The following is a 227,385-nucleotide window of genomic DNA, read 5'->3' as shown; positions in this document are numbered from 1 at the left end:
GTCCAGCGGCGACCCGTGGAACGCCTTCGGCCACCAGGCCGACACCGCGGAGCCGATCGAGGACCAGGGCCAGGCCACCGGCGGTCCGCCGCCGGCCTGGCCGCCGTCGGACACCCGGCCGGCCGGACCGGCGGCGCGTCCCGGGCACGTCTCCCCGCCGACACCGGTCGTCGGCCCGGCCCCGGCCGCTCCCCCGGCCGCCGGGCCGGCGACCGGCCCGACCCTGACGCCGCCGGCCACCCGCCCGGCCCCGGCGCCCGCCGGGTCATCCCCGGTCATGCCGGCGCCGACCGGGCCGAACCCGGTCGGGCCGCCCGCCGGGCGGCCCGGTACCCGCTCGCCGATCCGGCAGCGGGTGCCCGGCGCGAACCTGCCGGCCACCCCGCCCGCCGGCCCGGCCGGACCGGCCACCGGCGGACCACTGATCGGCGTACCGGCGGACCCGTCGAGCGTCCGGGCCCTGGTCGAGGCGTTCCAGGACGGGGTACGGCGGGCCGAGGGCGACGTCGACCACGCGCCCCCGGCTGCGGAACGGCCCCGGCTCAGCCGCCGGGTGCCCGGCGCGAACCTGTCCGTCTCCCCGGCGCAGTCCGTGCCCCCCACCAGCTCCGACCCCGGCGACCCCGTCGAGGTACGCAACCGGATCAGCGAGTTCGAGGCGGGCGTCGCCCGTGCTCTGCGCGAAGTCAGTACCGACCGCCGCTACGAAGAGGACCCATCACGGTGACCAGCCCCTTCCTCCACGAGAACGTCGAACAGAGCACCACCGGCGACCTCAGCCCCGAGGCACGCACCTTCAACTGGCTGCTCGACTCGTTCACCTCCAGCACCGCCGGGGTGATGGAGGCGATCGCGGTCTCCTCGGACGGGCTGCTGATGGCCATGTCCGCGATCAAGGACCGGTCCAACGCGGAACGGCTCGCCGCCGTGGTCTCCGGCATGACCAGTCTCGCCGGGGGCGCGGCGAGCTGGTACGCGCTCGGCGCGCTCAACCGGGTGATCGTCGACATGGCCGAGGGATACCTGCTGATCAGCGCGATCAGCAGCGGCTCGGTGCTCGGCGTCGTCGCCGACCGCACGGCGAACCTGGGCACCGTGGCGTACGAGATGACGCTGTTCGCCGGCCGCGCCGGCGGCGCCCTGAGTCCGCGCCTGATCGCCGAGCTGAAGAACGCCGTACAGCAATGATCCCAGGGGCCGCCGGCGCGGACCCGGAGCCGGAACCCGGCGTCCGGATCCGCCCCTTCCTGCACGCGTCCGCTCCGGTGCCGGAGCCGGACGCGGGCGACGGGGAGCCGACCGGCCCACGCCCCTTCGTGCTGACCTCCGGACGGGTGGACGGCGACCCGGCGATCGGCCTGGAGACCCAGGTCACCGCTCGTCCGGGCAGCACCTCGTGGGCGGTGACCGCCCGGTTGGCCCCGGAGCTGGCGGCGATCGTCGCGATCTGCGCCGAGCCCGTCTCGGTGGCCGAGATCTCCGCCCGGACCCGGATGCACTTCGGGGTGACCCGGGTGCTGGTCGGCGACCTTCGCGCCGCCGGCCATCTCGACGTGCACGTCGCGGACGTCGACGACGCCCTCGATCCCGACATCATCCTGCGAGTGATTGATGGACTTCGTGCGATCTCCTGAATGGCCGGCGGCCGCCACGGGTGGGCCGGCCGCCAACAGCGCCCCGAGCCGCTACGGCGGCCCGGCGCCGCTGATCGGCCGGGCCACGCCACCCCCGCCCACGCCGCCGCTGCCGTACCTGCCGCCGGGTGTGCCGCCGGCCGAACCTGCCCCGATCGTCAGCCGGGTACCGGCGCCCCGGCCGCCGATCCCGGTCAAGATCCTCATAGCCGGCGGGTTCGGGGTCGGCAAGACCACCACTGTCGGCGCGATCTCCGAGATCGCGCCGCTGACCACCGAGGCGGAGATGACCACCGCCGGCATCGGCATCGACGACCCGGGCGGGGTCGCCGGCAAGACCACCACCACCGTCGCCATGGACTTCGGTTGCGTGACCATCGACCGCAGCCTGAAGCTCTACCTCTTCGGTACGCCCGGCCAGGCGCGCTTCGGGTTCATGTGGGACGACCTGGCCCGGGGCGCGCTCGGCGCGCTCGTGGTGGTGGACAGCGCCCGGCTCGACGACTGCTACCCGGCGATCGACTTCTTCGAGCGGTCCGGTCTGCCGTTCGCGGTGGGCGTCAACGCCTTCGACGGCCGGCTGGCCCTGGACCTGCCGTCGATCCGCTGGGCGCTGGCGATCGGCGAGCACGTGCCGCTGGTGCAGTTCGACGCCCGGGACCGCCTCTCGGTACGGGACGCCCTGCTCGTCGTCCTGGACCGTGCGCTGGACCGGGCCACCCGATCCCGGGCAGGCTGAACTCGCAGTCGTTTCGATCCGTTGTCTGGCGAAGGGGTGGACGCCATGAGAGGTGATCTGGACGAGACACTGGCCCGGATGGCACGGCGCGAGGAGGCGCTGCGCCGCCGGGCGCCGATGCCCGGCGAACCGGCCGGGACGCCCGAGCGGGACGTGCCCGTGGAGGCGGCGGACGAGCCGGGCGACGAGCGGGCGGGACGCGGCGCGTACCGGCTGCGCGGTGGCGAGGCGCCGGTTCGGCGTGACCCGGTCGAGGAGGTCGCCGAGGCGGTCCGCCGGGTGGTGGCGGAGCACCCCGGGCTGGCCGTGACGCTGCGCGTGGAACTGGGCGAGCAGGCGTACCCGCTGCGGGTCTCCTGGTCCGGCGCGGCGGTGACGGTGGGCCCGGCGGCGCCGCCCGCGCCGCCGCCGACGTGGCCCATGTCGGTGAAGACGGTGCCCGCGCCCGGCCACGACCCGCTGGAATCCGACCCGGCGGCCCGGCTGGCCGAGATGATCCGGCGCGACCCGTCGCTCCTGGACGACCCGGGCCCGCGCTGACCCGGCACCCGATGATCGGGGCGGCTACTGTCGGCGGGTGGCCGAACCCGACCTGACCCTGACCGCGACGCTGCGGCCGGCCGCGCTCGACGCCCGCCGCGGCGTGGTGCGCCTGCATCCCGAGGTGCTCACCGCGCTGGCGCTGCGCCCCGGCGACCCGGTACGCCTGACCGGCCGCCGGGTCACCGCCGGCATCGCGGCCGCCGCCGAGCCGAGCACCAGCGGCGCCCTGCTGCACGCCGACGACCTGCTGCTGGGCAACCTCGGCCTGCGGGCCGGCGGCCAGGTCACTGTGAGCCCGCTACCGGCGACCCCGGCACGTCGGCTCACCCTCTCCGGCCCGGCCGCTGTGGTCGCCGCGGTCCCGCCGGAGATGCTGCGGCTCGCGCTGCTGGGCAAGGTGGTCACCGCCGGGGACGACGTCTCGCTGCTGCCGCAGGACGTGCTGCCGGACGCCGCCGTGCGCGGCCTGATCGAGGCCGCGCGGCGCAGTCTGGCCAGTTCCGTCGGGTACGCCTGGACGAGCACGCTGCTCACAGTCGTGTCGGCCGAACCGGCGGTCGGCGCGCTCGTCACCATGGACACGGTGGTGGGCTGGGAGCACGGCGCCGCCACCCGCGGCTCCGGCCCGGCGTCCTCGGCCTCCCCCGCGCGGTTCTCCGCCCCCGCCACGCCGCCCGGGACGGAACCCGACGGCGACCTGCTCGGTCCGGAGGACGCGCCCGACGTGGACGAGCTGCCCGGCCTGCGCGCCCAGGCCGAGGAGCTGACCGAACTGCTGGATCTGGGCTTCCACCACCGTGAGGTGCTGGGCCGGCTCGGCACCACCGTCTCGCTCGGTGTGCTGGTGGAGGGCCCGGCGGGCTCGGGCAAGTCCGCGCTGGTGCGTGCCGTCGCCGCCAAGGTCGGCGCGGGCGTACGGCCGCTCTGGGCGCCGGAGCTGGCCGCGCTCAGCAATGACGCGGCGGCCCGCCGGCTGCGCGAGGCGGCCTCGGCGGTACGCGCCGGTGGTCCCGCCGTGCTGCTGGTCACCGACGTGGAGTCGATCGCCCCGGCCGACGAGCCGGGCCCCCTGGCCACGGTGTTCCGCCAGGTGGTGGCCGAGACGCTGCGGGCCGGTGCCGCTGTGGTGTGCACCAGCGGACGCCCCGAGGCGGTGGATCCGGCGCTGCGCGGCCCGGACCTGCTCGCGCTGCGGATCACCGTGCCGCTGCCCGACGCGGCGCTGCGCCGGGAGCAGTTGACGGTGCTGACCCGTGAGGTGCCGCTCGCAGGTGACGTCCGGCTGGACGAGGTGGCCGCCCGTACCCCCGGGTTCGTCGCGGCGGACCTGGCGGCGCTGGTACGCGAGGCAGGGGTACGCGCGGCGCTGCGCCAGAAGACGGCGGAGACGCCGACGGTGGCGATGGCCGACTTCACCGCCGCGCTGGAGGTGGTCCGGCCGACCACGATGTCCGCGTCCACGCTGGAGCTGGCGTCGGTGACGCTGGACGACGTGGGCGGGCTGCACGAGGTCAAGCAGACGCTCACCGAGTCGGTGCTGTGGCCGCTCACCTATCCGGACACGTTCGCCCGGCTGGGCGTGACGCCGCCGCGCGGGGTGCTGCTCTACGGTCCGCCCGGCTGCGGCAAGACCTACCTGGTGACCGCGCTGGCCGGGTCCGGGCGGGCGAACGTGCTGTCGGTGAAGGGCGCGGAGCTGCTCTCGAAGTGGGTGGGTGAGAGCGAGCGAGCGGTCCGGGAGCTGTTCCGCCGCGCCCGCCAGGCCGCACCCACGCTCGTCTTCCTCGACGAGGTGGACGCGCTGGCCCCGGTACGCGGGCAGGCCACCGACGGCGGTACGACCGACCGGGTGGTGGCGGCGCTGCTGACCGAACTGGACGGGGTGGAGGCACTGCGCAACGTGGTGGTGGTCGGCGCGACCAACCGCCCCGAACTGGTCGACCCGGCGCTGCTGCGTCCCGGCCGGCTGGAACGGCTGGTCTACGTGCCGCCGCCGGACGGCCCGGCGCGTACGGAGATCCTCCGCGCCTCGGCCCGGGACGTCCCGCTCGCGCCGGACGTGGACCTCGACGCGCTCGGCGCAGAGCTGGACGGCTTCTCCGCCGCCGACTGCGCCGCGCTGATCCGGGAGGCGGCGCTGGCAGCCATGCGGGAGTCGCTGAGCGCGAGCACCGTGACCGCCGCGCACGTCGAGGCGGCCCGGAACCGGGTCCGCCCCTCCCTGGACCCGGTGCAGCTCGCGCACCTGGAGTCGTACGCCACGGGCCGGTCCTGACGAACCGGCCCGCCTCCGGTCAGCGCTCGTCGCGGCGGCGGGCGGCCGGGCGGCGAGGCCTCTCCGGGACACGGCGGCGGCGCTCGGGTTCGCGCTGCCCGCGTGCCGTCCGGCTGCGGGCACGCTCCGGCTCGGTCAGGACCGGCTCGTCGGCGTACTCGTCGTCGTCGAAGTCGTTGCCCTCGTCGTAGGCGGCGTACTCGTCGTCGGCCGGCCCGGCGTCTCCCCGCTCCTCCCGGAGCGCGGTCTCGTGGTCCTTGACGACCTGGGAGTCCTCGATCTCGCCGCGCCAGCCCTCGACCGCGTCCGGGTCGAGCACGGTCCGGGTCATCACGTGCCGGACGAAGTGCTTCAGCTCCAGCCGGACCCGCCGGCCCTGCGCCCGCCACAGGTTGCCGATGTGCTCGAAGAAGCCCTGCGGGTGGTACTCCAGCACGACCAGGATCCGGGTCAGCTCCGGGGCGACCTCGTGGAAGCTGACGGTGCCGTCGACCGAGCCCTTCTCGCCCTTCGACCGCCAGTGGACGAGCCGGTCCGGGATCTGCCGGACGATCGTCGACTCCCAGCTCCGGTGCGACCAGAGCACCTGCGCCTTCCAGGTCATCTTCTCGTCGGCGTCGCAGTCGGCCTGCTCGACCTTCTTCATGAAGCTCGGGAAGTCGCCGAACGTCGTCCACTGGTTGTAGGCGACCCGGACCGGCACGCCGACCTCGACGGTCTCGACGATGTTGGTGACCTTGAGCTTCTGGCCGCCGTCCCGGCCACCCTTGCGACCGAACGCCGCCATCAGCTTCTCCTTACCGCCGGCCAGGCCGGCATGGAACATCGCCTTCACCGGGGAGGCGCCCTCGGCGAGCCGTTGCGCGCCGGTGGCGGCGGCGACCAGGCCAGGATCGCCGCCCTGCTTCGCGTACTCGCTCAGCCGCCCGGTGGCGTCGGTGACCCGTTCGGTGACCACCTGCACGGCCCGCTCACCGAGCGCGGAGGCGAGGTTGCGCAGCTCACCGCCGATCTGGTCGCGGGCCCGGTCGGCCAGGCTGCCCGTCGCCACGGCTCACCGCCCCCGATCGGCTCGGGCCGGCACCGGCGCGCCGGGCTGGTCGTCCAGTTCTTGCTCCTCGTCCGGCGCGGAACGCTCGGCGCCCGGCCCGGAACGGTCCTCGTCCGACGCGGAACGCCCGGCGTCCGGCCGGCCCGTACCCGCCTTGCGGCGCAACGCACCGGCGCCCTCACGCAGTCGTCCGCCGATGGCGTCGATGCCGTTGCCGGCGGCGGCGGTCGCGGCCGCGCGGCCCGCGGCCACCAGCGGCGGTGCCAGCCCGCCGAGGTTGCGCAGCTGCGGGTTCGCGGCCATCAGGTCCGCGCCGAGCTGCTTCAGGCCGCCCGGGCGCCGGCTGGCCCGCCCGGCGGCGACCGCCGCGGCGAGCGTCAGCGCGGTACGCATCTTCTTCCGGCGACCCAGCAGGTAGCCGAGACCGACGGCGAACGCCACCCGTGTTCCGCTCTTCATCCGCTCTCCTCCGCGCTCCCCGGGAAAGTCAGGGCCCGGAGACGCGGGCAGTACCCGTCACCCCCTCGGCAAAACACTTCCGTGCAAGCACGAAACCACCCACCGAGGCGACTCTGAGCAGGAGAAACGTGATCGGGGAAGGAAGCGGGTCAGCGGATCGGCAGGGCCGAATCCAGGGACATCCGGGCGTGCAGCACTCCGTCTTCCTCACGCAGTTCCGCGCCGCACTTACGCAGCACCGAGATCGCCCCCGCGTTGTCCGGCGTGGTGTTCGCGACCACCGTGTGCATCCCGGCCCCGGCGGCGACGTGCAGCAACTGCCGCAGCGCCGCGGCGCCCAGGCCCCGGCCACGCGCGGACCGGCCGAGCCACATGCCGGTCTCCACTGTTCCCGGCTCGTCCCGGCGGGTCATCCGCACCATGCCGACGACCTCACCGCCGGAGACGATCGCGTACATGGCGGTGCCGGTCGGGCCGTTCAGCCCGCCGAGGCTGGCGCGGTGGAACTCGCGGAACGCGTCGCGGCGGGCCAGCGACCAGCCCGCGGGGGCGTCCACCGGAGGCATGACGTCCTCCGGTTCCGCCTCGGCCGCCGCTACGGAGAGCAACGGTTCCAGGTTCCGTTCGTCCACCGGCTCCAGCCGTACAGCACCCGTCACGTCGCGCAGTCTGCCGCGCGTGGTCCGGGTCGTCCACCCCTTTGGGGAGGGATTGCCGCTATGGCCGACCGCCTCGTCCGGTCGTACCCCCGGGGTGTTCCCGCCTCACGCTGCGTTGTCATCCGACCGGTCGTTCCGACGTGAGCGTGCTCACGCCGAAGGGCCGAACTCGCAGAGCACAGCCGAGGCGTCGTCGGTGCGCTTGTGCCGCCGCAGCCGGTCCGGGTGGTCCCGCTCGGCAGCGCGGACCCGGTCGATCAGCCCTTCCGGACCCTCCACGGTCAGCACCTCCAGCAGCCCGGCCCAGTCGAACAGGCCGAACTGGTCGACAGCGCAGGAGGCGCCGTCACTGAGCAGCGCGGCCCGCCGCAGCGCCCCCGGACCGCGCAGCGGAAGCGTCCCGGTGAGCGCGTGGTACGCCGCGTCCGGGTCGCTCGCCGCCGCCCAGTAGCCGTGGGTGCGGTTCATCCGGGTCCGCTGCACGGTCGTCGCGCGCCGGAACCGGGTCACCGGGTCGGTCTCGCCGTCCGGCAGTGCGGCGACGCTGCGGCGCAGGTCCGCCACCGCGTCGGCCAGCCGGTCGTCGGTGACCACCTCGATCCCCTGGTCGGTGTCGAGCACCAGCGGGCTGTCGCAGAGCACCAGGTAGTCGACCCGGTCGCCGCTGTGCCGGAGCAGGCAGACGGTGGAGGACGGGGTACCGGGATGGTCGAGGTCACACGTTCCGCCGTGATCGGCCCGCACCGCGAGGATCGCCGCCGCGAGGCTGCTCATCAGCGTGGCGGCCGGGCGGGCCGCGATCGCCAGGCCGATCCGGGCGGCCAGGTGCCGGACGTACCAGGCGGGACCGTGCGCGCAGCCGGTGTCGAAGCCCTCGGGCACCGTCGCGCCGTCGAGGACGCCGACGAGCGGGCCGAACCGGAAGACCGCGTCCTCGTTCTCCGGTCGGCCGGGCGCCGGGTCGGAGGCGGAACGCACCCGCATCACCGGCGCCTCCGCGACCGGGCGGGCCGGCCTGCTGCCGATCGCGTACCGGCGGTCTGGTGCCCCCATCGTCGGCCTCCGTTCGTCGTCGCGGACCGCCTACCCGGACCGCGGCCGGTCATCCGCCGGCCGACCCGATCGAGGTAACCGTGCGTCATCTCCTCCGGACTTTCGGTAGCGTCGGACGTGACCGGGTCGGTCCCGGCGACAGGGGGTTCGAGATGTTGGAGCGGTTGCACGAGGGCGGCATCCGGGCGGAGCACGCCTACCTCGCCGGGTTCGTCAGCATCGGCCTCTCGGTGACCAGCTGGTTCCTCTCCAAGCACATGGAGCGCGCCGGGGTGGCGCGGGCGGACCGCTGGGGCATCTTCATCGGCGAGTGGGCCCCGACGTTCTTCGCCATCGGCAACGGGTTGCGCACGTACGAGAAGTGACGCCGGTCAGCGGCGCCGGTTACGGGCACGCGACGAGCGCAGCCGACGCAGCCGGCCGATCAGCACCGGCTCGGCGGCGAGCGCGGCCGGCTGGTCGAGCAGGGCGTTGAGCAGCTGGTAGTAGCGGGTCGCGGAGAGCCCGAACGTGTCCCGGATGGCTTGTTCCTTGGCGCCGGCGTGCTTCCACCACTGCGCCTCGAACGCAAGGATCCGCTGCTCCCGCTCGGTCAGGCCGGCCGGCGTCGTGCCTACAGCGGCCGCATCTGCCGCGCCTGGACCGGCCTGCTCGACCGGCGCGGCGGACTCGACGGGCGGCGAGGCGGGCCCGGCCGTGGCGGGCTCGGCGGGCCGGGCGGACTCCGACGGCTCCGACGGTGCGGTGGACTCGACGGGCGGAGCGGTGCGCGGTGGCGGAACGGTCCCGCCCGCGTGGCGCGTACCCGCTGCCGGGCCGGACCGGTCGACGGCGGCCCGCTGCGAGGCGTCGGCGGACATGGCGCTCCTCTCCGACGGCGGGTGACCGGCACGCGGAACGCGCCGGCCGGGGGAGCCCCAGCGTAACCAGGGCCGCCCCCGGCCGCATCGGACGCGGGGTCCGCGCCGCCGGCACCGGCCGGCGGCGCGGACCAGGTCAGGCGATGTCCCGCCGGCGCATCGTCCAGAACGCGGCCACCAACGCGCCCACCAGCGCCACGCCGAACACCACGGCCGACTGCTGCCAGGTGACCACGTACGTCGCCGGCTCGCAGGCGCCCTGGGAGAACTGGCAGGTGTCGTAGTCGAACAGTTCCGCCTGCTTCAGGAACCACGACTGGGCGTACGTGGACAGCACGTACCGGTCACCGAACTGGACCCCGAGCACGGCGACCGCGATCCGGATGCCGATCTCGCTCACCGCGAAGATGCCCACCGCCGCGCCGAGCGCCATCGCCGTGTGCCGGCCGAGCGAGGCCAGCGCGAACCCGACCGCCGCCACGAGCAGCGTCATCCCCAGCGCCCGCAGACCGTCCAGCCCGATCGACTGCCACACTCCGGCGGTCATCTTCGCGGTGCTGCCGCGCTGGCTGGCGATCAGCCAGAACGCCGCCGTCCAGAGCGCGCCGAGCACCACGGTCAGGCCGAACACGGTGGTGAGCAGGGCGGCCAGCTTCGTGCCCAGCACGGTCAGCCGTTTCGGCCGCCAGAGCAACAGGTTCATCATTCCGCCGGTGTTCCACTCAGCGCCCACGAAGGAGGCGCCGACGATGAAGCCGAACAGCGCCACGGAGGCGGCGAACACGGCGATGAACAGGGGGAACTCGGCCCGGAAGTCGAACTGGTACGGCAGGTACCACTTCGCCTCGAACATGTCGGGCTGCGGCTGGTAGTCCTTGCCGCAGTTCGGGCCGTACCGTTCCTCGGCCTTCTCGCCGCGCGCCTGGGCCGCCTCGCACTCCGCGATGGTGCGCTTCCATTCCGTCATCGCGGACTGGTAGTCGTTGTTCGCCTTGGCCTCGGCCTCGGCCACCACGACGGGCGAGAGCTTCTCGCTGGAGAAGCTGAACGCGGTCGCGACGGTGGCCAGGCCGAGCACCAGCAGCACGAGCATCAGCCGGGTCACCCGGCGCTTGCCGAGCCGGCGCAGCTCGGTGACGAACAGGCTCATGCGCCCCAACCTCCTGCGGTGCCGGTCTGGTCGACCTTGGCGGACTGATCGACCTGACGGTGCTGGCCGGGGACCGGCGCGGTGGCGGTCAGTTCGAGGAAGACGCTCTCCAGGTCGACAGCGACCGGGGTGAGCTCGCTGACGTACAGGCCCTGCTCGGCGAGCAGCCGGCTGACGGTGGCCGGCTTGTCCACGCCGGACAGCATCAGGTGGTCCGGCTCGGCGGCCACGTGGACCCCGGCCCGGGTGAGCGCGTCGGCGGCCTGGGGCAGGTCGCTGACCGCCTCCAGGCGTACCCGCACGGCACCCTGGGAGTGGGCCGCGAGCACCTGGTCGACCGGACCGAACGCGACCCGGCGGCCGAGCGAGATGATGGTGACCGAGTCGCAGATGAGCTGGATCTCGCCCAGGATGTGGCTGGAGAGCACCACTGTCATCCCGGCCTCGGACAGCTCCCGCATCAGCCCGCGCATCTCCCGGATGCCGCCCGGGTCGAGGCCGTTCGCCGGCTCGTCGAGGATCAGCAGCTTGGGGTTCTTGAGCAGCGCGGAGGCGACCGCGAGGCGCTGCTTCATGCCGAGCGAGTAGGTCTTGACCCGCTCACCGGCCCGGTCGCGCAGCCCGACCAGCTCCAGCACCTCGTCCACGCGCCGCTTGGGCAGCTCACCGGCCTGGGCGAGCAGGCCGAGCGTGTCCCGCGCGGTGAAGTGCGGGAAGAACTGCGGACTCTCCACGATGGCGCCGACCTGCCCGGCGACCGCCGGCAGCGCGTGCGGCAGCTCCTGGCCGAGGATGGCCATCCGGCCGCCGTTCGGCTTGATCAGGCCGAGCAGCGTCCGCAGCGTGGTGGTCTTGCCCGAGCCGTTCGGGCCGAGGAAGCCGTGCACCTGGCCGGCTTCCACTCGCATGTCGAAGCCGTCGAGCGCGTGGCGAACCCCGCGTTTCCGGCTTCGGTACGTCTTGCGGAGACCTTCGATCTCCAGGACAGCCGACACAGCTGACCTCCCCCGATAAGTAGGCGTCAGCGACACCATACGCGGTATGCACCGGAAGGCAATACCCGGTATGCAGTGTCGGCGCGTTAAAAAGGGGCCCCTCCTCTACCGCAGGCGTTAAGAAGGGGCCCTTCCTTGCACGTCAGGCGCAGACGACGTGGACGCCCGCCTCGCGGAACGCCGCCACCACGTCCGGCGACGCGCCGGAGTCGGTCACCAGCGTCTCGACCCGGTCCACCGGGCAGATCCGGGCGAACGCGTGCCCGCCGAGCTTCGACGAATCGGCTATCACGACGACCCGCTTGGCCCGGGCCACCATGAGGCTGTTCATGGCCGCCTCGCCCTCGTGGTGCGCGGCGGCGCCGAGCTGCGGGTCGATCGCGTCCACGCCGAGCAGCGCCACGTCCAGCGTGACCTCGCGCAGCAGCGCCCCGCCGAGCGGGCCGACCAGTTCGAACGACTTCGGCCGGACCACGCCGCCGGCCACCACCACCTTCATCCGCGAGCGCACCAGCAGCTCGTTGGCGATGTTCAACGCGTTCGTCACCACTGTGAGCTGGGCACCCTCGGCGCTGGTGTTGAGGTCGGGGCGGACGGCGAGCGCCCGCGCCACCTCGGTGCTCGTGGTGCCGCCGTTGAGACCGACGACGGTGCCCGGCGACACGAGCGCGGCGGCGGCGGTGCCGATCCGCTGCTTCTCGGCCGAGTGCTTCGCGGTCTTGTAGCGCAGCGGCAGGTCGTAGGAGACGCCGTTGGCGACCGCGCCACCCCGGGTACGGGTGATCATCTGCTGCTGGGCGAGCTGGTCGAAGTCGCGCCGGATGGTGGCCTGGGAGACGTCGAGCCGCCCGGCCGCCTCCTCGACGCTGACCCGGCCGCTGTCGGTCAGCATCTCCAGCAGCGCGTTCCAGCGCGCGTAGCGGTCCACCGCGGGGCCCTCCCCAGACTGTGCGTGAACGGTGATCGGTTGCGTGCACACTAGTGCGCGAAACTGGGTCCGCGCAAAACCCTGCGCTGCGCGAACGGGGAGACGGTTGCCACGGCCACCAGGTTTCACGCAGAATGACGCGCGAAAGGCGGCCGTATCGCGCCGTATTGCGCAAGGTCTCCCCTGGGGAGGAGTTGTCATGGCGTACGTGCACGCGGAGATCGCGAGCCAGCCCGACTGCTGGCGGGAGGCGGCGCGACTCGCCCCGACCGTCGCCGAGCACCTGCCGCGCCCCGGCGAGCGGGTCGCCGTGGTCGGTTGCGGCACGTCGTGGTTCATGGCGATGGCGTACGCCGGGCTGCGCGAGGCCGCCGGCCAGGGCGAGACCGACGCCTTCCAGGCCAGCGAGTTCCCGGCCGGCCGCCACTACGACCGCCTGATCGCGATCACCCGCTCCGGCACCACCACCGAGGTGCTCGACCTGCTCACCGCGCTGCGCGGGCGGATCCCCACCACGGTCCTGGTCGGCGACCCGGACTCGGCAGCCGTCGCGCTCGCCGACGCCACGGTCGCGCTGCCCTTCGCCGACGAGCGGTCGGTGGTGCAGACCCGCTTCGCCACCACCGCGCTGGCGCTGCTCCGCGCCCACCTCGGCGAGGACCTCGGACGGCTGGCTGCCGACGCCGAGGTGGCCGTACGCGCGCCGCTGCCGATCGACCCGGCCGGCATCGAGCAGGTCACCTTCCTCGGACGCGGCTGGACCGTCGGGCTGGCCCAGGAGGCCGCGCTGAAGTGCCGCGAGGCGGCCACGTTCTGGGCCGAGGCGTACCCGGCCATGGACTACCGGCACGGCCCGATCTCGGTCGCCGCGCCCGGCCGGCTGGTCTGGGCGCTCGGCGAGATCCCGGACGGCCTGCCCGAGGACGTGGCCGCGACCGGCGCCGCGTTCGTGCACAGCCGCACGCACGGCTGGCGCACGGTGCTGACGAGCTGGTCGGCCGGCCGCAACCCGGTCGACCCGATGGCCGACCTGATCCTGGCCCAGCGCTTCGCGGTCGCGCTCGCCACCAGCCGCGGCCTCGACCCGGACGCGCCGCGCCACCTGACCCGGTCCGTGGTCCTGGCGTGAGCGCAGGCGACGAGGTCGTCGTCGCGCTGGACGTGGGTGGCACCGGGATGAAGTGCGCCCTGGTCCGGCCGGACGGCACGACAGTGCACACCGAACGGCACGCCACCGACGCCCGGCGCGGCCCGGAGGCCGTGGTCGGCACGATCCTCGACGTGGCCGAAGGGCTGGCCGGCAAGGCCCGCGCCGACGGCCGTACGCCGGTGGCCTGCGGCATCGCCGTACCCGGTGTGGTCGACGAGGCGCGCGGCGTGGCGGTCTGGTCGGCGAACGTGGGCTTCCGGGACGTACCCCTGCGGGAGCTGGCGGGCACGCGGCTGGGACTGCCCGCGGCGCTCGGCCACGACGTGCGTGCCGGCGGCCTGGCCGAGGCGCGGCTCGGCGCCGGGCGGGACGCGGGCCACGTCCTGTTCGTCGCCATCGGCACCGGCATCGCCGCCGCCCACGTGGTCGACGGGTCGGCCGCCACCGGCGCGCACGGCGCCGCCGGGGAGATCGGCCACATCCTGGTACGCCCCGGCGGCCCGCGCTGCGGGTGCGGGCGGACCGGCTGCCTGGAGGCGGTGTCGTCGGCCTCGGCGATCGGGCGCCGGTACGCCGAGCTGTCCGGCGCGCCCACCACCGCCGCCGAGGTGGCCGACCGCGCGGCCGCAGGTGAACCGCTCGCCGTGGAGGTGTGGCAGGAGGCGGTCGAGGCGCTCGCCGACGGACTCGCCACCGGGCAGGCGCTCTACGATGTGTCGACAGTGGTGCTCGGCGGCGGGCTGGCCCAGGCCGGTGCCCGGCTGTTCGACCCGCTGCGGCGGGCGTTGCGCGAGCGGCTGACGTTCCACCGCGAGCCGCGCCTGGTCGCGGCCGACCTCGGCGACGAGGCCGGCTGCCTCGGCGCCGCCCTGCTGGCCCTGGACACCCTGGCGAAGGAGAGTCGATGACCCGGCGCGTGACCGGCAAGGTGGTGACCCCGACCGGCGTCATCCGGCAGGGTTGCGTGGAGATCGCGGACGGGCGGATCACCGCTGTCGCCGAGTACCCGTCGGTGCGCGACGGGCACTGGATCGTGCCGGGCTTCGTGGACATGCACACCCACGGCGGCGGCGGGCACACGTTCACCACCGGCGACCCGGAGTCGGCGCGGCAGGCCGCCGCGTTCCACCTCGGGCACGGCACCACCACGCTGCTCGCGAGCCTGGTCAGTTCCCCGTTCGAGCTGATGCGCGACGCCACCGCCGCCTACCGACCGCTGGTCGAGTCCGGCGTGCTCGCCGGCATCCACTTCGAGGGCCCGTACCTGTCCGCCGACCGCTGCGGCGCGCAGAACCCGGAGTTCCTGCGCGACCCGTCCACCGGCGAGCTGACCGAGCTGATCGAGCTGGGCGGCGGCGCCGTCCGCATGGTCACCATCGCTCCCGAGCGGGACGGCGCCACCAAGGCGATCGAGCTGCTGGTGTCGCACGGCGTGGTCGCGGCGGTCGGGCACACCGACGCCACCTGGGAGCAGACCCGGGCGGCGGTGGCCGCGGGCGCGAGCGTCGGCACCCACCTGTTCAACGGGATGCGCCCGGTGCACCACCGCGAGCCCGGCCCGGTGGTGGCGCTGCTGGAGGCCCCGAACGTGGTGTGCGAGCTGGTCGCCGACGGTGTGCACCTGCACGACGGCATGCTGGGCTTCGCCACCTCGGTGGCCGGTCCGGAGCGGGCCGCGCTGATCACCGACGCGATGGCCGCCGCCGGGATGCCCGACGGCGAGTACGAGCTGGGCGGCCAGGCGGTCACCGTGTCCGACGGGGTGGCCCGGCTCAGTCACAACGACGCGATCGCCGGCAGCACGCTCACCATGGACGCGGCGCTGCGGCACGCGGTCGGCGCGGGCGTGGCCCTGCCGGACGCCTGCCGGATGGTCGCCACCACCCCGGCCCGCGCGATCGGTCTGGGCGACCGGGTGGGCGCGCTCGTCGCCGGGCTGCGCGCCGACCTGGTGGTGCTGGACGACGACCTGAACGTGGTACGGGTGATGCGCGGCGGCGACTGGGTGGAGTGATCCGCCCGGGCGTCAGACGGTGGGCACCTCGACGCCGAGCACCGCCTGCTCGTCCGGCCGGTGCACGAGCACGTCGGCCAGGTACGACTGCACCGCCCGGCGCATCCCGACGTCCCGCCCGGCCTGCTCGGAGAGCAGCCACTTGTGCTCGATGATCTGGGCGAACAGCTCCTGCGGCTCCAGCTTGTTCCGCAGGTGCGCAGGCACGGCCCGGACCACCGGCTCGAAGACCTCGGTCAGCCAGCGGTGCGCCGCCTGCTGCTCGTCGGTCAGGTCGCTCTCCAGCCGGTAGGCGTCGAGGTCGTTGAGGAGCCTGCGGGCCTGGTTCTCCTCCGCGTCCAGGCCGGTCAGGCGCAGCAGCCGCCGGGTGTGGTAGCCGGCGTCGACCACCTTCGGCCGCACCAGGTAGCGCCCGTTGTCGACTGTCGACATGGCCACCTCGGCCACGTCGAAGCCCAGCTCGTTGAGGCGGCGGATGCGCCCCTCGATGTCGTGCCGGGCGGCGCGCTCGACCTGCTGCTCGTAGGTGATCTCGTGCCAGAGCCGCTCGTAGCGCTGCACGACCTCCTCGCAGACCACCTCCGGGTCGATCGACTCGTGCAGCAGGCCGGCGGCCTGGAGGTCGAGCGCCTCGCCGAAGATGTTGACCCGGGCGATCTCCAGGTCCTCGCCGCGCTGGCCGTTCGACAGCGACGGGTGCAGCGCGCCGGTCTCCGCGTCGACCAGGTACGCGGCGAACGCGCCCGCGTCCCGCCGGAACAGGGTGTTCGACAGCGAGCAGTCGCCCCAGAAGAAGCCGGTCAGGTGCATCCGCACGATCAGCGCGGCCAGCGCGTCGAGCAGCCGGTTCATGGTCTCCGGGCGCAGCGTGTTGGAGAACAGCGCCCGGTAGGGCAGCGAGAACTGGAGGTGCCGGGTGATCAGCACCGGGTCCAGCGGTTCGCCGTCGTCGGTCTGCCGGTCGGCCACGATCGCGATGGCCTCGACCGACGGGAAGTCGATCCGCTCCAGCGCCCGCAGCAGGTCGTACTCGCGCTCGGCGACCCGCTCGCCGGTCTCCTTCACCGCGTAGACGTACCCGCCGAGCCGGACGAACCGCACGATGTGCCGGGAGATGCCCTGCGGCAGCGCCACCAGGTGTTCGGCAGGCCACTGCTCCAGCGGTGTCGACCAGGGGAGGTCGAGCAGCGCCGGGTCGACGAGAGCCGAGGTGATCCGCACGGCAACCAGTGTGACCGCTGACCCCCGCGCCGCGCTTCCCTTCGTGGTTGGGCACACAGCCGCCGATGCCCGCGCCGCCCCGCCGCCGGCGGCGGCCGGTAGCGTGGTCGCGTGCGTCAGACCTCGGGGGTACGCGGTGACCTGCGGCTGCGGCCCGTCCGGCCGGCCGGGTGGTGGTTCGACCTGCTGCTGCTCGCGGCAGTGGTGGCGCTGACCGTCGCGCTCGCCTCCGGTCACCTGTTCGGCCTCGACCGGGCGGTGGCCGACTGGTCCGACGAGAACCGCCCGGCCGCCGCCCGCTGGGTGGCGATGACGCTGAACCTGCTCGGCCAGGGCACGCCGCTGACGCTGCTCGCGGCCGGGCTGGGCGTGCTGCTGGCGTGGCGGCTGCGCTCGGTGCGGCCGCTGCTGCCGCCGGTGGCCGGGTTCGTGCTCACGTTCTTCACGATCGGCCCGCTGAAGGTGTGGACGGCCCGCCCGGCGCCGAGCGCCTCGGTCAAGGAGCCGTTCCTGTCGCCCGAGCAGACGCTGCCGCTGTTCCAGCACGACCTGCCGGTGCGTTTCGCGCAGTCGTACCCGTCGGGGCACGTCGCCAACTCGATCGTCTGGTACGGCGTCCTGGCCCTGCTGCTGGCCCCGCTCGTGCGCACGCTCGGCCGCACAGTGCCGCCCCGGCTGGTCACAGTGGTCCGGGTGGTGCCACCGGCGGTGGTCTTCTGCACCACCGTCTACCTGGGCTGGCACTGGCTGACCGACTCGGTCGCCGGGCTGCTGCTCGGCCTGCTGCTGGACCGCCTGCTGCACCGGGTGCCCTGGAACAGCCTGCCGCTGCCGGCGCGGCTCCACGGCTGGGCCCGGCCGGCGGAGCATCTCGACTAGCAGTCCGCCTCTTGTCTCGGCGTATCGACACCGGTATACATTTAGCAACCTTAACAGTTAAGTTTGTTAAATGTAGGAGGTGCGCGTGCTGGCGAGACGAATCAGCCGCTGGCTGTCGGCCGGCGCCGCCGGTCTGCTGACCGCGATGACGGCGGTGGTCGTGGCCGCCCCGGACGCCCGGTCGGCCGCCGCCGACGACGAGGCGTGCCGGCCCGACGGGCTCTACCGCACGCCCGGGGTCTCGGTGCCCTACTGCACCGTCTACGACACCGCGGGCCGGGAGAAGATGGGTGCGGACCACACCCGCCGGATCATCGGCTACTTCACCAGTTGGCGGACCGGCCGCAACGGCGCCCCGGCCTACCTGGTGAACCAGATCCCCTGGCAGAAGGTCACCCACATCAACTACGCGTTCGCCCACGTCGACGGCGGCAACCGCATCTCCGTGGGCGACCCCGGCGCCCCGGACAACCCGGCGACGAACATGACCTGGCCCGGCGTGGCCGGCGCCGAGATGGACCCGGCCCTGCCGTACACCGGGCACTTCAACCTGCTCAACAAGTACAAGAAGCAGAACCCCGGAGTCCGAACGCTGATCAGCGTCGGCGGCTGGGCCGAGACCGGCGGCTTCATCGACGACAGCGGCAACCGCATCGACTCCGGCGGCTTCTACCGGATGACCACCACCGGCACCAACACGGTGAACACCGCCGGCATCAACACGTTCGCCGACTCGGTGGTGACGTTCCTGCGCACGTACGGCTTCGACGGGGTGGACATCGACTACGAGTACCCCACCTCCAACAACAAGGCCGGCAACCCGCTCGACTTCGCCCAGGCCGACGCCAAGCGGGCCGGTCTCAACGCCTCGTACCAGGTGCTGATGCGCACGCTGCGGGAGAAGCTCGACCGGGCCGCCGCCACCGACGGCAGGCACTACCTGCTCACCGTGGCCGCGCCCGCGTCCGGCTGGCTGCTGCGCGGGATGGAGTCCTACCAGGCGTTGCAGTACCTCGACTACGTCAACGCGATGTCCTACGACCTGCACGGCGCGTGGAACCACTTCGTCGGGCCGAACGCGGCGCTCTACGACAACGGCGACGACGCCGAGCTGGCCGCGGGCGGCGTGTACGGCGCCTACTCCGGCATCGGCTACCTGAACACCGACTGGGCGTACCACTACTTCCGGGGCGCGCTGCCCAGCGGCAGGGTGAACATCGGCGTGCCCTACTACACCCGGGGCTGGCAGGGTGTCACCGGCGGCACCAACGGCCTGTGGGGACGGGCGGCGCTGCCCGACCAGACCAAGTGTCCGGCCGGCACCGGCGGCTCGATCGGCTCCACCACCCCCTGCGGCAACGGCGCGGTCGGCATCGACAACCTCTGGCACGACCTCGACGCCGCCGGCAACGAGGTGCCCGGCGGCGCCAACCCGATGTGGCACGCGAAGAACCTCCAGGCCGGCATCACCGGCGACTACCTGGCCGGATACGGCCTCACCCCGGCCACCGACCCGGCCGACCGGATCAGCGGCAGCTACGCCCGTAACTACTCGGCCGCGCTGGTCGCGCCCTGGCTGTGGAACGCGGAGAAGAAGGTCTTCCTCTCCACCGAGGACGACCAGTCGCTCGCCGCCAAGGCCGACTACGTCGCGGCCAAGGGCCTCGGCGGCGTGATGATCTGGGAACTCGCCGGCGACTACGCCTACGACTCCGCCAAGGGCCGGTACGGCATGGGCGACACGCTGACCACGCTGCTCTACGACCGGCTGAAGGCCGCACCGGCGTACGGCGCCCGCAAGGCGGGCATCACCATGCCCACCCGGACGCTGGACGTGGCGGTCGGCATGGGTGGTTTCGCGCTCGGCGACAACAACTACCCGATCAACCCCGAGCTGCGGCTGACCAACAACACCGGCGCACCGATCCCGGCCGGCGCGCACCTGGAGTTCGACTATCCCACCACCACCCCGGCCACGCTCAGCCAGCAGTCCGGCTGGGCGCTCACCACTGTCACCACCGGCCACACCGGCAGCAACGTGGGCGGCCTGAAGGGCGACCACAACCGGGTACGCCTCACCGTGCCGGCCGCAATCGCGCCCGGCTCCTACGCCGAGGTGACGCTCAACTATCAGCTCCCGATCTCCGGCCCGGCCAACTTCACGCTCGCCTTCGGCGGCCAGACGTACGCGCTGGCCGGGGACTGGGCACGTGGTGGCGAGGTGGTCACGCCGTCGCCCAGCCCGAGCGGTTCCGTCCCACCCGGCGGGGGCACCTGCACCGCGCCGGCCTGGTCGGCGTCCACCGCGTACTCCGGCGGTGCAACCGTCTCGCACGCCGGACGGACCTGGAGCGCGAAGTGGTGGACCCAGGGCGAGACGCCGGGCAGCGCCGCGGTCTGGGCCGACCAGGGTGCCTGCACGGGCTCCCCGACGCCGACCACCTCCCCGACGCCCACCGGCTCGCCGTCACCCACCGGCTCGCCGTCACCCACCGGCGGTGCATGTGCCGCGCCGGCCTGGGCCGCGGGCACCGCGTACCCCGGAGGTGCCGTGGTGTCCTACGGCGGACACCGGTGGACCTCCCGGTGGTGGACCCAGGGAGACGTGCCGGGGACCAACAGCCAGGGCGTGTGGACCGACAACGGGCCCTGCTGAACCCGATCCCGGTGCCGCCGGCGGAATCCTGCCGGCGGCACCGGCCGTTCACCCGGGGGACCCGGGCCTACGGTGTGTGGAACGGCGGGCACGGCGCTCAGCCTGCCGTCCGGATCTCCACGATGCTGATCCGGGTGCGGGTGCTGTAGGTCAGCCTGCGGCGGTGGTCGTCGTCCGCCGGCCGCACCGCCACCTGGACGCGGATCTGGGTGCCCTTCGGCAGCTCGACCCGTTCGTCCGGCGTGCTCACCACGAACACCCCGCCGGTGGTCTCCGGGTCGACCGACACCCGCTCCTGCCGCAGCAACGGGGTGTCGTTCTCCGCGTCTCCGGGCCGGGTGTACTCGGCGCGTATCCGGACCAGGTCGTCACGCCGCAACCCGCGCAGGTCGACTGTCGCCTGGATGCTCACCAGCCCGGTCTCCGGCACCGTCCAGTGGTACAGGCCGGTGGCCCAGCGGATGGCGTGGAACCGGTCGGTGGTGTCGAGCGTGTCGCCGGCGTGCGCGGTGCTGTGGAAGGTGGCGATCACGTCCCGCTTGGTCGTCGTGGACGTCTTCTCCCCGATCATCTTCGCGAAGTCGTCGGCGGTGCCGCGGAACGCGTCCGCGTCGCAGGTGTGCTGGCGGCCGATGATGGCCGAATCGGTGAACTGCCAGATGCGCGGCGTCTCCGCCGGCTTGCCGTAGCGCGTCCAGCCCGGGCCGGAGTCCCCGCCGGCCCGCGCGTACGCGGCCTTGAAGTCCTCGGCCACCCGGTACGGGTAGTCGGCGTTCCAGCGCGGGAAGTCGCCCAGGTCGTCGTCGCCGTACTGGCCGCGCGACGCGTACATCACCGCCACCTTGCCGGTGCGTTCCTCCAGTTCCCGGCCCACGTCGACGCCGATGTGCGGGGGCACGTCGTCGGTCGGCCAGCGCTCCAGGTCGATCTGCCAGAAGAACCCGTCGTACGTGCGCCACCAGGGGGTGTGCTTGTCGGCGTAGTCGATGGCGGTGGCCGCCTGGTCCTCGATGGAGACGTCGGAGTGCACCACCACGTACATGCCCAGGAACGGGATGTCCGCGTCCTTTGCGGCGGTGAGCATCACCCCGTAGTACTGGCTGTGGAACGTGCCGTCGCGCGACTGTTCCGTGCCCTTGTAGGTCATGAAGTCGATGCCCGCGGCGCGGGCCTCCCGGATCCGGTCGGCCGTCAACCCCCGGTCGACGTCGTAGTCACTGGCGTCCCAGCCGAAAAGCGTCATGTGCGGTACCTCCCGCGTTCGCGGAGAAGACGTTCCCGAAATTGCCGGAGCCGATTCGAGGGCACCATTGCCCGATCGACGCAGAAAGAATCTGATCATCGCCATCGGATAATCGGCACGGAACATTTGCGAACCGCGCTGGCGGGGCGATTCGCTCCCGCTTTGACCTGCGTAAACGACTCTACCGAGGGGTTCGGCGATCGGCCACCGCTGAACGTCGATTAATTATGCAAATCATTTTCGTCAATTTCCGGGCGGCGGGCACCTGCCGTTCACCTGAGCGCCCTAGGCTGCCGGTGTGGAACAACTGGCGCGGCGACTCGGCGTACCCGATGCGGTGGTCATCGGTCTGGGCTCGATGCTCGGCGCGGGCGTCTTCGTGGTCTTCGCACCGGCCGCGGCTGCCGCGGGCGGTCCGGGCCTGCTGGTCGCGCTGGCGGTCGCGGGCTTCATCGCCTACTGCAACGCGACCAGCTCGGCCCGGCTCGCCGCCCGCTACCCCGAGTCCGGCGGCACCTACGTCTACGGCCGGGAACGGCTGCACCCGTTCGCCGGTTTCCTCGCCGGCTGGGGATTCGTGGTCGGCAAGACGGCGAGCTGCGCGGCCATGGCGCTGACCGTCGGGGCGTACCTGTGGCCGGGGCGGGCGCGGCTCGTCGCGGTCCTCGCGGTGGTGGCGGTGACGGCGGTGAACCTGCGCGGCATCGGCAAGACCGCCACCGCCACCCGGGTCCTCGTCGCCGTGGTGCTCACGGTGCTCACCGTGGTGGCGGTGACCGGCGCGCCGCAGGTGGCGGCCGACCGGCTCACCGCGCCGGCCGGAGTCGGGGCGGCCGGCGTGCTGACCGCCGCCGGCCTGCTGTTCTTCGCCTTCGCCGGGTACGCGCGGATCGCCACGCTGGGCGAGGAGGTCCGCGACCCGGAGCGCACCATCCCCCGGGCGATGCCGCTGGCGCTCGGCGCGGTGCTGGCGATCTACCTGACGCTGGCAGTGGTCGCGCTCGGCGTGCTCGGCGCCGACCGGCTGGCGTCCACCGACGCGCCGCTGGTCGAGGTGGTGACCGCCGCCGGGCACCCGGGCCTGGCCTGGCTGGTCCGGGCCGGCGCCGCAGTCGCGGTCACCGGTGTGCTGCTGTCGCTGCTGGCCGGCGTCGGCCGCACCATGCTGGCGATGGCCCGGCGGCACGATCTGCCGGGCGCGCTGGCGGCGGTCCATCCGCGCCACCGGGTGCCGCACCGCGCCGAGCTGGCGGTGGCCGCCGTGGTCGCCGCCGTGGTGACAGTGGGCGACATCCGGGGCGCGATCGGCTTCTCCAGCTGCACGGTGCTGGTCTACTACGCGATCACCAACGCGTCGGCGCTGACGCTCGGCCCGGACCCGGCCCGGCGCGTCCCGGTACGGCTGCTCGCCGCCCTCGGGCTCGTCGGCTGCCTGGTGCTGGCGGTCAACCTGCCGCTGCCGAGCGTCCTCGCCGGGTTCGGCGTGCTCGCCCTCGGCGCGCTCGGGTACGCGGTCCGCAACCGTCGTCGACCTGCCTGACGCGGCCCGGCCGCCTTGACGCGGCCGGCAGCCCTTGATGCGCCGGCTGCCCTTGAGGCGCCCGGCGGCCGTCACCGCTGGCGCGTCCGGTCACTCACTCCTGCGGGCGGCGTGCGGCGGGCGGGCCGGTGGGTGCCGGCGGCGGCGCGGGCGTGGTCTCCCGGAGCAGGGCGGTCAGCCCGGCCCGCCGGGCCACCACAGTCAGCCGGTCACCGGCCTGGATCACCATCCGGGGGTCGGCCGACCAGTCGGCCTTCTGGTTCGGCCGGGTGTGCGCGAGCAGGCGTACCTCGCCGGGCCGGGCCACCGCGCTCAGCGGACTCCCGTCCAGCGGCGAACCGGCCACCACCGGCACCTCGGTGACCAGCAGCGCGTGCCGGTCGACCGGGATGGTGGCGACCACAGCGCGATCCAGCAGGGCCGCCGCGAACGCCGGCGCGGCCAGATAGGACACGCTGCGCGAGATGCCGATGCCGAACGCCTGCTGGATCCGCTCGGCGAAGTCGCCGTCGAACAGCCGCAGCACCACGCGCAGGTCCGGGTCGAGGGACCGGGCGATCAGCGCCGCTCGCAGGTTCGTCCCGTCGTCGGTGGACACCACCACGAGCGCCTGGCAGGTGTCCACCGAGGCGGACCGGAGCGTCTCCTCCCGGCCCGCGTCGCCCACGATCAGCGGCACCCCCAGCCGGCGCGCCAGCGGGGCGCCGCGTGCGTCCGGGTTCTTGTCGATCGCCACCACCTCGACACCGAAGTCGTGCAACTGCGCCATCACCCGGGTGCCGATGTTGCCCAGCCCGACCATCACCACGTGCCCGGAGCGGTCCGGCTGGACCCGGCCCGCGTGCAACGCCAGCCGGGCGTTGACGATGCCGTCGACCACCGCGGCCGTGATCAGCGGGATCAGCGCCAGCCCGGCCAGGTTGAGCACCACCTGCATCACCTGGGCCGCGACCGGCTTGTTGACGTCCGGATCCTGGCCGGTGAGCGTGGTGACCAGCGTCAGGTAGACCGCCTCGCTCCAGCTCACGTCGGCGGCCCGCGCGTTGAGCCAGCCCAGCGCCGCGATCACCCCGAGCAGCACCAGCACCGCGATACCGATCTTGCGGGTGGCGAAGTGACGGACCGCCCGCAGCAGGACGGCGACCGGCTGCCTGCGCCGCCGCGCCCGTACCAGCCGCCGCGCGGCGACCTCGGTGCCCGCCGGCCGCCCGGTCGCCTCGGCCAGCACCACGTCGGCCGCCGCCTCGTCAGCGGGCAGCACCCGGACCAGGTCCGGATCGGTGGTGACGGCAAGGCCGCAGACCACGTCCTGCTGGCGTACGTCGTCGCGGCGGGCCACGTAGAGCGTGCGCCCCGCGTGCCGGAAGTGGGTCGGCGCCACCTCGCCCAGCGCGGCGGCCACGAAGGCGGGTGCGGCGATCGAGGCGTCCGAGAGCACCGCCGAGTCGGGGAAGAGCTGCCGCAGCCCGTCCGCCAGGTTGGTGTTGAACATCCGCACCACCAGGCGCAGCCGCGACTCGACCTCCTGCGCGCAGAGCGCGGCGTGCATGTTGCCCACGTCGTCCTGATGCAGCAGGGCGAGCCCGGCCGCGCCGGCCAGCCCGGCCCGGCGGAACGCGGCCTCGTCGAGGCGCTCCGCCGTGACCACACGTACCCCCGGCACGTCCCGGCCGTCGGGGCCCTCGGACCGGCGGCGGCCCGGCACCACGAGCGTGACCCGCACCCGGCCGTCGGCGCTGTCGGTGGCGAGCAGCGACCGGACCACCCAGTAGGCGAGCGGGTCGGAGCCGCAGACCACGTAGTGGGGGCGTTCGTCACCGTTCATCCGGAGCCGCCAGCCGGTTGCGCGGCGCGCGCGGTCGCGCAGAGGCTCGGCCATGTCCGGATCGTAGTCAGCCGCTCGCGATCCGCGCAGCCCCGGCGATCATGAACGCATGGCACGGCCGGGTACGGGTAGAGCACCGCCATGCAGACGTTCCTGCCGTATCCGGACTTCCTGGCCAGCGCGCGCACGCTGGACCAGAAGCGGCTGGGCAAGCAGCGCGTGGAGGCGATCCAGGTGCTGCGCGGGCTGACCCGGCCGGACTACGGCTGGCGCAACCACCCCGCGGTGAAGATGTGGGCCGGGTACGAGGAGGCACTGACCCGGTACGGGCTGGACATGTGCGCGGTGTGGTGCGAGCCGGGCCGGGCCGACACCTGCGCCGGGACGCTCGCCACCGACCTCGCCGCCGCCTGCGGCATCTCGGTGATACGCACCCAGGACGAGCTGGCCGCCGCCGGTGAGCTGCCGCCCTGGCTGGGCCGCGACGACCTGCACCGCAGCCACCGGTCGTCGCTCCTGCGCAAGGACCCCGCCCACTATGCACGGTTGTTCACCGACGTCTCCCCCGACCTGGAGTACGTCTGGCCGCCGTCGGACCGCCCCCGCCGCTGCCTGCCGTGAAAGGAAGGGCCCCTTATTAACGCCTGCGGTAGAGGAAGGGCCCCTTGTTAACACCTCGCCCCACACACCCACGCGGCGCACCCAGCACGGGGGCGACGCGGCGTTAAGAAGGGGCCCCGCACATCCGTATGCGTTAAAAGGGGCCCCTTCCTTTCACCTCGGGCAGACTGGGGGGACCGCCGACTGGAGGATGCCCCGTGGGTCTGTCGCAAGTGGTAGGTCGCCTGATCGGCGTACGCGAGCACGTGGTGGACCCGGGCGGCGGTGGCGCCGACCGCGTGCCGCGCCCGGTCCCGGCGCTGGTGGTCGGCGGCGGCATCGCCGGCATGTCGGCGGCGGTGGTGCTGGCCGAGCGTGGGGTGGCGGTGACGGTGCTGGAGGCGGCGCCGCACCTCGGTGGGCGGCTCGGCGCCTGGCCGGAGGATCTGTCCGACGGCGTCCAGCGCAACGAGCACGGCTTCCACGCGTTCTTCCGGCAGTACTGGAACTGGCGGTCGATCCTGCGCCGCGTCGACCCGGCGCTGGGCTTCCTCAAGCCGATCCCGGGCTACCCGATCCTGTCCGAGCAGTGGCCCACGGAGGAGTTCGGCAAGCTGCCGCCCGCGCCGCCGGCGAACCTGCTGGCGCTGCTGCTGCGCAGCCCGAGCCTGCGCCTGGCCGACCTGCGCACGATGGACCGGGACGCGGCGCTGCCGCTGCTCACCTACGACCCGGTACGCACCTACGAGGAGTTCGACGAGCGGACCGCCGACGATCTGCTCACCTCGCTGCGGCTGCCGGACCGGGCGCGGGCCATGCTGTTCGAGGTCTTCTCGCACTCGTTCTTCAACCACGAGGCGGAGATGTCGGCCGCCGAGATGATCGCGCAGTTCCACTTCTACCTGCTCGGCAACCCGGAGGGGCTGGCCTTCGACTGCCCGGATCGGGACTACGGCACGGCGATCTGGGAGCCGCTGACCCGGTACGTGGAGAAGCACGGCGGCCGGGTGCTGACCGGCGCGGCGGCGGCCCGGCTGGACCGTACCCCGGCGGGGTGGCGGGTGACCGGCGCGGACGGCGACGTCTGGGAGGCGCCGCACGTGGTGCTCGCGGTGGACCCGCCCGCGCTCGCCGCGCTCGTCGACGCCTCCCCCGGCCTGGTCGCGGCGGCACCCGAGCTGGTGGCGCGGATGCCCGCGTTCGGCAGACCCGGACCGCCGTACGCGGTGGCGCGCTACTGGATGGACGGGGACGTCCGGGCCGACCGCGCGGTGTTCAGCGGCGTCTCCCGGCAGCCCACGCTGGACTCGGTGACGCTCTACCACCGGCTGGAGGACGAGCCCCGCCGCTGGGCCGCGCGCACAGGCGGCTCGGTGGTGGAGCTGCACGCGTACGCCTGCGAGCCGGACGTGCCGGCCGACGAGCTGGCCGCCCGGATGCTGCGGGAGCTGACCGCGCTCTGGCCGGAGGTGGCCGACCTTCGGGTACGCGAGCTGCGGGCCCGCGTCGAGGCGCAGGCGCCTGCGTTCACGCCTGGCAGCCACGCCTGGCGCCCGGGGGTGGAGACCGACGCGCCGGGCCTCTACCTGGCCGGGGACGGCATTCGCACCGACTTCCCGAGTGCGCTGATGGAACGGTCGGCGGCCACCGGGATCATCGCCGCGAACCACATCCTCCGTGCCGAGGGCGCGGCGGCCGAGCCGGTCCGGTCGATCCGGCCGCGCGGCCTGCTGGCCGGCAAGGCTGGGCCGAAACGGTCATAAGCGCATAAAATCGACTCTACGCTCGACTGATCCGGCGACACGGGAGGTCGGGCGGTGAGCACCGCGACGCGGGATCGGCGCGACGAGGAGCACGGGACACCTCGGGACGAACGGACCGCGGTGGTCACCGCGCTGCGACTCGGCTGGTCCATGGCGGACGCCTACCACCACGCGCAGACCGCCGACCTGACCGGGGACGGGCACCGGCCGGCGCCCGCGCCGCCGAAACTGTCGAACCTGACCGAGCTGGCCGGACGGCACCGGCTCGGCATGTACCTCGACGGCGTGGACGTCGCGCTGGCCCAGATCGCGCCGCTGACCACTGCGGGCCGTACGGTGCCGTCCACCGCCGCCGCCCGGGGCGCCACCGAGGCGGGCCGGGAAACGCTGCTGCGCGCGCTCGACGACCTCAACATCGACGTGCTGCGCTGGACGATGGCGACGAACCACCGGGTGGGTGTGGCGTACCGGCTCGGGCGCTCGCTCGCCGACACCGTGCGGCGCGGCGACGCCGGCCAGCTCGCCGCGCGCTTCGGCGGCCGGCATCTCCAGATCAGCAGGTGGCTGGACGAGCTGGCGAGCGTGCTGCCGCCGTACTCGGCCGCCGTGGTGCGCCGCTCGCTCGCCGCCTGGGCGACGGCTGTCGGTCGTGCCACTGTGGGCGACCCGGGCGAGGCTGGGCTCGCCGAGCTGGCCCGCGAGCTGCGCAACCAGGGCGACCTGTGGCAGGACGTACTGACCGGCGGCCTGCACCCGCGCGACCTGCTGGACGAGGAGAACTGGGCGGTGATCGCCCGCAACGTCGTCATCCGGGACCGGAAGCTGGTGGCGCAGGCCGCCCGTGGGATCTTCTGGCCGGTGCTGGCGCCCCTGCTGGTGGTGCTGCTGGCGGTCGTCGGGGTCAGCGCCGCCGCGGCGGCCGGTTCCCCCACCACCCGGGCGGCGGTGGCGCTCGTCGGCCTGGGCGCCGGGCTCACCGCGATCTGGCGGTCGATCTCCACGCCCACGCTGTCGGTGGCGGCCGAGGTGAACCGCCCGCTGCTGGACAGCGAGCTGGTGGTGCAGATGACCGCCCGCATCGACCGGCCGCTCGCCGCCGCGAGGCGCGCCGGCCGGGCCGGACGGCAGCGGCGGCCCGCCGACGACGGATCGAAATACGTTGCCCACGATTCCCGGATCGATCTACCGTGAGCGCGCAAGGTCAACCACCGCTCCGGGAGCCGTCGATGTCGCTACGACCCGCCACCACGATGACGTCGTGGCTGCTCGGCGACGGCTGCCGGGAACACGGTCCCTGGCCCGGAGGGCACGACTGACGCGCCTCGCGCGTCCCCGTCGTCGCCGCCCGGTCCCCGTGGACCGGGCGGCTTTTTCGTCGCCGTACCGCCGATCGTGAAGGGAGAACCCGGTGGACGCCGTCCTCGTCGTCAACGCCGACCTCGGCCCGCTGCACCGGGTCACCGTCAAGCACGCGATCCGGATGCTCTGCCGCCGGGTCGCCGAGATCCACGAGGCCGAGCCCGACCGGGTCATCGGCGTCTTCCCGCTGCCGCGTGTGGTCCGCCTCGTCCGGTACGTGGTGACCCGCTGGCGGTTCAGCGCCGGCCCGGCCTGGTCCCGGGCCGGGGTGCTGGCGCGCGACCGGCGGAAGTGCGCGTACTGCGACGGCGCGGCGAGCACGATCGACCACATCCTGCCCCGCTCGCGCGGTGGCCGGAACACCTGGGGGAACACCACCGCCGCCTGCTACGCGTGCAACCAGCGCAAGGGCGACCGGACCCCGGCCGAGGCGGGCATGCCGCTGCGGCGGGAGCCGGTGACGCCGAGCTGGGCCGCACTGGCGCGGTGACGGACGGCCGGCGGGCACAGGGGGCGGTGCCGGGGGTGAGCCCCGGCGCCGCGCCCGCCGGTCCCACCAAGTCGCCTAGCTGTCGAGACGCCGGGCCAGCCCGTCGAGCAGGAGGTCCAGCCCACCGCCGAACTCGTCCTCCGGTGCGACCGCGCCGGCCTCGCGCGCGGTCGCGGCGAGCAGGGGGAACTCGTCGCGGGGCAGCGCCGCGATGACAGCCGTTCCGGGGCCCGACAGCGCGCCGAGGTGTTCCATCTGGATCGCGCCGACCACGTAGCCGAGCAGGGCGCGGAACGCGATCACCCGTCCGACGCCGGTGAAGCCGGCCCCTGTCAGCACCGCGAGCACCGCCTCGCCCCAGCGCAGGATCGTCGGCGAGCGGTGCCGGTACGCGGGGAGCAACGGCACCACTGCCGGATGGACGCCGACCGCGCGGCGCACCCGGTCGGCCAGGTCCCGGATGCCGTCCGGCCACGGGACGTCGCCCGGCGGACGGGTGTCCACCTGTTCGAGGACCCGCTCGACGACGAGCGCCTCCAGTTCGTCCCGGTCGGCGACGTAGCGGTAGAGGCCCATCGTGCTGGTGCCGAGCTGCGCGCCGACTGCGCGCATGGTGAGGCCGGCGAGGCCGTCCCGGTCGAGCACCGCGAGCGCCGCGTCGGCGAGCTGGGCCGGGGTCAGGGAACGGGGACGGGGCATGGCCTTGACAGCGTACAAGATACGCCTACGGTTGTAGGAGTACGTCGTACGCCTACAACGGGAGCGCGCATGGACGTCGTCACCCCCCGCCACCTGACCAGCGTGACCGGCACCGGGATCGACCTGCCGGATCCGGACCGCCTGATCCACCTCCAGTTCCGGCGCTTCGCCGGCTGCCCGGTCTGCAACCTCCACCTGCGCTCGATCGTCCGCCGGCACGCCGAGATCGAGGCCGCGGGCGTACGCGAGGTGGTGCTCTTCCACTCCCCCGCCGACGAACTGCGCGAGCACGTCGCCGACCTGCCGTTCGCCGTGGTGGCCGATCCGGACCGGCGGCTCTACCGGGAGTTCGGCGTGGAGTCGGCGCGGCGGTCGCTGCTCGACCCGCGCGCCTGGCTGCCGATCCTGCGAGCAGTGGTGACCGGCACCTGGCACGTGCTGCGCGGCCGGGAGCGACTGCCGTCCGCCTCCCCGCACGGCGGGCGGCTCGGGCTGCCGGCCGACTTCCTGATCGCACCCGACGGGCGGGTGCTCGCCGAGAAATACGGCGAACACGCCTCCGACCAGTGGTCGGTGGACGAGCTGTTGGCCCACGTCAGCGCGGACCGCGCGTCGCGGTGACGGCGGACCGTGCCGGCCGGCCGTTCGCGGCTGACGCCTGCCGGCCGGTCAGACGGCGGGCGGCGTCCAGCCGAAGCGCGGCGGGCGGCGCTCGTTGATCGCGGCCACGCCCTCGCGTGCCTCGCCGCTGTCCCGCACCTGGGCGTGCCACCAGGCGAGCCGGTCGGCGTCGGCGCGCCCATCGACGATCTCCTTCGCGGCGGTCACTGTGAGCCGGGACCGCTCGGCGACCGTGGCGGTCAGCGCCGCCACCCGCCCGGCCAGCTCACCGGCCGGCAGCACCTCGTCCACCAGGCCGATCCGCAGCGCCCGCTGGGCGTCGACCAGCTCGCTGGTGAACAGCAGGTGCTTGGCCGCCGACGGGCCGACCAGCGCGGCCAGCCGCCGCGTGGTCGGTGCCGGGTAGACCAGGCCGAGCCGGGCCGGGGGTACGCCGAACCGCGCGTCCGCCGCGGCCAGGCGCAGGTCGCAGGCGACGGCAAGCTGGCACCCGCCACCCACGCAGGCGCCCTCGATCGCGGCGACTGTGGGGCGGCCGAACGCGGCGAGCCGTTCCTCGGCGGCCACCGCGATGCTGCCGTCACCGGCGGCCAGCAGCTCGTCCAGGTCGCCCAGATCGGCGCCGGCGCAGAACGTGCCGCCCGCGCCGGTGAGGACCAGCACCCGTACGGCCGGGTCCGCCTCCAGGCCGTCTAGCAACACCGGGAGCTGCCGCCACATGGCCGGGGTCATGGCGTTGCGCCGGGCCGGGTTGTGGATGACGACAGTGGCCACCGGGCCGTCCAGGGTGACTGTCAGTTCCGCGTCGGACATGGGTCCGACCGTAACGGCCGGGGCCCGCCGACCACCCGCGTGGGGTGGCCGCCGGGCCCCGGGATCGGCGGTCAGGTCAGGAGACGTTGATCGCGGTGTCGTCGATCACGAACGAGGTCTGCAGCGAGACGTCCTCGGTGCCGGTGAACTTCAGCGTGACGGTCTGCCCGGCGTACGCCGCCAGGGAGAACGACTTCTGGCTGTAGCCGCTGGCCTTGTTCAGGTTCGAGTAGGTCGCCAGCGTGGCCAGCACCGAGCCGGACGAGTTGAGCACCTGCACGTTCAGCTTGTCGTACTGGACGCTGGTGGTGCTCTCGGCCGAGTCGATGTGCAGCCAGAACGAGAGGTTGTACGCGGAGCAGCCGCTCGGCAGGCTCACCGACTGCGACAGCGTGTCGGTGCGGGTGCTGCCGTAGCCGTTCAGCCACGCGTTCCACGTACCGGTGCGGGTCGGCTGGCCCTGCGAGCCGTACTGGCCGATCACGCCGGAGGTGGTGGCCCAGACCGTGTTGCCGGACTCGAAGCCGGGGTTGCCGAGCTTCTGGCCGGCGCCGGTGCAGCCGCCGCCCGTGCCGGTCACCGTCAGCGAGTACGTGGCGGTCTTGGTGCCCGACGCCGCGCTGCCGGTGACGGTCACCGAGTAGGTGCCGGTCGGGGTGCCGGAGCTGGTGGCGATGGTGAGCGTGGACGAGCCGCCCGAGGTCACCGAGGCGGGGCTGAACGACGCGGTGGCGCCGGTCGGCAGGCCGGACGCGGAGAACGTCACGGTCTGCGCGGTGCCGCTGGTGGTGGACGTGCCGACGGTGGCGGAGGCCGATCCACCCGCGGTCACCGACCCGGAGGTCGGCGAGAGCGAGACGGAGAAGTCGTTACCGGTCGAGCTGCACGGAGCGTCGTTGCCGGCCACGTTCACCGCGGTCCACGCCGCCTGGACGGTCTTGTACTCGGTGGAGCAGTTGCCGTACAGGTCGGTCGCGGCCCGCAGGGTGTACGCGCGGGCGGTGTTGGCCGGGTTGCTGGTGTTGACGTACGAGGTGTTCGAGGTGAAGTACACGTCGAGCGCCCGGTACCAGATCTTCTCCGCCTTGGCGCGGCCGATGCCGGTCACCGCCGGGGCCGAGCCGCAGACCGGCGAGGTGCCGTACGCGGTGGCGCCGGTGCCCTCGGCGAGGTTGAAGAAGAAGTGGTTGCCGACGCCGGAGGAGTAGTGCACGTCCTTGTTCTTCGTGCTGGTGGACCAGCAGGAGTCGGACGAGCCGTCCAGCGACGGGTTGTACATGTAGCGCAGCGGCGTACCGTTGCCGTTGATGTTGATCTTCTCACCGACCTGGTAGTCGCCCGGGTCGCTCGGCGCGGCGGCGTAGAACTCCACCATGTTGCCGAAGATGTCGCTGGTGGACTCGTTGAGGCCACCGGACTCACCGGAGTAGACCAGCCCGGCCAGCGCCTCGGTGACGCCGTGGCTCATCTCGTGACCGGCCACGTCCAGCGAGACCAGCGGGCGGGAGTTGCCCGAGCCGTCGCCGTAGGTCATCTGGGAGCCGTCCCAGAACGCGTTGACGTAGTTGTTGCCGTAGTGCACCCGGCTCGGCACGCCCTGGCCGTTGCCGAAGATGCCGTTACGGCCGTGCACGTTCTTGAAGTAGTCGAACGTCTTGGCGGCGCCGAAGTGCGCGTCCACGGCGGCCGACTGCCGGTTCGAGGTGGCGCCGTTGCCCCACGCGTTGTCCGCGTCGGTGAACGTGGTGCAGGTGGAGGTCCCGTTGTTCATGTCGCAGGTGCGGCCGTTGCCGCGCACCGGGTCGATCATCTGGTACGTGCTGCCGGAGAGCGTCGTGTCGATGGTGACCGAGCCGCTGTAGACGCCCTGGCCGGTGCCGGCCACCGTCTCGATCTCGTCGTACGAGCCGATCACCTTGCCGGTGGTGGCGTCGGTGATGACGTGCAGCTTCGACGGCGTCTGCTTGTCCGCCTTCCAGCCGGTCGCGACGGTCTCCCAGGCGAGGCGGCCCTTGCCGCTGCTGGCGTCGACGAACAGTTCCGGCGCGCCGACCGAGGTGAGCGACCCGGAGAACGTCTTGCGGGCGCTGGCCTTGGCCGCGTCCGCGCCGACCTTCGCGGTGGTGCTCAGGGTCAGCGGGGCGGACAGGCTGACCGACGCGCTGGTCAGGGTGCCGTTCGGGGCGGTGTGGATGACGAAGTCACCGCCGTACACCCGGAGACCCTGGTAGGTCCGGCTGTACCGGGTGTGCGCCGCCCCGGAGGGGTCGACCTTGGTGCGGACGGCCTGGTAGGCCTCACCGCCGGCGCCCTGGACGACGCCGGGGTTGGCGCGCAGTAGGCTCGCGGCCTTGGCTGCGGCAGAGGTCTCGGGGCTGGGGGCGGTTGGCGCTGCCGCTTGCGCCGAGGTGGTGACGCAGGCCAGCACGCTGCTGGTGAGCAGCGCTGCGCTGACGGCGGCGACGGATCTTTTCACGGGCCCTCCTGGAAGGCGAAGTTGTGACGGGGGTAGTCACTGATGTAGATATAGCGATACATCGAAGAACGTGAAAGAGGCTGGCGAGATCCCGCCTGAGACATTGACCGAACGGATGAGGAGGACCGGTGGGCCGGAACCGGGTGGTCCCGTCGCGCGTCCGATCGGGTATGAGAGCTGCCTCCGCCGCGGCGGCCGTCGCCGCCCTTCTCCTCCCGCTCGCCGGCTGCGCCCGCACCGACGCCCCACCCGTCCTCACGGACGGACCCTCGCCGCTGGCCACCGAGGTCGTACTCGTGAAGTCGGGCGGCATCGCCGGGCTGTCCGACACCGTCCGGGTCGAGCCGGACGGCCACTGGACGAGGACCGACCGCGGCGGCGCCTCCCGCGAGGGACAGCTCGCCGCGGAGAAGCTCACCCGGCTGCGGCAGCTCGCGGCCGACCCCCGGCTCGCCGCCGAGGCCGCCGTCACCGTGCTGCCGACGATGTGCGCCGACGCGTTCACCTACCGGCTCACCATCGGGCCGAACCAGGTCGGCTACGTGGACTGCCCGCCGGAGACCACGCCACCGGCCGTCACCGCGCAGGTGGTGGACCTGCTCAACGGCGCCACCGGCTGACCGGCCCGTCAAACCCGTTCCGGCTGTGACATCGGCCTATGGCCGGGGCGGGCCGGCCGCGCCAGCATGGAAGCCATGACTCGCGCACTCATCGCCCTGACCAGTCACTCCGAGCTGGGCCGCACCGGCCGCTCGACCGGCTACTACGTCGGCGAGGCCGCCGAGCCGTGGGAGGTGTTCCGGGCCGCCGGGTACGACGTCGACCTGGTCTCCGTGGCCGGCGGGGAGCCGCCCGTCGACGGGCGGGACGAGAACGACAGCACCCAGAATGACTTCCTCGCCACCGCCGGCGTCACCGACACCCCGAAGGCCGCCGACGTCGACCCGGACGGGTACGACGTGATCCTCTTCGCCGGTGGTCACGGCACCATGTGGGACTTCCCCGACGACCCCGACCTGGCCCGGATCGCCCGCTCGGTCTACGAGCGCGGCGGCGTGGTGGCCGCCGTCTGCCACGGCCCGTCGGCGCTGGTGAACCTCACCCTCACCGACGGCTCCCGGCTCGTCGCCGGCAAGCGGGTGGCCGGGTTCACCAACAGCGAGGAGGCGGCCGTCGGCCTCACCGACGAGGTGCCGTTCCTGCTCGCCGACAAGCTCGGCGAAGCGGGCGCGCAGCACGTGCCGGCACCTGATTTCACCGAGCACGTGGTGGTCGACGGGCGGCTGGTGACCGGCCAGAACCCGCAGTCCGCCCGCGCCGTGGCCGACGCCGTGGTGAAGCTGATCGCCTGAGTCAGATCCGGTAGTCGTCGGGCAGGCCGGTGGCACGCAGCTCGGGCGGCAGGTGGGCGACGTCGTTGAACGCGACGAGCGCCGGCGGGCCGCCCGAGCTGTAGCGGATCACGGTCAACCCGCAGTTCTGCTGGTTCAGCCCGATCCACCGGCGCGCCGGCGCGTCTACCGCGTGCAGTACCAGCCACGCGACCAGGAAGTTGTGGGTGACGACCAGCTCGCGCACGTCACCCTCCGCGGGAGCGGCGGCGAACCGCGCCACCGACTCCGCGGTCACGCGCGGTCCGTCTCGCCGCTCCCGCTCGGAGAAACCGGCCAGGAAGGCCGCGTACGACTCCGGCAGGCCGGCCGGGTCGGTGTCGTGCGGCATGTGGTCGCCGGCGCGGTCGTCCTCGCGTACCGGAACACCCGGCAGCGACGCCGCGACCAGCGCGGCGGTCTCCGCGGCCCGCCGGGCCGGCCCATGGTGTACGGCGGCGAAGCGCGTGCCGCGCAGCCGCTCGCCCAGCAGCGTCGCCTGTCGGCGGCCGCGCTCGGACAGTCCGGTGTCCGCCTCCTCCTCCGGCCGGTCCTGCTCGCCGTGACGGACCAGGTAGAGCAGGCGGGTGGGCATCGGCACCTCCACGGTCGGGGACCGCGAGACTAGCCCGCTGAGCGCCGCCCGGGTGGCCCGCCGGTCACGGGTGCTGGTGCATCTGCCCGATCCGGATGCGGTTGCCGAACGGGTCACGGATGCCGAAGTCGATGCCGTACGGCCGGTCGGTCGGCTCGTCGGTCACCTCCACGCCCTTCGCGACCAGGTCCGCGTACGTCTTGTGCGCGTCGTCGGTGGTGAAGAACAGGAAACCGCCGGCGGCGCCCTTGGTGAGCAGTTCCCGGACCTGCTCGGCCGTCTTCGGGTCCAGAGCCGGCGGACCCGGCTTCTCCAGCAGGATCTCCCGGCCCGGGTCACCCGGCACGTTCACGGTGAGCCAGCGCATGAAACCGAGGTCCTGGTCGGTGCTGACCTCCAGGCCGAGCTTGCCGACGTAGAAGTCGAGCGCCTCGTCCTGGTCGAGCACGTAGATCTGGGAGCGGGAAGTCGAAGTCATCGTCATGCCGACGACGCTAGAGCAGCGCCCCGACCTGCTGCTTATCCGAAACTGCGCAGTCCCGCCGTCGAGCCACCTCGCCCGAGTTGCGTCGTTTGTCCGCGCGGGGACACCGCCCGGACATCCGCTGTTAACGTCCCCGTGACATAAGCCGGGGGGTTACTCGATGCAGCTGATGGTGGCCTGGGCCGCGACCGGGGCGTTGCCACAACCGCGCCTCGATGCCGCCGTGGCCCGGTTCGACAAGGCCGTGGCCGACCTCGTACCCGAAAGCTGGCACCGCCGGCGCTTCGGCGGCACCGACTGGGGCGTGCTGGTGCTGCACCCGGCCGATCCGGGCGGATACCGGTGGCCGCCCGTCGCCACCGACGGCCCCGTCACCGCCGTCTCCGTGGGCATCCCGGTAGGGGCCGACGGCGACGACCCGGTGACGCTCGCCAACCGCCTGCTCACCGGCGAGGACGTGCACCGGGACGTCGTACCGCCGTTCGCGCTGCTCGCACTCGACCGCGACCGTCTCGCCCTGCAACAGGACTGGCTGGGCATGGCCCGGGTGTTCACCGGCGCGGCCGACGGGATCACCGCCTGGTGCACCCGGCCCGGTCTGCTCGCCGACTTCCTGCACGGCGAGGCCCGCCCCGACCCGGCCGGCTGGACGTCGTACCTGCTCACCGGCCACTTCGGCGGCGACCTCTCGCCGCTCGCCGGCATCCGGCTGCTCCAGCCGGGCGAGCGGGTCACCGGCCGCCGCCGCGCCGACGGCGGCTGGCAGCTCACCACCGAGATCCGGTACGCCGCCGACGACGTGGTCCGCAGCGGCCTCGCCGACCGGGACCGGCCGACCGACGAGCGGCTGGACCTGGCCGCTGACGCGTTGACCCGATCCGTCGCCGGCCTGCACCGGCTGCACGACGGCGAGGTCACGCTCGGTCTCTCCGGCGGCAAGGACTCCCGGCTCATCGCCGCGACGCTCGTCGCCGCCGGCCGTACGCCGGACCTGGTCACCAACGACGACACCCCCGCCGAGGGCGACGTGGCCCGCGAACTGGTTCGGCTCCTGCGGGACCGGCGCGGCCTGGAGCTGCCGCACCGCCTCACACCCGCAGCGCCGCCGGAAACCGTCCTCGGCACCGGCCTCCGGGACCGGGCGCGACGGCTCGCCGCGCTGCACGACCACCAGTTCCCCTCGACCTACCTGACGCGCCCGGCGGCGCGGACCCGGCTGCCTGACGAGGTACGCCCGCCGAGCCTCACCGGAGCGGCAGGCGAACTGGTGGTCGGCTTCTGGTATCCCCGCCCCGACGCCGACCCGGCGCCCACGCCCGAGCAGGCGGCCATGAGCAAGCTGCTGGCGGCCGTGCCGCGCGGGACCACGACGCCCGAGGCGCTGGCCGCCGAACGGGACCGCGTCACCGCGCTGACGGCCCACGCCCGAGAGCTGGGCCTACGCGACGAGCACCTGATCGACTACGTCTACCTGGTCGAGCGGATGCGCCGCTGGTGCACAGCCGCGTACACCACGGGCATGGTCACCCCGTTCCTGGCGCCCGGCTTCGTCGCGGCCAGCTTCGCGTTCACCGCGGCCGAGAAGCGGGCGCGACTTCCGCACACCGCGCTGATCGCCCGGCTCGTACCGGAGTGGGCGGACGTGCCGTTCGTCAGCTCCGCCACCGGACCGTCCCGCGCCACCCGGATCTGGGAGGGCGACGGCGTCGCCGCCGTGGCCGACCTGCTGGACACCGTCCACGGGCCGCTCACCGAGCTGATCCGGCGTCCGGCCGTGGAGCGGGAGCTGCGTACCGCCGCCCGGGGCGGCCGGCCCGATCCGCGGGTGCTGGCCCAGTTCACCGCGCTGGCGGTCGCCTCCGAACGGCTGGAACCCGACTTCACCGGGCCGTCGACCGGCGCCACCTACGAGCGGGTCACCGCGCCGCCGCGCCCGCGTACGCCACCGGAGAGCCGGCTGGCCGGACTGCGCTGGCTACGGCGGACCCGGCTCGGTGACCGGCTCTGGGTCATGGTGCGGCGGAGGGTGCGGGGCCGCTGACCGCTGCGGCTTCCCCGGCGGCGGCCGGCTTGCGGGTGGCGACCGGCTGGCTGGCGGTGGCCGGCTGGCCGGCGGTGGCGCTCGGGCGCATCCAGGCCTTGGTGAAGCAGCTCGGGACGTCGGCCGGCGCGGCCTTGCGGCGCCGGTAGGCCGACGGCGACTCACCGACGATGCCGTGGAACGTCCGGCTGAACGTGCCCAGGCTGCCGAAGCCGACCAGGTGGCAGATCTCGGTGACCGGTTCGCCGGTGCACGCCAGCAGGTACATGGCGCGTTCCACCCGTCGGCGTTGCAGGTAGCGGTGCGGCGTCTCGCCGAAGGTGGCCCGGAAGGTGCGGATGAAGTGCGCCTCCGAGACGTGCGCGATCCGGGCCAGGGCGGGGATGTCGAGCGGCTGCGCGTACGCCCGGTCCATCGCGTCGCGGGCGCGCAGCATCGCCCGGTTGGACTCCTCGACCGCGCGACTCATCGCTGGTCAGCCTACTGCGCGTGCCGCGCCCCGCACCGTCTACGGCTGGTCCAGGAGGCTCTTGGCCATGATGTGCTCGCGGCGCACGCCGTCGGGCATCAGGCCGCCGACTTCGCCCGTGTCCCGGAAGCCGTTGCGCAGATACAGGGCCCACGCGGTGGGGTTGCCCTCCGCCACGGCGAGCCGCAGCGTCCGCGCGCCTGCCTGCCGGGCCCACTGCTCGACCTCCTGGACGAGGTGGTCGCCCACGCCCCGGCCGCGTCCGACGGGTGCCACGTACATCGAGATCAGCTCGACCACCCCGTCCTGCTCGGTCGGCATCCCGCTGGCCATCCCGACCGGTTGCCCGTCGAGCATCACCACGACGTTGTACGAGCCGGGGACGGCCAGCCGCCCGCGCCAGCGTTCCTCGCGGTCGCCGTCGCCCTGCCAATCAGCCAGTCGGGCGCCGAAGGCGTACCCGGCCTCGGCGAGCGCGGCGAGCCGCAGTTCCCGCCACACCTTCCAGTCGTCCTCGCCGAGGACGCGCGTTTCGAGCATGCGGAGAGGGTGGCGCAGGCCTGCCGAGCAGGCAACCGGTATCCGGCAACCGTGACGATCGGGTGTTGTCGAATCCCGCCCGAGTCGGGTCTAGCCTGAAGTCGGCAGGCTCAGCCAGGTCGAAGAGGGCACGGACAGTGCCCAGCGGGGAGAAGACATCGTGGAACGTGTGACGGGCATCGGCGGCGTCTTCTTCCGCGCCCACGACCCGGACCGGATCAACCGCTGGTACGCCACCCATCTCGGGGTCGAGCTGGCACCGGAGTCCTACGACGTGTCCTCCTGGTGGCAGAAGCCCGGTCCTACCGTCCTGGCGGCCATGTCGGCGGACTCCGAGCACTTCGGCGGCCCCGAGCACTCCTGGTCGCTCAACTTCCGGGTCGTCGACCTGGACGCGATGGTCGACCAACTGCGCGATGCGGATATCGACGTCGAGGTGGACCCCGAGGAGTACCCGAACGGCAGGTTCGCGAGCCTCAGAGACCCAGAGGGCAACATGATCCAGCTCTGGGAGCCCGCGGGGGCCGACGCCCGTGGGCCCGCCTGACCCCTCGCGGGTGTACCGTCAGGTCGCTGCTGACGGAGCCGGGCGTCCCGCGGCGACATCGGCCCCGGAACGCCTTGTGGAACTGGAGCCCCCGGCCGGGATCGAACCGGCGACATCTCGCTTACAAGGCGAGTGCTCTGGCCAGCTGAGCTACAGGGGCGCGTGCGTCGGGCTCAGCATAGCGACTGAGCCCCGGAATTCCCGCCTCGCAGGGCTCCCGAGCACGGAAAACGTCGGCATCCCGACCGGTACGACCGATGGATCATCGCTCGGCCGCGCTCACAGGTGGGGAGATTGATGCCTCACAGTGCCTTCCTGACCGTTATGCGTATGCCATCCGTCCCACCCGACGTGCCACGTCTTGGCACGATCGCGAAAGCCGTTTACCGTGCAGTGACACGGACGACACTCCGGTCGGCCTCGGCTGCCTGAGCGACGACCCCGTTGGCCGGTGCCTTGGGCGCCGGTCGCTCCTTCACTCGGATCGTCCGGCACGTTCCTGCCGGTGAAAGGAAGCGCTCCATCATGGCTACGGTCACCTACGCGAAGGCGTCCCGGATCTATCCGGGCACCGAGCGCCCCGCCGTCAACCAGCTCGACCTCCAGATCGGCGACGGGGAGTTCCTCGTCCTGGTCGGCCCGTCCGGCTGCGGCAAGTCCACCAGCCTCCGGATGCTCGCCGGCCTGGAGGACGTCGACGACGGCGCGATCTACATCGACGACCGGGACGTCACCCACCTCCCGCCGAAGGCCCGCGACATCGCGATGGTCTTCCAGAACTACGCCCTGTACCCGCACATGACGGTGTACGAGAACATGGCGTTCGCGCTCAAGCTGCGCAAGACCTCGAAGTCGGAGATCGACCGGCGGGTCAAGGAGGCGGCCGGGCTGCTCCAGCTGGAGGAGTTCCTCAGCCGCAAGCCGAAGGCGCTCTCCGGCGGTCAGCGCCAGCGTGTCGCCATGGGTCGCGCGATCGTCCGCGAGCCGCAGGTCTTCCTCATGGACGAGCCGCTGTCGAACCTCGACGCCAAGCTGCGCGTGCAGACCCGTACCCAGATCGCCTCGCTGCAGGCGAAGCTGGGCGTCACCACCGTCTACGTCACCCACGACCAGGTCGAGGCCATGACCATGGGTCACCGGGTGGCGGTCATGCTCGACGGCGTGCTCCAGCAGGTGGACACCCCGCGGGCGCTCTACGACACCCCTTCCAACGTCTTCGTCGCCGGCTTCATGGGCTCCCCGGCCATGAACATCAAGACGGTGAAGCTGACCGAGCAGGGCGGCGCGTTCGCCGAGATGATCGTGCCGCTGACCCGCGAGCAGGTCCAGGCGGCCGGCTCCGAGGGCGGCGACGGCAAGGTCACCGTCGGCTTCCGGCCGGAGGACTGCGACCTGGTCAGCCCGTCCGAGGGCGGCATGCCGGTCGTGGTCGAGCTGGTCGAGGACCTCGGCTCGGACGCCAACGTCTACGGCCACGCCGCGCTGGAGGGCCACAACGAGCGGTTCGTGGTCCGTACCGACCGCCGCAGCATGCCGAACATGGGCGACACCGTGTTCGTCAAGCCGCGTACCGGCCGCAGCCACGTCTTCCACGCCGCCACCGGCCAGCGGATCTGACGTACGCGAGAAAGGGGCGGCCCGCCACGGCGGACCGCCCCTTTTCGTTGCTCTCGATCAGGCCTCGACGGACCGGCGGCGGGCGACCTCGGCGAGCGTGACCGCGGCGGCGACGCTGGCGTTGAGCGACTCCACGTCGGAGACCATCGGGATGCTGACGGTCAGGTCGCAGGTCTCGCCGACCAGGCGGGACAGCCCGCGCCCCTCCGAGCCGACCACCACGACGAGCGGACCGACGGCGGCCTCCAGGTCGTACAGGTCGGTCTGTCCGTCGGCGTCGAGGCCGACCACGACGAAGCCGGCTTCCTTGCACGCCTTGAGCGACCGGGTCAGGTTGGTGACCTGGGCGACGGGCACACGCGCGGCTGCGCCGGCGCTGGTCCGCCAGGCGGTCGCGGTGATCCCGGCGGCACGCCGTTCGGGTACGAAGACACCCTGCGCGCCGAACGCGGCGGCCGACCGGATGACCGCCCCGAGGTTTCGCGGGTCGGTGACGCCGTCCAGCGCGACCAGCAGCGGTGCGGCCTGCTCCAGCGCGGCGGCTACCAGGTCGTCGAACGGCTCGTAGGCGAACGGCGGCACCTGGAGGCCGACGCCCTGGTGCAGCACCCCGCCGGTCATCCGGTCCAGCTCGGCGCGGCTGACCTCGAGGATCGCGATGCCCCGGTCGGCGGCGGTCCGGACGATCTCCTTGACCCGGTCGTCGACGTCGATGCCCTGCGCGGTGTAGAGCGCTGTCGCGGGCACCTGGGTGCGCAGCGACTCCAGCACCGGGTTGCGCCCGACCAGCAGTTCGGGGCTGTCCTTCGCCGGGTTGGCCTTGCGGCCCGGCGCGACCCGGGGACCGCCCCGGCCGCCGGGCTTGCCCTTGCCGCCCTTGAGCGGCACACCGGCCCGGCTGCCCTTGCCCCAGGTGGTGTCCTTGGTGCCGGGCTGGCCGATCTTGGGCGCGCGGCCCTCCTCGGCGGCGGCACGGCGCTCCTTGTCCTGCTTCCAGGCGGTGCGCTGGGGCAGCTTCTCGGTGCCCGAGTACGCCTTGTGCCAGGGCCGCTCGTCGGCGGGCAGCGTGCGACCCCGCCCGGCGAGCGAGTCCTTGTTCTTGCCACCGGTGCCCTTGGGGGCGCCCGCCTTCGGCGTCAGTCGCCGGCCACGGCGCTGCGAGTTGCCGGCCATCAGTCCTGCTCTCCAATAGTCCAACGCGGGCCCTGGGGGGTGTCCTCGACGACCACGCCGGCCTGCTTGAGCTGGTCGCGTACGGCGTCGGCGGCAGCCCAGTCCTTGCGGCTGCGGGCCTGCGCGCGCTGCTCCAGGGCCAGCGCGATCAGGGAGTCCACCACGCCGCGCAGGTCGTCCGTGCGGCCGCCGCCGGTCCAGGCCGGGTCCAGGGGGTCGACGCCGAGGATATCCAGCATCGCCCGGGTGGCGGCCAGCGTCGTGCGGACGGTCACATCGTCCCCGGCGGTGAGCGCGGTGTTGCCGTCGCGGACCACCTCGTGCAGCGCCGCCAGCGCCGCCGACGTGTTGAGGTCGTCGTCCATCGCGGCCACGAACCCGGCCGGCAGGTCGCCGGGCCGGCCCGGGCCGACCCGCTCGGCCGCCCGCTGCACGAAGCCCTCGATCCGCCGGTACGCGACGGCGGCCTCGCGCAGCGCGTCCTCGGAGTAGTCGATGCGGGACCGGTAGTGCGCGGCGACGTAGTAGTAGCGCAACTCCACCGGGCGGACGCCGAGCGCGGCCACGTAGTCGAGGTCGAGCGTGTTGCCGAGCGACTTGCCCATCTTGGTGCCGCCGATGCCGAGCAGGCCGTGGTGCACCCAGTAGCGGGCGAACGGCAGGTCCGCGGCCTGCGACTGGGCGATCTCGTTCTCGTGGTGCGGGAACGTCAGGTCGAGCCCGCCGCCGTGGATGTCGAACTCGGGACCGAGGTAGCGCCAGCACATGGCCGAGCACTCGATGTGCCAGCCCGGCCGGCCGCGGCCCCACGGCGACGGCCAGTAGGCGTCGGCCGGTTCGCCCGGCTTGGCGCCCTTCCAGAGCGCGAAGTCACGCGGGTCGCGCTTGCCCCGGTCGGGGGCGTCGCCGGCGGGCTGCATGTCCGCCGGGGACTGGCCGGACAGCGAGCCGTACGCGGGCCAGGAGGCCACGTCGAAGTAGACGTCGCCGGAGCCGTCGGTGGCCGGGTAGGCGTGACCGGTCTCGATCAGCCGGGCGATCAGCTCGTGCATCTCCGGGACGTGCCCGGTCGCCCGCGGCTCGTACGTCGGCGGGAGCACGTTCAGCGCCCGGTAGGAGGTGGTGAGGATCTGCTCGTTCGCGTACGCGATCGACCAGAACGGCCGGTCCTGCTCCATCGCCTTGGCCAGGACCTTGTCGTCGATGTCGGTCAGGTTGCGGATGAACGTGACCTCGAAGCCCTTGCTGAGCAGCCATCGGCGCAGCACGTCGTAGTTGACGCCGGAGCGAAGGTGACCGATGTGCGGCGGGGCCTGGAGCGTGAGACCACACAGGTAGACCCCCACCTTGCCGGCTTCCCGCGGGACGAAGTCCCGCACCGATCGGGTGGCGGTGTCATACAGGCGTAGCGTCACCTCACAAGGGTAGCCGTCCGCACATTTCCGGGTTGGCCGGAGCCGGGTCGTACGCTGCGTGCTGTGGACACGGCGGCGCGCACGGGAGAGACGGCACAGACCCTGGACCGGGGCCTGCGGCTGCTGCACCTGGTCGCGGACGCGCCGGGCGGGCTCACAGTCACCGAGGCGGCGCACCGGCTGGGCATCGGCCGGGCGGCCGTCTACCGGCTGGTCGGCGCGCTGACCGGCCACGGGATGCTCCGGCGTGACGGCAAGGGCCGCCTGCGCATCGGCGTGGGCGTGCTGCACCTGGCCCGCCGCGCCCAGCCGCTGCTGGCCGAGGGCGCGCTGCCCGCGCTGCGCCGGCTCGCCGAGGGCACCGGGGCGACCGCCCACCTCACGGTGGTCGAGGGCGGCGAGGGGGTGGCGCTCGCGGTGGTCGAGCCGAGCTGGACGTCGTTCCACGTGGCGTACCGGACCGGCACCCGGCACCCGCTGGAACGGGGCGCCGCCGGCCGGGCGGTACTGGCCGGGCGGGCCGGCGATCCGGGGCCGGTGAGTACCAGCGGCGAGCTTCAGTCAGGCGCATACGGGGTGGCGGCGCCGGTGCTCGGTGTGCCCGGGCTGGAGGGGAGCGTCGGGGTGGTGTCGCTGACCCCGCTCGACGTGGCGGACGTCGGCGCCCAGGTCACCGCCGCCGCCGAGGCGGTCGCCGCCGCGCTCTCCTGACCCCGCATGCCCCCACGCCGTCACGCCAGCTCGGCGAAGTGGCTGGGAACCCGCCTTCCTCCACACACCCTCACGCCAGCTCGGCGACGTGGCTGCATCAACGCGGCCCGGATGCCGCCACCTCCCCGAAGTGGAGTCGATCAAGCCAGCTCAAGGCACCGGCGGCCACACGGCCCAGCCCACCCCGGAACCCTCACACCACCAGGCCGAAGTGGCTGGAACCCGCCCTTCTCCACACACCCTCACGCCAGCTCGGCGACGTGGCTGCATCAACGCGGCCCGGATGCCGCCACCTCCCCGAAGTGGAGTGGATCATGCGCTGATCGAGGGCCATAGCACACGGACAGGGGCGGTCGGGGGTTGTCCACAGGGCGCGGCGGGCGGCACGGCCGCGGCTGTCCACAGGGGTACCGATCTCGACCCGTGCGCCGCCACGCTCGTCACATGCCACCTCATCCTCATCGACCATCGGAGTTGGCCTGGCAGGTCTTCCGGGGCTCGGAAGCGATCCGGCGCGGGCTGCTGTCCCGGCACCATCTGCGGGGCGCGTCCTGGATCCGGCTCCGGCAGGACGTCTACGCCGACGCGCGGCTCGACCGCGACCACGCGCTGGCCTGCCGCGCGGCGCTGCTACGCATGCCACCCGGTGCGGCGATCGCCGGCCCTTCGGCGGCCTACCTGCACGGGGTCGAGCACGCCGCCGACTTCACCGACGACGTGCACGTCCTGCTGCCGGCCACGGTCCGGGCCGACTCCCAGCCGGGTGTCCGGGTGCACCACGCCCCGATGTCGAGCACCCGCAGCGGACTCCTGGTCCCCGCCGCCGCAGCCGCGCGAACGAGCCCACCCGCCGGCACGAACCCACGCGCCAGCACGAACCCACACGCAGGCACGAACCCATACGCAGGCACGAGGTCGCCCACCGACACGAAGCCACCCGCAAGCACGAGGTCGCCCGCAAGCACGAGCCCACCCGCAAGCACAAGGTCGCCCGCCGGCACGAAGTCGCGCGCCGGCACGAGGCCGCCCGTCGCGGCGTCGTCCGCGGCGGACCGCCCACCGGGCACACCGGGCCGGACCAGATCGCCGAATCCGGCCGACTCCCGCAGGGCGCCCGGACCGCACGGCCCGGCCACCCCGCCGGCTTCAACCGCCGCATTGAACCCGTTCGCGGGGTCGTACCCCGGCGCGGAAATGATCCTGGCCGGGCCGCCGCCCCGCACCGAGCCGGCCGCCTGTGCCTGGGAGACAGCGGTCTGGGCCGATCCCGTCAAGGCGGTCGGCATCATCGACGGGCTGCTGCGTACCGGTTCGGTGAACCGGTCGGCGCTGGCGAGCGAGGCGGCCCGGAACGCGTGCCGCCCCGGTGGGCGGCGAGCCGCGTGGGTGTTCGGCCTGACCGACGGGCTGGCTCAGTCCCCGCCCGAGTCCCATCTGCGGGTCCGCCTCGTCCTCGCCGGCCTGCCCCGCCCGGTGGCCCAGTATCCGGTGCGTGTGCCGACCGGCCTGATCCTGCACCCCGACCTGGCCTGGCCGGAGTTCCGGGTCGCCGTCGAGTACGACGGTCAGTGGCACTCCGACGCGGACCGGATGCACCTCGACCGGCGGCGGCTCAACCAGCTCGTCTCGGCCGGCTGGCTCGTATTGCACGTGACCGGCCGCCGGCTGCGTAAGGAGTTCCCCGCCCTGGTGCGGGAGATCCGGGCGGCACTGGTGGCCCGGGGGTGGCGGCCGTGACACCGGCCGGAACGCCGAGGTGGCGGCGTCCGGGAACTCCGGACACCGCCACCTCGGGGAAACTGTCGTTACGGTCGAACGTTGGGCTTGACCGGGGTCTTCACCGCGGCGTAGGCGTCGACGATGCCGTAGCCGTAGAAGCCGTTGAAGTTCAGCGAGCCCGCGCAGTACGCGTCGAACTCGGCGTCCCGGCCCTCGTTGGTGTAGCTCTGCAGCCGCGGCTCCGGGCAGGCGTGCTCGGCCGCCGTCCGGTAGAGGTGCTGCTCGACCAGGTTCGGCGCCATGCCGTAGCCGTTGCGGCCCTGCTTCTTGCCGTGCTTGCTCACGATCAGCGCCGCCACGCCCGAGACGTGCGGGGACGCCATCGAGGTGCCCTGGAGGTAGGTGTAGTAGCCACACTCACCCTTGGCGGTGCACTGCTTGAACACCGAGTTCTCGAAGCCGGCGACGATGTCGCCGTTCTCGTCGACCGACCCCTCCTCCTGGAGCACCTTCTTCGGGTACGTGGAGAGGATCATGTTGGCGTCGGTGCGGTACGTGTCGGTGCCGAAGCCGTCCCGGAACCAGCCACCCGGCGCCGCCACCGAGATCTGCTCGGTGCCGTAGTTCGAGTAGTCCGACTTCTTGCCGGACGGGCCGACCGCCGACACGCCGATCACGTGCGGGCCCTCGACCGGCAGGTCCCAGCAGGTCGCGTTGTCGATCGGGCGCGGGTACGGGTCGGCGCCGTAGTCCGGGCTGCTCACGTCGGTGCGCGGCGCGCCCAGGTCCTCGTGGTTGTTGCCGAGCGAGCCGACGAGCGTGACGCCCTTGTGGTGGGCGAAGTTCAGCGCCCGCTTCATCGCCTCGATGACGGTCCGCTGCTCGGCCTGCGCCTCCGGCGAGTCGGCCGGGTTGGCGGTGCAGTTGTAGAGCCACGGGTCGACGTAGAAGGACATGTTCACCACGTCCAGCCCGGAGCGGCCCGCGTGCACCAGGGAGTTCACCACCGGGTTGAGGAAGAAGTAGCCGCTGTCCTGGCCACCCTTCAGCTCGACCAGGGAGACGTTCGGGGCCACGCCGGAGAGGCCGAAGCCGTTCGCGGCGGCGCCGATGGTGCCGGCCACGTGCGTGCCGTGCCCGCCGTCGTCGGTGCCGACCGGGTCGAGGCAGCTCGCCACCTCGCACGGGCCGTCGACCTCGGGGATGTCCGGGGCGAAGTTGCGCGACAGCGCCCAGTTGAAGTTGGGCGCGAGGTCGGGCTGGCTGGCGTCGACGCCGGTGTCCAGGATGCCGACGGTGACCCGGCGGTCGCCCGGCTCGATCTTGCGGGCCTTGTCGGCCCGGATCATGTCCAGGCCCCAGAGCTTGTCGTCGAGCGGGTCCATCTTCTTGCCGTTGTTCCTGGCGGCCTTGCCCTTGGTCGCCGCGGCGGCCAGCAGGTGCTCCTGCTCGACCCGGTCCAGCTTCGGCTTGCGGCCGATCGCCTTCTCCTCGGCGGCGCCGACCAGCGCGCCGGCCGCGGTGGCCCGGCTGGCGAAGTCCGCCCGGTCGCTGGTGACCTGGAACAGGCCGACGTCGTCGGTGCGGGCGACGACCTTGCCACCGGCGGCGGCGATCGCGGCGATCGCGGCGTCGGTGGAGACGCCGCTCTCGGCCAGCACGGTGAAGGTCCGGGTGTCCGACGGCGCGGCGTTCGCCGGGATGCTCAGACCGGTCACCGTGAGTGCCAGCGAGGCCGCAGCCGCGACCGCGCCGACGGTGAAGCGCTTGCTCACCACATCAGATCCTCTCGTTGAGGGACGTGGTGTCATCCCACATCACGGGAGCGGGTTCCGCCAGATCGACGTCCGTTATCGGCGGCAACTAGGCATTCGCGTTCGCCACGGTGGTGAGCACCGTGGACAGTCCGGCGAGCGTGGACACTTCGGCGTCCGGTTCGAGGCCCCGCGGGCGGGGCAGTCCGGCCCGGTTGAGCCAGACGGCACGCAGTCCGGCCCGCTGGGCGGCGGCCACGTCGTGCTCCGGCGAGTCGCCCACGTGGACGATGCGCGCGGCGGGCAGCCCGGACGCCGCCACCACCGCCGTGAAGAACTCCGGCGCCGGTTTCTTGGGCACGCCGCCCTCGTGCGCGTACACCTCGAAGGCGAACTGCCCGGCGAGGCCGCAGCGTTCGGCGCGGCTGTTGCCGTTCGTGGCGAAGCCCAGCACGTGGTGCGGGCGCAGCGCCGCCAGCGCGGGCAGCACGTCCGGGAAGGGGCGGCTCAGCGCGTACCGGCGGGCGAAGAACAACGCCGCGAACTCGTCCAGGTCCGCCTCCAGCCCGGCCCGGGCCAGCGAACGGGCCAGGGCGGCCCGCCGGATCTCCTGCACCGGGGAGGCGCTGAGCGCGCCGAAGACCGCACCCCAGTCCCCCTCCAGGTCCGCGAGCGCCACGGCGGCCGCCGCCGGGGTCCGCCGCCGCATCTCGTCGAGTACGGCGACGAGCGCGCCGGTGACCGCCGGGCGCAGGTCGACGAGTGTCTCGTCGGCGTCGAAGACGACGGCGCCGCGCGGCCCGCTCATCGCTCGCCGGTCAGCACCGGCTCGGCCGGCGCAGTCGCCGAGGTGGACGGTGTGCCCCGCAGTTCGTCCGCCCGGACCAGGGCGACGCCGCCCAGGATGAGCGCCCCGCCGGCCAACTGGATCAGGCTGGGCAGTTCGTCGAGCACCAGCCAGGCGATCAGCACCGCGAACATCACCTCGGTCAGCCCCACGAAGGAGGACAGCCGTGCCCCGAGCAGCCGGGTGCCGGCGACACCGGCGAGGTACGCGACCACGGCGGCGATCAGCGACAGCCCGGCGATCGGCACCAGCCAGCTCACCCGGTGCCCGCCGAAGGTGACGTCGGCGGTGCCGGCCGCGAGCGGCAGCGCTCCGATGCCGCCGAGCAGCAGCAGCGCCACCGCGCCGACGGCCATGCCACCGCTGGCCATCACCACCGAGGGCAGGCCCGCGTCGATCCGCCCGGCGATGACGAAGTATCCGGCCAGCCCGACGCCCGCGCCGAGGCCCCAGAGCACGCCCACCGGGTCGAGTCGTCCGGCGCCGGTGAGGTCGAGGACGAGCCCCAGCCCGCACAGGGCGGTGACCGAACCGGCCACCGTGAGCAGCCGGGGGCGCTGACCGTGGACCAGCCACATCCATCCGACCACGAGCACGATGCCGAGGTATTCCAGCAGGAGCGCCACGCCGACCGGGAGGTAGCGGACCGCGTTGAAGAAGCAGGCCTGCGCCGTGGCCACGCCGAGCAGCCCGAACAGCACCACGCTTCCCGCGTTACGGCGCAGCACTGTCCACCTGCCGCGCAGCGCCAGCACGGCGGGGACGGCGAGCACCAGCGCGGCGATGCCGACCCGGGCGATCACCACGGCGACCGCCGACCACTCGCCGGTGATCAGCGGGCGGGCGAAGGTGCCCGAGGTGGCGAACGTGATCGCGGAGAGCAGTGCCAGGCCGAGCCCGACGCTTGACCGTTCACGCATCGGCATCTCCTGGTCATGAGTCAAGGGAGGTTATGCTGATGACGCTAGGCGTAGCCTCCGACAGGAGTCAAGTTGCTTTTCGCCCATGACACCGAATGCGCGCTGGTCAGCGTCGCCGCACTGGTGAACACCGCCGGCGACGACCGGGAAGGGCTGCCCGACGTGGCCGCCCTGGACGCCTTCTTCACCGCCCACGGGTGGAGCGGCCGGCACGAGCACACCGACGCCGAACTGCGCCAGGTCCGCGCGCTGCGGCCCCGGCTGCGCCGCATCTGGTACGCCGACACCGACGAGGTGGTGACGATCGTCAACACGCTGCTGCGCGAGTCGCACGCGCTGCCGCAGCTCGTCCGGCACGACGACGAGCCGTACCACCTGCACGCCGTGCCGCGGGACGCGCCGCTGGCGACCCGGATGGCGGTCGAGGCCGCGATGGCGATGGCCGACCTGGTCCGGATGGGCGAGCTGAGCCGGCTGCGGCACTGCGACCACCCCGACTGCGACAACGTGCTCGTCGACCTGTCCCGGAACCGGTCCCGCCGGTTCTGCGACGCCGGGTGCGGCAACCGGGCCGCGGTGAGCGCCTACCGGGCCCGCAGGGCCGCCGCGTCCCACTCCTGACGCGTCGCGGGCCAGGCGTCGCGGCGCAGCTCGTACTCCACCTCGCCGTGCTCCGTACCCGGGATCGGGTCGTCGAAGGCCAGGTGGAAGGTGCGGACGTAGCGCAACCCGGCGCGGGCCATGACCGCGCGGGAGCGGTCGTTGACGGCCATCGTCTGGGCCCACACCCGGCGGACGCCGACCGTGTCGAACGCGTGCCGCACCAGCGCCCGCGCGCCCTCGGTGGCCAGCCCGTGTCCCCACGTCGCGCGGCGCAGCCGGTAGCCCAGCTCCGCCTCGCCGCCGTCGTCGGACGGGTCGAGCGAGTGCCAGCCGAGGAACTCTCCGGTGAACCGGTCGAGCGTCGCCCAGCGGCCGAGCCCGGGATGCCGGGCGTACTGCGCGAGCACCCGGGGCAGCACCTCGTCCCGGTACGTCCCGGCCTGGGTCGGCGCGCCACCCGTCAGGAAGCGCATGACCTCCGGATCGGCGTCCAGCGCCACCAGCCGATCCACGTCGTCCATCGTGAACCGGCGCAGCGTCAGCCGCGCGGTCTCCAGCAACACGCCGCCGTCGTCACGCACGGTCGGATCATGCCGCGCCCACTGTGACGGGTCGAGGCAATTACCGGCGCCGACTCAGGGGTGGGTCATCCGGAGCAGGTCCAGGGCCTCGTCCAGCTGGGTCTCGGTGAGCGTGCCCGAGTCGACGTGCCCCCGGGCGATCACCACCTCGCGGATGGACACCTGCTTGGCCAGCGCCTCCTTGGCGATCGAGGCGGCCTCGTCGTACCCGAGGTGGCGGTTGAGCGGGGTGACGATCGACGGTGAGCCCTCCGCGTACGCCAGGCAGACCTCGGCGTCAGCGACCAGGCCGGCCACCAGCCGCTCGGCGAACAGGCGGCTGGACGCGGCGATCAGCTTGATCGACTCCAGCAGGTTGCGGCCCATCACCGGGAGCATCACGTTCAGCTCGAAGTCGCCCTGCGACCCGGCGAAGGCCACCGCGGCGTCGTTGCCGATCACCTGGGCGCAGACCTGCCGCATCGCCTCGGCCACCACCGGGTTCACCTTGCCCGGCATGATCGACGACCCCGGCTGGAGGTCGGGGATGCGCAGCTCACGCAGCCCGGCGCGAGGGCCGGAGCCCATCCAGCGCACGTCGTTGGCGATCTTGTAGAGGCCGACCGCGATGGTACGGAGCTGGCCGGACGTCTCCACCAGCGCGTCCCGGGCGCCCTGCGCCTCGAAGTGGTTGCGCGCCTCGGTCAGCGGCAGCCCGGTCGACTCCCGCAGCTTGCCGATCACCCGGTCGGCGAAGCCCAGCGGCGTGTTGATGCCGGTGCCCACAGCGGTGCCGCCCAGCGGCAGCTCGGCCAGCCGGGGCAGCGCCGACTCCAGCCGCTCGACGCCGTAGCGCACCTGCGCGGCATACCCGCCGAACTCCTGCCCGAGCGTGACCGGCGTGGCGTCCATGAGGTGGGTACGCCCGGCCTTGACCACCGTATCGAACTCGGCCGCCTTCTCCTCCAGCGCGCCCGCGAGCTGCTTCAGCGACGGGATCAGATCCTCCACCACGAACTGGGTGGCGGCCAGGTGGATCGAGGTGGGGAAGACGTCGTTGCTGGACTGCGACGCGTTGACGTGGTCGTTCGGATGCACGTCACGGCCCAGCTCGCGGCTCGCCAGGGTGGCGATCACCTCGTTGGTGTTCATGTTGGACGACGTGCCGGAACCGGTCTGGAACACGTCCACCGGGAACTGGTCGTCGTAGCCGCCCTCGGCCACGTGCGCGGCGGCGGTGGCGATCGCCTGCGCCACGTCCGCCTCGATCACCCCCAGCTCACCGTTCACCAGGGCCGCCGCCCCCTTGATCTGCGCCAGGGCCTTGATCTGGGCCGGTTCCAGCCCGCGCCCCGAGATCGGGAAGTTCTGCACCGCGCGCTGGGTCTGCGCCCGCCACAGCGCCTCGGCGGGCACCTCCACCTCGCCCATCGAGTCGCGTTCGATCCGGTAGCCGGTCGCCTCTGGAGTCGTCACGCGTTCCATCCTGCCGCGCCACCGGTCGGTGTGCAGGGAAAGTGGCGCGGCCCTCAGCCCAGCTCGGCGAGCAGCCTCTCGGTCTCCCGCCGGTCCGGCGACTCGACCTGGCGGAACAGCGCCAGCGCCCGCCAGGCGTACCGGCGGGCCTGGTCGGGGTCGGTGTGACGCAGGCAGCGGGCCATGCCGTCGAGCGCGCAGGCCTGCTCGTAACGGGCGCTGAGCCGGGTGGCGTCGGTGAGCACCCGGCGGTGCAGGTCCAGCGCGCTGGCGACGTCCCCCTGGTCCAGCATCGCCCGGGCCAGCAGGTTCCGGGACGCACACTGCCCGCCCAGGTCCCCGGCGTCGTTCATCGCCATCAAGGCCTCCCGATGCAGCCCGGCGGCCTGCTCCGGCCGGCCCTCCTCGCGCTCCATCATGCCCAGCTCGTTGAGCAGCTCGCCCTCGCCGTAGCGGTTGCCGATCTTGCGCTTCAACGTCAGACCGGTACGCAGGAGCCGCCGGGCCGGTCCACGCTCGCCGCGCCGGTGCCGGACCATGCCCAGGTGGCCGACGGCGTTGCCGAGCTGACGCGGGTCGCCGACCTGCCGGGCGAGCGCCAGATGGTGGCGGCACTTCCGCAGGGCCTCGTCGTACCGCCCGGACCACATCAGGCAGAGCGAGAGGTTGTTCAGCATGTTGGTCAGCGCGAACGGATCGTCCAGCCGGCGGGCGAGCGCGGCCGACGCGTCGTACATCTCGATGGCCTGCCTGTGGTGCCCGTCCACCGCGTAGGCCGTGCCGAGGTTGTCGAGCGCCTTCCGCAGCTCGACCGGCCGGTCGAGCCGCCGGTAGATGCCGACCACCACCTCCATCCGCCGGATCACCTCGGCGAAGCGCGCCCGGCGGTAGTCGGCCGACGCGAGATAGTTGTGCATCGTCGCCACGGCCTCGTCGTCGCCCAGACGCTCGGCGGCCCGCAGGCCGATCTGGTGCGTCTCGATCAGGTCGTCGAGGTGGCCGCCGTAGAAGTTGACGGTCCAGCCCACCCGGGCCAGCTGCCAGCTCTGCCGGAGGAAACCCTCGGCCTCCGCCAACCGGACCAACGCGGTCAGCGTCGACCGGTTCTCCTCCAGCCACGGCCGGCCGAGAACGACGGTGGCCGCCACCAGGTCGGGCCGTACCGGCTCCGATCGGGCGAAAATGCCGTGCGGAGCGGTCTGCTCCAGAGTCAGCGCGATGGCGGCGGCGACGTGCAGGTGATGATCGAGCAGCCGGGCGATCGCCGCCCGTCGCTCGTCGCCGGTCTCGCGTTCCGCCCCGAGCGTGTGGGCGTACTCCCGGATGAGGTCGTGCAACCGGTACCGGCCGGGTTCCACCTCCTCGACGAGGTGCGCGTCGACCAGTTCGTCGAGTGCGTCCTGCGCCTCCGACAGCGGCAGCTCCGCGAGCACGGCCGCCACCCGGTTGTCGATGCGGCTGCCCGGGTGGAGTCCGAGCAGCCGGAACACCCGCTGCACCACCGGCGGCACCTGCTCGTACGACAGCGCGAAGGCACGCGCGACCGAGCGCTCCCCGACGGTCAGCTCCGCCAGGGGATCGGCCGCCCCGGCCAGGCGTTCGGCCAGGTCGGCCATCCGCCACCGCGGCCGGTGCGCGAGCCGCGCCCCGGCCAGCCGCAGCGCGAGCGGAAGGTGTCCGCAACGGCGCGCCACCTCCGCCGCCGCCTCCGGCTCGGCGTCGACCCGTTCCGCGCCGGCCACCCGGGCCAGCAGCTCGACCGCCTCGTCGGCATCGAGTACCGGCAGGGAGGTGGGCCGCCCCGCGTCCACGCCGACCAGCCTGCGGCGGCTGGTGATCAGCACGGTGCAGTCCCGCCCGTTGGGCAGCAGCGGGACGACCTGCGCGGCGTCCGCGGCGTTGTCGAGCACCACCACGGCCCGCCGGTCGGCCAGTTCGGAACGCCACATCGCCAGCCGGCCCGCCAGGTCGGCCGGAACCCGCTCGGCCGGCACACCGAGCTGCTGGAGCAGGATGGCCGCCGCAGCGGCAGTGCTCAGCGGGCTGCGGTCGCTGTGCCCGTGCAGGTCGACGAAGAGCTGCGCGTCGGGGAACCGGTCGACGAGCGCGCTCGCCACCTGAACGGCCAGTGTGGTCTTGCCGCTGCCGGCCATACCGTCCAGGAGCTGGACCCGGCTTCCCTCCTCGGCGACCTCCTTGACCAGCCGGGCCACGGTCTGCTGGCGCCCGGTGAAGTCGCTGATCGCCCGGGGCAGCGCCCGGACCGGCGCGGTGACCCGGCTCTCCGGCACGCCCAGCACCAGGTCGCCGCCGAGCACCCGCTGGTGCAACTCCTGCAACGCCGCGCCGGGCTCGATGCCCAGCTCCTCGGCGTAGATCCGGCGGCCCTCCCGGTAGACGGCGAGCGCGTCCGCCTGCCGGCCGACCGCCGAGAGAGCCAGCATCAGCTGCCCTCGCAGCCGTTCCCGCAGCGGGTTGTGCTCGACCGCCTCGGTCAGCTCGTCGACCAGTTCGGTCCCCCGGCGCAGCCGCAACTCGACGTCGACGCAGTCCTCCAGCACGGCGAGCCGCTGCTCGTCGAGCGCCTGGGCCCGCAGTCGCACCAGCCGGGCCGGGATACCGGCGAGCGCCGGACCGCGCCACAGCGCCAGCGCCGCCCGGTAGTGACGGCGGGCCTCGGCAAACCGGCCGACGGCGGCCTCGGCGCGGGCCGTCTCCACGGCGCGGGCGAACATGTCGGCGTCGAGGTCGTCCGGCTCGATCCGGATGCCGTAGCCCGCCGGGTCGGTGACGATGGTCCCGGCCGGCAGCCCGAGCGCCGCGAACCGCTGCCGCAGTCGCGACACACAGATCTGGAGCTGGGTCCGCGCGGTCGCCGGGGGACGCTCCTCCCAGACGGCGTCGACCAGATCCTCCACCGGCACCACCCGGCCGGGGCGCAGCAACAGCATGGCGAGCACGGTGCGATCCCGGCCCGCGGTGACGGTGGCTTCGCCGCCGCCGACCCGCAAGGGCCCCAAGATCCCGAATCGCATCCGCGCCCCCGCCTGCCGCCATGCAACTTCCAGCAGCGTAGCCCGGCGGTCACCGAGCGGCGCGGCGAGGCGATAGCGATCCGATAGCGACGGCGCACAGACTCGTCAGCGGTTGTCGGTGACGACATCCGACGGGGGCGGTGCGCCTGTCCGGCCACCCTGCCGGGCAGGCGCACCGATGTCGATGCATGACGAACACGCCGAGGGGCGCCCGGACCATCCCGGACGCCCCTCGTGTACGTCTGCCGTCAGCGCCGGCCGACGGTGAGGACCGGCTTGGTGACCTCGGCGAAGAAGTCGTTGCCCTTGTCGTCGACGACGATGAAGGCGGGGAAGTCCTCCACCTCGATCTTCCAGACCGCTTCCATGCCCAGCTCGGCGTACTCGAGCACCTCGACGTGCTTGATGCAGTCCTGCGCGAGGCGGGCGGCCGGGCCGCCGATCGAGCCGAGGTAGAAGCCGCCGTGGGTCTGGCAGGAGCGGGTGACCTGGGCGGACCGGTTGCCCTTCGCGAGCATCACCATCGAGCCGCCGGCCGCCTGGAACTTCTCCACGTACGCGTCCATCCGGCCCGCCGTGGTGGGACCGAACGAGCCGGAGGCGTAGCCCTCGGGGGTCTTCGCCGGGCCGGCGTAGTAGACCGCGTGGTCGCGGAGGTATTGCGGCATCGGCTCGCCCGCGTCCAGCCGCTCGGCGATCTTCGCGTGCGCGATGTCCCGGGCCACGACGAGCGGGCCGGTCAGGGACAGCCGGGTCTTCACCGGGTACTTCGACAGCTCGGCCCGGATCTCGTCCATCGGCCGGTTCAGGTCGACGCGGACTACCTCCTCGGTCTCCAGCGTCTCGTCGGTGACGTCGGGCAGGTAGCGCGCCGGGTCGGTTTCGAGGCGCTCCAGCCAGACGCCCGACGGGGTGATCTTCGCCACCGCCTGCCGGTCGGCCGAGCAGGAGACCGCGATCGCCACCGGGCAGGAGGCGCCGTGCCGGGGCAGCCGGACCACCCGTACGTCGTGGCAGAAGTAGCGCCCGCCGAACTGAGCGCCGATGCCGAAGTTGCGGGTCAGCTCCAGCACCTCGGCCTCCAGCTCCAGGTCACGGAAGCCGTGCGCGCTCATCGAGCCCTCGGTGGGCAGCGCGTCGAGGTACTTCGCGGAGGCGTACTTCGCGGTCTTCAGCGCGTACTCGGCGGAGGTGCCGCCGATGACGATCGCCAGGTGGTAGGGCGGGCAGGCCGCGGTGCCGATGAGCCGCAGCTTCTCCTCCAGGAACTGCATCATCCGCGTGGGGTTCAGCAGCGCCTTGGTCTCCTGGTAGAGGTAGGACTTGTTGGCCGAGCCGCCACCCTTGGCCATGAAGAGGAACTTGTACGCGTCAGCGTGGCCGTCCGGGTCCTCGGCGTACAGCTCCACCTGGGCGGGCAGGTTGCTGCCGGTGTTCCGCTCGTCCCACATGGTCAGCGGGGCGAGCTGCGAGTAGCGCAGGTTCAGCCGGGTGTACGCCTGGTAGACGCCGCGCGAGATCGCCTCCGCGTCGGTGCCGTCGGTGAGCACGTGCCGGCCACGCTTGCCCATCACGATCGCGGTGCCGGTGTCCTGGCACATCGGCAACACGCCGCCGGCCGCGATGTTGGCGTTGCGCAGCAGGTCGAGCGCGACGAAGCGGTCGTTCGGCGAGGCCGCCGGATCGTCGATGATCGCGCGGAGCTGAGCCAGGTGGGCCGGGCGCAGGAAGTGGGCGATGTCGTGCATCGCCTCGGCCGTCAGCGCGGTCAGCGCGCCCGGATCCACTGTGAGGAACCGGCGGCCCCCGGGGCCGTTGACGACGTCCACGCCCTCGTCGGTGACCAGGCGGTATTCGGTCTGGTCGGGACCGGTCGGCAGCAGGGGTGCGTACGAGAAGGCGGCGGCACTGCTCATGACCGAAAAGCCTAGGGCAGAGCTGTCGATCGGTGGCACCCGCAGGTCGGTCCTGGGACGACGCTCTCACCCGCTGTCACTTGCCGTCGGCGCAGAGTTCCCGTTTCGGTCCGCAACTTCCCTGGTCGCCCGGTGGGCGCCAGCTGCCTCCGGGGTTCGGCGCCACCGGCGCGCCGTCCTGGCCCGGCCCCGGCGCCTCGGACGTGCCGGCGCCCCAGCGGACGTACCCGATCTCCCGCCCCTCGCCGATGATCATGCCGTTCGGGCCGACCGCCAGCGCGTTCGCCGAGGTACGGAGCTCGACCAGCACCCGGCCCTCCCGCGGCTCGACCGCGATCAGCCGCGACGGCTTCTCCTCGCTGATCACCGCCGCGTACGGGGTGAGCGCCGCACCGCTCTTGCCGCCCGCCGGCCGGGTCCAGCGGGTCCGGTCGGCCGACAGTTCCCGCCCGAGCAGCGAGCCCTTGTCGGCGCTGCGCACCACGGCGTACCGGTCGTCCACGGCGAGCAGCTTCTCGCCGTCCGCGCCGACCTGGAGCAGCCGGCCGTCGTACCCGTCGAGCACCGCCTCACGCCCGTCCGGGGCGACCCCGATGATCACGTTGCGCCCGCCCTGCGGATCCTCCCGCTGCACGCAGCCGGCGTAGTCGGCGGTGCGCAGGTTGATCCCGGTACGCCGCCACACCTGCTGACCGGTGGCCGGGTCCACGGCGGTCACGGCGTAGTAGCAGCTCCCGTCGCGGGAGGTGGCCGCGATCCGCAGCAGCCGGCCGCCGACCACCGCGAGCCGCTCCTCGCGGCCGGGCTGGACGTTCTGGAGCACCCGGCCGGTGGCGGTGTCCACCACGTGCACCCGCCCGTCGACCGGGAAGCCGAGCAGCGGCGGGACGGACTCCGGCCCGGCCACCCCGCCGTCGATCCGGGTGGCGCCGAGCCGCCGGGTGCCCAGTAGTTCCGGGTTGTCGGCGAGCACGCCGCTGTGCACGCCGGGCAGGAACGCGCTCCACAGCGGAGCGGTGCCGCGCGGCTCCCAGGCGCGCAGCGTGCAGTCGGTGGCCTGCACGCAGTACGCGTCCAGCAGCAGGTTCCGGTAGGTCCAGACGGCGATCGCGCGGTCGTCGCGGCGGCGGGTCACGCCGCTGACCGGGTCGAGCACCTCGTACCCTTTGTCGAGCAGCCGGCCCACGGCGACGACCGACTCCCGGCCGCTGCCCGCGACCGCCGACCAGTCGGCCTTGCGCTCCCACAACTGGCCGCCGTCGGCGAGGTTGCGCGCCTCGATGCGGGTGCGCTGCTCGACGATCACTGTGTCGCCGGCGATGGTGACGCTGCGCGGCGTGCCGCCGACGCGCTGCTGCCAGACCACGTCCGGCTCGGAGATCGGCTTGCTGCGGTCGACCCAGTCCCACAGCGCCGGGAACGGGTTCCAGACGCCTGTCGCGGCGAGTACGACCACGGTGACGAGCCCGAGCAGCAACCAGCCGCGTACCCCTAGGCCCTTCACACCGCACACGGTAGCGACGATCGCCGGTCCCCCGGGCCGCGTGCGGTGCGTGTCGCGGCGCTTCTTGGGCGGTCCGGGGTGTTAATAAGGGGCCCTTCCACCTCCGAAGGCGTTAACAGGGGGCCCTTCCTTACCCGCGGGCGGCGGAGCGGACCAGCGGCAACGTCCGGTACGGGATCTGCTCGGCCAGCGCGATGATGGTGGATGCGCGCCGGATGCCCTCCGAGGCGACGATCTGGTCGATGACCCGCTGGAGGTCGGTGTTCGACCGGGCGACGATCCGGCAGAGCAGGTCGCTGGAGCCGGTGATGGTGTGCGCCTCCAGCACCTCGGGGATCGCGGCCAGGTGCGCGGTGACCTGGTCGTGGCCGTGCCGCTGGCTGATCTCCAGGGTGACGAAGCTGGTCACCCCGAAGCCGATCGCGGCGGGGGTGATGTCCGGCCCGAACCCGGTCACCACGCCCCGGCCGACGAGCTTGTCGAGCCGGGCCTGGACCGTGCCGCGGGCCACGCCGAGGCGGCGGGAGCACTCCAGCACGCCGATCCGGGGCTCCTCCGCGAGCAGTTCGATCAAGCGAGCGTCCAGCTCGTCGAGCTGTACATCCTGACCAGTGTTCATGGTGTCTCACCGTACCGAATGCACAACCTGACCAGGAATAACGTCAACTGTTGCCCAACTCACTGCGGTCCGTAGATCCTCGCCGGAAGAGCACATCCACGGCGGCCCACGAGGCCGGCCGGTACGCGAGGGAGGCCACCATGACCCAGGCGATCGACCGACCCCAGTCGACCGAGGAGGTCGACGTCGACGCTCTCGTCGGCGCAGTCGACCACGACATCACCCGCGACCCGTTCCCGGTCAAGGGCATGGACCACGTCCACTTCCTGGTGGGCAACGCCAAGCAGGCCGCGCACTACTACTCCACCGCGTTCGGCATGACGTGCGTGGCGTACCGGGGGCCGGAGCAGGGCTACCGCGACCACGCGCAGTACGTGCTGACCAGCGGTTCGGCCCGCTTCGTGCTGACCGGCGCGGTCCGCCCGGACGCCGACGGCGCCGAGCACGTGGCGAAGCACAGCGACGGCGTCTCCGACATCGCGCTGGAGGTGCCGGACGTGGACGCCGCGTACGCGCACGCCGTGGCGCAGGGCGCGACCGGCCTGGTCGAGCCGCACGACGTCAGCGACGAGCACGGCACCGTCCGGATGGCGTCCATCGCCGCGTACGGCGACACCCGGCACAGCCTGGTCGACAGGTCCCGCTACACCGGCCCGTTCCTGCCCGGCTTCGTCGCTCGCGGCCCGATCGTGGACCGGCAGCCGATGATCGACGCCGGCATCCAGCCGAAGCGGTTCTTCCAGGCGGTCGACCACGTCGTCGGCAACGTGGAGCTGGGCCGGATGGACGAGTGGGTCGAGTTCTACAAGCGCGTCATGGGCTTCTCGAACATGGCGGAGTTCATCGGCGACGACATCGCCACCGACTACTCGGCGCTGATGAGCAAGGTCGTCGCCAACGGCACCCGCAAGGTGAAGTTCCCGCTCAACGAGCCGGCCGTGGCCCGCAAGAAGTCGCAGATCGACGAGTACCTGGAGTTCTACCAGGGCCCCGGCGCCCAGCACATCGCCGTGGCCACGAACGACATCCTGGCCAGCGTGGACGCCATGCGCGCCGCGGGCGTCGAGTTCCTGGACACCCCGGACTCGTACTACGAGGACCCGGAGCTGCGCGCCCGCATCGGCAACGTCCGGGTGCCGATCGAGGAGCTTCAGTCCCGCAAGATCCTGGTCGACCGGGACGAGGACGGCTACCTGCTCCAGATCTTCACCAAGCCGGTGCAGGACCGCCCCACCGTCTTCTTCGAGCTGATCGAGCGGCACGGCTCGCTCGGCTTCGGCAAGGGCAACTTCAAGGCCCTGTTCGAGGCGATCGAGCGCGAGCAGGAGAAGCGCGGGAACCTGTAACACTGTCCGCGTGACCCAGCCTCCTCCGAACCCGATGCCGCCGCCCGCCGGACATCCAGCCGCGGGCGGCGGCTTCGCGCCGCCCGGCGGACCGGCGGTGCCCGCGCAGCACGTTCCCCCGGGGTACGCCGGCCCGCCCGGCTACCCGCCGCCCGGTTTCCCCCCACCCGGGTACGCCCCGGCGCCCGTCCCGCCCCCGGTGGCGCCGAACGGGCAGCCGCTGGCGGGCTTCGGCGACCGGTTGCTCGCCTACCTGATCGACACCGCCGTCGCCATGGCGGTGACGATGGCGCTGTTCGTGCCGGTGTTCTTCCTCGTCTTCTTCCGGATGATCGACGAGATCGAGCAGGCCGGCCCGAACGGTCCCGACGCGGTCGAGGTCTGGACGAGCGTGTTCCTGCCGCTGCTCGCCGCCGAGCTCGGGGTCCTGCTGCTGATGCTCGCCTTCTACTGGGTCTACCACGTCGAGTACGCCCGCCGGACCGGGCAGACGCTCGGCAAGAAGGTGATGAAGCTGCGGATCGTGCCGGTGCAGCCGGACGCCGCGCTGACCCGGGGCATGCTCGGCAAGCGCTGGGCCGTCGAGTTCGCCGGCGGGATGTTCGTGCCGTTCCTCAGCTACCTCGACGGTTTCTGGCAACTGTGGGACAAGCCCTGGCAGCAGTGCCTCCACGACAAGTTCGCCGGTACGGTCGTCGTTAAGGTTGGCCCGTGAGCGCGAGGAGTGAGCCGGGTCTGCGAGCCCCGCAGTCGGGAACTAGGACGGCATCGTGAGTTTGGAACCCGGCTGGTACGTCGACCCCGCCGACACGGAGACCCGCAGGTGGTGGGACGGCGAGGGCTGGATCGGCGCGCCGATCCCGGTCGACGTCACCCCGCCCGACGGCCCGCCGCCCCCCGAACCGGAGCCCGCGCCGGCCACCCCGACGCCGGCCGCCGAACAGCAGGCCGCCGGTCCCGGCGGCCGCCCCGACGCGGCTTCGACGTCCGGCGCGCCCGGCCGGCCGGGCCCGTGGCCGGGACAGCCGGGTCAACCGGGTCAGCCCGGCCAGGCCGGCCCGTGGCCGGGACAGCCGGGTCAACCGAACCCGTGGCCGGGTCAGCCGGGTCAGCCCGGGCAGCCGGGACAGCCCGGGCCGGGCATGCAGGGACCGCCGCCGGGCTGGCCGTACCCGCACTGGCCGGGCGCACAGCCGATCCCCCGCCCACACGGACTGCCGCTGGCGTCGTACGGCGCCCGGCTGGTCGCGCGCCTGATCGACTTCGGCGTGGTGTTCCTGCTCAACGCCGTTGTCAACGGCTGGTTCGTCTGGCGCTACGTCGAGGCCGTCTCCCCGTACCTGCGTGAATCGGTGCGCCGGGCGCTCAACGGCGACACGTCCACCGAAGGGCTGCCCCAGATCGACGACCAGGCCGGCGGCCTCCAGATCGCCATTCTCGTGATCGCCACCGCGCTCTGGTACGCGTACGAGGTGCCGTCGATGGCGGCGCGCGGTCAGACCTTCGGCAAGCGGCTGATGGGCATTCGCGCGCTGCCGGTCGAGGCGGACCAGCCGCTCGGCTTCGGCCGGGCCACCCGGCGCTGGAGCACGCTCGGCCTGCCGACGCTGCTCTGGTACTGCTGCGGGCTGGGTCTGCTGCTCCAGCTCATCGACGCGATCTCGCCCCTGTTCGACCACCCGCTGCGCCAGGCCCTGCACGACAAGCGGGCGCAGACGGTGGTGGTCCAGCTCCCCCGCAAACGTGACACCGGTACCGCCCCGCCCGAGAGCGCCGACACCCCGGGAGACACCCCATGACCGAGACCGGACGCCACCAGCCTGCGCCGCGGCTCACCCGCGCCGACCTGGACGCGCTGCCCAACTACGTGCCCGGCCGCAGCCCCGCCGACCTGGCCCGGGAGCTGGGCCTGGCCGAGGCGATCAAGCTGGCCAGCAACGAGGTGCCGTACGGCCCGCTGCCGGGTGTGGTGGAGGCGGTCGCCGAGGCGGTCGCCGGTTCGCACCGCTACCCGGACATGGGCGTGGTGGCGCTGCGCCAGGCGCTCGCCGAGCGGTACGGCGTGGACGCCGACCGGATCGCCACCGGCTGCGGTTCGGTGGCGCTGGCCGAGCACCTGGTCCGCGCCACCTGCCTGCCCGGTGACGAGCTGCTCTACTCGTGGCGCTCCTTCGAGGCGTACCCGATCATCGCGGCGACCAGCGGCGCGACAAGCGTGCGGGTGCCGAACGACGCCGGCCACGGCCACGACCTGGACGCGATGGCGGCGGCGGTGACCGACCGGACCCGGATGGTCCTGGTCTGCAACCCGAACAACCCCACCGGTACGGCGGTGCGCCGGGCCGAGCTGGACCGCTTCCTCGACGCGATGCCGGACGACGTGCTCGTGGTGATCGACGAGGCGTACCGGGAGTTCGTCACCGACCCGGAGGTGCCGGACGGCCTGACCTACCTGGACCGGCCGAACGTGGCGGTGCTGCGCACGCTGTCCAAGGCGTGGGGCCTGGCCGGTCTGCGGATCGGCTGGCTGGTCGCGGCGCCGGAGGTGGCCGCCGCAGTGCGCAAGGTGGTCACCCCGTTTTCCACCAGCATGGCCGCCCAGGCCGGCGCGCTGGCCGCGCTCGCGCAGGCCGACGAGGTGGAGCGGCGCTGCGCGCTGGTCGTGGCCGAGCGGGACCGGGTCACCGAGGCGCTGCGCAAGTTCGTCCCGGACGTGCCGGACAGCCAGGCCAACTTCGTCTGGCTGCCGCTGGGCGACCGGGCGGTGGAGTTCGGCCGGGCGTGCGAGGCGCGTGGCGTGATCGTGCGCCCGTTCCCGGGCGACGGCGTCCGGGTCACCATCGGCACCCCGGCCGAGAACGACGCGTTCCTGGCCGCCGCCGAGGCCGCGCTGGCCTGACCGGGCGCGCCCGGCACCGGTCCGTCAACCCCCTACGGACCGGCGCCGGGCGTCTTCGTCCGACCGATCAGACAAGAGCACTATAGGTGCTTTTGTCCGTTTTTAGGCTTGACTCGCCAGATCAGGTCACCGCCAGCAACACCGGCTCGGCCATCAGGAAGTAGCCCTGGTCGTCGTCCTCCGGAGCGGCCTGCTCCCGCAGCCGCTCCACAGCGACGTAGCCGTCCACCGCGTACGCCCGGCCCGGCCGCCAGCCGATCCCGTCCCGGCCCAGGTCGAGCACGAAACCCGACCGGGTCGTACCGGTGAGCGGGTCGACGGTGATCAGTTCCCGCCGGTCGGTCAGCAGGTGCACCCGCCCCGGCTCGGTCGCGAGCACCCGGGCCGGATGGATGTCCGCCCGGCGCCACAGCTCCTCGCCGGTACGCGCCGAGCGCCCGACCACCACCGGGCCGGACGTGTCCACCGCCCGCTCACCGTCGAGCACCGTGTCCGGGTGGTCCAGGCCCGGCGCGGCGGCCGGCTCACCCGGGTCGGTCACCAGCCAGCCCCGGCTGCCCGCGCCGTCCGGCCCGGCGGTACGCAGCCCGCGGCAACCGGAGTGCCCGTCGCGGCAGCCCACCGGCGTGACGACGAGCTGTTCCGGCGCGTCCGGCGGCCGCCAGCGGGTCCGCACCGCACCGGTCGCCGCGTCCCGCAGCTCGACCGCGGCCGGGCCGTCGCAGCTGTCCACGCCGACCAGCTCACCGCTGGCGGTCGTGCCCACGTCGGACCGGCAACCCCTGCTCACGTCCGCGCGCCAGAGCCGGCGGCCGTCGGTGAGGTCGTACCCGCCGATGCCGCCCGGACCGGTCGCGAGCAGCACGGCCCGCCCCTCGGACGTGCGCGCCACGTGTAGTCCGGCCGGATCCCAGACCGTGGCGGCGAAGGTGCGTCGCGGCTCCGGCACCGACCCCGGCTGCGGGCCGTCGGCCCGCCAGGCCACCCGTCCGGTACGCGCGTCGAGCGCCACCAGCTTCCCGTCGGACCAGCGGCTGACCACCGTAGTGCCCTCGGCGAGCACTCCGACCAGCGTCGCCGGCCAGCGGCGGAAGGACCAGAACGGGGTGACCCGGTGCCGTCCGGTGACCGGCTGGTCCGCGTACACCTGACGGGTGCCCGCGTAGACGCGGAGCCGGCCGTCCACGACGAGGGGCGCCACCGGCAGCCGCGCGAGCACCCCGGCGGTCGGCGCGGGCACCGCCGGGTAGGGCTTCCGGGCCGGGGTGTCGACCTCGGCGGGCGCCAGCACCCGGACGACCACGGCGACCGACGCCGCGACGGCGAGCACCGCCACCAGCGCCACCACGGCCCGCCGCCTCGCGGCCTTCGCCATCCGTCACCTCCGCCCCGGCACCCTACCGGCCGCGTGCGGGCCGGGTACGGGGAGCGGCCGGGTCGGCTCAGGCGGCCTCGGTGGATCGGGCGGAACCGGCGGCCAGCGCCAGGTCGGCCAGGTCGCGCCGGAGCGCGCCCTCGACCGCGCGGGCGGCCAGGCCACCGAGGATCAGGGCCAGCACCCGCCCGTACGCCCGGGTCGGCACCGCCTCCTGCTCGACGGTGACCTCGGTGCAGCCACGCCGCCGCCGCTCGACGGTGCGCAGCGTCCAGGTGATCCGGTAGTCGGCGCCGGCACCGCGCGACCCGAGCACCAGGCGGCCGGGCGCGACCGCCTCGATCACCTCGAACTCCTCCGGTTCGGTGCCGCCGTCCGGCCGGACGCGGGTCTCCCGCCACACGGTGCCCGGCCCGAACCCGCCGGTGCCGAGGACCTCGACCGCGTCCACCGCCGAGAGCCAGTCGGCGCGGGCAGGGAGGTCGGTGAGCAGCCGCCACAGATCGGCGTCCTGCGCTTCGATGAATGCGGAAACCGTCACCGTCGACATGGCACCTCCCGTGTCGTACACGGTACGGGCCGTGACCGGAAACGGGGAGCCTCCCGGTGACATTTCCACCACCGGTGCCCCCGGCCGGGGCACCGGTGGTGGCGCAGGAGCGGTCAACCGCGGAGCGCGCCGCCCCGCAGCGCGGTCACGAACGCGGCCCAGCCCGGCGGGCTCACCGCGAGCGCCGGACCGTCCGGGTCCTTCGAGTCGCGTACGCCCACCACGCCGTGCTCGGCGACCACGTTCGTCGCCACCTCGACGCAGAGACCCTGATCGTTCGAGCGGCTGCTGGTGCGCCAGACGGCACCGGTCAACTCGGTCATGCTCGGTCCTTCCTGTTTCGGCTTCCGCGGGTACGCCCCGGCCCGGCACCGCGGGCGGCTCCCGGCTCGACCGGGAGCCACCGGCCGGGGCGTAGGTGATCCGGAGCGATCAACGCCGAAGGAAACGGCCCCGGTCGCACATCGGGTGCGACCGGGGCCGGTTCGGAAGGTCGGATCTCAGCGAGCCGGGAGGATCGTCCCGGTGACCTCGCCCAACGCGACTGCGGTGCCGTCCGGGCCGGGCGCGGCGGCGGTGATCGTCACCGTGTCGCCGTCCTCCAGGAACGTCCGCTCGCTGCCGTCGGCGAACTTGACCGGCTCGGACCCGCCCCAGGTCAGCTCCAGGAACGAACCGACCTGGCCGCGCTCCGGACCGGAGACGGTGCCGGAGGCGTAGAGGTCGCCGGTACGCAGCGACGCGCCGTTGACGGTGAGGTGCGCGAGCTGCTGGGCCGGGGTCCAGTACATGCCGGCGAACGGCGGCTCGGCGACCCGCTCGCCGTTCCACTCGACCGACAGCGTCAGGTCCAGCCCGAGGCGCGGGGTGTCGCGCAGGTAGTCCTGCACCGGCGGGTCCTGGTCCGGCGCGGGCACGAACGCGTCGGACAGCGCCTCCAGCGGCGTCACCCAGGCCGAGACGGAGGTCGCGAACGACTTGCCGAGGAACGGCCCGAGCGGCTGGTACTCCCACGCCTGGATGTCCCGGGCCGACCAGTCGTTGACGAGCACCACGCCGAAGACGTGGTCGGCGAAGTCGGCAACCGGCACCCGCTCGCCGAGCCGGCTCGGCACGCCCACCACGAAGCCCACCTCGGCCTCGATGTCCAGCCGGACCGAGGCGCCGGTGGTCGGGCCCTGCGCGCTGGCCCGCTGGCCGGTCGGGCGGGTCACCGGGGTGCCGGAGACGACCACGGTGCCGGCCCGGCCGTGGTAGCCGATCGGCACGTGCTTCCAGTTCGGCAGCAGCGGCGGCTGGCCGGGCCGGAAGATCTGCCCGACGTTCGAGGCGTGGTGCTCGGAGGAGTAGAAGTCGACGTAGTCGGCCACCTCGAACGGCAGCGCCATCTCGACCTCGTGCAGCGGCACCAGCAGCGGCTCGACCGCCGCCCGGTGCTCCGGCTCGGTGAGCAGCTCGACGACCCGCTGCCGGACCGCCGTCCACTGCGGGCGGCCGAGCGCCATGAAGGCGTTGAGCGTCGGCCGGCCCAGCGCGCCGCCGGCCAGCACCAGACCGGCGGCCTCCGCGCCGGCCAGGTCCAGCGCGAAGTCACCGATGCGGACGCCGACGCGCGGCTCACCCTCGCCGTGCCGGAACACGCCGTACGGCAGGTTCGTCACCCCGTACGGCGACCCTGCCACACCCGGAACCCAGCTCATGCCTCAAAGCCTCCGTTCACCAGCCCCAGCCGGATCAGATCGGTAAGTGGTTCGGAGATGCTGCACGAGCCGTACCCGACCCAGAGCGGGCGCTCGGCGTCGCGGTGCGCCCGGGCCGGCTCGACCACGCGTACCGGGTCGGTGGCGGCGAGCAGCTCGGCCACGCCGTCCACCTCGGCGCCCCCGACGGCGGCGAGCGTGGCGCCCAGCACGTTCACGAAACCGTGGTGGTTGAAGCCGGTCTCCGGGTCGCGGTGCCGGATCGCGTGGTGCAGCCCGGCGGTGAGCTTGAACGGCAGCTTACGGTCCCGGCACGCGCAGATCACCGCGGCCAGCTCGACCGGGGTGGGGAACAGTTCGGCGGCGAGCCCGCCGGTGCGGAACTTGGCGGCCACCGGCAGCCCGGCGGCGCGTGCCTCGGCGAGCGTGTCGAGCGCGCCCATCAGGCCGAAGGTCAGCGGGATCTCCGCGTACACGGCGGCGCCGTCGAGCCGGCCGGCGAGCGTCATCAGCTCGGACAGCCCGGGTTGCGGGTCCTCGCCGCGCTTGGCGACCGGCGCCTCGACCTGCCGGGCGGTCACCCCGTCGGGCGCGAGCGCGTCCAGCGCCTGCGGGAGCTGGTCCAGGCCGGTGTCGCCGATCAGCCCGATCACCAGGCCCTCGGCCGGGTCCACCAGGCCGTTCAACGACCCGCGCTGGATCTCCGAGGCGGGCAGCAGCAGCGGGCCGACCATGTCCGCGTACCACGCGGTTCGGTGGGTGCGGTGCGCGGTCACCGCGTCGGGCAGCGCGGCGTTGCCGGGCGGGAAGACCGCGGCGTCGTCCACCAGGCCGGAGAGGAGGCGGGGCACCTGCGTTGACACGAGACAAGAATGTACGGGACGCTACGAGGAACGGACAACAGCGTCCGATTATCGGACGCCACCGGCCGGAGAACGGGACATATCGGGAGGCGAGATGCCGTACTACCGCAGCGTCGGCGACGTGCCGCGCAAGCGCCACACCCAGTTCCGCCAGCCCGACGGCACTCTCTACGTGGAGGAACTGGTCGGCCAGGAGGGTTTCTCCTCCGACTCGTCGCTGCTCTACCACCGGCACGCGCCGACCGCGATCCTCGCCGCCGAGGAGTACGCCCCGCCCACAGTCACCCGCGTGCCCAACCTGCCGCTCAAGCCGCGCCACCTGCGCACGCACAAGCTCGACGGCACCGGCGCGGACCCGGTGCTCGGCCGGCAGTACCTGCTCGCCAACGACGACGTACGCATCGCGTACGTGCTCGCCGACCGGCCGTCGCCGCTGTTCCGCGACGCCACCGGCGACCACTGCCTCTACCTGGAGGCCGGGTCGATGCGGGTCGAGTCGCCGTTCGGCGTGCTCGACGCGGTCGCGGGCGACTACGTCGTCATCCCCACCTCGACCATCCACCGCCTCGTGCCCACCGGCGACGAGCCGACCCGGCTGCTCGCCGTCGAGGCGTCCGGCCACATCGGGCCGCCCAAGCGCTACCTCTCCGTACGCGGCCAGTTCCTGGAGCACGCGCCCTACTGCGAGCGCGACGTCCGCGGACCGGACACGCCGCTGCTCGTCGACGGCGAGGAGGTGGAGGTGCTCGTCAAGCACCGCCGCGGGTGGACGAGGTACGTCTACGCCAACCACCCGTTCGACGTGGTGGGCTGGGACGGGCACATGTACCCGTGGGCGTTCTCCATCCACGACTTCGAGCCGATCACCGGGCGGATCCACCAGCCCCCGCCCGTGCACCAGACGTTCCAGGGCCCGAACTTCGTGATCTGCTCGTTCGTGCCGCGCAAGGTGGACTACCACCCGGCCGCCATCCCGGTGCCGTACAACCACCACAACGTCGACTCCGACGAGATGCTGTTCTACACCGGCGGCAACTACGAGGCCCGGCGCGGCTCCGGCATCGAGCAGGGCTCGATCTCGCTGCACCCGTCCGGCTTCACCCACGGCCCCCAGCCGGGCGCGGCCGAGCGGTCGATCGGTGCGGAGTTCTTCGACGAGCTGGCGGTCATGGTGGACACGTTCCGCCCGCTCGACCTCTGCGACGCGGCCGCCGACTGCGAGGACGACGGCTACGCGTGGACCTGGGCGCGCAAGTCCTGACGTACGCGAGAAGGGGCCGCGCCCGGCACGGACGCGGCCCCTTCGCACGCGGTCGTCAGAACGTGGACGCGTCGATGACGAAGCGGTAGCGCACGTCGGAGGCGAGCACCCGCTCGTACGCCTCGTTGATCTTCTCGGCCGGAATCACCTCGATCTCGGCGCCCAGCCCGTGCTCGGCGCAGAAGTCGAGCATCTCCTGGGTCTCCGCGATGCCGCCGATGTTCGACCCGGCGAACGACCGCCGGGCCGGGATCAGCGAGAACGCGTGCACCGACAGCGGCTTCTCCGGAGCGCCCACGTTGACCAGCGTCCCGTCCACGGCGAGCAGCCGCAGGTACGCGTCCATGTCGAGGGTCGCGCTCACCGTGTTGATGATCAGGTCGAACGAGCCGGCCAGCTCGGTGAACGTGTCCTCGTCGGAGGTCGCGTAGTAGTGGTCGGCGCCGAGCCGCAGCCCGTCCTCCCGCTTCTTCAGCGACTGCGACAGCACGGTCACCTCGGCGCCCATCGCGTGGGCCAGCTTCACGGCCATGTGGCCGAGACCGCCCATGCCGATCACCGCAACCCGGCGACCCGGCCTGGCGTTCCAGTGCCGCAGCGGCGAGTACGTGGTGATGCCGGCGCAGAGCAGCGGCGCGGCGGCGTCCAGCTCGATGCCGTCCGGGATGCGCAGCACGAAGTCCTCGGTGACCACGATGGCCTGCGAGTAGCCGCCCTGGGTCGGCTCGCCGTCCCGCCCCACCCCGCCGTACGTGCCGGTGCTGCCCTTCAGGCAGTACTGCTCCAGGCCCTTGCGGCAGTTGTCGCACTCCCGGCAGGAGTCGACGAGACAGCCGACGCCGACCCGATCGCCGACGGCGAACTTCGTCACCGCGGGGCCGACCTCACGCACCACGCCCGCGATCTCGTGACCCACCACGATCGGGTAGCGGGTCGGACCCCACTCGCTGCGCGCGGTGTGGATGTCGGAGTGGCAGATGCCGGAGAACTTGATGTCGATGAGAACGTCGTCCGGTCCGAGATCCCGCCGCTCGATCGTGGTCAGGGCGAGCGGTTCGGTCGCGGACGTCGCCGCGTAGGCATTGACGGTGAGCACTGATTCCCGCTTCCTTCAGCCGGTGTTTCCGGTCCTCCTACCCTCTCACCGGCGAGCGAACGCGGTGAATCCGGCCACCACCGACGCGGTGATCGCCCCGACCAGCGGCAACGGGCCGCCGACCAGCGCGTAAACGAGCAACAGCACCACCGCGGCGGCGGCCGCGTAGACCGGGACGACCAGGCCGCGCGACATCGCCTCCCGCAGGCCGGGCTGCCACGTCGCCGGGCGCCGCAGCAGCACCGCCACCCCGGCCACCGCCAGCACCGCGAACAGCCGGGACGCACCCGGCGAGGCCGGGGCCAGCGCCGCGACCAGCACACTCGCGATCAGGGACAACCCGGCCACCGACAGCAGGAGACGCCGGATGCCGGCGTCCACGGTCCGGACCGGGTCGGGACGGGCCACCGGCAGATCGGCCATCGCGGTCAGGTGTTCCAGCGTCTCGGCGTACCGGCGTCGTTCCAGCCGGGCCACGCCCATGTCCTGCCCCGCCTCGCCCAGCCCTGGGTCCAGCCGCAGCGCCTCCCGGTAGGCCCGCTCGGCCAGATCGAACAGTTGCAGCCGCACCGCGACCAGGCCCAGCACCAGGTGCGCCTCCGGCTCGTCCGGCGACAGCTCCACACCCCGCCACGCCGCGTCCAGCGCCGCCTGCCCGTTGCGCGACGCGGAGAGGACGGCGGCGGCACTGCGCTGCGCGTACGCGTCACCCGGCGCACGCGCCAGGATCTCGTCGGCGGTGGCGGCGGCGGGCTTCCAGCGTTCGAGGTCGAGCAGCGCGAACCCGCGTGCCACGAGCGCCGGCACGACCGCCCCGGCGACGGGCGTCTCCGCGCCGGCCGCCTCCTGGGCGGACGCCTCGTCGGCGGCGGCTCCGGCAGCAGGCGGCACGGCGCCCGGCACGTCGCGGGTGGGCGTCTCCGCGGCGAGCGTCCCGAAGGCGGGCGGCTCCGGAACGGACGCGCCGCCGACGGCGGCCACCGCGGCCTCGGCGACGGCGAGCGCCTCGGCCGGGCGGTCGGCGGCCAGGTGCATCCGGGCCAGCATGGTCAACGCGGGCACGTGCGCCGGCTCGGTCGCGATCAGCGCGGTGAGTTCGCCGATCCCCTCGTCGTAGCGCCCCAGCTCGGCGAGCAGGTGGGCGCGTTGCAGGTAACCGTCGGCGGCGGACTGGTCGGGGGCGGCGTCACTCGGCATCCCGGCGAGCGTATCCGCCCGGACCCACCGCGCGCCGAGGGTGCCCGGTGTCAGGCACTCCGGCAGGACACGCCCGCCCGGCCGCCGCACGTCCCCAGACTGCACCACCGGCGCAGCCCGCTCTCGTCCAGGAACAACCACCCGCACCGCCGGTCCGGGCAGACCCGCACCGTGAACCGGGCCGGATCGGCGAGCAGCTGCGCGCCGCTGAACGCGGCGGCGTGCACCGGCAGCCGCAGCCCGGCCGCCAGGTCCGGCCACCACCTGCCGCGTCCGTCGGTCTCGCGCCGGAAGACGAGCGTACGGGCGGCGGCCTCGGCGGCCCGCGCGACAGTCTCGAAGGCAGCGCCGTCGTCCGGGTCGACCAGGCTGGCGTAGAGCGCGGCGCGGAGCGTACGGGCCTCGTCGAGCACCGCCTCCGCCGCTGCCGGGTCACGGCGCGCGAGGTGCAGCAGGCGGTTCGTCGAGACCTCGTCCACCAGCCCGACGTGGCCGGCCCAGACGGCGAGGGTCCGGTAGCCGCGCAGCCACTCTGCGCCGGGCAACGGCGGCTCGTGCCCCCACCCGGCGAGGGTGTTGCAGAAGTCCAGGGCCGGGTGGCCGCCCACGCTCCACGGCAGGCTCTCGTCACCGACCCGGATCTCGTGCATCGGCCGGGCGGCCCGGTCCAGCCGGTCGTCGCCCGCGAGCACCCGGCGCTGCACCTCCCGGAGGCGGGGCCCCGGCTCGACGCCGAAGTCGGCCGCGAGCAGGTCCCGGGTGGCGTTGTAGAGGCGCAGCGCGTCGGCCCGCCGGTCGCCCCGGTACAGGGCGGTCATCAGGACCGCCACGAGGTGTTCCCGCGTCGGGTGCTGGGCGGCCAGCGGCATCAGGTCGGCGACCGCGCGCGTGTGCCGGCCCAGCGCGAGCTGCGCCTCGGCCCGAAGCTCCACGGCGACCAGGCGAAGTTCCTCGACCGTGCCGTGCAGCCGGTCCCGCAGCTCGTCGTCCGCCGCGTCGGCGAGCAACGGCCCGCGCCAGAGGGCGAGCGCCCGGTCGAGCGACCGCACCCGCTCGGCGGGGTCGGCGGCACGCCCGGCCGCCCGGACCAGGTCGGCGAACTCGTCGACGTCGACCCGGTGCCCGTCCTCCTCCACCGCGTAGCCCTCGCCCCGGGTGCTGATCCGCACCCCGTACGGGTTGAGCGAGCCCCGCAGCCGCCCGATGTACGTCTGCACCGCACTCCGGGCCGTGGCCGGCGGCCGGCCGTTCCAGAGCAGGTCGATGAGGCGGTCGGTCGGCACCACCCGGCCCACGTCGAGCAGCAGCACCCCGAGCAGGCAACGCTCCTGACGCCGGCTGCCGACCTCGACCGGCCGGCCGTCGTGGCGGGCCTCGAACGGCCCGAGCAGGCGGAACTCCATACCGAACAGGACGGGTCGGCCCAAGCCCGGGGTTGTCGCGCGACGGTGATCGCGTGGTGAGGAACCCGGCCGGCCGGGTCCGCCCGCTCGACTGTTGCCGCTCGACGCGGTGATCCGGTGGTGACCGGGCCCGGTGATGCTCGCCGCCCGGACCGGCGAGGGATCCGGACCAGCGAGGGATGGAGTGGAACATGCGGTTCAGGATGAGTATCGCGGTGGCGAGCGTCGTGGCGGCGGTGGTCGCGGCCCTACCAGGCTCGGCGTCCGCCGCGCCGGAGCGGCATCCCGCCCCGGGTGCCTGGGAACCGGCGCCCCAGGCGCCGTTCGAGATGCCAGCGGGCGCGCGATGCGAGTTCGCGGTACGGGTCGAGCCGATCGTGGACGAGGTGCGGAAGCTGACGATCGAGGCCTACCCGGACGGCGCGCCGAAGCGGGAGTTGTTCACCGGCGCTCTGATCAACCGGGTCACGAACCTGGAGACCGGCGCCACCTCGACGGCGGACGCGAGCGGCACCGCCCTCGTCGTCTACCGCACCGACGGCTCGATGACCTGGTACGTGACCGGGCCGGTGCTGCTCGGCTTCCGGGAGAACGCCGGCACCCTGCCGAAGGGGCTGTGGATCGTCGACGGCCGGTTCCGGGTGGAGTTCTCCCCCACCTACGACAAGACGATCACGATGCTCCACGGCACTACTCACAACGTCTGCACCGACGTCGACTGATCGGGTGACGCGGTGGCCGGCGTCCCCGGTCACCGCGTCAGCCGGCCGGAGCCTCGTAGATCAGGGCCACCGCGATCCCGGCCAGCCCTTCCCCGCGCCCGGTGAAGCCGAGGCCGTCGGTGGTGGCCGCGGAGACGGTCACCGGCGCGCCCACCGCCTCGGAGAGCACCCGCTGCGCCTCCTCCCGGCGCGGCCCGATCTTGGGGCGGTTGCCGACGACCTGCACCGACACGTTGCCGATCTGGAAGCCCGCCGCCCGTACCCGGCGTGCGCTCTCGGTCAGCAGCGCCACCCCGGAGGCACCGGCCCACTCCGGCTGGTCCACGCCGAAGTTCGCGCCCAGGTCGCCGAGACCGGCAGCGGAGAGCAGGGCGTTGCAGGCGGCGTGCGCGGCAACGTCGGCGTCGGAGTGACCGGCCAGGCCGTCCTGGTCCGGCCAGTGCAGGCCCGCGACCCAGCAGGGCCGCCCGGCCGCGAACGCGTGCACGTCGGTGCCGACAGCCACCCGAGGAACGATCATGACCAGAGGGTACGCACACCTCGGGAGAGATCTTGGTAGCAAAGGGCCCCTGTGAGGGCCGTTTCGTACCAAGATCTCGAAGCCCGCGTGCCGCGCGGGCGCCGCGTCAGGCGCCTGTGGTCAGGAGGTGTTCGGCCAGGGCCATGTCGAACGGGCGGGTGATCTTCAGGGCCAGCTCGGAGCCGGGCACGCACATGACCGCGCCGCCCTGCTTCTCGATCAACCCGGCGTCGTCGGTCAGCGCGTCACCCGCCGACCGATGGGCCGCGACCAGCACCGACCGGCGGAAGCCCTGCGGCGTCTGCACCGCCCGCAGCGCGGACCTGTCGACTGTGCCGAGCACCCGCTCGGTCGCGTCGACCTCCTTGATCGTGTCGACCACCGGCAGTACCGGGATCACCGCGTCGTGCCCGTCGCGGACCGCCGCGGCCACCGACTCGACCAGGTGGGGCGGGGTGAGCGCGCGGGCCGCGTCGTGCACCAGGACGATCTCCGGACCGCCGGGTACTGCCGCGAGTGCCGCCGCCACCGACTCCTGGCGTTCGGCGCCACCGGGGACCACTGTCACCGGGGCGACGGGGGCGAGCATCGCGCGTACCGCCTCGACCTCGGTCGCCGGCGCGGCCACCACGATCGTGTGCACCGACGGCGCGGCGGCGATCCGGCGGACCGCGTGTACGAGCAGCGGCTCACCGGCGAGCAGCCGGAGCGCCTTCGGGGCACCGGGTCCGAGGCGTACCCCGGCACCTGCCGCAGGAACGAGGACCGCGACGTCACCGCGCGGATTGAGCTGCGCGGTCACGTCGCGGTCCTCGGATTCGTTCGCTGCGGGGTGGGTAGAGGCAGAGGCGTGGATCAGGCCTCGGTCAGCACCTTGTCGAGCAGCGTCTCGGCCTCGTCCTTGGTGCTCTTCTCCGCCAGCGCGACCTCGCCGACGAGGATGTCACGGGCCTTGGCGAGCATCCGCTTCTCGCCCGCCGACAGGCCCCGCTCCCGCTCCCGGCGCCACAGGTCGCGGACGACCTCGGCCACCTTCAGCGGGTTACCGGAGGCCAGCTTCTCCAGATTCGCCTTGTAACGCCGCGACCAGTTGGTCGGCTCCTCGGTGTGCGGTGCACGGAGCACGTCGAAGACCTTGCCCAGGCCCTCTTCGCCAACCACTTCGCGCACACCCACGATCTCGGCGTTCTCGGCGGGCACCCGGACCGTCAGGTCACCCTGTGCGACCCTCAGGACGAGGTATTCCCTGGGCTCGCCCTTGATGACCCGAGTCTCGATTGCCTCGATGAGTGCGGCCCCGTGGTGGGGGTAAACAACGGTCTCGCCGACACTGAAAACCATAGGTTCGAAACCCCTTTCGCTGTGTCTAGGGTAACACGCTCAGGCACCGATGTCTCACCGCTGTCCTGATCGTTGGCGCAGCTCAGGGGCCCTGTGAGAGGTATTTCTTCAGCTTGACAGGCGGTCAAACCGATGCTTTCGACACGCTCCGTGAGGAACACGTGACAACCCGGTAAGGGGTGACGGGAGCGTCCAGATCTAGGGCAATGCGCTCCTTCCATGGTAGCTCCGCAAGTCCGTCCGCGCCCAGGTGTGGCGTTACGGCGGTCGGTGCGGGACGCTGGTGAGGGACGTGACGTCCGCTCACCGAGACGTTCCTGGGGGTCCGATGGGCGTGCCTGACGCTGACGGCCAGGGGCCGCCGGACGGGCTGCCCGGCCTGCCTCCGGAGTGGGGCCGGGTGGTCGTCCCGGACGACGCCTCGGCGCTCGCCGACGAGGCCCGGCAGGTCCGCCGGGAGCTGCGCCGCGCGCGGCAGGGCTCCGGCCGGCGTGCCGTTCCGGCCCGCCTCGGGCTGCCGGTGCTGATCCTGCTCGTGTCGGTGCTCGTCACACTCGCCGGGCTGGCCGCCGTCACCTGGCCGCGCACCACCACGCGGTCCGGCGCGCCGACGGTGCTCCCCCGCTCCACCACCGCGCCGCAACCGGTCGGCCCGCTGCCCGCGCTGGACCTGGTCGGCGCGGACGACACGCCGGTACCGCTGCGCAGCCTGCTGCCCGCCATGATCATCCTGGTCGACGCCTGCGCCTGCGCCGAGCAGGTCGGCACCGCGGCGCGCGCCGCGCCGCCCGGCGTCACTGTGGTCACCGTGACCGAGGGCCGCAGCGCCGGACCCGCGAGCGTCCCCGGGGTACGCCCGCTCGGCGACCCGGCCGGCGGCCTGCGCTCCTACCTGCACCTGTCCGCCCACCCCGGCACCGCCGCCGCGCTGCTCGTGGACCGGCAGGGCTCGCTGGTCCGGGTGGTGCCGGAGCTGGGCCCGCTGTCGGACTACGGCGCCGACCTGGCCCGGCTGGGCAGCTGACAGGCCGGTCCGGGAGCGCCGGCTGGGCGGCTGAGCTGCCGGCCCGAGGAGGCGGGAGCTGCCGGTGCCCGGCGCGCGACAGCTGTCAGTAGAGCGCTTCGAGCCGGGCGTCCAGCTCGGCCCGGCCGCGTACACCGGTGAACCGCACCAGCACCGGCGCGCCGGTGCCGCCCAGGAAGGGCAGCTCCAGTCGCCCGCCGCAGCGGAGGAACCGCCGCGCGTCGCCGGTCCCGGTGCCGGACAGCTGCACGGCGATCGATCCATCCCCGGAGCAGCTCACCGACAGCCGGTAGTCGTCGCCCCGCGAGGGATTCACCTGCCGTACGACGGGCGGCCCGTCCGGCGTCAGGTCGGACGTCTCCCGCCACACCACGTGCGACACCTGGAGCACACGCGAGGTGCCGTCGTCCTCGACCCGGATCACCACCGACCGGTCCGGCGCCGTCGCCGGGGCACGGAGTGCCCGGGGCGTCGGGTCGCGCCCCGGTCGTGCCGGCCAGGCGTCGCCGGTCGACGGGTCGACCCGCCAGGTTCGGGCGACGGGTTCGGCGCTCGCGGGCGGCGCCGGCACGGCCGTGACCGCACCCGGCTCGGGTGCCGCCGACCGCCACCAGGCCGCGCCGGCCGCCAGCGCCAGAACGGTCAGGACGGTCAGCGGTACCCGTCCGTCCCGCTCGTCGGAGGCCATGACGGCAGCGTATCCGCGCGGCCCGGGCGGGGCGAGCCGTCAGCCCACCCGTTCCAGCAGCACCGCGTAGAGCGTCAGGCCCGGTCCGAACGCGAGCATCACCACCCAGCGCGGCGGCGACGGCTCCGTACGCCACAGCCGGTCCAGAATCAGCAGCACGGTCGGGGACGAGCAGTTGCCGTGCTCGGCGAGCGTCCCCCGGGAGGCAGCGAGCCCGTCCGGCGGCAGGGCCAGCTCACGCTCCACCACGTTGAGGATCCGCGGACCGCCCGGATGCACCGCCCAGCCGTCCACGTCGGAGCGCTCGCACCCGTGCCGCGCCAGCAGCTCGTCGATCAGCGTCCGCACGTGCCGGGACAGGACCTGCGGCACCTTCGGCGACAGCCCCATCCGGAAACCGGTGTCGGTGACGTCCCAGGTCATGTGATCGGCGGTGGAGGTGTCGGTGACCGAGGTGACCTCGCGCAGCGCGTACCCCCGGCCGCCGGGGACGACCACGGCGGCGACCGCGGCGTCCGAGAACAGCGCGTGGGAGACGATCTGCTGGGTGTCCACCCGGGCACCAGGCGGCTGGATGTGCAGGCTGGTCAGCTCCGCGCAGAGCAGCAGCGCGGGCCGCCCGCGGGCGGTGACGAAGTCGCTCGCCGCGCCCAGCCCGGGCAGGGCCGCGTAACAGCCCATGTGCCCGACGAACATGCGCTGGGTGCTCGGCGACATCCCCAGATCCCGGGCGAGCAGGATGTCCAGCCCCGGGGTGGCGTACCCGGTGCACGAGCAGACGATGAACAGCCCGATGTCGGAGGCGTCCAGGCCGGCGGCGGTGAGAGCCCGGCTGACCGCCTCCTTGCCCAGCGGCAGCGCCTCGACCTGGTAGCGGCGCATCCGGCGCTCGGTCGGCCACTCCGAGACGTCCTCCAGCAGCGGGTTGACCGCCGCCTGCCGCCGGGTCACGCCCGAGTTCGCGAAGATCCGCTCGGCCAGCGCCCGGGTGTTCCCCTGGAAGTGCTTCGCGAAGAAGCCCGTCCACAGTTCGTCCTGCATCGCAGCCGGCGGTTGTGCCGTACCCAGACCCGCGATCACCGGTATGCCCACGTCCCCCACCCCTCGCCCTTCACTCACTCCTCGCGCTCACCCTGGTCACCGTGCCGCTTTTCGTTCGCGACTGCGGGGCTCGCAAGACCGGCTCACTCCTCGCGCTCACCGTGCCGCTTTTCGTTCGCGACTGCGGGGCTCGCAGAACCGGCTCACTCCTCGCGCTCACCGTGCCGCTTTTCGTTCGCGACTGCGGGGCTCGCAAAACCGGCTCACTCCTCGCGCTCACCAACGAGGGAGCGCGCTGTCCCGGTCCGGGTCGCCGCCCAGTGCGGCGATGCCGAGCCAGTCGGCGCACACGTCGGACGTGGCCGGATGCAGCGAGCCGCAGCGGGCGTCCCGGTAGAGCCGCTCCAGCGGATGCCCGCGGCGGGTCGCCGACGTACCGGCCGCCTCCAGCATGGAGGCCGCCACCTCGGCGGCTGTGGTGCCGGCGAGCAGCTTGGCCCGCCACACCCAGCGGTTCGTCTCGGCGTCGCCGGGTGCCTCGTCGACCCGGCGGGCCGCCTCGGCGACCACCAGTTCGGCGGCGGCGGTGGCCGCGTCGGCCCGGCCCAGGCGGGCCCGCACCGCGGGCAGCCCGGCGAGGTTGCGGGCGTTGAGGTGCTCGGCCGCGGCGTCGATGGCGGCCCGGGCCACGCCGACGTAGACCGCCGCGTAGCTCGCCACCAGCCAGTGCGGCATGAGCTGGGCGACGACCAGGGCCAGCCCTTCGACGCCGCCGAGCAGCCGGTCGGCCGGGACCGTCACGTCCAGGTGCACGTCGTGCGAGGAGGTGGCCCGCATGCCGAGCGAGTCCCAGGTGGGCTCGACGGTGATCCCCTCTCCGGCCGGGACCAGGAACTGGGACACCACGGACTGGTCGGCGGCGCTGCGGGCGGCCACCAGGTAGCCGTCCGGGTGGCCGGCGCCGGAGCAGAACGTCTTGCTGCCCTTGATGTGCCAGCCGCCGTCGACCGGCTCGTAGACGGTGCTGAGCTGCGACAACCGGGCGCCGGCGCCGCGTTCGCTCATCGCCACCGCGTACCAGGCGCCGTCGGCCGCCGCGCGCAGCAGCCGGTCCCGCGCCGCCAGCGCCTCGTCCGGTACGCCGAGTGCCTCGGCCAGTTCCTCGGTGACCGCGCCGAGCGCCCCGGTGACCGAGGCGTGCATGTTGAACACCAGCGCGGTCGCGCCGTTGCCACGGGCCAGTTCGGTGGCGACAGCGGCGTACTCGGCGAAGCTCGCGCCCGTGCCGCCCAGCTCGGGGGGCACCATCAGGCCGAACAGCCCTGCTGCCCGCAGGTCCGCGAAGTCGTCCACGGGGAACGAGCCGTCGCGGTCGTGCTCGGCCGCGCGGGCGGCCAGTCGCGGCGCCAACCGGCGGGCCGCCTCCAGCGCGTGCACAGTCATGTCGCCCCCTTCTCGGCGTCCTTTACCCCGGGCGGCCCCGGCTACCCGCCCCGGCGCCCCCAGCCCTGGTACAGCACCGCCGTCGACCGGGTCGGCACGATGCGCGGTTCGGTCCTGCCCGGACGGACGGCGCCGCCGCGCATGCGTCGCAGCAGCCAGGCCAGCGTGCCGCCCAGCTCCGGCCGGACCCCGCGCACCGTCAACGACACGCCGTGCCGGGCGCACTCGGCGACCAGCGCGCGGGCGTCGACGAACAACCGCGGGTCGTGGATGCCGCGCGGCACTGTGGGCAGCCGTTCGCCCAGCTCCACAGCGATCAGCCGGGCCGGCAGCGTGTCGTTGAGCGTGTCCAGCACCAGCAGGCCGCCCGGGCGTAGCAGCCGGCACGCCTCGGCGACCGCCCGCCGCCAGTCCGGTACGTGCTCCAGCAGCTCACCGGCGGAGACCACCGCCGCGCAGCCGTCGGCCAGCGGCACCGCCGTCGCGTCGGCCTGGACCACCGTCACGCCGTGCGCGGCGGCCTGGTCGAGCGCGGAGCGGGTCAGGTCGACCCCGACGTGGCGGTAACCCTTGCCGGCCAGGTGCGGCGCCAGCAGCCCGGCGCCACAGCCCAGGTCGACGAGCAGGTCGTCCGGGGTGGACGCCGCTGGTACCAGCGCCGCCCGGGCCCGGGCCAGCCAGTGCAGCATCGCGAACGCGCCGTCCGGCCGCCACCACTCGCCGGCCAGGTCGTCGTACTGCCGGGGGTCGTTCGGCGGCAGCACCCGGTACGGAGTGGACACCGGCGACGCGTCGGGCATGCGTCGAGCGTGGCACGACTGCCCGGTAACGACCAGACTTCCCTTATGTCGACACGGGTGTTAGGGCTGGTCAGGGCGAGCCATCCGGAGCCCGCGGCGGCGGTCACGGTGGTCGCCGCGCTGCTCGCCGCCGGTGTCGGGCACTCGGCGGCGGGTGTCGTGGTCGTGGCGCTGACGGTGCTGGCCAGCCAGCTCGCGGTCGGGTGGAGCAACGACCTGATCGACGCCGAGCGGGACGCCGCTGTGGGGCGTACCGACAAACCGGTGACCACCGGCGAGGTCGCCCGGCCGACGCTGGCCCGGGCCACGGCGGTGGCCGCCGTCGCCGTGCCGGTGCTCGCGCTGGCCGGCGGCCCGGCCGCGGCGGCCTGCGCCACGCTGGGCCTCGTCTCCGCGCTGCTCTACAACCGGCCGCTGAAGTCGACGCCGGTGTCGGTGCTGCCCTACGCGGTCTCGTTCGGCGCGCTGCCCGCGTTCGTGGTGCTGGCACTGCCCGGCTCGCCGGTGCCCCCGGCCTGGCTGGTGGCCGCCGCCGCGCTGCTCGGCGCCGGCGCGCACTTCGCGAACGTGCTGCCGGACCTGGCCGACGACGCCCGGACCGGGGTGCGCGGCCTGCCGCACCGGCTCGGGCCGGTGGGCAGCCGGCTGGCCGCCGCCGGGCTGCTGCTCGCGGCCACCGTCGCGCTGGTCCTCGGCCCGCCCGGGCCGCCGTCGTGGACCGGCCTGTCGGCGGTCGCCGCCGCCGTGGCCGTGCCGGCGGTCGGCTGGTACGCGGGACGCGCGACAGCCGGACGCTCGGCGACCGCCTTCCGGGCGGTCCTGGTGGTGGCGCTCATCGATGTGGTGCTGCTGGTGACGAGCGGCCGGGTGGTCTGAGGAGTCCACTCCGAGGTGGCATTGCCGGGTCCGCGTGCGGGCCTCGATCAGCTCCAACTACCCTGGAGCGCGGTCTGCGCGGGTATGGCCACCCCGTGCCCGGTGGTCGACCGGGCGGGGATCGTGACGAGGAGGACCGACGTGACGCGCTCGATCAGGGGTTCCCGGGGGCCGGCCCTGCTGCTGGCCGGCACGGCGGCGGCGAGCCTGCTGCTGTCCGGGTGCGGCGCCGGGCAGATTTCCGAGACCGCCAACAAGATCCCGTCGGTACAGGGCGTCAACGTCCAGACCTCCGACAACCTCTTCAAGGTGCGCGGGCTCTACGTGCAGTTCCCGGGCCCGAAGGGCTACGAGGCCGGGTCGAACGCACCGGTCAACGTGGTGATCTACAACGACAGCGAGAAGCCGGTGACAGTGACGGTCACCACCGACAGCGCGCGGGAGATCGTGCTCACCGGCTCCGGCGCGGGTGAGAGCGGCGCGGCCACCCCGACCGGTTCGCCCACCGAGCCGGTCACCACCTCGCCGACCGCGAGCGACCCGAGCGCGTCGCCGAGCCAGTCGCTGGAGGTGACCGGGTCGCCGTCGGCCAGCCCGTCGCCGAGCGAGTCCGCGCCCGCCGGTCAGCCGGCCCGGATCGAGATCCCGGCCCTCAGCTACGCCCAGCTCAACGCCGGCAACCCGCGGTTCCTCCAGCTCGTCGGCCTGAACGAGAAGCTGCTCGTCGGCCAGCAGGTCAACCTGACCTTCGACTTCGGCGACGGCAAGGTCGTCAAGACCCCGGCGCCGATCGGCATCCCGCTGACCCCGGAGGCCACGCCGTCGAAGATCGTGAACCCGCGTGAGCACGCCGGTGAGGACGGCGGCGCCGAGGGCGGCCACTGACCTCTCCCCTCCTTCCGTCGGCACCGCCGCCGTGGCCAGCGCCACGCCGGCGGTGTCGCCGTTCCGGGTGGGCTTTCGTCGTACGGGCCGGTTAGCGTCCGGTGGTGACCACGCCCCGATCGACCCCCTCCCGTGCCGGCGCCGGCCGCGGTCGCGCCGCCACCCGCGAACCCCGCCCGGCCTACGAGTGCGACGCCTGCGGCCACCAGCCCCCGAAGTGGGTGGGCCGGTGCCCCGAGTGCGGCGAGTGGGGTTCGGTGGTCGAGTGCACGGTCACCGGCCCGATGGTCTCCGGCCGGGTGGTCAGCTCGCGGATGCCTGCCGAACCGGCCCGGCCGATCGCCACGATCAGCGCCGCGCCGGCCCGGGCCCGTCCCACCGGTGTGAGCGAGCTCGACCGGGTGCTCGGCGGCGGCCTGGTCCCCGGCGCTGTGGTGCTGCTCGCCGGTGAGCCCGGGGTGGGCAAGTCGACGCTGCTGCTCGACGTGGCCCAGCAGTGGGCGGCCGGTGCCGGCAGCCCGTCGCTGGTGGTCAGCGGCGAGGAGTCGGTCAGCCAGGTGCGGCTGCGCGCCGAGCGGATGGGCACCCTGCACGACCAGCTCTATCTGGCCGCCGAGAGCGACCTGTCGGCGGTGCTCGGCCACCTCGACGCGGTCAAGCCGGGGCTGCTGGTGCTCGACTCGGTGCAGACCATCTCGACCACCGGCACCGAGGGCGTGCCGGGCGGCGTCACCCAGGTCCGCGCGGTCACCGCCGCCCTGGTCGCGGTGGCCAAGGAGCGCGGCATCGCCACCGTGCTGGTCGGGCACGTCACCAAGGACGGCCAGGTGGCCGGTCCTCGCGTGCTGGAGCACCTGGTCGACGTGGTGCTGCACTTCGAGGGCGACAAGCACTCCTCGCTGCGCATGGTGCGCGGCGTGAAGAACCGCTTCGGCGCGGCCGACGAGGTGGGCTGCTTCGAGATGCACGAGGGCGGCATCAGCAGCCTGGCCGACCCGTCCGGCCTGTTCCTGACCCGCTACTCCGAACCGGTGCCGGGCACCTGCGTGACGGTGGCGATGGAGGGGCGCCGGGCGCTGGTGACCGAGGTGCAGGCGCTGATCGGGGCCACCGTGGCCGGCTCGCCGCGGCGTACCGTCTCCGGCCTGGACAGCGCCCGGCTGGCGATGGTCCTCGCGGTGCTCCAGCGCCGCACCGAGCGGCTCACGCTGCACGACCGGGAGGTCTTCGCCGCCACCGTCGGCGGCATCCGGGTGGTGGAGCCGGCGGCCGACCTGGCGGTGGCGCTCGCTGTCGCCTCCGGCGGGCTCAACCTGGCGCTCAACCCGCATCTGGTGGCCATCGGCGAGGTGGGTCTCACCGGCGAGGTCCGTCGCGTCGGCGCGGTGCCCCGGCGGCTGGCCGAGGCCGCCCGGCTCGGCTTCCGGCTGGCCCTCGTGCCGCCCGGGTGCGGGCCGGAGAGCAGCGGCGCCGGGCCGGAGAACATGCGCGTGATCGAGGTCACTGACGTGCGTGCCGCACTCCAGGCGGCCGCCCGCGCGTCGGCGGAGTGACACGGTGGCATCCGCCGGGCGTTTCCGGGCAGGCCACGCAGGCCGCGCCGACCCGCCCGAGACGGGCATCGTGACACATCACAGTAACCACGAGAGCACCCACCGCATGGCAGTCCGTAGACTGTGCCCGTGCCGATCGACCGCGATGCCACCAAGCCCGCAACGGCGACGCCGCACGCCCGTACCGGCGCCGTGAGCGGCAACCCCGCTCGTGCCATCAGCGTGAGCGTCAACGGAAGCGTCGGCGGCGGGGCCGGCGCCGATCCGCTGCGCGCCAACCTCGCCCTGATGGCTCCCGGCACCGCCCTGCGGGACGGCCTGGAGCGGATCCTGCGCGGCCGCACCGGCGCGCTGATCGTGCTCGGCTACGACAAGGTGGTCGAGCAGATCTGCACCGGCGGCTTCCCGATGGACGTGGAGTTCTCCGCCACCCGGGTCCGTGAGCTGTGCAAGATGGACGGCGCGGTGGTGCTGTCCAGCGACGGCACCCGGATCGTGCAGGCCGGCGCGCACCTGATGCCGGACCCGTCCATCCCCACCGAGGAGTCCGGCACCCGGCACCGCACCGCCGAGCGGGTGGCCCGGCAGACCGGCTACCCGGTCATCTCGGTCAGCCAGTCGATGCGGATCATCAGCCTCTACGTCAACGGTCAGCGGCACGTGCTCGACGACTCGGCGGCCATCCTGTCCCGCGCCAACCAGGCGCTCGCCACGCTGGAGCGCTACAAGCTGCGGCTGGACGAGGTCTCCGGCACGCTCTCCGCGCTGGAGATCGAGGATCTGGTCACCGTCCGCGACGCGGTGGCGGTGGTGCAGCGGCTGGAGATGGTCCGGCGGATCGCCGACGAGATCGCCGGCTACGTGGTGGAGCTGGGCACCGACGGCCGCCTGCTGGCCCTTCAGCTCGACGAGCTGATGGCCGGCGTGGACGCCGACCGCACTCTGGTCATCCGCGACTACCTGCCGACCGGCCGCAAGTCGCGCACGCTCGACGAGGCGCTCGTCGAGCTCGACCTGCTCAGCGCCACCGAGCTCATCGACCTCGTGGCGGTGGCGAAGGCGATCGGCTACCCGTCCGCCTCGGACGCGCTCGACGCGGCGGTCAGCCCGCGCGGGTTCCGCCTGCTGGCCAAGGTGCCCCGGCTGCCGGTCGCCGTCGTCGACCGGCTGGTGGTGCACTTCGGCAGCCTCCAGCGGCTGCTCGGCGCGACTGTGGAAGACCTCCAGGCGGTCGAGGGCGTGGGCGACGCCCGCGCCCGCGGTGTCCGCGAGGGCCTGTCCCGGCTCGCCGAGGCGAGCATCCTCGAACGGTACGTCTGACCGACCGCTCAGCCGGTGATGGTCAGCTTCACCGGCTCGCTGATCTTGGTGCCGACGCGGGCGAACACCTGGTACGCGCCGATCGCGGCGAAGTCGCCGCCGGCCAGCCCGCTCGCGCACCTGTTGTCCAGCCGGCCGTTCCAGCCCAGCTCGTAGGAGCGCTCGAAGTTCGGCGTGAACGACTGGACGTCCGAGCCCTTGCCGGTGCCGCAGGTGTCCGACGACCAGATCTTCTCCGCGCCCGACTTGACGTACAGCTCCTGGAGGTCGGCGCCGACGTCGCGGCTGCACGTACGGTTCGACACGTTCTTGACCTTCAGGCGCAGCGTGACCACGGTGCCCCGCTGGGCGGTCGGCGGCACCGCGACCGGCGTCACCAGCAGCTCGGAGTCGGTGCAGGTGCCGTCGTCGGAGACCGGCTGACCGGTCGCGCCACCGTTGCCGGTGCCGCCCCCGTTGTTCGCGCCCCCGCCGTCGGTGTTCTCGCCGCCTGTGTTCCCGCCGCCGTTGTTCGCGCCGCCGCCCCCGGTGTCGCCCGGTGCCGGCGACGGGCTGCCCGACTGCGGAGTCAGCACCGAGCCGGACGGGTCGGGCTGAGCCCCGGCGGAACCGGTCGGGGACGGGTCGGTGCCCGGCGCGCCGGTGTTGCGATCCGTACCGGTGCAGGAATACAGCAGGACAATCAGGAAGAGCAGCCCCGCTCCGAGCACGACGGCACGACGCCGCCAGTACACGGCAGGGGGCAGGGGGCCGACCGTCAGACGCATGATGCGCCTACCGTAGCCGCGCGGTGCACGGCTCGCCGGTCCGACGCGCCGGGAACCCGCCGCCGTACAGCCACGGTAGTCCACACTGGATTCCTACCGCCACCGTCAGAGGTAGACCTTGCGCTGGTAGATCGCGTGCGCGCCGGCCACCCGGTCGAGGAAGAGCAGCCCCGCGCAGTGGTCGATCTCGTGCTGGAGCGCCCGCGCCTCGAAGCCGTCCGTCACCAGGCGGACCGGCTCGCCGCTGCCGGGAAGCGCACCCTCGACGACCAGGCGGCTGGCCCGCTTCACGTCGCCGGTCAGGTCCGGCACCGACATGCAGCCCTCCCGCCCGGCCTTCCACCGGGACGCCTCCACCACGCGCGCGTTGCACAGCACGAACGTGCCGTGCACGGTGACCGCCTTCGGATGCCCCGTCACGTCCACCGCGAACACCTGCGCGCTCACCCCGACCTGCGGCGCCGCCAGTCCCACGCAACCGGGCGAGACGCGCATCGTGGCCACCAGGTCGGCGGCGAGGCGCACCACCTCGGCAGACGTCGGGTCGACCTCCGGGCCCGGTTGGCTCAGCACCGGCTCCGGCGCGGTGACCACCGCCCGTACCGCGCCGGGGATGCCGAGCTTCTCCGGGGTCCAGCCGCCCAGGCCCGCGTACTCCGGCCCGGTCACAGCAGATCCGTGTCCGCCGGGCGGAGGCTGACCCCCACGCCCAGCTCCGCGGCGACCCGGGTGAGCCGGCCGGCCACCTCGTCCGACACACCGGGCGGCAACTCGACCTCGGCCACCACCACGTAGAGCGAACCGGTGAGCCGGGTGCTCAGGTCGGTCACGTTCCCGCCCGCGTCGGTCAGCACCCGGGTCATCGCCGCGACGATGCCCATCCGGTCGGCGCCGTGCACCGCGAGCACGTACGGCTCCCCGGTGGGCTCGCTGCCGCCGTCGGGCGTGACCGCGCGTACGGTCGCCAGCAGGTGCCCGTCGGCGGCGAGCGGGGCCAGCGCGGCCTCGACGTCGGCGGCGGCCGGGCCCACGCAGATCAGCGTCATCGCGAAGTGTCCACGCAGCCGGGTCATCGTCGAGTCGGTGAGGTTCGCGCCGAGCCGGGCGAGGACCTCCGCGACGTCGGCCACGATGCCCGGCCGGTCCCGGCCGATGACGGTGATCGCGAGCTCGTTCATTCGGACATTCTGCCCCGTCGCCCATGATCGATCGCGCCCGGCCACCCGGCCCGCCCAACCTGCGGGAAAGACAGCCGTGACATGATCGGCGACGCGATGTCCGATCCCACATTCGCCACCCAGGTCAGCCGGTGGTACGAGCGCAACGCCCGCGACCTGCCCTGGCGCAAGCCCGGCATCGGCGCCTGGGCGATCCTGGTCAGCGAGGTCATGCTCCAGCAGACCCCCGTGGTCCGGGTGGTACCGGCCTGGGAGGCGTGGCTGGCCCGCTGGCCCGAGCCGCGCGCGCTCGCCGAGGACACCCCGGCCGAGGCGATCCGGATGTGGGGACGGCTCGGCTACCCCCGCCGGGCGGTTCGCCTGCGCGAGTGCGCGGCGGCGATCGTGGAGCGCCACGGCGGCGTGGTGCCCGACCGGCTCGATCAACTGCTGGCGCTACCCGGTGTCGGCACGTACACGGCCCGCGCGGTCGCCGCGTTCGCGTACGGGCAGCGGCACCCGGTGGTGGACACGAACGTCCGGCGCGTGGTGTGCCGGGCGATCGCCGGAGAACCCGACGCCGGCCCCACCACCCGCCCGGCCGACCTGGTCGCCACCGAGGAACTGCTGCCGATCGAGCCGGCTGACGCCGCGCTGGCCAGCGCCGCCTTCATGGAACTCGGCGCTGTCGTCTGCACCGCCCGCGCGCCGCGCTGCGCGATCTGCCCGGTCGAGTCGAGCTGTGCCTGGCGGGCTTCTGGACAGGCCGCCCCCACGGGACCGACCCGCCGGCCGCAGCGTTACGCCGGCACCGACCGGCAGGTACGCGGACTGCTGCTCGCGGTGCTGCGGGAGTCCACCGGCCCGGTGCCGCACCAGCGGCTGGACCAGGTCTGGCACGACGACGTCCAGCGGGCGCGAGCGCTGGCCGGCCTGGTCACCGACGGCCTGGTGGAACCGGTGGGCCAGGAGTCGTTCCGCCTGGCCGGAGACGGCCCCGCCGTCCCCCTCCCCTGACCGCCCCCGCCCCACCCCCGCCCGCCCTCGGCTCGCCCCCCGCCCCGCCCTCGGCTCGCCCCGTTGATCATGAAGTTAGCGGCGACAAATAGGGCACCAAGTGCGGTCAACTTCATGATCGACCAGGGCAAAGGCGGGCAGGGCTGGGGCGGGCAGGGCTGGGGCGGGCAGGGCTGGGGCGGGCGGGCGGCGGCGCCAAGGCCGGGCGGCCGGCACCCTGGGGAGCGGTGGGTGGGCATCGGAAAGGCGACGGCCCCGGTGGCTTTCGCCTACCGGGGCCGTCGCCCTCGAACTGTGCGGACTTATGCGGCGTCGTCAGCGCCGGTGGCGGCGGTGCCGCCGAGGTCCGCCGGGACCGCGTCCGGCACGGCGTCCGGCCGGTCCGCGCCCCGGAAGACGAGCTTGGACTTGTCGATGTCCTCCGGGTCGCCCTCGCAGTCCACGACCACGATCTGACCCGGGGTCAGCTCGTTGAAGAGGATCCGCTCGGACAGGTTGTCCTCGATGTCGCGCTGGATCGTGCGGCGCAGCGGCCGCGCACCCAGCACCGGGTCGAAGCCCTTCTTCGCGAGGTACTTCTTCGCGTTGTCGGTCAGCTCCAGACCCATGTCCTTGTTCCGCAGCTGGGTCTCGATCCGGGCGATCATGATGTCGACGATCGACAGGATCTCCAGCTGACGCAGCTGGTGGAAGACGATGGTGTCGTCGATCCGGTTCAGGAACTCGGGCCGGAAGTGCTGCTTGAGCTCGTCGTTGACCTTCTGCTTCATCCGGTCGTAGTTCGACTCGGAGTCCTCAGAGGCCTGGAAGCCCAGCGAGACCGCCTTGGCGACGTCGCGCGTACCGAGGTTGGTTGTCAGGATGATGACCGTGTTCTTGAAGTCCACGATCCGGCCCTGGCCGTCGGTGAGGCGCCCGTCCTCCAGGATCTGGAGGAGCGTGTTGAACACGTCCGGGTGGGCCTTCTCGATCTCGTCGAAGAGGACCACCGAGAACGGCCGGCGACGCACCTTCTCGGTCAGCTGCCCGCCCTCGTCGTAGCCGACGTAGCCGGGAGGGGCACCGACGAGCCGGGACACCGTGTACCGGTCGTGGAACTCCGACATGTCCAGCTGGATGAGGGCGTCCTCGCTGCCGAACAGGAACTCGGCCAGCGCCTTGGACAGCTCGGTCTTACCGACACCGGACGGACCGGCGAAGATGAACGAGCCGGAGGGGCGCTTCGGGTCCTTCAGGCCGGCGCGGGTACGCCGGATCGCCTTCGAGACGGCCTTGACCGCGTCCTCCTGGCCGATGACGCGCTTGTGCAGCTCGTCCTCCATGCGCAGCAGGCGCGAGGTCTCCTCCTCGGTCAGCTTGTAGACCGGGATACCGGTCCAGTTGCCGAGCACCTCGGCGATCTGCTCGTCGTCGACCTCGCTGACGACGTCCAGGTCACCGGCCTTCCACTCCTTCTCCCGCTGAGCCTTCTGCCCCAGCAGCTGCTTCTCGGTGTCGCGCAGCTGGGCGGCCCGCTCGAAGTCCTGCGCGTCGATCGCGGACTCCTTGTCGCGGCGCACCTGGGCGATGCGCTCGTCGAAGTCGCGCAGGTCCGGCGGCGCGGTCATCCGGCGGATGCGCATCCGCGCGCCCGCCTCGTCGATCAGGTCGATCGCCTTGTCCGGCAGGAACCGGTCGGAGATGTACCGGTCGGCGAGCGTGGCGGCGGCGACCAGCGCGGCGTCGGTGATGGAGACGCGGTGGTGCGCCTCGTAGCGGTCCCGCAGGCCCTTGAGGATCTCGATGGTGTGGGCCAGCGACGGCTCACCCACCTGGATCGGCTGGAAACGACGCTCCAGAGCGGCGTCCTTCTCCAGGTGCTTGCGGTACTCGTCGAGCGTGGTGGCGCCGATGGTCTGCAGCTCACCACGGGCCAGCATCGGCTTGAGGATGCTGGCGGCGTCGATCGCGCCCTCGGCCGCACCCGCACCGACGAGGGTGTGGATCTCGTCGATGAACAGGATGATGTCGCCGCGCGTACGGATCTCCTTGAGCACCTTCTTCAGGCGCTCCTCGAAGTCACCGCGGTAGCGGGAACCGGCGACCAGGGCACCGAGGTCGAGGGTGTAGAGCTGCTTGTCCTTCAGCGTCTCGGGCACCTCGCCCTTGATGATCTTCTGGGACAGGCCCTCCACCACGGCGGTCTTGCCGACGCCGGGCTCACCGATCAGCACCGGGTTGTTCTTGGTGCGGCGGGACAGCACCTGCATGACCCGCTCGATCTCCTTCTCGCGCCCGATGACCGGGTCGAGCTTGCCCTCGCGGGCGGCCTGGGTCAGGTTGCGGCCGAACTGGTCCAGCACGAGGCTGGTCGACGGCGCGGCCTCACCCGGGGCGGCACCGGCAGCGGCCGGCTCCTTGCCCTGGTAGCCGGAGAGCAGCTGGATGACCTGCTGGCGCACCCGGTTCAGGTCGGCGCCCAGCTTCACCAGGACCTGGGCGGCGACGCCCTCGCCCTCGCGGATCAGGCCGAGCAGGATGTGCTCGGTGCCGATGTAGTTGTGGCCGAGCTGCAGCGCCTCCCGCAGCGACAGCTCCAGCACCTTCTTGGCCCGCGGCGTGAACGGGATGTGCCCGCTCGGCGCCTGCTGGCCCTGGCCGATGATCTCCTCGACCTGCTGGCGCACGCCCTCCAGGGAGATGCCGAGGCTCTCCAGGGCCTTGGCCGCGACACCCTCACCCTCGTGGATCAGGCCCAGCAGGATGTGTTCCGTACCGATGTAGTTGTGGTTGAGCATCCGGGCCTCTTCTTGGGCCAGGACGACAACCCGTCGCGCTCGGTCGGTGAACCGCTCGAACATGCCCTCGTGCTCCTCACGTGCCGTGCGCCTTGATGGTCAGATCTCGGCGGGGCCGGTGCGCGGACGTCCGGGACGGGCGTCCGTGCCTCCTTACTCTATCGCCGCGGACCGTCTTCGCTGAGGTCGTGTGCCCCCGCGAATGCCCGTTCCGACGTCGTTTCTGACAACCGTCCACGCTCAGGAGGTGTTCCGGGGCCCCTGCCTGTACGCGCAGAGCGAAATTCGACCGGCACCCGAACGGCCGGCCGAGTGGACCGGAGGCGGCAACCGATGCGTCCGCCGGGCCGTCCACAGCCTGTGGATGAAGTCTCCACCGCCTGTGGACAACCATCCCCGGCGGGGGTTTCTTCCCGTCCGCCGCGAGCGAGGGCGGCCCGGTGGGCCGGACCGGACATCCGGCACAGGGGCGACGGGAACGGGACGGCTGGGCGCAACCGTGACCCCGGTACGGAAACGGCGACGCCGGCCCGGAGTGGCACTCCGGTCCGGCGTCGCGTCGCCCGTGACGAGGGTGGGGTCAGTGCCCCGCCTTCGCGTGGTACTCGTCCACGATCTCCTGCGGGATCCGCCCCCGGTCGGAGATGTCCTTGCCGGCCTTCTTGGCCCACTCGCGGATGGCCCGGTTCTGCTCGCGGTCGGCGGTCGCGCCGCCCCGGCCCCGAGCGGCCCGGCCACCGACGACCACACCCCCGCGACCGACCTTCGTTCCGTTCGCGATGTACGGCGCGAATACGTCGCGCAATTTCCCGGCGTTGGAAGCGGAGAGGTCGATCTCGTACTGCACGCCGTCGAGCGCGAACTTGACGGTCTCGTCAGCGTCCCCGCCGTCCAGGTCATCGACCAGCTTGTGAATGATCTGCTTGGCCACGTCCCACATTCCTTTCGAGCAGGGTTGTACTCCTGCAATACACCGAGCACAATAACCCGTCCGGCGCTTGTTCCGTCAATAGGACGGGGTAACGAGCCGGAGAAGGCTTGCGGGGAGCACCTACTCGGGCCGGACCAACGGGAACAGGATCGTTTCCCGAATTCCGAGCCCCGTCAGTGCCATCAGCAGCCGGTCGATTCCCATTCCCATGCCGCCGGACGGCGGCATTCCGTACTCCATGGCCCGGAGAAAGTCCTCGTCCAGTCGCATCGCCTCGTCGTCGCCGCGCGCCGCGAGCTGCGCCTGGGCCACCAGCCGTTCCCGCTGCACGACCGGGTCGACCAGCTCCGAGTACGCGGTGCCCAGCTCGAATCCGAGCACGTAGAGGTCCCACTTCTCGGCCAGGCCCGGCTCGCTGCGGTGGGCCCGGGTCAACGGGCTGGTCTCCTCCGGGTAGTCCATGACGAACGTCGGCGCCCGAAGGGAAGGCACGACCAGTTCCTCGAACAACTCCTCGGCCAGCTTGCCCGGTCCCCACTTCGGGTCGACGGAGAGACCGACCTTGTCCGCGTACTCGACCAGGCGTGCCCTTTCGGTGCGGACGGTGACCTCCTCACCGAGCGCTTCGGAAAGAACACCGAACAGCGACACCGACCGCCACTCGCCGCCCAGATCGAACTCACGCCCGTCGGCGTGGGTCACCACCGTGGAGCCGGCGACCGCCACTGCGGCCTGCTGTACGAGATTTCGGGTCAGCTCGGCCATCGTGTGGTAGTCGCCGTACGCCTGGTACGCCTCCAGCATCGCGAACTCGGGCGAGTGCGAAGAGTCGATGCCCTCATTACGGAAGTTGCGGTTGATCTCGAAGACGCGGTCGACGCCACCGACCACCGCACGCTTGAGAAACAGTTCCGGCGCGATTCGCAGATACAGATCCGTGTCGAGCGCATTGCTGTGGGTCACGAATGGGCGGGCCGCCGCGCCGCCGTGCAGCAGTTGCAGCATCGGCGTCTCGACCTCGATGAAGTCCTGCCCGTGCAGGGTGTCGCGCAGACTGCGGACGGCGGTGGCCCGGGTGCGGACCATCTGCCGGGCCTGCGGGCGGACCACCAGGTCCACGTAGCGCTGGCGGACCCGGGACTCCTCGCTGAGCGGCTTGTGCGCCACCGGCAGCGGGCGCAGCGCCTTGGCGGTCACCGCCCACTCCTCGGCGAGAACGGACAGCTCACCGCGCCGGCTGGTGATCACCTCGCCGGTCACGCCCACGTGGTCGCCGAGGTCGACCAGACGCTTCCAGTCCCCCAGCCGCTCGGCGCCGACCCGGTCCAGCGAGAGCATCGCCTGGACCTCGGTGCCGTCACCGTCCCGCAGCGTCGCGAAGCAGAGCTTGCCGGTGTTGCGAATGAAGATCACCCGGCCGGTGACCGAGACCCGGTCGCCGGTGGCGGTGTCGGTGGGCAGGTCGCCGTAGCGCTCCCGCAGCTGCGCGAGCGTGGTGGTCCGCGGGAAACCCACCGGGTACGGCTCGACGCCCTCGGCGAGCATCCGGTCCCGCTTCTCCCGGCGGACCTTCATCTGCTCCGGAAGGTCGTCGGCGGGGTCTGTTGGCAGGGCGTTCTGCTCGGTCACGGCACGCTTCCTCAGGCCTTGGGGACATCGGCGGGGTCAGCACATGAGCGTACTCAAGCGCCGTGGCGGCCGTTACGGGATAACCTGCCCGCCATGACCGACCCCACTGCGGCCCTCTCGTTCGGTGCGGCCGCGGCCGAGTACGACCGTTTCCGTCCCCGTTATCCGGAGGCGGCGCTGCGCTGGGCGCTGGACGGACTGCTCGACGCGCAGGTCGTGGACCTCGGCGCCGGCACCGGCATCCTCACCCGGGGACTGCTGGCGCTGACCGGGCCGGTGGCGCACGTCGTACCCGTGGAACCTGATCCGGGGATGCGGGCGCAACTGGCCGCCGCGACGCCGGGTGCGACGGCGCTGGCCGGCAGCGCCGAGGCGGTGCCGCTGCCGGACGGGTCGGCGGACGCGGTGCTGGCCGGGCAGGCCTACCACTGGTTCGACAGGGAGCGGGCGCACGCCGAGGTGGCCCGCGTGCTGCGCCCGGGCGGCACGTTCGCGCCGGTCTGGAACATCCGGGACGAGCGGGTCGGCTGGGTCGCGGAGCTGACCCGGATCGCCCACCTCGGCGACAACGCGGGCGACGTGACCCAGCGGTACGCGGACTTCGGCGCCGCCTTCACCGCTGTCGAGGTGGGCGAGTTCCCGCACGCCACCACGCTCACGCCGGACGAGGTGGTGGGCATGCTGCACACCCGCTCATTCTGGCTGACCGCCGACACGGACGAGCGGCGGCGGGTCGACGCGGAGCTGGCGGAGCTGTTCGCCGGCCACCCAGACCTGGCCGGCCGGGACGCCGTGGAGCTGCCGTACCGCACGATGGTGCTCCGGGCGCGCCGGCGTTAAGAAGGGGCCCCTCCTCTACCGGAGGCGTTAACAGGGGGCCCTTCCTTGCACCTCAGACGTTGCGGTCGTAGACCATCCGCAGGCCGATCAGCGTGATCATCGGCTCGTGGTGGGTGATGGTGTGGCACTCGCCGAGCACCAGCGAGGCCAGGCCGCCGGTGGCGATGACCGCCTTCACGCCGCCCAGTTCCTCGGACATCCGCTCGACGATCCGGTCCACCTGGCCGGCGAAGCCGAAGTAGAGCCCGGCCTGGAGGCACTCGACGGTGTTCTTGCCGATCACCGAGCGCGGGCGGGTCGCCTCCACCTTGCGCAGCTGGGCCGCGCGGGCGGCCAGCGCGTCGAAGGAGATCTCGATGCCGGGCGCGAACGCCCCGCCGAGGAACTCCCCACGGCTGCTGACCAGGTCGAAGTTGGTGGTGGTGCCGAAGTCGACGACGATCGACGGCCCGCCGTAGAGCGTGTACGCGGCCAGCGTGTTCACCACCCGGTCCGCGCCCACCTCCTTCGGGTTGTCGATGGCGAGCTGCACGCCCGTCCGGACACCCGGCTCGACGATCACGCTGGGCAGGTCGGCGTAGTACCTGTCGAGCATGGTGCGCAGCGAGCGCAGCGCGGCCGGCACGGTCGAGCAGGCGGCCACGCCGGTGATCTCCACGGCGTCCCCGGCGAGCAGTCCGCGGAACATCAGACCCAGCTCGTCCGCTGTGGAACGGGCGTCGGTCTTGATCCGCCACGAATGCACCAGCTTGTCGCCGTCGAAGGTCGCCAGCACGGTGTTCGTGTTTCCGATGTCGATGCAGAGCAGCACAGCGGCAGCCTAGACGTCACGCAGGTCGAGGGCGATGTCCAGGATCGGCGACGAGTGGGTGAGCGCGCCGACCGAGAGGAAGTCGACGCCCGTCGCGCCGTACTCGGCGGCCATCGGCAGCGTCAGCCCTCCGGTGGCCTCCAGCTCCGCCCGGTCGCCCACCGACGCCACCACCTCGCGCAGCTGCGCCGGGGTCATGTTGTCCAGCAGCAGGAACCGCGCCCCCGCCTCGACCGCCTCCACCGCCTCGGCCGGCGTGTCCACCTCCACCTGCACCGCGACGTCGGGGAACGCCTCCCGGACCCGGCGGAACGCGGCAGCGATCCCGCCCGCCGCGACCTTGTGGTTGTCCTTGATCATGGCGACGTCGTACAGGCCCATCCGCTTGTTGGTGCCGCCACCGGCCCGGACCGCGTACTTCTCCAGTGCCCGCAGGCCCGGCGTGGTCTTGCGGGTGTCCAGCACCATCGCCTTCGTGCCGGCCAGCGCGTCGGCCCAGGCCCGGGTGTGCGTCGCCACCCCGGACATGCGGGACAGCAGGTTCAGCGCCGTCCGCTCGGCGGTCAGCAGCAGCCGGGTCGGCCCGGTCACGGTGGCCAGCACGTCGCCGCGCGCCACCCGCTGCCCGTCGCCTGCCACGAGCGAGACCTCGACCGTACGCCCCGCGCCGGTCACCTCGCCGACCAGCTCGAACACGGCGGCGGCGACGGGCAGCCCGGCCACCACGCCGTCGGCGCGCGCCACCAGATCGGCCGTGTCGTGCTGGTCGTCAGGGATGGTGGCCACGCTCGTCACGTCGAGGAAGCCGGGCCCCAGATCCTCGTGCAGCGTGTCGACGATGACGTGCCGGACCCGCTCCGGGTCCAGGCCGCCGTCCCGCAGCGCCCGCTCCGTCGACTCCCTCATGACTGGTTCTCCTCCCAGCGCTCGGCCACCCGGCCGTCCGTACCCACCTCGGCCACCAGGTGGCCCAGCCACCGCTCGTCGGCCGTCGGGAAGTCCTCCCGCCAGTGGCAGCCCCGCGTCTCCTGGCGCGCGTACGCGGCGGCGACCAGCGTCGACGCCACAGTCAGCAGGTTCGTCGCCTCCCAGTCGGCGGTACGCGGCACGCCCCGGCCCGCGCCCAGCCCGGTGAGCGTGGCGGCGGTGGCCTCCAGCGTCTGCGCCGACCGGAGCACTCCCGCGCCCCGCGTCATCGCCCGTTGCAGCTCCGCCGTGCCCGTAGCCGGCACCAGCGCGCCCGGACCGCCCACCCAGGCGCCGGTCTCCGCCGGGCGGGCCTGCTCGGGCAGCCCGGCGGCGATGTCCTCGGCGATCCGGCGGGAGAAGACCAGCCCCTCCAGCAGTGAGTTGCTGGCGAGCCGGTTGGCGCCGTGCACGCCGGTGCAGGCGACCTCGCCGCACGCGTACAGGCCGGGGATGGAGGTGCGCCCGTGCAGGTCGGTCCGGACGCCGCCGGAGGCGTAGTGCGCGGCCGGCGCGACCGGGATCAGGTCGGTCGCCGGGTCCACGCCGATGGCCAGGCAGGACGCCACGATGGTGGGGAACCGCCGGGCGAGGAAGTCGCCGCCCAGGTGCCGGGCGTCCAGGAAGACGTGGTCGGCACCGCTGGCGAGCAGCACCCGGTGGATGCCCTTGGCGACCACGTCCCGGGGGGCCAGCTCGGCCAGTTCGTGCTGGCCGACCATGAACCGCTTGCCGTCGCCGTCGACCAGGTGGGCGCCCTCGCCGCGCAGCGCCTCGGAGACCAGCGGCTGCTGGGCCAGCCCCGCGCCCGGCCCACCGGCCGGCACGATGAGCGCGGTCGGGTGGAACTGGACGAACTCCACGTCGGTGACTGCAGCGCCCGCGCGCAGCGCCAGCGCCACCCCGTCCCCGGTGGAGACCGCCGGGTTGGTGGTGGCGGCGAAGACCTGCCCCATCCCGCCGGTGGCCAGCACCACCGCGCGGCCGAGGATCGCGCCGACGCCGTCCTCGCTGCCCTCGCCGAGCACGTGCAGCGTGATGCCGCAGGCCGGGCCGAGCCCGTCCGGCCCGTCGCCGGGAGCGCGCAGCAGGTCCAGCACCAGCGCGTGCTCGACCAGCCGGATCCACGGATCGCGGCGGACCGCGTCGTGCAGCGCCCGCTGCACCTCCGCCCCGGTGGCGTCGCCGCCCGCGTGCACGATCCGGTCGGCCCGGTGGCCGCCCTCCCGGGTCAGCATCAGCGAGCCGTCCGGGTTGCGGTCGAACTCCGCCCCGATCCGCATCAGCTCACGCAGCCGGGTCGGCCCCTCGGCCACCAGTGCGCGGACCGCCGCCGGGTCGCAGAGGCCGACGCCGGCGACCTCCGTGTCGTACGCGTGCGCGTCCGGCGTGTCCGCCGGGTCCAGCACGGCGGCGATCCCGCCCTGCGCCCAGCGGGTCGAGCCCTCGTCCATGTCGACCTTGGTGACCACCGTGACGTGCAGGCCGGCTTCGCGCAGGTGCAGCGCGGCGGTCAGCCCGGCCACGCCGGAGCCGACCACGATCACGTCTGTCGTCTCCACCCAGCCGGGGGCGGGCGCGGCGAGCAGCCGGGGCAGCGCCGGCAGGTCGACGGTCGGTAGGTCCATGAGCACAGTCAACCCGAAGCGCACTCGGCTCGGGCGCGGGGGGGCGTGACGAGTGCGGTCCGCTACCTCGTCCGGCGCGGGAGGCCGGCCGGTCCGGCGCCCTTGAGCGAGGTGGTGACCGTACGGTCGCTGAGCCACAGGTAGCAGCGGACGCCCCGGTCGCCGACCGCCCAGCGACCGGCAGCGGGCGGACGGACCACCACGTCGCTGCGGTAGCGCAGGAGCCCGTCGGCCGGCACCCCGGCGTACCGGGCGATCACGCCGAAGCAGCCGTCGTAGAGCGGCACCCAGTCCTCCGGCTTCTTCGGGTACGGGCGGTCCGGCGCGGCCCACACGCCGACGAACTCGGCGTCGTGCGCGGCAGCACAGTCGACCGGGTTGAGCCGCTCCACGCGGTTCGTGTCCCGCACCGAGCGCTGGCAGCCCAGCCGCAGCGGGGAGGGCGTCTTGAGCGCGTCGCGCAGGCTGCCCGTCCGGGTGACCACGGTGGCCGCCGCCTCGACGGTGGTCAGCTCGGTCAGGTCGCACCGGTACCAGCGGGAGCCCGCCGTCCAGCCGGCACCCGTCGGCACCGCCACTGCCAGCCGGAGCCGCCCGGCGCGCCAGTCGTCACCCACGTACCCGGTGGCCCGCTTGTCGCAGTCGGCGAACGCGGTACGCAGCTCGGGCGAGGCGAGCGGCGGCGGGGTGGGCCGGTCGGTGGTGAACGCCCCGACGTGCACCGTCTCCACCCGGTGCGGCAGTTCGCAGCCGACCGGCGCGTACGCGGCGAGGCCGACGCTCGCTGTGAAGTCGGCGACCTGGCAGACCCCGGCCGCCGGGGTGAACGGCCCGGGTGCGGCCATCGCGGCCCAGTCGTCGGTGAGGTCGCCGTCCAGACCGCCGGCGCCGGCGCAGCCGGCCAGGGCGGCGCTCGCGACCATCGCGGCGACCAGGAAGCTCATCGCACGGCGCATCGCGGCCTCCCCCAGCCGACGACCGTCGATCCCCGACGGTCCGCCCAGGGTAGCCGAAAATGACCTTCCGGTGACAGACCGCGTTTCCCGCCCGTCCGCCCCGTCGATCTTGCACTAGCCGCCCCCGCAGACCTGACAAAAGGGGCGACGAGGGGGCCGCAACTGCAAGATCAACGGCGAGACGCGGCGGCGAGGGGGTTGGGGACGGGGGCGCCTGCGGTGCCGGGGGCCGCGGTCGCCGGGTCCGCCGAGAGGTCGACGACCTTGTTGTCGGCGTCGACGTGCACCACCCGGGGGCGGTACGCGCGGGCCTCGGCGTCGTCCATCTGCCCGTACGAGATCAGGATGACCAGGTCACCGGGGTGCACCAGGTGCGCGGCGGCGCCGTTGATGCCGATCACGCCGCTGCCCCGCTGCCCCGGGATCACGTACGTCTCCAGCCGGGCGCCGTTGGTGATGTCCACGATCGCGACCTGCTCGCCGGGGATCAGGTCCGCCGCGTCGAGCAGGTCCTCGTCCACAGTCACCGAGCCGACGTAGTGCAGGTCGGCCTGGGTCACGGTGGCCCGATGGATCTTCGACTTGAGCATGGTCCGCAGCATCGGGGTGCCTTTCCGCATTCGTGGTGGAGTTCAGGGACGCGGCGCGAGGTGGATCGCCGTGTTGTCGATCAGACGGGTGGCGCCGACCCAGGCCGCGATCAGCAGCCGGGCCGGGCCGGCGACCGGGCCGGGTTCCAGCTCGGTGTCGGTGAGCACCAGGTAGTCCAGGCGCGCGTCCGGCGCGTCGAAGGCCCGGTGCGCGGCGGCCAGCACCGCGCCCGCGTCCTCACCCCGCTCGGCCGCCGTCGCGCCGGCCCGCAACGCGGCGGACAGGCTCAGCGCGGTCTCCCGCTCGGGCGCCGACAGGTACCGGTTGCGGCTGGACATGGCCAGCCCGTCCGGTTCCCGTACGGTCGGCACGCCGACGATCTCGGCCGGCACGTCGAGGTCGCGGACCATCCGGCGGACCAGGGTGAGCTGCTGGTAGTCCTTCTCGCCGAAGAACGCCAGGTCGGGGCGGGTGAGCTGGAGCAGCTTCATCACCACGGTGAGCACGCCGTGGAAGAAGCCGGGACGGCTCAGGCCCTCCAGGTCCTCGCCGAGCGGACCCGGGTCGAGCCGCACCGTCGGGCGGCCCTCCGGGTACATCTCGGTCACCGAGGGCGCGAACACCACGTCCACCCCGGCCCGGCGGCAGATCTCCAGGTCGGTGTCGAGCGTGCGCGGGTAGCGGTCGAAGTCCTCGTTCGGGCCGAACTGCAGCGGGTTCACGAAGATCGTGACGATGACGTGGCCGGCGCGCTCGCGGGCGGCCCGCAGCAGCGCCTCGTGCCCGGCGTGCAGCGCGCCCATGGTCATGACGACACCGACCGGGCCGGCCATCGCCTCGCGGGCGGCCGCCAGTTCCTTGCGCGTGTGCAGCACCTCGGCCATCAGGCCGCCACCTCGATTCCGTCGAGCACGTTGCGCAGCGCGGCCGCGTCCGCCGGGCGAAGGCGGCCGACCGCGACGGCACGGTCCGCCGTCCGTCGTGCCAACGCCAGATACGCGGGTACGGATTCCGGCGCGGTCCGCGCCAGCCGGTCCAGATGCCGGCGCACGGTGCCCGCGTCGCCGCGCGACACCGGGCCGGTGAGCGCGTCGTCGCCCAGCCGCAGCGCGTTCTCCAGGGCAGCCCGCAGCAGCGGGGCGAGCACCTTCTCCGGCCGCTCCACCCCGGCGTCACGCAGCCGGTCGGCGGCCTCGTTGACGAGCGTCACCAGGTGGTTCGCGCCGTGCGCGAGCGCCGCGTGGTAGAGCGGCCGGTCGTTCTCACCGACCCACTCCGGTACGCCGCCCAGGTCGGCCACCAGCCGGGCCGCGAACGGGCGCAGCTCGGCCGAGGCGGTCACCCCGTAGGAGATGCCGGGCAGGCGGGACAGGTCGTCCGGCGTACCGGTGAAGGTCATCGCCGGGTGCAGCGCGAGCGGCCGGGCGCCCGCCTCGGCGGCCGGGGCCAGCGCGGCGAGCCCGTGCGCGCCGGACGTGTGCGCCACCACCTGGCCGGGGTGCAGCGCGCCGCTCGCGGCCAGGTCCGCTACCACGCCCGCCAGCGCGTCGTCCGGGACCGCGACGATCAGCAGGTCGGTGGCGGCACGCGCCACCTCGGACGCGGTGCGGTGCGGGGTCTGCGGCAGCAGCAGCGCCATCCGGGCCCGTGTCGCGCCCGAGGCGCCGGATGCGGCGACCACCCGGTGACCGGCTGCGGCGAGGGCCACGCCCAGCACGGCGCCGACCCGGCCGGCGCCGAGGACGCCGACGGCGAGGGTACGCGGGAAGACGAGCGGGGCAGCGGTGGCCCGGGGGCGCAGCGGTGCGCTCATGGCAGCGATCCAGTCCTCGAAGGGGGTACCGGTCGATGGCAAGTATGCGCCCGGGTGACAGACCCGAAACAAGAAGGTGTGAAAACCTTCACCGACCGCCGGAAGCCGCTGCTGCGGTGGCGGGCAAACCGCCCGTTCGGGTACGTCCCGTAGGGTCGGCCCGGTGACCTCCCCGCTGCGCTGGCGCGACGCGATGGAGCGGGCGCTGTACGGGCCGGACGGCTTCTTCGTCTCCGGTGCCGGGCCCGCCGCGCACTTCCGCACGAGCGTGCACGCCTCACCCGTCTTCACCGCGTGCCTGCTGCGGCAGCTCGAGACGGTGGACGCGGCGCTGGGGCACCCGGACCGGCTGGACGTGGTGGACGTGGGCGCGGGCCGGGGCGAACTGCTCCGGGCGCTGCTGGCGCAGGCCGCACCCGAGCTGGCCGCCCGGCTCCACCCGGTGGCCGTGGAACGGGCCACCCGCCCACCGGACCTGCCGCCGGAGATCGCCTGGCGCCCCGACATCCCCGACGGCATCACCGGCCTGCTCCTGGCGACGGAATGGCTGGACAACGTCCCAGTGGACGTGGCGGTCCACACCCCCGAGGGCTGGCGCCTCCTCCTGGTGAACCCGAAAACCGGCGAGGAGACGATCGGCCCGCCCCCGTCCCCCACCGACACCACCTGGCTCACCCACTGGTGGCCCTCGGCCGTTCCGCCCAACGCCCCGGTGATCAAGGAGTTTGTGGCCTCGGAGGGCCCGGATCAGGACACAAACTCCTTGATCAACGGGGCGGGTGAGGGCGAGGGCGGGGGCGGTTGGAGGGGGGAGATCGGGTGGTCGCGGGATCTGGCCTGGGCTGAGGCTGTGGGAAAGGTGGCGCGAGGGCTGGCGCTCGCCGTGGACTACGGGCATCTGCGGGACTCGCGTCCTGCCGACGGGACGCTCACCGGGTATCGGAGCGGGCGGCAGGTGCCGCCGGTCCCTGACGGGTCGTGCGACGTGACGGCGCACGTCGCCATGGACTCGGTCGCCTCCGCCGGTGAGCGGGTCGCGCGGTGCGCGTACTCCCTGGTCTCTCAGCGGGAGGCGCTGCGGGCGCTCGGGGCCGACGGCGGGCGACCACCGCTGAGCCTGGCCGGTCGCGACCCGGCCGGCTACCTGCGGGCGCTGGCCGCCGCGTCGGCGGCGGCCGAACTGACCGACCCGGCCGGGCTCGGCGGGCACCTGTGGCTGCGGCAGCCGGTCGGCGTCGCGCTCGACGCGGTCGTGGCACGATGACGGGCATGACCACGGACGCCGCCGACCTCCGCGAGCTGACAGTCGGTACCGGCGCCGGCGGTGAGCAGCTCGGCACCGACATGGTGCTCAACATCGGGCCGCAACACCCCTCGACGCACGGCGTGCTGCGGCTGAAGCTGGTGCTCGACGGGGAGCGGGTGGTCGCCGCCGAGCCGATCGTCGGCTACATGCACCGGGGGGCGGAGAAGCTCTTCGAGGTACGCGACTACCGGCAGATCATCGTGCTGGCGAACCGGCACGACTGGCTGTCGGCGTTCTCCAACGAGCTGGGCGTGGTGCTCGCCGTCGAGCGGCTGATGGGCATGGAGGTGCCGGAACGCGCCACCTGGCTGCGGATGGCGCTGGCCGAGCTGAACCGGGTGCTCAACCACCTGATGTTCCTCGGCTCGTACCCGCTGGAGATCGGCGCGATCACGCCGATGTTCTACGCGTTCCGGGAACGGGAGACCATCCAGGCCGTGATGGAGGAGGTCTCCGGCGGCCGGATCCACTACATGTTCAACCGGGTCGGCGGCCTGAAGGAGGAGGTGCCGTCCGGCTGGACCGGGCGCGCCCGCGCCGCCATCGCCGAGGTACGCCGCCGGATGCCCGACCTGGACAACCTGATCCGGCGCAACGAGATCTTCCTGGCCCGTACCGTCGGCGTCGGTGTGCTCTCCGCCGCCGACGCCGCCGCGTTCGGCGCGTCCGGGCCGGTCGCCCGCGCCTCCGGCCTCGACCTCGACCTGCGCCGCGACGAGCCGTACCTGGCCTACGACCAGCTCGACGTGCCCGTGGTGACGAAGACCGCCGGTGACTGTCACGCCCGCTTCGAGGTGCTGCTCGACCAGGTGTACGTCTCGCTCGACCTCGCCCAGCAGTGCCTGGACCGGGTGGACCGGATCAGCGGGCCGGTGAACACCCGCCTGCCGAAGGTGCTGAAGGCGCCCGAGGGGCACACGTACGCCTGGACCGAGAACCCGCTCGGCATCAACGGCTACTACCTGGTGTCCCGGGGCGAGAAGACGCCGTGGCGGATGAAGCTGCGCACCGCCTCGTACGCGAACGTGCAGGCGCTGTCGTCGCTGCTGCCCGGCTGCCTGGTGCCGGACCTGATCGCCATCCTCGGCTCGATGTTCTTCGTGGTGGGCGACATCGACAAGTAGCCGGCGGGGTCAGCGCCAGCGGTCGGCGGTGTCCCGATACGGCTCGCCGTGTCCACCGCGCTCCGGGCTGCGCCACTCCGGTTCCGCCGGCCGCCATTCCGGCTCGGGCCGACGCCACTGCGACTCGCCCTGCCGCGTCTCCGGCTGACGCCACTCCGGCTCGGCCTGACGCCACTCCGGTTCCGGCTGACGCCATTCCGGTTCCGGCTGACGCCATTCCGGTTCCGGCTGACGCCATTCCGGTTCGGGCTGACGCCATTCCGGGGGTGGCTGGCGCCATTCCGCCTGGCCGCTGCGCTGCGTCGGTGGCCGCCACTCGTCCGGCACCGGCACACCGCCGGCCGGCAGCGCCGGGTGGCTCTCCCCGGACCAGCGGGCGTCCGGTCCGTCCGGTCCGCTCGCGGCCGCTCCACCGCCGCGCACTGAGGCCCACCGGTCCTCGACCCGGTACTCCGTGCCGCCGCCGTCGGCGTGCACTGCGGCCCGCCGTTCCCCGAGGCGGATCTCCCGGCCCGCGCCGTCGTCACGGACCGCGGCCCACCGGTTGCCGGCACGCATCTCGGACCACTGGTCGCCGTCGGTGCCCGCCCGGCCGGGCGGCACGTCCGGTACGCCCGCTGCGGCCGCGGGCCAGGCGCCCGCCGCCCGGCCGGCCCGGTCGTCACCGCCGCCGGACCAGGGCCGCTGCTCCTCCGCCGCCGTCCGGCCCTGCTCGCTCGACCAGCCGCCCCCGGCGGTACGCCCGGACCAGCCCTGTTCCCCGGCAGCGGCCCGGCCGACACCTGCCCATGGATGCTCGGCACCGGGACGCCCGGGGTCGGTCCACGAGTGCCCGTCGTCGCCGGAGCCGGCACCCCGGCCGCCGTCGTCCGACCCGGCGCGGCGGCCCGACCGGTCGCCCGGGTCGCGGTGTCCCGCGTGCCGGTGGTCGGCCGCGTCCGCGCCCCGGGACCGGTCCTCGTCCGGCCAGCCGCCGGGGAATCCGCCGTACCGGGTGCCGGTCGGCTCACCGCCGACGATCGTGTGCCGGGTGGTGACGTGCACCGTCTCGGTGTGGTGGACCACGCCGACCGGGCGGGTTTCCGGCCGGGCCACCGGCTCGGACACCCGCGCCGCGCCGTACACCCCGCTCGCGGGCCGGTCCGGACGTACGGTGGCCCGCGCCGCCGGTTCGGCGTCGTGCCGACCGGTCCGTGCCGGTTCGGAGTCGTAGCGACCGGCCCGGGGCTGTTCGGTTTCGTAGTGGTCCGCCCGGGGCGACTCAGTGCCGTAGCGGCTGGTCCGGAGCGGTTCGGAGTCGTAGTGGCCCACCCCAGGCGAGTCGGCGTCGTAGTGGCCGGTCCGGGACGGCTCGGCCTCGTATCGGCCCGTCCGGGACGGGTCCGGGGTGTGGTGGCCCGTCCGGGACGGCTCAGCGGCGTAGTGGCCCGTCCGGGACGCGTCGGCGTCGGTTCCGTAGCCGCCGCCGGGGTACGCCGGCCGGGCCGGTTCGTCGTCGTCCCGGCCGGCCGGTTGCGACCGGCCGACGTCGGGCACGCCGGCGCCCGGCACCCGGGCCGCACCGCTCGGGCGCTCCGGCGCCGACGCCAGGGCGGACACGGGCGCGGAGGCCAGTCCGGCGGCGGCCGCGTCGAGCCGGTGCCGTACCGCGCCGGCCACCTCCTCGGCCCGTCGTGCCTGGTCGAGCGCCTGATTGCCGCGCTGGGCGGCGGCCACGATCTCGGCCCGCAGCTCCCGCCGGAGCTGCGCCAGCTCCTCGCGCATCTCCTCGGCGACCGCGCCACCGGAACCGCTCTCCGGTCGCAGCGCGATGGACAGACCGATGAGCACGACGGCGAGGATCGCCAGGACTGCGCCGAACCGGAGCGAGCCGTTGCCGTCGGCGATCAGCAGGATGAGCGCGGCCAGGGGCGCCAGCCCCACACCGACCCAGAACAGGACGGTGAGCAGGGTGGGCGTGCTCTTGTCGGCGGGCGCGACCGAGGCGGGCATGGCTGAGCAGAGTACCGAGAGTTCCACCGGAGGGGAACGGGTCGGCGCCACTCGATGAGCGGCCCGTCGAACAGGGCAGCGGTGCCGCCGGCCGGCACGCGTGGCGCCGGCCGGCGGTGGTGCGTCAGCTCGTGGCCAGCGCGGCGTCGGAGGAGAAGACCAGGCCGACGCTCGCCGAGCCGGTCTTCAGCGCGTTCTTGGTCTGCGGGCCGCCCGCGTCCAGCGAGCTGAACGAGCCGGCCTTGAAGTCGTAGACCTCGACCAGCCCGGCCTGGCACTTCGGCCGCTGCGGGCACTCCGGCGGCCCGGCCAGCACGGTGGCCTGGCCGGAGCACTTGGCGGCCAGCTCGGAGAGCGTGGACACGCCGTACTTGTCGGCGAACGCCTTGGTGACCGCGAACGCGTTCTGGTCCTGCGCCTGGGACGGCTGGCCGAAGACCAGGCCGGCCTTGTCGCCCCCGGTCTTCAGCGCCGCGACCGTCTTGTCCAGCTCCGGCGAGGAGACGGGCTGGGCGTCCTTGCCGTTGGCCTTGGTGTTGAGGAACTCCGCCATGGTGGCGGCGTACTCCGGGACGACCTGGATCTGGCCCTTCTCCAGGGCCGGCTCGTAGAGCTCCCGGTTGCCGATGGTCTGCACCTTGACCTGGTAGCCGGCCGCGGTGAGCGCGATCTTGTAGAGCTCGGCGATGGTCTGGCTCTCGCTGAAGTTGCCGGCGCCGACGGTGATCTGACCGCCCGGGCCCTTCTCGATCCCGTCGGTCACGCCGTTGGCGGAGGCGAACTCCTGCGCCGCGACCTGGGGCGTCTTGCGGTCGACGTCGACCGCCCGGTTGAGCTGGATCAGCTTCGGGGTGTCGAGCTTCGCGGAGACCTTGTCCAGCGCGGCGACGAGCTGCGGCGTGGCCGCCTTCGCGTTGATCGCCGGGATGACGTTGTCGGTGTTCTGGAGCTTCTTGTCATCGGTCAGGACGACGAGCTGGTCACCGGCCACCGGTGCACAGCCGGCCCCCGAGGCGCCCTGCTCGGGCGCGTCGGTGCCGGACGAGCCGGCGTCGCCGCAGCCGGTGAGGAGAACAGCCGCAGTGAGTGCGCCGAGCGCCCCCGCGGCCAGTGTCGTACGCGCGCGCATCAGTGCCCGCCTTCCGTGTCCCGGCGCGACCCCCTCGGGCCGGCCGCGTGTCCGACGGGCGATCCGGACGGCCACCCGCGACTCCAGCCAATATCCTCCGGACCCGACCGACAAACTCGGAGCGGTTTTCGTCATCCGATCGTCACCGACGGCTCAGTTGCCGGTCGTCGCCGCCGTCGCGCGGCGGTTCGCCCGCGTGCGTTCCCGGCGCAGCGGGCGGGGCGTGACCACCCGCTCCACCAGCGCGAGCACCCCCTCGACGAGCAGCGCCAACCCGGCCACCAGGACCCCGCCGGCGATGATCTGGCCGCCGCCGGCGGCGATGTCGAGCCCGAACCCGGCCCGGATGATCTGGCCCAGCCCACCGCCGTTGACGAACGAGGCGAGCGCGGCGGTGGCCACCACCTGCACCGCCGCGGTGCGGAAGCCGGCCGCCAGGTAGGGCACCGCGAGCGGCAGCTCCACCCGCCGCAGCACCTGCCCGCCGGACAGACCCATGCCCCGGGCCGCGTCCCGGGCCTCCGGGTCGGCCTGCCGCACCCCGGTGAACGCGTTCGCCAGCAGCGGCGGAACCGCGAAGACCGCGAGCGCCACCACCACGGCCGGGCGGCCGAAGCCGAGGAACGTCAGCGGCAGGATGGTCAGCAGCGCCAGCGTCGGGATCGCCAGTGTGACGTTGGAGACCAGCAGGACCAGCCCGCCGCCCCGGCCGCTGTGCCCGAGCCAGAGCCCGATCGGCCAGGCCACCAGGCAGCCCAGCAGCACCGCCAGCGCGGACATGCTCAGGTGCTCGCCGAGGCGGTCCAGCACGCCGCCGGGGTTGGTCCAGTTCAGCGGGTCGTTCAGCCAGACCACTGCCTGCTCGACGGGGTTCACCGGGCGGACCTCCCGCGCAGCCAGGGGGTGAGCAGGCGGCCCACGCCCGCCAGCACCAGGTCGAGCACCAGCGCCAGCAGCACGCACAGCACCGTGCCGGCCATGATCTGCGCTTTGTAGAAGTTGTTCTGGAAGCCCGCGAAGATGAGCTGCCCGAGCCCGCCCCGGCCGACCACCACTCCGACCGTGACGAGCGCGACAGTGGACACGGTCGCCAGCCGTACGCCGGTGAGGATGCCGGGTAGCGCCAGCGGCAGCTCGATCCGGAACAGCCGGCCCCACCTGCCGTACCCCATGCCCTCGGCGGCCTCGCGCACCTCCGGGGGCACCTGGTTCAGCCCGGCCAGCGCGTTGCGCACGATGACCAGCAGCGCGTACAGCGCGACCACGGTGAGCACTGTGATCGCGCCGATGCCCAGGTACGGCGCGAGGAACGCGAACAACGCCAGCGACGGGACGGTGTAGAGCACCCCGGTCACCGCCAGGATCGGGGCCGACAGCGACCGGAACCAGTACGCGAGCACCGCGAGCGGCAACGCCACCAGCGCGGCGATCACCACGGCGCGGGCGGTCAGCCAGGTGTGCTCCCGCAGCGCGGCGAGGATCGTGTCAGAGTTGTCCCGCACGTACTGCCAGGAGAACCACGGATTACCCGGGTCGGCCCGGTAGCTCAGGTGGAGGGACACACGTGGACGGTACCCCGGGAGGCACCGCCGGAGGCGGCGCGGCGTCGATCACGCTGGAGGGCATCCGCAAGCGCTACCCGGACGGCACCGAGGCGGTACGCGAGCTGAGCCTGGAGGTCGCCGCCGGCGAACTGGTGGTGCTGATCGGCCCGTCCGGCTGCGGCAAGTCGACGGTGCTGCGCATGATCAACCGGTTGATCGAGCCGACCGACGGGCGGATCCTGCTCGGCGACGACGACGTCACCCGGGTCGACCCGGTGGCGCTGCGCCGCCGCATCGGGTACGTCATCCAGAACGTCGGCCTGTTCCCGCACCAGACCGTCGCCGCGAACGTGGCGACCGTGCCGGGGCTGCTGGGCTGGCCGAAGCAGCGGACCCGGGACCGGGTCGGCGAGCTGCTGGAACTCGTCGGCCTGGACCCGGCGCAGTTCGGCCGGCGGTACCCGCACGAACTGTCCGGCGGGCAGCGGCAGCGGGTGGGCGTGGCCCGGGCACTGGCCGCCGATCCGGTGGTGCTGCTGATGGACGAGCCGTTCTCGGCGGTGGACCCGATCGTCCGGACCCGCCTGCAGGAGGAGTTCCTGCGGTTGCAGGCCGAGGTACGCAAGACGATCGTGCTGGTCACCCACGACCTCGACGAGGCGGTCCGGCTGGGCGACCGGATCGCGGTGCTGTCCGAGGGCGGCCGGCTGGAGCAGTACGACACGCCCGCCGCGCTGCTCGGCTCGCCCGCCTCGGACTTCGTCCGCGAGTTCGTCGGCGCCGACCGGGGCATCCGGCGGCTGGCCGTGACCCCGGTGACCCGCGCGGTACTCGACCCGCTCCCGGCCGACGGCGGCACCGGCCTGCCCACCGTGGCGCTCGGCGACTCGGCGTACGACGCACTCGGCGCGCTGCTCACCTCCGGCGCGGAGCACGCGGTGGTGACCGAGGAGGGCCGGGCGGTGGGGCTGCTCACCCGCACCCGGGTGCTGGCGCTGGGCGCCGTGGACTGAGGTCAGGCCCGGCCGCCGAGGCTGGCCAGCCCGACGATCCAGCCGGCGAAGAAGCCGTACGTGACGCCGGTGCTGGCCGCCTGGAACGCGGCGAACAGCGAGCCGTGCGGGCCGAGGAGCGTGGCGAACAGGGCGCTGAGCCCGCCCGCGAGCGCGTACGCGCCCCAGCCGGAGAGGAACTGGCTGCCCGAGGACGTCACCCGGTCGACCTGCGGCCCGGGCAGCAGGTACAGCAGCGCCGCCGCAAGCACGAGCAGCAGGATCGCCCGCAGGTTGGTGGCGAACACGCCCTCGTCGGCCTGCCACCGCCAGGACGGCCAGGCGAGCAGCCGCAGGAACCAGCCACCCGCGCCGGTCGGGTCGGTGCCCCGCTGCGCCCAGTCCACGTACATCGGACTGCCGCCGACGGCGACGAGCAGGAACGCGGCGAGCGTGCCGGTGCCGGCGGCCGTGCCGTACCGGGGGACGGTGCGGGGGCGGTTGCTCAGAGCCATGCGGCGGTCAGTTCCCGGCCGGTCCCGCCGGGCAAACCTGCGCAACCGGTCGGCAGCCGTCGGCCGACGGGCAGTCATCGACCTCAGTGCTTCATCAGGTAGTCGATGAAGGCGGCGCGCAGCAGCGGCGCGGACTCGTCGTAGCCGTGCCCGGTCAGCTCACGCCAGAGCGCATTCGCCTCGTCGATGGTCGGGCCGATCGAGTTCGGCGCGCCGTCCAGCGCGGCGGCCTCGTCGGCGTTGGGCAGGTGCCGCAGAACCGACCAGAAGAAGCCCACGTCGCGGCGGTCGCGCGCCAGGTTGAACGCCTGCTCGCGCAGCTCCTCGGTGGAGAGCTTGTCGAGCTCGTCGAAGGTGCGGCCGCCGGGGGCAGGAGTTTCGGTCATGCCGCCGAGCCTAACCGGAGAGATCAGTCCGGGCGCGCCGGACGCACGGCCATCGCCGGGGTCAGCGGTCGTCGGCGTCCCAGCGCCGGGGTTCGTTGTCCCAGCGCGGGGCCTCCCATGCCTCCACCGGGGTGTCGTGCTGGCGTACCGGCAGCACCGACGGCCAGGCGTCGGCCGGCTCGGGCGGCGGAGTCATCGTCCAGCCGCCGCTCAGCGCGCCGTCCCGGGCCGGGCGAACCGGGCCGAGCGGACCCGGCGGTGCCGGGCGGGGCCGGCCGAACGTCTCGACCAGCCGGGTGACGAGCAGGCCCACGCCGAGCACGGCGCCGCCGAGCGCCCACCGGCTGACCGTCCAGCCGTGCGGCACGGTCCAGGCCAGGAACACCACCACCAGGCAGACCGCGAACAGGGTGCCGAAGATGCCGCCGCGCCGCCCGTACGCGCTGGTTCCGGCGAGCATGACGGTGCCGACCGCCAGCACGGTCCAGTCCAGTCCGGTGCCGGGCGCGACCTGGCCGTCTCCGTTCGCCGCGATCAGCACGCCGCCCAGCATCGCCAGCACGGTGGACCCGACGAGCGCCAGCGCGGTCACCGTGGCGGCTGCCACGCCGCGCCGCCGGGCCGGATCGGCGACCGGGCGGAACCGGCCGATCAGCCGGCGTACCGGTTTCATCGCGGCGAACAGGCCACCGAGGACGGCGACCGCGGCGAAGCCGACGAAGAAGTACAGCGCGCTGCCGCGCGGGTCGTAGTCGCCCTGCACCGTCACCGGCGCGGTCCGCCGTTCCAGGTAGACGATCACGCCGGCCGCCCCGGCCAGGCTCGCCGCCCATCCGGGCACGTGCAGCACCACCACGGCCAGGGCGAGCGCCAGCCCGGCCGCGGCCGCGATCGCCAGCGCCGGCAGCAGCGCCTCCCGCGTGCCCCGGTCGCCCTGCTCGGCGAAGTGCAGCGCGGCGGCCAGCGCGACCGGCCCGATCGCCAGGTTCACCGCGCCGGCCCGCAGGCTCAGGCCGGCGGCGAGGGTGAGCAGGCCGAGCGCCGCCACGTCGACGAGCAGCGTCTTCAGGGAGCCGCCGCGCAGCGCGTCCGAGTCCTCCCGCCAGAGCAGCCAGGCCATCGCGACCAGACCGGCGAGCAGCACGAACTCCCAGAGCACGTGCACCGCGATCCGGTCCCGGCCGGGTTCGCCGTGGGCCGGGTCGTCGAAGACGTGCTCCAGTACGGCAGCGGGCACCCCGGACGACGTCTCCGGCGGCGCTGTCCGGCCCGCATCGTCGTACGCCATTGGCTCGCGCCTCCCCCAGGTGGCCGCGTCCGGCCCACGGGCGGGCGGACCGGTGGCGGCCGTCGCTCTCCGGTCGCCAGGGACGGTACCGCCGGGCCGGGGTGGGGGGAACCCTCAGAGACGCCCGCGGGGCGTCTCCCGGTCACCCGGCTCGCGGTCCTCGTCGTCCTCCTGCTCCGGCACCCGGCAGGAGCGTTCCAGCCAGAGCGCGGCCGCGACCAGCGCCAGCGCGGCGATGAGGCCGCCGAGCGCGGCCGGCCGATCGTTCATGGCCGCGTTGGTCTGTTCCACGAACAGCCAGCCGGTCAGCCCGGCGTAGAAGCCGGCGAAGATGGCCCCGGCCAGCGCCGACGCCTTGGCCAGCACGACGAACCGGGCGACCAGCAGCGGGTTGACCGGCTCCCGGCCGGGCCGCCGCTCGATCCGGCCCCGGGTGTTCACCGCCGCGTAGCCCTCCAGCACGGCCAGCCCGGCCAGCGTGATCACCGGCAGCCAGGGCAGGTCAGAGCCGAGGTCGCCGTAGAAGCTACTGATCAGCAGCCAGGCCACCGCGGCGGCGGCCAGGCCGGCCACCACGAGCGTGGAGGCCCGGGTCGGCCCCATCCGGAAACGGTCGGGCCCCTGCGGGGAGCGGTCGGTGCTCACCGCACCTCCTCAGCTCGCCACTGCCGGGCCACGATCCACCGGGTCATGTGTCCGACTCTAGCGCCAGATCGGGTCGCGGGCTCAGTTCCAGGGCGTCCCCGGCGAGCGGCTCGGCGTTGAGCAGATCGGTCAGCCAGCCGTGCCCGGGCAGCCGGCCGTGCGGCTCGATGTCGATCCACGGGCGCAGCACGAAGGCGCGCAGGTGGGCCCGGGGGTGCGGCAGGATCAGCTCGGGGTCGTCGCGGAGCACCGGCTCGCCGGCGTCGTCCCAGACCGCGATCACGTCCACGTCCAGCGTGCGCGGCCCGTACCGTCGCTGCGGGTCGCGGTCGCGCCCGGCCGCCGCCTCCGCGGCCCGGGCGCGGACCAGCCAGTCCTCCGGCGTCGCCGCCGGGTCCGCGACCATCACCGCGGCGTTCAGGTACGCGGGCTGGTCGGCGTCCCCCCACGGTGGAGTCTCGTAGACGCCGGAGACCACGAGCACCCGGTCGCCGAGCGCGGCCACCGCGCCGCGCAGGTGGCCGAGGCGGTCGCCCAGGTTGCTGCCGATCGACAGCACGGCCCGGGTCATCGGGTACGCCTCATCGTGACGGCGACGTCCCGGAAGGCGTGCGGGATCGGGGCCTCCGGCTTGTGCACAGTCACCGTGGCGGCGGCCACCAGCGGCTCGGCCAGGCAGACCGCGAGCAGCCGGTCGGCGAGCGTCTCGATGAGGTTCACCGGCTCGCCGGTGATCACCGCGACCAGGCGTTCGGCCAGTTCGCCGTAGTGCACGGTGTCGGTCACCTCGTCCGAGCGCGCGGCCGGGCCCAGGTCCAGTTCGAGCACCGCGTCGACCACGAACTCCTGCCCCTGGGCGCGCTCGAAGTCGTAGACGCCGTGGCGGCCGTGCGCCCGCAGGCCGGTCAGCTCGATCCGGTCGCTCATCTGTCGCCTCCGCTCGTGCCGGTGGCCGCTTCCGCCGGCCGGGTACCGCCGGTGGCCGCCGCGGTCTGCGGCGATGTCGCTTGCCGTGTGCCGGTCGCGGTGGCGAGCCGGGGGCTGCCGGTGGCGCGCCAGACGGCGAGCGCGTCGGCGGTGCCGCGGACGTCGTGCACGCGTACCCCCCAGGCGCCGGCCGCGACGGCGAGCACGCTCGTCGCGACGGTCGCGGCCTCCCGCCCGGCGGTGGGGCGGGGTTCGCCGGCCGGGTCGGCGAGCAGCCGGCCCAGGTAGGACTTGCGGCTGGCCCCGAACAGCACCGGGAAGCCCAGGTCGACCAGCTCGGGCAGGCGGGCGCTCAGCGCCCAGTTGTGCGCGGCGGTCTTCGCGAAGCCCAGGCCCGGGTCCACGATGATCCGGTCGGCGGCCACCCCGGCGGCGAGCGCGGCGTCGACGCGCCGGCTCAGCTCGTCCCGGACCTCGGCCACCACGTCGGTGTACGTGGCCAGCTCCCGCATCCCCCGCGAGTGCCCCCGCCAGTGCATGAGCACCCAGGGACAGCCGGCGTCGCGGACCACCCGGGCCATGTCCGGGTCGGCGAGGCCGCCGGAGACGTCGTTGACCACGTACGCGCCGGCGGCGAGGACGGCCTCGGCGACCCGGGCGCGGCTGGTGTCGATGCTGACGAGGATGCCGGCGGCGCTCAGCTCGCGGACCACGGGCAGCACCCGGGCGGTCTCCGTCTCCGCGTCGACCCGCTCGGCGCCGGGCCGGGTGGACTCGCCACCCACGTCGATCAGGTCGGCGCCGTCCCCGCGCAGTCGCACCCCGTGTGCGACTGCCGCGTCCAGATCGGCGTATCTGCCGCCGTCGGAGAAGGAGTCGGGCGTGACGTTGAGGACGCCCATCACCACCGGGGTCTCCGCCCGTACCAGATCGGTCACGGACCCGACAGTACCGTTCGCCGGCAGGGCTTCCGGCCACCGGGCGAGCGCCCGACGCGGCACCCCTGACGTGCGCATTGGAACAGGTGTACGATCGGTCATCCGGGCCGTCGGAGGTCGACTCTTCACGGCTTGTCGCAAAGGTGGCCGGGCCGTACGCTTTGGAATGGCCCAGCATCGAGATGGCGAAGCCTGGAGGGAGGGCCGAAGCGGGAAGAATCCCCCCAAAACTCACCACTCTACGTGGTGGGTGACGGACTCAGCGTTGACGGCGCTGTCTCTGACGAGCACCATCCCGCCAGGCTTGCCTACTTGCACCAACGCGGCGCCGCCGGCCGCGACCTTGGGGAGGTTTCCAGTGATCGCCATCGAGCTCATGGCAACGGCGTCCAGTGCCGTGGACCACGCGCTCCACACCCTGGCGTCGACTCCACTCGCCGAGCCGGCACCGAAGGGCATCGACACCGACAACGTCGTCACCTTCTTCGCCAGCAAGATCGCGCCGATCCTGCTCGCGGTCCTCGGGGTGATCTTCATCGGCCGGGCCAGCCGGGGTGAGATCTCCAAGGTGCTGACCAGCTCGGCCATCGCCATCATCGGCCTGGCCTTCATCGCCGGAGCGGCAACACTCTTCTTCGTCGGCGACTACCTGATCAACCTGATCTTCGAGTAGGGCGCTGGGCGACGATGCGGCTGCGCACCGACGACGACATCTACCGGGCACGCCTCGTCTACCTGGGGCCGCCCGGGTACACCCTTCCCGTCCACCTGCCGTACGCCCAGTACGGCCTGTTCATGCTGCTCGTACCCCTCTACATGTTCATCCACTGGTTGTTCACGCTCCAGGTCGAGCTGTTCCCCGCCTGGGAGATCTCGCTGGCGATCGTGACGACCTCGTTCATCTTCCGGTACGTCGACCCGGACCGGCCCGCGCGCATGGTCATCCGGACCGCGCTGACCGACTGGCGACGCACCCGGGAACCGGCCACCGAGCAGCGGGATCCGCGGCTCGTCGCGAGCCGGATCAGGATCCGGGAGGAACTGGCATGACCGGGCGTACGACAACCGTGCAGACGAACGACGCGGGTGAGGCGGTCGCATGAGTCGCTCTTCCACGCCGGGTTCCCCGGCCGGGCGCCCGGCCGGGCCCAACGGTAACCGTGCGCGATCGTTCGACTACCCACCGGACGAGGATCTGGACGAGGTCGTCCTCGACAGCGCGCTCGTCACCAGCCCCGGGCACAGCCGCGTCGGCGTGTTCCAGCCGCCGCGACCGATGACCCCGCGCGAGCCGGTACGCCCCGACGGCGACATCGACTCGCCCTTCCTCGACCTTTTCGGCGGTGCGCAGCCCCGCCGGCGGCCCGCCGCGTCCACGCCGCCCGCACCGGTCGAGCCGGTGGTGGCGCCACCCCGCCGCGGCGTCGGCCGCGAGCCCCTGCCGATCCCGCACCAGCCCGCCGTGCCGGTCGAGCCGGCGCCCCGGGCCGAGCCGGAACCGCCGGTCCGCGAGCAGACCCCTGGGGTACGCGCGGTCGGGCGACCCCGGCCCGAGCCCGTGCACGCCGCGCCGCTGCCGGTCGAGCCGCCCCTGCCCGACCCGCCGGCCGCGCTCGCCCCGCCGCCGCCGTCGCGTAGCCGGGTGCCGCAGCAGGCCGGTGACCGGCTGCCCGCTCTCCGCCCCCCGGCCGAGCCCGAGCCGGCGCTCCCGCCGCCCCCGCAGATCCCCGCCCCCGCGCCCGCCGAATACCGGGAGCCGGATCTCGCTGCGGCGGACCCGCTCGCGGCCGGCGCGGCGCCGTCGCGGGAGGTCGGCCGTCCGGCGCACCGCGAGGTGACGCCGCCCCGGCAGCGCACGCCGGAACGCCGCAACCGGCCGACCAAGCCGGTCCGGGTCCGTGCCCCGAAGATCAAGTTCGGCGACCGGGATCCGTCGGTCGAGCTGGCCATCACCGAGATCGCCGGGCACCTCACCTTCACCCCCAACACCGTCACCGCCTGGTACTGGCTGCCCGAGGTGCGGTGGGCGTTCCGGCCGGACGCCGAACGCGAGGCCCTGCTCTCGGCGATCTCCGAGCAGTACGCCGGGCTCGCCGGGTTCCGGCTGCACCTGCGCCGCACCACCCGGCCCTTCCCGGCCGACGAGTGGGCCCGCACCATCGACGCGCACACCGCCGCGCCGCTGCCCGACGTACCGGGCACCACCGGCTGGGCCGACCACCTGGTCGCCGCCCAGCGGCATCTCATGGCGGTCAACCACGCCGAGGGCCAGACCTACCTCGGTGTCACGTTCGCCCGCCGGTCGCTCGGCGACTCGCTCACCGAACGACTCCTGCGCACGTTCGGCCGGGGCACCGCCGACGGCGAGCGGCGCCGGCTGAGCCGTACCGTCGAGCAGTTCGACGAGGTCCTCGGCGCGTTCGGCATGCGCGGGCGCCGGGTCACCGCACCCGAGCTGGAATGGCTGCTCTACCGCTCGGTGGCGCTGTGCATGGCCCCGCCCGGCGTCCTGTCCCCGATCACCAACGGCCGGTGGGAACGCGGCGACCTGCTGGCCCTCACCGAGCAGGTCGAGCGCTACCGCACCCCGTACGGCTCGACGGTGAAGCTGGTCAACCGGATGACCGGCGAGGAACGCCACGTCGCCGTGCTCGCGGTCGGACGGATGGAGCCGCTGGAGATCCCCGAGCGGCACGAGCCCTGGCTGCACTTCCACGAGCGCCTGCCGTGGCCGATGGAGCTGTCCACCCGCGTCGACATCCTCGGCCCCAACGACTCCTTCCGGAACCTCGAACACCGGCTCCGGATGATCCGCTCCCAGCAGCTCGACTACGCCGAGCACGGCATCGACGCCCCGCCCGAGCTGGAACGGCTGGCCAAACGCGCGCTGGTGATCGGCGACGAGATGACCACCGGTCTGCCCGTCGACTCGGCCCGGGCACACGGCTGGCACCGGATCGCGGTCGGCGGGCGTACCCGGGAGGAGTGCCTGGAACGGGCCCGGCGGCTCATCCAGCTCTACTCCCGCGAGCTGCGGATCTCGCTCCAGCACCCGAAGAACCAGGACTGGCTGGCCCGCGAGTTCATCCCCGGCGAGCCGATCGCCAACACCGGCTACGTCCGACGGATGCCGGTCAACCTGCTCGCTGCCGCGCTGCCCCAGGCCGCGTCCACAGTCGGCGACCGGCGCGGCGACCTGATCGGGCGGACCGCCGGCACCTGCCGCCGGCCGGTCTTCCTCGACCTGCACTTCCCGATGGAGGTACGCGAGCGCTCCGGCCTCGCCGTCTTCGTCGCCGAACCCGGCGGTGGCAAGTCGACGCTGCTCGGCGCGCTCGGCTACCTGGCCGCGCGCCGCGGCGTGCAGGTGACGCTGCTCGACCCGTCCGGCCCGCTGGCCCGCCTCTGCGCCATGCCCGAACTGGCTCCGTACTCCCGGGTGCTCAACCTGACCGGCTCGGAACAGGGCACGCTCGCGCCGTACGCGCTGATCCCGACGCCGCTGCGCAGCGAGTTCGGGGCCGGTCCGGCGGGCGACCGCGAGTTCGAGATCGCCGTGTCGAACGCCCGCGCCGAGCGCCGGATGCTGGTGCAGGACATCTGCATGATGCTGGTGCCGCCGCAGGTGGCCCGGGAGGCGTCCACCGCCACGCTGTTCCGGCACGCCGTACGCCAGGTGCCCGCCGAGGAGACCTCCACGCTCGACGACGTGGTGACCTGCCTCCAGGGGCTCGACGACGACGCCGGGCGCGAACTGGCACACCTGCTGCTCGACACCGCCGAGATGCCGCTGGCCATGCTCTTCTTCGGCCGGCCGCCGGAAGGGCTGCTCGGCGCCGACGCCGCGCTCACCGTCATCACCATGGCCGGTCTGCGGCTCCCGGACCTCAAGATCGAGCGGGAGTACTGGTCGGCCGAGGAGGCGCTCGCGCTGCCGATGCTGCACACCGCGCACCGGCTCGCCGTACGCCGCTGCTACGGCGGGTCGATGTCCTCCCGGAAGCTGGTCGGCCTCGACGAGGCGCACTTCATGGAGGGCTGGCGGTCCGGGCGCTCGTTCCTGGTCCGGCTCGCCCGCGACTCCCGCAAGTGGAACCTGGCAGCGCTCGTCGCGTCGCAGAACCCGAAGGACATCCTCGGACTCGACGTGCAGAACCTCGTCTCCACCGTCTTCGTCGGCCGGATCGCCGAGGACAGCGAGATCGCCTCCGAGGCGCTGCGCCTGCTGCGGGTGCCTGTCGACGACGGTTACGAGGCCACACTCGCCTCGCTCTCCCAGGCGGACAGCGGATCGGCCAACCGGCTCGGCTTCCGCGAGTTCGTCATGCGCGACGTCGACGGGCGCGTGCAGAAGGTCCGGGTCGACGTGTCGTACGTCGACGGGCTGCTGGAGCACCTGGACACCACCCCCGCCGCGGTCGCCCAGGCCGCCGGGATACTGCCGACCGTCCTGGCTGATCTGGAGGCGTGACATGGCGAGGGCCCGGGCACGGATCGCGGCGCTCCTCCTCGCGCTCGGCGTACTCGCCGGGGCCACGATCTCCTGGCCGGTGATCGGGGCGGCCACACCCGCGTACGCCGCCGCGCCGGTCACCCAGGCGCGGGCCGAGCTGTGCAGCACCAAGGAGTGGCAGGCCGACTTCCGGTCCTGCGTCGGCAGGCTCAAGGCGGTCAGCGAGGACCAGGTCGAGTGCCGCAACGCGCCGGTGCCCGCCGCGCCGGACTCGGGCCTGGCCGGCTGGTTCGCGTCCCGGCCCGACTCGGCGAAGGAGCCCGGCCCGAAGGGCCTCTACAGCGACTACGGGTACGCCGGGTACAGCTACAACACGTACGACATCGACGGCGGCTGCGCTTCCTCCGTGCTGCATCCGGACTACCGCTTCACGACGATGGTCGCCAACGGCGAGTTCATGTTCGCCAACGCGGTGATCGGTGCCTCGAACGCGCTGCGCGAGCGCGCCTGGGATCCGCGGACGATGTGGAGCTGGGCCGACCCGCTGGTGGAGCAGGCCACGAAGGCCGTCTACCAGAAGGTGTTCAGCGTCTTCGGCATCATCACCGTCTGCGTGGTCGGCCTCTACCTGCTCTGGCGGTCCCGCCAGTCGGACATGAGCAACGCGATGACCACCGCGGGCTGGGCGCTGCTGGTGATGGTGGCGGTGACCGCGCTGGCCGCATGGCCGGTCAAGTCCGCGAACATCGCCGACAACACGCTGATCAGCACGCTGGGCGTGGTGCACGACGCGGTCGGCCCCTCCTCCAAGACCGTCCCGCCGGACAAGTGCGCGCTGCCGAACCCGAGTGCCTGTGTCGACAAGCGGCCACCCGCCGTGCGTGCCAGCGACACGGCGACCGAGACGATGCTCTACCGGAACTGGCTGCGCGGTGTGCTCGGTTCGGCGGACAGCGAGACCGCGAAGAAGTACGGCCCGGCCCTGTACGACGCCAAGTCCCTGACCTGGGGCGAGGCGGAGGCTATCCGGTCCAAGCCCGCCACTCGCGACGTGGTCATCAAGGCCAAGCAGCAGCAGTGGGCCAAGGTCGCCGAGCAGATCAAGACCGAGGACCCGGAGGCGTACGAGTACCTCCAGGGCACCCGGGACATGGACCGGATCGGCGCCGGGTTCATCGCGGTGCTGGCCTCGGTGCTGTTCGCCATGTTCGACCTCACGGCGTCGCTGCTGGTGCTGCTCGGCTTCCTGATCTTCCGCTGGGCGGTGATCGCCGCACCGATCCTCGGCACTGTCGGCCTGATGCGCCCGGCCAGCGCCGGCCTTCGGCGGCTGGCGAACGCGGTGGTCGCCGCCGTCTTCAACATCGCCATCTTCGGCACCGGCGCGGCCATCTACCTCTTCGCCGTCGACCTGATCATGAACACCGCCACGCTGCCCGGCTGGCTCCAGGTGGTCCTGGTCTGGCTCTGCGGTGTGGTCGGCTGGTTGCTGCTGCGGCCGTACCGCCGGATCACCCAGCTCGGCGGCAAGGACAGCAGCGAGGCAGTCAGCTCGGCCGGCTCCTGGCACCGCCGGTTCTTCCGGGACATGCGGATCGCCGCACGGCTGGACGTGGCCGAGCCCGGCGGCACCAACGAACCGGCGATCGGCAAGCGCCGCACCGTCACGGCCGACCAGCGCAGCCTCCGGCCGGAGGCCCGGCACGAGGATCCGGCGCACAGCGCCACACCCGCCGAGCGGGAACGGCCGGACGGGCGGGAAAGGCCGGAGGAGGCGCCCGCGAGCGGACGGCCGGGTGAGCGTCCCGGTGGCACTCCCCGCCCCCGGCGCGCACCGTCGACCTGGACCGAGCCGGACGTGCCGGAGGAGGCGCCCTCCTACGCCGTCTACCGGCCGGACTCGGCGGGCCGCGGCACCGCACCGGCCCGGCCGGCGCCGCGCATCCGCTCCGAGGCCCGGTGAGTCCGGTGCGACGCGCGCTGGAATTCCTCTTCACCCGGGTCCTCCGGTCCCGGATCGGGGTCGCTCTCATGATCGCCGTGCTGGTCTTCGGGGTGATCGGCGCGGCCCGCCTCGTCGCCGGACCCGGCGATCCGGGCCTCGGCCTGACCAGCCGCCCCACCCAGCCGATCAGCACCGCGGACCCGGAGGCCGGTGACGACGGCGTGCTCGCCAGTCCGCCGACTGCGGTCGCCCCGAAGACCCGGCCGGGCGAGGACACGCCGGAGCAGGTCGCCGGTCGGTTCACCACCGCGTGGCTGAGCGGCCCGGGCAGCAGCGGCGACGCGTGGCAGGCCCGCCTGCGGCCGCTCTCCACCCCGGCGCTGGCCGAGAAGATGACTGATGCCGACCCGGAGACAGTGCCCGCACGGAAGACCACTGGTGCCCCGACGCTCCGGCCCCGCACCGAGTCCTTCGTGGAGGCGGTGGTTCCGCTGGACAACGGCACGCTCCGGCTCGAACTCGTCGCACCGGACGGACCCTGGCTGGTGGACGCGATCGACTGGGAGCGGTCGTGACCGCCGGCCCGGCCGTCGCCGGACAGGTCCGCCGGAAGCTGCGCCTGGGCGTGGTCGCCACCGTCGTCACGAGCGTGCTCGCCCTGCTCTGCTGCGTCGGCGGGGCCGGCGCCTTCCTCCTCACCGAACTCGGCGGCGACGAGGACGACCCGAAGCTCGCGGCCCTGAACTGCGACCCCGCCTACCAGGTGAACCTGACCGGCGACATGCCGCGCTTCGCCGAGTACGGCGAGCGTCAGCTGCGCAACGCCGCGGTCATCATCAAGGTCGGCCAGGACATGAAGCTTCCCGCCCGCGGCTGGGTGATCGCGCTGGCCACCGCGATGCAGGAATCAGCGCTGCGCAACCTCGCCAACAGCACGGTGCCGGCGTCGCTCGCGTTGCCGCACGAGGGGGTCGGCGCCGACCACGACTCGCTGGGTCTGTTCCAGCAGCGGCCCGGTTGGGGCAGCGTCGAGCAGCGGATGACGCCCTCGTACGCGGCCCGCAAGTTCTACCAGAAGATGGAGAAGGTGCCGGACTGGCAGCAGCGCCCGCTCACTGTGGTCGCCCAGAAAGTCCAGGTCAGCGCCTACCCCGACGCCTACGCCAAGCACGAGGAACTGGCCGGAGCCATCGTCGACGCGCTGGCCGGCGGCGCCGCCCGGACCGTGGAGATCGCCGGCAAGGCGGTGTGCGACGCCGCGGCCGGAGACCGGATCGCCGCCTCAGGCTGGACCGCGCCGCTGCCCGGCGGTGTGGTCTCCGGTTTCCGCACCACGGCCCGCCCCAGCCACCACGGCGTGGACCTGGCCGCCTCGAAGGGCACGCCGATCCACGCCGCCTCGGCGGGCCGGGTGCTGGTGGCCCGCTGCGACCCCGACCGCTCCGGGCGGCGGGACTGCGACCGGGACGGCTGGCCGAACAAGGGCGGCTGCGGATGGTTCGTGGACATCCTGCACGCCGGCGGATTCATCACCCGCTACTGCCACATGGTCGAACGACCTCGCGTGGTGCCGGGTCAGGCGGTCGAGGCGGGCGAGGTCATCGGGATCTCCGGCAGCAGCGGCAACTCGTCCGGCCCGCACCTCCACTTCGAGGTGCACAAGAACGGCGACCGGTCCAGCAACGGAGCGGAGAACCCGGTGCCCTTCATGCGCAAGCGGGGCGCGCCCCTCGGCGAGACCGGGTGAGGCCGGGCGGATGAGCAACCCCCTGCCCGACCCGTTCGCCGACCGGCCCGACTGGGCGCCGCTGCCGCCCCGGCCGGTGGAGACCGTGCCCGCCACCGGCGGCACCGAGCTGCGCGGCCGCCGCGTGCTCGTCGGCCTGCCCGGCCTCGGCTGGCGTGGCGACCTGCGGGCCGACGAGCGGGTGGTGCAGGGCAGCCGCACCTACGTACCGGTGATCCCGGAACACGAGTGGTACCGGGCCGAGGCCGAGCAGGTGGAGGTGTTCGCGCCGCTGGTACCTGTGGAACGGGTCTGGGTGGAGACCATCGGCGAGCGGCGGCCGGCTGCCGGGGCGAGCGCCCCGGGTCTCCGGCTGGTCTCGCTGGACGTGCCGGAACGCCGGCCACCCACGCCGGTGTTCGAGGCCGACGCGGTGACCGGGCGGCGCGTGGTGCACGTGGACAACGGCGTGGAACGACGCGACCTGCGTGCCGTCACCGAGACCTACTCCGGCGCGGACGGCGACATCTGCGTGCGGGTGGCCCCGGAACTGGAGTGGTACCGATGGGCCTGGCGCGGCCAGGCGCCGACCACGTTGGAGGTGCCGGTACACCTCCTCTGGCTGGAGTAACCGCCTCAAGCAGCACGTTGTGCCGAGCAAACGCCCCAACCGTCTTGGTTCTTCGTCTCAAAAACCCAAGTCTGGCGATCACTCTGGCGAATCTCATCCACAACTGCGGAGATCACCAGATCCACTCGCACCTGAGCCTTGTTCCCCGCCTGCTCGACGCTGAGGTTCTCCCAGCTCACGGAGATCGTCGTGTTGAACCGTTGCTCCCGAGTGACGAGGTCATCACGAAGTGATCGCAAATCATCTAGGTCGACGTCGTTGCGGCACTCGAACTCCGCGGCCTTGACGTCATTGCGTTGGTCGACTGAGTACTGGATGTAACTCGCGACGACAACCTCGGGAGAGCCACGGTCCGGGGCGGTCGCGCGGTCGTACAGCACGAACCCGACCAAACCGCCCACGGTGCAGAGCACCGCCAGCACCCCCGCGACGACAGCGAGCACTGTGCGCACCGGACGCTTGGGGCGTACCGGGGCGGGAGCGGGCGCGAGGGGCGCCAACTGCTCCGGCGGGGTCCGCTGCGCCGGTACTCGGGACACCTGGGAACCGGCGGGGGGCTGCACTGATTCCACCTCCTGAGGCTATCGGCTGCGCGTCGCGTACCCAATGCCTGGAACCGGCGGATCGTGGCGAACCGCCGGGCGGACGCCGACCGGCGGCGGGGTGAGGCTGCTCACCGCCGACCAGCTCACCGCGCCGACCGACATCCCGGTGGACGGCCGCCGCCTGGGTTACCGTCACACCTCGGGGAGGACATGTCGGCCTCGGAAAGAGAGGTGGACGCGGTGGCGACTCCGAAGGCGCGCGCCGGCCGGGCCGCCGCGCTGCACCGCCGGGCCGAGGCCGCCGCGACGGCGGCGGCGGGCATCCTCGACGAGATCCGGCCCGCGCCGGCCGACCACCACCGGCAGTACGAGCTGGCCGAGCGCCTGCGGGCGGCTGCAGAAGTAGCTGCGCCGGGTTGGGCCGGCGGGCCGCTGGAGTCGCTGAGCGCGACGACGCCTCCCGGTGACGGCCTGCCGCCGCTGGTCCGGGTGGGCACCGCGGCGCCGCTCGACGACGCCCGCTTCCCCGCGCTGGTGCCGTTGCTCGGCAGCGGCCATGTGAGCCTCGACGCCGACGCCTCCGACGCCCGGGTGGCCGGGCTGCTCCGCGCGCTGCTGCTGCGCGTGTTCGCCGCGACCCCGGCGGGCGCGCTGCTGGCCCGCGCGGTCGACGACGGTTCCGGTGCGACGTTCGCCGGGTACGCGCCGCTCGCCGACGCCGGCCTGCTGCCACCGCCCGCCACCGACCTCGCCGGGATGCGTGCGGTGCTGGCCGAGGCGGAGCAGTGGGTGGCGGCCGGAACGGCCCGGCAGCGCGGGCACGACCGGACGCTGCTGCTCGTGGTGGCCGCGCTGCCCGACGGTACGACCACCGCCGACCTGGACCGGCTCGCCGGACTGGCCGAGGGCGGGCCGCGCGCCGGGCTGCATCTGGTGCTCGCCGGCTGGCCGGACGGCAGTCCGCTGCCGCGCGCCACCCCGGTCACGGTCCGCACCGCGTACGCGCTGGTCGGCGACCCGCCCGGTGCCGGCTTCAGCAGTCCCGGCGCCGAGCCGCCGGTCGGCTTGAACTCGCCCGTGTTCCTCGACGAGGATCCGCCCGCCGATCTGGTCGCGGACGTGTGCGCGCGGTTGGCCCGGCAGATCGAGGACGGCTCCCGCCTCTCGCTGCGTGACCTGCTGCCGGCCGACGGCTTCTGGACGGCCGGCTCGGCCGACGGACTGAGCACCACTGTGGGTGACGCCGCCGGGCGCCCGGTCAGCCTGGGCTTCACCGAGCTGACGCCGCACTGGCTGGTGAGCGGCCGGGGTCAGGCGGGCCGGTCGGCGTTCCTGACCGACGCACTGTTCGGCCTCGCCGCCCGGTACGGCCCGGACGAGCTGGCGCTCTACCTCGCCGACCTGGCCGACGGCGAGTCGTTCGTGGAGTTCCTCCAGACCGAGCGGGACCGTTCCTGGGTGCCGCAGGTGCGCGCCACCGGGATGGCGGCCGACCGGGAGTACGTGGCCGACCTGTTCGGCGAGCTGGAGGCGGAGCTGCGCCGCCGCGAGGAGGCGTCCCGGCGGGCCGGTGGGCAGCGCTACGCCGAGCTGCGCCAGCACCAGCCGCTCCCACGCATCGTCTGCGTGGTCGACAACTTCCCGCTGGCGCTGCGCGAGCGGGACCGGCTCGCCGCCGACCTGCTGGCCCGGCTGGACGCGCTCGCCCGCGCCGGCCGGTCGTACGGGATCCACCTGGTGCTGGCCGGCGAGGGTGACCTGGGCATCGGCGGCCCTCGTGACCCGCTGCTCGGCCAGTTCCCGGTGCGGGTGGCGCTGCCCGGCGGCTCGGCGGTGCTGGAACCGGCGAATGACTCGGCGGCCGGGCTGCCGGTGGGCAGCGCGGTGGTGAACACAGCGGGTGGCCTGGGCGGTCCGCGCGGCGCGACCCGGGGGCACGAGCGGATGATCCGTTTCCCGGATCCGTACGAGGATCCCGCGGTCCTGACCGACCTGCGGCGACGGCTCTGGGAGGCGCGGGGCGAGTCGGCTACCCCGCCGGTGGTCTTCGCCGGGTACGCCCGCCCGCTGCTCGCCAACGATCCGCGGCACCGGGCCGCGCTCGCCGGCCGGGCCCACGCGCCCGCCGCGTTGCTGGGCCGGGCGGTGGACGTGCGGCGGTCCACCGTGACGGTGCCGCTGGGGCCGGGCGCGGGGCGGAACCTGGCTGTCCTGGGGCGGGACGAGGAGGCCGAGCGGCTGCTGGTCACGGCGGTACGCAGTGCGGCGGCAGCGCATCCGGGCGCGGCCCGGTTCGTGCTGGCGCCGCTGGCGAACGGCTCGGCCGAGCCGGCCGGGGTGCTCGCCGCCGAGCTGGCCGGACGCCACCGGGTGGAGACCGTCGACGCGGCCGGGTTGCGGACCGCCATGGAGTCGGATGAGCCGGGCTACCTGGTGGTGTTCGGGCTGGACGTGCCGGACGCCACCGAGCTGCCGCCCGACCTGCTGCGGACGCTGCTGCTGGAAGGCCCGCCCGCCGGCCGGCACCTGCTCGGCTGGTGGCGGACACCGGCTCCGCTGGCCGGACTGCTCGGCCCGGAGGGCGAGGTGGACAAGCTCACCGCCGTGGCGGTCACCGACGTTCCGGGCGGCCGGCTGGAGCAGCTCTTCGACCGCCCGGTCTGGTGGCGGCCCCGGCCGGGACGCGCGGTGCTCTGGGACGGCCCGGACGAGCAGGGCACGGTCTTCGTGCCGTTCGGCACGGCCGAAGTGGCGACCGCGCGGGTCGAGCCGGACCCTCAGGCGACTGACCGAACCGGGGAGGGGGCCGCATGAGCGAGACCGGCACGGCCGTACCGGGGCCCCGCGCGGGTGGCCCGACCACCGTGGCGGACCCCGCCGAGTCGGCCTGGGCGGAGTACGTCGCTGCCGCGCGGGCGCTCGACGGCGTACGCCGGGCGGCGGCCACCGCTGCCGGGGAGCAGGCACGGTCGGTGGCCGCGGCCCGCGAGGAGCTGACAGCGGTACGCGAACGACTGGCGCCGCAGCAGTCCCGGCTGCGTGATCTGGGCGTACCGGCGATGTCGCTGGTCCCGACGCCGCCGGAGGTGACCGAGGCGGCCCGGTCGATGGCGGGTGGGCCGTCGGCGGTGCTGGCGGTGCTGCGCGCGGCCGGGGACTGGGCGGACGCGGCGGACGACACGCTGAGTGCGCGTGGCCTGCCGCGGCTGGCCCGGTGGCCGGCCCGGCCGCGCAACCTGCTGGTGTACGGGCCGCTGGCGCTCGTGGTGCCGCTGCTCCAGTTGCTGCTGTACGCGGTCGCCGGTCCGGGGCCGGTGACGGTGCTGGCGCTGCTCGTGGGGCTGCCGCTGCCGGCTGTCGCGTTCATGCTGGGCTGGCTCGCGGTGGGGCGTGTCTTCCGCCCGCGGCCCACCGACCGGGTGGACCGGACACCCCGCTTCGGCGCCCTGGTCTGTCTGGTCCCGGCGGTGCTCACCGCCGCCGGCCTGCTGCTCGCCATGCTGCCCGACTGACGACGGCCGCGCCCTCCCGGGCGGGAGTACGCGGCCGTCGATGTCGGTCGGGAGTCAGCGGGCCATGATCAGCGCCATCGCCTCGGCCCGCGACTTTGCGTCGTTCTGGAGGCCCCCGCGCACGGCGGACGTGATGGTCTTCGCGCCGGACTTCTGGATGCCGCGCATCGCCATGCACATGTGCTCGCACTCCAGCACCACGATCACGCCGCGCGGGGCGAGGCTGGACATCAGCAGGTCGGCGATCTGCGAGGTCAGCCGCTCCTGCACCTGCGGCCGGCGGGCGAACACCTCGACCAGCCGGGCCAGCTTGGACAGGCCGGTGATCCGGCCGTCCGGGCCGGGGATGTAGCCGATGTGCGCGCTGCCCCGGAACGGCAGCAGGTGGTGCTCGCAGAGGCTCATCACGTCGATGTCCCGGACGAGCACCAGCTCCTCGTGGTTGGCCTCGAACGTGGTGCGGAGCACCTGCGCGGGGTCGACCCGCAGACCGGCGAAGAGTTCGGCGTACGCGCGGGCGACCCGGGCGGGCGTCTGCTGGAGGCCGTCACGGTCCGGGTCCTCGCCGACAGCGATGAGGATCTCGCGGACCGCCTTCTCGATCCGGGCGAGGTCGACGCTGTCCTCCACCGGGCCACCGGTGAGCTTGCCGCTGATCAGGCGCGCGGCCACGTAGTCGAGCGCGTCGTCCCCGTCGGGCTCGGTCGCGGAGACGGCCGACTCCCTGTGGTGGGAGCCGGCCGTCGTCGGATCGCTGTTCAGTGCGTACCGTCCGAGTTGTTGCTGGAACCACCGATCGAGGCGGCGGCGTCGGCGCGGGACTGCGCCGCCAGCGCCTCCTTCTCGGCCGGCGTGAGCACCGGCGGCTCGGTGGAGGGCAGACGCTTGCCGAAGCCGTGGTACGGCGCCATCGGCGGGCGCTTGACCACCCGCGCGCAGATCCGGGCCATGTCGGCGGTGGAGAGCGTCTCCTTCTCCATCAGCTCCAGGACCATGTTGTCCAGGACGTCCCGGTATTCCACCAGGATCTCCCAGGCCTCGTCGTGGGCCAGCTCGATCAGCGCGCGCATCTCGCCGTCGATCTCGGCGGCCACCGCGTCGGAGTAGTCCCGCTCATGGCCCATGTTGCGGCCGAGGAACGGCTCGTCGCCGCTGGTGCCGTACTTGATCGCACCGAGCTTGGAGCTCATGCCGTACTGCGTGATCATCGCGCGGGCCAGCTGCGTGGCCTTCTCGATGTCGTTGCCGGCGCCGGTGGTCGGCTCGTGGAAGACCAGTTCCTCGGCCGCCCGGCCACCCAGCGCGTACGCCAAGGTGTCGATCATCTCGGCCCGGGTCTGGGTGTACTTGTCCTCCGTCGGGAGGACGAGCGTGTGACCCAGCGAGCGACCCCGGGACAGGATGGTCACCTTGTGCACCGGCGCGGCGTGCGGCAGCGCCCAGGCGACCAGCGCGTGCCCACCCTCGTGGTACGCGGTGATCTTCTTCTCCTGGTCGCTCATCACCCGGGTCCGGCGCTGCGGGCCGGCGATCACCCGGTCGATCGACTCCTCCAGGGAGTCGTTGGTGATCGCCCGCTGCTCCTTACGAGCGGTGAGCAGCGCGGCCTCGTTGATCACGTTGGCCAGGTCGGCGCCGCTGAAGCCCGGGGTACGCCGGGCGACCGCGTCGAGGTCGACGTCGGGCGTGAACGGCTTGCCCTTGGCGTGCACCCGCAGGATGGCCTTGCGGCCCTCCATGTCGGGGGCGTCGACCGGGATCTGCCTGTCGAACCGGCCCGGGCGCAGCAGCGCCGGGTCGAGGATGTCCGGACGGTTGGTGGCGGCGATCAGGATGACGCCGCCCTTGGTGTCGAAGCCGTCCATCTCGACAAGCAGCTGGTTGAGCGTCTGCTCCCGCTCGTCGTGACCGCCGCCCATGCCGGCGCCACGGTGGCGGCCGACCGCGTCGATCTCGTCGACGAAGACGATCGCCGGGGCGTTCGACTTGGCCTGCTCGAACAGGTCGCGGACGCGGCTGGCGCCGACACCGACGAACATCTCGACGAAGTCGGAGCCGGAGATGGAGTAGAAGGGCACCCCGGCCTCGCCGGCGACCGCGCGGGCCAGCAGCGTCTTACCGGTACCGGGCGGGCCGAACAGCAGCACGCCCTTCGGGATCTTGGCGCCCAGGGCCTGGTATTTCGCCGGGTTCTGCAGGAAGTCCTTGATCTCGTGCAGTTCCTCGACGGCCTCGTCCGCACCCGCGACATCAGCGAAGGTGGTCTTCGGCGTGTCCTTGGTGATCATCTTCGCCTTGGACTTGCCGAAGTTGAGCACCCGGGAGCCGCCGCCCTGCATCTGCGACATGAAGAACAGCAGCAGGAGCACGAGCAACGCGATGGGAAGCAGGTTGACCAGCAGGCTGACCCAGATGCTGTCCGACGACACCTTGGTGTCGACCGGGCCGGTGATGCGGTCCGCCGCCTCGGCCTCGCGTACCTGGTTCCAGACCTGGCCGCCGACCTCGTACGGGAACTGCGCCTCGATCTTGTCAGTGGTGGTGTCGCCGTCGAACTTGGCCTTGTCCTTCAGGTCGAGCTGGAGCGTCTGCTCCTTGTCCTGGAAGACGACCTTCTCGATGCCACCCTTGTTGAGCTGGTCGAGCGCGACGGACGTGTCCACCCGGTGGTAGCTGGGACCAGCGGTGAACAGTTGACTGAGCACAACGGCGCCGAGGATGACCAGGATGATCCAGACCACCGGTCGGCGGAAGAAACGCGTACGTTCCATGCTGTAGTCGGGTGCCGAGGCGCCCGCATCCTCCTGATCGACGTCCTGACCGTCTGAATGGTGTCGCCGCCTTGAGCGGCGGCCGGGGCCGCCGTGCGGGCCGGCCCGACCCCCGGGGCACGCAAACTGCCGCACCACGGTCATTCGACGGTACACCGTACGCGCGACGAGTGAGCTTGCGAGCCCGGCACTTACGCGTAGGGCGAACCCGGGTTTGAGCCGGCGTGGCGGGGAGCTCCCACCCGGCCCGCCCACACCGCACGGTCACGCGGTTCGAGGGGCCGGGCGTGGAGGGTGCCTCCACGTCACCGGTCCCTACCGTAGACCGGAAGACTGAGAGCCCGCTGAATGTCAGCTGACGAAGGGCTCGGCAAAGCCTCAGGCCCGCGCGTACACCTCGGGCTTGAGCACCCCGACGTAGGGCACCTCGCGGTACCGCTCGCCGAAGTCGAGCCCGTAGCCCACGACGAACTCGGTGGGGATGTCGAACCCGACGTACTTGACCGGGACCTGCACCTTGACCGCGTCCGGCTTGCGGAACAGCGCGACCACCTCGACGCTCGCCGCGGAGCGCGACTCCAGGTAGCGCAGCAGCCAGGACAGCGTCAGGCCGGAGTCGACGATGTCCTCGACGACCACCACGTGGCGGCCGGCGATGTCCCGGTCCAGGTCCTTGAGGATGCGGACCACGCCGGACGAGGTGGTGCCCTGGCCGTAGGACGAGACGGCCATGAACTCCAGCTCGGCGGGCGGGCCCTGGCGGCCCAGCGCACGGGCGAAGTCGGCCATGAACATGACCGCTCCCTTGAGCACACACACGAGCAGCAGGCCGTCCTCGACGTGGGCGTAGTCCGCCGAGACCTGCTTGGCCAGCTCCGCGGTCTTGTCGCGGATCTGCGCCTCCGAGATGATCACGTGGTCGATGTCGGCGTCGTACCAGGAGCCGTCAGCCATGCTCCTAGCCTGCCGTACGCCCCCGCGCCGCCGTCGGCGGGGCCGCCCCTTTTGGCGCGGTCCCGCCGGGGATTTTCGGCGCGAACTGAATAAATCACCTCAGCAGGTACGGGAGCGCCAGCGCTGCCCGTCGTCGCTCGGCTTCCAGTCGGCCGAGTCGCGGGTGTCGGCGGTGAACCCGAAGGCGCTGGCGCCGACGAGAAGGAGCAGGAAGAGCAGGAGCAGCAGAACGGTCATGGCGGCGCTCGCTTTCGCATGGTTGAGACTGTTTTCGCCGCCGGTGCGCACCGGACACCATTGATTCTGCGGGCCACCGACCGATCCGGACAGTGGCAGGAATGTCATCGGGCATCGATTTCCTGCCACCTGTCGGGTTACCCTCGTCACATGCTCCGCTCGGTCGCCGTCATCGCCATGGACCACGTCGCCGCCTTCGAACTCGGCGTGCTCGCCGAGGTCTTCGGCACCGACCGCACCGCCGACGGCTTCCCCGGATACCGGTTCGACGTCTGCACCGCCGACGGCGGCGCGGTCCGCAGCCGCTCCGGGTTCCTGCTCACCCCCACCGCCGGCTTGGGCCCGGTCGAGGACGCCGACCTGGTGGCGGTCCCCGCGCACGCCGACGGCACCCCGGTCCCCGAGCCGGTGCTCGCCGCGCTGCGCCGCGCCGCCGACCGGGGCGCCTGGCTGCTCAGCGTCTGCGCCGGCGCGTTCGTCCTCGGCGAGGCGGGCGTACTAGACGGGCGCGACTGCACCACCCACTGGCGGTACACCGACGAACTCCAGCAGCGCTTCCCGGCCGCCCGGGTCCAGTGCGACTCGCTCTACGTGCAGGACGACCGGCTGCTCACCAGCGCAGGCACCGCCGCCGGCATCGACGCCTGCCTGCATCTGGTACGCCAGGAGCACGGCTCCGCGGTGGCGACCCGGCTGGCCCGCCGGATGGTGGTGCCGCCGCACCGCGACGGCGGCCAGTCGCAGTACGTCGAGGCGCCGATCCCCAAGGCGCCGGAGGCACCCACGCTGGAACCGGTGCTGGAATGGTTGATGGGACACCTGCGGCGACAGGTGACAGTGGACGAGCTGGCGGCGCGCGCCGGGATGGCCCCACGTACGTTCGCCCGCAGGTTCCGCGCCGAGACCGGCACCACCCCGCACGACTGGGTGACCAACCAGCGGGTGCTGCTGGCCCGGCACCTGCTGGAGGACACGTCACTGAGCGTGGAGGGCGTCGCCGAGCAGGCCGGTTTCGGCGACGCGGCAGCGCTGCGGCACCACTTCACCCGCCGGGTGGGCACCACCCCGCTCGCCTACCGCACCACCTTCCGAGACCGCCAGACCACCTGACCCGCCCACACCGCCGGCGCCTCTGGAGCGGTGATCAAGGAGTTTGCGGGCTGGGGAGGGCCGGAACGTGACCAAAAAGCCTTGATCAACGGGGGCAAGGGGGGGCCGTCCGCTCGGGTCAGGGCAGGAGGTGACCCGCGTGGCGGCGTACCTGGTGGTTGCCGGGTAGGTGCACCGGGCCCTGTCCGCGCCACGCCGTGACCAGGGCGTCCAGCGCGGCCACGTGCCTGTGGGACAGCGCGGCCGGCGCGGCGCCCAGCTCGCGGGCCCAGGTGTGCAGCACCCGGGTACGGACGGCGGCCGGCAACTCGGCGAGCCCGGCTACGGACAGCCCGCCCTCCCTGGTCCGGGCGTCGGCGAGCGCGGCGTCGGCGAGCGCGTCGAGCGCGGCGTTGTCGGCCGCGAGCAGTCCGGCGGTCCGGGCCAGGTTCGCCACCACTCCCGGCCCGAGCGCGTCGACGAGTGCCGGCAGCGCGTCGGTCCGGACCCGCGCCCGGGCGTACGCGGGGTCGGCGTTGTGCGGGTCCGCCCATGGGTCGAGCCCGAGCGCTTCGCAGGCGGCCCGGGTGTCGGCGCGCGGGACGTCGAGCAGTGGGCGCAGCAGGGGTACCCCGTCGACGTCGCGCCGCTCCGGCATCCCGGACAGCCCGCGCGGTCCGGCGCCCCGGGCCAGCGCCAGCAGGACTGTCTCGGCCTGCTCGTCGCGCGTGTGCCCGAGCAGCACACCGACTGCGTCGAACCGGTGGGCGGCCGCGATCAGCGCCTCGTACCGGGCCTCGCGGGCGGCCGCCTCCGGACCGCCGGGCCGGCCGTCCACGCGTACCGGAAGCACCTCGACCGGGTCGAGCCCTTCGGCGCGGGCCCAGTCGGCGACCGCCTCGGCCCGTTCCGCCGACCCGGCTTGCAGGCCGTGGTCGACCGTCACCAGGCCGGCCTGCCGTCCGAGCCGGGGGGCCACGAACGCGGTGGCGGCGGCGAGCGCGAGCGAGTCGGCCCCGCCGGAGCAGGCCACCAGCACCGGGCCGCCGCCGGGCAGGCCGGTCAGCACCCGGCGGACGGCGAGCCGCACGGCGGCGACGGCGGGAGCGGGCGACGGCGAGCGGCGCGACCGGGCGCCGGAATCCGCCCGGCCCGCGGAAGAAGCCGGACCGAGCGGACCAGCCGAACCGGCCGGATCAGCCGACTGGCGGGGTGGCACCGGCGGGCCCGTGTACGCGTGACACCCAGGCGTCCGGGTCGCCCAGCTCGTCCAGGCGGGGCAGCGTCAGCGGGGACGAGAAGATCTTGTTGAAGCCCTGCATGCCCACCCGGTCGACGACGCCGTGCACGAACTTGCGGCCCTCGGCGTACTGGCGCATCTTGACCTCGATGCCGAGCAGCCGCCGGATCGCCTTCTCCAGCGGGTTGCCGGACTCGCGGCGGCGGTTGAACGCCGCCCGGATCGACTCGACGCTGGGGATGACCTGCGGGCCGACGCCGTCCATCACGAACTCGGCGTGGCCCTCCAGCAGTGTCATCAGCGCGGTCAGCCGGTCCAGCACCGCGCGCTGCGCCGGGGTCTGCACGATGTCCAGCACGCTGGCCCGGCTCTCCGGGTCCTTGACCGCGTCGGAGAGCGTCGCCACGCCGCGGCGGAGCCGTTCCAGCAGGTGCTCGCCGCCCTGGGAGGCGTCCACGAACGCCTGCACCTCGCCGAGGAAGTACGCGCGCATCCACGGCACGGCGGTGAACTGGGTGCGGTGGGTCACCTCGTGCAGGCACACCCAGAGCCGGAAGTCACGCGAGTCGGCGCCGAGCTTCCGCTCGACCTCCAGGATGTTCGGGGCCACCAGCAGCAGCTGGCCGGGGTCGCCGGCGAAGACCTCGTACTGGCCGAGCACGCGGCCGGAGAGGTAAGCCAGCACGGTGCCGGCCTGCACACCCGTGACCCGGGAGCCGATCGCCTCGGTGAGCGCGCCCGGCCGCTTGTCCCCGGAGAGACGCTCGACCAGCGGGGAGACCACCTCACGCAGCCCGGCGATGTTCGCCGCCGCCCAGTCCCGGCGGTCGACCACGCGTACCGGCGGGTGCGCGACCTGCGCACGCAGGCCGGTGTAGTCGGCGACGTGACCGGCCGCCTCCTCGGTCAGCCGGCGCAGGTCGCCGACCACGTCGGTGGCCTCGGCGTACGACACCCGGGGGCCCGACTTGCTCAGCGCCCCCGCTGTCGCGGCGGCCAGATCCCAGTCCACGAACTGCGCCATGAACCCACCGTACCCGCGCCGGAACACCCCCACCCGGGCTCGCGCCGGCCTATCGACGCCCGTCGGTCAGCGGCAGCCGCACCCGGCCAGCGCGGAGCTGATCCGGTCCAGCGCCGCCCGGGTGTCGTCCAGCGAGCCCTGGGTCCGGTCGGTGAGCACGGCGAACGTGAGCAGCCGGCCGTCGGCTGTGGTCACCGTGCCGGCGATCGCGTTGACGCCGCTCAGCGTGCCGGTCTTGGCCCGGACGACACCCGCTCCGGCGCGGGTCGCCGCCGCGCGGTAGCGCTCGTCGAGCGTGCCGGACCAGCCGCCGACCGGCAGTCCGCCGAAGATCGCGGCGAGTTCGGGGTGGCTGCCGTTGCCGGCGAGCGTGATCAGGTCGGTGAGCAGCGAGGGGCTGATCCGGTTGGTGCGGGACAGCCCGCTGCCGTCGGCCAGGCTGATCTCGCCGGCGGGCAGGCCCAGCTCGCCGAGCACCTGGTCGGTGGCGGCCGCGCCGCCGGCGAACGAGCCGGGCTTGCCCTTGGCGAGCGCCACCTGGCGGGCCATCGCCTCGGCGATCACGTTGTCGCTGTCGCTGATCATGATGTCGACCAGCCGGATCATCGGCAGTGATTCGACCTTTCCGAGCTCGGCGCCGGGGGCCGTACCCGTGGCGCCGGACGCGCCCGGCGCGGTGCCCCGGGTCACCTGGGCGGCGCCGCCGGTCAGGCCGAGCAGCTTGGCGAACTGCCGGCCGGCGGTCAGGTCGGGCTGCGGCACCCGCTCGGCGGCGTGATTGGTCTGCTCGGCGGTACGCCGCGCCTCAGCCGCGTTCTTCCGGGCGCCGTCGGTCATCAACGCGGTGATCGCCGCGCCGAAACCGCCGGTGGGGATGTCGGCGTCCCAGCCGGGCTCGAAGACCGGGCCGCTGAACAGCGACGAGTCGACGATCACCTTGGTCGGCGCGGTGCCACCGAGCGCGTCGCGCACCTGGGCGGCGAGGTCGTCCAGCCGGGCCGCGCCCGGGTAGAAGCCGTTCTTGTCCACGGCGAGCGTGGGGTCACCGCCGCCGACCAGGACCACCTCGCCCGGGTTCGCCCCGGCCACCGCGCGGGTCGGGATCCGGTAGGCCGGGCCGCGTGCGGCGAGCACCGCCACGCCGGTCGCCAGCTTGGTCACCGAGGCGGGCACGGTGGGCGTGTCCTGGCCGGTGCCGTAGAGCGCCTGGCCGGTGCTCACGTCGGCCACCGACACGTGCACCCGGTCGCCGAGCGCGGCGGCGCGGACCAGCGGGTCCAGCGCGGATCGGATACCGGCCTCGGTGGGCAGCGGGGCGTTGCCGTCCGGCCCGGCCAGCACGGCCTGCGGGGAGGGCTCGGGCGGCGCGGCGACCGCCGTACCCGTGCTGTCGTCGTCGCCCAGCCACCCGGCGACCGGGCCGGGGCGCAGCACGGCGAGCCCGGCCACCGCCAGGGCCAGCACGAGCACGCAGGCGAGCGCCGCGACGAGCCGCCGGCCGCGTCGCGGCCGGCCCGGGGGCGGCCCTGAGGGTACGGGCGGCGCGGCGCCGACCGGCGGGACCGGCGGGCTGACCGGGATCGAGTCCGGCGCGCCGGGCCAGTTCAGCGGAGCCGTCGGGTCGTGGGACGGGCCGACGCGGGCCGAGCCGCTCGCCGGGCCGGAGCCGTGGTGCGGCGGGCCGACGCGGGCGGACCCGGTGGCCGGAGCCGGACGATGGGGGACGTTCGCACCAGGGACGGACACCCGCCCGGTGGCCCCGCCGGAACCGGAACCGGCGGACCCGCGCCCGTCAACCCTCTCGGGGCGGTAGTGTGAATCTTCCCTCCCCACGGCCCCCTCCTCCCCGCTCGAAATCGCCTTGGGCGACACTACTTCGGTCCGAACACTATGCGGCGGCCGGAGCCGACGGGGGGCGTTCACCCCGCGCCGGGGGTGAGCCGCTGGTTGCCGTTAGCCAGCGTGGGCAAACGAGGGAGCGTGGAAGATGGATTTCGACGTCACGGTTGAGATCCCCAAGGGTCACCGGAACAAGTACGAGGTAGACCACGCGACCGGCCGCATCCGGCTGGACCGCACCCTCTTCACCTCCACGCAGTACCCGGCCGACTACGGGTTCATCGAGGGCACCCTGGGCGAGGACGGCGACCCGCTGGACGCGCTGGTGCTGGTGCCGGAGCCGACGTTCCCGGGCTGCCTGATCCGCTGCCGCACCATCGGCATGTTCCGGATGACGGACGAGAAGGGCGGCGACGACAAGGTCCTCTGCGTGCCCTACGAGGACCCGCGTCAGGAGCACCTGCGCGACATCCACCACCTGGGCGAGTTCGACCGGCTGGAGATCCAGCACTTCTTCGAGGTCTACAAGGACCTGGAGCCGGGCAAGTCGGTCGAGGGCGCGACCTGGGTGGGCCGGGTCGAGGCCGAGGCGGAGATCGCCGCGTCGTACCGGCGCGCCAAGGAGGCCGAGGAGCGCGGCGAGACGCTGCACTGACGCTCACGCTTTCGCCGGAGGCCCGGGTCGCGCTTCGCGACCCGGGCCTTGCGCGTGTTCAGGCGAGCAGGTCGCGGGCCCGGTCGTAGAGGTCGAGCACCGCGCAGGCCACCGGCACGACCGCGACCACGAGCGCGGTGTCGGTCAGGTCGGCCAGCCGGCCGAGGTACGGGGAGACCGGGCGCCGGGCGTACGTGGCGCCGGCGGTGACGGCCGTGAGTGCCAGGGCCAGCCCGCCCACTGTCAGCGCCAGGCGGCCACCGGGACCGGCCCGCTCCGCCAGCACCACGCCGAGCAGGGCGAACCCGGCCAGCCCGGCGACGACAGCGGGCACCCGGTGCCGTACCGCCACGAACAGGCGGGAGCGCAGCAGCAGCACCCCGCAGGCGACGGCGGCGAGCAGCAGCCCGGCGGTCCGGCCGACGGAGACGAGCACCGCGACCGCGCCGACCGCGAGCACCGCGTGGCCGAGCAGCATCCCGGTGAGCACCTCCTCGGCGCGGGCCACCGCCGCGTGCACCCGGCCCCGGTCCGGCAGGTCCCGGGTGCCGGCCGGGCTGGGCAGGGTGAGCGGCGGCAGCGGCAGCTTGCCGACCCGGATGGCCAGCAACGGCAGCCCGCCGAGCGCGAACACCAGCACGGCGAGCAGGACCGCGGCGGTGCCGTCCGGGTCGAGCAGCAGCCCGCCGAGCGCGGCCGCCACGCCTGCCACGCCGACGGTCACCCCGGCCACGGAGACGCGGGACCGGCTGGCCACGCCGAGCAGGCCGAGCACCGCCACCAGCAGCAGCGCCACCGAGCCGACCAGCAGTTCGGGGGCGCCGACCCAGCGCAGGCCGGGGATCGGGCCGACCGGGTCGCCCGAGGTGACCGCCAGCGCACCGGCCGCCGCGGCCCAGGGCAGCGCGTACCCGCCGAGCGTGGCGCCGACCGGGCCGTCCCCGTACGCCCGGGACGCCGCGGTGGCGGTGAGCACCAGGATCAGGGCGACCGCCGCGGCGACCGGCCAGCCGCGCGCGCCCGGCCCGCCCGCGACCACGGCGACCAGGCCGACCGCCAGGGGTACGGCGGCACCGGCGAGCGCCGCGGCCCGGGTGGCCCGGCCCGACCAGGCGGCACCCCGGCGCCGGGCGCCGTCCACGATCGCCTCGACCACGTCGTCGTACTCCAGTTCGGGCCACTGCGCGCGGGCCGGCACCAGGTGCAGCACCTCGCCGTCGCGCACTCCTTGCGGCAGCAGCGCCTGGGCGGTGGCGAGCACCGCCCCGTCGGTCCGGCGCAGCACCCACCCGCCGTGCCGTTCCCCGTCGTCGGCCAGCCCCTCACCGGCGTGCCGGAGCACCTCGGGCAACAGCTCGGCCAGGGGCACCTGCTCCGGGAGGGCCACGTCGACCCGCCGCCTGGGCGCGCTGATCGTGACCCGGGCGAGCCCGCTTGTCATCGAGGCATCTCCATATCGAGCGGAGGGAGTGGGCTGACGGACGAGAGGACTTTACCTACGATGAGCCAGGCTCGGGTTACCCAGAGCCACTTCCGGGGAGGGTGAGTGTCCACTGTCGTCATCAAGCGGCCGCCACGCCGCCCGGCACCGGAGATCCCGGTCGGTGAGCTGCCCGTCGAGGCGCCGCCGGAGATCCCCGCCGCGACCGGTGGGCGCTGGCAGCAGGCGCTGATGGTGCTGCCGATGCTCGGCGGGACGGTGGCCATGGCGATGATGTTCGGCCGCGGCGGCGGTGCGTACTCGTACGTGGTGGGCGGCATGTTCGGCCTCTCCTCGCTGGCGATGCTGGTCACCACCTGGGGCAGCGCCGGGCCGAAGAAGTCCGAGCTGATGGCCGCCCGCCGGGAGTACCTTCGCCACCTCGCCACGCTCCGGCGCCGGGTGCGGGAGACCGCCGGCGCCCAGCGGGCCGGGCTGTCCTACCGCCATCCGGAGCCGGGGCGGCTCTGGTCGACAGTCGACAGTCACCGGGTGTGGGAGCGCCGGCCGGGCGACCCGGACTTCGCCGTGGTCCGGGTCGGTGTGGGCCCGCAGACGCTCGCCACCCCGCTGGTCCCGCCGATCACCCGCCCGCTGGAGGAGCTGGAGCCGATGACGGCCGGGGCGCTGCGGCGCTTCCTGGACGCGTACTCGGTGGTGCCGGACCTGCCGGTGGCGCTGTCGCTGCGCAGTTTCGCCCGGGTCTTCGTGCGCGGCCCGGCCGGCCCGGTACGCGGCGCCGGCTCGCCCGCCGCGCAGGCGCTGGCCCGGGCGGTGCTCACCCAGCTCGCCGTCTTCCACGCGCCGGACGAGCTGCTGATCGCGGTCTGCGCCGGGCCGGAACGCCGGACCGCCTGGGAGTGGGTGAAGTGGCTGCCGCACGCCCACCATCCGGCGCGCACCGACGCGCTGGGCCCGGTGCGGCTGGTCACCAGCTCCGCCGCCGACCTGGAACGGCTGCTCGACGACGTGCTCGGCGCCCGGTCCCGGTTCAGCCCGCACGGCACCGCCACCGACGGGCCGCACGTCGTGGTGGTGCTCGACGGCGGTGACCTGACCGGCGCGACCGACCTGGCCGGTGACGGCGGCATCGACGCGGTCACAGTGCTCGACCTGGACACTCCGCCGCCCCGGCTGCTCGACCGGTACGCGCTCCTGCTCGACCTGGTCGACGGCCGGCTGCACTCGCACTCCGCGGAGGGGCACGCCGAAGTGGGCGCCGCCGACGCGCTGGCGCCCGCCGACGCCGAGGCGGTGGCCCGGCGGCTCGCGCCGCTGCGGCTGGCCGGCACGGTACGCGGACCGGACGCGCCGCCCGGCGCCGAGCTGGGTCTGCCCGAGCTGCTGGGTCTCGGCGACCCGGAGAGCTTCACCGCCGAGCAGGGCTGGGCGCCCCGGGCCGCGCGGGACCGGCTGCGGGTGCCGATCGGCGTGGGCGCCGACGGCGGGGCGATCGACCTCGACCTGAAGGAGTCGGCGCAGGACGGCATGGGCCCGCACGGCCTGCTGATCGGCGCGACCGGCTCGGGCAAGTCGGAGCTGCTGCGCACGCTCGTGCTCGGGCTGGCCGCCACGCACAGCTCGGAACAGCTCAACTTTGTCCTAGTCGACTTCAAGGGCGGCGCCACGTTCGCGCCGTTCGAGCGGCTGCCGCACACCGCCGCCGTGATCACCAACCTGGCCGACGCGCTGCCGCTGGTGGACCGGATGGTGGACGCGATCAACGGGGAGCTGATGCGCCGGCAGGAGCTGCTGCGCCGGGCCGGCAACTTCGCGAGCGTGCGCGACTACGAGCGGGCCCGGGCGGCCGGTTCGCCGCTGGCCCCGCTGCCGTCGCTGCTGCTGATCTGCGACGAGTTCTCCGAGCTGCTGTCCGCCAAGCCCGACTTCATCGACCTGTTCGTGCAGATCGGCCGGCTGGGCCGGTCGCTCGGGGTGCACCTGCTGCTTGCGAGCCAGCGGCTGGAGGAGGGGCGGCTGCGCGGGCTGGACACGCACCTGTCGTACCGGATCGGTTTGCGGACGTTCTCGGCGCTGGAGTCCCGGACGGTGCTGGGCGTGCCGGACGCGCACGAGCTGCCGCGCAGCCCGGGGCACGGTTACCTGCGCTCGGGCACCGATCCGCTGGTCCGGTTCAAGGCCGCGTACGTCTCCGGCGCGGTCCGCCGCCGCGGCGGCGGGGCGGGCGCGTCCGGCGCCGGTGAGGCGCGTGTGCTCGCGTTCTCCACCCACGTGGTCCCGGTGCCCGAGCCGCCCGCGCCCGTCGCCCCGCCCGCCGAGGACGACAGCGGCGAGACGTTGCTGGACCTGCTCGTGGACCGGCTGACCGGGCAGGGCCCACCGGCGCATCAGGTGTGGCTGCCACCGCTGGACGCCTCGCCCGCCCTGGACGAGCTGCTCGGCCCGGTCGGCGCCGACCCGGTACGCGGGCTCACGGTGGCGAATCCGGAGCTGCACGGGGCGCTCCAGGTGCCGGTGGCGGTGGTGGACAAGCCGTTCGAGCAGCGGCGTGACCTGCTCTGGCTGGCGCTGGACGGCGCGGCCGGGCACGTCGCTGTGGTCGGCACCACCCGCAGCGGCCGGTCCAGCCTGCTGCGCACCCTGGTCTGCGCGCTCGCGCTCACCCACACCCCGGCCGAGGTGCAGGTCTACTGCCTCGACTTCGGCAGCGGGACGCTGGGCACGCTGCGCGACCTGCCGCACGTGGGCGGTGTCAGCGGGCGGACCGACGGCACCGCGGTGCGCCGTACCGTCGGCGAGGTCGCCGGCCTGCTGGCCGAGCGGGAGCGGCGTTTCGCCGAGGCCGGTGTGGAGTCGATGGCCGCGTGGCGACGGCGGCGGGCGGCGGGCGCGCCGGACCCGTTCGGGGACGTGTTCCTTGTGGTGGACGGCTGGAACACGCTGCGCGGCGAGTACGAGGATCTGGAACCGCTGGTCACCGAACTCGCCACCCGGGGCCTGGCGTACGGGGTGCACGTGGTGGCGAGCGCGCTGCGCTGGTCGGACTTCCGCCCGGCGATCCGTGACCTGTTCGGCTCCCGGCTGGAGTTGCGTCTCGGCGACCCGGCCGACTCGGTGGTGGTCAAGCGCGCGCTGGCGGCAACCGTGCCGGAGGAGCGCCCGGGACGCGGCATCACGGCGGGAGGACTGCACTTCCTCACCGCCGAACCCCGCGTCGAGGCACTGGGCACGGAGACCGCCGACATGGTCAAGGCGGTCGCCGGCGCGTGGACCGGTCCGCCGGCGCCCCGGGTGCGGCTGCTTCCGCCGGTGCTGCCGTACGCCGAGCTGGACCAGAGCGCGACGAGCGGGCTGGCGTTCCCGATCGGCGTGGCCGAGGCGGACCTGTCCCAGGTGGTGCTGGACTTCGCCACCGAGCCGAACTTCCTGGTCTTCGGCGACGCCGAGTGCGGCAAGTCGTCGTTCCTGCGGGCGCTGGCCACCTCGATCGTCAACCGGTTCACCCCGGAGCAGGCCCGGGTGATGCTCGTGGACTACCGGCGCAGCCTGATGGGCGTGATCGAGACGCCGCACCTGATCGGGTACGGGACCGCGGCGCCGCACACCGCCGAGCTGATCGAGTCGGCCGCCGGCTATCTCCAGGGGCGGCAGCCGGGGCCGGAGGTGACCCCGGCGCAGCTGCGCAGCCGGTCGTGGTGGCAGGGACCGGAACTGTTCGTGCTCGTCGACGACTACGACCTGGTGGCAGGCGGGCCGACGAACCCGTTGCGGGCGTTGGAGGAGCATCTGCCGCACGCGCGGGACGTCGGGCTGCACCTGGTGCTGGCGCGGCGTACCGGCGGTGCCGGGCGGACCGCGTACGAGCCGATCGTGCAGCGGCTGCGCGAGCTGTCCACGGCGGGGCTGGTGATGTCGGGCGGCCCGGAGGAGGGCGCGCTCGTCGGTCAGGTCAAGGCCGGGCCGCTGCCCCCGGGGCGGGCGCGTCTGGTCACGCGCCGGGAGGGGGTGCGCCTGGTGCAGTTGGCGCATCTCCCGCCCGGGTGATCCGCCTCGCGGAGTTGCCCCGTGACGGTCGGGACAACCGGTAATCTCCGTGCAGCATGTGTCTGACGCGACCGAACGGCTGGGGAATGTGACAGGGGATCGGCAGGGACCGCCCGGTGGGCCGCCCCGGCGTCGCGCCGGACGCGCGCTGCTCGCCGCCGTGTCGGCGCTGGCCACCGTCGCCGGTCCGCTGGCACCGCCGGCCCACGCCGCGCCCGCCGCCCCGGCCACAGTGGCGCGTCCCTGGGTGTCCCCCGACCGCCTGCTGCGCACCGATCAGGTACGCGACGAGCAGTGGCAGCTGGAGGAGTTGCGGGCGAAGACCGCGTGGCGCACCTCGACCGGGCGCGGCGTGGTGGTCGCGGTGATCGACTCCGGTGTGGACGGCACCCACCCCGACCTGGCGGGCCAGGTGCTGCCCGGCCTCGATCTGGTGACGCCGGACGGCTCGGACGGCCCGGACCCGGTGGGGCACGGCACCACGGTGGCCGGGCTGATCGCCGGGCGGGCCGACGACGACCGGGGCGTGCTGGGGCTCGCGCCGGACGCCAAGATCCTTCCGGTCCGGGTCCTCGACGTCGAGAACCGCTACGACGACGCGCTGATCATCGCCAAGGCGGTGCGCTGGGCGGTCGACAACGGCGCCCAGGTGGTCAACCTGTCGCTCGGCGGCAGCAGCGACAACCCGGCCCTGGCCGCGGCGCTCGACTACGCGTTCGCCCGGGACGTGGTGGTGGTGGCCTGCACCGGCAATCTGGCCACCTCGACGACCACCGAGGTCTGGTACCCGGCCCGGGAACCGGGTGTGCTCGCGGTCGCCGGGCTGGAGCGGACCAGCGAGAACCTCTGGTCCGGCTCGATCACGGGTCATGAGACGGTGCTCAGCGCCCCGGCCACCGGGCTCTACGGCGCCCGGCCGGAGGGCTACTGGCGGGTGCAGGGTACGAGCTTCGCCGCGCCGCTCGTCGCCGCGACGGCTGCCCTGGTCCGCGCGCGGTATCCGAAGATGTCAGCCGGGGACGTGGTGAACCGGCTGATCGCCACCGCCCGGGATCTCGGCCCGACCGGCCGGGACGACCGGTTCGGCTACGGCCTTGTCGATCCGGTGGCCGCGCTCACCGCCGACGTCCCGGCGGTGGGCCACAACCCGCTCGACGACAACGGCTCCCCCGGCGTGGTGGGCTTCGGGCCGGCGCCCGGCGACACGCGGGACACCCGGGCCGCTGCGGCGGGCCGGGGCGGTGACCCGCTGGGGCGTTCCTCGGAGGGCTGGAACGCCCGGCCGGCGGGCCAGACGGACGCCTCCGCCCCGGAACGGCTCTGGACCGGCCTGGCCCTGTTCGTCGCACTCGTCACCGGCACCGCGTTGATGGTTCGCCGGTTCCGACAGACCCGTCGCTGAACCGGTCTGATCCCGCCCTCGGATGGGTAGGGAGAGCCCCATGGACACCACCGGGGCCACTGTCACGCGGCAGCGGTCGTGGCGGAGCCGCCGCCTCGACCCCGAGCACTCGCTGGGCCTGCGGCTCACCCTGGCCGCGGTCGCGGCGTTCCTGGTGCTGGTGCCGTTCGCCCTGATCGCGCTGCTGGTGCTCGGCGCGTGGCCGCCTCTGCTGCGGCTGGACGCCTCGATCGCCGACGCGTTCCACGGGTACGCACAGGACCATTCCGCCTGGGTCGGTGTGATGACGGTCTGGACGCACGTGTTCGGGCCCGGGCCGCTGCGGGTGGCCGCGGTCGTGGTGGTGGTCTGGCTGGTCCGGCGCGGCGCGCCCCGGCTCGCGATCTGGGTGGTCGTCACAATGGCCGCCGGCGGGCTGCTCGGCGCGCTGCTCAAGCTGCTCGTCGGCCGGGACCGGCCGGATCTGCTCGACCCGGTGGCCCGGGCCGCCGGTTACTCGTTTCCGTCCGGTCACGCGCTCAACGCCACGCTGGCGGCGGGTGTGCTGCTGCTGGTGTTCCTGCCGTTCGTGCGGGACAGCCGCCGGGGCCGGGTCGCGCTGTGGACCGCCGCCGTGCTGGTCGCAGTGGTGACCGGGCTCAGCCGGATCGCACTGGGCGTGCACTGGACCAGCGACGTGGTGGGCGGCTGGGTGCTCGGGGCGGCGGTGGTGGCCGCGACAGCGGCCGGCTTCGCCACCTGGCGCAGCGGATCCGGGCGGCCGTCCGCCCGTCCGCTCCGTGAGGGGGTCGAGCCGGAGCTGGCCGACCAGCGGCCGGAGGGCGGCCGGGCGTAACCGGACCCGCGCCGGGGTACAGGCGTGCCCATGTCCGATGTCGTGATCCGAGTCACCCGGCGTGTCCTGCTGCCGCTGGCCCTGCTCTTCGCGCTGATGGTGGGCCTGGGCCTGCTGGTGACCCGGGTGCTGGCCCGTACCTGGCCGTTCACCGTGGAGGACACGGTCAACCGTGAGCTGGCCGGCGACCGGACGCCGGGGTGGAACGACGTCTCGCTGGTGTTCAGCACGCTGGCCAGCACCCAGATGATCGTCGTGGTGACGGTGCTGGCGGCGCTGGTGCTGCGGCTGGTGCTGCACCGCTGGCGGGAGCCGCTGTTCCTGTGCGCGGCGGTGACCGCGCAGGCGCTGATCTTCCTGTTCACCACCATGGCCATCGACCGGAACCGCCCGGCCGTCGCGCACATGGACGCCTCCCCGCCCACGTCCAGCTTCCCGTCCGGGCACACCTCGGCGGCCACGGCGCTCTACGTCGGTCTCGCGGTGCTGCTGGCGCTGCGGGCGCGCAGCACCCCGGCCAAGGTCGGCTGGTGGACGCTGCTGGTGCTGGTGCCGATCGGCGTGGCGCTCACCCGGATGTACCGGGGCATGCACCACCCGAGCGACGTGGTCGCCTCGTTCCTCAACGGCGGCGCCTGCGTAGCGATCATGGCGCGGGCGGTACTCGACCGCACGCTCACCTGGGGCCGCGCCCGGCTGCCGCTGTCCCGCTCGGGCGACGAGGCGACACCGGCGGGAGCACCGGCGGGTGGCTGAGCGCCGCAGGCCGGCTCAGGTGCAGTCGCCGGTCGCCACTCCCCGGGTACGCTCCGCGCCCGCGAGCGCCACCGGTCGCGCCTCGGCGGCGGTCACCGCGAAACCGGTGTTCGGGTCGTCCGCCGCCGCCGCGAAGATCACGCCGAGCACCAGACCGTTCGAGGAGACCAGCGGGCCGCCGGAGTTGCCGCTGCGCACCAACGCCCGGATCGTGTAGATCTCCCGGTTGACGTCACCGGCCGAGTAGATGTCCGGGCCGGTGATCCGGTCGACGTCCCGGATCCGGGCCGGGCGGGCGTCGTACGGGCCGTCGAGCGGGAAGCCGAGCACGATCGCGTCAGCGCCGGTGGCGGCCGGGCCGGCGGCGAAGCGCAGCGACGGGCCGGGCAGCCCGGGTACGTAGAGCACCGCCAGGTCCCGGTCCGGGTCGTAGACGACGACCTCGCCGTCGTACCGCTCGCCGCGCAGTTCCACAGCCACCGAGCGGGTGCCGGCCACCACGTGCGCGTTGGTCATCACCCGGTCGTCGGCGTACACGAAACCGGAGCCCTCGATGCGGCGCGAGCAGCTCGGCGCGGAGCCGAGCACCTTCACCACCGACCGCCTGCTGTTCTGCACCACCTGGGAGTTGGCGAGCGCCGGGTCGGGCGGTGCCACCTGCCGGGCCCGGGTCGGCGCGAGGTCGCCGAACACGTCCGGGAAGCCGTTGGTGTCGACCGTGTCGCGCAGCGCTGTGGACAGGTCCTGCGCCTTGTCCGGCAGCACCTGGTCGACGACGGTGAGCAGCGCGCTGTTGCGGACCGAGGAGGCCAGCCACGGCACCGAGGAGGAGCCGAGCGGCACGGCGACCAGCCACGCCACGAGCATGACCGCGATGACCGAGATGAACGCGCCGCCGACGTCGTCGATCTTCCGGCCGGCCGGGCCGGTGATGGCGGCCCGCAGGTTCGAGCCGAGCCAGCCCGCCAGCGCCTGCCCCAGCACCGCGAGCCCGAAGATCGCCACCAGGGAGATCAGCACGCGTGTGCCGCTCGCCGCGAACTGCTGCGCGATCAGCGGCCCGACCTGGAGGCCGAGCAGCGCTCCGAGGAAGAAGCCGGAGAACGACAGGGCCCCGATGACGAAACCCTGACGGTATCCGCTGATCGCGAACACGAGCATGAGCAGAAGAAGGACGAGATCCACGGCGGACACGCCCCAAGGGTACGGGCACGGGGCCCGTGCTCGGCTCAGCGCTCGCGGAACGTGACCCGGGGATGCGTACGGGTGATCAGCGCACCGGGCTCTCGTCGGCCGCCTCGGTGCCCGCCGACGGAGCGGGCGTGGCGTCGACAGGCGGCAGGTCCACCACACGCGAGTGCGGCCAGGGCCGGGACCAGCCGCCCATCTCCAGCAGCCGGTCGATCACGCCTGCGGTGAAGCCCCAGACGAGCATGCCGCGTGCGGAGAAGGCGGGACCGATCCAGCCGCTCGGGTGGCGTACCCGCATGCGGTTGTCCGGGTCGACCAGCTCGGTGACCGGCAGCCGGGCCACGTGCGCGACCTCGGCCGGCTCGCGCGGGTGCACCGGGTGCGGGTCGTGCCACCAGGCGAGCACCGGGGTGACCACGAAGTCGCTGACCGGGATCCAGAGCCGGGGCAGCTCGGCGAGCACTGTGACGCTGCCGGGGTCGAGGCCGACCTCCTCGTTCGCCTCGCGCAGCGCGGTGGCGCGGGCGTCGGCGTCCTCCGGGTCGGCCGCCCCGCCCGGGAAGGCCGGCTGCCCGGCGTGGTTGCGCAGCGTCGCGGCGCGCTGGAGGACGAGCACGTCCGGCCCGGCGCCGGGCTCCTCGCCGAGCAGCACCAGTACGGCGCTCTCCCGGCCGCCGCTGGACGGCGTGACGATGCGGGTGAAGTCCTCCGCCCGCGCGGTGCCGAGCCGGCCCAGCAGCGGGTCGAACCACAGCGGCGGCCGTCGGGTCATACCCGCACCCCGAGGTGACGTTCGAGCAGCGCGGCGAGGCGGGCGTCGTCGAGCGCGCCGGTCGCGTCGGTGTGCCGGATCCGCCCGTCGGCGTCGACGAGCACTGTGAGCGGGAACGCGTTGCGTTCCAGCGCGCGCTGGAACGCGTCGCCCTGGTCGAGCAGCATCGGGAAGTCGACGCCGTAGTCCTCGCCGATGGACTGCGCGCCGCCGCGGCTGTCCCGGCTGTTCACGCCGATCACCTGGAACCGGCCGTCGGCCCGCTCGCTGAGCCGCTGGAACGCGGGCAGCTCCTTGCGGCACGGCGGGCACCAGGACGCCCACACGTTGATCACCGCCGGGCCCTTGACGTCGCGCAGGTTCACCGGCGCGCCGCCGGTGAAGCAGTTGAGCGTCAGGTCGGGGAGCTGGTCACCGGCCTTCCCTGCAAGCGTCGGGGACGCGGCCTTCCCGGCGGACGTCGGGGACGCGGCGGCGGGCGCGACGGTCAGCGGGGCGCAGTCGGCGAACGGCGAGGGGCGCTCGGCCCGGGTGGCGGGCGCGGGACGTTCCGGCTCCTCGGCGGTGGCGGTGCAGCCCGCCGTCGCCAGCAGCAGCGGGACGAGAAGGTACGCGAGCCGGCGCATCACGGCACGTCCGCCGCTGCCGCCTGCTGCGGCACCAGGTCGGGATCGAGGCCGACGGCCACCGCCAGGTCACGGGCGCGGGGGCCCTTGAGCAGCTTGGCCGCGGCGGCCGGCTCGGTCGGCCCGGTGCCGTACGCGGGACACAGCTTCGCCAGCGTGCACGCGCCGCAGGCGGGCTTGCGGGCGTGGCAGACCCGGCGGCCGTGGAAGATGACCCGGTGCGACAGCATCGTCCAGTCGCGCTTGGGGTAGAGCGCGCCGATCGCGTGCTCGATCTTCACCGGATCGGTCTCGGTGGTGAGCTGCCACCGGTGCACCAGCCGCTGGAAGTGGGTGTCGACGGTGATGCCGGGGACGCCGAAGGCGTTGCCGAGGATGACGTTGGCGGTCTTGCGGCCGATCCCCGGCAGGGTCACCAGGTCGTCGAGCCGCCCGGGCACCTCGCCGTCGTACCGCTCGCAGAGCGCCCGCCCGAGGTTGATCAGGGAGCTGGTCTTGTTGCGGTAGAACCCGGTGGGCCGGATCAGCTCCTCCAGCTCGGCGCGGTCCGCCGCGGCGTAGTCGGCGGCGGTGCGGTAGCGGGCGAACAGCTTCGGCGTGACCTCGTTGACCTTCTTGTCGGTGCACTGGGCGGACAGGATCGTCGCCACTGCGAGCTCCAGCGCGTTGGCGTGGTCGAGTTCACAGTGCGCGTCGGGGTGCGTCTCGGTCAGCACGCGGCCGATGCGCCGGGCGCGGCGCGTACGACCGAGGTCGGTCTCGGGGGAGCGCGTGGTCACGTCGGCCAGCCTACGTCGCGGGGCCGACGCTCCGGCGGCTCGGCGCGGCGGGCGTGCGCTCAGCCACCCGCCGGTGCGGTGATCTTGCCGGTCCCGTCGAGCTTCGCGCCGGTGTCCGGGAAGTCGGAACGGTTCAGGTCACGGACCAGTCCGAGGCCGCGGTTCTGCCGGTCCACCGACGGACGGCCCACGCCGTTCATCACGGTGGAGGTGAACGTGCCACCGGCGAACTTCCCCTCGGCGGTGAGCGACACCTTGAGCACGCCGCCCCAGCCGAGCCGGCCGGAGCTGTTCAGCGACTTCCCGCCACCGGCGAAGTTGCCGAGGCTGTACGCGATCAGCCGCCCCTTGTAGAACTCCATCCCGCGCAGCACGTGCGGGCCGTGCCCGATGACCAGGTCGGCGCCGGCGTCGATGACGGTCCGGGAGAAGCGGATCGGGTCGCCGCGGTTCTCGCCGAAGAACATCTCGGTGCCCGGCTTGACCCGGGTCTTGTCCGCCCCCTCGGCGCCCATGTGCACCTGCACCACCACGATCTGGGCCTGCTCCTTGGCCATCTCGATCACCTGCTTGGCGGCGTTCAGGTCGACCAGGCTGTTGGACCAGGGGTACGACGAGAAGCCCACCACGGCGACCTTGATGCCCTTGACGTCCACCACGGTGATCTCGCCCGGCGCGCCGGTGTGCTTGAGCCCGTGCGCCTCCAGCGCCGACTGGGTGTTCTCGTAGCCCTGCCGGCCGTAGTCGTAGCCGTGGTTGTTGGCCTGGTTGAGCAGCTGGAACCCCGCCGAGCGCAGGTGTGCGGCATAGCCGGGCGGCGCGCGGAACTGGTAGCAGTTCTTCGGCTCCGGGCCGCACTTGCCGGCGCCGGTGTCGTCGGTGAGCGGCTCCTCCAGGTTGCCCATCACCAGGTCGCCCTTGAGCGCCGACTTCACGTCGTCGAAGAAGCCCTTGCCGCCGTTCGGGGGCAGCCGGTCCGGCGCGTTGCCCATGATCACGTCACCGGTCGCGGTGAGCGAGATCGACGGCTCCTTCGACGCATCAGGCGCGGCCGGCTGGTCACCGGTGGCCGGCCCGGCCGAGCCGGTCGATCCGCCGCCCTGTCCCGTCTGCCACCTGGGGTCGCCGCCGGACCCGCCGGCGTCGCCGCCGCAGCCGGCGACGAACAGGACGGCGACGAGCGCGGCGAACGCGGCCAGGCGCCGGCCGAGCACCGCGCGGCGCGGTCCGGGAACGGCGGCTGGCGGTCCGGCGACGGCGGCGCGGAGGGTACGGGGCACAGAGCGGGCGGAAGCGTACATCGTCGGCGACGCTACCGTCCCCGGAACGCCGCGACGAGGGCCGATCGGTCGGAAAACCCGGCGTGTCGCGTGTGCCGGGCCCACGTCAGCCCGCCCGCCGGTCGGACCAGGGCACCGCGGTCCCGGCGCCGCCCGAGCGGACGGCGGCGTGCACGGCTCGGGCCAGCGGTGCGCCCCAGGCCGACCGGGGACCGCCGTACGGGGCCGGATCGCCGTCGGCCGGGCAGAGCACCGTCACCGCGTCGGTGGGGGTGCCCGTCGCGGGCAGTCCGAGTTCCCAGATCGCCTGGGCCTTCGCCTCGGTGGCGGTGGCCACGGCGTTGACCAGTGCGGCGTCGCCGAGCCGCACCGGGACGTACACGACGATGTTGACGGTGCCGACGTGCTGCGCGGGCCGGGCCGGCTCGCTCGCGGCCGACGGCGCCGGCTCGGGCACGGCGGACGGCTCGGGTGCGACGGTGGCCGGCTCGGGGGCGGCGGCCCAGACCGGCGTGCCCAGGCCGACAGTCGCCCAGACGCGGACGCCGCCGTCCGTGCGGCGGACCACCTCGCTCACGTCCACGCCGGTCAGCAGCCCGACCCCGGGGCCGTCCAGGTCGAGGCCGTGCGCCAGCTCGGCCAGGTGCGCGGCGGGGTCGTCCCGGTCGTACGACATGGGCACCGTCGCGTTCAGCACCCACCGGCGGACGCCGATCCCCCCGCCCAGCGGCGCGGAGCCGACCGCCAGCAGCGGGGCCTCGGCCCGCCAGGCCAGCATCGGGATGTCCCACCCGGATTCGGACCGGCTGGTCAGGAACGGCTCACACAGCACGCCGGTCACCCTACGATCACAGGTGGGAACGGGTGGCGCCGGCCCGTGCCGGGGGCGGGATCTTAGCCGCTCCCCAGGTCGGGTGGGTTACGCCCAACGATCAAGATTCCAGGGGTGCACCTCTGATTCCTGCTCATGTGCGCCTAGACTGGCGGCGCGCGAGGGATCAGCGGACGGCAGACCCGGCCGACGGACGGCACGCGCAGGCGGAGGTGCGCGATGGACGAGGTACTGGCCCGCAGCGGGATCTTCCAGGGTGTCGACCCGGAGGCTGCCGAGGCGCTCGCCAAGGAGATGGAGACGATCGAGGTCCGCAAGGGCGAGATCGTGTTCAACGAGGGCGAGCCCGGCGACAGTCTCTACATCCTCCTGTCCGGCAAGATCAAGGTGGGTCGCCGCGCGGCGGACGGCCGGCAGAACCTGATCGCCGTGATGGGCCCGTCGGACATGGTCGGTGAGCTGTCGCTCTTCGACCCCGGTCCGCGTACGGCGACCGCCACGGCGGTCACCGACACCCGCCTGGTCCGGCTGCGCAAGCAGGCGCTGCGGCCGTGGCTGAACAACCGGCCCGAGATCGCCGAGCAGCTGCTGCGGGTGCTCGCCCGCCGGCTGCGCCGGACCAACGACTCGCTCGCCGACCTGATCTTCACCGACGTGCCGGGCCGGGTCGCCAAGAACCTGCTCCAGATGGCCGGCCGGTTCGGCACCCGCGACGGCGGCGTGCTGCGCGTGACGCACGACCTCACCCAGGAGGAGATCGCCCAGCTCGTCGGCGCCTCCCGGGAGACCGTCAACAAGGCGCTGGCCGACTTCGCCTCGCGCGGCTGGCTGCGGCTGGACGGCAAGAGCATCATCATCCTCGACCCGGAGCGCCTGGCCCGCCGCGCGCGGGTCTGACCCCTCCGTACCGGCTTCCCGGCCCGGCCCGCCACCGCGCGGAGCCGGGCCGATGCCGTCTTCTGCGCAGGCCGGGCCGATGCCGTCTCTGCCCAAGCCGGGCCGTTGCCGCCTCTGAGCGGGCCGGTGCCGTCAGGGCGCGGGATGGCCGGCGCCGTCTCTGCCCGCCGCAGAATCGCTTGGTGCTCCCGCAACGGGGTCGCCAGGCTGGGACGATGCCTGATCGCGTCGCCGTCCTCTCCGACATCCACGGTGTGCTGCCCGCGCTGGAAGCAGTGCTGGCCGAGCCGGACGTGGCAGCCGCCGACCTGATCGTCCTCACCGGTGACCTGGCGGCCGGTCCGCAGCCGGTCGAGGTGCTGGACCGGCTGGCCGCGCTCGGTGACCGGGCCTGCTGGGTCGGCGGGAACGCCGACCGGGAGCTGGTGCAGGCGCGGGCCGGCAGGTCCTCCCCCATCGCCGTGTCGAACTGGGCCGCCGGGCAGCTCCGCGACGACCAGGTGGCCCGGCTGGCCGCGCTGCCGCCGTACGTCACGCTGCCGGTCACCGGTCTGGGCGACGTGCTGTTCTGCCACGCCACCCCGCGCGACGACGAGGAGGTCGTGCTCGTGGACTCGCGGCTCGCCCGCTGGGCCGAGGTCTTCGCCGGCCTGCCGGCCGAGATCGGCACGGTGGTCTGCGGGCACACGCACATGCCGTTCACCCGGCTGGCCGATCGCCGCCTGGTGGTGAACCCGGGCAGCGTCGGCATGCCGTACGGGGGCGCCGGTGCCTGGTGGGCGCTGCTCGGCCCGGGCGTGCAGTTGCGCCGGACCCGCTTCGACGTGGACGCCGCCTGCGCCCGGGTCGCCGCCGAGTCCACGTTCCCTGATGCGGCGGCCTGGGCCGACGAGTACGTCCGCTCCCGCCACTCCGACGCCGACGCGCTCACGGTCTTCGCTCCGCGCGACGGCCGCTGAGGCGTTAACAAGGGGCCCTTCCTCTACCGCAGGCGTTAACAAGGGCCCCCTCCTTTCAGAAAAAGTCAGGCTTGACTGTTTGTTTTTGGCGGGGCACGCTGTCTGCGTGTCGAGCCGAGTTCCGCAGCAGGAGCGCAGCCGCGCCACCCAGGCCCGGCTGCTGGAGGCGACTGTCGAGTGCCTGGTGGAGCACGGCTGGTCCGGCACCACGACGACAGTGGTGGCAGCCCACGCCGGCGTCTCCCGGGGCGCCCAGCTGCACCACTACCCCACCAAGGCCGCCCTGGTGACCGCCGCCGTCACGCACCTGACCGAGCGCCGGGCGGCCGAGCTGCGCGCCGAGGCGGCGCACCTGCCGGTCGGCCCGAAGCGGCTCGACGGCGTGGTCGACCTGCTTGCCGCCTCGTTCACCGGCCCGCTGTTCGTGGCCGCGCTGGAACTGTGGGTGGCCGCGCGTACCGACGCCGAGCTGCGCGCCGCGCTGGTGCCGCTGGAGGCGCGGATCGGCCGCGAGATGCACCGGCTCACCGTCGAGCTGCTCGGTGTGGACGAGCGCAAGCCGGGCGTACGCGAGTCGGTGCAGGCCACCCTCGACCTGCTCCGCGGCCTCGGCGTGGCCAACCTGCTCAGCGACGACTCGCCCCGCCGCGCCGCCCTGCTGCACACCTGGAAACGCCAGCTCGCCGCGCTGCTCACCCCCGAGAGCGAGCGGCACTGATCCCCTGACGCCCCACCCCCGCCCGGAGGCACAATGGTCGACCTGACAGCCCTGCTCGCGGATCTGGCCGCCGAGTCCGAACAGCTCGACGCGCTCGTCGCGGACCTGCCGCCGGAAGGATGGGAGCGGCCGACACCGGCCCCGGGCTGGACCGTCGCGCACCAGGTCGCGCACCTGGCATGGACCGACCACGTCGCCTACCTGGCGGCCACCGACGAGTCCGCGTTCTTCGCCTCGGTGATGGCCGCACCGGACCCGTCGCGCCTGGTCGAGGACGGTGCCGAGTCCTTCCTGGCGCCACCGCCCGCGCTGCTGGCCCGGTGGCGTGCCGGCCGGTCGGCGCTCGCCGGGGCGCTCGCCGCCGTACCGGCCGGACAGAAGATCCCCTGGTACGGCACCAGCATGTCGCCCACGTCGATGGTCACGGCACGGCTGATGGAGACGTGGGCGCACGGCGAGGACGTAGCAGACGCGCTGGGCGTCAGCCGTACCCCGACCGCGCGCCTGCGGCACATCGCGCACCTCGGCTTCCGTACCCTCGGGCACGGTTTCTCGGCCCACGGCCGCGACGTGCCCACGGCGCCGGTGCGGGTCGAGCTGACCGCGCCCGCGGACGGCGAGGTGTGGGAGTTCGGGCCGGCCGACGCGACCGACCGGGTGACCGGCCCGGCGCTCGACTTCTGCCTGCTCGTCACGCAGCGCCGGCACCGCGCGGACCTGGCCCTGACCGCCACCGGGCCGGTGGCCGACGAGTGGCTGGACGTGGCCCAGGCGTTCGCCGGGCCGCCCGGCGGCAAGCGCGAGCCGGCGAACGGAACCTCCTCATGAGCGTGCTGCGGATCGGGAACGCGTCTGGCTTCTACGGCGACCGCTTCGCCGCCTGGCGGGAGATGCTCGACGGCGGCGAGTTGGACGTGCTGACCGGTGACTACCTGGCCGAGCTGACCATGCTCATCCTCGGCCGGGACCGGATGCGCGACCCGTCGCTCGGCTACGCCAAGACGTTCCTGCGTCAGGCGGAGGGCGTGCTCGGCACCGCGCTGGAGCGCGGCGTCACGCTGGTCACCAACGCGGGCGGCCTCAACCCGGCGGGGCTGGCCGACGCGATCCGGTCACTCGGCGACCGGCTCGGCCTCCAGGTCCGGGTCGGGTACGTCGAGGGCGACGCGATCCAGCGGCCGGACGCGCTGACCGCGAACGCGTACCTGGGCGCGTTCGGGATCGCGGCCTGCCTCGACGCGGGCGCGGACGTGGTGGTCACCGGGCGGGTCACCGACGCCTCGCTGGCTGTCGGCCCGGCAATCGCCCGCTTCGGGTGGACCCGCGACGACCTCGACGCGCTGGCCGGCGCGACTGTCGCAGGGCACCTGATCGAGTGCGGCGCGCAGGTCACCGGCGGCAACTTCAGCTTCTTCACCGAGCTGCCGGACGGCGGGCACCGGCCCGGCTTCCCGATCGCTGAACTGCACGCGGACGGCTCGTCGGTGCTCACCAAGCACGCAGGCACCGGGGGCGCGGTGACGGTCGAGACGGTCACCGCCCAGCTGCTGTACGAGGTGGGCGGGCCGGACTACCTCGGGCCGGACGTGGTGACCCGGCTGGACACGGTGCGGCTGGCGCAGGAGGGTCCGGACCGGGTACGCGTCTCCGGGGTGCGCGGCACGCCGCCGCCGGACACGCTCAAGGTGGGCGTCAACAACCTGGGCGGCTTCCGCAACTCGATGACGTTCGTGCTGTGCGGGCTGGACATCCCGGCCAAGGCGGCGCTGGTCCGGGGCCAGATCGAGGAGTCGGTCGGCACGGAGGGGCTGGAGTTCACGCTGGCCCGTACCGACCACCCGGACACCGGCGACACCGAGGCGGCGAGCGCGCTGCTGCACGTACACCTGCGGGACGGTGACAAGTCGCGGGCCGGGCGGGCGTTCTCGGCGGCGGCGGTGGAGCTGGCGCTGGCCTCCTACCCGGGCTGCACGCTGACCACGCTGCCCGGTGACGCGACGCCGTACGGGGTGTTCACCGCCGACACGATCGCGCAGGACGCTGTCGAGCACGTCGCGGTGCTGCCCTCCGGCGAGCGGGTGCCGATCGCGCCGCCGACGGTGACGGGCGGTTTGCAGGAGGCCCCTGTACAACACGAGGCGTTAAGAGGGGGCCCTTCCTTGCCCGGCACCCGGCGGAGGCCGCTCGGCGAGCTGGTCGGCGCGCGGTCCGGCGACAAGGGTGGCGACGCCAACCTGGGCGTGTGGGCCCGCACCGACGCGACCTGGCCGTGGCTGCGCGACTGGCTGACGGTGGAGCGGCTGGCCGAGCTGCTGCCGGAGACGGCGTCGCTCACAGTCGAGCGGTACGAGCTGCCGAACCTGCGCGCTGTCAACTTCGTGATCCGGGGACTGCTCGGGCAGGGCGTGGCCGCGTCCACCCGGTTCGACCCCCAGGCCAAGGCGCTCGGCGAGCTGCTGCGCTCGCGAGTGGTCGATCTTCCGACGGAGGCACGCGCATGACCATCGTGGACACGCCGGAACGCCGGCAACTGCGCGAGCTGACCCGTTCGTTCGTGACCCGGGAGGTGCTGCCGCACCTGTCCGACTGGGAGCGGGCGGGCGAGGTACCCCGGTCGCTGCACGAGACCGCAGCCAAGATCGGCCTGCTCGGCATCGGCTTCCCGGAGTCGGTCGGCGGCAGCGGCGGCGACCTGCTCGACTCGATGGTGGTCACCGAGGAGATCATCCGCTCGGGCGGGTCGTCCGGGCTGGTCGCCGCGTTGTTCACGCACGGGATCGCGCTGCCGCACATGGTCGAGACCCAGGACGAAGGGCTGATCGACAAGTACGTGCGGCCCGCGCTCGCCGGGACGATGATCGGCGCGCTGGCGATCACCGAACCGGACGGCGGCTCGGACGTGGCGGGCATCCGCACCTGCGCGGTCCGCGACGGTGACCACTACGTCGTCAACGGGTCCAAGACGTACATCACCAGCGGGGTCCGCGCCGACTTCGTCACCACTGCTGTCTGCACCGAGTTCCCCGGTTCGGGCTCGGTCAGCCTGCTGGTCATCGACAAGGGCACGCCCGGGTTCACGGTGGGGCGGCGGCTGGAGAAGCTGGGCTGGCACTGCTCGGACACCGCCGAGCTGTCCTTCGTCGACGTGCGGGTGCCGGTGACGAACCGGGTCGGCCCGGAGGACACCGGCTTCCTCGCCATCATGCAGCAGTTCGCCAACGAGCGGCTGTCGCTCGCCACCCAGGCCTACGCGACCGCGCAGCGCTGCGTGGACCTGGCCGTGCAGTGGTGCCGGGACCGCCAGACGTTCGGCCGGCCGCTCGTCGGGCGCCAGGTCGTCCGGCACAAGCTGGCCGAGATGCACAGCCGCACCGACGCGGCGCGGGCGTACGTGCACGACGTCGCCGAGCGGGTGGCCGCCGGGCAGCCGGTGGTGACCGAGGTGGCGATGGCGAAGAACGTGGCGGTGGCCACCTGCGACTGGGTGGTCGACGCGGCGCTGCAACTGCACGGCGGCTTCGGCTACATGCGTGACGCCGAGGTGGAGCGGCACTACCGGGACGCCCGTCTGCTCGGCATCGGCGGCGGCACCACCGAGATCATGAACGAGATCATCGCGAAGGGCATGGGCCTATGAGCACGACTGTCCTGCAGAGCACCATCGACCCGTCCGCGCCCGCCTTCACCGCCAACCGGGAGGCGCTGCTGGAACGCCTGGCGGAGCTGGAGGAGGCACTCGACCAGGCCCGGGGCGGTGGCGGCGAGAAGTACGTGACCCGGCACCACGGTCGCGGCAAGCTGCTCCCCCGGGAGCGGATCGAGCTGCTGCTCGACCCGGACAGCCCGTTCCTGGAGTTGTCGTCGGTGGCCGCGTTCGGCACCGACTTCCCGGTCGGCGCCAGCACCGTGACGGGCATCGGCGTGGTCGAGGGCGTCGAGTGCCTGATCGTGGCGAACGACCCGACGGTACGCGGCGGCGCGATCAACCCGTGGTCGCTGGCGAAGACCCGGCGGGCGGGTGAGATCGCTGCGGCCAACCGGCTGCCGATGGTGAACCTGGTCGAGTCGGCCGGCGCGGACCTGCCCACCCAGGCGGAGATCTTCATTCCCGGCGGCCGGGTGTTCCGCGACCTGACCCGGCTGTCCGCGCAGCGGATCCCGACCGTGAGCGTGGTCTTCGGCAACGCCACAGCAGGTGGCGCGTACGTGCCGGGCATGTCGGACTACACCGTCATGATCCGCGACCGTTCGCAGGTCTACCTGGCCGGACCGCCGCTGGTGAAGATGGCCACCGGCGAGGTCACCGACGACGAGTCGCTCGGCGGCGCGGCGATGCACGCCACCACGTCCGGCCTGGCCGACTTCCTCGCCGAGGACGAGCGCGACGGCATCCGGCTGGCCCGGCAGTGCGTCCGCCGGCTCAACTGGCGCAAGCACGGCCCCCCGCCGCGCAACCCCCACCCGCTGCCGCCCCGGTACGACCCGGAGGAGTTGCTCGGCATCGCCAGCGCCGACCTGAAGGTGCCGTTCGACCCGCGCGAGGTGCTGGCCCGGGTGCTCGACGACAGCGCGTTCGACGAGTTCAAGCCCGGCTACGGCACCGCGCTCGTGACCGGCTGGGGCGAGCTGCACGGCTACCCGGTCGGTGTGCTCGCGAACGCCCGGGGCGTGCTGTTCAGCCAGGAGGCGCAGAAGGCGGCCCAGTTCATCCAGCTCGCCAACGCGGCTGACACACCGCTGGTGTTCCTCCAGAACACCACCGGCTACATGGTCGGCACCGAGTACGAGCAGCGCGGCATCATCAAGCACGGCGCCCTGATGATCAACGCGGTGTCGAACTCGAAGGTGCCGCACCTGACGGTCAACCTGGGCGCCTCCTACGGCGCTGGCAACTACGGCATGTGCGGCCGGGCGTACGAGCCCCGGTTCCTGTTCACCTGGCCGAACGCGAAGTCGGCGGTGATGGGCCCGGCGCAGCTCGCCGGTGTGCTGTCCATCGTGGCCCGGCAGGCGGCCGCCGCCCGGGGACGCGAGTACGACGAGGACACCGACGCCGCCATGCGGATGATGGTCGAGCAGCAGATCGAGTCGCAGTCCGGGGCGCTGTTCCTGTCCGGGCGGCTCTACGACGACGGGGTGATCGACCCCCGGGACACCCGTACCGTCCTCGGGCTGTGCCTGTCGGCGATCCACAACGGACCGGTGAAGGGCGCCGACGGTTTCGGCGTCTTCCGGATGTGACCTGTGAGCGCGAGGAACGCAGCGAAGCGGAGTTCCGCAGTCGCGAACGAAAGGCAGGCTCAGCGCGGATGATCAACAAACTTCTGGTTGCGAACCGGGGCGAGATCGCCCGCCGGGTCTTCGCCACCTGCCGCGCCCTCGGCGTGGCCACCGTCGCCGTGCACTCCGACGCGGACGCCGACGCGCCGTTCGTGGCCGACGCCGACCAGGCCGTCCGGCTGCCGGGTAACACGCCGGCCGAGACGTACCTGCGCATCGACGCCATCCTGGACGCGGCCCGGCGCTCCGGCGCTGACGCCGTCCACCCCGGCTACGGCTTCCTGGCCGAGAACGCCGAGTTCGCCGCGGCGGTGACCGACGCGGGCCTGACCTGGGTCGGGCCGTCGGCCAAGGCGATCGCCGCGATGGGCGACAAGATGGCCGCCAAGGCGCTGCTCGCCGACGCGGGCGTGCCGATGCTGCCCACCTGGACCGACCCGGCCGAGGTCACCGCCTTCCCGGTGCTGGTCAAGGCCGCCGCCGGTGGCGGCGGCCGGGGCATGCGGATCGTCCGCGACGCCGCCGGGCTGGCCGAGGCCGTCGCGGGCGCTCGCCGCGAGGCCGCGGCGGCGTTCGGCGACGGCACCATCTTCATCGAGCGGTACGTGGAACGCGGTCGCCACGTCGAGGTGCAGATCTTCGGCGACACCCACGGCACCGTCGTGGCCCTCGGGGTACGCGACTGCTCGATCCAGCGCCGCCACCAGAAGATCGTCGAGGAGGCACCGGGTGTGCTGCCCGAAGACGTGCGCGCGGAGTTGCACGAGGCGGCGGTGGCGGCCGGGCGGGCTGTCGACTACGTCGGCGCGGGAACCGTGGAGTTCCTGCTCGCGCCGGACGGGCAGGTGCACTTCCTGGAGATGAACACCCGCCTCCAGGTGGAACACCCGGTCACCGAGCTGACCACCGGGCTGGACCTGGTCCGGCTGCAACTGCTCGTCGCCGAGGGCGAGCCGCTGCCGGTCACCACCACGCCACCGGCCGACGGCCACGCCATCGAGGTACGGCTGTGCGCCGAGGACCCGGCTCAGGGCTTCCGCCCGGCCACCGGCACGCTGCACCGGTTCGCGATCCCCGGGGTGGCAGCCGAGTTCGGCCCGGCCCGTGGCCTGCGCCTGGACTCCGGCGTCGTGGACGGCTCGACGGTGAGCGTGCACTACGACTCGATGCTGGCGAAGCTCGTCGCCTGGGCGCCCACCCGCACCGAGGCGGCCCGCGCGCTCGCCGGCGCGCTGGCCCGCGCCGAACTGCACGGCGTGGCCACCAACCGGGACCTGCTGGTCCGCGTGCTGCGCAGCGCGGAGTTCACCGCCGTGGACCTCGACACCGGCTTCCTGGACCGGCACCCGGAGGTGTTCGCGCCACTGCTGCCGGCGGAGCAGCTTCCGGTGGCGGCACTGGCGGCGGCGCTGTCCGGGGCCGCCGAGCGCCGGGCCGCCGCACCGGTGCTGGCCGGGTTGCCGTCGGGCTGGCGCAACGTTCCGTCCTTCCCGCAGGTCACCCGCTTCACCGTCGGCGACGGCGAGGAGATCGAGGTGCACTACCGGCTCGACCGCACCGGCGCCCTCGCCGAGTGGGGAAGGAAGGGCCCCCTCTTAACGGATCCGGTAGAGGAAGGGTCCTCTGTTAACACCGAGCTGCCGGTGGTCGAGCTGGTGACTGCTACCCCGGGCCGGGTGGTGCTCGACGTGGACGGGGTGCGGCGGGCCTTCCGCGTACACCGGGCGGGGTCGTCGGTCTTCGTGGACGGCCCGGACGGGGCGGCGAGCCTCACCGAACTGCCCCGCCTGCCCCTGCCCGCCGCGGAGCTGGCGGCCGGGTCGCTGCTCGCGCCGCTGCCCGGCGCGGTGACCCGGGTGCACGTCGAGGTCGGTCAGCGGGTCGCCGCCGGTGACCTGCTGCTGACGCTGGAAGCGATGAAGCTCGAACATCCCGTGCTCGCCCCCGCCGACGGCGTGGTGACGGAGCTGCCGGTGCCGGCCGGCGGCCAGGTCGAGACGGGTGCCGTACTTGCCGTGGTGGACCCCGAGGAGGACCCGCAGTGAACTTCGACCTGACCCCCGAGCAGGACCAGCTCCGCGACGCCGTCCGGGCGTTGGGCCGCAAGTACGGCCACTCCTACTTCGTCGAGAAGGCCAGGTCCGGCGAGCACACCACCGAGCTGTGGCACGAGGCCGGACGGCTGGGCTACCTGGGCGTGAACATCCCCACCGAGTACGGCGGCGGGGGCGGCGGCATCACCGAGCTGGCGCTGGTGTGCGAGGAGCTGGCCGCGACCGGCTGCCCGCTGCTGCTCCTGGTGGTCTCCCCCGCCATCGCCGCCACGATCATCAACAAGCACGGTACGGAGGAGCAGCGCAAGAAGCACCTCCCCGGCCTCGCCGACGGCTCCCAGAAGATCGTCTTCGCGATCACCGAGCCGGACGCCGGATCGAACTTCCACCGCCTCGCCACAGTGGCCCGCCGCGACGGGGACGACTGGCTGCTCAGCGGCCGGAAGATCTACATCTCCGGGGTGGACGAGGCCGGGCACGTCCTCGTGGTCGCTCGTACCGAGGACGCGTCCACCGGGAAGTTGAAGCCGGCGCTGTTCATCGTGCCGACCGACGCGCCGGGCCTGGAGAAGTCCAAGCTGGACATGGAGATCCTGTCGCCGGAGAACCAGTTCCTGCTCTTCCTCGACGACGTCCGGCTCCCCGCCGACGCGCTCGTCGGCGAGTCGCTCGACGCCGGGCTGCCCGCCCTGTTCGCCGGGCTCAACCCGGAGCGCATCACTGTTGCCGCGATGGGCGCCGGCACCGGCCGGTACGCGATCGAGAGGGCCAGCGACTACACCGCTACCCGCAAGGTGTGGGGCGGACGCTCGATCGGCTCCCACCAGGGCGTCTCGCACCCGCTGGCGCACGCCGCAGTGCAGGTCGAGCTGGCCCGACTGATGATCCACAAGGCGGCCACGCTCTACGACGCGGGCCGCGACCTGGAGGCCGGCATCTCCGGCAACATGGCCAAGTACGCGGCCGGCGAGGCCGCCGCGCTCGCCGTCGACACCGCCGTCCAGGCGCTCGGCGGGGCCGGCATGACCACCGAGTACGGCGTGGCGACGCTGCTCGGCGCGGTACGCGCCGGACGGATCGCCCCGGTCAGCCGGGAGATGATCCTCAACTTCGTCGCCCAGCACGTCCTCGGCCAGGACAAGTCCTACTGACCGAGGTGGGCCCGGGGTACGGCGGGTGCCCGATTACCCGCCGTACCCCGGGGGTCCGTCAGCGGACGGTCAGCGTGCCGACCGCCGGGCGCGGCGTCGCCACCGGCGGCAGCCGCTTCGGCTCGCCCCGGCTCGGCTCGCCCGCCCGGGCCAGCGCGCTCTTCGACGCGTCCGCCCGGCCGGCCGCCGCGTCCTCCTGGAACGGCTGCGCGTCACCGACGCAGAGCGTGCCCTTGGCCGGCAGCTTGCCGGTGAGCAGGTACGCGTCGATCCGGCCGGTCACGCACGCCGAGGTGCCGTACGCGGTGTGGCCCCAGCTGTCGCTGCTCAGCAGGCGGCTGTTCGGCAGCAGCTTCGCCGAGCTGACCGCGCCCTGGTAGTTGGTCGCCGGATCCCAGTAGTTGCCGACCACCAGCACCGGGGCGGCGGTGACCCGGTTGAACGGCCCGGTCCAGGCGTCCTCGTCCCGCACCGTCCAGGTGTTGCGGGCACAGGGCGAGGTGCCCCAGGCCCACGCCCGCCCGAAGTAGGGCGCCCGCTTGTCCTCCTTCGCCGACAGCGCCGGCCAGGCGTCGGCGCTCTTCGGGTGGTACGCGTCGGTGCAGTCGACGGTCAGGAACGTCTCCAGCCCGTTGTCGTACGGGAAGTCGTACCCCCGCTGTTGCCGTGCCTGCGCGGCGCGGGCGGCGAGTGCCTTGCGGGCCGTGGCGGTGGCGGCCTTGCCGGCGGCCGGGTCGGTCAGGGCCAGGAGCTGGACGGTCAGGTCCACCACCGACTGCCAGCCGTACGGGTCGTAGAGCGCACCGAGCGTGGCACCGACGAAGTCGGCGTAGCTGACGGTGAACGAGCCGAAGTCCGGGTCCTCGATCACCACCGGCTTCTTGCGCAGCCGCTTCGCCACCGTGTCGTACGCGGCCAGCGGGTTGCCGGTGGCGGCGAGCTCGCACTGCTCGGCGCCGGCCTTGCCGCACCGGGTCAGGATCTCCCGCAGCGCCCGGTACGCCCCGTCGGCGCTGCGCAGCCGCGTCTCCTGGAGCTGGTTGCGGGCACTGCCCTGGCCGATCCAGGCGTTCGGGTCGAGCACGCCGTCGACGACCAGCGCGCGGAAGCGGTCCGGGAACATGTTGGCGTAGTACTGGCCCAGCGCGGTGCCGTAGCTGAAGCCGAGGTAGCTGAGCAACTTGTCGCCGACGGCGCGGCGCAGCACGTCCATGTCGCGGGCCACCTCGGCGGTGGACGCCGCGCCGGTGAGCGGCTTACCGGTGGTGGAGCACGCCTTGCCGACCGCCTTGGACGCCGCGACGTACGCCTTCTCCTCCGCCTTGGTCCACGGGAACGCGACGTTCAGCCCGGCGTACGCGCGGGTCTGGTCCTTCACCGAGCGGAAGCACTTGATGTTCTCACTGGCCTCGACGCCGCGCGGGTCGACGCCGACGATGTCGAAGCGGTCGAGCAGGTCGTCGCCGAGGAAGTAGGGCGCGGCGAGCGCGATGCTCGTGCCGGAGCCACCCGGGCCACCCGGGTTGAGGAAGAGGCTGCCGACCTTGCGCTGCTGGTCGCGGGCTTTGACCCGGAGCAGGGCGACCTCGGTGGTGGCGCCCTTCGGGTTGTCGTAGTCCAGCGGGAGCCGGACCGTGGCGCACTCGGCGTAGTCGTAGCAGGCGTACCAGTCGAGCTTCGGCGTCGGCACGCGGTCCACCCGGCGCGCCTCGGCGGCGGTGGTCCTGTCGTGCGCGGGTGGTTGCGGAGCCGCCGCCGCGGCGGGCGCGACGGCCGGTCCGGCGAGGAGGACGCCGGCGATCCCGGTTGCGGCCAGGGATCGGATTGCACGGGGCATGAGGCTGCCTTCCGTCGGGGAACAGTTCCGTCGAGGAGACCTCGACCCCCGTCACTGTAGGGATCGACGCCCACGTTAGTGGCCCCCAAACGGGGATCGATACGGCAAACAACCAGATGATGTAACGATTTTTTCTCGATCGTCGCTACCTGCGGCTCCGAAGTGGAGCGTCGGTGACGGGAAGCCGTCTCATCCCGCCGGTTGACAGGTGGACGCGCTGGGCCATGCTTGTCGGGTGAGATCGTTCCCGAAGCCCGATGCGCGGGCGAAGGCCGTCGTCGCGTCCCTGGCGACGGTGGCGGCGGTGGTGACCCTCGCCGTGTGGCGTCCGCCCGGCATCCTGTCGGTCGTGCTGGCCCTGATCTGCGTCCTGCTCGCCATGATCACGGGAGTGACGATCACCGCCGCGCGTCAGCCCGGCGGCACCGGCGGGCCCGCCCCGCAGGCCGAGACCTGGCCGGTCCCCCACCAGGGGTACGGAGTGGACGCCGACACGCTGGAGGCGATCGACCCGCGCGCGGTACGGAACCTGCGCACGCCGGCGGGCCAGCCGATCGACGCGGACACGCTGGAGACGCTCGACCCGCGGGTGGTACGCGGCATGCGGGCGACGACAGCGGTGGACGCCGACACGCTGGAGACGCTCGACCCGCGGTCGGTCCGGCAGGGCCGGACCGTGAACGGGCTCAGCGACCGGTGAGCGTGGGGCCGGCGAGCGCGTTGACGCCCCGGCCGGCCAGACAGCGGTAGGTGCGGTCCGCCTCGGCCTCCGGCGGCAGCACCTCCAGGTTCCACCCGCTCGCCGACTTGCCGCCGCTGACCAGCCGGAACGTGTCGGCGTTGCACACCCGCCCGACGGCCGGGTCGGCCGCGACCGTCTCGTGGCGGGCCCCGGCGAGACCGGCCGGCAGGTCACCGGCGGCGTAGGTCTCCCACGTGTGCTGGCCGTCGCACGGCACCCGGCTCGCCTCGGCCCGGTCGCGGCGCAGCCGTACCGGACCGAAGCACTCCAGTTCCGTCGCGCAGCGCGCCCCGGCGGGCAGCCGCACGTCGGCGGACGCGCAGCCGGGCACCGGCGCCACCCCGGCCACGCCGCTGGTCGCCGGTGTGGGCGTGACGGCCGGCGTGTGCCCGCCTGCCACCCAGCCGCCACCGGCCGAGGCGGCGAGCGCCAGCACACCGGCGCCGCCGAGGAACCAGCGCTTGGGCCAGCGCCGGCCTCGCGAGGCCACCGTCGGGTGGTCGTCGTCCGCGGGCGGTCGCGGGTTCGGCCCTCCGGTGCGGTGGAACCGGTCGCCGGTGCCGCCGTCGTACAGGCCGCCGGTCGCCGGGGCGCCGTCGAGCGGCAGCGAGGCGAGCAGGCCGCGCAGCTCGACCGCCGACGGCCGCGCGCCCGGGTCGTTCGACATGCCCAACCGGAGTACGTCGATCAGCTCGCCTGGTACGCCGGGCAGGCCCGGGATCGGCTGCTGGAACATCTCCAGCACGGTCACCAGGCTCGGGTTCCGTTCGGAGTGCCAGCGCGGCGGACGGCCGTACATCAGCGCGTAGAGCGTGGCGCACAGCGAGTAGACGTCGACGGCGGGCGTGGGCGGGCTGTGGTTGAACGTCTCCGGCGGCGCGTACGCCGGGGTGAGCGCCTCCAGCATCACCGAGGAGTCGCGGAACTCGGCGAGCACCGCCAGGCCGAAGTCGGCCAGGACCGCCGAGTTGAACTCGGAGTGCAGGATGTTCGCCGGCTTGACGTCGCGGTGCAGGACGCCCGCCGCGTGCGAGTGGGCCAGTGCGTCGGCGATCTTCACGCCGAGGTCGCGGGTCTCCGCCGGGCCCAGCGGTGAGGTACGCATCCGCTCGGCGTACGAGCCGTCGCACAGCTCCATGATGAGGTAGGGGTGCTGGTCGACGGTGACCCCGACGTCGAACAGGTCGACCACGTGCGGGTGCGACGACATCCGCCCGGCGGCACGGGCCTCGCGCAGGAAGCGGGCCTGGTCGCGTTCGCTGTCCAGCGTGCGGTTCTCGATCTTGACCGCGACCTCGCGTCCCACCGAGATCTGGGTGGCCCGGTAGATGGTGGCGTAGCCGCCTCGGGCGAACACCTGCAGATCGGTCAGACCGGGCACGATGGGCAGCCGCAGGGCGCCGGGCGGGGTCTCGGTCACGACTCGAAAATACCCAACGATCCGGACCCGTCAGCGCGCCGCGTCGGTGGCCGGCGCCGGCGTCGGCGCGGACACGGCAGTGGCGGGAGCCGCCCGGCGGGCGTCCCACCACAGGCCGGCCGCCGTGGCGAGCGCGCCCAGCCCCTCCCACGCGGCGACCGCGAAGAAGCGGTCCGGCGCGACGTCGGAGAGCACCGCGATGGTGAACACGGTGAAGGTGACCAGGCGGAACCACACGGTGAACCGGTAGAACGGCCGCCACTCGGTGGCGACGGCGAGCAGGTAGTAGACCCCCATGTTGAACGAGGCCATCGAGGACGCGGTGAGGAACGTGCCGGTGTAGTCGCCCGGAGCGCGCTCGGCCGGCACCTCGAAGCCGAGCAGGCGCAGCTGCGTCTCCGGCCAGATCAGACCGAGCGCGCCGAGCAGCAGCGCGAGGAGCCCGAAGACCGCGATCGTCCAGCCGGCGCCCGAGCGCGGCAGCCTCATCGTTCCTCCCCAGCGTGATCTGCCGGTGACGCAGGCGCGCACCGGGAGGCGACAGTCGATCCACGACTGTGGCCGCCCCACGCTAACCGGCTCCACCGACGAACACATCCCCGGAACCGTCAGAACCCGGGCGATCAGCCGCCGGAGAGACGCACCCGCAACGCGTCCGCGACGATCCGCTCACTGCGCTGCTCGGTGGCGTACGCGAGGCGTACCGCCTCCTCCGCGTGCGTCAGCGCCTCGGCCCGGCGACCGCAGGCGTCCAGCGCCTCGGCCAGCACCAGCAGCGCCACCACCTGGCTGCGGACGTCCTCCGCCGGGGCGGTGATCGACCGCTGCGCCCAGTCGAGCGCCTGTTCGCGCTGGCCGTGGGCGAGCAGCGCGGCGGCGTACCGGGCCATCGTCTGCCGCCGGGAGAACAGCAGCGAGGGCGCGTTCGCCGCGCCGGTGGCGACTGGGGCGAGCAGCCCCACGGCGGTGCCCGGATCACCCGCCGCGAGGCGGGCCATGGCGAGCAGCACCCGGGGCGCGACCTGGGCCGGCGCCTGCGGGTTGTGCGGCTCCACCCGGGTCAGCACCGACCGCGCCTCCCGCTCGGCGGTTTCGTGGTCGCCCATGTCCAGCGCCACGAAGCCGCGCAGCGTGCCGGCCATGCCGGTGAGCAGCGGGTGGGTGGTGCGGTCGGCGTACTCGAGCGCGTCGGTGAACAGGTCGGCCGCGTGTTCCGGCTCGCCCAGCCCGCGCGCCACCACCCCGCGCACCACGAGCGCGAAGCCCTGCCCCCAGTCGTCGCCCACCTCGGCGAAGTCCCGGTACGCGCGCCGCGCCGCCCGGTCCGCCTCGGCCAGGTCGCCCAGCTCGGCGGTGGCGTACGCCTCGACCGCGCGCAGCGTCCCCACCGCCCACGCCTCGCCGACCCGCTCCCCGAACGGCAGGAACACCCGCGCCATCCGGCACGCCTCCCGCAGCCGGCCCGCGAGCAGCCGGGCGAACGCGGTGGTGCCGCGCAGCCAGGCCCGCCCGTACGGGTCCTTCAGCTCGGCGAAGAGCCGGGCGGCCCGGCCGAGCACCGCGTCGGTGCCGGCGAAGTCGCCCCGGGTGGTGGTCACCCAGGCCAGGTTCTGCAACGACCACGCCTGCCCGCGCGGATCCCGGGCGGCGAGACTGACCTGGTAGGACGCGGCCAGTCGGCTGCTCGCCTGCCCGAGCCGGCCGGCGATGAAGTCGGCCATGCCGAGCCGCCGCATCGCCGAGGCCCGCAGCGTGGGCAGGTCGGCGTCGGTGGCCACCTGCAACGCCTCCTGCCAGTTGCACTCGGCCCGCTCGGCGTCGCCGAGTGTCTGCTGGGCCTGCCCGGCGAGCAGCAGCGCGGCGGTACGGGTGGCCGGGTCGCCGGTGTTCGCGGCGATCTTCTCGGCGAACGCCAGCGCGTCGGCCGGGCGACCGACCTGGAGCAGCGCCCGGGCGTGCACCACCCGGTCAGCCGCCGGCACCCCGTCGCGGGCCAGCTCGGCCGCGCGCTCGGCGTACTCGACGGCGAGCGCCGGCTCCCCCGACCGCAGCGACCGGCGGGCGGCCCGGCCCAGCGCGGCCACGCCCAGCGGGGTGACCGCCCGGGCCGGCGCGTCCGGACGCAGCTTGACCGCGTCGGCGAGCGCTGTCGCCCGCTCCACATGCTCGGCGACGAAGTCGTCCCGGGCAGCCTCGGTGAACGCGCCCCCCGGTGCGCCGCCGGTCTCGTCGACGCTCTCCGGCGCGGCCCAGCGGGCCAGCGCCGCGTGCCGCTCGGCCAGTTCGGCCTTGCTCACCCCGGCGTACGCGGCCTCCCGCATCAGCGGGGTGGCGAAGGCGAACCCGCTGCGGGTGCGGTGCAGCATGCGCCGTTGCAGCAGCTCCTCCACGGCCCGGTCCAGCTCGACGGCGGCCACCGCGGCGGGCCGCCCGTCCTGCCCGACCCGCTGCTCCCGCAACGCCTCCAGCGCGCCCGCCGGCACGGTGTCGCCCACCACTGCGGCGTCCCGCAGCGCCGAGCGGGCGTTGGGCGGCAGCGCGTCGATACGCGCGGCGAGCACCGCGGCCAGGTCGCGGGAGAGCAGCCGGCTGCCCAGCGAGCCGGGGGCGAGCCGCCAGCCGACGTCGGCGCCCCGGCCCGGGCCGGCGGTGAGCGCTCCGCGTTCCATCAGCAGCGTGACCAGCTCGGCCAGGTAGAACGGGTTGCCCTGCGCGGTGGCGAGCAGCCGGTCCGCGTCGGCCTGGGGCATGCGGCCGCCGGACAGGTAGCTGGTGAGCAGCCGGGACGCGTCCGCGCCGCGCAGCGGCGGCAGCGCGTGCACCTCGGCGTCCGCGACGCGGGTCAGCGCACCGGCGGTGCGTACCAGCTCGGGACGGCCGAGCAGCATCACCAGCACCGGCCCGCTGAGCCGGTTGAGGGTCAGCGCCAGCGCCTTGAGCGTCTCGGCGGTCGCGTCGTGCAGGTCGTCCACCACGATCACCAGCGGCGCCTCCACGGCGAGCGCGCTGAGCAGGTCCGCGACAGCCGTCGGCACCGCCTCGTCGTCCGGCGGTGGTCCGGCCGCGTTCCACTCGCCGTTCTCCGTGGCGGGCGGGAGTTCGGCGTACCCGAGCAGGGCCAGGAGCTGGTCCACGGCGATCGGCGGCGGGTCGCCGGGCAGCCGGGACAGGCGCTGGCCGAGGCGGCGCAGCCGCTCCTCGACGGCCGGCCGGGTGACGGCGGTGGCCGCGTCGCCCGGCAGGCCGACGGCGGCCCGGACCAGGTCGGCCAGCGGCGCCAGCCGGCGGCGCTCGCCGAACGCCGCGCAGCGTACCGAGAGCACGCGGGCGCCGGTGTGCGCCGCGTACCGCCCGGCGCCGACGTCGTAGCCGGCAGCGAGGCGTTCCACCTCGGCCGCGAACCGGGACTTGCCGATCCCCGCCTCGGCGGTCATCAGCAGCACCCGGGGCTCGCCCCTGTCGATCACCTCGGCGAGCCGGCCGGCGATTCGGCCGATCTCGGTCTCCCGGCCCACGAACGGCGCCTCGTCACCGAGGCCGGACCGGGTGCCGGGCGCGTCGAGCAGGCCCAGCAGCTCGTACGCCTCGACCGGTTCCCGCTTGCCCTTGAGCCGCAGCGGGCGCAGCGCCCGCCAGGAGGCGACGTGCCGGGTGGCCGCGGAGGTGCGCGCACCGGCGTAGACCGCGCCGACCGCGGCGGCGTCGGCCAGCCGGGCGGCGGTGTTCACCGTGTCGCCGATGACCGTGTACTCGATCGCCGCCTGGATGCCGGCGATGACGTCTCCGGTGTTGAGGCCGACGCGCAGGCCCAGCGGCGCGCCGCCGCCGCGCTCGTCGTCGAGCACCCGCCGCACCGCACGCTGCATGGACAGCGCCGCGCGGACCGCCCGCTCGGCGTCGTCCTCGTGCGCGACCGGGGCGCCGAAGACCGCCATGATCCCGTCGCCGGTGAGCTTGTCGACGTGCCCGCCGAAGGTCTTGACCGCGCCCGCGAGGGCCGCCAGCACCCGGTCGGTGACCGCACCGACCCGTTCCGGGTCCAGGTCCTCCGACCAGGAGGTGAAGTCGGAGAGGTCACCGAAGAGCACAGTCACCACGCGGCGCTCGGCCGCGGGCAGCGTGGCGGCAGCCGGCAGCGCCGCCCCGCAGTTGTGGCAGAACCGCGCCCCGGGCACGGCTACGGTTCCGCACACCGGGCAGGTCACGGCTGCTCCACTCCGAGGTGTTCGAGCTGGGCCCGGACCGACCACTCGGCGGCCCACCACAGCGACCTGTCGACGTCGGCGTAGACCACTGCGACCACCTCGGCCGCGGTGGTGGCGCCCGCGGCGACGGCGGCGCGCACCTGGTCCAGCCGGGCCCGCCGGTGGGCCAGGTAGAAGTCGGCCGCCACACCGCAGTCGGCCAGCGCCGGGCCGTGGCCCGGCAACGCCGGGATCTCCCGGTACGTGGAGAGCAGCTCCAGGCTCGACAGGTAGTCGCCGAGGTGCCCGTCCGGGTGGGCGACCACTGTGGTGCCCCGGCCGAGGATGGTGTCACCGGTCAGCACGACGCGCTCGCCGCCGTGCGCGGCGACGAGGCAGACCGAGTCGGCGGTGTGCCCGGGGGTGGGCAGCAGTCGCAGGTCCAGCCCCACGTCGAGCGCGGTGTCGGCGCTGAGCGGCTCACCTCCGGCGGTGTGCGCCGGGTCGGCGGCGAGCACCGGTACGCCGTCGAGCAGCTCACGCAACCGGGGTGCGCCCTCGGTGTGGTCGGCGTGCCCGTGCGTGATCAGCACGCACCCGATGCGCCCCTGCGCCGCGATCGCGGCCAGGTGCCCCTCGTCGGCGGGCCCCGGGTCGACCACGACGGCGGGCGCGTCCGGCCCGGCCCGCAGCACCCAGGTGTTGGTCCCGTCGAGCGTCATCGGCCCCGGGTTCGGCGCACGCAGCAACGTCACCCACGCCGGTAGCTCCTCCGCAAGCGCCCCCGCGGCCCCGGCCATACGCCCACCCATGGCTGCGATCGTACGACTCCGCCCGCCGCTCCCCGCGATCTTGCAGTTCCGGCCCGAGCTTTGTCCCCGTGTGGGGCTTCTGCCGGGGCCGCAACCGCAAGATCGCGGGCTCTCGCGGCGGGCGAGAGGGCACGGTCACGCGACCTCGACGATGACCTCTACCTCTACCGGGGCGTCGAGGGGGAGTTCGGCCACGCCTACCGCGCTGCGGGCGTGGCGGCCGGCCTCGCCGAACACGGCGCCGAACAGGTCGGAGGCGCCGTTGATCACGCCGGGCTGGCCGGTGAAGCCGGGTGCGCTGGCCACGAAGCCGGTCAGCTTCACCACCTTGACCACGTTCTCCAGCCCGACCAGCGCGTCGATCGCGGCGAGCGCGTTGAGCGCGCACCGCTGCGCCAGGTCCTTCGCCTGCTCGGCCGAGACGCCGTTGCCGACCTTCCCGGTGGCGAGCAGCTTGCCCTCGGCCATCGGCAGCTGGCCGGACACGTAGACGTGCTGCCCGGACTGGACGGCCGGTACGTAGCTGGCCACCGGCGGCACCACCTCGGGCAGTTCGAGGCCGAGCTCGGCGAGCTTCGCCTGGGGTCCGTTGCTCATCGAGGTCAGCCCTTCGGACGCTTCAGGTACGCGACGAGCTGCTCCGGGTTCGGGCCGGGGACCACGGAGACCAGTTCCCAGCCGTCCTCGCCCCAGTTGTCGAGGATCTGCTTGGTCGCGTGGACCAGCAGCGGCACCGTGGCGTATTCCCACTTCTGCATCGGAGGAGGGCTCCCTTGCCTGACTTGGACTTCGGTCAGGCACAGCCTACGGTCCGCCGCGGTCACCAGGACGCGGGACGCGGCTCCGGCGCCGGCGGCGGCTCGCCGCACGGGCCCTCGTGCTCGAAGCGCTGCGGGCACCGGCTGCGGTCGGGCAGCAGCAGGTCGCAGAAGACCCGGTGCCTGTTGTTCTGGTCGTCGGCGGTGGAGACGGTGGTCTCGCCCGCGTCCAGCTCCATCAGGAAGCCCAGCGAGGTGGCCACGGTGCCGGCGAGCGCGGTGGCCGCCGCCAGGTCGGGCACCCGGACCTGGAGGTGGATGACGTAGCCGGGCTCGTCCTCGTCCCGCCCCCTCCCGCCGGAACGGGGAAGCGTCCGGACCACGTCGGCCGGAGGGCCGTAGGAGCGCTCGTTGAACGGCGCGCCCGGTCCCTCGGCCTCACCCGGCCGTCCGGCCCGGTCACCGGGGAACTGGCCCCGAGGACTGTTCTCCGCGTCGCGCATCCTTCGCCTCCGGGCGTCGTACCTGTTCACCAACACCGCAATCCGGCTCGGAGCCGTCCCCGGCCCGGCTCTCCGCGTCGGGGACGAACGTAGATCCTGCGACAAGTCCCGGCAACGGGACGCGCACGCCTCGTCACGTCCAGTCACATTTGCGACACAAGGCTGGTCGGGAACGCGGTAGCCGTCTCCGTCCGGCGGGGCGCGTACGCGGGGCTGGCAAGCGCCCCGCCGACCGATACCCTTCCGGACTGGACGCGCGCCGACGCGCGCCCGCACACCTCGACCCGTGCCCGTCGCCTGGGGCGGCGACGGGAGCCGCAACCCGGGGGAGACAGATGACCCAACCGCCCGTCGGTGGCGACACCGGCACGCCCGGCGACCCGAATCCGCAACCGCCGCCCACCGGCGGCGCGCCGCCGGGATCCGCACTCCCGGCCGGCCCGCCGGCGTACCCGTCCGAACCCCAGCCGCGCAAGCGACCGGCGGTGCTGATCGTCTCGCTGGTGCTGGCCGCCGCGGTCCTGCTCTGCGGCGGTGGGGGCACTGCCGCGTTCCTCGCGCTGCGCAACAGCGAGGACGGCCAGGGCGCGAAGGAGCCGCAGGTCGCGGTGGACGGCTTCCTCAAGGCCGTCTACCAGGAGCGCGACGCCGAGAAGGCTGCGGCGTTCGTCTGCTCCGCGGCCCGCGACGACGAGAAGATCACCACCAAGGTCGCCGAGGTCCAGAAGTACGTCGCGCAGTACCAGAACCCCCGGTTCCGCTGGCCCACCCCGACAGTCGACAACCAGACCGGGGACCGGGCCACCGTCTCCGCCCGGGTGACCATGACCACCGCCGACGAGAAGGTCGCCGAGCAGGCGCTGCGTTTCACAGTGGTGCGGAAGACGGGTTGGTGGGTCTGCGAGGTCGGCTGATCCCACCGGCCGGACAGAGCTGGTCCCAACGGCTGGTTAGGCTCGACGGGTGGCAGCGAGTGAGCAGCCGGCCGAGTCCGCCGGCAGATGGCCGGCCCGCCTGCACGTGGTGACCGGCAAGGGCGGCACAGGAAAGACGAGCGTGGCCGCCGCGCTGGCCCTCGGCCTGGCCGCCGGGGGCCGGCGCACCCTGCTGGTCGAGGTGGAGGGCCGGCAGGGCATCGCCCAGCTCTTCGGCACCGACCCGCTGCCGTACGAGGAACGGCACCTCGCCGACGCGCCCGGCGGCGGTGAGGTGCGGGCGCTGGCGGTGGACGCCGAGGAGGCGCTCCTCGAATACCTGGACATGTTCTACAAGCTCGGCGCCGCCGGCCGGGCGCTGCGCAAGCTCGGCGCGATCGACTTCGCCACCACGATCGCGCCGGGCCTGCGCGACGTGCTGCTCACCGGCAAGGTCAAGGAGGCGACCACCCGGACCAGCGGGTCGCGCCGGACGTACGACGCGGTGGTGCTGGACGCGCCCCCGACCGGGCGGATCGGCCGCTTCCTGAACGTGACGGCGGAGACCGCCCGGCTCGCGAAGGTCGGCCCGATCAAGACCCAGAGCGAGGGCGTCTCCGCGCTGCTCCGGTCGCCGATGACCGCTGTGCACGTGGTCACGCTGCTGGAGGAGATGCCGGTCCAGGAGACGCTCGACGCGGTGGCGGAGCTGACCCAGCTCGGTTTCCCGGTCGGCCGCGTGATCGTCAACGGCGTCCGTCCGCCGGTGCCGGCCGGGCGGGCGGTGACAGCGGCCGAGCTGAAGCGCGGGCTGGCCGCCGCCGGCCTGCCGACCGACGGCCCGACCGTGGCCGGGCTCGTCGAGGAGGCTCGTGACCAGCAGGTACGCCGTGAGCTGGAGGACTCCCTCCGGGGTGACCTGGTGGACCTCGGCCTGCCCCTGGTCGAGTTGCCGCTGCTGCCCGAGGGGGTCGACCGGGCCGGGCTGGAGACGCTCGCCGAGGCCCTCGTCCGGGCGGATTGACTCACACCTGCGGCCGGCACGGAGCAGAGTGCCCCTCGGGACCGATACGCTCGATTGGTGCCTTCCGAAGACGCGGCGCCTCCGCTTGACGTCGACCAGATCCTCGCCGACGACGGCGTACGGATCGTGGTCTGCTGCGGCGCGGGCGGCGTGGGCAAGACGACCACGGCGGCGGCGCTGGCGTTGCGGGCGGCCGAGCGGCACGGCCGGCGGACGGTGGTGCTCACCATCGACCCGGCCCGCCGGCTGGCCCAGTCGCTCGGCCTGACCGAGCTGGACAACACACCCCGGCAGGTCAAGGGCATCGACGTCGAGGCCAGCGGCGGCGAACTGCACGCCATGATGCTCGACATGAAGCGCACGTTCGACGACGTGGTGCTTCAGCACACCGACCCGGCGAAGGCCGCGGAGATCTTCGCCAACCCCTTCTACCAGGCCATGAGTTCCACCTTCGCCGGCACGCAGGAATACATGGCGATGGAGAAGCTGGGCCAGTTGCACGCCCGGGGCGAGTGGGACCTGATCGTGGTGGACACGCCGCCGTCGCGCTCCGCGCTCGACTTCCTGGACGCGCCGGCCCGGCTGTCCCGGTTCCTCGACGGCCGGATGCTGCGCCTGCTGCTGGCCCCCGCGCGCAGCGGCGGGCGGAGCATGTTCAGCCTGGTCACGGCGAGCTTCGGGATGTTCTCCAAGGTGGTGCAGAAGGTGATCGGCGCCCAGCTGCTCACCGACCTGTCCGGCTTCGTGGCCGCCCTCGACTCGATGTTCGGCGGGTTCCGGCAGCGCGCCGAGCAGACGTACCGGATCCTCCAGGCCCGGGAGACGGCGTTCCTGCTGGTCGCGGCGCCGGAGCCGGACGCGGTCCGGGAGGCCGCCTACTTCGCCGGCCGCCTGCGCTCCGAGCGGATGCCGCTGGCCGGGCTGGTGCTCAACCGGGTGCACCGGCCGGCGTCGGACCTGTCCGCCGCGGAGAGCCTGGCCGCCGCGGAGCGGCTGGCCGGCGTGGGTGGGCACGAGGGCACCGTCGAGGTGTTGCGCGCGCACGCCGCGCTGGCCCAGCAGGCGGTACGCGAGGAGCAGGTGGCGGCCCGGTTCACCGAGGCGTTCCCGGCGGTGCCGGCGGTGTCGGTGACGGCGCAGCCCGCCGACGTGCACGACGTCGACGGGCTGCGGACGATCGGCGAGGCGATCAGCCGGAGCTGACCGGTCCGGTCAGTTGGCCGTGGTGACCAGGATCTTGTCCTTGCCGGCCTTCTCCTTGGCGTTCTTCCTCATGGCCGCCTCGAACATCTTGCGCCAGCTGGTGACCTGCGGGTGACGGCGCAGCAACGCCCGGCGCTCGCGCTCGGTCATGCCACCCCACACGCCGAACTCGATCCGGTTGTCGAGCGCGTCGGCCAGGCACTCGTACCGAACTGGGCAGCTCCGGCAGATCCTCTTCGCCACGTTCTGTTCGGCGCCCTGTACGAACAACGCGTCCGGGTCTCCGTTCTGACATGCCGCCAGTGACGGCCAGTCAGTGATCATGCCCATCTGTACACGTCCCCCCTTGCAGTACCTACCGACTTCGCGCGAGCAGCCCTCGTACATCCCCCCGGTCGTTCGCGCCGGCCTCCCCAGGGCGGCACGAACGACTCATGGCTGCGGTCGCCGCCACCATCATGCTGTGTAGTCGCCCGATTACGCAACGTTGTCGGCGAAATCCATCATTCCGGACACTCCCGGCTTCCCGGGCTTTCGCCCCGCGACTACCCCGCCCGAGTACGTGAAAACGCTGCGCCACTCCCGGACTTCGGAGAGACTTCCGCCGGATCTCACGCAACCCCGGACCAGGGCTCGTGCGTTTAGCACAACGAGGCCGGCGCGTGCAGGAAATGGGGAAAGTTCCCCGCGCGCCCGCCGTTCCCTACTCGCGTACCCTGTCGAGGTGACCTGGATGCGGAAACGTGACCACAACGTGCTGACCAACGCCGCATCGCTGCTGATCTGCGGCCTCTTGGCCGGAGTGGTGGTCGCCGCGGCGGCCTTCCCCGTGGCGGCGATGTCCGGACTGGCCGCCAAGGCGGGGGCGGAGACGTTCGATGCGTTGCCCAAGGAGCTGACAGTCGCCCGGGCGCCCCAGATCACCCGGCTGCTCGCGTCCGACGGCAAGACCGTGCTGGCCACGATGTACGACGAGAACCGCAAGGACGTCAAGCTCAAGGACATCTCGCCGTACATGCAGAAGGCCATCATCGCGGCCGAGGACCACGACTTCTACAAGCACAACGGCGTGGACATCAACGGTGTGGCGCGGGCCTTCGTCAACAACCAGGCCTCCGGCTCCTCCCGGCAGGGCGCCTCGACGCTCACCATGCAGTACGTCCGGCTGGCCATCTCCTACTCGGCCACCCACCCGGCCGACGTGGTCGCCGCGACCGAGGACACCAGCGGCCGCAAGCTGCGCGAGATGAGCCTGGCGCTCCAGGTCGACAAGGAGCTCTCCAAGGACGAGATCCTGGAGCGCTACCTGAACATCGCCGCGTTCGGCAACGGCGCGTACGGCATCTGGGCGGCCAGCCAGGTCTACTTCAACAAGCCGCCGAGCAAGCTCGACATCCAGGAGTCGGCGATGCTCGCCGGCATGGTGAAGGCACCCACCGCGTTCGACCCGACCACCAAGGCGGGTTACCCGGAGGCGGTCGGCCGGCGCGACTACGTCATCGACAACATGGTGCAGATCGGCGCGGTCACCCAGCAGGAGGCGGACGCCGCCAAGAAGATCAAGCTCCAGGTCAAGGGCAAGCGCACCCCGAACGGCTGCACCCAGACCACCACCCGCTCGTGGGGCTTCTTCTGCGACTACCTCTACCGCTGGTGGCTCCAGCAGGAGACGTTCGGCGCCACCTCGTACGACCGTGAGCGGCGGCTCAAGAGCGGCGGCTACACCATCGTCTCCACCCTGGACGTCCAGGCCCAGAAGGGCGCCGACAAGGCCGTCCGCAACAAGCTCGGCGAGAGCAGCAAGGCGGCCCGCATGGTGGCCGCCGTCGAACCCGGCACCGGCCGGGTGCGCGCCGTGGCGGTGAACCGGAACTTCAAGCTCGACGACCCGGCCGACCCGCAGAACAAGATCTCCAGTGACCCGAAGAAGGCCAAGAAGAAGATCCGGGGCAACTACCCCAACACGGTGAACCCGCTGGTCACCGGCGGTCCCGGCATCGCCGGCTACCAGGCCGGCTCGACCTTCAAGATCTTCACGCTGGTGGCCGCGCTGGAGAAGGGCTACCCGCTCAGCTACCCCATCAACGCGCAGCCGGTGTTCAAGTCCGACTACCCGGTCGAGTTCAACTCGCCCGCCGCCTGCCCGGGCACCAGCAAGTACTGCCCGAAGAACGCCAACCCCGCGATGGCCGGCATGCACAACATGTGGAGCGGCTTCGGCTTCTCGGTCAACACGTTCTTCATCGACCTCCAGCAGCGGGTCGGCGCGGAGAACGTGGTGAAGGCCGCGCAGAAGCTCGGCATCACGTTCCGCTCGTCGAGCGACGCGCAGCTCGCCGCCAACCCGCACCAGTGGGGCGCGTTCAGCCTCGGCGTCTCCCAGACCACCCCGCTGGAGCTGGCGAACGCGTACGCGACGCTCGCCGCCGACGGCAAGTACTGCGAGCCGATCCCGGTGCAGGAGATCCGTGGCCCGGACGGCGAGAAGCTGGACGTCGCCAACCCCCGCTGCGAGCAGCGGGTCAGCACCGAGGTGGCCCGCGCCGCCGTGGATGCCGCGCGCTGCCCGGTCGGTGACCGCTCCTCCACCACGAAGTGCGGCCCCGCCACCGCCGGCAACGTCCGCAACATCGTCAACGCGCCGGTGGCCGGCAAGTCCGGCACCACCGACTCCGACCGCACCTCGGCGCTGGTCGCGATGACCAAGCAGTACGCGGTGGCCGGCATCATGGCCGACCCGGACTGGCCGCAGACCAACCAGAAGATGGGCCACGACGAGACGCCCCAGGGCATCAACCCGGCTGTCTACCAGACGCTGCGCGACGCCATGAAGGGCAAGGAGCGGAAGAACTTCACGCCGCCCAGCGGCAAGATCGTCCTGGGTGACCAGCGCTCGATCCCGGGCGTGAAGTGCGAGTCCATCGAGACCGCGAAGTCCCGGCTGAAGGGTGCCGGCTTCGAGCCGGTGGTCTCCGGCAACAAGGTGCCGTCGGAGTGCCCGGCCGGCACCGCCGCCGGCACCAGCCCCGACGGCCGCACCATCAAGGGTGGCGTGGTGATGATCGAGGTCAGCTCCGGCCAGGGCACCCCGGAGCAGGGCGGCACCGCCACACCGGGCCGGCCGGGTGGCCCGGGCGGACCGGGTAACGGCGGCCGGCCGGGACGACCGCCGAACTGACAGCCGACACAGCGACGGCCACCTCCCTCGGGAGGTGGCCGTCGTCGTTTCCGCGCTACCGGAGCGCCGGGGTCAGAGACCGAGCTGGCGGCGTACCTCGGCGGCGACCCGACCACCCTCGGCCCGGCCGGCCACCGCGCCCTGGGCCGCCTTCATGGCCGGGCCCATCTGCGCCTTGCCGGTGAAGCCGCCCGCGGCGAGCGCCCCCGAGACCAGCTCGGCCAGCTCGTCGTCGGAGAGCTGCTTGGGCAGGTAGCGCTCCAGCACCTCACCCTCGGCGGTCTCCTTGCCGGCCTGCTCGGCGCGCCCGGCGTCGGCGAACGCCACCGCCGCCTCGCGGCGCTTCTTGGCCTCCTTGGTCAGCACGGCGAGCACCTCGTCGTCGCTGAGCTCGCGCTTTTCCCGGCCGGCGACCTCGGCGTTGCCCACGGCGGCCAGGGCCATCCGCAGCGTGGAGGTGGTCAGCTCGTCGCGCGCCTTGAGAGCGGCGCGCATGTCGGCGGTGAGACGGTCCTTCAGCGTGCTCATGGACGGTGAAACTACCCTGAACGCCATGCGAAAGCGCACACTATTCCGGCTCGCGGCCGGAACCGTCGCCGCCGGTGCGGCCACCCTGGCGTACGCGTCGCTCATCGAGCGCAACATGTTCACCCTCCGCCGGTACGACGTGCCGGTGCTCCCGACCGACGCCGAACCGCTGCGGGTGCTGCACCTCTCCGACCTGCACATGATGCCCGACCAGCGACGCAAGCAGGACTGGGTGGCCTCGCTGGCCGCACTCGACCCCGACCTGGTCGTGGTCACCGGCGACAACATGGCGCACCCGGCGTCGGTGCCGGGCGTGCTGCGCGCCCTGCAACCGCTGCTCGACCTGCCCGGCGCGTTCGTCTTCGGCTCCAACGACTACACCGGCCCGGTCTTCAAGAACCCCTTCACCTACTTCCTGCCCGACCGGGAGTACTCCGAGGGCGTGCCGCTGCCGTACGAGGAACTGCGCGACATCCTCACCGGCGCCGGCTGGGCGGACCTGAACAACGCCCGCACCACGCTCAAGGCCGGCGGGCGGGAGATCGAGCTGGCAGGCGTGGACGACCCCCACATCGAACGGGACGACTACGACGCCGTGGCCGGCCCGGTCAGTGGCGACGCGGCGCTTTCGATCGCGTTGTCCCACTCCCCCGAGCCCGTGGTGCTGGACCGGATGGCCGCCGACGGCTTCGGTCTGCTGCTCGCCGGGCACACCCACGGCGGCCAGGTCTGCGTGCCCGGGTACGGCGCCCTGGTGACCAACTGCGGGCTGCCCCGCTCGATGGCGCGGGGGCTGCACCGCTGGCCCGGCTCGGACTCCTGGCTGCACGTCTCCGCCGGCCTCGGCACCCACCCCACCGCCCCGATCCGCTTCGCCTGTCCCCCAGAGGCCAGCATCCTCACCTTGATCCCCCGCTGACCCCCCGGCAGATCTTGGTACGCGGCCGCCCCTCGGAGGGCTCATCCGTACCAAGATCTGCCGGGTACGCGGGGCGGGGGGTACCGAGTTTGACCGTGCGGGCGGGTGGGCTACTATTTGTCGGCACGCCTCGGGGTGTGGCGCAGCTTGGTAGCGCGCTTCGTTCGGGACGAAGAGGTCGTCGGTTCGAATCCGGCCACCCCGACCAGAGGTAAGAGGGCACATCCGATCGACCGGATGTGCCCTCTGCGTTTTCCCGGCACCGATCACCGTCGCAGTAGGATCCCGCCATGCCACGGCCGGTGGTCTTCGACCTCTTCCACACCCTGGTCCACGGCGCCGACGACGAGCGGGACCGGGTGGTCGGCGAGATGGCGCTCATCGTCGGAGTGGATCCGGCGGCGCTCGTCTCCGCGTACCACGCCACTTGGCGGGACCGCCTGGTCCGGTGGGACGCGGCCGAGACGGTACGCATCCTCGCCGCGCGTCTCGGCGGCTCGCCGACTGATGAGCAGGTGACCCGGGCCGCCGCGCATCGGCTGACTCTCGCCCACCGGGTGCTGGGCCGCGTCTCGCCCGTCACTCTGGACGTGCTCGACGCGCTGCGCGAGCGCGGGCACCGGCTGGCCCTGATCAGCAACGCCACCTCCGAGACGGCCGAGGCGTGGCCGGGCGGCCCGCTCGCCCGGCGCTTCGACGTGGCGGTCTTCTCCTGCGAGGTCGGGCTGGCCAAGCCGGACCCGGCTATCTACCGCACCGCCGCGCAGCGGCTGGGCGTCGCGCCGGCCGACTGCGTGTACGTGGGCGACGGCGCGGACGGCGAGCTGGCCGGCGCGGCGGCGGCCGGCATGACGGTGCTCCGGACCACGGAACACCAGGACACCGACCCGGGCTGGATCGGACCGGTGATCGCGAACCTCGGTGACCTGCCCGCCCACGTGGAGCAACCGGCCTCGGCCGATTAGATCGACGGAACTGCCCGAAGCCACCCCGCCACGCGCGGTTGCCCCTGCCTCCTGGCAAAGTGTGCGCATGTCGCCGATGATCCGATCCCGCCTGACCGATTGGACCACCGTCGCGCCCCTGGTCGCCGTGCTCGTGCTCGTGATGACCTGGGGACGGGAGCTGCCCGGTCCGCTCATCTTCGTGGTGGCGGCCCTGCTCGCCGCGGCCGTACTGGCGGCGGTGCACCACGCCGAGGTGGTCGCGCACAAGGTCGGTGAACCATTCGGGTCACTCGTGCTCGCGGTGGCGGTCACCGTGATCGAAGTCGGTCTGATCGTCACGCTGATGATCAGCGGCGGGGACAAGACGCAGGCGCTGGCGCGGGACACCGTCTTCGCCGCCATCATGATCACCTGCAACGGCATCCTCGGCCTTTCGCTGCTGCTCGGCGCGCTGCGGCGGCAGGTCGCGGTGTTCAATCCGGAGGGCACCGGCGGGGCGCTCGCCACTGTGGCCACGCTCGCCACGCTCAGCCTTGTGGTGCCGACGTTCACCACGAGCCGGCCGGGACCGGAGTTCTCCCCGGCGCAGCTCGCCTTCGCGGCGGTCGCCTCGCTGGCGCTCTACCTGCTGTTCGTCATGGTGCAGACCGGCCGGCACCGCGACTACTTCCTCCCGGTCACGCAGGAGGGCAGCATCCTCGCCGAGGACAAGAACGGTGACGGGCACGCCGAGCCGCCGTCCACGCGTACCGCGCTGGCCAGCCTGGCCCTGCTGGTGGTGGCGCTCGTCGCGGTGGTGGGCGACGCGAAGACGATCTCCCCGGCGATCGAGACGGCGGTCGGCGCGGCCAACCTGCCGCAGGCGTTCGTCGGCGTGGTCATCGCGCTGCTGGTGCTGCTGCCGGAGACGCTCGCCGCCGCCCGGGCAGCCCGGCGGGACCGGGTGCAGATCAGCCTCAATCTCGCGCTCGGCTCGGCCATGGCCAGCATCGGCCTGACCATCCCGGCCATCGCGATCGCCTCGATCTGGTTGGACGGGCCGCTGGTGCTGGGCCTGGGCGGCACCCAGATGACGCTGCTGGCGCTGACCGCTGTGGCAGCGGTGCTCACCGTCGTGCCGGGGCGGGCGACTGTGCTCCAGGGCGGGGTGCACCTGGTGCTGCTCGCCGCGTTCGTCTTCCTGGCCGCCAGCCCGTAAGCGGGGCCCACTGCCGGGCCGCGCACCGGCAAGCGCGCGCCGGCAAGAACCGTCAGTCGTGCATCTCCGTGCGCGCCACCTCGGCGAACGCGGCGGTCAGGTACTCGGCGAACGGGCGCCCGGTGACCGCCAGCAGGTCGGCCACCAGCAGCGGCGCGTGCCGGGCGATCGCCGCCGGGGCGGGCGGGTTCTCGTCGTCGCCCGGGTCGTAGACGCCGAGCGCGCCGGCCAGCAGCACCAGCAGCACGTGCGGGTCGACGTCGGGCCACCAGGACGCCGCCGAACGGACGCACTGTTCGAGCACCTGGCGTACGTCGTCGCCGTCCAGCCCGTCCGGGTGGCCCTCCTCCAGCAGCAGCCGGACCACGCCGCCGAGCACCAGCCCGGCCCGGTCGGCGGCGGCCAGCCGCTCGACGGCCGGGGCGTACGCCTCGGCGTCGCGGGCCTGCGCGGCGCTCACCGCGTCGGTGGCCGTCTCGGCGATCTCGCGGGCCGGTGCGGGCAGGTGCCGCCAGGTCGTGGTCACCGGGTCAGCATGGCAGAGCACGTGTGATCGCTCACCTTCCGGCCCGGCGACCACGTGTGTAAGGGGTAAACGGGTCGCGGGCGTCGTACCCGCCGAACAGAATCCCTGCCATGCTGCGCCGTGCCCTGCCCGCCCGTCCCGAAGCCCGCCGGATCCTGCTCGGCACTTTGTTCTCCGCGGTCGGGCGCGGCCTCACCCTGCCGTTCCTGTTCATCTACCTCACCGACGTACGCGGCCTGACCGACACCCGGGCCGGGCTGGTGATCGGCTGGTTCGGCGCTGTCACGCTCGCTCTGTCGCCGCTGGCCGGCACGTTCATCGACCGGTTCGGCGCGCGCCGGGTGGTGTTGCCCTGCCTGGTGATCGAGGCGGTCGGGACCGGCTCGCTGGCGCTGGTCGACTCGACCGCCTCGGCGTTCGGCGTGATGACGGTCGTCGCGGTGGGCAGTTCGGCGATCTGGGCCGGGCAGAACACGATCCTCGCCTCGCTGACCGGTGACGGCGAGCGGCAGCGCGTCTTCGGGCTCAACTTCGCGCTGCTCAACCTGGGCATCGGCACCGGCGGTCTGATCTCCGGCGCGGTGGTCGACGTGGCCCGTCCGATCACCTTCGAGGTGATCTACCTGCTGGACGCGGTGAGCTACCTGACGCCGGCACTGATCCTGCTCACGCTGCCGAACGTGGGGCACCGGCCGATCCTGGCCACGGGCGCGAAGGCCGACGACCGGAGGAGCGGCGGCTACCTCACGGTGCTGCGGGACCGGCCGTTCCGCCGCCTGGTCGTCTTCGGCCTGGTGCTCACCACCTGCGGGTACGCGCAGATCGAGGTGGGCTTCGCGGCGTACTCGGTCCGGGTGGTCGAGGTGACGCCCCGGGTGGTGGCGTGGGCGCTCGCCGCGAACACCGTGATGATCGTGCTCTCGCAGCTGCTGGTGATCCGGCGGTTGGAGGGGCGCAGCCGTACCCGGGCACTCGCCACCGTCGGCGCGGTCTTCGCCGGCGCGTGGCTGGTGCTCGGCGCCGCGGGTGTGGTGGGCAGCGGCAACGCGGTGCTCGCGGCGCTCGGCGTGGTGGCCTGTTCGGCGATCTTCGGGTTCGGCGAGACGATGCTGTCGCCGGTCATGCCCGCGCTCACAAACGCGCTGGCCACCGACGAGCTGCGCGGCCGGTACAACGCGATGAGCTCGATGATCTTCGGGATCAGCGGCGTGGTCGGTCCGGTCACCGCCGGGCCGCTGATCGGCGCGGCGCACGGCCGGGTGTGGGTGGCGGTCGTGGTGGGCGGCTGCCTGGCCGCCTCGGTGCTCGCGCTGTCGCTGCGTCCGCTGCTCACCGCCGCGCAGGACGGCCGCCTGGCCCCCGCCCCGGCCAAGCAGCCGGCCGGCGTGGCCTGACACAGAACGGGCCCCGGAGCTGAGCGCTCCGGGGCCCGTCCGCGGTGCGGTCGGCCGTCAGCCGGCGGCGACCTCGGTGGTCGTGCGGATCCGGTCCAGCGCCGGCGGGGAGACCGGCGACTTCTCGGTCAGGTACGCGGTGAAGGCGTCCAGGTCGATCTGGCCGGTCACCGCGTTGGTGCCACCGGTCAGGACGCTGAAGCCGTCGCCGCCACCGGCGAGGAAGTTGTTCACGGTGACCCGGTAGGTGGCGGTGTCCGTCACCGGGGTGCCGTTGATGGTGAGGCTGCCCCGGACCACCCGGGTGCCGGCGCACGGCGTGCCGGCCGGCGCGGTGGTGCCGTTGACGTCCACGACGTAGTTGACGGTCGAGGACGCGTAGAGCACGCGCGCGACGGTGAACTGCTGCTCCAGCATGCAGTAGAGCTGCGCGCCGGTCAGGTCCAGCGTCACCAGGTTGTTGGCGAACGGCTGCACGGTGAACGCCTCGGCGTAGGTGACCGGGCCGGCGTCGAGGTCGGCGCGGACGCCACCGGGGTTCATGAACGCGGCGACCGCGTTCTGCTCGGTGTCGGTGGCGGCGAGCTGCGCGTCGGCGATCAGGTTGCCGAGCGGCGACTCACCGGTCTGGTACGTCGGCTTGCCGTTGACGTCGACCCCGGTCTGGTACAGGTTCTCCTGGGTCTTGGTGATCGCGGCGGTGGTCTCGCCCACCACCCGGTCGGCCACCGGGCCGAGCGCGGTCTTGTACCGGTTGATCAGCTCCGTCGAGGCCGGGTCCTTCTCGACGTCCCGCGTGACCACCACGTTGTTCGCGGACGCGGTGACCACGTCGCGGGTACGCGGGTCGATCTTCAGGTCGATCTGGGTGACCAGGCGGCCGAACGAGCTGGCGCTGGTGACCAGCTTGCCGTTGATGTTGCAGTTGTACGCGGCGTGGGTGTGCCCGCTGACGATCACGTCGATGGACGGGTCCATCCGGTTGGCGATGTCGACGATCGGGCCGCTGAACCCGGTGCAGTCGTTGATGCCGCCGCCGTTCTGCACGCCGCCCTCGTGCAGCAGCACGACGATGCTCTTGACCCCGAGCAGGCGCAGGATCTTGGCGTACTTGTTGGCGGTGTCGGCCTCGTCGGTGAACCGCAGGCCGGCGACGCCCTGCTGGCTGACGATGTTCGGGGTGCCCTCCAGGGTCATCCCGATGAAGCCGATCGGGACACCCTTGACGATCTTGATGCCGAACGGCTGCATCAGCGGCAGGCCGGTGGAGGTCTTGAAGGCGTTCGCCGAGAGGTACTTGAACTTGGCGCCACCGAACGGGGTGCCGTCGGCGCAGCCGTCCACCGGGTGGCAGCCGCCGCGCTGCATGCGCAGCAGCTCGGCCGCGCCCTCGTCGAACTCGTGGTTGCCGACGCTTGCGAACTCCAGCCCGGCGAGGTTCATCTCCTCGATGGTGGGCTCGTCGTGGAACGCGGCGGAGAGCAGCGGCGAGGCGCCGATCAGGTCACCCGCGGCGACCGTGACAGTGCCCTTGCCCTGCTGCTTGGCGGCGGCGCGCATCGACTTCAGGTGGCTGGCCAGGTATTCCGCGCCACCGGCCGGCTGGCCCTCGATGGTGCCGCTGGAGCCGGTCGGCGGCTCCAGGTTTCCGTGGAAGTCGTTGATCGCGAGCAACTGGACGTCGACCGGCTTCGGGCGGGCCTCGGCCTGGTCGGGGGTGACGGCGACCGCTGTGAACGCGGTCGCGGCGAGTGCGGCCAGGCCGACGGCGGCCCGGCGTCGCATCCCGGTGACGGACATGGAACTCCTCGTGAGATGCCGGTATGTGGCGTCCGGGCGATGGTTCGCCCGGCGACCCTGATCCGTGCCGTGACAGGTGTCGATCGCGGAGGGCGGTACTCGGGGGAACGCCGCCCCGCCGGGGTAGCTTCTCATCCACCGGCCGCCAGGTCGAACGGGGCGGCATCAGGAATCGTCGTTGTCCTGAGCGGCCCGTACCGGTCTGCCGGACGAGTCGGACATGACGGTCAGGTGAAATTCCGCGCGGCGCACGCTGTCGATGCCTGCCGCTGTCGAAGGCGCCGGCTCCCAGGGACAGGGAGCCGACGCCGACGCTCATGTCACGCGGAAATCCTTGCGCTGGCAACCGTCCTTGCCGGAATCACCTCCTGCCGGACACCCATCGCGGACCGAACGGTCGTTCATGTCCGACGGCCCGGCATATCGAACGAACTGTCCGAACTCGACTCACTGCCGGGCGTGCCGGTCCGAGGTCCGCTGTGGGCGGTGACGACGAGCCTGCGCAACGCCGGACGCGTCCACCGCCCGGCGACCCCCGGCCGGCCCGCCAGATAGCCGACCGTCCGCGCGGCGTCCCAGCCGTGCGCCTCGCGCAGCCCGCGCGCCAGCATCCCGAGATAGACCGGGGCGGGCCGGGTCCACTGCACCTCCACCGCCCGATGCGGCGCGGTGAACGTGAGCATCGGCAGATCCTCGTGGACGCCGACGCGCAGCAGCGTCTCGTAGCGGCCCGGCCCGAGCGTCGCCCGCCCGGTCTCGACCGCCGCAAGGATCCCGGCCAGGTCGGCGCCGGGCGGCCGGTACATCTCCTGCGCGGCGATGTCAGCGAACTGCTCGACGGTCACCAGATAGCCGCGCGCTGCTGCCCGGCCGGGCAGCAGCGGGTCGTAGAACGCCATGCCGCCGGTCCAGGCCCGCGACTCACCGGCGAAGTAGACGCCGCCGGGGATCAGCACCGGCACCGTCCGGCGCGGTGGCCGGCGGTCCCGGCAGCCGGGGTACGTGCGCAGCCCGCCCGGTGGACACCCGCCACGCAGGTACCAGCCGAGCCGGGCGGCGTGCAGGTTCGAGCCGTACGCGACGTACCAGAGCATCGGCGGCGCGGTTCAGAACCAGCAGGTGCGCCCGGCGGCGTGGCTGACCTGGACGGTGTGCGTCACGCAGCCGCCGTCGGCGATGCGGTGCAGCAGGAAGGCGGTCGGCTCGGCGACGAAACCCGGCTCCTCCTCGTCGGCCATGGTCAGGCTCACCTGGATCCAGGTGCTCGGCGCGGTCGTCAGCACCGTACCGGCGAACGCGCTCGTCACCTGGCGGTGCAGGTGCCCCGCGGCGACGCGTACGACATGGGGGTGACGGCCGACCACGGCGGCGAGCGCGTCGGCGTCGGCGAGGCCCATCGCGTCCATGCCCGGCACGCCCACCGCGACCGGCGGATGGTGCAGGCACACGACGGCGGGTGCGTCGGTACGCCCGGCGAGCACCCCGTCCAGCCAGGCGAGCTGCTCGTCGCCGAGCCGTCCGCCGGGGCTGCCCGGGGTGAGCGAGTCGAGCACCACGAGCGTCGCGTCCGGCAGGTCGACGTGGTAGTGCGCCGAGAAGCCACCGGCCAGGTACGGGGCGCCGCCGAACGTGTCGAGCAGCGACTCGCGGTCGTCGTGGTTGCCGGTCACCAGGTGCACAGGCAGCGGGAACGCGCCGACGATCTCGCGCAGGGCGAGGTATTCGTCCGGCCGGCCGTTCGCGGTGAGGTCGCCGGTGATCACCACGCAGTCGGGCCGGGGACGCAGGGCGAGCACCGTGCCGAGCGCCCGGTGCAACCCGGACGCCGGGTCGGCCGCGAGCGGGCCGGTGGTCACGTGCGGGTCGCTGAGCTGGGCGATGAGCATCGGCCGCCTCCTCGGGTGCCCGGGCCCTCACGCTATCGCCGCGCACCCTCCCCGCGCAGGCCCGCTTCTGCCCACAGGCTGTGTCCACAGCCTGTGGATAGCACATGTGTACGAAGGTCGGCGGCGGTTGCGCTGAGTACCCTTGATCGCGACCCGACCCCCTCCGAGCAGGAACGACGTGGATCACGAGCGAGTCCTCCGCGACGTCACGGTGCGCCTCCCCACGGCGTCGACCGTCCCGGAGGCGTGCCAGTGGACCGTCGCCGCGCTCGCCCGGCACACCCCGGCGACCGCCACCGTCCTGCTCCGCGTCCACGACCGTCTGCGCTGCGTCGCCGCCACCGGCGCCTGGCAGGTCTTCTCGCACGTGCCGGCGACCGCCGACGGCACCCCACCGGGCCGCCACCGGCCCGAACCCTCGGTGGTGCGGCGGGTCTACGCCTCCGGGACCACCGCCGCCGTGCCCGACGTCGGCGCCGACCCCGACTACCTCGAGGTCCGCCCGGACGTCACAGCCGAACTCTGCGTGCCGGTACGCGACCCGGACGGCCGTCCGATCGGGGTGCTCGACCTGCAGTGGAGCGAGCCGGTCGTGCTCGCGGCCTGGCGGGAGACAGCCGAGCTGGTGGCCGACCGACTCGGCGGGCGGATCGCCGCGCTCGGCGGGCCGCCGGCCGAGAGCCGCAGCGAGAAGCTGCTCCGGCACGCCGCCGCGTTCACCGCCGCCCCGACCGACTGGGACCTGATGACCGCCGCGCTCGCCGCGGCCCGGGACGTCTCAGCGCTCTCCGCCGCCGTACTGGTGCTCACCGGCCGGCGCGGCCCACGCCTCGGCGCGCCCACGGCCACACCGGGCGAGCTGGAGGCACGGATCCGGGCCGAGCTGGACGAGGCCGGAGCGGCCGCGCTCGACCGCATGATCGACCGGGCCCACCGGTACGGCTCGGCGTACACGCTGGGCGAGGCGGGCCACCCGCCCACCGAGGAGTACCTGCCGCTGACCCGGGCCGGCGCGCGCACGCTTGTGGCGGTGCCGGTCGGCACACCAGCCTCCGGTGGCGGCGTGCTGCTCGTCGCCGACGAGCAGCGCCTGCGCCCCGACCCGACCACAGTCAACCTGATCGAGCTGCTCGCCGGGCAGGCGTGGACCTGCCTGGACCGGCTGCGTACGCTCGCCCGGCTCCGCGAGCAGGCCAGCTCGGACCCGCTCACCGGGCTGCGGCACACCGGCCCGTTCGGGCAGCGGATCGCCACCGCCACGCCGGGGCGTACCGCGCTGCTGGCGATCGACGTGGACGGGTTCAAGGACGTCAACGACACGTACGGCCACCAGGCCGGTGACCGGCTCCTGGTGGGGCTGGCCCGGGCGCTCGAAGGCGCGCTACGTCAGGGCGACGAGCTGTACCGGACCGGCGGCGACGAGTTCGTGGCGGTGATCGAGGTGAGCCGCCCGGAGGAGGCGGTACGGATCGCCGAACGGCTCACCGAGGCGGCCCGCCGTACCGGCCGGACGATCAGCGTCGGCATCGCCCTGCCGAGACCCGGCGAGTCTCCCGAACGCACCCTGCACCGAGCCGACCAGGCTCTCTACGCCGTGAAGCGCCACGGCCGAGACGGCGTCCACCTCTCCGCCGCCTGACCCACTCCGTCCGCCCCGCCCCCGCCCCCGTCACCCCTCTCCCGTCACCCCTCTCCCCCGCGATCTTGCACTTTAGGCCCTGGCAAATGCCGCATATGCCCCACAAGCAGGGCCGAAAGTGCAAGATCAACGCCGGACGGGGCGGCGGAGGGAGGGCGGCGGGAGGTGGGCCGCGTTATGGGCGGGTCAGGTCCTTGGCCAGGAGTTCGGCGATCTGGGCCGTGTTGAGGGCGGCGCCCTTGCGGAGGTTGTCGCCCGTCACGAAGAGGTCCAGAGCGCGGGGGTCGTCCACCGCGCGGCGGATCCGGCCCACCCACGAGGGGTCGGTGCCGACGGCGTCGATCGGCATCGGGAACTCCCCTGCGGCCGGGTCGTCGACCAGGATCACGCCCGGCGCGTTGCGCAGCACCTCACGGGCGCCCTCGGCGTCCACCTCGGTGGCGAAGACCGCGTGCACGGCGACCGAGTGGCCGGTCACCACCGGCACCCGTACGCAGGTGGCGGACACCTTGAGGTCGGGCAGCCCGAGGATCTTGCGCGACTCGTTGCGCAGCTTCATCTCCTCGGAGGACCAGCCGCCGTCGGCGAGCGAGCCCGCCCACGGTACGACGTTCAGCGCCAGCGGGGCCGGGAACGGACCCAGCTCGTCGCCGACTGCCTGTCGCACGTCACCGGCGCGGGAACCGAGCACCCGGTCGCCGGCGATCTTGCCGAGCTGGAGGTGCAGCGCGTCCACGCCGGCCTGGCCCGCCCCGGAGACCGCCTGGTACGACGCGAGCACCAGCTCGCGCAGCCCGTACTCGCGGTGCAGCGGCGCGACCGCCACGATCATCGCCAGCGTGGTGCAGTTGGCGTTGGCGATGATGCCCTTGGGCCGGTTGCGTACCTGCTCGGGGTTGATCTCGGGGACCACCAGCGGGACGTCGCGGTCCATCCGGAACGCGCCGGAGTTGTCCACCACCACCGCGCCGCGCGCGGCGGCGACCGGGGCCCACTCCGCGGAGACGTCGTCCGGCACGTCGAACATCGCCACGTCGACGCCGTCGAGCGCGTCGGCGGTGAGCGCCTGGACGGTCAGCTCCTCGCCCCGGCACTGCACGCGCCGGCCGGCCGACCGCTCGGAGGCGAGCAGCCGGATCTCGCCCCACACGTTGCGCCGGGAGGAGAGGATCTGGCACATCACCGTACCGACGGCACCTGTCGCCCCGACCACGGCGAGGGTGGGCAGCGACGCCATGGCGCGTTACCGCCCGGTGCCGGCGTAGACGACGGCTTCGGTGTCACCACCCAGCTCGAAGGCGTCGTGGATGGCGCGGACCGCCTTGTCGAGGTCGGTGTCGCGGCAGACCACGGAGACCCGGATCTCCGACGTGGAGATCATCTCGATGTTCACGCCGGCCGCGCCGAGGGCGGCGAAGAAGCCGGCGGCCACGCCCGGGTGCGAGCGCATGCCCGCGCCGATGAGGGAGACCTTGCCGACGTGGTCGTCGTACAGCAGGCCCTTGAACTTGACCGACTCCTGGATCTTGCTGAGCGCGGTCATCGCGGTCGGGCCGTCGGCCTTGGGCAGCGTGAACGAGATGTCCGTGCGGCCGGTGCCCTCGGTGGACACGTTCTGCACGATCATGTCGATGTTGATCTCCGCGCCGGCCACGGTGTCGAAGATCGACGCGGCGGCGCCCGGCTCGTCGGGCACGCCGACGATCGTGATCTTCGCTTCGCTGCGGTCGTGGGCGACCCCGGTGATCAGTGCCTGTTCCACAGGAAGGTCCTCCATCGATCCGGTGACCATCGTGCCGGTGTTGGTCGAGTATGACGAACGGACGTGGATCGGCAAGCCCGCGCGCCGCGCGTACTCGACGCTGCGCAGGTGCAGCACCTTCGCGCCGCAGGCGGCCAGTTCCAGCATCTCCTCGTACGTGATCTGCTTGATGTGCCGGGCGTTCGGCACGATGCGCGGGTCGGCGGTGAAGATGCCGTCCACGTCGGTGTAGATCTCGCAGACGTCCGCCTCCAGCGCGGCGGCGAGCGCCACGGCAGTGGTGTCCGAACCGCCCCGCCCGAGCGTGGTGACGTCCTTGGTGTCCTGCGAGACGCCCTGGAAACCGGCGACGATGACCACCGCGCCCTCGTCCAGCGCGCCCTTGAGCCGCCCCGGGGTCACGTCGATGATCCGGGCCCGGCCGTGCACCGAGGTGGTGATCACGCCGGCCTGCGAACCGGTGAACGAGCGTGCCTCGTACCCCAGGTTGTGGATGGCCATGGCCAGCAGCGCCATGGAGATCCGCTCCCCGGCGGTGAGCAGCATGTCCAGCTCACGGCCCGGCGGCAGCGGGCTGACCTGGTTGGCCAGGTCGAGCAGCTCGTCGGTGGTGTCGCCCATGGCGGACACCACCACCACCACGTCGTCGCCGGCCTTGCGCGCGGCCACGATGCGCTCGGCCACCCGCTTGATCCGCTCGGCGTTGGCGACGGAGGACCCGCCGTACTTCTGCACCACGAGTGCCACGACGGTGCACTCCCTCCCAGCGACGACCCTGAGCGTGCCGACGCCGCCGGTTCTCTCGGTCCGGCGGCGCGTGTCAGACCGCCTCAGCCTATCGGGCGGCCCGCGAGGCCGGGTCGGGTGATCCCACCATCCGGCCCCGCCGTGGGGCGGCTCACCAGCCCGGAAGTACGCGACACGCCAAGCGGTACAGCCGTACGGTGGGCTGACCTGGACCCTCCCCACGACGCAGAATGAGCCGGTGCACGCTCATCGACGTGCGGCCCGCCGGCTGACCGGCGTGCTCGCGCTCACCCTGCCGGTACTGCTGGCCGCCTGCGACGGCGGCCACCCCGAGGCGGCGCCCACCGGCACCGCCGACCCGGTCCCGGTGCAGGTCGACGCCGCCCGCGAGGAACTGGCCGGACTGGCCGCCGCGGCGCAGGACCGGCACCTCACCGCCACGTACGCGTTCGCGCCCGCCGAGGGCACGCCCCGCACGGTGGCCTTCACCAGCGCCAACGACGGCAGCTGGCGGGTCGACGTGCCCGGCTGGGGGCACGCCGGCACGGTGGACGTCTCGCTCGCCGGCACCTCCGACGGGCTGTTCCAGTGCGCGCTGCCCTCGGCCGGCTGGGCGCAGGCGGCGACCTGCGTCCGCCTCGGCGACGCCGACGACGCGGTGCCGCGCCGGCTCGACCCCCGCGTGCAGCACCCGTTCACCGACTGGCTGGAGGTGCTCACCGACCGGCGCGCGCCGCTCGCGGTGTCCCCCGCCGAGCCGCTGCCCGGCGCCACCGGCCCCTGCTACACGGTCGACAGCACCTCGGCATCGCTCAACGCGCCGCTGGACGTGGGCATCTACTGCTTCCGGGAGGACGGCACACCGGCGGCGGTACGGGCCGGATTCGGCACCCTGACGCTGACCGGCGAGCCCGGCGCCGCGCCGGGCACCGTCGAGCTGGCCGGTGCGGTGACCGACGGCGAGCCGGTGGGACGGGACGCCCCGAATCCGGGGACCCCGTAGCCGGCCCCGATCCGGTGACTCTGATCCCATAGTCCGGACGAGCCTTCCCACTGCACGTCCCACCACGTAGGGTGACCTTGTCATGTGGCGCGCGTACCTTCTCCTTGGCTGCCGCGACGAGGCCTGACCGGCCGGCACCTCGTCGCGGAGTCGCTACGCGCCGTCCAGCACATCCGATCTTCTTCTCGGCACCGCCGCGCACCGTCGCCCGGCATCTCGCCGACACCTTTCCGATCTGCTGACGCCACATGTTCCAGGGAGCAATCCGAGATGGCTCAACCTGTCACCGAGACCGATCCGTTCGCCCGCCAGCGCCCCAGCCGGATGCCGGTCCACCGCTACGTTCCGTACGACAGCGAGTTCGGCGTCGACCTGCCGGACCGCGCCTGGCCCACCCGCCGCGTCGAGGCCGCGCCCCGCTGGTGCGCAGTCGACCTCCGCGACGGCAACCAGGCCCTGATCGACCCGATGTCGCCCGAGCGCAAGCGGCGGATGTTCCAGCTCCTGGTGCAGATGGGCTACAAGGAGATCGAGGTCGGCTTCCCGTCGGCGAGCCAGACCGACTACGACTTCGTACGGCAGCTGATCGAGCAGGACCTGATCCCCGAGGACGTCACCATCCAGGTGCTGACCCAGTGCCGGGAGCACCTGATCGAGCGGACCTTCGAGTCGCTGCGCGGCGCGCACCGGGCCATCGTGCACTTCTACAACTCCACCTCGACGCTGCAGCGCCGGGTGGTCTTCGGCCTGGACCGCGACGGCATCACCGACATCGCCACCCAGGGCGCGCGGCTGTGCCAGAAGTACGCGGAGATCCACACCCCGGACACCGAGATCCACTACGAGTACTCGCCGGAGTCGTACACGGGCACCGAGCTGGAGTACGCGCTGGAGGTCTGCTCGGCGGTGATCGACGTGATCGACCCGACGCCGGACCGCAAGCTGATCATCAACCTGCCGGCCACCGTCGAGATGGCGATGCCGAACGTCTACGCCGACTCGATCGAGTGGATGCACCGGCGCCTGCCCCGGCGGGACAGCCTGGTGCTGAGCCTGCACCCGCACAACGACCGGGGCACCGGCGTGGCCGCCGCCGAGCTGGGCCTGCTGGCCGGCGCCGACCGGATCGAGGGCTGCCTGTTCGGCAACGGCGAGCGCACCGGCAACGTCGACCTGGTGACGCTGGGCCTGAACATGTTCTCCCAGGGCATCGACCCGATGATCGACTTCTCGAACATCGACGAGGTCAAGCGCGCCGTCGAGTACTGCAACCAGCTGCCGGTGCACGAGCGCCACCCGTACGCGGGCGACCTGGTCTACACCGCGTTCTCCGGCTCGCACCAGGACGCGATCAACAAGGGCTTCGCCGCGCTGAACGCCGACGCGGCGGCGGCCGGGGTGCCCGTGGACGACTTCACCTGGGCGGTGCCCTACCTGCCGATCGACCCGAAGGACCTGGGCCGCACCTACGAGGCGGTCATCCGGGTCAACTCGCAGTCCGGCAAGGGCGGCGTCGCGTACATCATGAAGACCGAGCACCAGCTCGACCTGCCGCGCCGCCTCCAGATCGAGTTCTCCGGCGTGGTGCAGCAGGTCACCGACCACGACGGCGGCGAGGTCGAGCCGGGCGCGATGTGGGAGATCTTCGCCCGCAACTACCTGGTCGACCACCAGGTCGACCCGGCCGTGAAGCTGGCCGAGTACACGATCGGCACCGTCGACGGCAAGGTCGAGATCGACGCCCGCGTCGGCTTCGGCGGCGAGACCCGCCAGCTCACCGCTGTCGGCAACGGCCCGATCGACGCGTACGTCAACGCGTTGCAGTCCCTGGGCGTGGCGGTACGCGTGCTCGACTACCACGAGCACGCGCTGTCCTCCGGTGGGGACGCGCAGGCCGCCGCGTACGTGGAGTGCGAGGTGGACGGCCGTACGGTGTGGGGCGTCGGGGTGGACGCCAACATCGTCACCGCCTCGATCAAGGCGGTCACGAGCGCGGTGAACCGCACCCGCGCCTGAGGTGCTTGAGGTGTAAGGAAGGGCCCCTTCTTAACGCATTCTGCATAGGAGGGGGCCCTTCTTAACGCCCGCGCCCGAATCGGCCCGAGTGTTAACAAGGGGCCCTTCCTCTACCGGAGGCGTTAAGAAGGGGCCCTTCCTTCCCCCCGCCGGGGGCGGTGGATCAGCACGGCGGCGAGCACCGCGCCGGCCAGCAGCAGCCCCGCGCACCACGCCAACGCCCCCCGGTACGCATCGGCAAGCGCGCCCTTCTGCTCGTACCCGGTGCCCGACAGCCCCACCAGCAGCGGCAACGCGGCCACCGCGAGCAGACCACCGGCCCGGGACGCGGCGTTGTTGAAGCCGCTCGCCACCCCGGCGAACCGGTCCGAGACGGCACCGAGCACCGACGTGGTCAGCGGCGCCACCACGAGCGTGAGCCCGGCGCCGAACAGCGCCACGCCCGGCAGCACGTCCACCCAGTACGACGCACCAGGCCCGACCCGGCGCAACAGCAGCAGACCCACGGCGGCGATCACCGGGCCGACGGTGAGCGGCAGCCGGGGGCCGATGCGGGCCGACAGCGCGCCCGCGCGCGGCGAGCCGACCAGCAGCAGCACAGTCATCGGCACTGTGGCCAGGCCGGTGAGCAGCGCCGACCAGCCGACCACGTTCTGCAGGTAGACGGCGAGGAAGAAGGTGAACCCGCCGAGCGCCGCGTACACGACGACTGTGAAGACGTTCAGCACGGAGAACAGCCGGCTGGAGAACAGCCCGGTGGGCAGCATCGCGGTGTCGCCGCGCCGCCGCTCGACCAGCACGAAGACCACCACGGCGACCACCCCGAGCACCGCCGCGACCAGCACCGCCGGGGAGTCCAGGCCGCGCGCCGGGGCGTCGATGAGCGCGTACGTGACACCGCCGAGCGCGAGCGCGCCGAGCAGCGCGCCCGCCACGTCGAACCGCCGCCGCCCGCCTCCGGTACGCGAGACCTCCTCGTCCCGGCTCTCCGGCACCCAGCGCAGCGCGGCGAGCACCACGCCGACGGCCAGCGGCAGGTTGACGAAGAAGATCCACCGCCAGGAGAGCGTGTCGATCAGCCAGCCGCCGAGCAGCGGACCGAGCGCGGTGGACACACCGGACAGCCCGGACCAGGTGCCGATGGCCCGGCCCCGGTCGTCCGGGTGGAAGCTGGCCTGGAGCACGGACAGCGACCCGGGGGTGAGCAGCGCCCCGCCCGCGCCCTGGAGGAACCGGGCGGCGACGAGCCAGCCGGTGTCCTGGGCCAGCCCGCAGAGCACCGACGCCACAGCGAACCAGACCACGCCGAGCAGGAAGACGCGCCGCCTGCCGAACCGGTCCCCGAGCGCGCCGCCGAGCAGCACGAACGCGGCGAGCATGAGCAGGTAGCCGTTCACGGTCCACTGAAGACCGGCGACTGTGGCGTCCAGTTCGGCGCCGAGCCGCGGCAGCGCGACGTTGACGACAGTGCTGTCCAGGAACACCATGCCGGAGGCGAGGATCGCGGCGAGCAGCGTGCCGCGTCCGGCGGCGGAGCCGGTACGCAGCGCGGGAGCGGGTGCGGTCACGTCTCACCACTCTGCCCGCCGCCCACCGTCGACGCCACGAATCGCGGAAACCGCCGCCGGGTACTGTGCGGACTCGCCCGGAGCACGCAAGCTGGAGAGGTGTCGTCTGTGCGTACGAGATCAGGAGCCCGAGCCGGGCTGGCGGCCGCGCTGAGCGCGGTGCTCGCCCTCGGCGTGGCCGGCTGCGACGTGTCGGTCACCGAGCCGGAGGCGCCGCCCAGTGCCACCGGGAACGTCAACAAGCAGCTCGGTGAGCTGACAGTGGCCACCGCCGGGTCGATGAAGGGCTACAGCCGCTCCCGCTTCCCGCACTGGCGGGACACCGGCAAGAACTGCGACGTCCGCGACAGCGTGCTGCAGCGCGACGGCGAGGGCATCAAGCTGTCCGGCTGCAACGTGGTGGGCGGCCGGTGGGAGAGCGTCTACGACGGTGTGGTGCTCAACGATCCGTCGGACGTGGACATCGACCACACCGTGCCGCTGGCCGCCGCGTGGCGTTCGGGCGCGGACGAGTGGGACGACTCGAAGCGCGGCGACTTCGCCAACGACCTGACGCGGCCGCAGCTCATCGCGGTTTCGGCGCGGTCCAACCGGGCAAAGGGTGACCAGGATCCGTCCCAGTGGAAGCCGCCGAACCGGTCGTCCTGGTGTCAGTACGCGGCGGACTGGGTGACGGTCAAGCACTACTGGCGGCTGACTGTGACAAGTGCCGAGAAGGCCGCTCTCACCGACATGCTGGAGGGCTGCACATGGGCGAGCAAACCGTGACCGGGCCGGACGCCACACCGGCGCCGGAGGCAGACGCCGTACCGGCCCCGGAGTCGGCACCGGCGGGTCCGGCCTCGGCCGGGATGACGGCGGACGGCCGGCAGCCGGCGTCCGCGGACGTCGCCGGGGCGGGCATGGCCGCCGACGCGGTGCCGGGCGCACCGGCCGGGGGCGCACCGGGCGGACCGGCCGGGGGCGCACCGGGCGGACCGGCGGACCGCACCTCGGACATCACCGCAGGTCCGGGCGGGGTCATGACCGACGAGGTGGGCGTGGTGACCGGCGAGTTGACGCTGCGCACCGAGCACGCCGACGGCCGGGTGACGCTGCGGGTGCAGTACAAGGACGCCGACGAGTGGTACGCGGTCACCGGCGGTTCCGCGCCGCTGGCCGACCCGGCCGCGCTCGACGCCGTGCACACGATCGCGGTGGGCCTGCTCAACCGCCCCGAGGGCTGACCGACGACAAGGCGCGCCCCCACCCGGCCCGGGTGGGGGCGCGCTTCGTCGTGTCAGACGTACGATCCGGGCTCGCTGGGCGCGGAGACCACGCCCGGCTCCTCGCCCTCACCCTCCGGCCGGGTGATCTTCGCGGTCACCTCGTGCGGGCGCAGCTCACCGGCGGCGATCTTCTCGGCCCAGTGGCAGGCCACCCGGCTGGCGCCGATCTGGCGCAGCTCCGGCCGCTCGTCGGCGCAGCGGGTCGGCTGCGCCCACGGGCAGCGGGTGTGGAACCGGCAGCCCGACGGCGGGTTGGCCGGCGACGGCAGGTCACCGGCGAGGAGGATGCGCTCGCGCCGGTCCTCCACGTCCGGGTCCGGCACCGGCACCGCCGACATCAGCGCCCGGGTGTACGGGTGCAGCGGCTCGGTGTAGAGCCGGTCGCTCGGCGCCTCCTCCACCAGCGCGCCCAGGTACATCACGCCGACGATGTCGGAGATGTGCCGCACCACGGCCAGGTCGTGCGCGATGACCAGGTAGGTCAGGCCGAGGCTGTCCTGGAGTTCGTCGAGCAGGTTCACCACCTGCGCCTGGATCGAGACGTCCAGCGCGGAGACCGGCTCGTCGGCGACGATCAGCTCCGGGCCGAGGACCAGCGCGCGGGCGATGCCGATGCGCTGGCGCTGGCCGCCGGAGAACTCGTGCGGGTAGCGGGACAGCGCCCACTTCGGCAGGCCCACCGCGTCGAGCGTCTCGCCGATGATCCGCCGCCGGTCGTCCCGGTTCGCGCCGATGCCGTGGGTCTGGAGGCCCTCGGTCAGGATCGACTCGACGTTCTGCCGGGGGTCCAGGCTGGACATCGGATCCTGGAAGATCATCTGCATCCGGCGGCGCATCGCGCGCAGTTTGCCGGCGGGGAGCGTGGTCAGCTCGACGCCGTCGAACTTCACCTCGCCGCTGGTCGGCGGGTTGAGCTGGAGCAGCGCCCGGCCGAGCGTGGACTTGCCGCAGCCCGACTCGCCCACCAGCCCGTACGTCTTGCCGCGCGGGATGCTCAGGTCGACCCCGTCGACCGCCTTGACGTGCCCGACCGTGCGGTCGAAGATCACGCCCCGGCGGATCGGGAAGTGCACCTTCAGATCGCGGACCTCGACGAGGATGTCGTTGTCGCTCATGGGGTCTCCTCCTCGCGCGGAGCCGGTCCGAAGCCGGGCACGGCGGGCGGGTCGGCCGGCTCGGCCTGGGCCGGCACCGCACCCGGTTCGGCGGTCGTCGGCGCGGTCGCGCGGGCGTCCGCCTCCGGGGTCAGGCCGGGGACCGGCACCGGGTTGACGCAGCGGTAGCTGCGCGCGTCGTGGGTCAGCACCAGCTCCGGCGGCTCGCCCACACACGCGTCGACGCGGCGGGCGCAGCGCGGGGCGAACGCGCAGCCGTCCGGCCAGGGCAGCACGTCGCGCACCGAGCCGGGGATGGGGTTCAGCCGTTCGCCGCGGCCGGCGTCCAGGCGCGGCACCGAACCGAGCAACCCCTCGGTGTACGGGTGCCGGGGCTGGCGGAACAGCGGACGACGGGTGGCCGTCTCCACCACCCGGCCGGCGTAGAGCACGTTGATGGTGTCGCACATGCCGGCCACCACGCCGAGGTCGTGAGTGATCATCACCAGTGCGGTGCCGGAGTCCCGGACCAGGTCCTTGAGCAGCTCCAGGATCTGCGCCTGGATGGTGACGTCGAGCGCGGTGGTCGGCTCGTCGGCGATCAGCAGCCGGGGCTGGCAGGCGACAGCCATGGCGATCAGCGCCCGCTGCCGCATGCCGCCGGAGAGCTGGTGCGGGTACTCCTTGAGCCGCCGCCGCGGGTCCGGGATGCCCACCCGGTCGAGCAGGGCGGCCGCCTCCTTGGTGGCCGCCTCGCCCTTCATGCCCCGGTGCCGGGCCAGCACCTCGGTCACCTGGAGCCCGATCGGGATGACCGGGTTCAGCGAGGACAGCGGGTCCTGGAAGATCATCGCCACGTCCCGGCCACGGATGTCGCGGCGGGACCGGTCGTCGAGCTGGAGCAGGTCGGTGCCGTCGAAGACCGCCTTGCCGCCCACGCGCAGGCCCGGCTGCTTGGGCAGCAGGCCCATGATGGCCAGCGACGTGACGCTCTTGCCGCAGCCGGACTCGCCGACCAGGCCGACCACCTCGCCGGCGTCGACCGAGAAGGACACCCCGTCCACCGCGTGCACGGTGCGCTGCCCACGACGGGCGAACGTGACGGAGAGGTCGTCCACTTCGAGCAGTGCCATGACTGACTGACCTACTTCCGCAGCTTTGGATCGAGGGCCTCGCGCATCGCCTCACCGAGCAGGGTGAACCCGAGCGCGGTGATGATGATGCCGAGCGCCGGATAGATCGCCAGGCCGGGCCGGATGCCCAGGTACGGCTGCGCGTCGGCGAGCATGACGCCCCACTCCGGGATGGCCGAGTCGGGGTTGCCGAGACCGAGGAAGGACAGCGCAGCCGCCTCGATGATCGCGGTCGCCAGCGTCAGCGTGGCCTGCACGATGACCGGGGCGATCGAGTTCGGCACCACGTGGGTGAGGGCGATCTTGGACCGCTTCACGCCGAGCGACGTCGCGGCCAGCACGTAGTCGCTGTTGGACTGGGCGATCATCGAGCCGCGCAGCAGCCGGGCGAAGATCGGCACCGACACCACACCGACAGCGATCATCACGGTGGTGAGGCTGGCGCCGAGCAGCGCCGCGATGCTCACCGCGAGCAGCAGGCTCGGCATGGCCAGCAGCATGTCGATGAAGCGCATCAGGGTGGTGTCGATCCAGCGGCCCCAGCGCCCGCCGAGACCGGCCGCGGCACCGGCGACGCCGCCGATCAGCGCGCCGACCGCGAGGCCGATCAGGGTGGAGACCACGCCGACGAGCAGCGTCTGCCGGGCGCCGACGATGAGCCGGCTGAACTCGTCCCGGCCCTGGTGGTCGAAGCCGAGCCAGTGGTCGGCGGAGACGCCCGGGATGATGCCCTGGCCGGACTTGACCAGCCCTTCGCGGATGCCGATGGAGTCCGTCGGGCTGTACGGGACGAGGAACGGCCCGATCACCGCGACCAGGACGAAGACCGCCAGGATGACCATGCCGATGACCGCCGCCGGGTTGCGCCGCAGCCGGCGGAACGCCTCCTTCCAGAGGCTCACCCCCTGCTCGTCCTCGCGGGCGGACAGCTCGGCGAGCCGGTCGATCTTCTCGCGCTTCTTGCCACCGGTGATGGTCATCGCACCCTCACCCTCGGGTCGATCACGCTGTAGGAGAGGTCGACCAGGAGATTCACCAGCACGTACACCACCGCAATGATCATGATGAAGCCCATCAGCACCGGGTAGTCGCGCTGACTGATCGACTCGGCGACGAACGCGCCGATGCCGCTGAACGCGAACACGGTCTCGGTGAGCACGGCGCCGGAGAGCAGGAGACCGGTCTGGAGACCGATCGAGGTGGCCACCGGCAGCATGGCGTTGCGCAGCACGTGCCGGCGGCGGACGGTCCGCTCGGTCAGGCCCTTGGCCTCGGCGGTCCGGACGAAGTCCTCGTTTAGCACCTCCAGCACGCTGGCCCGGGTGATCCGGACGATGATCGCGAGCGGGATGCTGGCGAGCGCGATGCCCGGCAGCACGAGGTGCCAGAGCGCGTCGGCGGCGGCGTCCCACTCGCGGGTCATGAGCCCGTCGAGGACGAAGAAGTTGGTGACCCGGGTCGCCCCGATGGTCGGGTCCTGCCGGCCGCTGGAGGGGAACCAGCCCAGGTTCTCCGCGAAGATCGCCTTGAGCACGTACGCCAGGAAGAAGACCGGGATGCAGATGCCGATGAGCGATCCGCCGACCGAGGCGTGGTCGAGGAACCGGCCGCGGCGGCGGGCGGCCAGGTAGCCGAGCGGGATGCCGATGCCGACCGCGAGGATCATGGCCATGACGGTCAGCTCGACGGTGCCGGGGAACCGCTCCACGAACTCCGTGGTGACGGCCCGCTTCGTACCGGTCGAGGTGCCCAGGTCGAGCCGGATCATCCGCCGCAGGAAGCGGGCGTACTGGACCAGGATCGGCTCGTCGAGGCCGAGGTTGCGCCGGATGGCGGCGCGCGTCTCGGGCGTCCCCCGTTCTCCGAGGATCGCGGTCTCGGGCCCGCCGGGAAGTCGGTGGAGCCAGATGAACAGCAGGACGGAGAGCCCGAACAGCGTGGGTATCAGCTGTAGCAGGCGTCTGATGATGAACCGGAACACGGGCGCCTCGGAGGGTGTGCGGAGGGGTGCGGGCGGGCGCTGTGGTCACAGCGCCCGCCCGCGTACGGTGCCTTCAGATCACTTGAACTCTGCGGTCGCGTACCGCTCGTCGGTGAGCGGGCTCGCCTTGATCCCGGTCACGTCCTTGCCGAACACGATCGCCGGCGGGGAGTGCGAGATCGGCACGCCCGGCAGGAAGTCCATGATCGTCTTGTTCAGTGCCTTGTACTTCTCCGTACGGGCCGCCGCGTCGGCGGTGGTGTCGGCGTCCTTGAACTGCGCGAAGAGCTGGGGGTTGTTGAAGCCCCACTCGTCCTTCGGGCGGTCGAAGAAGGTGCCGATGAAGTTGTACGCGTCGCCGTAGTCACCGGTCCAGCCGAGGAAGTGCAGGTCGTGCTTGTTGCCGGAGGTGGTGGCGTTGAGGTAGTCCGGGCTCCACTTCAGCGGGATGGCCTGGACGTTGATGCCGACCGCCTTGAGGTCCGCCGAGAGCAGCTCGAAGATGTCCTTCGGGTTCGGCATGTACGGCCGGGTGACCTCGGTCGGGTAGTGGAACTTCAGCGTCAGGTTCGACGCGCCGGCCTCGGCCAGCAGCTGCTTGGCCTTCTCCGGGTTGTAGTCGTACTTGGTGACGTCGCCGTTCCAGCCCTCGACGGTGTCCGGGAAGAAGTTCATCGCGACCTTGGCGCCCGGGGGCAGCTTCGAGTCGACCAGGGCCTGCCGGTTCAGCGCGTGCGCGATGGCCTGCCGGACCTTCAGGTCGGCCAGCTTCGGGTTCCCCTTCTGGTTGATCGCCAGGTAGAGGATGTTGAAGGCGGGCCGGGTGAGGACGTTGAAGCCCTCCTTCTTCAGCGGCTCCACGTCCGCCGGGCCGACCAGGTCGTAGCCCTGGATGTCACCCGAGCGGAGCGCCTGCTTGCGGGCGTTCTCGTCCGAGATCGTCTTGAAGATGATGGTCTTCAGCTTGGCCTTGTCGCCGTAGTAGTCGTCGTTGCGCTCGATGGTGAGCGACTTGTTCGCGATGTCCCACGCCTTGAACTTGAACGGGCCGGTGCCGGTCGGGTGCTCCATCGCGTACGCGGGGTACTTGATGTCCTCGGCCGTGCCGGTCACGTTGCTGGCGTCGTACTGCTCCATCGCCTTGGGGCTCTGGATCGAGAACGACGGCAGCATGAGCGCGGCCGGGATCTTGCTGGAGACCCGGGTGAACGCCAGGTCCACAGTGGTGGCGTCCTTGGCGGTGCAGGACTTGAAGAGGCTCGGCGGCAGGTCCGGGTTCTCGTTCTTGGCGAACCCGCCCATGACGTCCTGCCAGTACGCGGTCACGTCCGGGCTCTGCATGAGGCCCTTGGCGTTGTACCAGCGGTTGAAGTTGGCGCAGACGGCCTCGGCGTTGAAGTCGGTGCCGTCGTGGAACTTGACGCCCGAGCGGAGCTTGAACGTCCAGGTCGTGCCCGCCGCATCCGGCGTCCAGGACTCGGCGAGGCCCGGCGTCACCTTGGTGCCGCCCTCCTCCGGACGGACCAGGGTCTCGAAGACCTGGCGCGCCACGCGCAGCGACTCACCGTCGCTGGCGAAGCTGGGGTCGAGCACCTTCGGGTCTCCGGCGACGCCGAAGACGAGGGTGTCCTTCTTGCTATCTCCGGAGCCACTCTCACGGTCGCTCTCGGCGCAGCCTGCAACCGCGAGGGCCGCGACCGCGATGGCCGCGATTGCGACCTTCGGCCTGGATGCACGCATGGTGCTTCACCTCGTCCTTGGGGGTACGGACAACGTGGTGACAGGGTCACCGATGTGCGCAGACCTTAGCCCTCGGGTGGACGGCGCGGAAACGGGCGGGGGGCGGGTTGGTATCGAATCGTGTCTGTTCCGCAACGAGGCATACGAATCGAAGGAGAATCCCTTGCGTTTCCGATGTTTCGTCGGCTAGAAGGCCGAATTTATTACGTCGATCCGGTCCCGGACGCACGTTCCTGTTAGATCGACGAGCATCCCGTTCCGGCCCGGAGACACGTCCGGCGGGCACCCGCAGGGCACCCGCCGGAGGCGGCACGACTGGATTCAGACGGCCCGTCGGCCCTCGAAGGCCCGGCCCAGCGTGATCTCGTCGGCGTACTCCAGGTCGCCGCCGACCGGCAGTCCACTCGCGAGCCGGGTCACAGCGATCCCCATCGGCTTGACCATCAGCGCCAGATAGGTGGCGGTCGCCTCGCCCTCGGTGTTCGGGTCGGTGGCGAGGATCAGCTCGCGGACCTCGCCGCCGCCGAGGCGGGTCATCAGCTCACGGATCCGCAGGTTGTCCGGGCCGATGCCCTCCAGCGGATTGATCGCGCCGCCGAGCACGTGGTAGCGCCCGCGGAACTCGCCGGTCCGCTCGATCGCCACCACGTCCTTCGGCTCCTCGACCACACAGAGCACCTCGTCGGTACGCCGTGGGTCGCGGCAGATGCGGCACTGCTCCGACTCCGCCACGTTGTAGCAGGTCGTGCAGAACCGGACCAGGTCCTTGACCTTGCGCAGCGCGCCGGCCAGCCGGTTGACGTCGGCCGGATCCGCCGACAGCACGTGGAACGCGATCCGCTGGGCGCTCTTCGGGCCCACGCCCGGCAACCGGCCCAGCTCGTCGATCAGATCCTGGATGGCACCCTCGTACATCTGCCGGCTCAGAACCCGGACAGGCCGAGGCCGCCCATGCCGCCCGCGACCGGGCCCATCTTCTTCTCGGTCAGCTCGCGGGCCGCCTCGGCGGCGTTGTGCACGGCCGCGACCACCAGGTCCTCCAGCGTCTCGACGTCCTCCGGGTCGACCGCCTTCGGGTCGATCTTGATCGCCTTCAGCTCACCGGTACCGGCGACCGTCGCGGTGACCAGGCCCCCGCCGGCGGTGCCGGTCAGCTCCGCCTCGGCCAGCTCGGCCTGGGCCTTGGCGATCTGCTGCTGCATCTTCTGCGCCTGCTTCAGCATCTGCTGCATGTTCGGCTGTCCACCTGGGCGCACGGACCGCTCCTTCTTCCACTCGTCTGCTCGGCCGCGCCCAGCCTAGTCGGGCCACGGCACCGCTGAATCGCGGTCGGCGCGCGCTCAGCGCGCGTCCACCTCGTCGATCTTCTCCGCGCCGAACGTCTCGCGCAGCAACTGCACCGCCTGCTCCTCGCTCGACTGCCGGGCGGTCCGCTCGTCGATCACGTCGTCCAGCGGCTCGTCGCCCGGGTCGAATCCCTCGTAGGCGGGTGCCGCCGCAGGCGCGCCGCCACCTCGCACCGGGCCGTCGAAGTCCGGGTCGTAGGGCGGCTCGCCCGCCCACTCGGCATCGGCCGTCTTCCGCGCCGGCTGCGCCGCGCGCGGCCCCTTGCCGGGACCACCGCCCGCAGCAGCAGCCGCCGCGGCCGCACGCGCCGCCGCGATCGCGCTGTTCTTCGCCCCGCCGCCCGCCGACCTCGGCCCACCGGCAGGCGCCGGCACCGCCGCAGGTGCAGCAGGCTTGGGTACGACGACAGGCGCGGTAGCGGTAGCCGTGCCCCCGCCCGGACGGGCCGCCGCCGGCCAGTCCTCCCCGTCGCCGCCGCTCGCCGCCGAGGCGGTGCCGGTGGCCGAGGCCGTGCCACCGGGTCGGGCCGGCTCCGGCCAGTCCTCCTCGGTCTGGTCTGCCGCAGGGGTCGCCGTCGAACGGTGCGAGGCGTCGGGCGAACCCGCGCCTGCCCGGCCCGCCGGCCCCCCGGCCTGGCTACCAGTGGCCGGGTTGCCAGTGGCTCGGCTGCCCGTGGCGCTGCCCGAGCCGGACACCGGCTGTCCCGGGGCGCCGCCGACGGCGTCGGTTGCCGGACGTCCGGCGACACCGGAGTCAGGACGGCCTGGCCCGGCGTGGGCCGAACCCGGGCGGCCCGGTCCCGCGTCGGAGCCGGGACGGTTGAGTCCGGAGTCGTAGCCCGGACGGCTCGGTCCCGCATCGGCCGCGTCGGCGTCCGGACGGCCCTGAGCAGTACCTACCGCCCCGGAATCCGGGCGACCGGACCCGGTGTCGGACGCCGGGCCGGGCGGGGCGGCCGCCGGGCGGGCCGGGGCGCTCTCGGGCGCGTTGCGGCCTGGTGCGGCGTCGGCCTGCGCGCGGCTCGCACCGGACGGACGGGACGGGCCGCCGAGCGAGGACGCGCCACGCTCGCCCGCCACCTCGCAGCGGATCTGCCAGCGACCGCCCAGTTCCTCGTAGAGCGCGTCGGTCAGCACTGCGGCGTGGTCGGCCATCATCTTCGCCAGCACCGTCGACTTCACGGTCAGCACGAGCGTGTCGCCGTCCAGGTCGCGTACCACCGCGTCCCGCATCAGCGCGGCGATCCGCTTGTTGCTGCGGTTGACCTTGCCGACCACCTCGGGCCACACGCGGCGCACCGCGACCGCGTCGAGCGCGCCGGGATTCGCCGCGCCGGGGCGGGGCGGCTCGGGCGTGGCCGGGTCGGGCATCACAGCGGACGGCGGTACCGGACGTCGGACAGCGGCGGGAGCATCAGAGGCGGCAGCGGGCGAGCCGGAAGCGGCCGGATCGACGGCGGCTCGCTCGGGAGCGGCCGGGGCGGGGGAAGCAGCCTCCGGGTCGCCTGCCGGCTCCGTCCCGGCGGGAGCCGGACGGGAACCGGGTGCGGCGTTCCGGGCGCCCACCGCAGCGGCGGCAGCGGCACGTGCGGCGGCGGCGCCGGTCGGGGCGCCGGCAGCCGCCGGCGTGCCGGCGGAATCCGCGTGGACCGCGGCGGCAGCCGCGCCCGGGGCGGGAGCCGCCGGGCGTACCCCCTGGGTCTGGTTGGGGTGCGCGGGGTCGGCGGCGGCCGGCGGCAGCTCGGCGCCCCCGAGCGTCAGCCGGCGCTCCATCCGCTCCAGGCGCTGGAGCAGGCCGCCGGACGAGTCGTCCGCGCCGGGCAGGAGCATGCGCGCGCAGATCAGTTCCAGCAGCAGCCGGGGCGCCGTGGTGCCGCGCATCTCGACCAGGCCGTTGTGCACGATGTCGGCGCAGCGCGACAGCGTGGCCGGGCCGAGGCGCTGCGCCTGGGCGGCCATCCGCTCGATCTGGTCGGCCGGGCCGTCGATGAGGCCCCTGGCCGCGGCATCAGGCACCTGCTGCAGGACGATCAGGTCGCGGAGGCGCTCCAGCAGGTCGGAGGCGAAGCGGCGCGAGTCGTGCCCGGCCTCGGCGACCCGGTCGACGGTGGCGTACGCGGCGGCGCCGTCACCGGCGGCGAGCGCGTCGCACATCTCGTCGATCAGCGCGGCGTCGGTGACACCGAGCAGCGCGGCGGCCCGGGCGTAGCCGACGCCCTCCGGGCCGGCGCCCGCGATGAGCTGGTCGAGCACGGAGAGGCTGTCGCGCATGCTGCCCCCGCCGGCGCGCACCACCAGCGGGAAGACCGCCGGCTCGACCTTGACGCCCTCCGCCTCGCAGAGCTGTTCGAGGTAGGGGCGGACCACCTTCGGCGGGAACAGCCGGAACGGGTAGTGGTGGGTCCGCGACTTGATCGTGCCGAGGACCTTCTCCGGTTCGGTGGTGGCGAAGATGAACTTGACGTACTCAGGGGGCTCCTCGACCAGCTTGAGCAGCGCGTTGAAGCCGGCCGACGAGACCATGTGCGCCTCGTCGATGATGTAGATCTTGAAGCGGCTGCGGGCCGGGGCGAAGAACGCCTTCTCGCGCAGCTCACGGGCGTCGTCGACACCACCGTGGCTGGCCGCGTCGATCTCGATGACGTCGATCGAGCCGCCGCCGTCGGGAGCCAGCCCGCGGCACGAGTCACACTGCCCGCACGGCTCGGGGGTGGGGCCCTGCTCGCAGTTGAGGGAGCGGGCCAGGATCCGGGCGCTGGAGGTCTTGCCGCAGCCCCGCGGACCGGAGAAGAGGTAGGCGTGGTTGAGCCGCCCGCTGCGCAGCGCCTGCGACAGCGGCTCGGTGACCTGCTCCTGGCCGATCATCTCGGCGAACGTCCGCGGCCGGTACTTGCGGTAAAGGGCCAGTGCCACCCGTCCCGCCTCCTCTCGACCGAGCCATTCTGCGCCGGTCGGCCCCGGGTGACCACCCACCACCCCGTGACCCGACCCGCAGCGACGTTACCCGGCCCGGGAGACAGAAAGGCCTCCCGTGCACCCGGCAGAGCTCGCTTATCCTTGCTGCCTTCCGGCCCTGGGGAGGTTCACGAGGTACCGCCGCACGGGAGGTGACGCCAAGCCTACCCGAAGGGTTGTGGATCTTCCGGGAGGGTGGGGTGGCCCGCCGTCGGGAGACCTGTATCCTGGCTCGCGGAGGATTCGCCTAGAGGCCTAGGGCGCACGCTTGGAAAGCGTGTTGGGTTCACACCCTCACGAGTTCGAATCTCGTATCCTCCGCTCGCAGGCGACAGGGTCGGCTCCCGCACGGGACCGGCCCTGAGTCGTACTGCGCGGCGAGACTCACCGGCCGCCCAACTGGTCCCGCCGCCGCTTCAGATAAGCCGTCTCCGCGCTGTTCCCGGCCAACTCGATCGCCCGGTCGTACGCCGCCCGCGCCTCCCCACCTCGCCCCATCCGGCGCAACAGCTCGGCACGCGTCGCGTGGTACGCGTGATAGCCCTCCAGCGGCAACCCGTCCACCTCCGCCAGCGCCACCTGCGGCCCGTCCAACTCGGCGACCGCCACCGCCCGGTTGAGCCGCACGATCGGCGACGGGTCGACGCGTACCAGATGGTCGTAGAGCGCGGCGATCTGCGCCCAGTCGGTGTCCCGCGTGTCGCGGGCGTCGGTGTGGACGGCGTTTATGGCGGCGAGGATCTGGTAGCGGCCCGGCGGCCGTCCGGCGGCGATGCACGCGCGGACCAGGGCGTGCCCCTCGGCGATGAGGTCGCGGTCCCAGGCGCTGCGGTCCTGCTCGGCGAGGACGACGAGTTCGCCCGTCGCGGAGACCCGGGCGGGCCGGCGCGCCTCGGCGAGCAGCATCAGCGCCAGAAGTCCGGTGGCCTCGTGGTCGTCGGGCATCAGCGTGCGGACCAGCCGGGTGAGCCGGATCGCCTCGGCGGTCAGGTCGGCGCGGACCGCCTCCTTGCCCGGGTCGGAGGCGAGGTAGCCCTCGTTGAAGATCAGGTAGAGAATGGCGAGCACGCCGGTGACCCGGGCCGGGAGGTCCTCGCGGGACGGCACCCGGTACGGGATCCCGGCCGCCTTGATCTTCGTCTTGGCCCGGGTGATCCGCCTGCTCATGGCGGCCTCCTGGACCAGGTAGGCCCGCGCGATCTCGGGCACTGTGAGCCCGCCGACCAGGCGCAGCGTCAGCGCCACCCGCGCCTCCATGGCCAGCGCCGGGTGGCAGCAGGTGAAGATCAGGCGGAGCCGGTCGTCGTCGATGACACCGAGCGGTTCCGGCACGTCGGCCAGCATCATCGCCTCCCGGTGCTTGTCCTCCCGCCGGCTCTCGCGCCGGATCCGGTCGACGGCCCTGCGGTACGCGGTGGTGGTGAGCCACGCGCCGGGATTCGGCGGTACGCCGTCGGCCGACCACCGCTCGACGGCGGCGGCGAACGCCTCGGCTGTCATCTCCTCTGCGACGTCGAGATCGCCGATGCGCCGGGCGAGCGTGGCTACGACCCGGGCCCACTCCTCGCGGTGGACCCGGGTGAGCGCCTCGCCGACGTCGGTCACGCGCCCAGGAACGGCCGCAGCTCGACCCGCCTGTTGCACCGCTGCGACGCCAGCGCGGCGAGCGGCAGCGCCACGTCGAAGTCCGGCGCCTCGATGATCCAGAACCCGCCTACGTACTCCTTCGTCTCCAGGTAGGGCCCGTCGGTGAGCAGCGGACTCCCGCCTCGCGCGTCCACGACCGTGGCCGTCTCCGGCGCCGCGAGCCCACCGGCGAAGACCCAGTGGCCGTCGGCTCGCAACCGCTCGTTGAACTCACCGATCGCGGCCATCTCCGCGTCGGTGGCCGAGCCGGTCGTGTCGTCGAGTACGGAGATCAGGTACTGCGCCATCGGTTCCTCTTTCACTCTCGCCGGCCGCGGGCCGGGCCGCCGTCACCCCGGCTACGAACGCCGCCACCCCGATCCGACAGCCCCCGACGAGGTCGATCACGCAATTCTCGTACGTGGCACGTCAAAGCTCTCGTCCGAGTCATGGCCGGTTATGCGTTGCGTGCATAACCGACACTCACTGAGCAGATTGAATAAGTGAGTGATCGCGGCATCAAGGCCAAGCAGGTGTGCGCGTTGCGGCGCCAACCTGGCTGCCGACAACGGCTCGGGACGGTGCGCTCCCTGTCAACGAGCGGAGCGGGACCGCATCGTCGCTGCTCCCGACGTTCCACCCAGCTTCTGGTCCCATGAACCGCTTCGCCATGCGCTTGCGGATCGGCACCTCGGTCGCGTTGTCCGCGCCTACCGTCACCATCCCTATCACGGGCGACAGCCGCTGCCCCAAACCACTGTCGCTGGCTGGTTCGGGATTACGCAGGCGCAACTGAGCCGCATCGAGAACGGACCGGAGGTGGTGCACCTCGACCGACTGGCGCATTGGGCCCGCGTGCTGCGGATACCCGCGCACACCTTGTGGTTCCGACTACCGGCCGCACCAGGCGACACCCCGCTGCCGGCCGATGTCGTGGAGGTGGGTCCTCAACTGATCCGCGCACTCCGGTCCGCAGATCGTCAGGTCGGCGGCAAGAACCTCTACAGCACCGTACTGACGCACCTTGCCGCCTTCTCCGGGCCGGCGGGTCCTCCTGCCATGTCGCCACAGGTACTCATGGCGACCGCTGCCCTGCGCGAGATGGCCGGTTGGATGGCGCACGATTCCGGGGACAGCACGACGAGTAGACGGCATTTCCTTGCTGCCTTGGCGCTCGCCGTCGACAGCAGAGACGCGCTGCTGGTGGCGCAGGTGCACGGAAGCCTGAGCCACCTCGCCTGCCACGGCGGAAACGCGGAGGCCGCGATCTCACATGCCAGGGACGGGCTCGGGGCTGTCGCTCAAGAGGAGGCCGGTGCTCTGGCACGCGCCCGTCTTTTCGCCTTGCAGGCACGCGGCCTCGCCGCAGCGGGTCTCACCGCCGACTGCCATGCTTCCCTTCAGCGGGCTGAGTCCGCCTTCGCGGAGGCGGCACCTGCACCCACCGAATGGCTGAGTCCATTCGACCGCACCTCGTTCGACATCGAGTCGGCGCGCTGCCTGCTTCGCCTCGGTGACGTCACGGCCGCTCTTCGCATCCTCAACGGCAACGTCGCCGAGCGGCCGGGCGGCCGGGTGCGGAGTCAGGCGCTCGCCCGGATGCTCCTGGCCACCGCGCTCGTCGGGCAGGCCCGGATCGAGGAGGCGTGCGACCTGACGCACCAGACCGTCGAACTCACCCACGGGCTGGGGTCGGCCGTTGTCCTCGACCAGCTCAGACATCTCGCACTGCTGCTGCGATCGCATGCCGTCCGGTGCCCGGACGTGCCACAGCTTCTGGACCGGCTTCGCGACGCCATCCGGGAGCGGAGATGGGTGGCGCTGCCGCTGCCGACGGCGTGAGGACGGCCGACAATCGTCGGTATGGCCCACGAGCGTCCCCTGTACGAGCGAGATCCGGCAGCCTGGCAGGTCCACCTCGCCGAGGGCAACGCGCGGCAGCCCCGGAAGCGGGTGGGAGCTGACGTACTGCTGCGCAACGGTGACGGCGACATCCTGTTGGTAGATCCGCGCTACAAGCCCGACTGGGACCTGCCGGGCGGCATGGCGGAGGCGAACGAGCCGCCGCACCTGGCCGCCGAGCGGGAGCTACGCGAGGAGTTGAGTCTCGAACTGCGCGTCGGACCGTTGCTGGTCGTGGACTGGGTGGCACCGCACGGCCCCTGGGACGACAGCTTGATGTTCATCTTCGACGGCGGCGCACTGCCTCCCGCCGAGCCGTTGAAACCGGCTGACGGCGAACTGGCCGACGCACGATTCGTTGCGCTCGATGATGCGCAGGCGCTGCTTCGCCCGTACGTTTGGCATCGGCTGCGTCACGCGGTGGCCGCGCTGAGCGACGGACGCCCGAGGTACCTGACCAACGGAACCACCTGAGACCCTCGTACACATGTTCCATCCACAGCCTGTGGACGCCGAGAGGACCGGATGAGTTACCAGCTCAGCGCCGTGGTCGCCGACGTCGAGCTGCTTCGCGAGCAGACCGCCGACCTGGACCACGCGGTGCTCGCCGCGCTCCGCCAGGACTTCGCGCTGCTGCCGGTCACCCCGCAACTCGTGCAGGAACTGACCGGCGGCCTGCCGGACTACGCCACCGACGAGCCGCACGCCGAGCGCCCGTTCCGGCTGGTGCTGTCACCGCCCTTGGCGGAGGTGCTGGCCTGCTGGTCGAGGATCAGCCCGGTGGCGTACCTGGAGGCGGAGTTCGCGGGCGGCCTGGGCCACCAGTCGGCGGTGGTCTGGCTGGGCGGCGAGGTGAGCTGGGGCCCGCGGTACGACGCCGCGCTGGACCGGCCGCGTACCGAGTGGCCGATCAACACGGCGCTGGCCCGGCTGGGCGCGGAGCCGGGCGCGTGGATCGACCCGTTCGCCGAGCTGGGCCTGCACCTCGAGCGCGACACGGACGGCTGGCTGGCGCACGGCCGCCGCGGACTGTCCGCCGACTACTGGGACGACCTGGCTGAAGAGTGGGAACTACGCCAATCCGACCAGCACCAGCAACCTCATCGCCCTGGCCCCGTTGGTGACTGGGGGATTGCATGAAGCTACGACAATTCGGCTTTATTGCCGCGATGCTTGCTGCCGCGTCCGCAGCCGGCAGCGGCGTTCATCCACAGTGGCCCACCCGCCCGGTCGGCGCCGCCCAGGTGGTCAGCCTGGAAGGCCTGCGCAACGCGGAGTTCGGCGACACCGAGGCGGCCCTGACCCGGCGCGGCGTGCTGCGCGCCGACGAGGAGGCATGCGGACCCGCGCTTGTGGGGCACGGCTCGGTCAGCCCGATCTTCGTCGACGACCGGCTCGTCCTGCTGTGGCTCGACGACCCGATGAGCACGCCCGAGGGCATCAGCGCCGGCACGCCGGTCGGCGAGGTCCGCGCCGCGTATCCCGGCGCCGTCGACCTGCCGGCACCGCCCGGCAGTCACCGCTTCGCCGGGCTGCTCGCCCGCGAGGGCGACCGCGCGTACCTGTTCCTGCACGACGGCGTCACCGTCCGCGAGATCATCGCCGGGTACGCGGACTGGGCCCGTCGCCTCTTCGACGAGGGCTACGGCCCCTGCTGACGCTCGGCAGCGACCGCCGGGCACAGCCCTCCACCCGGCCGCTTCCGGCGCCTCGGCTCAACGACCCACGCTCGACCAATGGGACGATTTATCAGGTCTGCCGCTTATCGAATAGCGAAGCCCTGAGCTCTGACGCCGGTACGGCCTGATTGGATGATTCTCTGCGCTTCATTTTCATGTGATAATGGCCGCATTGGTGCCCATGACGGGGCCATCTCGATGTCCGCCTACGTGTCGCGCACCGTGATCTGGGGAGGCCATGGACCAGCCCGTCGTTCCAGCCCTCATTCCCGCAGTCATGGCACTCGTAGGGCTGATCGCGGGTCTTGTCGCGCCGATGATTGCGGGGTCGGGAGAGAGTCGACGGCGAAGAAGGGAGGACCAGCGTGCGAGATGTGACGAGATACTGGGACTGTTCGAGGACATCAGCGTCTATCGCGCCTTGACCGAATCGGAATCGGCGGTACGTCGTCGGTTGGTGCTGTCGGCCGCGCGATTGAAGGACCAGGCAGCTCGCGAGGCATGCCTCAGCCTCGCCAATGCGGTGGCGAGATCAGACGCCGACGAGGAAGACATCCTGCGGCAATGGACGGTCATGATCCGAGAGGTCTCCCGCGTCTATCGTTCACATCTTTGAGGACAGCGACATGGCAAATCATGGGGGCAGGGGCAACGAGGATCTTCGGCTCACCGAGGAATTGATGGGGAAAACCGGCCCCGCCACGTCCAAGTCGTCGAACGCTTTGCGACGGAGCCAGTATCTGGTGGGGCCGCCGGAGGCGAACCGGCGCTCCGAGCTGGAACGTACGTTACGCGAGGCCTCGAAGATCTCGATATGCGGAATCGCCAGCCGGAGCGTAGTACTGGCGATGTCAACAGTTGCCGCGGAGGTACGCAAGAGCGAAAAGGACTTCCCGTGGGACAGCCTGCATTACGTCACACCGACGCCGTCAATGATTCTCACCGGGCGCAGCGGAGTCGGGCTCGGGCCGGTCGTACGGGACTGGCAGGCGGCCGTGGACACGATCCGAAACTGCGCTCGTCAGCAGGCGCGGGCGGTCCCCGCCGCCGCTGCCAGGCGGAGCAAAGCATTGCAGTTGCTGGGGATGCGTCACTATTTCTTGGAAATGCTGATGCACGTCACCGTCCGCAGTACAGGCCGTAAAGAGTTCTGGTTGACAATAGGGGCCGGCCATCAGAGCAACGACCTTCCCCTTCTGGTGGTCGAGGAGACGGACGACAACTATCCCATTCTAGATGACATGCACAGCCGATTGATCGAAGGCTGCGAAGAGCTGGCGATCCGGCAGGTGCGCTGTGACCTGATCGAAGCGAGCGATGTGAACGGCCCCCCACCGCCGGGAGGCTGGCACGACGAGAAGACGCCTTACCTCGTCGTACACGGCCTCGAGCCGTACGGGACCGGCGGGCAGGCCCGTCCCGCCTGCATGCCAGTGGCGGCCGTGATGATCCGCGCGAACACCAACCGCGGCCCGGTCGTCATGCTCAGGCAGCGCAACGAGTTCTCGGACACCGACTCCTTCGGAAAATACTCGCTCATCACCAGCAGGCTCCTTGAGGAGGACCTGGCTACCGCACTGGGAGTTCCGGTATTCGCCGACCGGCACGTGGATGCCGCCACCGACGCGATGTGGCAGGCAACCAGAACCGATGGCCCGCTCGGGGTCCCGGTGAAGGCGTTCATACGCGCAGCGCAGCGGGAGTTGTTCATCTGCTGCGGCCTCGATGCCCCGGAGAGCCGATTCCAGTTCCACGGATACCAGGTCGTTTCCACGGCGGACGGCTCACAACTCGGCTTCGCCGTGTTCGAGTTGGTGCTCAACCGGCATGAGCCTTTCGACGAACTCGTCGCAGCCGAGGACTGGGACCGGGAGGAGAACCTCCTCGTGGTCAGCCAGTCCGACCTGTACACCGAGGCGTATACTGATCGTTTGAATCGTCTGTTGACGCAGCGCGAGGGATGGTTCCGCACCACCATTCTGGCTCGCCCAATTGCCGCCAGTCACTGACCACGCCGACCTATCCGAAAATACAAGCCAACGAAACAGATCGATATTCTTCGAGCGAGGACCGATGTGGCTTCGAGATGAGGCGTCGACGATTCGACGCCGGGCACCGAATGATCTTCCCCAAGCAGTGATCGGTCTCGTCATGGTGCCCGCCGACGACCCGGAGCTGGTACTGGTCGGCATTCGGAGCAGTGAGGGGAACGTCCGCCATCCAGGAGTCGTGAGCATCCCCACCATGCGCGTGCCGGCAGAGTGGGCGATCCAGGAGACCGGAGTCATCAGGAGCGGCGAGACGAGGCAACTCGAAGGAGCGGAGGGCACCTTCGGCAGGACGCGGTCGACGTCGACAGCAGCCGGCTACGCCGTCGAAGCCCTCCTCTCGAAGAAAGTCCTCGACGGCTCCCTCCTCGACACCGGCTACACATCCGGGCGATGCGCCTTCCGGCTGGCGATGCGAAGCGACGTCGACGACCCGACCGGCCAGGACGGGAGCATCGAAGACACTCTGATGCTCACCGTCCTGGCAATCTGCGACTTCGGTGCCGATGCGCTGCGCGGCCGCAGTCACAGTTATTCCCAGCTCGAGTTCGTCAGGTCGTCGGATCTGGTGAAGGCCTGGCGACAACGGGACGGCCAACTGCTGTTCCCGGCGGCCAACCCGCTCGAGGTGTGCATTCGCGGACTCTGCGTCGAGTCAGCGGTACGGCTGCTCGACTCGCCTGCGGTGATACGCGCCATGAGCGCGACAGGCTTCGGGCCCGGCGTGCGGTGACAGGCGCGGCGACGCTGGCCGCACCGACGGCTCCTTCGTGACGGGATGCGAGAACGCCCGGTGCGATCCTCGCGGATCGACCCGGGCGTTCTCGCATTTCACGAGCGGTGGCGGCGGGATTTGAACCCGCGGAGGGCGTAAACCCTCACACGCTTTCGAGGCGTGCTCCTTAGGCCACTCGGACACGCCACCGCCGACGAGGGTACAGGACCGCCGGCTTGGACGCCGAACCGGTATCCCTCGGCCCGGCCTGGCAGGATCTTTGCCATGAGTACGCACATCGGCGCTGAGCCGGGAGAGATCGCCGAGCGGGTCCTGATGCCGGGCGACCCGCTGCGGGCCAAGTGGATCGCGGAGACCTACCTGGAGGGGGCCCGCTGCTACACGACGGTGCGCGGCATGCTGGGCTTCACCGGCCGGTGGAACGGTGTCGACGTGTCCGTCCAGGGCTCCGGCATGGGCATGCCGTCCGCCTCGATCTACGCCCACGAGCTGGTAAACGAGTACGGCGTGAAGTCGCTGATCCGGGTCGGCTCCTGCGGTGCCCTGACCGAGGATCTGCAACTGCGGGACGTGGTGGCGGCGATCGGCTCGTCCACCGACTCGAACATGAACCGGATGCGCTTCGACGGGCTGATCGACTACGCCCCGGTGGCCGACTTCGGGCTGCTGCGTACCTCGGTCGAGGTGGCCGAGCGGCGCGGCATCAGCATGCGGGTGGGGCCGATCCTGGCGGCGGACGCCTTCTACACGGACCGGCCCGACCTGTACGACAGGCTGGCCGACTACGGCGTGCTGGCGGTGGAGATGGAGTCGGCGGCGCTCTACACGATCGCGGCGCGCTTCAAGGCCCGCGCGCTGACCATCCTGACCGTCAGCGATCACATCAAGACCGGCGAGAAGACCACGTCGCAGGAGCGTGAGCAGACGTTCGGCCAGATGGTCGAGATCGCGCTGGACACCATCATCGCCTGACCTGATCGATCCAGGGCCGCCCCGTCACCGCTCGGTGGCGGGGCGGCTGCGCGTTACCCGGGTCACAAAAATAAATACGACCGGTCGTGCTTGTTTCCCCTAGGCTGATCGCATGACCTCCGACGGCCGCGTCGCCCGCGGCGACCGCACCCGCACCGCGGTGCTGGACACCGCCGTGGCGCTGGCGACCGAGGTCGGCCTGCACGGCCTGTCCCTGGCCCAGCTCGCCGACCGGCTGGAGGTGAGCAAGTCCGGCCTCTTCGCGCACTGGCGCTCCAAGGAGGCACTGCAACTCGCCACAGTCGACCGGGCCGTGGCGCAGTGGCAGGAACGGATCGTCGCCCCCGCTCTGAGCGCGCCACGAGGCGTACGCCGGCTGCGCGCGCTGCACGAGGCCCGGATCGACTTCTACGCCGCCCGGGTGCTGCCCGGCGGCTGCTTCTTCGCCAACACCGAGTTCGAGTACAACGCCCGTCCCGGCCCGGTCCGGGACCGGCTCGCCGAGGCGTTCGCCAGGTGGACCGCACTGCTGGAGCGCCTCGTGCAGGAGGCGGTCGACCTCGGCGAGCTTCCCGCCGACCTGGACGTGCCGCTGCTCGCGTACGAGATCGACGCGCTGGGGATCAGCGCGGTGATGCGGTCCCGGCTGCTCGACCCGGACGCCACCTACCGGCACGCCCGCCAGGGCCTGCTGACCCGGCTGCGGGCGCTCTGCCCGGATCCGACCCTGCTACCGGAAGGCCAGTCATGAGCCACGCCACCGCTGACCGGCAGGTCGCCGAGTTCGGGCACGTCGAGCACGTGCCGGTGCACTTCGACGACCTCGACGCCATGGGCATCCTGCACAACGCCCGCTACGCCGTGCTGCTGGAACGCGCCCTGACGCCCTACTGGGCCGAGCGCGGCGTCGCCTTCCGGGGCGACGTGCACGCCACCCCCGACGTGTTCCACGCGGTCCGTGAGTTCACCATCACCTACCAGGCGCCGGTCGTCGGCGTCGGCACGGTGGCTGTGCACTTCTGGCTCGAACACTTCGGCACCAGCAGCGCCCGCTACGCCTTCGAGTTCCGCTCGGTGGACGGCGCGACCGTGCACGCCACCGGCACCCGGTCGATCGTCCGGCTGGACCCGGCCACGCTGCGCCCGACCGCCTGGACCGAGGTCGGCCGAGCGGTCGCCGCGACGCTGCTCCGCCCCGCCCCGGCCGACGCCTGAGACCGGAAATCCTCAGCGGAAGAAGGCGCGCAGCACCGCCGCGCTCTCGCGTTCCAGTACGCCGCCGTACACCTCGGGGCGGTGCGTGACGCGGCGGTCGCGCAGCACGTCCCAGAGCGACCCGACCGCGCCCGTCTTGGGTTCCCAGGCGCCGAACACCACTGTCGAGACGCGGGCCAGCGCGATCGCCCCGGCGCACATGGTGCACGGTTCCAGCGTCACCACGAGCGTGCAGTCGTCCAGCCGCCAGCGGCCCAGCCGCTGCGCGGCCCGGCGCAACGCCAGCACCTCGGCGTGCGCGGTCGGGTCGCCGGTCAGCTCCCGCTCGTTGCGTCCGATCGCCAGCTCGGCGCCGTCGGGTCCGTAGAGCACCGCGCCGACCGGCACGTCGTCGGCGTCGGGGGTCGCATCGTCCGGGCCGGTCACCGCGACCTCAAGGGCCCGGCGCATCCACAGCTCGTGCCGCTGCCGGCGGCCGATCGCGCCCGGGTCGGCGAGCGCCTCGTCGGCGCCCGGACCGACGCGCCCGGCCCGGCCGGGGGTGGGCTGCCCCGGGCGTACGGTCTCCAGCGCCGGATCTGTCGCGTCGGCCGGTTCGGCGGCGCCGGGCGTCAGGGACTCCCCGGGCTCAGACCTCACGCAGCTCCTCGACCTCGTCCGCGCAGCCGAGCACCTGGCAGATCTCGGCTGTCACGTCGGCCGGCATGGAGCCCTCGTGCGCGCAGAGCGCCAGCAGCTTCTGCGCCGGGATGCCCAGGTCGGCGAGGAGGTCGGCGTCACCGACCGGGTCGGCCTCCGGGTCGACAGCGGGTTGCTCGGTGTCGTCGCCGTCGCCGGAGGCGCGCGGCTCGTCGACCTCCTCCAGCCCGGTCACCGAGGTCTTCAGGTCGCCGACGAGCAGCGCGCCCAGCCGGGACTCCTCCGCGTACGCCGAGTCCGAGCCGAAGACCCGCAGGTCCTCCCCCTCGTCCAGGCGCAGGATGACCAGGTACGTGTCGTCGGCCTCGACGAACAGCAGCGAGAGGTCGGCGTCCGGCTCGACGTCGCGCAGCCGGTCGGCGACCTCCTCGATGTCGGTGACGCCCCGCAGGCTCACCTCACCGGCGGTCCAGCCGCCGTCGACGCGCGCCACGGCAGCAGCGAAGTACGACACGGTCCCCCCAAATCAGCCTCGGCAGCACGCCGACACGTCACGCGATGCACGTTAACCGGTCGGGTCGGCAGGCGAGCGGTCAACGCCCCGTATGGGCCGGCCGTTCCTGAAGAGAAAGCCGGTCAGCCGACGACGCGCCGGCGGGTGGCGATGAGTTGGCGCAGCCGCTCGGTGCGGGCCCGCTGCGGCCGCTGGCGCTGCTGTACCGCACGGGCACCGGCCAACTCGGCGAGGAGTTGCAGGCGTCGGCGGCTCCGATCGGGGTCGAGCCGCGGCGGTGTGGTCCAGGCCATACCGCGAGCGTGGACCGTCCTCAGGCGTACGTCAAGGTGGCCTTCGCTACGCAGCGAAACCGGCACCGAAGGTCACCAGAGCGGCCAGTCCCCGGTCTGCGCCCACCGCATTGCGACTATCGCTGCGGCGATGCTCCAGCCACCCGCGGTGACGATCGCCACGCCCGTCGCCACCCCCCGGTCGCCGTGGCGGACCAGCACCGCGGCGGCCAGCCAGGCCAGGCCGCCGGCCAGCAGCGTCCACCAGGCGTAACCGGCGACGCCGCCGCCGACCAGCCCGAACAACAGCAACCAGGCGAACGCGACCAGCGCACCGACAGCGACGCCGGCGCCGGTGATCGGGTACGGCTCGCGGTAGCTGGGCCGCATCGACGTGCTCGACGGGAACAGCCCCGAGGGCGTACGCGGTGGCGGGAACGCCCCCGGACCGGTCCCCTCGGGTCCGCCGTGCCACCCGTGCGTCACCGCCGCCCCCTTTCCCGGACCGTCCGTCCCGCGTTCGGCTTTCGTCCCTACGGTAGTGGTCTGTCAGGATGACCGGATGCGCTCGCCATCGATCGGACGCCGCACGCGGCCGGCGTACCCGGTCCTGCTGCTCGTCGCGGCGCTCGCCGCCGGGTGCGGCGCCCCTACCGGGCGCGCCGACAGGTGGCAGGAACCGAGTCCGATCGCGACGGCGGCGCAGCCCGCCGACCCCGCCCCGCCGGTCGCCTCCTCGTCCGCCACGCCGTCGCCGGCGCGCACCGACGTGAAGCGGGTCTTCCCGGTGCGGGCCGGCAACGTCGACTACCACCCGACGCACGGCGGCTACCCCGGCACCGACGTGTTCGCCGACTGCGGCGAACCGGTGGTGGCGGTCACCGACGGCGTGGTGCTGGAGGTGAGCCGCGTCGACCGGTTCGACAAGCGCGGGCCGCTGGGCCCGAACAACGGCGGGCTCTCCGTCTCGCTGCTCGGCGACGACGGGGTGCGCTACTACGGCTCGCACCTGAGCGCGATCACCGCGGGTGTCGACGCCGGGGTACGGGTGCGTGCCGGGCAGCAGCTCGGCGAGGTGGGCCGTACGGGGAACGCCAACAACGTCTGCCACCTGCACTTCGGGCTCTCCCCGAAATGCACGGGCGCGGACGACTGGTGGATCCGCCGGGGCGTGGTCTGGCCGGCGCCGTACCTGAACTCGTGGCGCAAGGGCGGCAACCGCTCGCCGGTCGCCGAGGTCACCGCCTGGCAGCGCAAGCACGGCTGCCCGGCTTCGCCCGGCCGGTCCACCCGCAGCGGCTGACCGACTCGCGGTTGCGGGGCCACGCGGCGGACGGCGTATGCGCGTAGGTTCCAGGACATGAGTGCCCGGGATCCCCTCGCCGACCTGCGCCGGATCGCGTTCCTGCTGGAACGGGCGAACGAGGCCACGTACCGGGTCCGGGCGTTCCGGTCGGCGGCGAAGACGCTCGGCGCGCTGCCCGCCGCCGAGGTGGCCGAGCGGGCCCGCACCGGCAAGCTGACCGAGCTGTCCGGCGTCGGTGACGTCACCGCCCGCTGCGTGGCCGAGTCGCTGGCCGGCGAGGAGCCGGTCTATCTGCGCCGCCTGCTGGCGACCGAGGGCACCGACCTGGACGAGGCGGCGGCGAAGCTGCGGGACGCGCTGCGCGGCGACTGCCACACCCACTCGGACTGGTCCGACGGCGGCTCACCGATCGAGGAGATGGCGCTGGCGGCGGTCGAGCTGGGCCACGAGTACATGGTGCTCACCGACCACTCGCCGCGGCTGACTGTGGCCCGGGGCCTGACCGCGGAGCGGCTGCGCAAGCAGCTCGACCGCGTCGCCGCCGTCAACGAGGCGCTGCCGAAGGGCTTCCGCCTCCTCACCGGCATCGAGGTGGACATCCTCGCCGACGGCTCACTCGACCAGGACGAGGACCTGCTGGCGCGCCTCGACGTGGTGGTCGGCTCGGTGCACAGCGGCCTCAACGACGACCGGGCGAAGATGACCCGCCGGATGCTGACCGCGATCGCGAACCCGCACCTGGACATCCTCGGCCACTGCACCGGCCGGATGGTCTCCTCCCGGCCCGCCGGGGTGACCGGGCCGGGCGACCGGGGGCACCGGGCGCGTACCCGCAAGGAGAGCGAGTTCGACGCGGACGCCGTCTTCGCCGCCTGTGCCGAGCACGACGTGGCCGTCGAGATCAACTCCCGGCCGGAGCGGCAGGACCCGCCGAAGCGGCTGATCCGCCTCGCGCTGGAGGCCGGGTGCCGGTTCGCCATCGACACCGACGCGCACGCGCCGGGCCAGCTCGACTGGCAGCGCTTCGGCTGCGAGCGTGCCGCGCTGTGCGGCGTACCGGCGAAGCGGGTGGTGAACACCTGGACGGCCGACCGCCTGGTGAAGTGGACGACCGGCCGTAGCTGAACGTCAGCCCCGGGTGGCCGGCTCGGCGGCGCGGACTGCGGGCGCCACCGCCTCCGGGCGTGGGCGACGCCGCCCGAACAGGCCCTGGGCGACCGCCACGCCGACGAGCACCACGAACGCGCCGACCGGCTGGTGCCAGTTCATCCGCTCGCCGAGCACCACCGCGCCGACGAGCACCGCGAACACCGGGATCAGGTACGTCACGGTGGACGCCGTGCTCGCCCCGGCCAGCCGGATGTTGCGCATGTTGATCACGAAGGCGAGCCCGGTGCCGAGCGCGCCGAGCGCCAGCACGCTCGCGATCACGCGCGGGGAGAGGCCGGTCGGCGACGGCGGCGTGCCGACGAACGGCGCGACGAGCGCGAGCTGCGCGGTCGCCACCAGCAGCTGGGCGGCCGACAGCGACAGCCCGGAGTACGCGCTGCCCGCGACGAACTTCTTCTGGTACGGGATCGCCAGCCCGTAGCAGGCCGCCGCGCCGAAGCACATGAGCTGGCCGACGAAGTGGGCGCCGCCCACGCCCTCCCAGACGCCGAGCACCACGAGCACGCCGGCGAAGCCCAGCCCCAGCCCGACCGCACGCCGGACGGTCAGCCGCTCGGTGCGGAACACCAGCACCGCCAGCGGCAGCACGATCAGCGGCGTGGTGGCGTTCCAGATGCCCGCGAGCATCGACTCGACCCGCTGCTCGCCGTAGCCGAACAGCGTGAACGGCACCGCGACGCCGAACGCGGCCACCACGAGCATGTGCGCCCAGACCCGGGGGTCGCGGGGCAGCCGGTCGCGCAGCACGGCAAGCACCACGAGCAGCGTCAGCGCACCGGTGGCCACCCGGTAGAGGGTGAGGTGCACGGGGTGCAGCTCGGTGACACCGACCTTGATGAACAGGAAGCTGGAACCCCAGATGGCGGCGAGCGCGACGAACCCGGGCAGCCAGCTCCGCGCCGGCGCGCGGTCAGGAGTGATCTCGACGTTCACCCCTGACACTCTGCCGCAGAGGTACGACGAAGTCGCGCGGTATTCCGGATGCGGGGTCACGTAGGGTCGCCTCGTGGGACGAATCGATGACCTCGCCAACCGGTACGTGGCCGAGTGGGCCCCGCTGAGCCCGACCGGCGCCACCTACGTCGGCATCGCCGGCTACGACGACCAGCTCGACGACCTGTCGCCCGAGGGTTACGCGGCGCGCGCCGACCTGGCCCGCCGCACGCTCGGCGAACTCGACGTGACCGAGGCGGAGACCGAGGCGGAGCGGACCGCCCAGGAGGCCATGCAGGAGCGCCTCGGCCTGGAGCTGGCCCGCTACGACGCGGGCGAGACCGGCAGCGAGGTCAACGTGATCGCGAGCGGGCTGCACGAGATCCGGATGGTCTTCGACCTCATGCCGACCGACGGCGAACAGGCCCGGGCGAACGTGGCCGCACGGCTCAACCGCTTCGCGTCCGCGCTGGACGGCTACAAGCGCACGCTGCGCGAGGCCGCCGCGGCGGGACGGGTCAGCTCGCGGGTGCAGCTCGTCGAGGTCGCCAAGCAGTGCGACGTCTGGGTCGACCCGGAGGGCGACAACTTCTTCCACGGGCTGGTCGAGCGGATCGACGCCGACGGCGCGCTCGGCGCGGAGCTGCGCAAGGGCGCCGCCGCAGCGACCGCCGCCACCGCCGAGTTCGGGCAGTTCCTGCGCACCGAGCTGGCGCCGGTGGGCAGGGAGAAGCAGGCCGCCGGGCGGGAGCGCTACGAGCTGGCCTCGCAGTACTTCCTCGGCGCGAAGGTCGATCTGGACGAGACGTACGCCTGGGGTTTCGCCGAGCTGGCCCGGCTGGAGGCCGAGATGCGCGCGGTGGCCGCGCGGATCGCCGGGCGCGGCGCCTCGGTCGACGACGCGGTACGCGCGCTCGACGCCGACCCGGCGCGGACGGTACGCGGCAAGGAGGCGTTCCGGGACTGGATGCAGGCGCTCGCCGACAGGGCGGTCACCGAGCTGAACGGCACCCACTTCGACATCCCCGAGCAGGTGCGCCGGATCGAGTGCTGCCTCGCGCCGACGAGCGACGGCGCCATCTACTACACCGGCCCGAGCGAGGACTTCTCCCGGCCGGGACGGATGTGGTGGGCGGTGCCGCAGGGCATCACCGACTTCTCCACCTGGCGGGAGGTGACCACCGTCTACCACGAGGGCGTGCCGGGTCACCACCTCCAGGTCGCCCAGACCGCCGTCCGGGCCGACCTGCTCAACCGCTGGCAGCGGCTGCTGTGCTGGGTCTCCGGGCACGGCGAGGGCTGGGCGCTCTACTCCGAGCGGCTGATGGACGAGCTGGGCTACCTCGACGACCCGGGTGACCGGCTCGGCATGCTCGACGGGCAGGCGCTGCGCGCGGCCCGGGTCATCGTGGACATCGGCATGCACCTGGAGCTGGAGATCCCGAAGGACAACCCGTTCGGCTTCCACCCGGGCGAGCGGTGGACGCCGGAGCTGGGCTGGGAGTTCATGCGGGCGCACTGCCGGGTGCCGGACGAGAACCTGCGCTTCGAGCTGAACCGCTACCTGGGCTGGCCCGGGCAGGCCCCGTCGTACAAGGTGGGCGAGCGGATCTGGTTGCAGGCCCGCGAGGACGCGAAGGCCCGCAAGGGCGCCGACTTCGACCTCAAGGAGTTCCACCGCCAGGCGCTCGACCTGGGCTCGCTGGGGCTGGACCCGCTGCGCAAGGCGCTGGCCCGGCTCTGAACCGGGTGCGGGTGCCGGCGGTGAGTCCCGCCGGCACCCGCCGGGTCAGGCGCCGAGCGTCAGCCGCAACGTCGGCCGGCCGGTGAGCGTGTTGCTGGTGACGTACGCCAGGTCGATGACCGGGTCGGTGAACGTCACCGGGATGGGGAGCGTGACCGGCAGGCCGTCCGGGAACGGCAGGTCCGGCGTCAGCGTCAGCTTGATACCGGCGAGCTTGCCGACGAACCGGGTGCAGTAGAACGCGACGTCGTCGCGGACCGTGAGGCGGTCGGTCGCGTACCGCTGGGTGCGGCCCCTGGGACCGTCGGCGACCAGCAGGAAGTCGTCGGTCACCGCCTCCTTCATGCTGAACTTCAGCACCTTGAGCGCACCCTGCTCGGTCTGGAGGTCGGTGATCCCCTCGAACCGTAGCCCGGTCATGGTCACCTTGGAGCCGGTGAGCTTCGACGGCGTCTGGCCCACCTTCGGCAGGCTCGGGTCGGCGGCGATACGCGGCAGGGGCTTGCCGGGTTCCACTTTGCCGGGCTTCGCCGGGTCCACCTTGCCGGGCTTGCCCGGCGCCGGGCACTCGGTCGATCCGGGCCGGGTCGTCGGCTTGCTCGTCGGGGCCGCCGATCCGCTCGCGGTCGGTGTGGGCGACGGCGTCTCGCTCTTCTTGCTGCTGCCCTTGAACAGGTCACCGATCCCCTCGAAGAAGTCGGTGATGATGTTGCCATCCCGCGTCGGGCTCACGCTCGGCGACGGGGTGGGCGTCGCCGTGGGCGCGCTCGCGCCGGGCGTCGGCGTGGCGGGCTTCGACGGGCAGGCGCTGGCGGCGGGCTTACTCGGGGCGGCGGCCTGCACCGCTCGGGGCTGCACGGCGAGGCCGGCGGTGGCGAGGCCGAGCACCACGAGGACGATGCCGAAGGCGCGCGGGTCCGCCGAACGCCCCGCCCACTCCGGCGGGCCGCCGTCGGATCCGGCCGCCTGCCCGTTCACCGACTGCCGAGGGACCGGCCGCTCCCCGCCCGGCCGCTCGGCAGTCGGCTGCTCGACGGCCGGCCGTACGCCGGCCGGCACCTCGACGGTCGGCCGCTCGTCCGCGGGCTGTGCGTCCTCGGGCCGCGTGTCCACGGGCTGCCCGTCCGCGGCGGTGCCGGGCTCGGCGTCCACAGCGGTGCCGGGTTCGGCGTCCGCCTCGGCGTCGCGCTCGTCGGCGGCCGGACCGGCGGGACCGGCCGGAGGGGTCGGCACCCAGGCGAACGCGAGCGCGCTGCCCACGATGCCGAGCAGCAGACCGACGAAGAAGCCGCCGAGGTTGAGCCCGATCAGGGAGTAGACGGTCGTGATCGCCGCGACGATCGAGTAGAACAGCCGCTGCGGCGGGCTGAGCCAGAGCAGCACCCCGCACGTCACGAGGATGCCCGGGATCAGCAGCGAGAGCAGACCGGTGGCGCCGCTGCTGAAGCTCAGGCCGTTGAGGGTCAACCGGGTGGAGGCGAGCATCTCCACCCCGGCCAGGATGATGAACAGGCCGCCCCAGAACGGCCGGCTCCGCTGCCAGCGGCGGAAGGTACGCCATGCCCGGGCCGCGGTGCCGAGCCGGGCGTGGGACGGGTCGACGGTTGTCACGTACTCCTCCTGGCGGAGCGGGGACGGGAACGATCGGGCGGGCCCGCGGTGGTCGGCCACCGCGGGCCGTGCTCAGCTCAGAAGCACTCCTTGCCCTTGGCGTCGTCGCCCACGTTGACCTTGAGCCGCAGCCCGACCAGGTTGAACGTCGAGGAAGTGGTGTAGCGGGACACCTGCTTCAGGTCACGGATGGTCACCCGGTCGGAGTTCTGGCCGAACGAGCCGCGCTGCGCCGTCGGGTTGAGGTCGCTGGCGTCGCGTCCGATCTTGATGTTGGTGAAGGTCGCGTTGCCCTCGAGCGAGTCCATCGCGATCACGAGGTCCTTGGCCCGGGCGGGGTCCTTGCCCTCACCGGCGTTGATGGTGAGCACCACCGGCAGGCCGGGCAGGTCGGCGCGGACGGACTGGCAGAGCTTGTACAGCTCGGCGCTGCTGATCTCGGCCATCGCGACCGGGCGGGTCGCGCCGGCCTTCCCGTCCTCGCCCTTCTCGCGGACGATGCCGCCGTACTGCTTGAAGCCCTCACCCTCCAGGCGGTCGGCGCCGATCTTGAACGTCTGCCCGGACACGGTGATGTCGGAGGCGATGGCGCCGGTCGACATGCCGAACAGGATGGCACCGGCGGCGGCCGTGGTGGGCACGATCATGGCGGCGAACCGCCGCCACCGGGTACGACCCTGGTTGTCGAGCCGATTCTGCACGGGGTTCCTCCTCGAACGAATGTGCGCGGCGGCCGGTGGGGAACCGGTGGCCCGCGCCGGGCCCGTCCTCTGTTACCGACGGGTAACGATCGAGCCTGATCGTGCACCCGATGCGGTGCAGCTCACAACCCCCTGATTACCCGGCGGTAACACCGGGGTGAGACAGAAAGGTGACCAGGCGTCACGAAATCCCTGCCCAGGCAGGGCGTGGAGGGCGAAATGTCGCGGCAAACCGGGCATAGATGACGGTGAACGCGACGGAAAGTCACCGGACATCTCGCCGTTACAATCGAGTAACGAATGTAAAGTAGGTTCGCCCGCATGGGAGATGTTGACGACGGAGGGGTGGGGGGGGGGGGGGGCCCCCCCCCCCCCCCCCCCCCCCCCCCCCCCCCCCCGGCGCCCCCCCCCCCCCCCCCCCCCCCCCCCCCGCGCAGTGGTTTTTTTGGGCGCCCGCGCCCACGTAAAAAAA

The 227,385-nt window shown here is 73.1% G+C and carries 210 protein-coding genes, 4 tRNA genes and 1 other RNA gene (1 of these 215 only partly in view); 95 read left to right on the top strand and 120 right to left on the bottom strand.

Annotated elements, in window-relative coordinates:
- The 6 genes in view from FB455_RS14495 to FB455_RS14470 are tightly spaced (at most 45 nt apart) and all read left to right on the top strand, a layout consistent with a single transcriptional unit that may run on beyond the window.
- Window positions 1-727, top strand: partial view of a sensor histidine kinase gene (locus FB455_RS14495; protein ID WP_030272106.1) — the 3' portion only. Its footprint begins 1,970 nt before the window's first position; the window shows 727 of its 2,697 coding nt (coding positions 1,971-2,697); its start codon lies off the left edge, out of view; it ends in the stop codon at window positions 725-727.
- A complete protein-coding gene (locus FB455_RS14490) occupies window positions 724-1,188 on the top strand; it encodes a roadblock/LC7 domain-containing protein (RefSeq protein WP_013288866.1) in 465 nt (154 codons plus the stop codon). Before FB455_RS14495 ends, FB455_RS14490 begins: the two co-directional genes overlap by 4 nt.
- Entirely contained in the window at window positions 1,185-1,634 is a 450-nt protein-coding gene (locus tag FB455_RS14485; RefSeq protein ID WP_013288867.1) for a DUF742 domain-containing protein, read from the top strand. The genes FB455_RS14490 and FB455_RS14485 overlap by 4 nt, the downstream gene beginning before the upstream one ends.
- Window positions 1,612-2,373 (top strand): GTP-binding protein, encoded by a 762-nt coding sequence (locus FB455_RS14480; RefSeq protein ID WP_013288868.1) that lies wholly within the window; start codon window positions 1,612-1,614, stop codon window positions 2,371-2,373. Before FB455_RS14485 ends, FB455_RS14480 begins: the two co-directional genes overlap by 23 nt.
- Before the next feature lie 45 nt (window positions 2,374-2,418).
- Window positions 2,419-2,913: a hypothetical protein gene (locus FB455_RS14475; protein ID WP_145753680.1), complete on the top strand. Its 495-nt coding sequence runs from the start codon at window positions 2,419-2,421 to the stop codon at window positions 2,911-2,913.
- Window positions 2,914-2,950: 37 nt separating this feature from the next.
- Window positions 2,951-5,191, top strand: a complete 2,241-nt coding sequence (locus tag FB455_RS14470; RefSeq protein ID WP_145753678.1) for an AAA family ATPase — start codon at window positions 2,951-2,953, stop codon at window positions 5,189-5,191.
- A gap of 19 nt (window positions 5,192-5,210) precedes the next feature.
- On the opposite strand, the gene FB455_RS14465 is transcribed toward FB455_RS14470, so the two are convergent.
- The 4 genes from FB455_RS14465 to FB455_RS14450 all read right to left on the bottom strand — a co-directional run bounded on the left by FB455_RS14465 (window position 5,211) and on the right by FB455_RS14450 (window position 8,413).
- Complete coding sequence (locus FB455_RS14465; RefSeq protein ID WP_145753675.1) at window positions 5,211-6,242, bottom strand: SRPBCC family protein; 1,032 nt, start codon at window positions 6,240-6,242, stop codon at window positions 5,211-5,213.
- A 3-nt stretch (window positions 6,243-6,245) separates the two neighbouring features.
- Window positions 6,246-6,701: a hypothetical protein gene (locus tag FB455_RS14460; RefSeq protein WP_013288872.1), complete on the bottom strand. Its 456-nt coding sequence runs from the start codon at window positions 6,699-6,701 to the stop codon at window positions 6,246-6,248.
- A gap of 149 nt (window positions 6,702-6,850) precedes the next feature.
- On the bottom strand, window positions 6,851-7,360 hold the full coding sequence (locus FB455_RS14455; protein WP_013288873.1) for a GNAT family N-acetyltransferase: 510 nt from the start codon (window positions 7,358-7,360) through the stop codon (window positions 6,851-6,853).
- A 150-nt stretch (window positions 7,361-7,510) separates the two neighbouring features.
- Window positions 7,511-8,413, bottom strand: coding sequence for a hypothetical protein (locus FB455_RS14450; RefSeq protein WP_013475076.1), 903 nt, complete (start codon window positions 8,411-8,413; stop codon window positions 7,511-7,513).
- Between the two features lie 152 nt (window positions 8,414-8,565).
- On the opposite strand from FB455_RS14450, the gene FB455_RS14445 reads away from it, so the two are divergent.
- A complete protein-coding gene (locus tag FB455_RS14445) occupies window positions 8,566-8,778 on the top strand; it encodes a hypothetical protein (protein WP_013288875.1) in 213 nt (70 codons plus the stop codon).
- A gap of 6 nt (window positions 8,779-8,784) precedes the next feature.
- Here FB455_RS14445 and FB455_RS14440 read toward each other — a convergent pair whose 3' ends face one another.
- The 4 genes from FB455_RS14440 to FB455_RS14425 form a co-directional block, all read right to left on the bottom strand.
- Window positions 8,785-9,273, bottom strand: coding sequence for a DUF3263 domain-containing protein (locus tag FB455_RS14440; protein ID WP_145753674.1), 489 nt, complete (start codon window positions 9,271-9,273; stop codon window positions 8,785-8,787).
- Window positions 9,274-9,409: 136 nt separating this feature from the next.
- Complete coding sequence (locus FB455_RS14435) at window positions 9,410-10,423, bottom strand: ABC transporter permease subunit (protein WP_145753672.1); 1,014 nt, start codon at window positions 10,421-10,423, stop codon at window positions 9,410-9,412.
- Window positions 10,420-11,418 carry an ATP-binding cassette domain-containing protein gene (locus FB455_RS14430; RefSeq protein ID WP_071097586.1) on the bottom strand — a complete coding sequence of 333 codons (999 nt, stop codon included), beginning with the start codon at window positions 11,416-11,418 and terminating at the stop codon, window positions 10,420-10,422. Before FB455_RS14430 ends, FB455_RS14435 begins: the two co-directional genes overlap by 4 nt.
- A 142-nt stretch (window positions 11,419-11,560) precedes the next feature.
- On the bottom strand, window positions 11,561-12,346 hold the full coding sequence (locus FB455_RS14425) for a DeoR/GlpR family DNA-binding transcription regulator (protein WP_013288879.1): 786 nt from the start codon (window positions 12,344-12,346) through the stop codon (window positions 11,561-11,563).
- A gap of 199 nt (window positions 12,347-12,545) precedes the next feature.
- Between FB455_RS14425 and FB455_RS14420 the strand changes: the two genes are divergently transcribed.
- The 3 genes from FB455_RS14420 to nagA are packed head-to-tail and all read left to right on the top strand — an operon-like array spanning window position 12,546 to window position 15,510.
- Window positions 12,546-13,475: an SIS domain-containing protein gene (locus tag FB455_RS14420; RefSeq protein WP_114919031.1), complete on the top strand. Its 930-nt coding sequence runs from the start codon at window positions 12,546-12,548 to the stop codon at window positions 13,473-13,475.
- Window positions 13,472-14,404 carry an ROK family protein gene (locus FB455_RS14415; RefSeq protein WP_145753669.1) on the top strand — a complete coding sequence of 311 codons (933 nt, stop codon included), beginning with the start codon at window positions 13,472-13,474 and terminating at the stop codon, window positions 14,402-14,404. Before FB455_RS14420 ends, FB455_RS14415 begins: the two co-directional genes overlap by 4 nt.
- Window positions 14,401-15,510, top strand: coding sequence for an N-acetylglucosamine-6-phosphate deacetylase (nagA, locus tag FB455_RS14410; protein WP_145753667.1), 1,110 nt, complete (start codon window positions 14,401-14,403; stop codon window positions 15,508-15,510). Before FB455_RS14415 ends, nagA begins: the two co-directional genes overlap by 4 nt.
- A 12-nt stretch (window positions 15,511-15,522) precedes the next feature.
- Here the strand turns inward: nagA and FB455_RS14405 are convergent, their stop codons facing one another.
- Window positions 15,523-16,731: a DUF4032 domain-containing protein gene (locus FB455_RS14405; protein WP_145753665.1), complete on the bottom strand. Its 1,209-nt coding sequence runs from the start codon at window positions 16,729-16,731 to the stop codon at window positions 15,523-15,525.
- A 111-nt stretch (window positions 16,732-16,842) separates the two neighbouring features.
- Here FB455_RS14405 and FB455_RS14400 point away from each other — a divergent pair, with 111 nt between their 5' ends.
- Entirely contained in the window at window positions 16,843-17,610 is a 768-nt protein-coding gene (locus tag FB455_RS14400; RefSeq protein WP_071097580.1) for a phosphatase PAP2 family protein, read from the top strand.
- 85 nt (window positions 17,611-17,695) lie between these two features.
- Window positions 17,696-20,266 carry a glycosyl hydrolase family 18 protein gene (locus tag FB455_RS14395; RefSeq protein WP_145753663.1) on the top strand — a complete coding sequence of 857 codons (2,571 nt, stop codon included), beginning with the start codon at window positions 17,696-17,698 and terminating at the stop codon, window positions 20,264-20,266.
- Between the two features lie 97 nt (window positions 20,267-20,363).
- On the opposite strand, the gene FB455_RS14390 is transcribed toward FB455_RS14395, so the two are convergent.
- Window positions 20,364-21,509, bottom strand: a complete 1,146-nt coding sequence (locus FB455_RS14390; protein ID WP_145753661.1) for a glycoside hydrolase family 25 domain-containing protein — start codon at window positions 21,507-21,509, stop codon at window positions 20,364-20,366.
- A gap of 298 nt (window positions 21,510-21,807) precedes the next feature.
- Here FB455_RS14390 and FB455_RS14385 point away from each other — a divergent pair, with 298 nt between their 5' ends.
- A complete protein-coding gene (locus FB455_RS14385) occupies window positions 21,808-23,049 on the top strand; it encodes an APC family permease (RefSeq protein ID WP_186466400.1) in 1,242 nt (413 codons plus the stop codon).
- Window positions 23,050-23,143: 94 nt separating this feature from the next.
- On the opposite strand, the gene FB455_RS14380 is transcribed toward FB455_RS14385, so the two are convergent.
- Window positions 23,144-24,928 (bottom strand): potassium channel family protein, encoded by a 1,785-nt coding sequence (locus FB455_RS14380; RefSeq protein ID WP_174361746.1) that lies wholly within the window; start codon window positions 24,926-24,928, stop codon window positions 23,144-23,146.
- Window positions 24,929-25,015: 87 nt separating this feature from the next.
- On the opposite strand from FB455_RS14380, the gene FB455_RS14375 reads away from it, so the two are divergent.
- From FB455_RS14375 to FB455_RS14360, 4 genes are all read left to right on the top strand, one after another.
- Window positions 25,016-25,495: an MSMEG_6728 family protein gene (locus FB455_RS14375; protein WP_013475062.1), complete on the top strand. Its 480-nt coding sequence runs from the start codon at window positions 25,016-25,018 to the stop codon at window positions 25,493-25,495.
- 197 nt (window positions 25,496-25,692) lie between these two features.
- A complete protein-coding gene (locus tag FB455_RS14370) occupies window positions 25,693-27,237 on the top strand; it encodes an FAD-dependent oxidoreductase (RefSeq protein WP_030272078.1) in 1,545 nt (514 codons plus the stop codon).
- A gap of 54 nt (window positions 27,238-27,291) precedes the next feature.
- A complete protein-coding gene (locus FB455_RS14365) occupies window positions 27,292-28,428 on the top strand; it encodes a hypothetical protein (RefSeq protein ID WP_013288892.1) in 1,137 nt (378 codons plus the stop codon).
- A 217-nt stretch (window positions 28,429-28,645) separates the two neighbouring features.
- Complete coding sequence (locus FB455_RS14360) at window positions 28,646-29,086, top strand: HNH endonuclease (protein ID WP_013475060.1); 441 nt, start codon at window positions 28,646-28,648, stop codon at window positions 29,084-29,086.
- Between the two features lie 75 nt (window positions 29,087-29,161).
- Here FB455_RS14360 and FB455_RS14355 read toward each other — a convergent pair whose 3' ends face one another.
- Complete coding sequence (locus tag FB455_RS14355; RefSeq protein ID WP_030272074.1) at window positions 29,162-29,785, bottom strand: TetR/AcrR family transcriptional regulator; 624 nt, start codon at window positions 29,783-29,785, stop codon at window positions 29,162-29,164.
- A 69-nt stretch (window positions 29,786-29,854) separates the two neighbouring features.
- Here FB455_RS14355 and FB455_RS14350 point away from each other — a divergent pair, with 69 nt between their 5' ends.
- Window positions 29,855-30,406 carry a peroxiredoxin-like family protein gene (locus tag FB455_RS14350; RefSeq protein WP_030272072.1) on the top strand — a complete coding sequence of 184 codons (552 nt, stop codon included), beginning with the start codon at window positions 29,855-29,857 and terminating at the stop codon, window positions 30,404-30,406.
- A 48-nt stretch (window positions 30,407-30,454) separates the two neighbouring features.
- Here FB455_RS14350 and FB455_RS14345 read toward each other — a convergent pair whose 3' ends face one another.
- Both FB455_RS14345 and FB455_RS14340 read right to left on the bottom strand, forming a co-directional pair.
- Window positions 30,455-31,219, bottom strand: coding sequence for an enoyl-CoA hydratase/isomerase family protein (locus tag FB455_RS14345; RefSeq protein ID WP_030272070.1), 765 nt, complete (start codon window positions 31,217-31,219; stop codon window positions 30,455-30,457).
- A 76-nt stretch (window positions 31,220-31,295) separates the two neighbouring features.
- Entirely contained in the window at window positions 31,296-33,695 is a 2,400-nt protein-coding gene (locus FB455_RS14340; protein ID WP_013475056.1) for a M4 family metallopeptidase, read from the bottom strand.
- Between the two features lie 170 nt (window positions 33,696-33,865).
- Here FB455_RS14340 and FB455_RS14335 point away from each other — a divergent pair, with 170 nt between their 5' ends.
- Both FB455_RS14335 and FB455_RS14330 read left to right on the top strand, forming a co-directional pair.
- A complete protein-coding gene (locus FB455_RS14335; RefSeq protein WP_030272068.1) occupies window positions 33,866-34,315 on the top strand; it encodes a hypothetical protein in 450 nt (149 codons plus the stop codon).
- Between the two features lie 75 nt (window positions 34,316-34,390).
- Window positions 34,391-35,047, top strand: coding sequence for a type 1 glutamine amidotransferase domain-containing protein (locus FB455_RS14330; protein WP_232236698.1), 657 nt, complete (start codon window positions 34,391-34,393; stop codon window positions 35,045-35,047).
- Between the two features lies 1 nt (window position 35,048).
- Here the strand turns inward: FB455_RS14330 and FB455_RS14325 are convergent, their stop codons facing one another.
- Both FB455_RS14325 and FB455_RS14320 read right to left on the bottom strand, forming a co-directional pair.
- Entirely contained in the window at window positions 35,049-35,660 is a 612-nt protein-coding gene (locus FB455_RS14325; protein ID WP_030272065.1) for a histidine phosphatase family protein, read from the bottom strand.
- Window positions 35,661-35,724: 64 nt separating this feature from the next.
- Window positions 35,725-36,144 (bottom strand): VOC family protein, encoded by a 420-nt coding sequence (locus tag FB455_RS14320; RefSeq protein ID WP_013288900.1) that lies wholly within the window; start codon window positions 36,142-36,144, stop codon window positions 35,725-35,727.
- 160 nt (window positions 36,145-36,304) lie between these two features.
- Here FB455_RS14320 and FB455_RS14315 point away from each other — a divergent pair, with 160 nt between their 5' ends.
- Window positions 36,305-38,185, top strand: a complete 1,881-nt coding sequence (locus FB455_RS14315) for a hypothetical protein (protein WP_030272063.1) — start codon at window positions 36,305-36,307, stop codon at window positions 38,183-38,185.
- On the opposite strand, the gene FB455_RS14310 is transcribed toward FB455_RS14315, so the two are convergent.
- Together FB455_RS14310 and FB455_RS14305 are read right to left on the bottom strand one after the other, a co-directional pair.
- Complete coding sequence (locus tag FB455_RS14310) at window positions 38,154-38,654, bottom strand: helix-turn-helix domain-containing protein (protein ID WP_013288902.1); 501 nt, start codon at window positions 38,652-38,654, stop codon at window positions 38,154-38,156. The two genes, FB455_RS14315 and FB455_RS14310, sit on opposite strands and share 32 nt — an antisense overlap.
- A 39-nt stretch (window positions 38,655-38,693) precedes the next feature.
- Window positions 38,694-39,194: a GNAT family N-acetyltransferase gene (locus tag FB455_RS14305; protein WP_013288903.1), complete on the bottom strand. Its 501-nt coding sequence runs from the start codon at window positions 39,192-39,194 to the stop codon at window positions 38,694-38,696.
- A 160-nt stretch (window positions 39,195-39,354) separates the two neighbouring features.
- Here FB455_RS14305 and FB455_RS14300 point away from each other — a divergent pair, with 160 nt between their 5' ends.
- Window positions 39,355-39,741, top strand: coding sequence for a VOC family protein (locus FB455_RS14300; protein ID WP_013288904.1), 387 nt, complete (start codon window positions 39,355-39,357; stop codon window positions 39,739-39,741).
- 83 nt (window positions 39,742-39,824) lie between these two features.
- Here FB455_RS14300 and FB455_RS14295 read toward each other — a convergent pair.
- A tRNA-Thr gene (locus FB455_RS14295) sits at window positions 39,825-39,901 on the bottom strand.
- Between the two features lie 365 nt (window positions 39,902-40,266).
- On the opposite strand from FB455_RS14295, the gene FB455_RS14290 reads away from it, so the two are divergent.
- Complete coding sequence (locus FB455_RS14290; RefSeq protein WP_013288905.1) at window positions 40,267-41,358, top strand: ABC transporter ATP-binding protein; 1,092 nt, start codon at window positions 40,267-40,269, stop codon at window positions 41,356-41,358.
- Window positions 41,359-41,415: 57 nt separating this feature from the next.
- Here FB455_RS14290 and rlmB read toward each other — a convergent pair whose 3' ends face one another.
- Both rlmB and cysS read right to left on the bottom strand, forming a co-directional pair.
- A complete protein-coding gene (gene rlmB, locus FB455_RS14285; protein ID WP_013288906.1) occupies window positions 41,416-42,531 on the bottom strand; it encodes a 23S rRNA (guanosine(2251)-2'-O)-methyltransferase RlmB in 1,116 nt (371 codons plus the stop codon).
- Entirely contained in the window at window positions 42,531-43,946 is a 1,416-nt protein-coding gene (gene cysS / locus FB455_RS14280) for a cysteine--tRNA ligase (RefSeq protein WP_013288907.1), read from the bottom strand. The genes rlmB and cysS overlap by 1 nt, the downstream gene beginning before the upstream one ends.
- Before the next feature lie 63 nt (window positions 43,947-44,009).
- Between cysS and FB455_RS14275 the strand changes: the two genes are divergently transcribed.
- Window positions 44,010-44,657, top strand: a complete 648-nt coding sequence (locus FB455_RS14275) for an IclR family transcriptional regulator (RefSeq protein ID WP_030272059.1) — start codon at window positions 44,010-44,012, stop codon at window positions 44,655-44,657.
- Window positions 44,658-45,815: 1,158 nt separating this feature from the next.
- On the top strand, window positions 45,816-46,394 hold the full coding sequence (locus FB455_RS34765; RefSeq protein WP_232236697.1) for an endonuclease domain-containing protein: 579 nt from the start codon (window positions 45,816-45,818) through the stop codon (window positions 46,392-46,394).
- A gap of 68 nt (window positions 46,395-46,462) precedes the next feature.
- On the opposite strand, the gene FB455_RS14265 is transcribed toward FB455_RS34765, so the two are convergent.
- From FB455_RS14265 to FB455_RS14255, 3 genes are all read right to left on the bottom strand, one after another.
- The gene (locus tag FB455_RS14265; protein ID WP_030272055.1) at window positions 46,463-48,151 is read right to left on the bottom strand and encodes a S8 family serine peptidase; all 1,689 of its coding nucleotides are present in this window, start codon (window positions 48,149-48,151) and stop codon (window positions 46,463-46,465) included.
- Between the two features lie 88 nt (window positions 48,152-48,239).
- A complete protein-coding gene (locus FB455_RS14260) occupies window positions 48,240-48,938 on the bottom strand; it encodes an HAD family hydrolase (protein ID WP_030272053.1) in 699 nt (232 codons plus the stop codon).
- Window positions 48,935-49,897, bottom strand: coding sequence for an EamA family transporter (locus tag FB455_RS14255; protein WP_091332117.1), 963 nt, complete (start codon window positions 49,895-49,897; stop codon window positions 48,935-48,937). Before FB455_RS14255 ends, FB455_RS14260 begins: the two co-directional genes overlap by 4 nt.
- Window positions 49,898-49,969: 72 nt before the next feature.
- Here FB455_RS14255 and FB455_RS14250 point away from each other — a divergent pair, with 72 nt between their 5' ends.
- Window positions 49,970-50,518 carry a CGNR zinc finger domain-containing protein gene (locus FB455_RS14250; RefSeq protein ID WP_013288914.1) on the top strand — a complete coding sequence of 183 codons (549 nt, stop codon included), beginning with the start codon at window positions 49,970-49,972 and terminating at the stop codon, window positions 50,516-50,518.
- On the opposite strand, the gene FB455_RS14245 is transcribed toward FB455_RS14250, so the two are convergent.
- From FB455_RS14245 to FB455_RS14220, 6 genes are all read right to left on the bottom strand, one after another.
- Window positions 50,482-51,081 carry a GNAT family N-acetyltransferase gene (locus tag FB455_RS14245; protein WP_013288915.1) on the bottom strand — a complete coding sequence of 200 codons (600 nt, stop codon included), beginning with the start codon at window positions 51,079-51,081 and terminating at the stop codon, window positions 50,482-50,484. The genes FB455_RS14250 and FB455_RS14245 overlap by 37 nt on opposite strands.
- Before the next feature lie 54 nt (window positions 51,082-51,135).
- Window positions 51,136-52,536: a class II fumarate hydratase gene (locus FB455_RS14240; RefSeq protein ID WP_145753656.1), complete on the bottom strand. Its 1,401-nt coding sequence runs from the start codon at window positions 52,534-52,536 to the stop codon at window positions 51,136-51,138.
- A 53-nt stretch (window positions 52,537-52,589) separates the two neighbouring features.
- Window positions 52,590-55,571 carry a BTAD domain-containing putative transcriptional regulator gene (locus FB455_RS14235; RefSeq protein ID WP_145753654.1) on the bottom strand — a complete coding sequence of 994 codons (2,982 nt, stop codon included), beginning with the start codon at window positions 55,569-55,571 and terminating at the stop codon, window positions 52,590-52,592.
- Between the two features lie 248 nt (window positions 55,572-55,819).
- A complete protein-coding gene (locus tag FB455_RS14230) occupies window positions 55,820-57,487 on the bottom strand; it encodes a fumarate hydratase (protein WP_145753651.1) in 1,668 nt (555 codons plus the stop codon).
- 76 nt (window positions 57,488-57,563) lie between these two features.
- Window positions 57,564-59,000: an outer membrane protein assembly factor BamB family protein gene (locus tag FB455_RS14225; RefSeq protein WP_013288919.1), complete on the bottom strand. Its 1,437-nt coding sequence runs from the start codon at window positions 58,998-59,000 to the stop codon at window positions 57,564-57,566.
- 121 nt (window positions 59,001-59,121) lie between these two features.
- On the bottom strand, window positions 59,122-59,610 hold the full coding sequence (locus FB455_RS14220) for an Lrp/AsnC family transcriptional regulator (RefSeq protein ID WP_013288920.1): 489 nt from the start codon (window positions 59,608-59,610) through the stop codon (window positions 59,122-59,124).
- 140 nt (window positions 59,611-59,750) lie between these two features.
- Here FB455_RS14220 and hppD point away from each other — a divergent pair, with 140 nt between their 5' ends.
- Genes hppD through hisC form a run of 4 tightly spaced genes read left to right on the top strand, consistent with a single transcriptional unit; the run spans window position 59,751 to window position 63,855 of the window.
- A complete protein-coding gene (hppD, locus tag FB455_RS14215; RefSeq protein ID WP_071097563.1) occupies window positions 59,751-60,956 on the top strand; it encodes a 4-hydroxyphenylpyruvate dioxygenase in 1,206 nt (401 codons plus the stop codon).
- Window positions 60,957-60,966: 10 nt separating this feature from the next.
- Window positions 60,967-61,671 carry an RDD family protein gene (locus tag FB455_RS14210; protein WP_236619412.1) on the top strand — a complete coding sequence of 235 codons (705 nt, stop codon included), beginning with the start codon at window positions 60,967-60,969 and terminating at the stop codon, window positions 61,669-61,671.
- Window positions 61,672-61,726: 55 nt separating this feature from the next.
- Window positions 61,727-62,755, top strand: coding sequence for an RDD family protein (locus FB455_RS14205; protein ID WP_145753649.1), 1,029 nt, complete (start codon window positions 61,727-61,729; stop codon window positions 62,753-62,755).
- Entirely contained in the window at window positions 62,752-63,855 is a 1,104-nt protein-coding gene (gene hisC, locus FB455_RS14200) for a histidinol-phosphate transaminase (protein ID WP_013475036.1), read from the top strand. Before FB455_RS14205 ends, hisC begins: the two co-directional genes overlap by 4 nt.
- A 121-nt stretch (window positions 63,856-63,976) precedes the next feature.
- Here hisC and FB455_RS14195 read toward each other — a convergent pair whose 3' ends face one another.
- From FB455_RS14195 to FB455_RS14175, 5 genes are all read right to left on the bottom strand, one after another.
- Window positions 63,977-65,230 carry an outer membrane protein assembly factor BamB family protein gene (locus tag FB455_RS14195; protein WP_071097558.1) on the bottom strand — a complete coding sequence of 418 codons (1,254 nt, stop codon included), beginning with the start codon at window positions 65,228-65,230 and terminating at the stop codon, window positions 63,977-63,979.
- Between the two features lie 67 nt (window positions 65,231-65,297).
- A complete protein-coding gene (locus FB455_RS14190; protein WP_013288926.1) occupies window positions 65,298-65,780 on the bottom strand; it encodes an SRPBCC family protein in 483 nt (160 codons plus the stop codon).
- A gap of 113 nt (window positions 65,781-65,893) precedes the next feature.
- Window positions 65,894-66,103 (bottom strand): DUF397 domain-containing protein, encoded by a 210-nt coding sequence (locus FB455_RS14185; protein WP_013288927.1) that lies wholly within the window; start codon window positions 66,101-66,103, stop codon window positions 65,894-65,896.
- Window positions 66,104-66,280: 177 nt separating this feature from the next.
- Window positions 66,281-67,480: a fumarylacetoacetase gene (fahA, locus tag FB455_RS14180; protein ID WP_145753647.1), complete on the bottom strand. Its 1,200-nt coding sequence runs from the start codon at window positions 67,478-67,480 to the stop codon at window positions 66,281-66,283.
- Window positions 67,477-68,343 carry a hypothetical protein gene (locus FB455_RS14175; protein ID WP_071097554.1) on the bottom strand — a complete coding sequence of 289 codons (867 nt, stop codon included), beginning with the start codon at window positions 68,341-68,343 and terminating at the stop codon, window positions 67,477-67,479. Before FB455_RS14175 ends, fahA begins: the two co-directional genes overlap by 4 nt.
- A 94-nt stretch (window positions 68,344-68,437) precedes the next feature.
- Here FB455_RS14175 and FB455_RS14170 point away from each other — a divergent pair, with 94 nt between their 5' ends.
- Window positions 68,438-69,604, top strand: coding sequence for a homogentisate 1,2-dioxygenase (locus FB455_RS14170; RefSeq protein WP_145753644.1), 1,167 nt, complete (start codon window positions 68,438-68,440; stop codon window positions 69,602-69,604).
- A 55-nt stretch (window positions 69,605-69,659) separates the two neighbouring features.
- On the opposite strand, the gene FB455_RS14165 is transcribed toward FB455_RS14170, so the two are convergent.
- Genes FB455_RS14165 through FB455_RS14155 form a run of 3 tightly spaced genes read right to left on the bottom strand, consistent with a single transcriptional unit; the run spans window position 69,660 to window position 73,324 of the window.
- On the bottom strand, window positions 69,660-70,700 hold the full coding sequence (locus tag FB455_RS14165) for an NAD(P)-dependent alcohol dehydrogenase (protein WP_145753641.1): 1,041 nt from the start codon (window positions 70,698-70,700) through the stop codon (window positions 69,660-69,662).
- Between the two features lie 45 nt (window positions 70,701-70,745).
- On the bottom strand, window positions 70,746-71,897 hold the full coding sequence (locus FB455_RS14160; RefSeq protein WP_145753639.1) for a tetratricopeptide repeat protein: 1,152 nt from the start codon (window positions 71,895-71,897) through the stop codon (window positions 70,746-70,748).
- A 50-nt stretch (window positions 71,898-71,947) separates the two neighbouring features.
- Window positions 71,948-73,324, bottom strand: coding sequence for a BTAD domain-containing putative transcriptional regulator (locus tag FB455_RS14155; RefSeq protein ID WP_255368189.1), 1,377 nt, complete (start codon window positions 73,322-73,324; stop codon window positions 71,948-71,950).
- Window positions 73,325-73,491: 167 nt separating this feature from the next.
- On the opposite strand from FB455_RS14155, the gene FB455_RS14150 reads away from it, so the two are divergent.
- Entirely contained in the window at window positions 73,492-74,022 is a 531-nt protein-coding gene (locus FB455_RS14150) for a hypothetical protein (RefSeq protein WP_013288934.1), read from the top strand.
- A gap of 37 nt (window positions 74,023-74,059) precedes the next feature.
- Here FB455_RS14150 and ispF read toward each other — a convergent pair whose 3' ends face one another.
- The 3 genes from ispF to FB455_RS14135 all read right to left on the bottom strand — a co-directional run bounded on the left by ispF (window position 74,060) and on the right by FB455_RS14135 (window position 75,883).
- Window positions 74,060-74,542 carry a 2-C-methyl-D-erythritol 2,4-cyclodiphosphate synthase gene (ispF, locus tag FB455_RS14145; protein ID WP_013288935.1) on the bottom strand — a complete coding sequence of 161 codons (483 nt, stop codon included), beginning with the start codon at window positions 74,540-74,542 and terminating at the stop codon, window positions 74,060-74,062.
- Between the two features lie 106 nt (window positions 74,543-74,648).
- Window positions 74,649-75,344: a 2-C-methyl-D-erythritol 4-phosphate cytidylyltransferase gene (ispD, locus tag FB455_RS14140; protein ID WP_145753637.1), complete on the bottom strand. Its 696-nt coding sequence runs from the start codon at window positions 75,342-75,344 to the stop codon at window positions 74,649-74,651.
- 53 nt (window positions 75,345-75,397) lie between these two features.
- A complete protein-coding gene (locus FB455_RS14135) occupies window positions 75,398-75,883 on the bottom strand; it encodes a CarD family transcriptional regulator (RefSeq protein ID WP_013288937.1) in 486 nt (161 codons plus the stop codon).
- A gap of 328 nt (window positions 75,884-76,211) precedes the next feature.
- Here FB455_RS14135 and FB455_RS14130 point away from each other — a divergent pair, with 328 nt between their 5' ends.
- Window positions 76,212-76,907: a hypothetical protein gene (locus FB455_RS14130; protein WP_030272022.1), complete on the top strand. Its 696-nt coding sequence runs from the start codon at window positions 76,212-76,214 to the stop codon at window positions 76,905-76,907.
- A gap of 85 nt (window positions 76,908-76,992) precedes the next feature.
- Here FB455_RS14130 and FB455_RS14125 read toward each other — a convergent pair whose 3' ends face one another.
- From FB455_RS14125 to FB455_RS14110, 4 genes are all read right to left on the bottom strand, one after another.
- Window positions 76,993-77,595, bottom strand: coding sequence for a hypothetical protein (locus tag FB455_RS14125; protein ID WP_047893202.1), 603 nt, complete (start codon window positions 77,593-77,595; stop codon window positions 76,993-76,995).
- A gap of 39 nt (window positions 77,596-77,634) precedes the next feature.
- Entirely contained in the window at window positions 77,635-78,687 is a 1,053-nt protein-coding gene (locus tag FB455_RS14120) for a type III polyketide synthase (protein WP_041799370.1), read from the bottom strand.
- A gap of 225 nt (window positions 78,688-78,912) precedes the next feature.
- Window positions 78,913-80,079, bottom strand: coding sequence for an acyl-CoA dehydrogenase family protein (locus FB455_RS14115; protein WP_047893200.1), 1,167 nt, complete (start codon window positions 80,077-80,079; stop codon window positions 78,913-78,915).
- Window positions 80,080-80,120: 41 nt separating this feature from the next.
- A complete protein-coding gene (locus FB455_RS14110) occupies window positions 80,121-80,879 on the bottom strand; it encodes a methyltransferase domain-containing protein (RefSeq protein ID WP_013288942.1) in 759 nt (252 codons plus the stop codon).
- Window positions 80,880-80,924: 45 nt separating this feature from the next.
- On the opposite strand from FB455_RS14110, the gene FB455_RS14105 reads away from it, so the two are divergent.
- The 4 genes from FB455_RS14105 (at window position 80,925) to disA (ending at window position 85,513) form a co-directional block, all read left to right on the top strand.
- Window positions 80,925-81,755 carry a UbiA family prenyltransferase gene (locus FB455_RS14105; protein WP_114919053.1) on the top strand — a complete coding sequence of 277 codons (831 nt, stop codon included), beginning with the start codon at window positions 80,925-80,927 and terminating at the stop codon, window positions 81,753-81,755.
- Between the two features lie 141 nt (window positions 81,756-81,896).
- Window positions 81,897-82,640: a hypothetical protein gene (locus tag FB455_RS14100; protein ID WP_114919054.1), complete on the top strand. Its 744-nt coding sequence runs from the start codon at window positions 81,897-81,899 to the stop codon at window positions 82,638-82,640.
- Between the two features lie 104 nt (window positions 82,641-82,744).
- Window positions 82,745-84,193: a DNA repair protein RadA gene (gene radA, locus FB455_RS14095; protein WP_030272015.1), complete on the top strand. Its 1,449-nt coding sequence runs from the start codon at window positions 82,745-82,747 to the stop codon at window positions 84,191-84,193.
- A 129-nt stretch (window positions 84,194-84,322) separates the two neighbouring features.
- The gene (gene disA / locus FB455_RS14090; RefSeq protein WP_013288946.1) at window positions 84,323-85,513 is read left to right on the top strand and encodes a DNA integrity scanning diadenylate cyclase DisA; all 1,191 of its coding nucleotides are present in this window, start codon (window positions 84,323-84,325) and stop codon (window positions 85,511-85,513) included.
- Window positions 85,514-85,521: 8 nt separating this feature from the next.
- Here disA and FB455_RS14085 read toward each other — a convergent pair whose 3' ends face one another.
- From FB455_RS14085 to FB455_RS14075, 3 genes are all read right to left on the bottom strand, one after another.
- Complete coding sequence (locus FB455_RS14085; RefSeq protein ID WP_145753634.1) at window positions 85,522-86,280, bottom strand: hypothetical protein; 759 nt, start codon at window positions 86,278-86,280, stop codon at window positions 85,522-85,524.
- 105 nt (window positions 86,281-86,385) lie between these two features.
- Window positions 86,386-86,949, bottom strand: a complete 564-nt coding sequence (locus FB455_RS14080) for a peptide deformylase (protein ID WP_071097540.1) — start codon at window positions 86,947-86,949, stop codon at window positions 86,386-86,388.
- The gene (locus FB455_RS14075) at window positions 86,946-87,458 is read right to left on the bottom strand and encodes a glycine cleavage system transcriptional repressor (protein ID WP_013288949.1); all 513 of its coding nucleotides are present in this window, start codon (window positions 87,456-87,458) and stop codon (window positions 86,946-86,948) included. Before FB455_RS14075 ends, FB455_RS14080 begins: the two co-directional genes overlap by 4 nt.
- 96 nt (window positions 87,459-87,554) lie before the next feature.
- Between FB455_RS14075 and FB455_RS14070 the strand changes: the two genes are divergently transcribed.
- On the top strand, window positions 87,555-88,454 hold the full coding sequence (locus FB455_RS14070) for an HhH-GPD family protein (RefSeq protein ID WP_071098956.1): 900 nt from the start codon (window positions 87,555-87,557) through the stop codon (window positions 88,452-88,454).
- Between the two features lie 302 nt (window positions 88,455-88,756).
- Here FB455_RS14070 and FB455_RS14065 read toward each other — a convergent pair whose 3' ends face one another.
- The 3 genes from FB455_RS14065 to lysS form a co-directional block, all read right to left on the bottom strand.
- Entirely contained in the window at window positions 88,757-91,294 is a 2,538-nt protein-coding gene (locus tag FB455_RS14065; RefSeq protein ID WP_013288951.1) for an ATP-dependent Clp protease ATP-binding subunit, read from the bottom strand.
- A 517-nt stretch (window positions 91,295-91,811) separates the two neighbouring features.
- On the bottom strand, window positions 91,812-92,162 hold the full coding sequence (locus FB455_RS14060; RefSeq protein WP_013288952.1) for a histone-like nucleoid-structuring protein Lsr2: 351 nt from the start codon (window positions 92,160-92,162) through the stop codon (window positions 91,812-91,814).
- A 120-nt stretch (window positions 92,163-92,282) separates the two neighbouring features.
- A complete protein-coding gene (gene lysS / locus FB455_RS14055) occupies window positions 92,283-93,791 on the bottom strand; it encodes a lysine--tRNA ligase (RefSeq protein WP_047894236.1) in 1,509 nt (502 codons plus the stop codon).
- Between the two features lie 93 nt (window positions 93,792-93,884).
- On the opposite strand from lysS, the gene FB455_RS14050 reads away from it, so the two are divergent.
- Window positions 93,885-94,631 (top strand): class I SAM-dependent methyltransferase, encoded by a 747-nt coding sequence (locus tag FB455_RS14050; RefSeq protein WP_013288954.1) that lies wholly within the window; start codon window positions 93,885-93,887, stop codon window positions 94,629-94,631.
- 52 nt (window positions 94,632-94,683) lie between these two features.
- Here FB455_RS14050 and FB455_RS14045 read toward each other — a convergent pair whose 3' ends face one another.
- From FB455_RS14045 to FB455_RS14015, 7 genes are all read right to left on the bottom strand, one after another.
- Window positions 94,684-95,442, bottom strand: coding sequence for a type III pantothenate kinase (locus FB455_RS14045; RefSeq protein ID WP_013288955.1), 759 nt, complete (start codon window positions 95,440-95,442; stop codon window positions 94,684-94,686).
- A 9-nt stretch (window positions 95,443-95,451) separates the two neighbouring features.
- Window positions 95,452-96,348, bottom strand: a complete 897-nt coding sequence (gene nadC, locus FB455_RS14040; RefSeq protein ID WP_047894238.1) for a carboxylating nicotinate-nucleotide diphosphorylase — start codon at window positions 96,346-96,348, stop codon at window positions 95,452-95,454.
- Complete coding sequence (locus FB455_RS14035; RefSeq protein ID WP_145753632.1) at window positions 96,345-98,036, bottom strand: L-aspartate oxidase; 1,692 nt, start codon at window positions 98,034-98,036, stop codon at window positions 96,345-96,347. The genes nadC and FB455_RS14035 overlap by 4 nt, the downstream gene beginning before the upstream one ends.
- Before the next feature lie 62 nt (window positions 98,037-98,098).
- On the bottom strand, window positions 98,099-98,992 hold the full coding sequence (locus FB455_RS14030) for a septum formation family protein (RefSeq protein ID WP_145753630.1): 894 nt from the start codon (window positions 98,990-98,992) through the stop codon (window positions 98,099-98,101).
- Window positions 98,993-99,162: 170 nt separating this feature from the next.
- The gene (gene panD, locus FB455_RS14025) at window positions 99,163-99,594 is read right to left on the bottom strand and encodes an aspartate 1-decarboxylase (protein ID WP_013288959.1); all 432 of its coding nucleotides are present in this window, start codon (window positions 99,592-99,594) and stop codon (window positions 99,163-99,165) included.
- Window positions 99,595-99,624: 30 nt separating this feature from the next.
- Entirely contained in the window at window positions 99,625-100,467 is an 843-nt protein-coding gene (gene panC / locus FB455_RS14020) for a pantoate--beta-alanine ligase (RefSeq protein ID WP_013288960.1), read from the bottom strand.
- The gene (locus FB455_RS14015; RefSeq protein ID WP_145753628.1) at window positions 100,467-101,396 is read right to left on the bottom strand and encodes a Rossmann-like and DUF2520 domain-containing protein; all 930 of its coding nucleotides are present in this window, start codon (window positions 101,394-101,396) and stop codon (window positions 100,467-100,469) included. Before FB455_RS14015 ends, panC begins: the two co-directional genes overlap by 1 nt.
- A gap of 193 nt (window positions 101,397-101,589) precedes the next feature.
- Here FB455_RS14015 and FB455_RS14010 point away from each other — a divergent pair, with 193 nt between their 5' ends.
- Both FB455_RS14010 and FB455_RS14005 read left to right on the top strand, forming a co-directional pair.
- Window positions 101,590-102,660, top strand: coding sequence for an SAM-dependent methyltransferase (locus FB455_RS14010; protein WP_186461646.1), 1,071 nt, complete (start codon window positions 101,590-101,592; stop codon window positions 102,658-102,660).
- A complete protein-coding gene (locus FB455_RS14005; protein ID WP_186461643.1) occupies window positions 102,657-103,826 on the top strand; it encodes an NADH-quinone oxidoreductase subunit D-related protein in 1,170 nt (389 codons plus the stop codon). Before FB455_RS14010 ends, FB455_RS14005 begins: the two co-directional genes overlap by 4 nt.
- Window positions 103,827-103,835: 9 nt before the next feature.
- Here FB455_RS14005 and FB455_RS14000 read toward each other — a convergent pair whose 3' ends face one another.
- The 4 genes from FB455_RS14000 to FB455_RS13985 form a co-directional block, all read right to left on the bottom strand.
- Entirely contained in the window at window positions 103,836-105,818 is a 1,983-nt protein-coding gene (locus FB455_RS14000; protein ID WP_145753620.1) for a hypothetical protein, read from the bottom strand.
- Between the two features lie 124 nt (window positions 105,819-105,942).
- Window positions 105,943-106,947: a glycine betaine ABC transporter substrate-binding protein gene (locus FB455_RS13995; protein WP_145753618.1), complete on the bottom strand. Its 1,005-nt coding sequence runs from the start codon at window positions 106,945-106,947 to the stop codon at window positions 105,943-105,945.
- A 153-nt stretch (window positions 106,948-107,100) separates the two neighbouring features.
- The gene (locus tag FB455_RS13990) at window positions 107,101-107,823 is read right to left on the bottom strand and encodes an ABC transporter permease (protein WP_013475008.1); all 723 of its coding nucleotides are present in this window, start codon (window positions 107,821-107,823) and stop codon (window positions 107,101-107,103) included.
- The gene (locus tag FB455_RS13985; RefSeq protein WP_013288967.1) at window positions 107,820-108,509 is read right to left on the bottom strand and encodes an ABC transporter permease; all 690 of its coding nucleotides are present in this window, start codon (window positions 108,507-108,509) and stop codon (window positions 107,820-107,822) included. Before FB455_RS13985 ends, FB455_RS13990 begins: the two co-directional genes overlap by 4 nt.
- Window positions 108,510-108,511: 2 nt before the next feature.
- On the opposite strand from FB455_RS13985, the gene FB455_RS13980 reads away from it, so the two are divergent.
- Window positions 108,512-109,504: an ABC transporter ATP-binding protein gene (locus FB455_RS13980; RefSeq protein WP_091330642.1), complete on the top strand. Its 993-nt coding sequence runs from the start codon at window positions 108,512-108,514 to the stop codon at window positions 109,502-109,504.
- Between the two features lie 2 nt (window positions 109,505-109,506).
- On the opposite strand, the gene FB455_RS13975 is transcribed toward FB455_RS13980, so the two are convergent.
- The 7 genes from FB455_RS13975 to folP all read right to left on the bottom strand — a co-directional run bounded on the left by FB455_RS13975 (window position 109,507) and on the right by folP (window position 114,182).
- Window positions 109,507-109,998, bottom strand: a complete 492-nt coding sequence (locus FB455_RS13975; protein WP_145753615.1) for a hypothetical protein — start codon at window positions 109,996-109,998, stop codon at window positions 109,507-109,509.
- Window positions 109,999-110,081: 83 nt separating this feature from the next.
- A complete protein-coding gene (locus FB455_RS13970) occupies window positions 110,082-110,384 on the bottom strand; it encodes a hypothetical protein (RefSeq protein ID WP_013288970.1) in 303 nt (100 codons plus the stop codon).
- A 61-nt stretch (window positions 110,385-110,445) separates the two neighbouring features.
- Complete coding sequence (locus FB455_RS13965) at window positions 110,446-111,672, bottom strand: ABC transporter permease (RefSeq protein ID WP_030273726.1); 1,227 nt, start codon at window positions 111,670-111,672, stop codon at window positions 110,446-110,448.
- Between the two features lie 114 nt (window positions 111,673-111,786).
- Entirely contained in the window at window positions 111,787-112,275 is a 489-nt protein-coding gene (locus FB455_RS13960) for a DUF3180 domain-containing protein (RefSeq protein WP_085983675.1), read from the bottom strand.
- An 85-nt stretch (window positions 112,276-112,360) separates the two neighbouring features.
- Entirely contained in the window at window positions 112,361-112,888 is a 528-nt protein-coding gene (gene folK / locus FB455_RS13955) for a 2-amino-4-hydroxy-6-hydroxymethyldihydropteridine diphosphokinase (RefSeq protein WP_114919063.1), read from the bottom strand.
- A complete protein-coding gene (gene folB, locus FB455_RS13950) occupies window positions 112,885-113,244 on the bottom strand; it encodes a dihydroneopterin aldolase (RefSeq protein ID WP_013288974.1) in 360 nt (119 codons plus the stop codon). Before folB ends, folK begins: the two co-directional genes overlap by 4 nt.
- Window positions 113,241-114,182 carry a dihydropteroate synthase gene (gene folP / locus FB455_RS13945; RefSeq protein ID WP_186466397.1) on the bottom strand — a complete coding sequence of 314 codons (942 nt, stop codon included), beginning with the start codon at window positions 114,180-114,182 and terminating at the stop codon, window positions 113,241-113,243. The genes folB and folP overlap by 4 nt, the downstream gene beginning before the upstream one ends.
- Window positions 114,183-114,540: 358 nt before the next feature.
- On the opposite strand from folP, the gene FB455_RS13940 reads away from it, so the two are divergent.
- Genes FB455_RS13940 through FB455_RS13910 form a run of 7 tightly spaced genes read left to right on the top strand, consistent with a single transcriptional unit; the run spans window position 114,541 to window position 122,937 of the window.
- Window positions 114,541-114,855, top strand: coding sequence for a hypothetical protein (locus FB455_RS13940; RefSeq protein ID WP_013288976.1), 315 nt, complete (start codon window positions 114,541-114,543; stop codon window positions 114,853-114,855).
- Window positions 114,856-114,869: 14 nt separating this feature from the next.
- The gene (locus FB455_RS13935; protein WP_013288977.1) at window positions 114,870-115,232 is read left to right on the top strand and encodes a hypothetical protein; all 363 of its coding nucleotides are present in this window, start codon (window positions 114,870-114,872) and stop codon (window positions 115,230-115,232) included.
- A gap of 49 nt (window positions 115,233-115,281) precedes the next feature.
- Window positions 115,282-118,653 (top strand): ATP-binding protein, encoded by a 3,372-nt coding sequence (locus FB455_RS13930; RefSeq protein ID WP_030273731.1) that lies wholly within the window; start codon window positions 115,282-115,284, stop codon window positions 118,651-118,653.
- A gap of 1 nt (window position 118,654) precedes the next feature.
- Window positions 118,655-120,598: an MFS transporter gene (locus FB455_RS13925; RefSeq protein ID WP_145753611.1), complete on the top strand. Its 1,944-nt coding sequence runs from the start codon at window positions 118,655-118,657 to the stop codon at window positions 120,596-120,598.
- A complete protein-coding gene (locus FB455_RS13920; protein ID WP_145753609.1) occupies window positions 120,595-121,155 on the top strand; it encodes a hypothetical protein in 561 nt (186 codons plus the stop codon). The genes FB455_RS13925 and FB455_RS13920 overlap by 4 nt, the downstream gene beginning before the upstream one ends.
- A complete protein-coding gene (locus FB455_RS13915; RefSeq protein WP_013288981.1) occupies window positions 121,152-122,327 on the top strand; it encodes a M23 family metallopeptidase in 1,176 nt (391 codons plus the stop codon). The genes FB455_RS13920 and FB455_RS13915 overlap by 4 nt, the downstream gene beginning before the upstream one ends.
- Before the next feature lie 10 nt (window positions 122,328-122,337).
- Window positions 122,338-122,937, top strand: coding sequence for a hypothetical protein (locus FB455_RS13910; RefSeq protein ID WP_047892064.1), 600 nt, complete (start codon window positions 122,338-122,340; stop codon window positions 122,935-122,937).
- Window positions 122,938-122,942: 5 nt separating this feature from the next.
- Here the strand turns inward: FB455_RS13910 and FB455_RS13905 are convergent, their stop codons facing one another.
- Entirely contained in the window at window positions 122,943-123,500 is a 558-nt protein-coding gene (locus FB455_RS13905) for a hypothetical protein (protein WP_145753739.1), read from the bottom strand.
- Window positions 123,501-123,713: 213 nt separating this feature from the next.
- Between FB455_RS13905 and FB455_RS13900 the strand changes: the two genes are divergently transcribed.
- On the top strand, window positions 123,714-126,296 hold the full coding sequence (locus FB455_RS13900) for an FtsK/SpoIIIE domain-containing protein (RefSeq protein ID WP_186466404.1): 2,583 nt from the start codon (window positions 123,714-123,716) through the stop codon (window positions 126,294-126,296).
- Window positions 126,293-126,994 carry a hypothetical protein gene (locus tag FB455_RS13895; RefSeq protein ID WP_091330635.1) on the top strand — a complete coding sequence of 234 codons (702 nt, stop codon included), beginning with the start codon at window positions 126,293-126,295 and terminating at the stop codon, window positions 126,992-126,994. The genes FB455_RS13900 and FB455_RS13895 overlap by 4 nt, the downstream gene beginning before the upstream one ends.
- Window positions 126,995-127,048: 54 nt before the next feature.
- Here FB455_RS13895 and folE read toward each other — a convergent pair whose 3' ends face one another.
- The 4 genes from folE to FB455_RS34275 form a co-directional block, all read right to left on the bottom strand.
- On the bottom strand, window positions 127,049-127,666 hold the full coding sequence (gene folE, locus FB455_RS13890; RefSeq protein WP_013288986.1) for a GTP cyclohydrolase I FolE: 618 nt from the start codon (window positions 127,664-127,666) through the stop codon (window positions 127,049-127,051).
- Between the two features lie 86 nt (window positions 127,667-127,752).
- Window positions 127,753-129,765, bottom strand: a complete 2,013-nt coding sequence (gene ftsH / locus FB455_RS13885; RefSeq protein WP_013288987.1) for an ATP-dependent zinc metalloprotease FtsH — start codon at window positions 129,763-129,765, stop codon at window positions 127,753-127,755.
- A 378-nt stretch (window positions 129,766-130,143) separates the two neighbouring features.
- The gene (gene hpt, locus FB455_RS13880; protein ID WP_013288988.1) at window positions 130,144-130,719 is read right to left on the bottom strand and encodes a hypoxanthine phosphoribosyltransferase; all 576 of its coding nucleotides are present in this window, start codon (window positions 130,717-130,719) and stop codon (window positions 130,144-130,146) included.
- A 99-nt stretch (window positions 130,720-130,818) separates the two neighbouring features.
- Window positions 130,819-130,956, bottom strand: a complete 138-nt coding sequence (locus FB455_RS34275) for a hypothetical protein (protein ID WP_018786602.1) — start codon at window positions 130,954-130,956, stop codon at window positions 130,819-130,821.
- Window positions 130,957-131,106: 150 nt separating this feature from the next.
- Here FB455_RS34275 and FB455_RS13875 point away from each other — a divergent pair, with 150 nt between their 5' ends.
- On the top strand, window positions 131,107-132,066 hold the full coding sequence (locus FB455_RS13875; RefSeq protein WP_013474994.1) for a GlxA family transcriptional regulator: 960 nt from the start codon (window positions 131,107-131,109) through the stop codon (window positions 132,064-132,066).
- A gap of 118 nt (window positions 132,067-132,184) precedes the next feature.
- Here FB455_RS13875 and tilS read toward each other — a convergent pair whose 3' ends face one another.
- The 3 genes from tilS to dacB form a co-directional block, all read right to left on the bottom strand.
- Window positions 132,185-133,135: a tRNA lysidine(34) synthetase TilS gene (gene tilS / locus FB455_RS13870; protein WP_030273744.1), complete on the bottom strand. Its 951-nt coding sequence runs from the start codon at window positions 133,133-133,135 to the stop codon at window positions 132,185-132,187.
- Window positions 133,136-133,241: 106 nt separating this feature from the next.
- Window positions 133,242-134,309 (bottom strand): zinc-dependent metalloprotease, encoded by a 1,068-nt coding sequence (locus FB455_RS13865; RefSeq protein WP_013288992.1) that lies wholly within the window; start codon window positions 134,307-134,309, stop codon window positions 133,242-133,244.
- Between the two features lie 66 nt (window positions 134,310-134,375).
- Complete coding sequence (gene dacB, locus FB455_RS13860; protein WP_186466403.1) at window positions 134,376-135,779, bottom strand: D-alanyl-D-alanine carboxypeptidase/D-alanyl-D-alanine endopeptidase; 1,404 nt, start codon at window positions 135,777-135,779, stop codon at window positions 134,376-134,378.
- 517 nt (window positions 135,780-136,296) lie between these two features.
- On the opposite strand from dacB, the gene FB455_RS13855 reads away from it, so the two are divergent.
- The gene (locus FB455_RS13855) at window positions 136,297-136,803 is read left to right on the top strand and encodes an inorganic diphosphatase (RefSeq protein ID WP_013288994.1); all 507 of its coding nucleotides are present in this window, start codon (window positions 136,297-136,299) and stop codon (window positions 136,801-136,803) included.
- A 58-nt stretch (window positions 136,804-136,861) separates the two neighbouring features.
- Here FB455_RS13855 and eccD read toward each other — a convergent pair whose 3' ends face one another.
- Window positions 136,862-138,244, bottom strand: a complete 1,383-nt coding sequence (gene eccD / locus FB455_RS13850) for a type VII secretion integral membrane protein EccD (RefSeq protein WP_013474990.1) — start codon at window positions 138,242-138,244, stop codon at window positions 136,862-136,864.
- Window positions 138,245-138,349: 105 nt separating this feature from the next.
- Here eccD and FB455_RS13845 point away from each other — a divergent pair, with 105 nt between their 5' ends.
- The 4 genes from FB455_RS13845 (at window position 138,350) to FB455_RS13830 (ending at window position 145,281) form a co-directional block, all read left to right on the top strand.
- Window positions 138,350-142,288 (top strand): type VII secretion protein EccC, encoded by a 3,939-nt coding sequence (locus FB455_RS13845; protein ID WP_030273748.1) that lies wholly within the window; start codon window positions 138,350-138,352, stop codon window positions 142,286-142,288.
- A gap of 88 nt (window positions 142,289-142,376) precedes the next feature.
- A complete protein-coding gene (gene mycP / locus FB455_RS13840; RefSeq protein ID WP_174361749.1) occupies window positions 142,377-143,690 on the top strand; it encodes a type VII secretion-associated serine protease mycosin in 1,314 nt (437 codons plus the stop codon).
- A 40-nt stretch (window positions 143,691-143,730) separates the two neighbouring features.
- A complete protein-coding gene (locus FB455_RS13835; protein WP_013288998.1) occupies window positions 143,731-144,525 on the top strand; it encodes a phosphatase PAP2 family protein in 795 nt (264 codons plus the stop codon).
- Window positions 144,526-144,555: 30 nt separating this feature from the next.
- Window positions 144,556-145,281 carry a phosphatase PAP2 family protein gene (locus FB455_RS13830; RefSeq protein ID WP_030273753.1) on the top strand — a complete coding sequence of 242 codons (726 nt, stop codon included), beginning with the start codon at window positions 144,556-144,558 and terminating at the stop codon, window positions 145,279-145,281.
- Between the two features lie 15 nt (window positions 145,282-145,296).
- Here FB455_RS13830 and FB455_RS13825 read toward each other — a convergent pair whose 3' ends face one another.
- The 6 genes from FB455_RS13825 to FB455_RS13800 all read right to left on the bottom strand — a co-directional run bounded on the left by FB455_RS13825 (window position 145,297) and on the right by FB455_RS13800 (window position 150,761).
- The gene (locus FB455_RS13825; RefSeq protein WP_013289000.1) at window positions 145,297-146,475 is read right to left on the bottom strand and encodes a MarP family serine protease; all 1,179 of its coding nucleotides are present in this window, start codon (window positions 146,473-146,475) and stop codon (window positions 145,297-145,299) included.
- Window positions 146,476-146,551: 76 nt separating this feature from the next.
- A complete protein-coding gene (locus tag FB455_RS13820) occupies window positions 146,552-147,244 on the bottom strand; it encodes an NUDIX hydrolase (protein WP_013474985.1) in 693 nt (230 codons plus the stop codon).
- Window positions 147,241-147,870 (bottom strand): TlpA family protein disulfide reductase, encoded by a 630-nt coding sequence (locus FB455_RS13815; protein ID WP_047892074.1) that lies wholly within the window; start codon window positions 147,868-147,870, stop codon window positions 147,241-147,243. The genes FB455_RS13820 and FB455_RS13815 overlap by 4 nt, the downstream gene beginning before the upstream one ends.
- Entirely contained in the window at window positions 147,870-148,649 is a 780-nt protein-coding gene (gene nth, locus FB455_RS13810; protein ID WP_013289003.1) for an endonuclease III, read from the bottom strand. The genes FB455_RS13815 and nth overlap by 1 nt, the downstream gene beginning before the upstream one ends.
- A 59-nt stretch (window positions 148,650-148,708) precedes the next feature.
- Window positions 148,709-149,929 carry a CapA family protein gene (locus tag FB455_RS13805; RefSeq protein ID WP_486481536.1) on the bottom strand — a complete coding sequence of 407 codons (1,221 nt, stop codon included), beginning with the start codon at window positions 149,927-149,929 and terminating at the stop codon, window positions 148,709-148,711.
- Between the two features lie 106 nt (window positions 149,930-150,035).
- Window positions 150,036-150,761: an adenosylcobinamide amidohydrolase gene (locus tag FB455_RS13800; protein ID WP_145753605.1), complete on the bottom strand. Its 726-nt coding sequence runs from the start codon at window positions 150,759-150,761 to the stop codon at window positions 150,036-150,038.
- Between the two features lie 219 nt (window positions 150,762-150,980).
- On the opposite strand from FB455_RS13800, the gene FB455_RS13795 reads away from it, so the two are divergent.
- The 9 genes from FB455_RS13795 (at window position 150,981) to FB455_RS13755 (ending at window position 161,820) form a co-directional block, all read left to right on the top strand.
- Complete coding sequence (locus FB455_RS13795; RefSeq protein WP_007466162.1) at window positions 150,981-151,658, top strand: Crp/Fnr family transcriptional regulator; 678 nt, start codon at window positions 150,981-150,983, stop codon at window positions 151,656-151,658.
- 215 nt (window positions 151,659-151,873) lie between these two features.
- Window positions 151,874-152,617: a metallophosphoesterase family protein gene (locus FB455_RS13790; protein WP_145753603.1), complete on the top strand. Its 744-nt coding sequence runs from the start codon at window positions 151,874-151,876 to the stop codon at window positions 152,615-152,617.
- A gap of 106 nt (window positions 152,618-152,723) precedes the next feature.
- Complete coding sequence (locus FB455_RS13785) at window positions 152,724-153,335, top strand: TetR/AcrR family transcriptional regulator (protein ID WP_013289007.1); 612 nt, start codon at window positions 152,724-152,726, stop codon at window positions 153,333-153,335.
- A gap of 33 nt (window positions 153,336-153,368) precedes the next feature.
- Window positions 153,369-154,163: a TIGR03084 family metal-binding protein gene (locus FB455_RS13780; protein WP_145753601.1), complete on the top strand. Its 795-nt coding sequence runs from the start codon at window positions 153,369-153,371 to the stop codon at window positions 154,161-154,163.
- On the top strand, window positions 154,160-155,836 hold the full coding sequence (locus tag FB455_RS13775) for an acyclic terpene utilization AtuA family protein (RefSeq protein WP_145753599.1): 1,677 nt from the start codon (window positions 154,160-154,162) through the stop codon (window positions 155,834-155,836). Before FB455_RS13780 ends, FB455_RS13775 begins: the two co-directional genes overlap by 4 nt.
- Window positions 155,833-156,972: an acyl-CoA dehydrogenase family protein gene (locus FB455_RS13770; RefSeq protein WP_013289010.1), complete on the top strand. Its 1,140-nt coding sequence runs from the start codon at window positions 155,833-155,835 to the stop codon at window positions 156,970-156,972. The genes FB455_RS13775 and FB455_RS13770 overlap by 4 nt, the downstream gene beginning before the upstream one ends.
- Window positions 156,969-158,576 (top strand): acyl-CoA carboxylase subunit beta, encoded by a 1,608-nt coding sequence (locus tag FB455_RS13765; protein ID WP_071097504.1) that lies wholly within the window; start codon window positions 156,969-156,971, stop codon window positions 158,574-158,576. The genes FB455_RS13770 and FB455_RS13765 overlap by 4 nt, the downstream gene beginning before the upstream one ends.
- Before the next feature lie 68 nt (window positions 158,577-158,644).
- A complete protein-coding gene (locus FB455_RS13760; RefSeq protein WP_145753597.1) occupies window positions 158,645-160,660 on the top strand; it encodes an ATP-binding protein in 2,016 nt (671 codons plus the stop codon).
- Entirely contained in the window at window positions 160,657-161,820 is a 1,164-nt protein-coding gene (locus tag FB455_RS13755) for an acyl-CoA dehydrogenase family protein (protein WP_013289013.1), read from the top strand. Before FB455_RS13760 ends, FB455_RS13755 begins: the two co-directional genes overlap by 4 nt.
- A gap of 58 nt (window positions 161,821-161,878) precedes the next feature.
- Here the strand turns inward: FB455_RS13755 and FB455_RS13750 are convergent, their stop codons facing one another.
- Window positions 161,879-163,657 carry an alpha/beta hydrolase gene (locus tag FB455_RS13750; RefSeq protein WP_145753595.1) on the bottom strand — a complete coding sequence of 593 codons (1,779 nt, stop codon included), beginning with the start codon at window positions 163,655-163,657 and terminating at the stop codon, window positions 161,879-161,881.
- Window positions 163,658-163,892: 235 nt separating this feature from the next.
- Here FB455_RS13750 and FB455_RS13745 point away from each other — a divergent pair, with 235 nt between their 5' ends.
- A complete protein-coding gene (locus FB455_RS13745) occupies window positions 163,893-164,357 on the top strand; it encodes a hypothetical protein (RefSeq protein ID WP_145753593.1) in 465 nt (154 codons plus the stop codon).
- Here the strand turns inward: FB455_RS13745 and FB455_RS13740 are convergent.
- The 7 genes from FB455_RS13740 to FB455_RS13710 form a co-directional block, all read right to left on the bottom strand.
- The gene (locus FB455_RS13740; protein WP_145753591.1) at window positions 164,344-165,819 is read right to left on the bottom strand and encodes a serine/threonine-protein kinase; all 1,476 of its coding nucleotides are present in this window, start codon (window positions 165,817-165,819) and stop codon (window positions 164,344-164,346) included. The two genes, FB455_RS13745 and FB455_RS13740, sit on opposite strands and share 14 nt — an antisense overlap.
- Window positions 165,820-165,849: 30 nt before the next feature.
- Entirely contained in the window at window positions 165,850-166,308 is a 459-nt protein-coding gene (locus FB455_RS13735; RefSeq protein WP_135242380.1) for a hypothetical protein, read from the bottom strand.
- A gap of 134 nt (window positions 166,309-166,442) precedes the next feature.
- The gene (locus tag FB455_RS13730; RefSeq protein ID WP_145753589.1) at window positions 166,443-170,024 is read right to left on the bottom strand and encodes an adenylate/guanylate cyclase domain-containing protein; all 3,582 of its coding nucleotides are present in this window, start codon (window positions 170,022-170,024) and stop codon (window positions 166,443-166,445) included.
- The gene (locus FB455_RS13725; RefSeq protein ID WP_030273782.1) at window positions 170,021-170,815 is read right to left on the bottom strand and encodes an MBL fold metallo-hydrolase; all 795 of its coding nucleotides are present in this window, start codon (window positions 170,813-170,815) and stop codon (window positions 170,021-170,023) included. Before FB455_RS13725 ends, FB455_RS13730 begins: the two co-directional genes overlap by 4 nt.
- A 135-nt stretch (window positions 170,816-170,950) precedes the next feature.
- Window positions 170,951-171,412, bottom strand: a complete 462-nt coding sequence (locus FB455_RS13720) for a RidA family protein (protein ID WP_013289020.1) — start codon at window positions 171,410-171,412, stop codon at window positions 170,951-170,953.
- A 5-nt stretch (window positions 171,413-171,417) separates the two neighbouring features.
- Window positions 171,418-171,573, bottom strand: coding sequence for a Sp36 family protein (sp36, locus tag FB455_RS13715; protein WP_013289021.1), 156 nt, complete (start codon window positions 171,571-171,573; stop codon window positions 171,418-171,420).
- A 62-nt stretch (window positions 171,574-171,635) separates the two neighbouring features.
- Window positions 171,636-172,076 carry a hypothetical protein gene (locus FB455_RS13710; protein ID WP_030273785.1) on the bottom strand — a complete coding sequence of 147 codons (441 nt, stop codon included), beginning with the start codon at window positions 172,074-172,076 and terminating at the stop codon, window positions 171,636-171,638.
- 335 nt (window positions 172,077-172,411) lie between these two features.
- Here FB455_RS13710 and FB455_RS13705 point away from each other — a divergent pair, with 335 nt between their 5' ends.
- From FB455_RS13705 to bagB, 3 genes are read left to right on the top strand one after another with little or no spacing between them, the layout of a single operon-like run.
- A complete protein-coding gene (locus FB455_RS13705; protein ID WP_030273787.1) occupies window positions 172,412-172,990 on the top strand; it encodes an Rv0361 family membrane protein in 579 nt (192 codons plus the stop codon).
- Between the two features lie 49 nt (window positions 172,991-173,039).
- The gene (gene bagA, locus FB455_RS13700) at window positions 173,040-174,014 is read left to right on the top strand and encodes an ATPase BagA (protein ID WP_030273789.1); all 975 of its coding nucleotides are present in this window, start codon (window positions 173,040-173,042) and stop codon (window positions 174,012-174,014) included.
- Between the two features lie 54 nt (window positions 174,015-174,068).
- The gene (bagB, locus tag FB455_RS13695; RefSeq protein ID WP_030273791.1) at window positions 174,069-175,217 is read left to right on the top strand and encodes an ArsA family ATPase; all 1,149 of its coding nucleotides are present in this window, start codon (window positions 174,069-174,071) and stop codon (window positions 175,215-175,217) included.
- A 9-nt stretch (window positions 175,218-175,226) separates the two neighbouring features.
- On the opposite strand, the gene FB455_RS13690 is transcribed toward bagB, so the two are convergent.
- Complete coding sequence (locus FB455_RS13690; RefSeq protein WP_145753586.1) at window positions 175,227-175,547, bottom strand: WhiB family transcriptional regulator; 321 nt, start codon at window positions 175,545-175,547, stop codon at window positions 175,227-175,229.
- A 403-nt stretch (window positions 175,548-175,950) separates the two neighbouring features.
- Between FB455_RS13690 and FB455_RS13685 the strand changes: the two genes are divergently transcribed.
- Window positions 175,951-178,395 carry a transglycosylase domain-containing protein gene (locus FB455_RS13685; protein ID WP_145753584.1) on the top strand — a complete coding sequence of 815 codons (2,445 nt, stop codon included), beginning with the start codon at window positions 175,951-175,953 and terminating at the stop codon, window positions 178,393-178,395.
- Window positions 178,396-178,467: 72 nt separating this feature from the next.
- Here FB455_RS13685 and FB455_RS13680 read toward each other — a convergent pair whose 3' ends face one another.
- On the bottom strand, window positions 178,468-178,923 hold the full coding sequence (locus tag FB455_RS13680; protein WP_030273797.1) for a GatB/YqeY domain-containing protein: 456 nt from the start codon (window positions 178,921-178,923) through the stop codon (window positions 178,468-178,470).
- 25 nt (window positions 178,924-178,948) lie between these two features.
- Here FB455_RS13680 and FB455_RS13675 point away from each other — a divergent pair, with 25 nt between their 5' ends.
- The 4 genes from FB455_RS13675 (at window position 178,949) to FB455_RS13660 (ending at window position 181,987) form a co-directional block, all read left to right on the top strand.
- Window positions 178,949-179,842 (top strand): metallophosphoesterase, encoded by an 894-nt coding sequence (locus tag FB455_RS13675; RefSeq protein ID WP_145753582.1) that lies wholly within the window; start codon window positions 178,949-178,951, stop codon window positions 179,840-179,842.
- Window positions 179,843-179,973: 131 nt separating this feature from the next.
- Window positions 179,974-180,050 (top strand) — tRNA-Pro (locus FB455_RS13670).
- A gap of 82 nt (window positions 180,051-180,132) precedes the next feature.
- Complete coding sequence (locus tag FB455_RS13665; RefSeq protein WP_145753580.1) at window positions 180,133-180,807, top strand: HAD-IA family hydrolase; 675 nt, start codon at window positions 180,133-180,135, stop codon at window positions 180,805-180,807.
- A gap of 76 nt (window positions 180,808-180,883) precedes the next feature.
- The gene (locus FB455_RS13660; protein WP_013289031.1) at window positions 180,884-181,987 is read left to right on the top strand and encodes a calcium:cation antiporter; all 1,104 of its coding nucleotides are present in this window, start codon (window positions 180,884-180,886) and stop codon (window positions 181,985-181,987) included.
- Between the two features lie 52 nt (window positions 181,988-182,039).
- On the opposite strand, the gene FB455_RS13655 is transcribed toward FB455_RS13660, so the two are convergent.
- Window positions 182,040-182,513, bottom strand: coding sequence for a hypothetical protein (locus FB455_RS13655; protein WP_225319843.1), 474 nt, complete (start codon window positions 182,511-182,513; stop codon window positions 182,040-182,042).
- Between the two features lie 110 nt (window positions 182,514-182,623).
- Here FB455_RS13655 and FB455_RS13650 point away from each other — a divergent pair, with 110 nt between their 5' ends.
- Window positions 182,624-183,907, top strand: a complete 1,284-nt coding sequence (locus FB455_RS13650; RefSeq protein ID WP_013289033.1) for an MFS transporter — start codon at window positions 182,624-182,626, stop codon at window positions 183,905-183,907.
- A 57-nt stretch (window positions 183,908-183,964) separates the two neighbouring features.
- Here FB455_RS13650 and FB455_RS13645 read toward each other — a convergent pair whose 3' ends face one another.
- The 3 genes from FB455_RS13645 to FB455_RS13635 all read right to left on the bottom strand — a co-directional run bounded on the left by FB455_RS13645 (window position 183,965) and on the right by FB455_RS13635 (window position 187,593).
- The gene (locus FB455_RS13645; RefSeq protein WP_013289034.1) at window positions 183,965-185,707 is read right to left on the bottom strand and encodes a bifunctional metallophosphatase/5'-nucleotidase; all 1,743 of its coding nucleotides are present in this window, start codon (window positions 185,705-185,707) and stop codon (window positions 183,965-183,967) included.
- 401 nt (window positions 185,708-186,108) lie between these two features.
- A complete protein-coding gene (locus tag FB455_RS13640) occupies window positions 186,109-186,801 on the bottom strand; it encodes a hypothetical protein (protein ID WP_030273805.1) in 693 nt (230 codons plus the stop codon).
- Window positions 186,802-186,813: 12 nt separating this feature from the next.
- A complete protein-coding gene (locus FB455_RS13635) occupies window positions 186,814-187,593 on the bottom strand; it encodes a phosphodiesterase (protein ID WP_071097491.1) in 780 nt (259 codons plus the stop codon).
- Window positions 187,594-187,771: 178 nt separating this feature from the next.
- On the opposite strand from FB455_RS13635, the gene FB455_RS13630 reads away from it, so the two are divergent.
- A complete protein-coding gene (locus FB455_RS13630; RefSeq protein WP_145753578.1) occupies window positions 187,772-189,232 on the top strand; it encodes a diguanylate cyclase domain-containing protein in 1,461 nt (486 codons plus the stop codon).
- A gap of 175 nt (window positions 189,233-189,407) precedes the next feature.
- On the opposite strand, the gene FB455_RS13625 is transcribed toward FB455_RS13630, so the two are convergent.
- Window positions 189,408-190,469, bottom strand: coding sequence for an aspartate-semialdehyde dehydrogenase (locus tag FB455_RS13625; protein WP_013289038.1), 1,062 nt, complete (start codon window positions 190,467-190,469; stop codon window positions 189,408-189,410).
- Between the two features lie 6 nt (window positions 190,470-190,475).
- Window positions 190,476-191,741 (bottom strand): aspartate kinase, encoded by a 1,266-nt coding sequence (locus FB455_RS13620; protein WP_013289039.1) that lies wholly within the window; start codon window positions 191,739-191,741, stop codon window positions 190,476-190,478.
- 238 nt (window positions 191,742-191,979) lie between these two features.
- On the opposite strand from FB455_RS13620, the gene FB455_RS13615 reads away from it, so the two are divergent.
- Both FB455_RS13615 and leuA read left to right on the top strand, forming a co-directional pair.
- A complete protein-coding gene (locus tag FB455_RS13615; RefSeq protein WP_486481535.1) occupies window positions 191,980-192,744 on the top strand; it encodes a hypothetical protein in 765 nt (254 codons plus the stop codon).
- Window positions 192,745-193,014: 270 nt separating this feature from the next.
- Window positions 193,015-194,760, top strand: a complete 1,746-nt coding sequence (gene leuA / locus FB455_RS13610) for a 2-isopropylmalate synthase (protein WP_013289041.1) — start codon at window positions 193,015-193,017, stop codon at window positions 194,758-194,760.
- 122 nt (window positions 194,761-194,882) lie between these two features.
- Here leuA and FB455_RS13605 read toward each other — a convergent pair whose 3' ends face one another.
- Window positions 194,883-196,328 carry an MFS transporter gene (locus FB455_RS13605; RefSeq protein ID WP_013289042.1) on the bottom strand — a complete coding sequence of 482 codons (1,446 nt, stop codon included), beginning with the start codon at window positions 196,326-196,328 and terminating at the stop codon, window positions 194,883-194,885.
- Window positions 196,329-196,436: 108 nt separating this feature from the next.
- Here FB455_RS13605 and FB455_RS13600 point away from each other — a divergent pair, with 108 nt between their 5' ends.
- Window positions 196,437-197,096 carry an HNH endonuclease family protein gene (locus FB455_RS13600; RefSeq protein WP_013289043.1) on the top strand — a complete coding sequence of 220 codons (660 nt, stop codon included), beginning with the start codon at window positions 196,437-196,439 and terminating at the stop codon, window positions 197,094-197,096.
- Window positions 197,078-197,554: a hypothetical protein gene (locus FB455_RS13595; RefSeq protein WP_145753575.1), complete on the top strand. Its 477-nt coding sequence runs from the start codon at window positions 197,078-197,080 to the stop codon at window positions 197,552-197,554. Before FB455_RS13600 ends, FB455_RS13595 begins: the two co-directional genes overlap by 19 nt.
- Before the next feature lie 53 nt (window positions 197,555-197,607).
- Here the strand turns inward: FB455_RS13595 and FB455_RS13590 are convergent, their stop codons facing one another.
- The 9 genes from FB455_RS13590 to ffs all read right to left on the bottom strand — a co-directional run bounded on the left by FB455_RS13590 (window position 197,608) and on the right by ffs (window position 208,000).
- Window positions 197,608-198,711 (bottom strand): ABC transporter ATP-binding protein, encoded by a 1,104-nt coding sequence (locus tag FB455_RS13590; protein ID WP_013289045.1) that lies wholly within the window; start codon window positions 198,709-198,711, stop codon window positions 197,608-197,610.
- Window positions 198,708-199,823: an ABC transporter ATP-binding protein gene (locus FB455_RS13585; RefSeq protein WP_030273817.1), complete on the bottom strand. Its 1,116-nt coding sequence runs from the start codon at window positions 199,821-199,823 to the stop codon at window positions 198,708-198,710. Before FB455_RS13585 ends, FB455_RS13590 begins: the two co-directional genes overlap by 4 nt.
- An 11-nt stretch (window positions 199,824-199,834) precedes the next feature.
- Window positions 199,835-200,803, bottom strand: a complete 969-nt coding sequence (locus FB455_RS13580; protein ID WP_145753573.1) for an ABC transporter permease — start codon at window positions 200,801-200,803, stop codon at window positions 199,835-199,837.
- Window positions 200,800-201,804 (bottom strand): ABC transporter permease, encoded by a 1,005-nt coding sequence (locus FB455_RS13575; protein WP_013289048.1) that lies wholly within the window; start codon window positions 201,802-201,804, stop codon window positions 200,800-200,802. Before FB455_RS13575 ends, FB455_RS13580 begins: the two co-directional genes overlap by 4 nt.
- Before the next feature lie 78 nt (window positions 201,805-201,882).
- Window positions 201,883-203,544 carry an ABC transporter substrate-binding protein gene (locus FB455_RS13570; RefSeq protein WP_013474955.1) on the bottom strand — a complete coding sequence of 554 codons (1,662 nt, stop codon included), beginning with the start codon at window positions 203,542-203,544 and terminating at the stop codon, window positions 201,883-201,885.
- Between the two features lie 321 nt (window positions 203,545-203,865).
- Window positions 203,866-204,459, bottom strand: a complete 594-nt coding sequence (gene recR / locus FB455_RS13565) for a recombination mediator RecR (protein ID WP_013289050.1) — start codon at window positions 204,457-204,459, stop codon at window positions 203,866-203,868.
- A gap of 8 nt (window positions 204,460-204,467) precedes the next feature.
- Window positions 204,468-204,776: a YbaB/EbfC family nucleoid-associated protein gene (locus tag FB455_RS13560; protein WP_013289051.1), complete on the bottom strand. Its 309-nt coding sequence runs from the start codon at window positions 204,774-204,776 to the stop codon at window positions 204,468-204,470.
- Between the two features lie 108 nt (window positions 204,777-204,884).
- Entirely contained in the window at window positions 204,885-207,803 is a 2,919-nt protein-coding gene (locus tag FB455_RS13555) for a DNA polymerase III subunit gamma and tau (RefSeq protein WP_145753571.1), read from the bottom strand.
- A 107-nt stretch (window positions 207,804-207,910) separates the two neighbouring features.
- Window positions 207,911-208,000: signal recognition particle sRNA small type (gene ffs, locus FB455_RS13550), an RNA gene on the bottom strand.
- An 81-nt stretch (window positions 208,001-208,081) separates the two neighbouring features.
- Between ffs and FB455_RS13545 the strand changes: the two genes are divergently transcribed.
- Window positions 208,082-208,166 (top strand) — tRNA-Ser (locus FB455_RS13545).
- A gap of 63 nt (window positions 208,167-208,229) precedes the next feature.
- Here the strand turns inward: FB455_RS13545 and FB455_RS13540 are convergent.
- Window positions 208,230-209,450, bottom strand: a complete 1,221-nt coding sequence (locus FB455_RS13540) for an RNA polymerase sigma factor (protein ID WP_145753569.1) — start codon at window positions 209,448-209,450, stop codon at window positions 208,230-208,232.
- Window positions 209,447-209,779, bottom strand: coding sequence for a YciI family protein (locus tag FB455_RS13535; protein ID WP_030273827.1), 333 nt, complete (start codon window positions 209,777-209,779; stop codon window positions 209,447-209,449). Before FB455_RS13535 ends, FB455_RS13540 begins: the two co-directional genes overlap by 4 nt.
- Window positions 209,780-210,290: 511 nt before the next feature.
- Between FB455_RS13535 and FB455_RS13530 the strand changes: the two genes are divergently transcribed.
- The 7 genes from FB455_RS13530 to FB455_RS13500 all read left to right on the top strand — a co-directional run bounded on the left by FB455_RS13530 (window position 210,291) and on the right by FB455_RS13500 (window position 215,833).
- Window positions 210,291-211,313, top strand: a complete 1,023-nt coding sequence (locus FB455_RS13530; RefSeq protein WP_486481534.1) for an NsdA family TPR-like regulatory protein — start codon at window positions 210,291-210,293, stop codon at window positions 211,311-211,313.
- A gap of 21 nt (window positions 211,314-211,334) precedes the next feature.
- On the top strand, window positions 211,335-211,847 hold the full coding sequence (locus tag FB455_RS13525) for an NUDIX domain-containing protein (protein WP_030274965.1): 513 nt from the start codon (window positions 211,335-211,337) through the stop codon (window positions 211,845-211,847).
- A 51-nt stretch (window positions 211,848-211,898) separates the two neighbouring features.
- Window positions 211,899-212,513: a hypothetical protein gene (locus tag FB455_RS13520; protein WP_030274963.1), complete on the top strand. Its 615-nt coding sequence runs from the start codon at window positions 211,899-211,901 to the stop codon at window positions 212,511-212,513.
- Window positions 212,510-213,031, top strand: coding sequence for a hypothetical protein (locus tag FB455_RS13515; protein WP_013289058.1), 522 nt, complete (start codon window positions 212,510-212,512; stop codon window positions 213,029-213,031). The genes FB455_RS13520 and FB455_RS13515 overlap by 4 nt, the downstream gene beginning before the upstream one ends.
- 259 nt (window positions 213,032-213,290) lie before the next feature.
- Window positions 213,291-213,668 carry a hypothetical protein gene (locus tag FB455_RS13510; RefSeq protein WP_041799133.1) on the top strand — a complete coding sequence of 126 codons (378 nt, stop codon included), beginning with the start codon at window positions 213,291-213,293 and terminating at the stop codon, window positions 213,666-213,668.
- Between the two features lie 10 nt (window positions 213,669-213,678).
- On the top strand, window positions 213,679-215,061 hold the full coding sequence (locus FB455_RS13505) for a hypothetical protein (RefSeq protein WP_013289059.1): 1,383 nt from the start codon (window positions 213,679-213,681) through the stop codon (window positions 215,059-215,061).
- A 220-nt stretch (window positions 215,062-215,281) separates the two neighbouring features.
- Window positions 215,282-215,833 (top strand): hypothetical protein, encoded by a 552-nt coding sequence (locus tag FB455_RS13500; protein ID WP_225319525.1) that lies wholly within the window; start codon window positions 215,282-215,284, stop codon window positions 215,831-215,833.
- 105 nt (window positions 215,834-215,938) lie between these two features.
- Here the strand turns inward: FB455_RS13500 and FB455_RS13495 are convergent.
- A tRNA-Ser gene (locus tag FB455_RS13495) sits at window positions 215,939-216,025 on the bottom strand.
- A 75-nt stretch (window positions 216,026-216,100) separates the two neighbouring features.
- Between FB455_RS13495 and deoD the strand changes: the two genes are divergently transcribed.
- The 3 genes from deoD to FB455_RS13480 all read left to right on the top strand — a co-directional run bounded on the left by deoD (window position 216,101) and on the right by FB455_RS13480 (window position 218,023).
- On the top strand, window positions 216,101-216,808 hold the full coding sequence (gene deoD, locus FB455_RS13490) for a purine-nucleoside phosphorylase (protein ID WP_013289061.1): 708 nt from the start codon (window positions 216,101-216,103) through the stop codon (window positions 216,806-216,808).
- A 112-nt stretch (window positions 216,809-216,920) separates the two neighbouring features.
- On the top strand, window positions 216,921-217,559 hold the full coding sequence (locus FB455_RS13485) for a TetR/AcrR family transcriptional regulator (RefSeq protein ID WP_013289062.1): 639 nt from the start codon (window positions 216,921-216,923) through the stop codon (window positions 217,557-217,559).
- Complete coding sequence (locus tag FB455_RS13480) at window positions 217,556-218,023, top strand: acyl-CoA thioesterase (protein WP_013289063.1); 468 nt, start codon at window positions 217,556-217,558, stop codon at window positions 218,021-218,023. Before FB455_RS13485 ends, FB455_RS13480 begins: the two co-directional genes overlap by 4 nt.
- A 12-nt stretch (window positions 218,024-218,035) precedes the next feature.
- Here the strand turns inward: FB455_RS13480 and FB455_RS13475 are convergent, their stop codons facing one another.
- From FB455_RS13475 to FB455_RS13465, 4 genes are all read right to left on the bottom strand, one after another.
- On the bottom strand, window positions 218,036-218,503 hold the full coding sequence (locus FB455_RS13475) for a nucleoside deaminase (RefSeq protein ID WP_338105229.1): 468 nt from the start codon (window positions 218,501-218,503) through the stop codon (window positions 218,036-218,038).
- A gap of 148 nt (window positions 218,504-218,651) precedes the next feature.
- Entirely contained in the window at window positions 218,652-219,176 is a 525-nt protein-coding gene (locus tag FB455_RS13470) for a tRNA adenosine deaminase-associated protein (RefSeq protein ID WP_145753565.1), read from the bottom strand.
- Window positions 219,177-219,298: 122 nt separating this feature from the next.
- The gene (locus FB455_RS34270; protein WP_018786529.1) at window positions 219,299-219,469 is read right to left on the bottom strand and encodes a hypothetical protein; all 171 of its coding nucleotides are present in this window, start codon (window positions 219,467-219,469) and stop codon (window positions 219,299-219,301) included.
- 72 nt (window positions 219,470-219,541) lie between these two features.
- On the bottom strand, window positions 219,542-219,838 hold the full coding sequence (locus tag FB455_RS13465) for a hypothetical protein (RefSeq protein WP_013289066.1): 297 nt from the start codon (window positions 219,836-219,838) through the stop codon (window positions 219,542-219,544).
- 172 nt (window positions 219,839-220,010) lie between these two features.
- Here FB455_RS13465 and FB455_RS13460 point away from each other — a divergent pair, with 172 nt between their 5' ends.
- Both FB455_RS13460 and FB455_RS13455 read left to right on the top strand, forming a co-directional pair.
- Window positions 220,011-220,751, top strand: coding sequence for a M23 family metallopeptidase (locus FB455_RS13460; RefSeq protein ID WP_091330612.1), 741 nt, complete (start codon window positions 220,011-220,013; stop codon window positions 220,749-220,751).
- 57 nt (window positions 220,752-220,808) lie between these two features.
- Window positions 220,809-221,879, top strand: a complete 1,071-nt coding sequence (locus tag FB455_RS13455; RefSeq protein WP_030274952.1) for a PHP domain-containing protein — start codon at window positions 220,809-220,811, stop codon at window positions 221,877-221,879.
- A 3-nt stretch (window positions 221,880-221,882) separates the two neighbouring features.
- Here the strand turns inward: FB455_RS13455 and FB455_RS13450 are convergent, their stop codons facing one another.
- Window positions 221,883-222,857, bottom strand: a complete 975-nt coding sequence (locus FB455_RS13450) for a DMT family transporter (protein WP_174361751.1) — start codon at window positions 222,855-222,857, stop codon at window positions 221,883-221,885.
- Window positions 222,858-222,930: 73 nt separating this feature from the next.
- On the opposite strand from FB455_RS13450, the gene FB455_RS13445 reads away from it, so the two are divergent.
- Complete coding sequence (locus FB455_RS13445; RefSeq protein ID WP_145753562.1) at window positions 222,931-224,601, top strand: DUF885 domain-containing protein; 1,671 nt, start codon at window positions 222,931-222,933, stop codon at window positions 224,599-224,601.
- Between the two features lie 45 nt (window positions 224,602-224,646).
- Here FB455_RS13445 and FB455_RS13440 read toward each other — a convergent pair whose 3' ends face one another.
- The gene (locus FB455_RS13440) at window positions 224,647-226,212 is read right to left on the bottom strand and encodes a DUF6114 domain-containing protein (RefSeq protein WP_030274949.1); all 1,566 of its coding nucleotides are present in this window, start codon (window positions 226,210-226,212) and stop codon (window positions 224,647-224,649) included.
- Window positions 226,213-226,289: 77 nt separating this feature from the next.
- Window positions 226,290-226,913, bottom strand: coding sequence for a DUF6230 family protein (locus tag FB455_RS13435; RefSeq protein WP_013289072.1), 624 nt, complete (start codon window positions 226,911-226,913; stop codon window positions 226,290-226,292).
- Between the last annotated feature and the right edge of the window lie 472 nt (window positions 226,914-227,385).

Source organism: Micromonospora sp. CNZ296 (assembly GCF_007827635.1).
Note: the sequence above shows the minus strand (reverse complement) of the source record. Positions and strands in the feature narration are given on the sequence as shown.

Coding starts and splice junctions, on each gene's coding strand:
- FB455_RS14485 (WP_013288867.1), top strand. CDS start 1,185: ATGATCCCAGGGGCCGCCGGCGCGGACCCGGAGCCGGAACCCGGCGTC.
- FB455_RS14480 (WP_013288868.1), top strand. CDS start 1,612: ATGGACTTCGTGCGATCTCCTGAATGGCCGGCGGCCGCCACGGGTGGG.
- FB455_RS14475 (WP_145753680.1), top strand. CDS start 2,419: ATGAGAGGTGATCTGGACGAGACACTGGCCCGGATGGCACGGCGCGAG.
- FB455_RS14460 (WP_013288872.1), bottom strand. CDS start 6,701: ATGAAGAGCGGAACACGGGTGGCGTTCGCCGTCGGTCTCGGCTACCTG.
- FB455_RS14450 (WP_013475076.1), bottom strand. CDS start 8,413: ATGGGGGCACCAGACCGCCGGTACGCGATCGGCAGCAGGCCGGCCCGC.
- FB455_RS14445 (WP_013288875.1), top strand. CDS start 8,566: ATGTTGGAGCGGTTGCACGAGGGCGGCATCCGGGCGGAGCACGCCTAC.
- FB455_RS14440 (WP_145753674.1), bottom strand. CDS start 9,273: ATGTCCGCCGACGCCTCGCAGCGGGCCGCCGTCGACCGGTCCGGCCCG.
- FB455_RS14435 (WP_145753672.1), bottom strand. CDS start 10,423: ATGAGCCTGTTCGTCACCGAGCTGCGCCGGCTCGGCAAGCGCCGGGTG.
- FB455_RS14420 (WP_114919031.1), top strand. CDS start 12,546: ATGGCGTACGTGCACGCGGAGATCGCGAGCCAGCCCGACTGCTGGCGG.
- nagA (WP_145753667.1), top strand. CDS start 14,401: ATGACCCGGCGCGTGACCGGCAAGGTGGTGACCCCGACCGGCGTCATC.
- FB455_RS14390 (WP_145753661.1), bottom strand. CDS start 21,509: ATGACGCTTTTCGGCTGGGACGCCAGTGACTACGACGTCGACCGGGGG.
- FB455_RS14380 (WP_174361746.1), bottom strand. CDS start 24,928: ATGGCCGAGCCTCTGCGCGACCGCGCGCGCCGCGCAACCGGCTGGCGG.
- FB455_RS14375 (WP_013475062.1), top strand. CDS start 25,016: ATGCAGACGTTCCTGCCGTATCCGGACTTCCTGGCCAGCGCGCGCACG.
- FB455_RS14355 (WP_030272074.1), bottom strand. CDS start 29,785: ATGCCCCGTCCCCGTTCCCTGACCCCGGCCCAGCTCGCCGACGCGGCG.
- FB455_RS14350 (WP_030272072.1), top strand. CDS start 29,855: ATGGACGTCGTCACCCCCCGCCACCTGACCAGCGTGACCGGCACCGGG.
- FB455_RS14345 (WP_030272070.1), bottom strand. CDS start 31,219: ATGTCCGACGCGGAACTGACAGTCACCCTGGACGGCCCGGTGGCCACT.
- FB455_RS14335 (WP_030272068.1), top strand. CDS start 33,866: ATGAGAGCTGCCTCCGCCGCGGCGGCCGTCGCCGCCCTTCTCCTCCCG.
- FB455_RS14330 (WP_232236698.1), top strand. CDS start 34,391: ATGACTCGCGCACTCATCGCCCTGACCAGTCACTCCGAGCTGGGCCGC.
- FB455_RS14325 (WP_030272065.1), bottom strand. CDS start 35,660: ATGCCCACCCGCCTGCTCTACCTGGTCCGTCACGGCGAGCAGGACCGG.
- FB455_RS14320 (WP_013288900.1), bottom strand. CDS start 36,144: ATGACGATGACTTCGACTTCCCGCTCCCAGATCTACGTGCTCGACCAG.
- FB455_RS14315 (WP_030272063.1), top strand. CDS start 36,305: ATGCAGCTGATGGTGGCCTGGGCCGCGACCGGGGCGTTGCCACAACCG.
- FB455_RS14310 (WP_013288902.1), bottom strand. CDS start 38,654: ATGAGTCGCGCGGTCGAGGAGTCCAACCGGGCGATGCTGCGCGCCCGC.
- FB455_RS14305 (WP_013288903.1), bottom strand. CDS start 39,194: ATGCTCGAAACGCGCGTCCTCGGCGAGGACGACTGGAAGGTGTGGCGG.
- FB455_RS14290 (WP_013288905.1), top strand. CDS start 40,267: ATGGCTACGGTCACCTACGCGAAGGCGTCCCGGATCTATCCGGGCACC.
- rlmB (WP_013288906.1), bottom strand. CDS start 42,531: ATGGCCGGCAACTCGCAGCGCCGTGGCCGGCGACTGACGCCGAAGGCG.
- FB455_RS14260 (WP_030272053.1), bottom strand. CDS start 48,938: ATGAGCGGGCCGCGCGGCGCCGTCGTCTTCGACGCCGACGAGACACTC.
- FB455_RS14255 (WP_091332117.1), bottom strand. CDS start 49,897: ATGCGTGAACGGTCAAGCGTCGGGCTCGGCCTGGCACTGCTCTCCGCG.
- FB455_RS14235 (WP_145753654.1), bottom strand. CDS start 55,571: ATGCGATTCGGGATCTTGGGGCCCTTGCGGGTCGGCGGCGGCGAAGCC.
- FB455_RS14230 (WP_145753651.1), bottom strand. CDS start 57,487: ATGAGCAGTGCCGCCGCCTTCTCGTACGCACCCCTGCTGCCGACCGGT.
- FB455_RS14220 (WP_013288920.1), bottom strand. CDS start 59,610: ATGAACACTGGTCAGGATGTACAGCTCGACGAGCTGGACGCTCGCTTG.
- hppD (WP_071097563.1), top strand. CDS start 59,751: ATGACCCAGGCGATCGACCGACCCCAGTCGACCGAGGAGGTCGACGTC.
- hisC (WP_013475036.1), top strand. CDS start 62,752: ATGACCGAGACCGGACGCCACCAGCCTGCGCCGCGGCTCACCCGCGCC.
- FB455_RS14195 (WP_071097558.1), bottom strand. CDS start 65,230: ATGGCGAAGGCCGCGAGGCGGCGGGCCGTGGTGGCGCTGGTGGCGGTG.
- FB455_RS14190 (WP_013288926.1), bottom strand. CDS start 65,780: ATGTCGACGGTGACGGTTTCCGCATTCATCGAAGCGCAGGACGCCGAT.
- FB455_RS14185 (WP_013288927.1), bottom strand. CDS start 66,103: ATGACCGAGTTGACCGGTGCCGTCTGGCGCACCAGCAGCCGCTCGAAC.
- fahA (WP_145753647.1), bottom strand. CDS start 67,480: ATGAGCTGGGTTCCGGGTGTGGCAGGGTCGCCGTACGGGGTGACGAAC.
- FB455_RS14170 (WP_145753644.1), top strand. CDS start 68,438: ATGCCGTACTACCGCAGCGTCGGCGACGTGCCGCGCAAGCGCCACACC.
- FB455_RS14160 (WP_145753639.1), bottom strand. CDS start 71,897: ATGCCGAGTGACGCCGCCCCCGACCAGTCCGCCGCCGACGGTTACCTG.
- FB455_RS14150 (WP_013288934.1), top strand. CDS start 73,492: ATGCGGTTCAGGATGAGTATCGCGGTGGCGAGCGTCGTGGCGGCGGTG.
- ispF (WP_013288935.1), bottom strand. CDS start 74,542: ATGATCGTTCCTCGGGTGGCTGTCGGCACCGACGTGCACGCGTTCGCG.
- FB455_RS14135 (WP_013288937.1), bottom strand. CDS start 75,883: ATGGTTTTCAGTGTCGGCGAGACCGTTGTTTACCCCCACCACGGGGCC.
- FB455_RS14130 (WP_030272022.1), top strand. CDS start 76,212: ATGGGCGTGCCTGACGCTGACGGCCAGGGGCCGCCGGACGGGCTGCCC.
- FB455_RS14125 (WP_047893202.1), bottom strand. CDS start 77,595: ATGGCCTCCGACGAGCGGGACGGACGGGTACCGCTGACCGTCCTGACC.
- FB455_RS14115 (WP_047893200.1), bottom strand. CDS start 80,079: ATGACTGTGCACGCGCTGGAGGCGGCCCGCCGGTTGGCGCCGCGACTG.
- FB455_RS14110 (WP_013288942.1), bottom strand. CDS start 80,879: ATGCCCGACGCGTCGCCGGTGTCCACTCCGTACCGGGTGCTGCCGCCG.
- FB455_RS14105 (WP_114919053.1), top strand. CDS start 80,925: ATGTCGACACGGGTGTTAGGGCTGGTCAGGGCGAGCCATCCGGAGCCC.
- FB455_RS14085 (WP_145753634.1), bottom strand. CDS start 86,280: ATGCGTCTGACGGTCGGCCCCCTGCCCCCTGCCGTGTACTGGCGGCGT.
- FB455_RS14075 (WP_013288949.1), bottom strand. CDS start 87,458: ATGAACGAGCTCGCGATCACCGTCATCGGCCGGGACCGGCCGGGCATC.
- FB455_RS14070 (WP_071098956.1), top strand. CDS start 87,555: ATGTCCGATCCCACATTCGCCACCCAGGTCAGCCGGTGGTACGAGCGC.
- FB455_RS14065 (WP_013288951.1), bottom strand. CDS start 91,294: ATGTTCGAGCGGTTCACCGACCGAGCGCGACGGGTTGTCGTCCTGGCC.
- FB455_RS14050 (WP_013288954.1), top strand. CDS start 93,885: ATGACCGACCCCACTGCGGCCCTCTCGTTCGGTGCGGCCGCGGCCGAG.
- nadC (WP_047894238.1), bottom strand. CDS start 96,348: ATGAGGGAGTCGACGGAGCGGGCGCTGCGGGACGGCGGCCTGGACCCG.
- FB455_RS14035 (WP_145753632.1), bottom strand. CDS start 98,036: ATGGACCTACCGACCGTCGACCTGCCGGCGCTGCCCCGGCTGCTCGCC.
- FB455_RS14030 (WP_145753630.1), bottom strand. CDS start 98,992: ATGCGCCGTGCGATGAGCTTCCTGGTCGCCGCGATGGTCGCGAGCGCC.
- panD (WP_013288959.1), bottom strand. CDS start 99,594: ATGCTGCGGACCATGCTCAAGTCGAAGATCCATCGGGCCACCGTGACC.
- panC (WP_013288960.1), bottom strand. CDS start 100,467: ATGGCCGAGGTGCTGCACACGCGCAAGGAACTGGCGGCCGCCCGCGAG.
- FB455_RS14015 (WP_145753628.1), bottom strand. CDS start 101,396: ATGAGCGCACCGCTGCGCCCCCGGGCCACCGCTGCCCCGCTCGTCTTC.
- FB455_RS14010 (WP_186461646.1), top strand. CDS start 101,590: ATGGAGCGGGCGCTGTACGGGCCGGACGGCTTCTTCGTCTCCGGTGCC.
- FB455_RS14005 (WP_186461643.1), top strand. CDS start 102,657: ATGACGGGCATGACCACGGACGCCGCCGACCTCCGCGAGCTGACAGTC.
- FB455_RS14000 (WP_145753620.1), bottom strand. CDS start 105,818: ATGCCCGCCTCGGTCGCGCCCGCCGACAAGAGCACGCCCACCCTGCTC.
- FB455_RS13995 (WP_145753618.1), bottom strand. CDS start 106,947: ATGCGCGCGCGTACGACACTGGCCGCGGGGGCGCTCGGCGCACTCACT.
- FB455_RS13975 (WP_145753615.1), bottom strand. CDS start 109,998: ATGGCTCTGAGCAACCGCCCCCGCACCGTCCCCCGGTACGGCACGGCC.
- FB455_RS13970 (WP_013288970.1), bottom strand. CDS start 110,384: ATGACCGAAACTCCTGCCCCCGGCGGCCGCACCTTCGACGAGCTCGAC.
- FB455_RS13965 (WP_030273726.1), bottom strand. CDS start 111,672: ATGGCGTACGACGATGCGGGCCGGACAGCGCCGCCGGAGACGTCGTCC.
- FB455_RS13960 (WP_085983675.1), bottom strand. CDS start 112,275: ATGGGGCCGACCCGGGCCTCCACGCTCGTGGTGGCCGGCCTGGCCGCC.
- folK (WP_114919063.1), bottom strand. CDS start 112,888: ATGACCCGGGCCGTGCTGTCGATCGGCAGCAACCTGGGCGACCGCCTC.
- folB (WP_013288974.1), bottom strand. CDS start 113,244: ATGAGCGACCGGATCGAGCTGACCGGCCTGCGGGCGCACGGCCGCCAC.
- FB455_RS13935 (WP_013288977.1), top strand. CDS start 114,870: ATGCGGCTGCGCACCGACGACGACATCTACCGGGCACGCCTCGTCTAC.
- FB455_RS13930 (WP_030273731.1), top strand. CDS start 115,282: ATGAGTCGCTCTTCCACGCCGGGTTCCCCGGCCGGGCGCCCGGCCGGG.
- FB455_RS13925 (WP_145753611.1), top strand. CDS start 118,655: ATGGCGAGGGCCCGGGCACGGATCGCGGCGCTCCTCCTCGCGCTCGGC.
- FB455_RS13910 (WP_047892064.1), top strand. CDS start 122,338: ATGAGCAACCCCCTGCCCGACCCGTTCGCCGACCGGCCCGACTGGGCG.
- FB455_RS13895 (WP_091330635.1), top strand. CDS start 126,293: ATGAGCGAGACCGGCACGGCCGTACCGGGGCCCCGCGCGGGTGGCCCG.
- ftsH (WP_013288987.1), bottom strand. CDS start 129,765: ATGGAACGTACGCGTTTCTTCCGCCGACCGGTGGTCTGGATCATCCTG.
- hpt (WP_013288988.1), bottom strand. CDS start 130,719: ATGGCTGACGGCTCCTGGTACGACGCCGACATCGACCACGTGATCATC.
- FB455_RS34275 (WP_018786602.1), bottom strand. CDS start 130,956: ATGACCGTTCTGCTGCTCCTGCTCTTCCTGCTCCTTCTCGTCGGCGCC.
- FB455_RS13875 (WP_013474994.1), top strand. CDS start 131,107: ATGCTCCGCTCGGTCGCCGTCATCGCCATGGACCACGTCGCCGCCTTC.
- FB455_RS13865 (WP_013288992.1), bottom strand. CDS start 134,309: ATGGCGCAGTTCGTGGACTGGGATCTGGCCGCCGCGACAGCGGGGGCG.
- FB455_RS13855 (WP_013288994.1), top strand. CDS start 136,297: ATGGATTTCGACGTCACGGTTGAGATCCCCAAGGGTCACCGGAACAAG.
- eccD (WP_013474990.1), bottom strand. CDS start 138,244: ATGACAAGCGGGCTCGCCCGGGTCACGATCAGCGCGCCCAGGCGGCGG.
- FB455_RS13835 (WP_013288998.1), top strand. CDS start 143,731: ATGGACACCACCGGGGCCACTGTCACGCGGCAGCGGTCGTGGCGGAGC.
- FB455_RS13830 (WP_030273753.1), top strand. CDS start 144,556: ATGTCCGATGTCGTGATCCGAGTCACCCGGCGTGTCCTGCTGCCGCTG.
- FB455_RS13820 (WP_013474985.1), bottom strand. CDS start 147,244: ATGACCCGACGGCCGCCGCTGTGGTTCGACCCGCTGCTGGGCCGGCTC.
- FB455_RS13815 (WP_047892074.1), bottom strand. CDS start 147,870: ATGCGCCGGCTCGCGTACCTTCTCGTCCCGCTGCTGCTGGCGACGGCG.
- FB455_RS13795 (WP_007466162.1), top strand. CDS start 150,981: ATGGACGAGGTACTGGCCCGCAGCGGGATCTTCCAGGGTGTCGACCCG.
- FB455_RS13790 (WP_145753603.1), top strand. CDS start 151,874: ATGCCTGATCGCGTCGCCGTCCTCTCCGACATCCACGGTGTGCTGCCC.
- FB455_RS13780 (WP_145753601.1), top strand. CDS start 153,369: ATGGTCGACCTGACAGCCCTGCTCGCGGATCTGGCCGCCGAGTCCGAA.
- FB455_RS13775 (WP_145753599.1), top strand. CDS start 154,160: ATGAGCGTGCTGCGGATCGGGAACGCGTCTGGCTTCTACGGCGACCGC.
- FB455_RS13770 (WP_013289010.1), top strand. CDS start 155,833: ATGACCATCGTGGACACGCCGGAACGCCGGCAACTGCGCGAGCTGACC.
- FB455_RS13765 (WP_071097504.1), top strand. CDS start 156,969: ATGAGCACGACTGTCCTGCAGAGCACCATCGACCCGTCCGCGCCCGCC.
- FB455_RS13760 (WP_145753597.1), top strand. CDS start 158,645: ATGATCAACAAACTTCTGGTTGCGAACCGGGGCGAGATCGCCCGCCGG.
- FB455_RS13750 (WP_145753595.1), bottom strand. CDS start 163,657: ATGCCCCGTGCAATCCGATCCCTGGCCGCAACCGGGATCGCCGGCGTC.
- FB455_RS13735 (WP_135242380.1), bottom strand. CDS start 166,308: ATGAGGCTGCCGCGCTCGGGCGCCGGCTGGACGATCGCGGTCTTCGGG.
- FB455_RS13725 (WP_030273782.1), bottom strand. CDS start 170,815: ATGGGTGGGCGTATGGCCGGGGCCGCGGGGGCGCTTGCGGAGGAGCTA.
- FB455_RS13720 (WP_013289020.1), bottom strand. CDS start 171,412: ATGAGCAACGGACCCCAGGCGAAGCTCGCCGAGCTCGGCCTCGAACTG.
- sp36 (WP_013289021.1), bottom strand. CDS start 171,573: ATGCAGAAGTGGGAATACGCCACGGTGCCGCTGCTGGTCCACGCGACC.
- FB455_RS13710 (WP_030273785.1), bottom strand. CDS start 172,076: ATGCGCGACGCGGAGAACAGTCCTCGGGGCCAGTTCCCCGGTGACCGG.
- FB455_RS13705 (WP_030273787.1), top strand. CDS start 172,412: ATGACCCAACCGCCCGTCGGTGGCGACACCGGCACGCCCGGCGACCCG.
- FB455_RS13690 (WP_145753586.1), bottom strand. CDS start 175,547: ATGGGCATGATCACTGACTGGCCGTCACTGGCGGCATGTCAGAACGGA.
- FB455_RS13685 (WP_145753584.1), top strand. CDS start 175,951: ATGCGGAAACGTGACCACAACGTGCTGACCAACGCCGCATCGCTGCTG.
- FB455_RS13680 (WP_030273797.1), bottom strand. CDS start 178,923: ATGAGCACGCTGAAGGACCGTCTCACCGCCGACATGCGCGCCGCTCTC.
- FB455_RS13675 (WP_145753582.1), top strand. CDS start 178,949: ATGCGAAAGCGCACACTATTCCGGCTCGCGGCCGGAACCGTCGCCGCC.
- FB455_RS13665 (WP_145753580.1), top strand. CDS start 180,133: ATGCCACGGCCGGTGGTCTTCGACCTCTTCCACACCCTGGTCCACGGC.
- FB455_RS13660 (WP_013289031.1), top strand. CDS start 180,884: ATGATCCGATCCCGCCTGACCGATTGGACCACCGTCGCGCCCCTGGTC.
- FB455_RS13650 (WP_013289033.1), top strand. CDS start 182,624: ATGCTGCGCCGTGCCCTGCCCGCCCGTCCCGAAGCCCGCCGGATCCTG.
- FB455_RS13645 (WP_013289034.1), bottom strand. CDS start 185,707: ATGTCCGTCACCGGGATGCGACGCCGGGCCGCCGTCGGCCTGGCCGCA.
- FB455_RS13640 (WP_030273805.1), bottom strand. CDS start 186,801: ATGCTCTGGTACGTCGCGTACGGCTCGAACCTGCACGCCGCCCGGCTC.
- FB455_RS13635 (WP_071097491.1), bottom strand. CDS start 187,593: ATGCTCATCGCCCAGCTCAGCGACCCGCACGTGACCACCGGCCCGCTC.
- FB455_RS13625 (WP_013289038.1), bottom strand. CDS start 190,469: ATGGCGTCGCTGCCCACCCTCGCCGTGGTCGGGGCGACAGGTGCCGTC.
- leuA (WP_013289041.1), top strand. CDS start 193,015: ATGGCTCAACCTGTCACCGAGACCGATCCGTTCGCCCGCCAGCGCCCC.
- FB455_RS13595 (WP_145753575.1), top strand. CDS start 197,078: ATGGGCGAGCAAACCGTGACCGGGCCGGACGCCACACCGGCGCCGGAG.
- FB455_RS13590 (WP_013289045.1), bottom strand. CDS start 198,711: ATGAGCGACAACGACATCCTCGTCGAGGTCCGCGATCTGAAGGTGCAC.
- FB455_RS13585 (WP_030273817.1), bottom strand. CDS start 199,823: ATGGCACTGCTCGAAGTGGACGACCTCTCCGTCACGTTCGCCCGTCGT.
- FB455_RS13580 (WP_145753573.1), bottom strand. CDS start 200,803: ATGACCATCACCGGTGGCAAGAAGCGCGAGAAGATCGACCGGCTCGCC.
- FB455_RS13570 (WP_013474955.1), bottom strand. CDS start 203,544: ATGCGTGCATCCAGGCCGAAGGTCGCAATCGCGGCCATCGCGGTCGCG.
- recR (WP_013289050.1), bottom strand. CDS start 204,459: ATGTACGAGGGTGCCATCCAGGATCTGATCGACGAGCTGGGCCGGTTG.
- FB455_RS13560 (WP_013289051.1), bottom strand. CDS start 204,776: ATGCAGCAGATGCTGAAGCAGGCGCAGAAGATGCAGCAGCAGATCGCC.
- FB455_RS13535 (WP_030273827.1), bottom strand. CDS start 209,779: ATGGCGCAGTACCTGATCTCCGTACTCGACGACACGACCGGCTCGGCC.
- FB455_RS13525 (WP_030274965.1), top strand. CDS start 211,335: ATGGCCCACGAGCGTCCCCTGTACGAGCGAGATCCGGCAGCCTGGCAG.
- FB455_RS13520 (WP_030274963.1), top strand. CDS start 211,899: ATGAGTTACCAGCTCAGCGCCGTGGTCGCCGACGTCGAGCTGCTTCGC.
- FB455_RS13515 (WP_013289058.1), top strand. CDS start 212,510: ATGAAGCTACGACAATTCGGCTTTATTGCCGCGATGCTTGCTGCCGCG.
- FB455_RS13510 (WP_041799133.1), top strand. CDS start 213,291: ATGGACCAGCCCGTCGTTCCAGCCCTCATTCCCGCAGTCATGGCACTC.
- FB455_RS13505 (WP_013289059.1), top strand. CDS start 213,679: ATGGCAAATCATGGGGGCAGGGGCAACGAGGATCTTCGGCTCACCGAG.
- deoD (WP_013289061.1), top strand. CDS start 216,101: ATGAGTACGCACATCGGCGCTGAGCCGGGAGAGATCGCCGAGCGGGTC.
- FB455_RS13485 (WP_013289062.1), top strand. CDS start 216,921: ATGACCTCCGACGGCCGCGTCGCCCGCGGCGACCGCACCCGCACCGCG.
- FB455_RS13480 (WP_013289063.1), top strand. CDS start 217,556: ATGAGCCACGCCACCGCTGACCGGCAGGTCGCCGAGTTCGGGCACGTC.
- FB455_RS34270 (WP_018786529.1), bottom strand. CDS start 219,469: ATGGCCTGGACCACACCGCCGCGGCTCGACCCCGATCGGAGCCGCCGA.
- FB455_RS13465 (WP_013289066.1), bottom strand. CDS start 219,838: ATGCGGCCCAGCTACCGCGAGCCGTACCCGATCACCGGCGCCGGCGTC.
- FB455_RS13460 (WP_091330612.1), top strand. CDS start 220,011: ATGCGCTCGCCATCGATCGGACGCCGCACGCGGCCGGCGTACCCGGTC.
- FB455_RS13455 (WP_030274952.1), top strand. CDS start 220,809: ATGAGTGCCCGGGATCCCCTCGCCGACCTGCGCCGGATCGCGTTCCTG.